Origin of the sequence: Mesorhizobium sp. M0410 (assembly GCF_040321435.1) — a bacterium.
Taxonomy (GTDB): Bacteria; Pseudomonadota; Alphaproteobacteria; order Rhizobiales; family Rhizobiaceae; genus Mesorhizobium.
On sequence record NZ_JAMYRN010000001.1, the window covers coordinates 57,672 to 282,294 of the forward strand.

General features: G+C 63.1%; 227 protein-coding genes, 1 tRNA gene and 3 pseudogenes (2 of these 231 only partly in view). 113 read left to right on the forward strand and 118 right to left on the reverse strand.

The features are described from left to right. On the reverse strand, positions 1-942 hold the 5' portion of the coding sequence (xdhA, locus tag NKI63_RS00255; protein ID WP_352505905.1) for a xanthine dehydrogenase small subunit. 540 nt of this gene lie to the left of the window's left edge; only the first 942 of its 1,482 coding nucleotides appear in the window; it begins with the start codon at positions 940-942; its stop codon lies off the left edge, out of view. 1 nt (position 943) lies between these two features. Beyond that, complete coding sequence (gene uraH / locus NKI63_RS00260; RefSeq protein ID WP_352505907.1) at positions 944-1,318, reverse strand: hydroxyisourate hydrolase; 375 nt, start codon at positions 1,316-1,318, stop codon at positions 944-946. Between the two features lie 173 nt (positions 1,319-1,491). Here uraH and puuE point away from each other — a divergent pair, with 173 nt between their 5' ends. From puuE to NKI63_RS00320, 12 genes and pseudogenes are all read left to right on the forward strand, one after another. Then, entirely contained in the window at positions 1,492-2,925 is a 1,434-nt protein-coding gene (gene puuE / locus NKI63_RS00265; protein ID WP_352505908.1) for an allantoinase PuuE, read from the forward strand. A gap of 63 nt (positions 2,926-2,988) precedes the next feature. Continuing rightward, positions 2,989-3,837, forward strand: a complete 849-nt coding sequence (locus NKI63_RS00270; RefSeq protein ID WP_502896203.1) for a bifunctional allantoicase/(S)-ureidoglycine aminohydrolase — start codon at positions 2,989-2,991, stop codon at positions 3,835-3,837. Beyond that, positions 3,834-4,337 carry an ureidoglycolate lyase gene (locus tag NKI63_RS00275; RefSeq protein ID WP_352505910.1) on the forward strand — a complete coding sequence of 168 codons (504 nt, stop codon included), beginning with the start codon at positions 3,834-3,836 and terminating at the stop codon, positions 4,335-4,337. The genes NKI63_RS00270 and NKI63_RS00275 overlap by 4 nt, the downstream gene beginning before the upstream one ends. Next, the gene (locus tag NKI63_RS00280) at positions 4,337-4,930 is read left to right on the forward strand and encodes a nucleoside deaminase (protein ID WP_352505911.1); all 594 of its coding nucleotides are present in this window, start codon (positions 4,337-4,339) and stop codon (positions 4,928-4,930) included. Before NKI63_RS00275 ends, NKI63_RS00280 begins: the two co-directional genes overlap by 1 nt. Positions 4,931-4,999: 69 nt before the next feature. Beyond that, positions 5,000-6,982 carry a CocE/NonD family hydrolase gene (locus NKI63_RS00285; protein WP_352686590.1) on the forward strand — a complete coding sequence of 661 codons (1,983 nt, stop codon included), beginning with the start codon at positions 5,000-5,002 and terminating at the stop codon, positions 6,980-6,982. A 155-nt stretch (positions 6,983-7,137) separates the two neighbouring features. Next, the gene (locus tag NKI63_RS00290) at positions 7,138-8,724 is read left to right on the forward strand and encodes an ABC transporter substrate-binding protein (RefSeq protein ID WP_254816007.1); all 1,587 of its coding nucleotides are present in this window, start codon (positions 7,138-7,140) and stop codon (positions 8,722-8,724) included. A gap of 16 nt (positions 8,725-8,740) precedes the next feature. Beyond that, positions 8,741-9,700, forward strand: coding sequence for an ABC transporter permease (locus NKI63_RS00295; RefSeq protein WP_352505913.1), 960 nt, complete (start codon positions 8,741-8,743; stop codon positions 9,698-9,700). 11 nt (positions 9,701-9,711) lie between these two features. Then, positions 9,712-10,539 carry an ABC transporter permease gene (locus NKI63_RS00300; RefSeq protein ID WP_254816006.1) on the forward strand — a complete coding sequence of 276 codons (828 nt, stop codon included), beginning with the start codon at positions 9,712-9,714 and terminating at the stop codon, positions 10,537-10,539. Beyond that, positions 10,539-12,224, forward strand: a complete 1,686-nt coding sequence (locus tag NKI63_RS00305) for an ABC transporter ATP-binding protein (RefSeq protein ID WP_352736838.1) — start codon at positions 10,539-10,541, stop codon at positions 12,222-12,224. The genes NKI63_RS00300 and NKI63_RS00305 overlap by 1 nt, the downstream gene beginning before the upstream one ends. Positions 12,225-12,317: 93 nt before the next feature. After that, positions 12,318-13,157 carry an alkaline phosphatase family protein gene (locus NKI63_RS00310; protein ID WP_352686584.1) on the forward strand — a complete coding sequence of 280 codons (840 nt, stop codon included), beginning with the start codon at positions 12,318-12,320 and terminating at the stop codon, positions 13,155-13,157. A 133-nt stretch (positions 13,158-13,290) separates the two neighbouring features. After that, positions 13,291-13,694 (forward strand): annotated as a pseudogene (locus NKI63_RS00315) (sigma-70 family RNA polymerase sigma factor). After that, positions 13,691-14,359: an anti-sigma factor gene (locus tag NKI63_RS00320; protein ID WP_352686581.1), complete on the forward strand. Its 669-nt coding sequence runs from the start codon at positions 13,691-13,693 to the stop codon at positions 14,357-14,359. Before NKI63_RS00315 ends, NKI63_RS00320 begins: the two are co-directional and overlap by 4 nt. A gap of 327 nt (positions 14,360-14,686) precedes the next feature. Here NKI63_RS00320 and NKI63_RS00325 read toward each other — a convergent pair whose 3' ends face one another. Then, on the reverse strand, positions 14,687-15,709 hold the full coding sequence (locus NKI63_RS00325; RefSeq protein WP_031213013.1) for a substrate-binding domain-containing protein: 1,023 nt from the start codon (positions 15,707-15,709) through the stop codon (positions 14,687-14,689). Positions 15,710-16,062: 353 nt separating this feature from the next. Here NKI63_RS00325 and NKI63_RS00330 point away from each other — a divergent pair, with 353 nt between their 5' ends. The 5 genes from NKI63_RS00330 to NKI63_RS00350 all read left to right on the forward strand — a co-directional run bounded on the left by NKI63_RS00330 (position 16,063) and on the right by NKI63_RS00350 (position 22,620). Then, positions 16,063-17,418 (forward strand): ABC transporter substrate-binding protein, encoded by a 1,356-nt coding sequence (locus NKI63_RS00330; RefSeq protein WP_352686578.1) that lies wholly within the window; start codon positions 16,063-16,065, stop codon positions 17,416-17,418. A 225-nt stretch (positions 17,419-17,643) separates the two neighbouring features. Continuing rightward, a complete protein-coding gene (locus NKI63_RS00335) occupies positions 17,644-18,657 on the forward strand; it encodes a carbohydrate ABC transporter permease (RefSeq protein ID WP_352505917.1) in 1,014 nt (337 codons plus the stop codon). A gap of 1 nt (position 18,658) precedes the next feature. Continuing rightward, positions 18,659-19,813, forward strand: coding sequence for a carbohydrate ABC transporter permease (locus NKI63_RS00340; protein ID WP_352505918.1), 1,155 nt, complete (start codon positions 18,659-18,661; stop codon positions 19,811-19,813). A 4-nt stretch (positions 19,814-19,817) separates the two neighbouring features. Beyond that, a complete protein-coding gene (gene bglA, locus NKI63_RS00345) occupies positions 19,818-21,482 on the forward strand; it encodes a beta-galactosidase BglA (protein ID WP_352505919.1) in 1,665 nt (554 codons plus the stop codon). A 25-nt stretch (positions 21,483-21,507) separates the two neighbouring features. Continuing rightward, positions 21,508-22,620: an ABC transporter ATP-binding protein gene (locus NKI63_RS00350; protein ID WP_352480043.1), complete on the forward strand. Its 1,113-nt coding sequence runs from the start codon at positions 21,508-21,510 to the stop codon at positions 22,618-22,620. A gap of 80 nt (positions 22,621-22,700) precedes the next feature. On the opposite strand, the gene NKI63_RS00355 is transcribed toward NKI63_RS00350, so the two are convergent. The 9 genes from NKI63_RS00355 to NKI63_RS00395 form a co-directional block, all read right to left on the reverse strand. Then, positions 22,701-22,940 carry a DUF680 domain-containing protein gene (locus NKI63_RS00355; RefSeq protein WP_254815996.1) on the reverse strand — a complete coding sequence of 80 codons (240 nt, stop codon included), beginning with the start codon at positions 22,938-22,940 and terminating at the stop codon, positions 22,701-22,703. 68 nt (positions 22,941-23,008) lie between these two features. Beyond that, positions 23,009-23,215, reverse strand: a complete 207-nt coding sequence (locus NKI63_RS00360) for a DUF680 domain-containing protein (protein WP_352820162.1) — start codon at positions 23,213-23,215, stop codon at positions 23,009-23,011. 71 nt (positions 23,216-23,286) lie between these two features. Then, positions 23,287-23,490: a DUF680 domain-containing protein gene (locus NKI63_RS00365; protein ID WP_352480241.1), complete on the reverse strand. Its 204-nt coding sequence runs from the start codon at positions 23,488-23,490 to the stop codon at positions 23,287-23,289. A 440-nt stretch (positions 23,491-23,930) separates the two neighbouring features. After that, a complete protein-coding gene (locus tag NKI63_RS00370; protein WP_352480240.1) occupies positions 23,931-24,677 on the reverse strand; it encodes an FAD-binding oxidoreductase in 747 nt (248 codons plus the stop codon). Beyond that, positions 24,674-25,285: a molybdopterin-dependent oxidoreductase gene (locus NKI63_RS00375; RefSeq protein WP_352820164.1), complete on the reverse strand. Its 612-nt coding sequence runs from the start codon at positions 25,283-25,285 to the stop codon at positions 24,674-24,676. Before NKI63_RS00375 ends, NKI63_RS00370 begins: the two co-directional genes overlap by 4 nt. A gap of 131 nt (positions 25,286-25,416) precedes the next feature. After that, entirely contained in the window at positions 25,417-26,955 is a 1,539-nt protein-coding gene (locus NKI63_RS00380; RefSeq protein ID WP_254815991.1) for a DegQ family serine endoprotease, read from the reverse strand. A gap of 342 nt (positions 26,956-27,297) precedes the next feature. Then, entirely contained in the window at positions 27,298-28,023 is a 726-nt protein-coding gene (locus tag NKI63_RS00385; protein ID WP_352480238.1) for an MBL fold metallo-hydrolase, read from the reverse strand. A gap of 16 nt (positions 28,024-28,039) precedes the next feature. Next, on the reverse strand, positions 28,040-29,206 hold the full coding sequence (locus NKI63_RS00390; protein ID WP_352820166.1) for a diphosphate--fructose-6-phosphate 1-phosphotransferase: 1,167 nt from the start codon (positions 29,204-29,206) through the stop codon (positions 28,040-28,042). Positions 29,207-29,301: 95 nt separating this feature from the next. After that, positions 29,302-30,066: a L,D-transpeptidase gene (locus tag NKI63_RS00395; protein WP_352700932.1), complete on the reverse strand. Its 765-nt coding sequence runs from the start codon at positions 30,064-30,066 to the stop codon at positions 29,302-29,304. A 188-nt stretch (positions 30,067-30,254) separates the two neighbouring features. Here NKI63_RS00395 and NKI63_RS00400 point away from each other — a divergent pair, with 188 nt between their 5' ends. From NKI63_RS00400 to xylB, 3 genes are all read left to right on the forward strand, one after another. After that, on the forward strand, positions 30,255-30,878 hold the full coding sequence (locus NKI63_RS00400) for a LysE family translocator (protein ID WP_352505925.1): 624 nt from the start codon (positions 30,255-30,257) through the stop codon (positions 30,876-30,878). Positions 30,879-30,887: 9 nt separating this feature from the next. Continuing rightward, entirely contained in the window at positions 30,888-32,213 is a 1,326-nt protein-coding gene (locus NKI63_RS00405; protein ID WP_352820167.1) for a tetratricopeptide repeat protein, read from the forward strand. A gap of 191 nt (positions 32,214-32,404) precedes the next feature. Beyond that, positions 32,405-33,859 carry a xylulokinase gene (gene xylB, locus NKI63_RS00410; RefSeq protein ID WP_352820169.1) on the forward strand — a complete coding sequence of 485 codons (1,455 nt, stop codon included), beginning with the start codon at positions 32,405-32,407 and terminating at the stop codon, positions 33,857-33,859. A gap of 38 nt (positions 33,860-33,897) precedes the next feature. Here the strand turns inward: xylB and NKI63_RS00415 are convergent, their stop codons facing one another. Beyond that, the gene (locus NKI63_RS00415) at positions 33,898-34,260 is read right to left on the reverse strand and encodes a nuclear transport factor 2 family protein (RefSeq protein ID WP_352505928.1); all 363 of its coding nucleotides are present in this window, start codon (positions 34,258-34,260) and stop codon (positions 33,898-33,900) included. A gap of 110 nt (positions 34,261-34,370) precedes the next feature. Between NKI63_RS00415 and xylA the strand changes: the two genes are divergently transcribed. After that, positions 34,371-35,696, forward strand: coding sequence for a xylose isomerase (xylA, locus tag NKI63_RS00420; RefSeq protein WP_352820171.1), 1,326 nt, complete (start codon positions 34,371-34,373; stop codon positions 35,694-35,696). Positions 35,697-35,827: 131 nt separating this feature from the next. Here xylA and NKI63_RS00425 read toward each other — a convergent pair whose 3' ends face one another. Then, positions 35,828-36,460 (reverse strand): TetR/AcrR family transcriptional regulator, encoded by a 633-nt coding sequence (locus NKI63_RS00425; RefSeq protein ID WP_352820173.1) that lies wholly within the window; start codon positions 36,458-36,460, stop codon positions 35,828-35,830. 93 nt (positions 36,461-36,553) lie between these two features. Between NKI63_RS00425 and NKI63_RS00430 the strand changes: the two genes are divergently transcribed. Both NKI63_RS00430 and NKI63_RS00435 read left to right on the forward strand, forming a co-directional pair. Beyond that, positions 36,554-37,210, forward strand: a complete 657-nt coding sequence (locus tag NKI63_RS00430) for an O-methyltransferase (RefSeq protein ID WP_352820175.1) — start codon at positions 36,554-36,556, stop codon at positions 37,208-37,210. Between the two features lie 165 nt (positions 37,211-37,375). Then, complete coding sequence (locus NKI63_RS00435) at positions 37,376-37,585, forward strand: hypothetical protein (RefSeq protein ID WP_254815980.1); 210 nt, start codon at positions 37,376-37,378, stop codon at positions 37,583-37,585. 62 nt (positions 37,586-37,647) lie between these two features. Here the strand turns inward: NKI63_RS00435 and NKI63_RS00440 are convergent, their stop codons facing one another. Further along, the gene (locus NKI63_RS00440) at positions 37,648-38,628 is read right to left on the reverse strand and encodes a GlxA family transcriptional regulator (RefSeq protein WP_352820177.1); all 981 of its coding nucleotides are present in this window, start codon (positions 38,626-38,628) and stop codon (positions 37,648-37,650) included. 76 nt (positions 38,629-38,704) lie between these two features. Here NKI63_RS00440 and bcoG point away from each other — a divergent pair, with 76 nt between their 5' ends. The 7 genes from bcoG to NKI63_RS00475 all read left to right on the forward strand — a co-directional run bounded on the left by bcoG (position 38,705) and on the right by NKI63_RS00475 (position 46,457). Next, positions 38,705-39,616, forward strand: coding sequence for a 3-dehydrocarnitine:acetyl-CoA trimethylamine transferase BcoG (gene bcoG / locus NKI63_RS00445; RefSeq protein ID WP_352480227.1), 912 nt, complete (start codon positions 38,705-38,707; stop codon positions 39,614-39,616). 28 nt (positions 39,617-39,644) lie between these two features. Beyond that, positions 39,645-40,274 (forward strand): HD domain-containing protein, encoded by a 630-nt coding sequence (locus tag NKI63_RS00450; protein WP_352820178.1) that lies wholly within the window; start codon positions 39,645-39,647, stop codon positions 40,272-40,274. After that, a complete protein-coding gene (locus NKI63_RS00455; RefSeq protein WP_352820180.1) occupies positions 40,271-41,344 on the forward strand; it encodes a 3-hydroxyacyl-CoA dehydrogenase NAD-binding domain-containing protein in 1,074 nt (357 codons plus the stop codon). The genes NKI63_RS00450 and NKI63_RS00455 overlap by 4 nt, the downstream gene beginning before the upstream one ends. 4 nt (positions 41,345-41,348) lie before the next feature. Then, on the forward strand, positions 41,349-42,512 hold the full coding sequence (locus tag NKI63_RS00460) for an acyl-CoA dehydrogenase family protein (protein ID WP_352820182.1): 1,164 nt from the start codon (positions 41,349-41,351) through the stop codon (positions 42,510-42,512). A gap of 64 nt (positions 42,513-42,576) precedes the next feature. Further along, positions 42,577-44,655, forward strand: coding sequence for an acetate--CoA ligase family protein (locus NKI63_RS00465; RefSeq protein ID WP_352820184.1), 2,079 nt, complete (start codon positions 42,577-42,579; stop codon positions 44,653-44,655). Continuing rightward, positions 44,648-45,430, forward strand: a complete 783-nt coding sequence (locus NKI63_RS00470; protein ID WP_352820185.1) for a carnitinyl-CoA dehydratase — start codon at positions 44,648-44,650, stop codon at positions 45,428-45,430. Before NKI63_RS00465 ends, NKI63_RS00470 begins: the two co-directional genes overlap by 8 nt. 85 nt (positions 45,431-45,515) lie before the next feature. Then, positions 45,516-46,457, forward strand: a complete 942-nt coding sequence (locus NKI63_RS00475) for an alpha/beta hydrolase (protein WP_352820186.1) — start codon at positions 45,516-45,518, stop codon at positions 46,455-46,457. Between the two features lie 46 nt (positions 46,458-46,503). Here the strand turns inward: NKI63_RS00475 and NKI63_RS00480 are convergent, their stop codons facing one another. The 3 genes from NKI63_RS00480 to NKI63_RS00490 all read right to left on the reverse strand — a co-directional run bounded on the left by NKI63_RS00480 (position 46,504) and on the right by NKI63_RS00490 (position 48,374). Continuing rightward, complete coding sequence (locus tag NKI63_RS00480; RefSeq protein WP_502895602.1) at positions 46,504-46,776, reverse strand: hypothetical protein; 273 nt, start codon at positions 46,774-46,776, stop codon at positions 46,504-46,506. An 88-nt stretch (positions 46,777-46,864) separates the two neighbouring features. Further along, positions 46,865-47,650: a DUF899 domain-containing protein gene (locus tag NKI63_RS00485; RefSeq protein ID WP_254815971.1), complete on the reverse strand. Its 786-nt coding sequence runs from the start codon at positions 47,648-47,650 to the stop codon at positions 46,865-46,867. Positions 47,651-47,825: 175 nt separating this feature from the next. Next, on the reverse strand, positions 47,826-48,374 hold the full coding sequence (locus tag NKI63_RS00490; RefSeq protein WP_352820187.1) for an autotransporter: 549 nt from the start codon (positions 48,372-48,374) through the stop codon (positions 47,826-47,828). 99 nt (positions 48,375-48,473) lie between these two features. Here NKI63_RS00490 and NKI63_RS00495 point away from each other — a divergent pair, with 99 nt between their 5' ends. Further along, positions 48,474-49,220, forward strand: a complete 747-nt coding sequence (locus tag NKI63_RS00495) for a GntR family transcriptional regulator (protein WP_352650165.1) — start codon at positions 48,474-48,476, stop codon at positions 49,218-49,220. A gap of 155 nt (positions 49,221-49,375) precedes the next feature. Here the strand turns inward: NKI63_RS00495 and NKI63_RS00500 are convergent, their stop codons facing one another. The 5 genes from NKI63_RS00500 to NKI63_RS00520 all read right to left on the reverse strand — a co-directional run bounded on the left by NKI63_RS00500 (position 49,376) and on the right by NKI63_RS00520 (position 52,982). Further along, positions 49,376-49,537: an FAD-dependent oxidoreductase gene (locus NKI63_RS00500; protein ID WP_502900427.1), complete on the reverse strand. Its 162-nt coding sequence runs from the start codon at positions 49,535-49,537 to the stop codon at positions 49,376-49,378. A gap of 54 nt (positions 49,538-49,591) precedes the next feature. After that, positions 49,592-50,578 carry a Gfo/Idh/MocA family protein gene (locus tag NKI63_RS00505; RefSeq protein WP_352490432.1) on the reverse strand — a complete coding sequence of 329 codons (987 nt, stop codon included), beginning with the start codon at positions 50,576-50,578 and terminating at the stop codon, positions 49,592-49,594. 142 nt (positions 50,579-50,720) lie between these two features. Then, positions 50,721-51,296, reverse strand: coding sequence for a YceI family protein (locus tag NKI63_RS00510; RefSeq protein WP_352820189.1), 576 nt, complete (start codon positions 51,294-51,296; stop codon positions 50,721-50,723). Between the two features lie 68 nt (positions 51,297-51,364). Beyond that, positions 51,365-51,943, reverse strand: a complete 579-nt coding sequence (locus NKI63_RS00515; RefSeq protein WP_352820191.1) for a cytochrome b — start codon at positions 51,941-51,943, stop codon at positions 51,365-51,367. Between the two features lie 148 nt (positions 51,944-52,091). Next, positions 52,092-52,982, reverse strand: coding sequence for a LysR family transcriptional regulator (locus NKI63_RS00520; RefSeq protein ID WP_352650171.1), 891 nt, complete (start codon positions 52,980-52,982; stop codon positions 52,092-52,094). Positions 52,983-53,087: 105 nt separating this feature from the next. Between NKI63_RS00520 and NKI63_RS00525 the strand changes: the two genes are divergently transcribed. Further along, positions 53,088-54,083 (forward strand): aldo/keto reductase, encoded by a 996-nt coding sequence (locus NKI63_RS00525; RefSeq protein ID WP_352820192.1) that lies wholly within the window; start codon positions 53,088-53,090, stop codon positions 54,081-54,083. A 64-nt stretch (positions 54,084-54,147) separates the two neighbouring features. Here NKI63_RS00525 and NKI63_RS00530 read toward each other — a convergent pair whose 3' ends face one another. The 8 genes from NKI63_RS00530 to infC form a co-directional block, all read right to left on the reverse strand. Then, entirely contained in the window at positions 54,148-54,336 is a 189-nt protein-coding gene (locus NKI63_RS00530) for a hypothetical protein (RefSeq protein ID WP_352751825.1), read from the reverse strand. A 317-nt stretch (positions 54,337-54,653) separates the two neighbouring features. Continuing rightward, positions 54,654-55,256, reverse strand: a complete 603-nt coding sequence (locus NKI63_RS00535) for a nucleotidyltransferase family protein (protein ID WP_352751823.1) — start codon at positions 55,254-55,256, stop codon at positions 54,654-54,656. A 37-nt stretch (positions 55,257-55,293) separates the two neighbouring features. Then, complete coding sequence (gene pheT / locus NKI63_RS00540) at positions 55,294-57,702, reverse strand: phenylalanine--tRNA ligase subunit beta (RefSeq protein WP_352751821.1); 2,409 nt, start codon at positions 57,700-57,702, stop codon at positions 55,294-55,296. A gap of 142 nt (positions 57,703-57,844) precedes the next feature. After that, entirely contained in the window at positions 57,845-58,930 is a 1,086-nt protein-coding gene (pheS, locus tag NKI63_RS00545; protein WP_352505953.1) for a phenylalanine--tRNA ligase subunit alpha, read from the reverse strand. Between the two features lie 95 nt (positions 58,931-59,025). Beyond that, complete coding sequence (gene rplT, locus NKI63_RS00550) at positions 59,026-59,427, reverse strand: 50S ribosomal protein L20 (RefSeq protein WP_006201247.1); 402 nt, start codon at positions 59,425-59,427, stop codon at positions 59,026-59,028. Between the two features lie 37 nt (positions 59,428-59,464). Then, positions 59,465-59,668: a 50S ribosomal protein L35 gene (gene rpmI, locus NKI63_RS00555; protein WP_006201248.1), complete on the reverse strand. Its 204-nt coding sequence runs from the start codon at positions 59,666-59,668 to the stop codon at positions 59,465-59,467. Positions 59,669-59,859: 191 nt separating this feature from the next. Continuing rightward, on the reverse strand, positions 59,860-60,501 hold the full coding sequence (locus NKI63_RS00560; RefSeq protein WP_352505954.1) for a methyltransferase family protein: 642 nt from the start codon (positions 60,499-60,501) through the stop codon (positions 59,860-59,862). Between the two features lie 202 nt (positions 60,502-60,703). After that, positions 60,704-61,240, reverse strand: a complete 537-nt coding sequence (gene infC, locus NKI63_RS00565) for a translation initiation factor IF-3 (RefSeq protein WP_352820345.1) — start codon at positions 61,238-61,240, stop codon at positions 60,704-60,706. Between the two features lie 214 nt (positions 61,241-61,454). Between infC and NKI63_RS00570 the strand changes: the two genes are divergently transcribed. The 4 genes from NKI63_RS00570 to NKI63_RS00585 all read left to right on the forward strand — a co-directional run bounded on the left by NKI63_RS00570 (position 61,455) and on the right by NKI63_RS00585 (position 64,818). Then, positions 61,455-62,222 carry an alpha/beta hydrolase gene (locus NKI63_RS00570; RefSeq protein WP_352505955.1) on the forward strand — a complete coding sequence of 256 codons (768 nt, stop codon included), beginning with the start codon at positions 61,455-61,457 and terminating at the stop codon, positions 62,220-62,222. Positions 62,223-62,226: 4 nt separating this feature from the next. Next, positions 62,227-63,369: a benzoate/H(+) symporter BenE family transporter gene (locus NKI63_RS00575; RefSeq protein ID WP_352480205.1), complete on the forward strand. Its 1,143-nt coding sequence runs from the start codon at positions 62,227-62,229 to the stop codon at positions 63,367-63,369. A 116-nt stretch (positions 63,370-63,485) separates the two neighbouring features. Continuing rightward, positions 63,486-63,962, forward strand: a complete 477-nt coding sequence (locus tag NKI63_RS00580; protein ID WP_352505957.1) for a DUF2852 domain-containing protein — start codon at positions 63,486-63,488, stop codon at positions 63,960-63,962. A gap of 97 nt (positions 63,963-64,059) precedes the next feature. After that, complete coding sequence (locus tag NKI63_RS00585; RefSeq protein ID WP_352480203.1) at positions 64,060-64,818, forward strand: M48 family metallopeptidase; 759 nt, start codon at positions 64,060-64,062, stop codon at positions 64,816-64,818. Between the two features lie 8 nt (positions 64,819-64,826). Here NKI63_RS00585 and NKI63_RS00590 read toward each other — a convergent pair whose 3' ends face one another. Further along, positions 64,827-65,045 carry a hypothetical protein gene (locus tag NKI63_RS00590; protein WP_254815955.1) on the reverse strand — a complete coding sequence of 73 codons (219 nt, stop codon included), beginning with the start codon at positions 65,043-65,045 and terminating at the stop codon, positions 64,827-64,829. A 164-nt stretch (positions 65,046-65,209) separates the two neighbouring features. Here NKI63_RS00590 and NKI63_RS00595 point away from each other — a divergent pair, with 164 nt between their 5' ends. The 6 genes from NKI63_RS00595 (at position 65,210) to NKI63_RS00620 (ending at position 70,829) form a co-directional block, all read left to right on the forward strand. Beyond that, entirely contained in the window at positions 65,210-65,869 is a 660-nt protein-coding gene (locus tag NKI63_RS00595; RefSeq protein WP_352506056.1) for a phosphoribosylanthranilate isomerase, read from the forward strand. 33 nt (positions 65,870-65,902) lie between these two features. Further along, on the forward strand, positions 65,903-67,153 hold the full coding sequence (gene trpB, locus NKI63_RS00600) for a tryptophan synthase subunit beta (protein ID WP_352505958.1): 1,251 nt from the start codon (positions 65,903-65,905) through the stop codon (positions 67,151-67,153). Positions 67,154-67,155: 2 nt separating this feature from the next. Next, a complete protein-coding gene (trpA, locus tag NKI63_RS00605) occupies positions 67,156-67,995 on the forward strand; it encodes a tryptophan synthase subunit alpha (protein ID WP_352480201.1) in 840 nt (279 codons plus the stop codon). Positions 67,996-68,032: 37 nt separating this feature from the next. Further along, positions 68,033-68,959, forward strand: a complete 927-nt coding sequence (accD, locus tag NKI63_RS00610; protein ID WP_254815952.1) for an acetyl-CoA carboxylase, carboxyltransferase subunit beta — start codon at positions 68,033-68,035, stop codon at positions 68,957-68,959. A 62-nt stretch (positions 68,960-69,021) separates the two neighbouring features. Continuing rightward, the gene (locus tag NKI63_RS00615) at positions 69,022-70,347 is read left to right on the forward strand and encodes a bifunctional folylpolyglutamate synthase/dihydrofolate synthase (protein ID WP_352686530.1); all 1,326 of its coding nucleotides are present in this window, start codon (positions 69,022-69,024) and stop codon (positions 70,345-70,347) included. Positions 70,348-70,409: 62 nt separating this feature from the next. Next, positions 70,410-70,829, forward strand: coding sequence for a VOC family protein (locus NKI63_RS00620; protein WP_352505960.1), 420 nt, complete (start codon positions 70,410-70,412; stop codon positions 70,827-70,829). 48 nt (positions 70,830-70,877) lie between these two features. On the opposite strand, the gene NKI63_RS00625 is transcribed toward NKI63_RS00620, so the two are convergent. The 13 genes from NKI63_RS00625 to NKI63_RS00685 form a co-directional block, all read right to left on the reverse strand. Next, on the reverse strand, positions 70,878-71,159 hold the full coding sequence (locus NKI63_RS00625) for a cupin domain-containing protein (protein WP_352505961.1): 282 nt from the start codon (positions 71,157-71,159) through the stop codon (positions 70,878-70,880). A gap of 131 nt (positions 71,160-71,290) precedes the next feature. After that, entirely contained in the window at positions 71,291-71,614 is a 324-nt protein-coding gene (gene trxA, locus NKI63_RS00630; protein ID WP_023677558.1) for a thioredoxin, read from the reverse strand. 73 nt (positions 71,615-71,687) lie between these two features. Next, on the reverse strand, positions 71,688-75,200 hold the full coding sequence (addA, locus tag NKI63_RS00635) for a double-strand break repair helicase AddA (RefSeq protein WP_352820196.1): 3,513 nt from the start codon (positions 75,198-75,200) through the stop codon (positions 71,688-71,690). Further along, positions 75,197-78,334, reverse strand: a complete 3,138-nt coding sequence (addB, locus tag NKI63_RS00640; RefSeq protein ID WP_352686526.1) for a double-strand break repair protein AddB — start codon at positions 78,332-78,334, stop codon at positions 75,197-75,199. Before addB ends, addA begins: the two co-directional genes overlap by 4 nt. Beyond that, on the reverse strand, positions 78,331-79,074 hold the full coding sequence (locus NKI63_RS00645; protein WP_352751866.1) for a nucleotidyltransferase family protein: 744 nt from the start codon (positions 79,072-79,074) through the stop codon (positions 78,331-78,333). The genes addB and NKI63_RS00645 overlap by 4 nt, the downstream gene beginning before the upstream one ends. Before the next feature lie 56 nt (positions 79,075-79,130). Continuing rightward, positions 79,131-80,642 carry a tRNA (adenosine(37)-N6)-threonylcarbamoyltransferase complex ATPase subunit type 1 TsaE gene (gene tsaE, locus NKI63_RS00650; RefSeq protein WP_352505965.1) on the reverse strand — a complete coding sequence of 504 codons (1,512 nt, stop codon included), beginning with the start codon at positions 80,640-80,642 and terminating at the stop codon, positions 79,131-79,133. An 8-nt stretch (positions 80,643-80,650) separates the two neighbouring features. Next, on the reverse strand, positions 80,651-83,212 hold the full coding sequence (locus tag NKI63_RS00655; protein WP_352505966.1) for a sensor histidine kinase: 2,562 nt from the start codon (positions 83,210-83,212) through the stop codon (positions 80,651-80,653). Positions 83,213-83,399: 187 nt separating this feature from the next. Next, positions 83,400-84,800, reverse strand: coding sequence for an adenosylhomocysteinase (gene ahcY, locus NKI63_RS00660; protein ID WP_352480192.1), 1,401 nt, complete (start codon positions 84,798-84,800; stop codon positions 83,400-83,402). Between the two features lie 157 nt (positions 84,801-84,957). Then, the gene (locus NKI63_RS00665) at positions 84,958-85,254 is read right to left on the reverse strand and encodes an HPr family phosphocarrier protein (protein WP_023677551.1); all 297 of its coding nucleotides are present in this window, start codon (positions 85,252-85,254) and stop codon (positions 84,958-84,960) included. After that, positions 85,251-85,652, reverse strand: a complete 402-nt coding sequence (locus NKI63_RS00670) for a PTS sugar transporter subunit IIA (protein ID WP_254815942.1) — start codon at positions 85,650-85,652, stop codon at positions 85,251-85,253. The genes NKI63_RS00665 and NKI63_RS00670 overlap by 4 nt, the downstream gene beginning before the upstream one ends. Positions 85,653-85,816: 164 nt before the next feature. Beyond that, entirely contained in the window at positions 85,817-86,263 is a 447-nt protein-coding gene (locus tag NKI63_RS00675; RefSeq protein ID WP_352505967.1) for an HPr kinase/phosphorylase, read from the reverse strand. Positions 86,264-86,294: 31 nt separating this feature from the next. Beyond that, positions 86,295-88,079, reverse strand: coding sequence for a sensor histidine kinase (locus NKI63_RS00680; RefSeq protein ID WP_302893519.1), 1,785 nt, complete (start codon positions 88,077-88,079; stop codon positions 86,295-86,297). 147 nt (positions 88,080-88,226) lie between these two features. Further along, entirely contained in the window at positions 88,227-88,928 is a 702-nt protein-coding gene (locus NKI63_RS00685) for a response regulator transcription factor (RefSeq protein ID WP_023677547.1), read from the reverse strand. 341 nt (positions 88,929-89,269) lie between these two features. On the opposite strand from NKI63_RS00685, the gene NKI63_RS00690 reads away from it, so the two are divergent. From NKI63_RS00690 to NKI63_RS00700, 3 genes are all read left to right on the forward strand, one after another. Continuing rightward, positions 89,270-90,880: a phosphoenolpyruvate carboxykinase gene (locus NKI63_RS00690; RefSeq protein ID WP_352505969.1), complete on the forward strand. Its 1,611-nt coding sequence runs from the start codon at positions 89,270-89,272 to the stop codon at positions 90,878-90,880. 79 nt (positions 90,881-90,959) lie between these two features. After that, positions 90,960-91,397, forward strand: a complete 438-nt coding sequence (gene arfB, locus NKI63_RS00695) for an alternative ribosome rescue aminoacyl-tRNA hydrolase ArfB (RefSeq protein WP_352505970.1) — start codon at positions 90,960-90,962, stop codon at positions 91,395-91,397. 129 nt (positions 91,398-91,526) lie between these two features. Then, entirely contained in the window at positions 91,527-92,144 is a 618-nt protein-coding gene (locus NKI63_RS00700) for an alpha-ketoglutarate-dependent dioxygenase AlkB family protein (RefSeq protein ID WP_352505971.1), read from the forward strand. Between the two features lie 175 nt (positions 92,145-92,319). Here the strand turns inward: NKI63_RS00700 and NKI63_RS00705 are convergent, their stop codons facing one another. From NKI63_RS00705 to hisB, 12 genes are all read right to left on the reverse strand, one after another. Beyond that, on the reverse strand, positions 92,320-92,769 hold the full coding sequence (locus NKI63_RS00705) for a GtrA family protein (protein ID WP_352686519.1): 450 nt from the start codon (positions 92,767-92,769) through the stop codon (positions 92,320-92,322). Then, on the reverse strand, positions 92,747-93,439 hold the full coding sequence (locus NKI63_RS00710; RefSeq protein ID WP_352686516.1) for a class I SAM-dependent methyltransferase: 693 nt from the start codon (positions 93,437-93,439) through the stop codon (positions 92,747-92,749). Before NKI63_RS00710 ends, NKI63_RS00705 begins: the two co-directional genes overlap by 23 nt. After that, positions 93,439-94,479: a glycosyltransferase family 2 protein gene (locus tag NKI63_RS00715; protein ID WP_502896114.1), complete on the reverse strand. Its 1,041-nt coding sequence runs from the start codon at positions 94,477-94,479 to the stop codon at positions 93,439-93,441. Before NKI63_RS00715 ends, NKI63_RS00710 begins: the two co-directional genes overlap by 1 nt. Before the next feature lie 78 nt (positions 94,480-94,557). Beyond that, on the reverse strand, positions 94,558-95,517 hold the full coding sequence (coaA, locus tag NKI63_RS00720; protein ID WP_352480184.1) for a type I pantothenate kinase: 960 nt from the start codon (positions 95,515-95,517) through the stop codon (positions 94,558-94,560). Positions 95,518-95,535: 18 nt separating this feature from the next. Beyond that, positions 95,536-95,862: a phosphoribosyl-ATP diphosphatase gene (locus NKI63_RS00725; RefSeq protein WP_254815934.1), complete on the reverse strand. Its 327-nt coding sequence runs from the start codon at positions 95,860-95,862 to the stop codon at positions 95,536-95,538. Between the two features lie 37 nt (positions 95,863-95,899). Further along, a complete protein-coding gene (hisF, locus tag NKI63_RS00730) occupies positions 95,900-96,694 on the reverse strand; it encodes an imidazole glycerol phosphate synthase subunit HisF (protein ID WP_352506058.1) in 795 nt (264 codons plus the stop codon). Next, on the reverse strand, positions 96,691-97,527 hold the full coding sequence (locus NKI63_RS00735; protein WP_352505974.1) for an arginase family protein: 837 nt from the start codon (positions 97,525-97,527) through the stop codon (positions 96,691-96,693). Before NKI63_RS00735 ends, hisF begins: the two co-directional genes overlap by 4 nt. 3 nt (positions 97,528-97,530) lie before the next feature. Then, the gene (hisA, locus tag NKI63_RS00740; RefSeq protein WP_254815932.1) at positions 97,531-98,274 is read right to left on the reverse strand and encodes a 1-(5-phosphoribosyl)-5-[(5-phosphoribosylamino)methylideneamino]imidazole-4-carboxamide isomerase; all 744 of its coding nucleotides are present in this window, start codon (positions 98,272-98,274) and stop codon (positions 97,531-97,533) included. 2 nt (positions 98,275-98,276) lie between these two features. Further along, the gene (locus tag NKI63_RS00745) at positions 98,277-98,567 is read right to left on the reverse strand and encodes a DUF1330 domain-containing protein (RefSeq protein ID WP_254815931.1); all 291 of its coding nucleotides are present in this window, start codon (positions 98,565-98,567) and stop codon (positions 98,277-98,279) included. Between the two features lie 3 nt (positions 98,568-98,570). After that, on the reverse strand, positions 98,571-99,221 hold the full coding sequence (hisH, locus tag NKI63_RS00750; RefSeq protein WP_352505976.1) for an imidazole glycerol phosphate synthase subunit HisH: 651 nt from the start codon (positions 99,219-99,221) through the stop codon (positions 98,571-98,573). A gap of 1 nt (position 99,222) precedes the next feature. Continuing rightward, positions 99,223-99,696, reverse strand: coding sequence for a DUF2628 domain-containing protein (locus tag NKI63_RS00755; RefSeq protein WP_352505977.1), 474 nt, complete (start codon positions 99,694-99,696; stop codon positions 99,223-99,225). Positions 99,697-99,700: 4 nt separating this feature from the next. Next, on the reverse strand, positions 99,701-100,300 hold the full coding sequence (hisB, locus tag NKI63_RS00760) for an imidazoleglycerol-phosphate dehydratase HisB (protein ID WP_352505978.1): 600 nt from the start codon (positions 100,298-100,300) through the stop codon (positions 99,701-99,703). A 223-nt stretch (positions 100,301-100,523) separates the two neighbouring features. On the opposite strand from hisB, the gene hslV reads away from it, so the two are divergent. The 5 genes from hslV (at position 100,524) to NKI63_RS00785 (ending at position 104,669) form a co-directional block, all read left to right on the forward strand. Next, complete coding sequence (hslV, locus tag NKI63_RS00765) at positions 100,524-101,075, forward strand: ATP-dependent protease subunit HslV (RefSeq protein WP_254815927.1); 552 nt, start codon at positions 100,524-100,526, stop codon at positions 101,073-101,075. Beyond that, positions 101,065-101,607 (forward strand): GNAT family N-acetyltransferase, encoded by a 543-nt coding sequence (locus NKI63_RS00770; RefSeq protein WP_352477085.1) that lies wholly within the window; start codon positions 101,065-101,067, stop codon positions 101,605-101,607. Before hslV ends, NKI63_RS00770 begins: the two co-directional genes overlap by 11 nt. A 4-nt stretch (positions 101,608-101,611) precedes the next feature. Beyond that, a complete protein-coding gene (locus NKI63_RS00775; protein WP_352505979.1) occupies positions 101,612-102,208 on the forward strand; it encodes a DUF2585 domain-containing protein in 597 nt (198 codons plus the stop codon). 4 nt (positions 102,209-102,212) lie between these two features. Further along, on the forward strand, positions 102,213-103,526 hold the full coding sequence (hslU, locus tag NKI63_RS00780) for an ATP-dependent protease ATPase subunit HslU (protein WP_254815924.1): 1,314 nt from the start codon (positions 102,213-102,215) through the stop codon (positions 103,524-103,526). A gap of 183 nt (positions 103,527-103,709) precedes the next feature. Next, positions 103,710-104,669, forward strand: coding sequence for a DUF1402 family protein (locus tag NKI63_RS00785; protein ID WP_352505980.1), 960 nt, complete (start codon positions 103,710-103,712; stop codon positions 104,667-104,669). A gap of 35 nt (positions 104,670-104,704) precedes the next feature. On the opposite strand, the gene NKI63_RS00790 is transcribed toward NKI63_RS00785, so the two are convergent. From NKI63_RS00790 to NKI63_RS00800, 3 genes are read right to left on the reverse strand one after another with little or no spacing between them, the layout of a single operon-like run. Further along, positions 104,705-105,934 carry an NAD(P)/FAD-dependent oxidoreductase gene (locus NKI63_RS00790; protein WP_352820348.1) on the reverse strand — a complete coding sequence of 410 codons (1,230 nt, stop codon included), beginning with the start codon at positions 105,932-105,934 and terminating at the stop codon, positions 104,705-104,707. A gap of 2 nt (positions 105,935-105,936) precedes the next feature. Next, complete coding sequence (locus NKI63_RS00795) at positions 105,937-106,251, reverse strand: MocE family 2Fe-2S type ferredoxin (RefSeq protein WP_352505981.1); 315 nt, start codon at positions 106,249-106,251, stop codon at positions 105,937-105,939. Positions 106,252-106,290: 39 nt separating this feature from the next. Then, on the reverse strand, positions 106,291-107,421 hold the full coding sequence (locus tag NKI63_RS00800; protein WP_502900438.1) for a fatty acid desaturase family protein: 1,131 nt from the start codon (positions 107,419-107,421) through the stop codon (positions 106,291-106,293). Between the two features lie 130 nt (positions 107,422-107,551). Here NKI63_RS00800 and NKI63_RS00805 point away from each other — a divergent pair, with 130 nt between their 5' ends. The 9 genes from NKI63_RS00805 to NKI63_RS00845 all read left to right on the forward strand — a co-directional run bounded on the left by NKI63_RS00805 (position 107,552) and on the right by NKI63_RS00845 (position 115,621). Continuing rightward, positions 107,552-108,583, forward strand: coding sequence for a LacI family DNA-binding transcriptional regulator (locus NKI63_RS00805; protein WP_352686505.1), 1,032 nt, complete (start codon positions 107,552-107,554; stop codon positions 108,581-108,583). Between the two features lie 308 nt (positions 108,584-108,891). Further along, positions 108,892-109,833, forward strand: coding sequence for a sugar ABC transporter substrate-binding protein (locus NKI63_RS00810; RefSeq protein WP_254815920.1), 942 nt, complete (start codon positions 108,892-108,894; stop codon positions 109,831-109,833). Positions 109,834-109,928: 95 nt separating this feature from the next. After that, the gene (locus NKI63_RS00815; protein ID WP_292655972.1) at positions 109,929-111,005 is read left to right on the forward strand and encodes an ABC transporter permease; all 1,077 of its coding nucleotides are present in this window, start codon (positions 109,929-109,931) and stop codon (positions 111,003-111,005) included. Positions 111,006-111,007: 2 nt separating this feature from the next. Next, positions 111,008-111,775 carry an ATP-binding cassette domain-containing protein gene (locus NKI63_RS00820; RefSeq protein WP_254815918.1) on the forward strand — a complete coding sequence of 256 codons (768 nt, stop codon included), beginning with the start codon at positions 111,008-111,010 and terminating at the stop codon, positions 111,773-111,775. A gap of 65 nt (positions 111,776-111,840) precedes the next feature. Next, the gene (gene iolG / locus NKI63_RS00825) at positions 111,841-112,842 is read left to right on the forward strand and encodes an inositol 2-dehydrogenase (protein ID WP_352647757.1); all 1,002 of its coding nucleotides are present in this window, start codon (positions 111,841-111,843) and stop codon (positions 112,840-112,842) included. A 23-nt stretch (positions 112,843-112,865) separates the two neighbouring features. Then, positions 112,866-113,660: an SDR family oxidoreductase gene (locus NKI63_RS00830; RefSeq protein ID WP_352686502.1), complete on the forward strand. Its 795-nt coding sequence runs from the start codon at positions 112,866-112,868 to the stop codon at positions 113,658-113,660. An 84-nt stretch (positions 113,661-113,744) separates the two neighbouring features. Then, positions 113,745-114,014: a type II toxin-antitoxin system Phd/YefM family antitoxin gene (locus tag NKI63_RS00835; protein WP_352686499.1), complete on the forward strand. Its 270-nt coding sequence runs from the start codon at positions 113,745-113,747 to the stop codon at positions 114,012-114,014. Then, the gene (locus tag NKI63_RS00840) at positions 114,014-114,256 is read left to right on the forward strand and encodes a hypothetical protein (protein WP_352686496.1); all 243 of its coding nucleotides are present in this window, start codon (positions 114,014-114,016) and stop codon (positions 114,254-114,256) included. Before NKI63_RS00835 ends, NKI63_RS00840 begins: the two co-directional genes overlap by 1 nt. Before the next feature lie 273 nt (positions 114,257-114,529). Beyond that, the gene (locus NKI63_RS00845; RefSeq protein ID WP_352686493.1) at positions 114,530-115,621 is read left to right on the forward strand and encodes a 3-deoxy-7-phosphoheptulonate synthase; all 1,092 of its coding nucleotides are present in this window, start codon (positions 114,530-114,532) and stop codon (positions 115,619-115,621) included. Positions 115,622-115,669: 48 nt separating this feature from the next. Here the strand turns inward: NKI63_RS00845 and NKI63_RS00850 are convergent, their stop codons facing one another. Next, entirely contained in the window at positions 115,670-116,305 is a 636-nt protein-coding gene (locus NKI63_RS00850) for a LysE family translocator (RefSeq protein ID WP_352736745.1), read from the reverse strand. A 127-nt stretch (positions 116,306-116,432) separates the two neighbouring features. Between NKI63_RS00850 and NKI63_RS00855 the strand changes: the two genes are divergently transcribed. Further along, positions 116,433-117,134, forward strand: coding sequence for a helix-turn-helix transcriptional regulator (locus tag NKI63_RS00855; RefSeq protein WP_352686487.1), 702 nt, complete (start codon positions 116,433-116,435; stop codon positions 117,132-117,134). Positions 117,135-117,168: 34 nt separating this feature from the next. Here the strand turns inward: NKI63_RS00855 and NKI63_RS00860 are convergent, their stop codons facing one another. Continuing rightward, positions 117,169-118,278 carry a Gfo/Idh/MocA family protein gene (locus NKI63_RS00860; RefSeq protein WP_352505990.1) on the reverse strand — a complete coding sequence of 370 codons (1,110 nt, stop codon included), beginning with the start codon at positions 118,276-118,278 and terminating at the stop codon, positions 117,169-117,171. 157 nt (positions 118,279-118,435) lie between these two features. Between NKI63_RS00860 and NKI63_RS00865 the strand changes: the two genes are divergently transcribed. Continuing rightward, positions 118,436-119,281 carry a MurR/RpiR family transcriptional regulator gene (locus tag NKI63_RS00865; protein WP_352506061.1) on the forward strand — a complete coding sequence of 282 codons (846 nt, stop codon included), beginning with the start codon at positions 118,436-118,438 and terminating at the stop codon, positions 119,279-119,281. Here the strand turns inward: NKI63_RS00865 and NKI63_RS00870 are convergent. Next, entirely contained in the window at positions 119,278-119,874 is a 597-nt protein-coding gene (locus tag NKI63_RS00870) for a helix-turn-helix domain-containing protein (RefSeq protein WP_352820201.1), read from the reverse strand. The genes NKI63_RS00865 and NKI63_RS00870 overlap by 4 nt on opposite strands. Next, positions 119,864-120,169, reverse strand: coding sequence for an AraC family transcriptional regulator (locus tag NKI63_RS00875; protein WP_352820203.1), 306 nt, complete (start codon positions 120,167-120,169; stop codon positions 119,864-119,866). The genes NKI63_RS00870 and NKI63_RS00875 overlap by 11 nt, the downstream gene beginning before the upstream one ends. A 136-nt stretch (positions 120,170-120,305) precedes the next feature. On the opposite strand from NKI63_RS00875, the gene NKI63_RS00880 reads away from it, so the two are divergent. The 9 genes from NKI63_RS00880 to phnN all read left to right on the forward strand — a co-directional run bounded on the left by NKI63_RS00880 (position 120,306) and on the right by phnN (position 129,785). Next, positions 120,306-121,034 carry an SDR family oxidoreductase gene (locus NKI63_RS00880; protein WP_352505992.1) on the forward strand — a complete coding sequence of 243 codons (729 nt, stop codon included), beginning with the start codon at positions 120,306-120,308 and terminating at the stop codon, positions 121,032-121,034. Between the two features lie 199 nt (positions 121,035-121,233). Further along, positions 121,234-123,168, forward strand: coding sequence for a bifunctional 5-dehydro-2-deoxygluconokinase/5-dehydro-2-deoxyphosphogluconate aldolase (locus tag NKI63_RS00885; RefSeq protein ID WP_352505993.1), 1,935 nt, complete (start codon positions 121,234-121,236; stop codon positions 123,166-123,168). A gap of 34 nt (positions 123,169-123,202) precedes the next feature. Further along, positions 123,203-125,047, forward strand: a complete 1,845-nt coding sequence (gene iolD / locus NKI63_RS00890; RefSeq protein ID WP_352505994.1) for a 3D-(3,5/4)-trihydroxycyclohexane-1,2-dione acylhydrolase (decyclizing) — start codon at positions 123,203-123,205, stop codon at positions 125,045-125,047. 46 nt (positions 125,048-125,093) lie between these two features. Then, the gene (gene iolE, locus NKI63_RS00895; RefSeq protein ID WP_352505995.1) at positions 125,094-126,011 is read left to right on the forward strand and encodes a myo-inosose-2 dehydratase; all 918 of its coding nucleotides are present in this window, start codon (positions 125,094-125,096) and stop codon (positions 126,009-126,011) included. Positions 126,012-126,052: 41 nt separating this feature from the next. After that, positions 126,053-126,271: a DUF3329 domain-containing protein gene (locus NKI63_RS00900; RefSeq protein ID WP_254815905.1), complete on the forward strand. Its 219-nt coding sequence runs from the start codon at positions 126,053-126,055 to the stop codon at positions 126,269-126,271. Between the two features lie 2 nt (positions 126,272-126,273). After that, complete coding sequence (gene iolB, locus NKI63_RS00905) at positions 126,274-127,086, forward strand: 5-deoxy-glucuronate isomerase (RefSeq protein ID WP_352820206.1); 813 nt, start codon at positions 126,274-126,276, stop codon at positions 127,084-127,086. A gap of 147 nt (positions 127,087-127,233) precedes the next feature. Next, positions 127,234-127,941, forward strand: coding sequence for a DUF1045 domain-containing protein (locus NKI63_RS00910; RefSeq protein ID WP_352505997.1), 708 nt, complete (start codon positions 127,234-127,236; stop codon positions 127,939-127,941). A gap of 78 nt (positions 127,942-128,019) precedes the next feature. Next, entirely contained in the window at positions 128,020-129,159 is a 1,140-nt protein-coding gene (locus NKI63_RS00915; RefSeq protein WP_352820208.1) for an alpha-D-ribose 1-methylphosphonate 5-triphosphate diphosphatase, read from the forward strand. After that, complete coding sequence (phnN, locus tag NKI63_RS00920; protein ID WP_352820210.1) at positions 129,156-129,785, forward strand: phosphonate metabolism protein/1,5-bisphosphokinase (PRPP-forming) PhnN; 630 nt, start codon at positions 129,156-129,158, stop codon at positions 129,783-129,785. The genes NKI63_RS00915 and phnN overlap by 4 nt, the downstream gene beginning before the upstream one ends. 90 nt (positions 129,786-129,875) lie before the next feature. On the opposite strand, the gene NKI63_RS00925 is transcribed toward phnN, so the two are convergent. From NKI63_RS00925 to NKI63_RS00940, 4 genes are all read right to left on the reverse strand, one after another. Continuing rightward, the gene (locus NKI63_RS00925) at positions 129,876-130,406 is read right to left on the reverse strand and encodes a DUF2231 domain-containing protein (RefSeq protein WP_352453004.1); all 531 of its coding nucleotides are present in this window, start codon (positions 130,404-130,406) and stop codon (positions 129,876-129,878) included. Positions 130,407-130,557: 151 nt separating this feature from the next. Further along, positions 130,558-131,553: an ABC transporter permease gene (locus tag NKI63_RS00930; RefSeq protein ID WP_254815901.1), complete on the reverse strand. Its 996-nt coding sequence runs from the start codon at positions 131,551-131,553 to the stop codon at positions 130,558-130,560. 23 nt (positions 131,554-131,576) lie between these two features. Then, entirely contained in the window at positions 131,577-133,121 is a 1,545-nt protein-coding gene (locus tag NKI63_RS00935; protein WP_352820211.1) for a sugar ABC transporter ATP-binding protein, read from the reverse strand. Between the two features lie 112 nt (positions 133,122-133,233). Further along, complete coding sequence (locus NKI63_RS00940) at positions 133,234-134,196, reverse strand: sugar-binding protein (protein WP_352820213.1); 963 nt, start codon at positions 134,194-134,196, stop codon at positions 133,234-133,236. A 540-nt stretch (positions 134,197-134,736) separates the two neighbouring features. Between NKI63_RS00940 and NKI63_RS00945 the strand changes: the two genes are divergently transcribed. Together NKI63_RS00945 and NKI63_RS00950 are read left to right on the forward strand one after the other, a co-directional pair. Continuing rightward, positions 134,737-135,765: a LacI family DNA-binding transcriptional regulator gene (locus NKI63_RS00945; RefSeq protein WP_502900439.1), complete on the forward strand. Its 1,029-nt coding sequence runs from the start codon at positions 134,737-134,739 to the stop codon at positions 135,763-135,765. Between the two features lie 69 nt (positions 135,766-135,834). Then, on the forward strand, positions 135,835-136,977 hold the full coding sequence (locus NKI63_RS00950; RefSeq protein WP_352820216.1) for an alpha-hydroxy acid oxidase: 1,143 nt from the start codon (positions 135,835-135,837) through the stop codon (positions 136,975-136,977). A 46-nt stretch (positions 136,978-137,023) separates the two neighbouring features. Here NKI63_RS00950 and NKI63_RS00955 read toward each other — a convergent pair whose 3' ends face one another. Next, positions 137,024-137,338 (reverse strand): antibiotic biosynthesis monooxygenase family protein, encoded by a 315-nt coding sequence (locus NKI63_RS00955; protein WP_352506004.1) that lies wholly within the window; start codon positions 137,336-137,338, stop codon positions 137,024-137,026. Positions 137,339-138,083: 745 nt separating this feature from the next. Then, positions 138,084-138,977, reverse strand: a complete 894-nt coding sequence (locus NKI63_RS00960) for a LysR family transcriptional regulator (protein WP_352506005.1) — start codon at positions 138,975-138,977, stop codon at positions 138,084-138,086. Between the two features lie 150 nt (positions 138,978-139,127). On the opposite strand from NKI63_RS00960, the gene NKI63_RS00965 reads away from it, so the two are divergent. The 6 genes and pseudogenes from NKI63_RS00965 (at position 139,128) to NKI63_RS00990 (ending at position 143,655) form a co-directional block, all read left to right on the forward strand. Then, positions 139,128-139,334: a hypothetical protein gene (locus NKI63_RS00965; RefSeq protein ID WP_352506006.1), complete on the forward strand. Its 207-nt coding sequence runs from the start codon at positions 139,128-139,130 to the stop codon at positions 139,332-139,334. Positions 139,335-139,397: 63 nt separating this feature from the next. After that, positions 139,398-140,504, forward strand: coding sequence for an alpha/beta hydrolase (locus tag NKI63_RS00970; protein ID WP_352686462.1), 1,107 nt, complete (start codon positions 139,398-139,400; stop codon positions 140,502-140,504). Positions 140,505-140,579: 75 nt separating this feature from the next. Then, complete coding sequence (locus tag NKI63_RS00975) at positions 140,580-141,050, forward strand: cyclophilin-like fold protein (protein WP_352506008.1); 471 nt, start codon at positions 140,580-140,582, stop codon at positions 141,048-141,050. A gap of 37 nt (positions 141,051-141,087) precedes the next feature. Further along, a complete protein-coding gene (locus NKI63_RS00980) occupies positions 141,088-141,612 on the forward strand; it encodes a (R)-mandelonitrile lyase (RefSeq protein ID WP_502900431.1) in 525 nt (174 codons plus the stop codon). A 27-nt stretch (positions 141,613-141,639) separates the two neighbouring features. Beyond that, positions 141,640-142,416, forward strand: a pseudogene (locus NKI63_RS00985) (carboxymuconolactone decarboxylase family protein). 15 nt (positions 142,417-142,431) lie between these two features. Then, complete coding sequence (locus NKI63_RS00990) at positions 142,432-143,655, forward strand: arabinose transporter (protein WP_352506010.1); 1,224 nt, start codon at positions 142,432-142,434, stop codon at positions 143,653-143,655. Between the two features lie 258 nt (positions 143,656-143,913). Here the strand turns inward: NKI63_RS00990 and NKI63_RS00995 are convergent. After that, a tRNA-Arg gene (locus NKI63_RS00995) sits at positions 143,914-143,990 on the reverse strand. Between the two features lie 324 nt (positions 143,991-144,314). After that, positions 144,315-145,802, reverse strand: a complete 1,488-nt coding sequence (locus NKI63_RS01000; RefSeq protein WP_352506011.1) for an ATP-binding protein — start codon at positions 145,800-145,802, stop codon at positions 144,315-144,317. Between the two features lie 334 nt (positions 145,803-146,136). Between NKI63_RS01000 and rpmH the strand changes: the two genes are divergently transcribed. From rpmH to yihA, 5 genes are all read left to right on the forward strand, one after another. Next, a complete protein-coding gene (rpmH, locus tag NKI63_RS01005) occupies positions 146,137-146,271 on the forward strand; it encodes a 50S ribosomal protein L34 (RefSeq protein WP_008833937.1) in 135 nt (44 codons plus the stop codon). A gap of 23 nt (positions 146,272-146,294) precedes the next feature. Continuing rightward, a complete protein-coding gene (gene rnpA / locus NKI63_RS01010; RefSeq protein WP_352452998.1) occupies positions 146,295-146,648 on the forward strand; it encodes a ribonuclease P protein component in 354 nt (117 codons plus the stop codon). A gap of 13 nt (positions 146,649-146,661) precedes the next feature. After that, the gene (gene yidC / locus NKI63_RS01015; RefSeq protein WP_352477052.1) at positions 146,662-148,485 is read left to right on the forward strand and encodes a membrane protein insertase YidC; all 1,824 of its coding nucleotides are present in this window, start codon (positions 146,662-146,664) and stop codon (positions 148,483-148,485) included. Positions 148,486-148,629: 144 nt separating this feature from the next. Then, positions 148,630-149,268: a CatB-related O-acetyltransferase gene (locus tag NKI63_RS01020; protein ID WP_352452996.1), complete on the forward strand. Its 639-nt coding sequence runs from the start codon at positions 148,630-148,632 to the stop codon at positions 149,266-149,268. Continuing rightward, positions 149,265-149,924 carry a ribosome biogenesis GTP-binding protein YihA/YsxC gene (gene yihA, locus NKI63_RS01025; RefSeq protein ID WP_352472343.1) on the forward strand — a complete coding sequence of 220 codons (660 nt, stop codon included), beginning with the start codon at positions 149,265-149,267 and terminating at the stop codon, positions 149,922-149,924. The genes NKI63_RS01020 and yihA overlap by 4 nt, the downstream gene beginning before the upstream one ends. Positions 149,925-149,945: 21 nt before the next feature. Here the strand turns inward: yihA and NKI63_RS01030 are convergent, their stop codons facing one another. Continuing rightward, complete coding sequence (locus tag NKI63_RS01030) at positions 149,946-150,695, reverse strand: TetR/AcrR family transcriptional regulator (protein ID WP_352506014.1); 750 nt, start codon at positions 150,693-150,695, stop codon at positions 149,946-149,948. A 143-nt stretch (positions 150,696-150,838) separates the two neighbouring features. On the opposite strand from NKI63_RS01030, the gene NKI63_RS01035 reads away from it, so the two are divergent. Then, entirely contained in the window at positions 150,839-152,017 is a 1,179-nt protein-coding gene (locus NKI63_RS01035) for an HlyD family secretion protein (RefSeq protein ID WP_352820219.1), read from the forward strand. Between the two features lie 22 nt (positions 152,018-152,039). Then, entirely contained in the window at positions 152,040-153,632 is a 1,593-nt protein-coding gene (locus NKI63_RS01040; RefSeq protein ID WP_502900432.1) for a DHA2 family efflux MFS transporter permease subunit, read from the forward strand. A 212-nt stretch (positions 153,633-153,844) separates the two neighbouring features. On the opposite strand, the gene msrB is transcribed toward NKI63_RS01040, so the two are convergent. The 4 genes from msrB to NKI63_RS01060 all read right to left on the reverse strand — a co-directional run bounded on the left by msrB (position 153,845) and on the right by NKI63_RS01060 (position 156,520). Then, positions 153,845-154,345 carry a peptide-methionine (R)-S-oxide reductase MsrB gene (gene msrB / locus NKI63_RS01045; protein WP_352820221.1) on the reverse strand — a complete coding sequence of 167 codons (501 nt, stop codon included), beginning with the start codon at positions 154,343-154,345 and terminating at the stop codon, positions 153,845-153,847. Positions 154,346-154,517: 172 nt separating this feature from the next. Beyond that, a complete protein-coding gene (locus NKI63_RS01050; protein ID WP_352820223.1) occupies positions 154,518-155,075 on the reverse strand; it encodes a fasciclin domain-containing protein in 558 nt (185 codons plus the stop codon). Positions 155,076-155,279: 204 nt separating this feature from the next. Next, positions 155,280-155,984: an anti-sigma factor gene (locus NKI63_RS01055; RefSeq protein ID WP_352820354.1), complete on the reverse strand. Its 705-nt coding sequence runs from the start codon at positions 155,982-155,984 to the stop codon at positions 155,280-155,282. Beyond that, positions 155,981-156,520, reverse strand: coding sequence for a sigma-70 family RNA polymerase sigma factor (locus tag NKI63_RS01060; RefSeq protein WP_352820225.1), 540 nt, complete (start codon positions 156,518-156,520; stop codon positions 155,981-155,983). Before NKI63_RS01060 ends, NKI63_RS01055 begins: the two co-directional genes overlap by 4 nt. Positions 156,521-156,646: 126 nt before the next feature. Here NKI63_RS01060 and NKI63_RS01065 point away from each other — a divergent pair, with 126 nt between their 5' ends. Both NKI63_RS01065 and argB read left to right on the forward strand, forming a co-directional pair. After that, positions 156,647-158,143 (forward strand): amidase, encoded by a 1,497-nt coding sequence (locus tag NKI63_RS01065; protein WP_352820227.1) that lies wholly within the window; start codon positions 156,647-156,649, stop codon positions 158,141-158,143. Positions 158,144-158,299: 156 nt separating this feature from the next. Next, on the forward strand, positions 158,300-159,193 hold the full coding sequence (gene argB / locus NKI63_RS01070) for an acetylglutamate kinase (protein WP_023677482.1): 894 nt from the start codon (positions 158,300-158,302) through the stop codon (positions 159,191-159,193). A 19-nt stretch (positions 159,194-159,212) separates the two neighbouring features. On the opposite strand, the pseudogene bchE reads toward argB, so the two are convergent. Beyond that, positions 159,213-160,750, reverse strand: a pseudogene (gene bchE, locus NKI63_RS01075) (magnesium-protoporphyrin IX monomethyl ester anaerobic oxidative cyclase). Between the two features lie 102 nt (positions 160,751-160,852). After that, a complete protein-coding gene (locus NKI63_RS01080; RefSeq protein WP_254815887.1) occupies positions 160,853-161,329 on the reverse strand; it encodes an Lrp/AsnC family transcriptional regulator in 477 nt (158 codons plus the stop codon). A 140-nt stretch (positions 161,330-161,469) separates the two neighbouring features. On the opposite strand from NKI63_RS01080, the gene phhA reads away from it, so the two are divergent. Continuing rightward, positions 161,470-162,303 carry a phenylalanine 4-monooxygenase gene (phhA, locus tag NKI63_RS01085; protein WP_254815886.1) on the forward strand — a complete coding sequence of 278 codons (834 nt, stop codon included), beginning with the start codon at positions 161,470-161,472 and terminating at the stop codon, positions 162,301-162,303. On the opposite strand, the gene NKI63_RS01090 is transcribed toward phhA, so the two are convergent. After that, on the reverse strand, positions 162,298-162,798 hold the full coding sequence (locus NKI63_RS01090; protein ID WP_352820229.1) for a MarR family winged helix-turn-helix transcriptional regulator: 501 nt from the start codon (positions 162,796-162,798) through the stop codon (positions 162,298-162,300). The genes phhA and NKI63_RS01090 overlap by 6 nt on opposite strands. Before the next feature lie 93 nt (positions 162,799-162,891). Between NKI63_RS01090 and NKI63_RS01095 the strand changes: the two genes are divergently transcribed. Further along, on the forward strand, positions 162,892-163,059 hold the full coding sequence (locus NKI63_RS01095) for a hypothetical protein (RefSeq protein ID WP_352700996.1): 168 nt from the start codon (positions 162,892-162,894) through the stop codon (positions 163,057-163,059). Between the two features lie 69 nt (positions 163,060-163,128). Here the strand turns inward: NKI63_RS01095 and NKI63_RS01100 are convergent, their stop codons facing one another. Continuing rightward, positions 163,129-163,890, reverse strand: a complete 762-nt coding sequence (locus tag NKI63_RS01100) for a GGDEF domain-containing protein (RefSeq protein ID WP_352820230.1) — start codon at positions 163,888-163,890, stop codon at positions 163,129-163,131. Positions 163,891-164,051: 161 nt separating this feature from the next. Here NKI63_RS01100 and NKI63_RS01105 point away from each other — a divergent pair, with 161 nt between their 5' ends. Further along, on the forward strand, positions 164,052-164,759 hold the full coding sequence (locus NKI63_RS01105; RefSeq protein WP_352477037.1) for a pyrimidine 5'-nucleotidase: 708 nt from the start codon (positions 164,052-164,054) through the stop codon (positions 164,757-164,759). A gap of 33 nt (positions 164,760-164,792) precedes the next feature. Here NKI63_RS01105 and NKI63_RS01110 read toward each other — a convergent pair whose 3' ends face one another. Further along, positions 164,793-165,632, reverse strand: a complete 840-nt coding sequence (locus tag NKI63_RS01110) for an LOG family protein (protein ID WP_254815881.1) — start codon at positions 165,630-165,632, stop codon at positions 164,793-164,795. A 146-nt stretch (positions 165,633-165,778) separates the two neighbouring features. Between NKI63_RS01110 and dapD the strand changes: the two genes are divergently transcribed. From dapD to NKI63_RS01130, 4 genes are all read left to right on the forward strand, one after another. Continuing rightward, the gene (gene dapD / locus NKI63_RS01115; protein WP_352686433.1) at positions 165,779-166,633 is read left to right on the forward strand and encodes a 2,3,4,5-tetrahydropyridine-2,6-dicarboxylate N-succinyltransferase; all 855 of its coding nucleotides are present in this window, start codon (positions 165,779-165,781) and stop codon (positions 166,631-166,633) included. A gap of 25 nt (positions 166,634-166,658) precedes the next feature. Continuing rightward, complete coding sequence (locus NKI63_RS01120) at positions 166,659-167,030, forward strand: DUF805 domain-containing protein (protein WP_352686430.1); 372 nt, start codon at positions 166,659-166,661, stop codon at positions 167,028-167,030. 21 nt (positions 167,031-167,051) lie between these two features. Continuing rightward, a complete protein-coding gene (locus NKI63_RS01125) occupies positions 167,052-167,840 on the forward strand; it encodes a hypothetical protein (RefSeq protein ID WP_352686428.1) in 789 nt (262 codons plus the stop codon). Positions 167,841-168,074: 234 nt separating this feature from the next. Beyond that, positions 168,075-169,175, forward strand: a complete 1,101-nt coding sequence (locus tag NKI63_RS01130; protein WP_352751754.1) for a GGDEF domain-containing protein — start codon at positions 168,075-168,077, stop codon at positions 169,173-169,175. 85 nt (positions 169,176-169,260) lie between these two features. Here NKI63_RS01130 and NKI63_RS01135 read toward each other — a convergent pair whose 3' ends face one another. Then, positions 169,261-169,395 carry a hypothetical protein gene (locus NKI63_RS01135; protein ID WP_352506029.1) on the reverse strand — a complete coding sequence of 45 codons (135 nt, stop codon included), beginning with the start codon at positions 169,393-169,395 and terminating at the stop codon, positions 169,261-169,263. A gap of 128 nt (positions 169,396-169,523) precedes the next feature. Between NKI63_RS01135 and dapE the strand changes: the two genes are divergently transcribed. Together dapE and NKI63_RS01145 are read left to right on the forward strand one after the other, a co-directional pair. After that, positions 169,524-170,723, forward strand: a complete 1,200-nt coding sequence (gene dapE, locus NKI63_RS01140; RefSeq protein WP_352686422.1) for a succinyl-diaminopimelate desuccinylase — start codon at positions 169,524-169,526, stop codon at positions 170,721-170,723. 2 nt (positions 170,724-170,725) lie between these two features. Then, a complete protein-coding gene (locus NKI63_RS01145) occupies positions 170,726-171,334 on the forward strand; it encodes a transporter (RefSeq protein ID WP_254815875.1) in 609 nt (202 codons plus the stop codon). On the opposite strand, the gene truA is transcribed toward NKI63_RS01145, so the two are convergent. Genes truA through def form a run of 4 tightly spaced genes read right to left on the reverse strand, consistent with a single transcriptional unit; the run spans position 171,316 to position 174,072 of the window. Beyond that, positions 171,316-172,071 (reverse strand): tRNA pseudouridine(38-40) synthase TruA, encoded by a 756-nt coding sequence (gene truA / locus NKI63_RS01150; RefSeq protein ID WP_352477029.1) that lies wholly within the window; start codon positions 172,069-172,071, stop codon positions 171,316-171,318. The two genes, NKI63_RS01145 and truA, sit on opposite strands and share 19 nt — an antisense overlap. Positions 172,072-172,089: 18 nt before the next feature. Beyond that, positions 172,090-172,599: a GNAT family N-acetyltransferase gene (locus tag NKI63_RS01155; RefSeq protein WP_254815873.1), complete on the reverse strand. Its 510-nt coding sequence runs from the start codon at positions 172,597-172,599 to the stop codon at positions 172,090-172,092. Then, positions 172,596-173,525 (reverse strand): methionyl-tRNA formyltransferase, encoded by a 930-nt coding sequence (gene fmt / locus NKI63_RS01160; RefSeq protein ID WP_352820356.1) that lies wholly within the window; start codon positions 173,523-173,525, stop codon positions 172,596-172,598. Before fmt ends, NKI63_RS01155 begins: the two co-directional genes overlap by 4 nt. Before the next feature lie 16 nt (positions 173,526-173,541). Next, the gene (gene def, locus NKI63_RS01165) at positions 173,542-174,072 is read right to left on the reverse strand and encodes a peptide deformylase (RefSeq protein ID WP_352820235.1); all 531 of its coding nucleotides are present in this window, start codon (positions 174,070-174,072) and stop codon (positions 173,542-173,544) included. A 103-nt stretch (positions 174,073-174,175) separates the two neighbouring features. On the opposite strand from def, the gene NKI63_RS01170 reads away from it, so the two are divergent. Beyond that, positions 174,176-175,438, forward strand: a complete 1,263-nt coding sequence (locus tag NKI63_RS01170; RefSeq protein WP_352506030.1) for a DNA recombination protein RmuC — start codon at positions 174,176-174,178, stop codon at positions 175,436-175,438. A 39-nt stretch (positions 175,439-175,477) separates the two neighbouring features. Here NKI63_RS01170 and NKI63_RS01175 read toward each other — a convergent pair whose 3' ends face one another. The 3 genes from NKI63_RS01175 to NKI63_RS01185 all read right to left on the reverse strand — a co-directional run bounded on the left by NKI63_RS01175 (position 175,478) and on the right by NKI63_RS01185 (position 177,859). After that, positions 175,478-175,882: a GFA family protein gene (locus tag NKI63_RS01175; protein ID WP_352506031.1), complete on the reverse strand. Its 405-nt coding sequence runs from the start codon at positions 175,880-175,882 to the stop codon at positions 175,478-175,480. A 79-nt stretch (positions 175,883-175,961) separates the two neighbouring features. Then, positions 175,962-176,927: a cation diffusion facilitator family transporter gene (locus tag NKI63_RS01180; RefSeq protein ID WP_352477025.1), complete on the reverse strand. Its 966-nt coding sequence runs from the start codon at positions 176,925-176,927 to the stop codon at positions 175,962-175,964. 122 nt (positions 176,928-177,049) lie between these two features. After that, on the reverse strand, positions 177,050-177,859 hold the full coding sequence (locus tag NKI63_RS01185; protein WP_254815869.1) for a transglutaminase-like domain-containing protein: 810 nt from the start codon (positions 177,857-177,859) through the stop codon (positions 177,050-177,052). Positions 177,860-178,074: 215 nt separating this feature from the next. On the opposite strand from NKI63_RS01185, the gene NKI63_RS01190 reads away from it, so the two are divergent. Next, on the forward strand, positions 178,075-178,200 hold the full coding sequence (locus NKI63_RS01190; protein ID WP_013528464.1) for a hypothetical protein: 126 nt from the start codon (positions 178,075-178,077) through the stop codon (positions 178,198-178,200). A 179-nt stretch (positions 178,201-178,379) separates the two neighbouring features. Here NKI63_RS01190 and NKI63_RS01195 read toward each other — a convergent pair whose 3' ends face one another. Then, positions 178,380-178,808 carry a DUF6481 family protein gene (locus NKI63_RS01195; RefSeq protein ID WP_352820238.1) on the reverse strand — a complete coding sequence of 143 codons (429 nt, stop codon included), beginning with the start codon at positions 178,806-178,808 and terminating at the stop codon, positions 178,380-178,382. 229 nt (positions 178,809-179,037) lie between these two features. Here NKI63_RS01195 and NKI63_RS01200 point away from each other — a divergent pair, with 229 nt between their 5' ends. The 3 genes from NKI63_RS01200 (at position 179,038) to NKI63_RS01210 (ending at position 182,545) form a co-directional block, all read left to right on the forward strand. Then, on the forward strand, positions 179,038-180,099 hold the full coding sequence (locus NKI63_RS01200) for an LLM class flavin-dependent oxidoreductase (RefSeq protein ID WP_352506033.1): 1,062 nt from the start codon (positions 179,038-179,040) through the stop codon (positions 180,097-180,099). Positions 180,100-180,232: 133 nt separating this feature from the next. Then, positions 180,233-181,393, forward strand: coding sequence for an AI-2E family transporter (locus NKI63_RS01205; RefSeq protein WP_352477022.1), 1,161 nt, complete (start codon positions 180,233-180,235; stop codon positions 181,391-181,393). Positions 181,394-181,543: 150 nt separating this feature from the next. Continuing rightward, positions 181,544-182,545: an LLM class flavin-dependent oxidoreductase gene (locus NKI63_RS01210; RefSeq protein WP_352506034.1), complete on the forward strand. Its 1,002-nt coding sequence runs from the start codon at positions 181,544-181,546 to the stop codon at positions 182,543-182,545. A 155-nt stretch (positions 182,546-182,700) separates the two neighbouring features. On the opposite strand, the gene NKI63_RS01215 is transcribed toward NKI63_RS01210, so the two are convergent. Beyond that, positions 182,701-183,324: a L,D-transpeptidase gene (locus tag NKI63_RS01215; protein WP_352506035.1), complete on the reverse strand. Its 624-nt coding sequence runs from the start codon at positions 183,322-183,324 to the stop codon at positions 182,701-182,703. Between the two features lie 249 nt (positions 183,325-183,573). Then, positions 183,574-184,593: a LacI family DNA-binding transcriptional regulator gene (locus NKI63_RS01220; protein ID WP_352751758.1), complete on the reverse strand. Its 1,020-nt coding sequence runs from the start codon at positions 184,591-184,593 to the stop codon at positions 183,574-183,576. Between the two features lie 217 nt (positions 184,594-184,810). On the opposite strand from NKI63_RS01220, the gene NKI63_RS01225 reads away from it, so the two are divergent. The 3 genes from NKI63_RS01225 to NKI63_RS01235 are packed head-to-tail and all read left to right on the forward strand — an operon-like array spanning position 184,811 to position 188,666. Then, on the forward strand, positions 184,811-186,394 hold the full coding sequence (locus tag NKI63_RS01225; RefSeq protein WP_352751760.1) for a sugar ABC transporter ATP-binding protein: 1,584 nt from the start codon (positions 184,811-184,813) through the stop codon (positions 186,392-186,394). Further along, positions 186,391-187,704: an ABC transporter permease gene (locus NKI63_RS01230; protein WP_352820240.1), complete on the forward strand. Its 1,314-nt coding sequence runs from the start codon at positions 186,391-186,393 to the stop codon at positions 187,702-187,704. The genes NKI63_RS01225 and NKI63_RS01230 overlap by 4 nt, the downstream gene beginning before the upstream one ends. After that, on the forward strand, positions 187,701-188,666 hold the full coding sequence (locus NKI63_RS01235) for a substrate-binding domain-containing protein (protein WP_254815861.1): 966 nt from the start codon (positions 187,701-187,703) through the stop codon (positions 188,664-188,666). Before NKI63_RS01230 ends, NKI63_RS01235 begins: the two co-directional genes overlap by 4 nt. Positions 188,667-188,735: 69 nt before the next feature. Here NKI63_RS01235 and NKI63_RS01240 read toward each other — a convergent pair whose 3' ends face one another. Genes NKI63_RS01240 through NKI63_RS01265 form a run of 6 tightly spaced genes read right to left on the reverse strand, consistent with a single transcriptional unit; the run spans position 188,736 to position 195,797 of the window. Next, positions 188,736-189,197, reverse strand: coding sequence for a MarR family winged helix-turn-helix transcriptional regulator (locus NKI63_RS01240; RefSeq protein WP_352686651.1), 462 nt, complete (start codon positions 189,195-189,197; stop codon positions 188,736-188,738). Continuing rightward, complete coding sequence (locus tag NKI63_RS01245; RefSeq protein WP_352467809.1) at positions 189,194-189,778, reverse strand: amino acid synthesis family protein; 585 nt, start codon at positions 189,776-189,778, stop codon at positions 189,194-189,196. Before NKI63_RS01245 ends, NKI63_RS01240 begins: the two co-directional genes overlap by 4 nt. After that, positions 189,771-190,646, reverse strand: coding sequence for a UPF0280 family protein (locus NKI63_RS01250; RefSeq protein WP_352686410.1), 876 nt, complete (start codon positions 190,644-190,646; stop codon positions 189,771-189,773). Before NKI63_RS01250 ends, NKI63_RS01245 begins: the two co-directional genes overlap by 8 nt. Then, complete coding sequence (locus NKI63_RS01255; RefSeq protein ID WP_352686407.1) at positions 190,643-192,187, reverse strand: 6-hydroxynicotinate reductase; 1,545 nt, start codon at positions 192,185-192,187, stop codon at positions 190,643-190,645. The genes NKI63_RS01250 and NKI63_RS01255 overlap by 4 nt, the downstream gene beginning before the upstream one ends. Next, positions 192,184-194,937 carry a molybdopterin-dependent oxidoreductase gene (locus NKI63_RS01260; protein WP_352820243.1) on the reverse strand — a complete coding sequence of 918 codons (2,754 nt, stop codon included), beginning with the start codon at positions 194,935-194,937 and terminating at the stop codon, positions 192,184-192,186. The genes NKI63_RS01255 and NKI63_RS01260 overlap by 4 nt, the downstream gene beginning before the upstream one ends. Next, positions 194,937-195,797: an FAD binding domain-containing protein gene (locus NKI63_RS01265; RefSeq protein WP_352686400.1), complete on the reverse strand. Its 861-nt coding sequence runs from the start codon at positions 195,795-195,797 to the stop codon at positions 194,937-194,939. The genes NKI63_RS01260 and NKI63_RS01265 overlap by 1 nt, the downstream gene beginning before the upstream one ends. A gap of 270 nt (positions 195,798-196,067) precedes the next feature. Between NKI63_RS01265 and pncA the strand changes: the two genes are divergently transcribed. Further along, a complete protein-coding gene (gene pncA, locus NKI63_RS01270; RefSeq protein WP_352506043.1) occupies positions 196,068-196,667 on the forward strand; it encodes a bifunctional nicotinamidase/pyrazinamidase in 600 nt (199 codons plus the stop codon). A 40-nt stretch (positions 196,668-196,707) separates the two neighbouring features. Further along, complete coding sequence (locus NKI63_RS01275; protein ID WP_352751764.1) at positions 196,708-198,135, forward strand: sodium:proton antiporter; 1,428 nt, start codon at positions 196,708-196,710, stop codon at positions 198,133-198,135. On the opposite strand, the gene NKI63_RS01280 is transcribed toward NKI63_RS01275, so the two are convergent. The 8 genes from NKI63_RS01280 to gcvA (NKI63_RS01315) all read right to left on the reverse strand — a co-directional run bounded on the left by NKI63_RS01280 (position 198,136) and on the right by gcvA (NKI63_RS01315) (position 206,938). Next, positions 198,136-198,855 (reverse strand): ABC transporter ATP-binding protein, encoded by a 720-nt coding sequence (locus NKI63_RS01280; protein ID WP_352686394.1) that lies wholly within the window; start codon positions 198,853-198,855, stop codon positions 198,136-198,138. After that, on the reverse strand, positions 198,848-199,576 hold the full coding sequence (locus tag NKI63_RS01285) for an ABC transporter ATP-binding protein (protein WP_352506045.1): 729 nt from the start codon (positions 199,574-199,576) through the stop codon (positions 198,848-198,850). The genes NKI63_RS01280 and NKI63_RS01285 overlap by 8 nt, the downstream gene beginning before the upstream one ends. Beyond that, complete coding sequence (locus NKI63_RS01290; protein ID WP_352751766.1) at positions 199,573-200,535, reverse strand: branched-chain amino acid ABC transporter permease; 963 nt, start codon at positions 200,533-200,535, stop codon at positions 199,573-199,575. The genes NKI63_RS01285 and NKI63_RS01290 overlap by 4 nt, the downstream gene beginning before the upstream one ends. Further along, positions 200,532-201,413, reverse strand: coding sequence for a branched-chain amino acid ABC transporter permease (locus NKI63_RS01295; RefSeq protein ID WP_352751768.1), 882 nt, complete (start codon positions 201,411-201,413; stop codon positions 200,532-200,534). Before NKI63_RS01295 ends, NKI63_RS01290 begins: the two co-directional genes overlap by 4 nt. Positions 201,414-201,520: 107 nt before the next feature. Then, entirely contained in the window at positions 201,521-202,825 is a 1,305-nt protein-coding gene (locus tag NKI63_RS01300) for an ABC transporter substrate-binding protein (protein WP_352777693.1), read from the reverse strand. A 162-nt stretch (positions 202,826-202,987) separates the two neighbouring features. Further along, a complete protein-coding gene (locus tag NKI63_RS01305) occupies positions 202,988-204,445 on the reverse strand; it encodes a hypothetical protein (RefSeq protein WP_352751772.1) in 1,458 nt (485 codons plus the stop codon). A 22-nt stretch (positions 204,446-204,467) separates the two neighbouring features. Next, positions 204,468-205,772 carry a nicotinate phosphoribosyltransferase gene (pncB, locus tag NKI63_RS01310; RefSeq protein ID WP_254815847.1) on the reverse strand — a complete coding sequence of 435 codons (1,305 nt, stop codon included), beginning with the start codon at positions 205,770-205,772 and terminating at the stop codon, positions 204,468-204,470. Between the two features lie 191 nt (positions 205,773-205,963). Beyond that, positions 205,964-206,938, reverse strand: a complete 975-nt coding sequence (gene gcvA, locus NKI63_RS01315; RefSeq protein ID WP_352477004.1) for a transcriptional regulator GcvA — start codon at positions 206,936-206,938, stop codon at positions 205,964-205,966. A gap of 182 nt (positions 206,939-207,120) precedes the next feature. Here gcvA (NKI63_RS01315) and speB point away from each other — a divergent pair, with 182 nt between their 5' ends. The 4 genes from speB (at position 207,121) to NKI63_RS01335 (ending at position 210,447) form a co-directional block, all read left to right on the forward strand. Then, positions 207,121-208,182: an agmatinase gene (gene speB / locus NKI63_RS01320; RefSeq protein WP_352506050.1), complete on the forward strand. Its 1,062-nt coding sequence runs from the start codon at positions 207,121-207,123 to the stop codon at positions 208,180-208,182. A 136-nt stretch (positions 208,183-208,318) separates the two neighbouring features. Continuing rightward, positions 208,319-209,128 (forward strand): transporter substrate-binding domain-containing protein, encoded by an 810-nt coding sequence (locus NKI63_RS01325; protein ID WP_352477002.1) that lies wholly within the window; start codon positions 208,319-208,321, stop codon positions 209,126-209,128. A 6-nt stretch (positions 209,129-209,134) separates the two neighbouring features. After that, positions 209,135-209,803: an amino acid ABC transporter permease gene (locus NKI63_RS01330; RefSeq protein WP_254815843.1), complete on the forward strand. Its 669-nt coding sequence runs from the start codon at positions 209,135-209,137 to the stop codon at positions 209,801-209,803. Further along, the gene (locus NKI63_RS01335) at positions 209,800-210,447 is read left to right on the forward strand and encodes an amino acid ABC transporter permease (RefSeq protein WP_352736684.1); all 648 of its coding nucleotides are present in this window, start codon (positions 209,800-209,802) and stop codon (positions 210,445-210,447) included. The genes NKI63_RS01330 and NKI63_RS01335 overlap by 4 nt, the downstream gene beginning before the upstream one ends. A gap of 17 nt (positions 210,448-210,464) precedes the next feature. Here the strand turns inward: NKI63_RS01335 and NKI63_RS01340 are convergent, their stop codons facing one another. Further along, complete coding sequence (locus tag NKI63_RS01340) at positions 210,465-211,868, reverse strand: MATE family efflux transporter (RefSeq protein ID WP_352777692.1); 1,404 nt, start codon at positions 211,866-211,868, stop codon at positions 210,465-210,467. A gap of 232 nt (positions 211,869-212,100) precedes the next feature. Between NKI63_RS01340 and NKI63_RS01345 the strand changes: the two genes are divergently transcribed. Further along, positions 212,101-212,682: a histidine phosphatase family protein gene (locus NKI63_RS01345; RefSeq protein ID WP_352686648.1), complete on the forward strand. Its 582-nt coding sequence runs from the start codon at positions 212,101-212,103 to the stop codon at positions 212,680-212,682. 19 nt (positions 212,683-212,701) lie between these two features. Here NKI63_RS01345 and NKI63_RS01350 read toward each other — a convergent pair whose 3' ends face one another. The 9 genes from NKI63_RS01350 to gcvA (NKI63_RS01390) all read right to left on the reverse strand — a co-directional run bounded on the left by NKI63_RS01350 (position 212,702) and on the right by gcvA (NKI63_RS01390) (position 222,616). Next, positions 212,702-214,288, reverse strand: a complete 1,587-nt coding sequence (locus tag NKI63_RS01350) for an FGGY-family carbohydrate kinase (RefSeq protein WP_352686365.1) — start codon at positions 214,286-214,288, stop codon at positions 212,702-212,704. Next, a complete protein-coding gene (locus NKI63_RS01355) occupies positions 214,285-214,968 on the reverse strand; it encodes an HAD family hydrolase (protein WP_254815839.1) in 684 nt (227 codons plus the stop codon). Before NKI63_RS01355 ends, NKI63_RS01350 begins: the two co-directional genes overlap by 4 nt. A gap of 15 nt (positions 214,969-214,983) precedes the next feature. Next, complete coding sequence (locus NKI63_RS01360) at positions 214,984-216,462, reverse strand: mannitol dehydrogenase family protein (protein ID WP_352686362.1); 1,479 nt, start codon at positions 216,460-216,462, stop codon at positions 214,984-214,986. Positions 216,463-216,533: 71 nt separating this feature from the next. Next, positions 216,534-217,304 (reverse strand): L-iditol 2-dehydrogenase, encoded by a 771-nt coding sequence (locus tag NKI63_RS01365; RefSeq protein ID WP_352686359.1) that lies wholly within the window; start codon positions 217,302-217,304, stop codon positions 216,534-216,536. Further along, positions 217,301-218,305 (reverse strand): ABC transporter ATP-binding protein, encoded by a 1,005-nt coding sequence (locus NKI63_RS01370; protein ID WP_352686356.1) that lies wholly within the window; start codon positions 218,303-218,305, stop codon positions 217,301-217,303. The genes NKI63_RS01365 and NKI63_RS01370 overlap by 4 nt, the downstream gene beginning before the upstream one ends. A 52-nt stretch (positions 218,306-218,357) precedes the next feature. After that, complete coding sequence (locus NKI63_RS01375; protein ID WP_352476993.1) at positions 218,358-219,182, reverse strand: carbohydrate ABC transporter permease; 825 nt, start codon at positions 219,180-219,182, stop codon at positions 218,358-218,360. 11 nt (positions 219,183-219,193) lie between these two features. Then, positions 219,194-220,066 carry a carbohydrate ABC transporter permease gene (locus NKI63_RS01380; RefSeq protein WP_031195183.1) on the reverse strand — a complete coding sequence of 291 codons (873 nt, stop codon included), beginning with the start codon at positions 220,064-220,066 and terminating at the stop codon, positions 219,194-219,196. A gap of 114 nt (positions 220,067-220,180) precedes the next feature. After that, positions 220,181-221,491 (reverse strand): ABC transporter substrate-binding protein, encoded by a 1,311-nt coding sequence (locus tag NKI63_RS01385; protein ID WP_254815834.1) that lies wholly within the window; start codon positions 221,489-221,491, stop codon positions 220,181-220,183. A 213-nt stretch (positions 221,492-221,704) separates the two neighbouring features. Further along, a complete protein-coding gene (gcvA, locus tag NKI63_RS01390) occupies positions 221,705-222,616 on the reverse strand; it encodes a transcriptional regulator GcvA (protein ID WP_352686354.1) in 912 nt (303 codons plus the stop codon). Positions 222,617-222,726: 110 nt separating this feature from the next. Between gcvA (NKI63_RS01390) and NKI63_RS01395 the strand changes: the two genes are divergently transcribed. Further along, the gene (locus tag NKI63_RS01395) at positions 222,727-222,912 is read left to right on the forward strand and encodes a hypothetical protein (protein WP_254815832.1); all 186 of its coding nucleotides are present in this window, start codon (positions 222,727-222,729) and stop codon (positions 222,910-222,912) included. A gap of 74 nt (positions 222,913-222,986) precedes the next feature. Here NKI63_RS01395 and NKI63_RS01400 read toward each other — a convergent pair whose 3' ends face one another. Next, positions 222,987-223,946, reverse strand: a complete 960-nt coding sequence (locus NKI63_RS01400) for a sugar-binding transcriptional regulator (RefSeq protein WP_352686350.1) — start codon at positions 223,944-223,946, stop codon at positions 222,987-222,989. A gap of 362 nt (positions 223,947-224,308) precedes the next feature. On the opposite strand from NKI63_RS01400, the gene NKI63_RS01405 reads away from it, so the two are divergent. Then, positions 224,309-224,623 carry the start of an HAD family hydrolase gene (locus NKI63_RS01405; protein ID WP_352820250.1) on the forward strand. It continues 318 nt past the right edge of the window, so only the first 315 of its 633 coding nucleotides appear in the window; the start codon lies at positions 224,309-224,311; its stop codon lies beyond the right edge, outside the window.

Below are 224,623 nucleotides of genomic sequence, written 5' to 3' on the forward strand. Positions count from 1 at the left end.
CGAACCGTTGGCGATATTGCCGCCGATGGTGCCCATGTTGCGCACCTGATCGCCGCCGATGCGATCGAACAGCGGGCCCAGCGCCGGGATGCGTTTCGCCAGCGTCGAGAAGGCCTCGCTATAGGTGACACCGGCGCCGATCGAGATGACGCCCTTGTCCTCGGAAATCCCGCACAGACCATCGAGATTGCCGATGAAAATCGCCGGCGCAATATCGCGCATGTGCTTGGTCACCCAAAGGCCGACATCGGTCGAACCCGCGACGATGGTGGCGCCCGGCTCCTTGATCAGCACGCTGGCCAGATCGTCGGCATCGGCCGGCACGATCAGCCGCTTGTTGCCGGAGCCGATCTCGATGCGCGAACCGTCCTTCATCGCTTCGAGCTTGGCCGTGACTGCCTTGCGCTCCACCGCCAACGGATCCTTTGCCGCCGTGCCGTAGCTGGAGATGGCACGTGCGGCGCGCATGATCGCCTCGTAGCCGGTGCAGCGGCAGAGATTGCCTTGCAGCGCCTTTTCTATTGGCGCGTCCGACGGCTCCGGCGACCGCATCCACAGCGCATAAAGCGACATGATGAAACCCGGCGTGCAGAAGCCGCATTGCGAGCCGTGAAAATCGACCATCGCCTGCTGCACGGGGTGCAGCTTTCCTGCGCCGCCGCGCAGATGCTCGACGGTCACGACATGCGTGCCGTCCAGCGAGCCAAGGAAGCGGATGCAGGCATTGACGCTTTCATAGACCAGTCTGCCGGCCGAGAGCCTGCCGACCAGCACCGTGCAGGCGCCGCAGTCGCCCTCGGCGCAGCCTTCCTTGGTGCCGCGCAGCGAGCGGTCGAGCCGCAGCCAGTCGAGCAGGGTCTGGTCGGGTGCAACCGTGCCGAGCGCGACGTCCTCGCCATTGAGGATGAAGCGGATTTCGTTGCGTGTCTTGATCCCGGCCATCTCAGCTTCCCCGGTAGGTCGAATAGCCGTACGGCGACAGAAGCAGCGGCACATGATAGTGCATCGGCTCGGCCATACCGAAGCGGATCGGCACATGGTCGAGGAAGGCCGGTTCCGCCAGTTTTGTCCCTTGCCCGCGCAGATAATCGCCGGCCGCAAAGACCAGCTCGTATTGGCCGGTGCGGAATTCCGCGCCGGCAAGCAGTGGAGCATCGCAGCGGCCGTCATCATTGGTGACAACCGTTTTCAGATGCGTCCGGGCCTGCCCGTCAAGATGATAGAGCTCGATCGACAGACCGGCCGCCGGTTTGCCGGCCGCTGTGTCGAGGACATGGGTCGTCAAGCGCCCGCCTTCGGCTTTCGACGTTTCCGCCACTGGCTGCTCCATTCCCTGAACGGTCGAACACTATTCATGAATTGTGCGCCAATTAAAGGCGATGCATAAGTCCCGGTCGAGCGGAGCGCGACAAAAACACTTTCAAAAATTTCGGGGGAATGCGCAGGCACTCCTTTCGACTATCCTGATCACAATTTCCGGCAGGAGCGAGAATGCGTTACGAACGAGACATGCGCGGCTACGGAGCCAATCCGCCGGATCCGAAATGGCCCGGCGGGGCGCATGTCGCGGTGCAGTTCGTCGTCAATTACGAAGAGGGCGGCGAGAATTGCGTCCTGCACGGCGACAAGGCTTCGGAGGCTTTCCTGTCGGAGATCGTCGGCGCCGCGCCCTGGCCCGGCCAGCGCCACTGGAATATGGAATCGATCTACGAATACGGCGCCCGAGCCGGCTTCTGGCGATTGCTGCGCCTGTTCAGCGAGGCACAGGTGCCGATCACCTGCTATGGCGTGGCCACGGCCCTGGCGCGTTCGCCCGACCAGGTTGCGGCGATGCAGGAGGCCGGGTGGGAGATCGCTTCGCACGGGCTGAAATGGATCGACTACCGCGACCATACCCCGGAAGACGAGCGTCGCGACATGGAGGCGGCGATCCGGCTGCATTATGAGGTCACAGGGGCGCGGCCGACCGGCTGGTACACCGGCCGCACCTCGATCAACACGGTGCGGCTGGCGGCGGAAGAGGGCGGCTTCGACTATGTGTCGGACACATATGACGACGAACTGCCCTACTGGTTCGAGCATGTGACACCGGACGGGTCGGCGAAGCCGCAGCTGATCATCCCCTACACGCTCGACGCCAACGACATGCGCTTTGCCACGCCGCAGGGCTTCAATTCGGGCGACCAGTTCTTTGCCTATCTCAGGGATAGTTTCGATACGCTCTATGCCGAGGGCAAGGCAGGGCGGCGGCGCATGATGAATATCGGCCTGCACTGCCGCCTGGTTGGGCGGCCGGGCCGGGTCGCGGCACTGAAGCGCTTCATCGACTACGTCAAATCGCACGACAAGGTCTGGCTGGCACGGCGCATCGACATTGCAAAACATTGGCAGGAGACGCATCCGTTCCGGTTGCCGGCGCTGCGCCCGTCGAAAATGGAATTCGAGGCCTTCGTCCACACATTCGGCGGCGTGTTCGAGCATTCGCCGTGGGTTGCCGAGCGCGCTTATGGGCTGGAGCTCGGCCCGGCCCATGACAGTGCCGGCGGCCTGCACAATGCGCTCTGCCGCGTGTTTCGCGCAGCAAGCGAGGCCGAGCGGCTTTCCGTGCTCAATGCCCACCCCGATCTTGCCGGAAAACTGGCGCAGGCCAGAAGGTTGACGGACGAATCGGCCAAGGAGCAAGCTTCGGCAGGGCTCGACGCGCTGACCGAGAAGGAGCGCGAGCTGTTCGCAAAACTCAATGCCGCCTACGTCACCAGTTTCGGTTTCCCCTTCATCATCGCGGTGAAAGGCAGGACCAAGGCGGAGATCCTGGCCGAGTTCGAAGCGCGTATCGGCAACAGCCACGACGTCGAATTCGAAACCGCCTGCAGACAGGTCGAGCGCATCGCGCTGCTTCGTCTCAAGGACATGCTTCCGCAATAGGCCTTGGCTGCCGCGATAGGCCCTGGCTTCCGCAACAGGCTTGAATTTATGGATATGATGAAAATGGCCGAGCGAACCTATTATGCGCCGCAAGGCGGACATCCCGGCCAGAGTGAATTGCTGACCGGCCGCGCTGTGTTCACACAGGCCTATGCCGTGATCCCCAAAGGCGTGATGCAGGACATCGTCACCAGCGCTTTGCCGTTCTGGGATGGGACACGGATCTGGGTGCTGTCTCGGCCGCTGTCGGGTTTTGCCGAGACGTTTTCGCAATACATCGTCGAGCTCGCGCCCGGCGGCGGCAGCGACCGCCCTGAGCTTGACGCCGCCGCCGAAGGTGCGCTGTTCGTGGTCGAAGGCGAGCTATGCGTTTCGCTTGCCGGCAAGAAACATAGCTTAAGGCCGGGCGGCTTTGCCTTCCTGCCGCCGGCGAGCGGATGGACGGTGCGCAATGAAAGCGGTGCCGCCGTCCGCTTCCACTGGATCCGCAAGACTTATGACGCAGTCGACGGCATCGACCAGCCGCAAGCGTTCTTCGCCAACGAACAGGACATCGCGCCGACGCCGATGCCGGGTACCGAAGGCCGATGGGCGACGACGCGCTTCGTCGATCCGGCCGACATGCGCCACGACATGCATGTCACCATCGTCACGCTCGAGCCTGGTGCGGTCATTCCCTTCGCCGAGACTCATGTGATGGAGCACGGGCTCTACGTGCTGGAAGGCAAGGCGGTCTACCGCCTCAACCAGGACTGGGTCGAGGTCGAGGCCGGCGACTATATGTGGCTGCGCGCCTTCTGCCCGCAGGCCTGCTATGCCGGCGGCCCCGGAAAATTCCGCTACCTGCTTTACAAGGACGTCAACCGGCATGCCAAGCTTGGCGGCGCCGGCGTCGCGAGGCGCGCGCCATGACCCGAATCGTCGCCCGGCCGCTGACCCGCGAGACCTTCGCCGAATTCGGCGACGTCATCGATATGGGCAGCGACAACCATTATCCGATCAATGGCGGCAAGGCCGAGCGCTACCACGACCTCGCCACCGCGGAAGCACGAGGGCCGAATGCGCGCGTGCTGATCTCCATGGTGCGTGGCACGCCCTATGAACTGCCGTTGAAGCTGACAATGGTGGAGCGCCATCCGTTCGGCAGCCAGGCCTTCATCCCGCTGTCACCACGGCCGTTCCTGGTCGTCGTCTGCCATGATGGCGAGGAAGGACCTGGCGAGCCGCACGCCTTCATCACCGCGCCCGGGCAAGGCGTCAACTACCCGCGCAATCTGTGGCACGGCGTGCTGACGCCGATCGGCGACGTCCAGGATTTTGTGGTCGTCGACCGCGGCGGCGACGGCTCCAATCTCGAAGAGTGTCATTTCTCGCATCCTTACGAAATCCATCTTCCCGACGGGAGCCGGTGATGACCGACAGTTCGCTGATCGATCGCCTGCTCGATGTCATCGAGCACGACATCGTGCCGAAGACCGTCGAAGGCGTCGCGCACGGCAACAAACTGTTCGGCGCGGCGATCCTGCGCAAGGACGACCGTTCGCTGGTGCTTGCCGAAACCAACAACGAGATCGAAAATCCGCTCTGGCACGGCGAGATGCACTGCCTGAAGCGCTTCTACGAAATGCCTAAGGCCGAACGCGTCGATACCAAGAACGCGATCTTTCTTGCCACGCACGAACCCTGCTCGCTCTGCCTGTCGGCGATCACCTGGACCGGCTTCGACAATTTCTACTATCTTTTCAGCCATGAGGATTCGCGCGACAGCTTCGACATCCCGCACGATCTGAAGATCCTGAAGGAGGTCTTCACCCTCGATCCCGGCGGCTACAATGCCGAGAATGCCTACTGGAGGAGCTTTTCGATCCGCAAATTGGTGCGATCGCTGCCTGAGACCGAACGCCTGCGACTGGAGACGCGGATCGGCAAAATCTCCGCACGCTACGACGAACTGTCCGGCGCCTACCAGGCTAGCAAGGCCGACAACGACATTCCGCTGAGTTGACGCGGATTGACCAGCCGAATTCGTTGGCTGGCCCACGACGCATCGGCAGCGGCTCCATCATGTGGCCGCATGAAAACCGTCACTGAATTCCCGCGCAAGGTCGTTGAATTTCCCGACATGGGGATCATCATGCCGGACGGCTGCCGGCTGTCGGCGCGGGTGTGGATGCCGGCCGATGCCGCCGACGATCCGGTGCCGGCAATCCTCGAACACCTGCCCTATCGCAAGCGCGACGGCACGATCTATCGTGATCAGCTGACGCATCCCTATTTTGCCGGCCATGGCTACGCCTCGATCCGCGTCGACATGCGCGGCAATGGCGATTCCGAAGGGCTGATGGACGACGAATATTCCGAGCAGGAATTGCAGGACGCTTGCGACGTCATCGCCTGGGCGGCGGACCAGCCCTGGTGCAACGGCAATGTCGGCATGATGGGCATTTCGTGGGGCGGCTTCAACTGCCTGCAGGTGGCGTCTAAGCAGCCGCCAGCGCTGAAGGCGGTCATCAGTCTCTGTTCGACGGTCGACCGCTATGCCGACGACATCCACTACAAGGGCGGCTGCCTGCTGATCGAGAATTTCGGCTGGGCCTCGACCATGCTGTCCTATTCGTCAAGGCCGCCGGATCCGTTGCTGGCCGGCGACAACAGATGGCGCGACCTGTGGCTGACCAGGCTGGAGAACCAGCCCTTTCTGGCACCGCTGTGGCTGAAGCACCAATATCGCGATGCCTATTGGAAGCGCGGCTCGATCTGCGAGGACTATTCCGCCATCCATGCCGCGGTGCTGTCGATCGGCGGCTGGCATGACGGCTATCGCAATACGATTTCCCATCTCGCCGCCAATATCGAGGCACCGGTCAAGGGCATCGTCGGCCCGTGGATCCACAAATACCCGCATTACGCCGCGCCCGAACCGCGCATCGGCTTCCTGCAGGAGGCCTTGCGCTGGTGGGACCGCTGGCTCAAGGACATCGACACCGGCGTCGAGGCCGACCCCGCCTACCGCGCCTATCTCATGGACAGCGTGCGTCCGGCGCGCTGGCATCCCGCGCGGCCGGGCCGCTGGGTCGCTGAATCGGAATGGCCGTCACCCAACATCCGGACGCAAGAGGTTGAGCTTATCGCTGAAGGCAATCACGCTATCGTCGCGTCGCCGCAAAACTGCGGCCTTGCCGGCGGCGAATATTTCCCCTTCACCTTCGGCCCGGAACTGCCGGGTGACCAGCGCCCCGACGACGCGCTGTCGGTGTGTTTCGACCAGCCGGTGCTGACCGAAGCGATCGACATTGTCGGTGCTCCCGAAGTTTTGGTCAGAGTCTCGTCGGACCGGCGCCAGGCGAACATCGCGGTTCGGCTGTGCGACGTCCACCCGGACGGAGCGTCGGAGCTGATCTCGTACGGCGTGCTTAACCTTACGCATCGCAACTCGCACGAATTTCCCGAAGCGCTGGTGCCCGGCGAAACCGTCAGCGCCCGGGTGGTGCTCGACCAATGCGCCTATCGGGCGCCGGCCGGCCACCGCTTGCGCGTTGCCATCTCCAACAGCTATTGGCCGATGATCTGGCCGTCGCCGGAGCCGGTCCGGCTCGAATTGTCGGCCGCGACATTGATGCTGCCGCTGCGCCCGCCGGCGACGGGCGATGAGGTCACCTTCCCCGCCCCCGAAGGCGCGACGCCCTGGGCAACGGAGACACTTCGGCCCGCCAATTCCGAACGTCATGTCGATCGCGACGAAAAGACCGGACTGATCACGCTTTCCATCGTCGACGATTTCGGCGAAGTGCGCGACCTGGAGCATGGCCTCACCCACGGGAGCATCGCCAGAGAGACATGGGCGATCCATCCCGACAATCCGCTGTCAGCGTCGGGCAAGACGCATTGGACCCAGACGCTGTCGCGAAATGAATGGTCGATGCGCACCGAAACGTTCGCCGAAATGCGCTCCGACGCGCAAAGCTTCATGGTTAGCGCCAGAATTGAAGCCTATGAAGGCGAGAAACTGGTCTTCGAGCGCAACTTCAAGGAGAAAATCCCGCGCGTACTGCTTTGAGCGCTTATAGCGATTGGTCCAATTGCGACGCACGATTTACGCCACGGCATGTCGCATTCGGTCTTGCTTACCGCTTTCCCTTACGGTCATTATTCTCCCGATCGAAATGAGAAAAAACGACCATAAGGTCGGACCAACAGAGTGAGGAACTTAACATGTCGAACGAACTGGAATATCTGAGCCGGCGCGTTGCGTCCGGCAAGCTGAGCCGTCGCGATTTTCTCGGCCGGGCAGCTGCGCTTGGCGTCACCGCAACCTTCGCCAATTCGCTGCTATCCAGCGCTTCCCGCGCGGCGGGTCCGGTCAAGGGCGGCACGCTGAAGGCCGGCCTGGTCGGTGGCGAGTCCACCAACAGTCTCGATCCGGCGCTGTTCATGACGCAGGTGCCGTTCGCCTTCGGCAAGATGTGGGGCGAACTGATCGTCGAACTGTCTCCTGAAGGCAAGCTCGAGAACCGCATTGCCGAGGAGATCGGCTCGTCGGACGACGCCAAGACCTGGACGCTGAAGATCCGCGATGGCGTCGAGTTCCACAACGGCAAGAAGGTGACCGCAGAGGACGTGGCCGCCACCCTCGAACGCCATTCGGACGAGAAGTCGAAGTCCGGCGCGCTCGGTTATATGAAAGGCATCGAGAGCATAAAGGCCAGCGGCAAGGAAGTGGTGCTGACGCTGAAGGAGCCGAATGCCGATCTTCCCTATCTGCTTAGCGACTATCACCTGATCATCCAGCCGAACGGCGGCAAGGATAAGGCCGATGCCGGTATCTCGGCGGGTCCTTACAAGGTCACCACCAACGAGCCCGGCGTGCGCCATGGCGGCGAGCGCTTCGCCAATTACTGGCAGGGCGACAAGATGGGCCATGCCGACCAGATCGAGATCATCGTCATCAACGACGCCACGGCGCGTACGGCGGCGCTGCAGGGCGGCCAGGTCCACATGATCAACCGCGTCGAGCCGAAGATCGTCGATCTGATCAAGCGTGTGCCCGGCGTCACCATCCGCAACCATTCGGGACCGGGCCACTACGTTTTCATCATGCACTGCGACACCGCGCCGTTCGACAACAACGACTTGCGCATGGCGTTGAAGCTGGCGATCGACCGCGAGGAAATGCTGAACAAGGTGCTGCGTGGCTATGGCTCGCTCGGCAACGACTTCCCGATCAATGCATCGTACCCGCTATTCACCGAGATCGAGCAGCGCAAATACGATCCCGACAAGGCCAAGTTCCACTACAAGAAGTCGGGCCATGACGGTGCCGTCCTGCTCCGGACGTCGGATGTCGCCTTCCCCGGTGCCGTCGATGCCGCACAGCTGTTCCAGCAAAGCGCGGCCAAGGCCGGCATCAAGCTGGAGATCAAGCGCGAACCGGGCGACGGCTACTGGTCGGAAGTCTGGAACAAGCAGCCGTTCTGCGCCTCCTACTGGGGTGGCCGGTCGACGCAGGACCAGATGTACTCTACCGCCTATCTGTCGACGGCCGACTGGAACGACACACGGTTCAAGCGTCCGGATTTCGACAAGATGGTGCTGGCGGCTCGCGCCGAGCTTGACGAGGCCAAGCGCAAGGCAATGTACCACGACATGGCTGTGATGGTGCGCGACGAGGGCGGCCTGATTCTGCCGATGTTCAATCAGTTCATCGACGCGACGGGCGCCAAGGTTGCCGGCTGGGTGGATGATCCGCATCAGGAGTTGATGAACGGATATGCTCTGGCGAAGTGCTGGCTCGAAGCCTGAGCCCGGCCTTGCGGATATGTCCTCACCCATCGTGAAACTGGTGGCCCAGCGCATTGCGCTGGGCATCATCCTTCTATTGGCCGTTTCGGTCCTGATCTTCGCCGGCACCCAGATCCTGCCCGGCGACGTCGCGCAAGCCATTCTCGGGCAGTCGGCAACACCGGAGTCGCTCGCCAATCTGCGCGAGCAGCTCGGCCTCAATGATCCCGCCTACATCCGTTATTTTCGCTGGCTCGGCGGCATCCTGACCGGTGATCTCGGCACGGCTATGTCGAGCGGTCAGGATATCGCAACCTCGATCAAGGGAAGGCTGTGGAACACGCTGTTCCTCGCCTTCTGGGCGGCGATCGTCGCGGTGCCGCTGGCGATCATCCTCGGGCTGATCGCGGTGCGTTACCGCAATGGCTGGGTCGACAAGCTGATCTCGGGACTGGCGCTGGCCTCGACGTCCTTCCCGGAATTCTTCGTCGGCTATGTGCTCGTCTTTTTCTTCGCAGTGCAACATCAATGGTTTCCCGCCATTTCCACCGTCTATGAGGGGATGCCGTTCGGCGAACGCATCCAGGCCATAGCACTGCCGGCGGCGGCGCTGACCCTGGTGGTGCTCGCCCATATGATGCGCATGACGCGCGCTGCGATCCTCAACGTCATGCAGTCGGCCTATGTCGAGACGGCGGAGCTCAAGGGGCTTTCGGCCTTCGCGGTTATCCGCAGGCATGCCTTCCCCAATGCGATTGCGCCGATCATCAACGTCGTCATGCTCAACCTTGCCTATCTGATCGTCGGCGTCGTCGTCGTCGAAGTGATCTTCGTCTATCCGGGTATGGGGCAATACTTGGTCGACCACGTCACCAAGCGTGACGTGCCTGTGGTGCAGGCGGTCGGGCTGATCTTCGCCGCCGTCTACATCAGCCTGAACATCATCGCGGACATTGCGGCAATCGTCGCCAATCCGCGCCTCAGACATCCGAAATGAGGGGGTCGGGTATGCTCGTCATCAAACGCATTCCCATCCCGGCGCTGGTCGGACTGGTGTTGACGGCGCTGTTTGTGTTGGCGGCGATCTTTGCGCCGTGGATCGCGCCGCACGGCAATGCCGAGATCGTCAGCGACGTCCCTTGGGAGCCAATGTCGGCGGCGCATTGGCTGGGCACCGACAATCTCGGCCGCGATCTGTTGTCGCGCATGATCTATGGCGCCCGCATCACTCTGTTCATCGCGGTGCTGGCGACGGCGCTGTCGTTCTCGCTCGGCGCCATCCTCGGCTTCTCGGCAGCGGTTTTCGGTGGCTGGTTCGACACGCTGCTGTCGCGTCTCGTCGATCTCCTAATGTCGATCCCGACGCTGATCATGGCCCTTGTCGTGCTGTCGGTGCTGCCATCCAATCTGGTGACGCTGATCCTGGTCATGGGCGTTCTCGACTCGACCCGCGTCTACCGCCTGTCGAGGGCGGTCGCCGTTGACATCAACGTCATGGATTACGTCGAGGCGGCCAAATTGCGCGGCGAAGGCAGCGGCTGGATCATCTTTCGCGAAATCCTGCCCAACGCGCTGTCGCCGCTGGTTTCGGAACTCGGCCTGCGCTTCATCTATGCCGTGCTGTTCCTGTCGACGCTGTCCTTCCTCGGTCTTGGCGTGCAGCCGCCGGACGCCGATTGGGGCGGCATGGTCAAGGAAAACAAGGATGGCATCGTCTTCGGCATAGGCGCCGCCCTCATTCCGGCGGCGGCGATCGCAGCGCTGGCAATTTCCGTCAATCTCGTCGCCGACTGGGTGCTCAACCGCACGACAAGCCTGAAGGGAGGACGCGGGTAATGGCCGACAAGCAACCGAAGCCCGGGCAACCGAAGCCCGGGCAACCGAAGTCCGGCGTGCTGCTCGACATCCGCAATCTGCGCATCGAGGCCACGGTATATCCGCCGGGCGAGGCGCCGAAGAACATCGTGCTGGTGCACGATGTCTCGCTGACGCTCGAAAAGGGCAAGGTGCTCGGATTGATCGGCGAGTCCGGCGCCGGCAAATCGACCATCGGCCTGTCGTCGATGGGTTACGGCCGCGGCGGCGTGCGCATCACCGGCGGCGAGGTCATCCTCAATGGCCGCGACATCCTGAAGGGCGGCAACGAAGGGTTCCGCAAATTGCGCGGCCGCGAGGTCTGCTATGTCGCGCAATCGGCGGCAGCGGCCTTCAATCCGGCGCACAGGCTGATGGACCAGGTGGTCGAGGCAGCACTCCTGCACGGTACGGCGACGCGGGCCGAAGCCGAAAAGCGCGCCGTGGCGCTGTTCAAGAAGCTCAGCCTGCCGAACCCCGAAAGCATCGGCGAGCGCTTCCCCCACCAGGTGTCGGGCGGTCAGCTGCAGCGCGTGATGACGGCAATGGCGCTGTGCTCGGAACCCGACCTGATCGTCTTCGACGAGCCGACCACGGCGCTCGACGTGACGACGCAGATCGACGTGTTAGCGGCGATCAAGGATGCCATCCGCGACACGCATGTGGCGGCACTCTACATCACCCATGACCTTGCCGTCGTCGCCCAGGTCTCGGACGAGATCATGGTGCTGCGCCACGGCCGGCTGGTCGAATGGGGCGGCACGCGCCAGATCATCAAGGAGCCGCGCCAGGAATACACCAACGCGCTGGTTTCGGTGCATGAGATCGAACATCAGGAGCAGAAGCCCGGCCCGAGCCCGTTCCTGTCGGTCAAGAACATCACCGCCGCCTATGGCCGCAGCCACATCAAGGTGCTGAAGAACGTCTCGGTCGATATTTTCCCGGGCCAGACGCTGGCGGTGGTCGGCGAGTCCGGCTCCGGCAAATCGACGCTGGCGCGCGCCATCACCGGCCTCCTGCCGCCCGAACAAGGCACCGTCACCTTCGACGGACGGCCGCTCGCCAACCGGCTTGCCGACCGGCCGAAGGAGGATCTGCGCCAGTTGCAGATGATCTATCAGATGGCCGATGTCGCGATGAATCCGCGCCAGACGGTCGGCACCATCATCGGCCGGCCGCTGGAATTCTATTTTGGGATGCGCGGGCGCGAGCGCGACAAACGGGTCGCCGAACTGCTCGACAAGATCGAAATGGGTAAAGGCTATGTCGACCGCTATCCGGCCGAGCTTTCGGGCGGCCAGAAGCAGCGCGTCTGCATCGCTCGTTCGCTCGCCGCCAAGCCGAAGCTCATCATCTGCGACGAGGTGACATCGGCGCTCGACCCGTTGGTGGCCCACGGCATACTGGAGCTGTTGCTCGAGCTGCAGAAAGAGGAAAACGTCGCTTATCTGTTCATCACTCATGATCTCGCAACAGTGAAGTCGATCGCCGATTCGATCGCGGTGATGTATCGCGGCGAGGTGGTGCGCTACGGCCCCAAGAGCAAGGTTCTGACGCCGCCGTTCGACGCCTACACAGACCTTTTGCTGTCGTCGGTGCCCGAAATGGAGATTGGCTGGTTAGAGAAAGCGATCAAGGGACGGCGCATGGCCAGCGCGGGGAACTAGCCGGCTGCCCCTTGTGCCCGACGATCCTGTCCGGGCGTGGATTGAACGGCAGGCCCGCCCTGACTTTTCCGATCAAGCCGCATGGAGGCGCCCTTGGCGCTCAACACAAAACTTCTGCTCATCATCCTAGACGGCGTGCCTTACCGGAACTGGCGACGGCTGATGGGCAATCTCGAAGGCTGGGTGCAATCCGGCGACGCGCGCGTGTGGAAGATGCGCTCCGTGCTGCCGTCGACCTCGGCATCCTGCTATGCCTCGATCCACACCGGCGTGCCGCCTCAAGTGCACGGCATCCTGTCCAACGAGAACCGGTTTCGCGTCGAACAGCCGGACATTTTTTCCGAAGTCAGTAGGGCCGGCGGCAAGACGGGTGCGGTCACCCATTCCTACTGGTCCGAATTCTTCCGAGCCTATCCGTTCGACCTGGTTGAGGACATAGAGTTCGACCAGCCGGGCAGGCCGATCAGCCATGGCCGGTTCCACACCATGACCGGCTACAACGCCAGCAACCAGATGACGCCGAGCGACGTCGACCTGTTCGCGACGTTGACCCTGCTGACCAGGCGCTACGGCATCGACTACGGCATCCTGCACAGCTGCACGCTGGACTCGATGGGCCACCGGTTCGGCCATGACTGCCGCGAGATGGATCATGCCGTCTATGCAATAGACGCCATGCTCGCCGGCTTCCTGCCGCGCTGGCGGGAGGCCGGCTACGAGGTGATCGTCACAGCCGATCATGGCCAGACCGATCGCGGCCATCACGGTGGCCACGACGAAGAGATGCAGGATTTCGCACTTTATTACTTCGGATCGGGCGAGGGCCCGGAGGCCAATACGCTGCTCGATCAGCTGCAGCTCGCGCCGACAGTGCTTGCGCGCCTCGGCGTGCCGGTGCCGGTCACCATGAAGGCAAAGCCGTTCCTGAGTTGAGCGCGCGCCCTCTTCTCCCTCTGGCGACGCTCCCGCTCTTCAGTTAGCCTCCGCAAATATACCGGCGGATGCGGTGAACCTTTTTGGGCCGATCAGCGACAGAGCAGGCAGGAGCCAGGCGGCTCGACCGGCGATGACTGCCGCGGAGACCGATCGCGCGCTCGTCGAGCGCGTCGCGAAGGGCGACCGTGCCGCCGTGCGGCTCCTGTTCATGCGCCACCACGCGCGCGTCTACCGCTTCGCCGCACGCCAGACGGGATCGGAACTGATGGCCGACGATATCGCCGACGGTGCCGACACGCCGGAAATCGTGACGATGAAAGAAGACAAGGCCGCTGCCTTGCGACGCTTCATCGATGCCATACCGGAAGAGCACCGTACGGTGATCGACCTTGCCTATTATCACGGGCAATCGGTGAGCGAGATCGGCGAGGTACTCGGCATCCCGGTCGCCAGGTCAAGACCAGGATGTTCTTCGCCCGCAAGAAACTCGGCGAAGCCCTCAAGGCCGCCGGTTACGACAGGGGGTGGCCATGAGCGCCGCTGAAAAGATGTCGCGCCGCGACGAAATGGAAATGCTGCTGCCGTTTTATCTGAACGGCTCGCTGGAGGGCACCGAGCTCGAAGCCATCGAGGAATGGCTGGCAAGCGATCCGGCGGCGATGGCCGCACTAGGCGAGGCCGAGGCCGAATTCTCCGGCACCGCTGCCGCAAACGAGGCAATCCGCCCGCCTGCCGATGCGCTCAGCCGCTTTGCCAAGGCGCTCGATGCCGAGGCCGGCCCCGCCCGCGGGCCGGCGGCATCGTCCTGGCTGGCGCAGGCCTGGAGCCGCTTCATGGCGGCGCCCGCCGGCATTGCCTGGGCCGCGGCCGCGGTGCTGCTGGCCCTGGTCGTCACGCAATCCTTTGTGCAGACCGGCAACAGAGATGGCGATTTCGAGATTGCCGGATCGGACGACGATCTGGCCAAAATGCCGTTTGCCCTTGTGAAGTTCAAACCGGATGCGAAGCTGTCCGACATCGTCGCTTTTCTCGACAAGAACCAGTTGACGATCGCCGGCGGGCCCACCGCCGACGGCGTTTTCCGGCTCGGCGTTCCGGCCAAAACCGCCGCCGACTATCAGAAACTGCTTGGCCTTATTGCCGCCCAGCCTTTCACCGAAGCTGCCCTGGAGGGAAGGAAACCGGCTGATGGCGGCTAAGGCGGTCGTTCGATTGACGGCGACGATTACAATCTTCGCCACGTCTGCCGTCGCACAAACCAACGATCCTAACCTCACCCAGGCGGAGATCGACTGCCTGAACCGGGGACGTGCTGCCGACGCCGACTGCGCCAAGGCGGCTGCTCGGCAACACGCTGGTGCGCTTCGGCATTCCGGATGGCCGCCCGGTCGGCGTCATGCCGTTCTCCCGAAGCCGCTGCATAATGTTGGGCATCAGATATTGGGGGCAAAACTCAATCGGCCGGTTACCTCAAATGACCGATATGGGCTCGAACTCGGTCGCTCAGGGTAATTGAGTTTTGATCCCTAGGCCGGTGCGCCGGCGACCGATCCCCTGACCACCAGGTCGACCGGCCAGACCTCGCCGCGAGCGCCCTCCTCCAAGCCGGAAATCCGCGCCGCCAGCCGTTCGGCGATGCGTGCGCCGGCCAGGCGGATCGATGAACGCGTCGTCGACAGCGGCACCGAAAAATTTTCCGGCTTCAGCCAGGGAAAGACGTCGTCATGGGCGATCAGCGACAGGTCGCCCGGAATGGTCAGGCCGAGATCGCGCACCGCGCGCACCACGCCGAGCGCCATGATCAGGCTGGAGCAGGCGATCGCCGTCGGCGCGTCGCTTTGTTCCAGCAGACGCCTGGCGGCGCGATAACCGTTCTCCTCGGTCATTGTCAGGGAACAGACATGCTGATCACGAAGCACCAGGCCGCTTGCCGCAAGCGCGCGCCGCACGCCGCGCTCGCGATGTATGGCGAAGGTCTCGCGATCGTCGCCATTGATAAGCGCCAGACGCCTGTGACCGAGCTGGACGAGAAGCCGCGCCGCCTCGTGGAAGGCGCCTTCATTGTCGATGTCGGTGAAGGGATAGTCGAAATCGAAGCCTTCGCTGCGGCCGTGGACGATGAAGGGAATGCCGAGCGTATTGACCAGCGCCACCCGGCGGTCGGCCGGCCTCGGCGAGGAGATATAGACCGCGTCGACCTGCCGGTTGGCAACAATGCGGCGGTAGGTCGTCTCCTGGTCGTCGGCATCGGCCGGTGACAGCACCAGGTCGAGCTCGTGCGAACGCGCATAGTCGCCGAGGCCGGACAGGAACTCGACGAAATGCGGGTCGATATCAACGGTCGTTCCCGTCGGCAGCACATAGCCGATCATGCCGGTCTTGCCGGTCGCCAGCCGGCGGGCGCTCGGATTGGGGCGATAGCCATGACGCTTGGCGGCATCGACCACCCGCCGGCGCGTTTCCTCGTTGACTTCCGGGTAGCCGTTCAATGCGCGGCTCACCGTGGTCTGCGAAAGCGCTAGCATGTGGGAGAGCTGCTTGAGGTTCACCGGAGGCCTCCAAACCTCAAAGCGCTTTTAATCTGAAACGATCTGGCCGCGTTGCCGAGCGCAGTGACCATACGCACGGTTCGGACCGGTTTGAAGCCGAATTTGCTGCTGCACCGCCAGAAAACTGTGCTGCAGCGCACTTTTGCCGGCACCCGGCCGGAGAAATTAAATCGATTAGCCTGGCTTCCTCTTGACTCGCGATCAATTCAGTGGCGAGATCAAAAATGACCAAAGCGCTTTGGAAGACTCCACGAAAGGTTGCAGTTCCTTTCCGACTGAGTCACAGTCCTGCGGCGCCGGCGGACGGAATGGAGGTTTCGTTCGGTGTTTGTCACCACTGGGAGGGAATACCGATGAAAAAAATGCTTCTGCTGGGCGCTGCGTTTGCCACGCTCGCCCTGGCCATGCCCGCGCAAGCCGAACTGAAGTTCAAGCCGGGCGAAGATCCCCGTTTCAACTGGGCCAACTACGAAGAGCTCAAGAAGGTCGACCTCAAGGGCGAGACACTGACGATCTTCGGGCCGTGGCGCGGCGAGGACGAAGGGCTTATCCGCACCGTTCTCGATTACTTCTCCGAAGCCACCGGCGCCGAGATCAAGTATTCCTCGTCGGAGAATTACGAGCAGCAGATCGTCATCGACACGCAGGCTGGCAGCCCGCCCAACATCGCCGTGCTGCCGCAGCCGGGCCTGATCCAGGATCTGGCATCGAAAGGCCTATTGACGCCGCTCGGCGACGACACGGCCAACTGGGTCAAGGACAATTACGGCGCGGGCCAATCCTGGGTCGACCTCGGCACCTTCAAGGACAAGGACGGCAAGCCCGGCTTCTTCGCCTTTCCTTATAAGGCCGACGTGAAATCGCTGGTCTGGTACTCGCCGGACAATTTCGAGGAAGCCGGCTACAAGGTGCCGAAGACGCAGGAAGAGCTTGCCGAGCTCGAAAAGAAGATCATCGCCGACGGCGGCACGCCATGGTGCATCGGGCTTGGTTCGGGCGGCGCCACCGGCTGGCCGGCGACCGACTGGGTCGAAGACATCATGCTGCGCACCCAGACGCCCGAGATCTACGACAAATGGGTAAAGAACGAAATTCCGTTCAACGATCCGGCCGTGGTCAACGCCATCGACATTTTCGGCAAGATCGCGACCGACGACAAGATGGTCGAGGGCGGCGCCAAGGCGGTTGCGGCGACCGATTTCCGCGACAGCCCGAAGGGCCTCTTCTCGGTGCCGCCGAAATGCTATCTGCACCACCAGGCATCGTTCATCCCGACCTTCTTCCCGCAAGGCACCAAGATCGGCGAGGATGCCGACTTCTTCTATTACCCGCCCTACGCCTCCAAGCCCGAGCTCGGCACTCCGGTGCTCGGCGCCGGCACGCTGGCCATGATCACCAAAGATAGCAAGAGTGCCCGCGCGTTCATCGAATTCCTGAAGCTGCCGCTCGCTCATGAGATCTGGATGGCACAGGGCGGCTTCGTGACGCCGTTCAAGTCGGTCAACAAGGACGCCTATGCCAGCGACGCGCTGAAGAAGCAGGGCGAGATCCTGGCCAACGCCTCGACCTTCCGCTTCGATGGGTCCGACCTGATGCCGGGCAAGATCGGCGCCGGCGCGTTCTGGACCGGCATGATCGACCTGGTCGGTGGCAAGTCCGCCCAGGACGTCGCCACCGACATCCAGAAAAGCTGGGACGCGATCAAGTAAGCGGCCGGCTCGAGTCCCATGTGATGCGGTCCGGGCCTCAAACGGCCCGGACCTTCTTCGGTGCCTGGCGTCGCGTCGATTGTCGTGAGCACGACGCATTCCGGCATGACGCGCGCCCAGTGACCTGCTTTTCGGCTGGTCGCGCTCCAGACAACTGAATCGGCGCATGATCCCGTCGCCAAAGCCATTCTCGACTGGCGGATCCGTGCGCAGGGGGAGGGACCCATGGCGGCTCAGATTTTTTCGGCGATATTCGTCATCATCATCGGCGTGGGCGGCTGCGTCGCCTATTTCTGGGGTGCCAACAAGGCACTCGACACGATCTTTCCGGCACGCGGCGTTTCCGGCAAGGCGGCGATCGACAATCTGCGCTGGCAGGGGGTGATCCGGCCCTGGCTGTTCGTCGGCCCGGCGATGATCATCCTCACTATCTACCTGATCTACCCGGTGGTGGAGACGCTGAGGCTGTCGTTCCTCGATCGCGGCGGCGCCCATTTCGTCGGCCTGGCCAACTATCAATGGGCGTTCGGCGACCGTGAGTTCCGCAATTCGATCCTCAACAACATCATGTGGCTGGCGGTGGTGCCAGCCGCCTGCACCTTCCTCGGCCTGATCATCGCCGTGCTCACCGACAAGATCTGGTGGGGCACCATCGCCAAGAGCCTGATCTTCCTGCCGCTCGCCATCTCCTTCGTCGGCGCCAGCGTCATCTGGAAATTCATCTACGAGTATCGCGGCGAGGGCCAGACACAGATCGGCCTGCTCAACGCCATCATCCAGTATTTCGGCGGCCAGCCGCAGGTCTGGATATCGCTGCCGTTCTGGAACAACTTCTTCCTGATGGTCATCCTGATCTGGATCCAGACCGGCTTTGCCATGGTCATCCTGTCGTCGGCCTTGCGCGGCATTCCGGAAGAGACGCTGGAAGCCGCCGTGATCGACGGCGCCAACCCCTTCCAGATCTTCTGGAAGATCATGGTGCCGCAGATCTGGGGCACCATCGCCGTCGTCTGGACCACCATCACCATCCTGGTGCTGAAGGTTTTCGACATCGTGCTGACCATGACCAACGGCCAGTGGAACAGCCAGGTGCTGGCCAATCTGATGTTCGACTGGATGTTCCGCGGCGGCGGCGATTTCGGCCGCGGCGCCACCATCGCCATCATCATCATGATAGCGGTCATTCCGATCATGGTCTGGAACATCCGCCAGGCGAACAAAGAGACGGAGGGACATTGAGATGGCCGTGGCGACCGGAAAGTCCTTTGTCAGCCGTTTCGGCGTCCATATCGCCGTCTTCATCTTCGTTGCGATCTGGACGATCCCGACGCTCGGCATTCTGGTCTCGTCGCTGCGCGACAAGGACCAGATCATCGCTTCGGGCTGGTGGAACTCGTTCACCAGTTCCAGCCAGACGGAAGCCGGACGGCTGCCGCCCGCCTCGGCGCAGGTCGAGAAGGACGGCAAGTTCGTTCTGCAAGGCAATATCTTCGGCGACGGCCCTGCCCGCAACATCAGCGCCTTCGGCATCAAGTCGGCAGCGCCGACGCAATATCCCGCCGGCACGACAGCCGATCTCGGCGACGGCGTGACCCTGCAGCTCAATGCCGACGGCAGTTTCGTCATGACCTCGCCGAAGGCTTTCGAAGGCGAACGCGGCCAGCGCGTCTATTACGCCTCCTCGGCGCCGCCGAAATTCACCACCGATAATTACGACACGGTGCTGTTTTCGGAAGGCATCGGCCGCTCCTTCATGAACTCGCTGACCGTCACCATTCCGGCCACCGTCATCCCGATCCTGATCGCCGCGTTCGCAGCCTACGCGCTGGCCTGGATGCGCTTTCCTGGCCGGGCTCTGCTCATCGCCGTCATCATCGGCCTCCTGGTCGTGCCGCTGCAGATGTCGCTGATCCCGCTGCTGAAGCTCTACAACGGCGTCGGCAGCTTCTTCGGAGTGCCGTCGAAGACCTATCTCGGCATCTGGCTGGCGCATACCGGCTTCGGCCTGCCCTTCGCCATCTATCTGTTGAGGAGTTATATTGCCGGCCTGCCACGCGAGATCATGGAATCGGCGCGCATCGACGGCGCCAGCGATTTCGAGATCTTCGTCAAGATCGTGCTGCCATTGTCGTTCCCGGTGCTGGCCTCGTTCGCCATCTTCCAGTTTCTCTGGGTGTGGAACGATCTGCTGGTGGCAATGGTTTTCCTTGGTACCGAGGGCGACCAGATCGTGCTGACCGCCAAGCTCAATGCGTTGCTCGGCTCGCGCGGCGGCGACTGGGAGATCCTGACGACATCGGCCTTCGTTACCATCATCGTGCCGCTGATCGTGTTCTTCTCGCTGCAGCGCTATTTCGTCCGCGGGCTGCTTGCCGGCTCGGTGAAAGGAGGTTGAGATCATGCAATCCGCTTTGAAGGCCACTCCGAAGCCCGATCTTGCTATCGATCGCGACTGGTGGCGAGGTGCCGTGATCTACCAGATCTATCCGCGCAGCTATCAGGATTCGAACAGCGACGGCATCGGCGACCTCAGGGGCATCATCGGCCGGCTGCCCTACATCGCCTCGCTCGGCGTCGACGCCATCTGGATCTCGCCGTTCTTCAAATCGCCGATGAAGGACTTTGGCTACGACGTGTCGGATTATTGCGACGTCGATCCGATGTTCGGCACGCTCGCCGACTTCGACGCGCTCACCGCCGAGGCGCACCGGCTTGGCCTCAAGGTGATGATCGACGAGGTGCTCTCGCACACCGCCGACGTCCATCCCTGGTTCAAGGAGAGCCGCTCCAGCCGAAGCAATCCAAAAGCCGACTGGTATGTTTGGGCGGACGCCAAGCCGGACGGCACGCCGCCCAACAACTGGCTCTCGATCTTCGGCGGCTCGGCCTGGCAGTGGGACACCAGCCGCCAGCAATATTACCTGCATAATTTCCTGGCCGAGCAGCCCGACCTCAATTTCCACAGCCGCGCGGTCCAGGACGCGCTGCTCGATGTCACCCGCTTCTGGCTGGAGCGCGGCGTCGATGGTTTCCGCCTCGATACCATCAATTTCTACTTCCACAGCCAAGGCCTGGAAGACAATCCGCCGCTGCCGCCCGAGCAGCGCAACGACCAGACGGCGCCGGCCGTCAACCCCTACAACTACCAAGACCATCTCTACGACAAGAGCCGGCCTGAAAACCTCGGCTTCCTCGAACGCTTCCGCGCCTTGCTCGACGAATATCCGGCCACGGCCGCGGTTGGCGAAGTCGGCGATTCGCAGCGTGGGCTGGAAGTCGTGGCGGCCTATACGGCCGGCGGCAAGCGCGTCCATATGTGTTACTCCTTCGACTTCCTGGCGCCGGAGAAGATCAGCGCGGCAAAGGTGCGCTCGGTGCTGGAAACCTTCGGCAAGGTGGCCAGCGATGGCTGGTCGTGCTGGGCCTTCTCCAACCATGACGTGATGCGCCCTGCCTCGCGCTGGGCAGCCGGCGAGCCGGACCCGACCGCGTACCTCAGGGTCATCTCGGCGCTGCTGATGTCGTTGCGCGGCTCGGTCTGCATCTATCAGGGCGAGGAGCTCGGGCTCAGCGAGGCCGAACTCAGCTTCGAGGATCTGCAGGACCCGTACGGCATCCGCTTCTGGCCGGAATTCAAGGGCCGCGACGGCTGCCGCACGCCAATGGTTTGGGACGGCGCTGCCCGCAATGGCGGCTTCTCGACGGCAAAGCCCTGGCTGCCGGTGCCGGCCAAGCACCTTGCGCAAGCGGTCAATGTGCAGCAAGGCAACGACGGCTCGCTGCTCGAGCACTACCGGCGCTTCCTGGCTTTCCGCCGTGCTCATCCGGCACTGGCCAAGGGCGATATCGAGTTCATCGAAAGCGAGGGCGACACCGTCGCCTTCACACGCCGCGAAGGCAACGAGCAGATCGTCTGCGCCTTCAATCTCGGCGCAAAGCCGGCCGAGGTCGATCTTGACGGCCGCTCACTGCAGCCCTTGCCGGGACACGGGTTTTCGGGACAGACTGGCGCCGGCACTATCCGCCTCGGCGGCTACGGCGCCTGGTTCGGGCGTATCGACTGAATTCAAGGAAGAACTGGAGAGTACCATGGCCGATGTCACGCTAAGGCAAGTGAGGAAATCATATGGCAATCTCAACATTCTGCACGGCGTCGACCTCGACATAAAGTCGGGCGAATTCATCGTCTTCGTCGGTCCGTCTGGTTGCGGCAAGTCCACCTTGCTGCGCTGCATCGCCGGGCTGGAGGAGATCACCTCGGGCGAGCTCAAGATCGACGGCGAGATTGTCAACGACGTGCCGCCGTCAAAGCGCGGCATCGCGATGGTGTTCCAGTCCTATGCGCTCTATCCGCACATGACCGTCTACGACAACATGGCGTTCTCGATGAAGATCGGCAAGGAAAGCAAGGCCGAGATCGACAAGCGGGTGCGCCAGGCGGCCGAGATCCTGCAGCTGACCAAATATCTCGACCGCCTGCCCAAGGCGATGTCGGGCGGCCAGCGCCAGCGTGTCGCCATCGGCCGCGCCATCGTGCGCAATCCCAAGGTCTTCTTGTTCGACGAGCCGCTATCCAACCTCGATGCGGCGCTGCGCGTCGCCACTCGCATCGAGATCGCCAAGCTCAAGGAATCGATGCCGGCCACAACGATGATCTATGTCACCCACGACCAGGTCGAGGCCATGACGCTGGCCGACCGCATCGTGGTGCTGAAGGAAGGCCATATCGAACAGGTCGGCACGCCGATGGAGCTCTACAAGCGGCCCGGCAACCTGTTCGTCGCCCAGTTCATCGGCTCGCCGGCGATGAACATCCTGCCGGCGACGATCGACAGGACCGGCAACCCGACGGTCGTCAGCCATGTCGGCGGCCGCAAGGCAACGGTGCCGATCGCAACGCCTGCCTCGGCGAAAGGCGCTGCGGTGAGCTTCGGGGTGCGGCCGGAGGATCTGATGATCGCAGCCGGCGCCGACTATTTGTTCGAAGGGACGGTCGACTATGTCGAGCAACTCGGCGAGGTCCAACTCGTCTATGTCGACATCGGCCGCGCCGACCTGCCGCTGGTGACCAAGCTGCCGGGCAATGTCGAGGTCAAGCGCGGGGCGTCGATGCGGCTGACGGCGGATGCCGGCGACCTGCATATTTTCGACGCGGACGGACACTCCTTCGCGCTCCATGAAGCAGAAGCAAAGGCGGCTTGAGGCAGGCGTTTTTCCGCCACGCAAAAGACAAGAGCGGCGGGCATGGCCCGCCGCTCTTATCTGGAATTCCGGTTCGGCTGTTAGTTGTTGCCGAAGAGGTTGCGGTCGGCGCCCTGAGGCGCGGACTTGGGCACATCGCCAGACGAATTCAGCAACTTGTAGATCGGCGAGTTGCTGTCACGCACCGAATACGTCTGCGTCTTGTCGACATTGACGGTCGACTGCTTATTGATGTCGCTCCCGCCAACATTGTCGTTTTGGGCATAGGCGCCGCCGGCGGCAATCAAGAGAGCGGCGGCAGTAAGAACAATCTTTTTCATTTGGATACTCCTGGATTTCGGATCAAAGCGGCGGGCATGCCCGCCCGCCTTGATGGTGGGATCGGCTGTTAGTTGTTGCCGAAGAGGTTGCGATCGGCGCCCTGGCCGACCGGCTGCTTTTCAGCCTGATCCGACTTCTTGAGGGAGGCCGTGTACGAGCTGTCGACCGCGACAGGCGGCTGGTTGGCTCCGTTGGAACCATAATTGTCGCTGCCGGCGAAAGCGCTGCCGGTGATGGCCAAAACGGCGACGGCGGCAAGAAAGATCTTTTTCATTTCAATACTCCTGAATTTTTTCAGATCCCGGGCGGCGGATATGCCCGCCGCCCTGATGCTGGGATCGGCTGTTAGTTGTTGCCGAAGAGGTTCCGGTCGGCGCCCTGGACAGGCTGCTTGTCAGCATCAGCCGGCTTCTGAATGGAAGCCGTGTACGAGCTGTCGCCCGAGGCGGCAGGCTGGTTCGCACCATTGGAACCATAATTGTCGCTGCCGGCGAAGGCGCTGCCGGTGATGGCCAAAACGGCGACGGCGGCAAGAGCGATCTTTTTCATTTTTAGTACTCCAGTATCTTAGTCTCAGTCCGTCTAGCGGCGTGTCTTGGGAGGAGTTCGCGTCGTTCGGACCGCCCCGATGTGGGAAAGCCAATGGCCAGTTTCCAATCACGAAGTTGTTTGGTGTGGACCAAGAATCTACACCTTGAAATTGTGCCACGGACTCCCTCCGCCACATTTTTACCGTTTAATGTCAACAAGATAGCCCGTCGCCTCGGTCTGACTGCAAGGTGACTTGGAAGGCAGCGTTCACAGCGTCCTGCACGCATTGTCAACAGAAACGAACCGTTCGGTTCGATTTTTTAAACCGATAAAAGTCGCAGCCGGGGTTGTTTGTCGAATCGTTAACCATTTCAGCCAAGCACGGCCTCGCCGTTCTGCCGGATTCCGGCCCGTTTAGGCCGGCCGGCAAAGGCAGCAACCGGGCAAGCAGAACCGGGTCAGACCCCGTAGCGTTCGGTGCGGATGAGAGCCGCAGGCACCCCGGCATCGATCAGTGCCTCGGCGGCGGCCGTCACGAATGCGTTCGAGCCGCAGACAAAGGCCAGCTTCGGCGGCGCGGGCAGCCTGGTCATGGCTTGCACCATCATCGCGGCGTCGACCCGCCGCGCATAATCCGCCGGACGGCGGGCTGGCTCGCGCGTCAGCGTCAGCACCAGGTCGAAGCCATCCCGGCGCTCGGCGAGGTCGATCAGCTCGTCGCGAAAGATCACCTCGTCCCAGACCCGCGCCGAAACCACCAGGGCGGCGGCAACCAGAGACCCCCGCATCGCCCGGTGACGGACCATCGACATCAGCGGCACCACGCCCGACCCACCGCCGACGAGCAGGAGCGGTCCGCCATCGCCGTCGGACCAGACGAAATGGCCGCCGAGCGGCCCGCGCAATTCGAACTCGTCGCCCACCGCCGCGATCTCGTGAAAGAACGGCGAGACCTCGCCGTCCTCGAGTTTTTCAATCGCCAGCTCGATGGTCTCGCCGGTCTCCGGTGCCGAGGCGATGGAGTAGGAGCGCCGCGCCTGATAACCGTCAGGCGCCGTCAACCTGACATCTACATGCTGTCCGGCACGGTAGGCGAAGGGCCGAGACGGCTGCAGGAAAAAGCTGGTGACGCGCGGCGTGCGCTTTTGGATGCGGGTGATGGTGACTATCTGCCAGGGCGACTGCGCCGCCGGTGCGTCGCTCATGGATCGTTCGTGCAGCGCTGCTCGCGCCACGGGTCGCCATAGATATGATAGCCTCGCAACTCCCAGAAACCCGGCTCGTCACGCTCGGTGAACTGCAGCCCGTTCAGCCATTTGGCCGATTTCCAGAAATAGAGATGCGGAACGAGCAGCCGCGCCGGGCCGCCATGGTCGGGGGTGATCGGCTTGCCCTCGTAAAGCAGCGCCACCATCGCCTTGCCGCCGGTGAGATCCTTCGTTGGCACGTTGGTGGAATAGCCGTCGAAACCCAACGCCAGCGTGAAGGCGGTGGGCGGCTCGATGCCGGCGTCGGCAAGGATGTCGTCGACCAGCACGCCCTGCCACGCCGTGTCGAACTTGGTCCATGCGGTGACGCAATGGATGTCGCGCGTCATCTTGGTCAGGGGCAGCGCGTTGAACTCGGCCCAGTTCCACTTCTTGATCGGCCGCGGCCCGTGCTTAAGCGTGAACGACCAATCCTCGGTGCGCATATGCGGCGTCGGGCCGGCCGACAGGACCGGGAAACCTTGCTCGAGATATTGCCCCGGCGGGATACGTGCACCCGTATCCGTCGGCGGCTTTCGTCCGGAAGAGAAGCCTCGGGTAGCCATCGAGAATATCCGTTTGCGCAAGGTCCAATCGACCTTTGTCAGTTTTCTCGAAGACGCGCGCGCGGGCAACCGAAATCTTGGCTCGGCCTGGCGGCAATGCCTCCATCGATCTTGGCAGCGCGGCGCCTGCCTCAGCCACTGGCGAAGGGGACGGCGACAAACATCTGGGCGTCGCCGCGCTGGACAAGCAGCAGCACCGATTTCTTGCCGGATTTGGCAGCCTGCACGATCGCCTGGTTAGCCTGCCTGGCGCTTCTCACCGGATGCTGGTCGACGGCGACGATGATATCGCCGGGCTGGATGCCGGAAGCCGATGCCGCCTTGTTCGGGTCGACGCGCTCGACCAGTGCGCCGTGCTGGTTGCCTGCCAGGTTCATTGCCTGGCGTACATCCGGGGTGACATCCATCAGGCGCAGACCGAGCGCCGGTGCACGGAGGCCCTGCTCCGTCGACGGCTGACCCTGATCGCCGGTCACCGATCCCGTTGCCATGTCGTCTTCGTTGCGCCCGATCTCGACCGAGATCTGCAGGCTTTGGCCCTTGCGCCAGACATTGAGGGTTTCCCTTGTGCCGGGCGCAACGTCGGCGACAGCGCGCGACAGGTCCCTTGGGTCCTTTATGTCGCGATCGGCGAAGCTGGTGATGACGTCGCCGGTCTCGATGCCGGCCTTGGCGGCCGGCGATCCGTCGCTGACCTGCGCGACGAGCACGCCGGCGGGGTGATCGAGGCCGATGGCGCTCGCCATATCAGGCGTCACCGGCTGGATCTGGACGCCCAGGTAGCCGTACTGGATGGAGCCGCCCTTCATCAGCTTGGCGACGACCTTTTGCGCCTGGTCGGAGGGGATGGCGAAGCCGACGCCGACACTGCCGCCATTCGGCGAAAAGATCGCCGTGTTGATGCCGACGACATTGCCGTTCACATCCGTCAGCGGGCCGCCGGAATTGCCCCGGTTGATCGGTGCGTCGATCTGGATGAAGTCGTCAAACGGCCCGCTGTGCAGGTCGCGGCCGCGCGCCGAGACGATGCCGGCCGTGACCGTGGTGCCAAGGCCGAAAGGATTGCCGAAGGCGAGCACCTGGTCACCCGGCATGAGCTTGTCGGAATCGCCCCATCTGACGGTCGGCAAGGGCTTGCCGGCTTTGACCTTGAGCACGGCAAGATCGTTCTTGGCGTCATGGCCGATCAATTTGGCGGGAAGCTCGGTGCCGTCGTCGAGCGTCACCTTGATCGATTGGGCGCCATCGACAACGTGATTGTTGGTGACGATGGTGCCGTCGCTGGCGACGATGAAGCCTGAACCGAGCGCCTCGGTGCGCGGCGCCTGTTCCGGCGGTGTTTTGGGAGCGGGCAATCCCTGGTCACCGAAGAAATGGCGGAAATAGTCGTCGAAAGGGGAGGTTCCGCCAAAGGGAGAGGCGTCGCTCATGGTGTCGGGCTGTTGTACTTTCATGACCGTCGTGATGGTCACCACCGCCGGCTTATCGGCCGCCACGACCGGCGCGAACGAGCCGCTCGGCGCCGTCATGCCGGTGACGGGAGGGGTGACCGTTGCCGCCAGGACATCATTCAGCCTGGGAGCGAGAGGCAGGGCGAAAGGGCTGACGATCAACGCTGCGCCCAGCAGAGCGGCGACGCGATGTCTGCGAAGGGTCTGAATTGGTGACATGGCCGTTGTCCGGGCGAGAGATTGGTGAAGCGCCCTAACGTTCCGTCACCGGAACAATTCATCGGCGCGTCGGTCGTCGGCCTTGCCTGTCTCGCCTGTCAGGCAGCCGACCGGATCGACAGCCCCGCATCTAGGGCGCCGATCATGGTTTCCAGATAATGTTACGAAGATTTAATTTTCGGCTGGCAACCGCCGTGCCGGGCTTGCGCCGAAACCCGAAAACAAAAACCCGCCTGACGGCGGGTCGTTGGGGCAAATCAGCACCATACCCAGATTACTAGCATAGCTGCCGGCACAAAGCAAGAACAAAATAGGCCGCCCCTCACTGCCCCGCCAAGGCTTCTATGCCGCTGTCCCGTCCGTTCGCCTGAGATACGCCGAGGCGATCTCACGCATCCGCCTGCCGTCGAAGCTCGGTCCATGACCGCCATGGCCGATCCGGATCGGCAGATCGCGCAGCCGCTGCATGGTGCGGCGGTAGGCGGCACGATCGGAATCCGGCAGGTCGTCGATCAGCGTCGCGTCATAGATGGCGTCGCCGGCGAAGAACAGGCCGTCTGCCTCATCGAACAGCGCGATCGAATCCGGAGAGTGGCCGGGCAGGTGCAGGACGCGGAATTGCCGGTCGCCGAGGTCGATCCTATCGCCCTCGTCCAGGGTCCGGTCCAGCGGCGCCGGTGGAATCCTGTAATCGGCCGCTTTCCAGCCGTTTGCCGGCAGTCTGGAGACGGCGCCTTCCAGATCATGGAACATGTAGGCGTAGGTCACCGCTTCGTCCATGCTGTCAAACTGCGTGGCGCTGTGGCGCGGACCTGCCCGCAACGGAAACTCGTGCAGCGAGCCGACATGATCGAGATGGATATGCGTGGCGACGACGAGCAGCGGCTTGCCGGCCGGCGTGTCGATCTGCGGCGCCAGCGGGCAGATCCCCATGCCGGTGTCGACCAGCAGGTCGACATCGCGGCCGCGCACATGCCAGATGTTGGCGCGCACGAAATCATGCACGAAGGGCTCGGTCAGCATCATCGTCTTGGCGTCGACGATGGTTTTGCTGAACCAGCTGTCCATCAGATCAAGGCCGGCATCAGACGAACGGCTTACCAACCCTGTACTTTCGCGGAACCAGCCGCTTCAGATAGGCCATGCCCGCATCGGACAGCCGGTTGACGTCGGGCAGCATAAAATCATCCGGCATATGGCGCGTCTTGCCGGCGACGTTCTTCAGCGGCACCTTCTTCAGCACGGTTTTTTTGCCGTCATATTGCAGCGCCACGGAACCGCCGCCCTCGTCGGCCACGGTGACGGCGAAGGCGCCGGCATCGAAGGCCTCCTGCGCGTCCACCGCGCTGATGGCGCCGACATAGCCGCGCGGCATATAGCCGAGCGCATCGACGCGCGCCCGCTTGCCCGGCAATCCTTCGGCGAGCGCGCGCTCCAAGGCTGCCGGCAGGTCGCTGCCCGACAGCTTGACGTTGCCGTGCTGGTCGCGCTCCAGCCTTTCCGGCGGCACCAGGCTTTCGACCAGCGCCTTGCCGTCGGCGGTGCTGACGCCTTCGGAGACGGCAACGATGCAGCGCTTGTGGCGGTCGAGCGTGGCGCGCACGTCGTCGATGAAACCGGCCGCCGAGAACGGCCGCTCCGGCACGTAGACGAGATGCGGGCCGCTGTCCTGGTCGAGCTGCCAGGCCGCGGATGCGGCCGTCAGGAAACCGGCATGCCGCCCCATGACGATGCCGACATAGATGCCCGGCAGAGCGCGGAAATCGAGATCAACCGAAAGAAATGCTCCAGCGACGAACTCGGCCGCCGACATGAAGCCGGGCGTGTGATCGTTCTCCTCGAGATCGTTGTCGATGGTTTTCGGCGCATGCACGAAGGCGATCTTGCCGCCGGCGGCGTCGGTGAGGATCTGCTGCGTGCCCGAGGTGTCGTTGCCGCCGATATAAATGAAGGCGTCGGCACCGGCTTTCTTCAAGCCATTGAGAATGAGGTCGCAATAGGCGGCATCCGGCTTGTCGCGCGTCGAACCAAGCGCGGCGCTCGGCGTCGCCGCGATCAGCCGCAGGCGGTCCTCGGGGATGGCGGAAAGATCGACGTAATTGCCGTCACGAATGCCGCGCACGCCGTGGATGGATCCCAGCACCTTGGCGCCGGGATGCCGCTTGCGGATTTCGAGCGCAGCACCCACCACGGTCTGGTTGATGACGGCGGTCGGGCCGCCGCCCTGCGCGATGACAAAAGTTCCGGCCATTGTTCACGTCTCCCGGGCGATGAAATCGCAGGCACATTCGCCTGTCTTGCGGCATCGCGCAACGGCAGAGTGATCGCTGAAGGCGAAGCCGCCGTTCAGACGACGACGACCGGGTTTTTCTTGGAGACGCGGCTGTAGAGGTCGATGATGTCCTGGTTGATCAGGCGCACGCAACCCGACGACATCGCCTGTCCAATGCTCCACCATTCGGGCGAGCCGTGGATGCGATAACCGGTGTCGCTGCCGTTCTGATAGATGTAGAGGGCACGCGCGCCGAGCGGATTGTCGAGGCCGCCCGGCTGTCCGCCTTGCCACTTCACTAGTTCCGGCCTGCGGGCGATCATCTCGGGCGGCGGGGTCCAGACCGGCCATTCCTTGCCGTACTGGATGTTGGCGCGGCCGGACCAGCGGAATCCGTCCTTGCCGATACCGACGCCGTAGCGGATCGCCTCGCCGCCGGGCTGCACCAGATAGAGCAGCCGTTCCTGCGAGTGAACGACAATGGTACCGGGCTGCTCGCCGGTCGGATCGATGACGATCTGGCGGCGAAACTCCGGCTTGATCTTGAGATAGGGCACCTCCGGCACGTTGAAGCCACCGTCGGTAAGCGAAGCGTACATCACGTCGGGGCTGGTGATGTTCTTGTCGACGCTGATGCTCGGACGGACGGGCCGGATCGAGCCGGTGGTGACGTCGTCGAGCTGGAGCGACGGCAGATCCAGCGTCTGGCTGCAGCCTGTGACGCCGAGCAGCGCTAGCGCGCCGGCGCCGGACAGCACCGTGCGGCGGGAAAGCTGTAGTTCGGTTTCGATTGCGTCGCCATTATGCGGCAGCGACAGACCGTGCGGCAACTCACGCATTTACCCAAACCCTACGCTGTCGGCGGGAAACACGGTCCGGCCGGATAGCAGGCATTTTCACCAATCATGGTTGAAAAAGCGTGAAGGCCAGCCGCCTGGCGTTAACGAGGGGCTTTTTCGATTCTTGCCTCTTTACATCTGCGCGAGGTCAAGGATTTATCCTCTTCTTTGAGCTCAAGGAGAAGAAAATGTCCTTCGAAAACTGGGCCGCGTTTGCCGCTGCCTCGGCGGTCCTTCTGGTCATTCCAGGCCCGACCATCCTGCTGGTGGTTTCCTATGCACTTGGCCAAGGCTGGCGCACCGCGCTGCCGATGGCAGTCGGCGTGGCGCTCGGCGACTTCACCGCGATGACACTGTCGATGCTGGGCATCGGCGCGCTGCTGGCGGCGTCGGCCACCGTATTTGCGGTGCTGAAGGTGATCGGCGCCGGCTATCTGATCTATCTCGGTATCAAGCTGTTTCGCGCCGGCGGCGCGCTCCGGGCCGAACCGCGCACCGATGCGGTGTCATCGGCGAAAATGGCGGCGCATGCCTGGCTGGTTACTGCGCTCAATCCGAAAAGCATCACCTTCTTCGTCGCCTTCCTGCCGCAGTTCCTCGACCGGCACGCGGATTTCTGGACACAGATGCTGATCTTCGAGACGACCTTCCTGACGCTCGCCTTCGCCAACGCCGTCGGTTATGCGCTGATCGCCGCAAGGGCGCGCAACGTCGTGCGCAATCCAAAGGCGATCCGCATCTTCAACCGCACCGGCGGCACGCTGCTGGTCGGCGCAGGCATCGCCACGGTGGCGATGCGATCGGGCAACTGAGCACACGCCATGGCGGTCAGGGATGCATTCGGCCTGACACTGTCTGGCGCGACGGAGGCCGGGTTTTCGTCCTACAGCCAGGCCGTGCGCGAATTGCAGTGCTTCATCGGCGATCCGGTCGGCTCCATTGACCGGGCAATCGCCGACGATCCCGGCTTCGTCATGGCGCAGGTGTTCAAGGGTTATCTCTTTGGCCTCGCCACCGAGCGTGAGGCGACGGCGGTGGCCAAGGCATGTCACGAGGCGGCGCTGCCGCTTGCCGCGACGACACGTGAGCAGGCGCATGTCGCCGCCCTTGGCCACCTTGCGGAGGGACGCTGGCACGAGGCCGCCCGCGTGCTGGAGGATATCGCCATCGAGTTTCCGCTCGATGCGCTGGCGCTGCAGACCGGGCACCAGATCGACTTCTTCACCGGCAACGCGCGCATGCTGCGCGACCGCATCGGCCGCGCGCTGCCGTCCTGGCAGAGCGGCATGCCGGGCTATCACGCCATACTCGGTATGCAGGCCTTTGGCCTGGAGGAAATGGGCGATTACGCGCGCGCCGAAAAACTTGGCCGTACGGCGGTCGATCTCCAGCCGCGCGACGGCTGGGCCCAGCATGCGGTGGCCCATGTCATGGAGATGCAGAGCCGGCAAAAGGACGGCATTCTGTGGATGCGCGCCAATCCCGAAGCGTGGACGCGGGAAAGTTTCCTGCAGGTGCACAATTGGTGGCACCTGTCGCTGTTCCACTACGATCTCGGCGAAATCGACGAGGTGCTGGCGCTTTATGACGGGCCGATCTATGGCGAGCGCTCGACGCTGGCGCTCAACATGGTCGATGCCTCGGCGATCCTGTGGCGGCTGCATCTCGGCGGCGTCGATGTCGGCAGCCGCTGGGCGGCGCTCGCCGCCAACTGGTTGCCCAAGGCCAGCGCCGGCCATTATGCCTTCAACGACGCCCACGCAATGATGGCGTTTGTCGGTGCCGGCCTCGACGCGCCGGCCAGCGGCTTGCTCGAGGCGCAGCGCGAGGCGATGCGCGGCAAAGACGACAACGCCGCTTTCACCCGGGATGTCGGCCATCCCCTGACGCTCGCCATCAAGGCATTCGGCGAGGGCAATTACGCCGGGACGATACGCTTGATCCGGCCGATCCGGGCGATCGCCCATCGCTTCGGCGGCAGCCACGCCCAACGCGACGTCATCGACCTGACGCTGATCGAGGCGGCATTGCGTTCCGGTGATGGCGCGCTGGCGAGGGCGCTTGCGGCGGAACGCGCGCTGGCACGGCCGGACAGCCCGTTGTCGGCACTGTTTTCACGGCGCGCAATCGCTCTCACGGCGAATTGACCAAGATTAAATCTTGCCTTAAAAACTGCCCCGGCCAGATTTTTTCGAGCGTCGAAAAAATCTTCGCGTGTTGACTGGAGCGTTTTTCCGGCAGCACGATTGCCGGGATATCTTCGCCGCCCGTGTCGCAGGACTGGGCTGGGAAGCAAGAAAGACCGTCGCCGCCAGGCCTGACGGATATGGGAGGAAGCATGTATCTCGGCCTCGATCTCGGCACGTCGGGCGTCAAGGCGCTGCTGATCGATGCAAGGCAGGGCATCGTCGGTTCCGGCCATGCGCCGCTCGATGTGTCGCGCCCGCATCCCGGCTGGTCCGAGCAGAACCCGGCCGACTGGATCCGCGCCTGCGAAGCGGCGATCGCCGAGCTGAGGTCCATGCATGCGAAGGAGCTCGCGGCGGTGAAGGGCATCGGCCTTTCCGGCCATATGCATGGCGCCACCCTGCTCGATGCCGCCGACCAGGTGCTGCGCCCCTGCATCCTGTGGAACGACACACGCAGCAACGCCGAGGCGGCTGCACTCGATGCCGACCCGCGCTTTCGCAAGCTGACCGGCAACATCGTCTTTCCCGGCTTCACCGCGCCAAAGCTCGCTTGGGTGAAAAACAACGAACCGGCTGTTTTTGCCAAGGTGGCAAAGGTCCTGCTGCCGAAAGACTTTTTGCGGCTCTGGCTTGCCGGCGACCATATTTCGGAAATGTCGGATTCGGCTGGCACGTCGTGGCTCGATGTCGGCAAACGCGCCTGGTCCTCCGAACTGCTCGCAGCGACGTCGCTCGACGAAAAGCAGATGCCGTCATTGGTCGAAGGCACGGCCAAGGCCGGTGCCTTGCGCGGCGAACTGGCTGCGAAATGGGGCATGCAGACGGGCATCCCGATCGCCGGCGGCGCCGGCGACAACGCGGCCTCGGCCTGCGGCATGGGCACGGTCGGCGCCGGTCAGGCTTTCGTCTCGCTCGGAACGTCGGGCGTGCTTTTTGCCGCCAACGCGTCCTATCTGCCCAATCCGGAAAGTGCGGTGCACACATTCTGCCACGCACTGCCCGGCACCTGGCACCAGATGGGCGTCATCCTGTCGGCAACCGATTCACTCAACTGGCTGTCGGCAATTGCGGGAAAAAGCGCCGTCGAGTTGACCGCCGAACTCGGCGATGCGCTGCAGGCGCCGACCGGTGTCTCCTTCCTGCCGTACCTGTCAGGCGAGCGGACGCCTCACAATGATTCCGTCATTCGGGGCGCCTTTACCGGGCTTGCCCACGAGTCCGGCCGCGCGGCGCTGACCCAGGCCGTGCTCGAAGGCGTCGCCTTCGCCTTCCGCGACAGCCTCGAAGCCCTGGCCAAAGCCGGCACGACGCTGACCCGGGTGACGGCGATCGGCGGCGGCTCGCGTTCGCGCTACTGGCTGAAGGCCATCGCCACAGCGCTTGGCCTGCCAGTCGATATTCCAGCCGACGGCGATTTCGGCGCCGCCTTTGGCGCCGCCCGGCTTGGCCTGATCGCGGCGACCGGCGCCGATCCGCGCGCCGTGTGCACGGCGCCGGCGACGGACGCCACGGTCGAGCCGGTCGCCGCCCTCGGCGGTGCCTATGCAGATGCCTATCAGCGCTACCGCCAGCTTTACCCGGCGATCAGGAGCGCCACGGCGTGAGCGGTTTCCCACCCTCGCCGTGGCCTGCCGAGAAGGCCTCACTGTGCCGGCACCTTGTCGAGAAAGCCGGTGACGCTTTTCAGCCGGCCATTTTCGATGACGCCGATATCGGTGCCTTCGATGACGGACTCGACGCCTTCCGGCCCGAGATTCCAGGAGAAACGGATGGTATCGGCGAAGCCGTCCGGCTTGCCTTTCAGCGAGAACCTGAAGCCGGCAAAGCGCTGCTGCACGCCTTCGATCAGCGCAGCGATGCCGTCATGGCCGTCGCCCTGCATGATCGGATCGCGGTAGCCGACGTCCTCGGTGAAGGTCGCCTCGAGCAAGGCTTTCCTGCGTGCGGCGTCGCTCTCGTTCCAGGCGGCGATGTAGTTTTCGGCAATGGTGTTGAGGTCGGTCATGGTCTGTCTCCTTCGTTGGGTGGCTTTGACATGAGCCTTTTCGACCAGCGCCAGCGCGAAACCAATTACGCCTGAGGTAATCAGGCCGAACCATGCGAGAGGAAAAGAACATGAGCAGCGGTTTTTTCGGCGACATCCAACAGATCAAATACGAGGGACCGGATTCGACCAATCCGCTGGCCTACCGGTTCTACAATCCCGACGAGATCGTCGCCGGCAAGCGGCTCGAAGACCATCTGCGCTTTGCCGTCGCCTATTGGCATTCCTTTGCCTGGCCGGGCGGCGATCCGTTCGGCGGCCAGACATTTGACCGGCCGTGGTTTCCGAAGGCCGGCAGCACCGACACGATGGAGTTGGCCAAGCTCAAGGCCGACGTCGCCTTCGAGATGTTTTCGTTGCTGGGCGCGCCTTATTTCTGCTTCCACGATGCCGACGTGCGGCCGGAGGGCCGGGACTTTTCCGAAAGTGCGGCGCGGCTCGACGAGATCGCCGATTATTTCTCGGAAAAGATGAAGCAGACCGGCGTCAAGCTGTTGTGGGGCACGGCCAACCTGTTCTCCAACCGCCGCTTCATGTCGGGCGCCGCCACCAATCCCGATCCGGACGTCTTTGCCTATTCGGCGGCGACGGTGAAACACTGTATCGACGTCACCAAGCGTCTGAACGGCGAGAACTACGTGCTGTGGGGCGGCCGCGAGGGCTATGAAACGCTGCTCAACACCGACCTTGCCCGCGAGCAGGAACAGGCCGGCCGTTTTCTCCATCTGGTCGTCGATTACAAGCACAGGATCGGCTTCGAAGGCACCATCCTGATCGAGCCGAAGCCCCAGGAGCCAACCAAGCACCAGTATGATTACGACGTCGCCACCGTCTATGGCTTCCTCAAGCGTTTCGGACTGGAGAATGAGGTCAAGCTCAACATCGAGCAGGGCCACGCCATCCTGGCCGGCCATTCGTTCGAGCATGAACTGGCGCTGGCCAATGCGCTGGGAATCTTCGGCTCGATCGACATGAACCGCAACGACTACCAGTCGGGCTGGGACACCGACCAGTTCCCCAACAATGTGCCGGAGATGGCTCTCGCCTACTATCAGGTGCTGCAGGCCGGCGGCTTCAAGACCGGCGGCACCAATTTCGACGCCAAGCTCAGGCGCCAGTCGCTCGATCCGCAGGATCTGCTGATCGGCCATATCGGCGGCATGGATTGCTGCGCTCGCGGCCTCAAGGCGGCAGCGCGCATGGTCGAGGACAAGGCGCTGTCCGCCCCGCTCGCCGAGCGCTATGCCGGCTGGGATTCGGCCGAAGCCAAGGCGATGCTTGCCGGCAAGCGCACGCTGGAGGAAATCGCCGAGCGCGTCGTCAAGGAGAAGATCGAGCCGCAGCCCAGATCCGGCCGCCAGGAACTACTCGAAAACATCGTCAACCGGTACGTCTGAGGCGTACCATTCCGCGGCCGCATTGTTCAGCGGCCGCGGGATAAAGACGACTTTCCGCGGGGCTGAAACCGACAAGGTTCGCCCCGTGCGAAACTTTTGGTCTGCTTGCTGACCGGGCCTGGCATTTGCCTTTAGCCGTGATCGAGGCCTCTCAGGTAGGCGCAGAACATGTCGGCCATGGCGTCGGCGTAGGCTTCGATCTCCGCGGGGGTTCGGGGCAACTCCGAGAACTGCTTCCCCACCGTGCTGAGCGTCGTCATGACCAGGTCGCCGGCCAATTCGCGAGTCGCTTGCGCGGCGTTGGGCAACGCCTTCTGCATGAAGAGCTGGATGGTGCGGTCTCCGGACGCCCTTGCCGCCTGCGCCTCAGGCGCGTCGCGGTAAAGCGGTGCGGCGTCGTCGAGCGCCACACGCACCGCGGCCTCGTCACACTCCGAGCGGAGGAAGGCGTGGACCAAGGCGCGCAGCCGTTCAAGTGGCGGTTTCCCGACATCCTCGAGGATGTCGCGCAGCAAATCGGTCGTCTGCCGCCATTCGTCGCTCTGGAGCCGGAACAGGATCGCCGCCTTGTTCGGAAAATACTGATACAGCGATCCGACACTGACACCGGCCTTCTCGGCCACCCGCGCCGTGGTGAAGCGCTGCGCGCCTTCCCTCGCCAAAACCTGAACAGCAGCCTGCAAAATCGCAGCAACGAGCTCTGCCGAGCGGGCCTGCTTGGGCTGTTTTCGCGAGGAAATCCGGGGACTGCGGTGATCGCTCATTGAGAGGCGCGCCAATGCGATTAGTAAATGCGAATGATTAGTCGTATTTTGAGTGCCGCGCAAGAACGCATTCAATTCTGACTGGAGACCAACATGACTACACTGTCGACAACGCCGCTCGCGCCCCTGCTGGATCGCCTGTTCGAGGAAGCCGCTGCCGCAACGAGCCCTGCGGTGGCGGAGCTCTCCGCCGAAGATCGGATGCGCCTGGTTCGAAGCAAGACCGAATACCTCGATTTCTATGGGCGGCTAAAGGACCTCTGGCTTCCCGTTGCGCGAGAGACCGGCACGCTGCTCTACATGCTGGCACGAGGCAGCAGCGCAAGGACGATCGTTGAATTTGGAACCTCGTTCGGCATCTCGACCCTGCACCTTGCCGCAGCCTTGCGGGACAATGGCGGTGGCCGCCTCATCACCAGCGAGTTCGAGCCATCCAAGGTGGCGGGCGCCAGGAACAATCTGATGGCAGGCGGTCTCATCGACCTGGTGGAAATCCGAGAAGGAGATGCGGTGCAAACATTAAGCGTCGATCTTCCCGAAACCGTCGACCTGCTTCTGCTCGACGGCGCCAAAGCGCTCTATCCAGAGATCTTGAGTCTGGTCGAAAGCCGCCTCAGGCCGGGCGCCTTCGTCGTTGCCGACAACGCCGATCTTTGCCCCGAATACCTCGAGCGGGTGCGCTCGACCGGAAGCGGCTACATGTCCACGTCGTTCAGCGAGGATGTCGAGCTGTCGATGCGGCTTGGCTGAAGCACTGCCTGACTTGCGGGAACGATCGTGCCCCAGATGGGCGGCGGCGGATAAAACTTTGCCCGGCGCCGCCCATCAATCGCCTCGCTCTTGCCTTCAAACAGCCGTCACGAACCTCCTATAGTGTGGTTCGTGGCGGGAACGGAAAGAAGGAGGCGAAACGATATGCAGCACGAACGCGAAATCGACGCCCTGCTCTCATCTGGCGAGGCCGGATCGATCATCGACCGGCTGATGGCGCTGCCGCACCCGAAGCAAGGTGCGCTGAGTGCGAACGAATGGGATCGCGCGGTCGCCAGCCGCTTCGAGACCCATCTTGCGAGACAAATGCGCTCGCAGATCGACGGCAACAGCGACCGCCAGGACGCTGCCTGATCTACCTTTGTCTATGCATTGCCGTTGTCCCAAAACCGTTACGGACTTTTGGGCGACATGCATTATCCCCGACGCAGCCTGACCGGCGCTTCGCCGAACGCTCTTGAAAACGCTCTGGAAAATGCCGCGGCGGACGAAAACCCCGTTCGCCCGGCAATATCGGCCATGGCCACGCGCGTGTCGACCACCAGCCGGCGCGCGGCGCCGAGGCGCAGCCTGAGATAATAGGCGCCGGGCGTTTCGCCGATCGACTTGCGAAAGATACTTTCCAGCGTTCGTGCCGTCACCCCGGCGCGCTTGGCCACCGCGGCTATGGTCAGCGGCTGGTCGATATGCGCTTCCATCAGCCGGATGGCTTGCGCCAACCTGGGATCGTAGCCGTCGAGACGGCCGAGCGAGACCAGCGGCTGCGCGTCGGTCGCAGCGCGCGCCTGGTCGTAGATGAAGACGCTCGCGACATCGAGCGCCACGGCCATACCGAGCCGCGTGCGAATCAGATGCAGCATCAGGTCGAAGGTCGGCGAGGCGCCGCCGGAGGTGAACACCGGGCCGTCGATGACGTAGCGGTCGGGGCGCACGTCGACGCCGGGAAAGGCCGACGAGAAATCCTCCATGTCCTCCCAGTGGGTGGTGGCGCTGCGCCCTTCCAGCAAGCCCGCGCGCGCCACCAGCCACGTACCCGCCTCGACGCCGCCGCAGGCGCGTGCCGCGCGCGCCGCCCGGCGCAGTCCGGACAGCAGGGCCGATGTGGCATAGTTCTGCGTGCCGAATCCGGCGACGACGACCAGCATGTCGGTTGTGTCAGCCGCATCGAAGCGGCCGCTGACCGCCACCGGCAGGCCGCATGTGGTAACCGGCGCCTCGCCCGTCACCGAGACCAGCCTGAAATCGAACAGCGTCTCACCGGCAATGCGGTTGGCGGCGCGCAATGGATCGACGGCCGAGGCTACGCACATGATCGACGAGCCGGAGAATACCAGCAGCGTTACCTTGAGCGGCAAACGTTCGGCACGAAAGATCGTCGGCTTTTCGTTTTTGATCACACGATCTTCGTAAAACGCAAAACAGTTTCCGGCAAGTCAGGCATTCTTGCCCTACGTCCTATTGGGAGAGAGTCCTATGCCGTTAGCGATGAACCGTGAGGTCTTCATTACCTGTGCCGTGACCGGGTCCGGCAGTTCGCAGGATCGCAGCCCGCATGTGCCGCGTTCGCCCAAGCAGATCGCCGATTCGGCCATCGAGGCGGCAAAGGCAGGTGCGGCGATCGTCCACTGCCATGTGCGCGATCCCGAAACCGGCAAGCCTAGGCGCGACGTACACCTTTATCGTGAAGTAACGGAGCGCATCCGCGCGGCGGATGTCGACGTGGTTTTGAACCTGACCGCCGGCATGGGCGGCGACATGGTGTTCGGCCCGCCGGAAAACCCGCTGCCGCTGAACGAAAAAGCCACCGACATGGGCGGTGCCAGCAACCGCATGGAGCACGTCCGCCAGTGCCTGCCGGAAATCTGCACGCTCGACTGCGGCACGATGAATTTCGCCGAGGCCGACTATGTCATGACCAATACGCCCGGCATGCTGCGTGCCATGGGCGGCATGATGACGGCGCTCGGCGTCAAGCCGGAAATCGAGGCTTTCGACACCGGGCATCTGTGGTTCGCCAAGCAATTGGTCGAGGAAGAAGTGCTGAAGCCGGACGCCTTGGTGCAATTATGCATGGGAGTGCCGTGGGGGGCGCCGGACGACCTCAACACCTTCATGGCGATGGTCAACAATGTGCCGGCGACCTGGAACTGGTCGGCTTTTGCCATCGGCCGCAACCAGATGGCCTACGTCGCTGCCGCGGTGCTCGCCGGCGGCAATGTCCGCGTCGGGCTGGAGGACAATCTCTGGCTCGACAAGGGCGTGCTGGCGACCAATGCGCAGCTGGTCGAGCGGGCGGTCAGCATCGTGTCGAATATGGGCGCCAGGGTCATCGGCCCGGACGAAGTCCGCAAGAAGCTCAACCTGACGAAGCGCGCACCGCTTTGAACGCGGAATCGGTTGGGAGGAGCCGCCGATGAAGACCGTGAAATTCACCGCCATGAAGGACGGCGACCGCGAGGATTACGCCTTCCTCACCGAGCACGAGATCGACTACGCGGCAAAGACCGGCGAACGGCTACTCGACGCGCTCGTCCAGCTGGATGCGGGCCTCTCGGGCTACAAGATCACCCGGCTCGGCCATTCGCTGCAAGCGGCAACGCGGGCCTGGCGCGGCGGCGCCGACACCGACTGGATTGCCTGCGCCTTGCTGCACGACATCGGCGACATCTACGCGCCCTATAATCACGACGAATATGCGGCGTCGATCCTGAAACCCTTCGTTCGCGAGCAATGCACCTGGGTGGTGGAAAAGCACGGCGATTTCCAGCGCCTCTATTACGCCCATCACCTCGGCGGCAATCGGCACGCCCGCGACCGTTTCGCCGGGCACATCTACTTCGACGATTGCGATGAGTTTTGCGAACGCTGGGATCAGTCGAGCTTCGATCCCGACTACGAGACATTGCCGATCGATTTCTTCCGGCCCTTCGTGCTCGAAGTGTTCGCGCGCAAGGCCTATGACGCGTCCGTGATCCGTGCCGGCGAACGCGTCGCCCTCACCGACCCCGCAACAGCCAGCACAAGAACCGGAGCTTCCGCATGAGCATCATCAACAAGGCGGCCGCCATCGGTGGTGGCGTGATCGGCGCCGGCTGGGTCGCGCGGCTGCTGCTCAACGGCATCGACGTATCGATCTTCGATCCCGACCCCGAGGCATCACGCAAGGTCGGCGAGGTGATGAGGGGAGCGCGACGCGCCTACAAGCAGATGCTGCCCGGCGGCCTGCCGAAAGAGGGCAAGCTCACCTTCGCCAAGACGCTCGCCGAGGCGGTGGCCGATGCCGATTTAATCCAGGAAAGCGTGCCGGAGCGGCTCGACCTGAAGCACCGCGTGCTGGCCGAAATCGACCTTTATGCGCCGGCCAACGCAATTGTCGGCTCCTCCACTTCCGGCATCAAGCCGACCGACATGCAGGTGGCGATGAAGAAGCATCCGGAGCGGCTGGTCGTCGGCCATCCGTTCAACCCCGTCTATCTGCTGCCGCTGGTCGAGATCGTCGGCGGCGAACAGACCTTTCCCGAGGCGATCGAGGTCGCCAAGGAGATGTATGCCTCGATCGGCATGAAGCCGGTGGTAATCCGCAAGGAGATCGAAGCCTTCGTCGGCGACCGCCTGCTCGAAGCGGCATGGCGCGAGGCGCTGTGGCTGGTCAAGGACGGCATCTGCACGGTCGAGGAGCTCGACGACATCATGCGCTATGGCTTCGGCCTGCGCTGGGCGCAGATGGGCATGTTCCAGGTCTATCGCGTCGCCGGCGGCGAGGCCGGCATGCGCCACTTCATGGCGCAGTTCGGCCCGTGCCTGAAATGGCCCTGGACCAAGCTGATGGACGTGCCGGAGTTCAACGACGAACTGGTCGAGCTGATCGCGACCCAGTCGGACGACCAGGCGCACGGTCTGTCGATCCGCGATCTCGAAAAGATCCGCGACGACAATCTGGTCGCCATCATGGAGGCACTGTCGAAGCAGAACAAAGGCAAAGGCTGGGGTGCCGGCGCCTTGCATAGGGACTACACCAGGCAGTTGGCCAAGCTTGCGGCGAAGAAGCCCAGCGCCTCCAGGGCCGCCGAGAAGGCCAAGGCTGAAAAGCCGAAGAAAAAGAAGAAAGGCTGAGACCATGGATTTTGGTCTTTCGGAGGAGCAGAAGCTCATCGTCGAGACGACGCGGGCCTTCGTCGAGAACGAGCTTTACCCGCATGAGCGCGAGGTTGAACGCACCGGCGTGCTGCGCCGCGAGCTGATCGAGGAGATCAAGGCCAAGGCGATCGAAGCCGGCCTCTATGCCGCCAACATGCCAACGGAAGTCGGCGGCGCCGGGCTCGATACGGTGACCTGGCTACTCTATGAAAAGGAGCTCGGCCGCGCCAATTACGCGCTGCACTGGACCTGCGTGGCGCGACCCTCCAACATCCTTTTGGCCGGCACGCCGGAGCAGCGCGAAAAGTACCTGTTCCCCTGCATTCGCGGCGAGAAATGGGATTGCCTGGCAATGACCGAGCCGGGCGCCGGCTCCGATTTGCGCGGCATGAAGGCGACCGCGGTGCAAGACGGCGACGACTGGGTGCTGAACGGCACCAAGCATTTCATCAGCCACGCCGACCTCGCCGATTTCGCCATCGTCTTTATGGCCTCGGGGGAGGAAGAGTCTTCGCGTGGAAGACGCAAGAAGATCACCGCCTTTTTTGTCGACAAGGGCACTAAGGGCTTTACCGTGCGCGACGGCTACCGCAACGTCTCGCATCGCGGCTACACCAATGCCATTCTCGAATTCGACGATTGCCGGCTGCCGACGAGCCAGGTACTCGGCGAGGTCCACAAGGGCTTCGAGGTCGCCAATTCCTGGCTCGGCGCAACGCGCCTGCAAGTCGGCGCCACCTGCCTTGGCCGGGCCGAGCGGGCGCTTGGCCATGCGATCGAATACGCCGCGCAGCGCCAGCAATTCGGCCAGCCGATCGGCAAATTCCAGGGTGTGTCGTTCAAGCTCGCCGACATGGCGACCGAGTTGAAAGCCGCCGACCTGATGGTGTTCGAAGCCGGCTGGAAGTACGATCAGGGCACCGTCACCGACCAGGACATGGCCATGGCCAAACTGAAGGCCACCGAAATGCTTGCCTTCGTCGCCGACGAGGCGATCCAGATCCATGGCGGCATGGGGCTGATGGACGACCTGCCACTAGAACGCATCTGGCGCGACGCCCGCGTCGAGCGCATCTGGGAAGGCACCTCGGAAATCCAGCGCCACATCATCTCGCGCGCGCTGCTGCGTCCGTTCGGGGCCTAGAGCATGACCCCAAAAAGTGGAATCCGGTCTTTGGAAAAGATCATGGCCAGACGAAAAGATGACAATGCACAGGCTTGAACGTCTTTTGCGGCCGAAATCGATCGCCGTCTTCGGTGGTGCGCAGGCGGCGGCCGTCGTCGCGCAATCGATCAAGATGGGCTTTGCCGGCGAGATCTGGCCGGTGCATCCGAGCAAGGACGAGGTCGCCGGCCGCAAGGCCTATCGCTCGGTGGCCGAATTGCCGAGTGCGCCGGATGCCGCTTTCGTCGGCGTCAACCGGCACTTGACCATCGAAGTGGTCAAGGCGCTGGCGGAGCGCGGCGCCGGCGGTGCGGTCTGCTTCGCGGCCGGCTTTCTCGAAACCGAGGCCTATGACGAAGACGGCGAGCGGCTGCAGGCCGAACTGGTCGAGGCGGCCGGCCAAATGCCGATCATCGGGCCGAACTGCTATGGGCTGATCAATTACGCCGACGGCGCGCTTTTGTGGCCCGACCAGCATGGCGGCATCAGGCTGCCGGAAGGCGGTCGCGGCGTTGCCATCATCACCCAGTCGTCGAACATCGCCATCAACATGACGATGCAGAAACGCGGCCTGCCGATCGCCTTCCTGATGACCGCCGGCAACCAGGCGCAGACCGGGCTTTCCGAAATGGCGCTCGGCCTGGTCGAGGACGACCGCGTCACCGCGCTCGGCCTGCATATCGAGGCCTTCGATTCGGTAGCCGGCTTCGAAAGGCTGGCGGCACGGGCACGCGAGTTGAAGAAGCCTGTTATCGCCATGAAGGTCGGCCGCTCCGAGCAGGCACGGCAGGCGACCGTCTCGCACACCGCGTCGCTGGCTGGCTCGGACGCGGCGTCCGGCGCCTTCCTGAGGCGGCTCGGCATCGCCCGGATCGATTCAATTCCCGCCTTCATCGAAGCGCTCAAGCTATTGCACGTCACCGGCCCCCTGCCCGGCTACCGGCTGTCATCGATGAGCTGCTCGGGCGGCGAGGCGTCGGTCATGGCCGACAGCGCCGAAGGCCGCTGGGTGACGTTTCCGCCACTCACCCCCGAGCACCGCGCGCGGGTCAAATCGACGCTCGGGCCGCTGGTCGCGGTGGCCAATCCGCTCGACTACCACACCTTCATCTGGAACAACGAGCCGGCGATGACCGCCACCTTCACCGCCATGGTGTCTGGCGGCTTCGACCTCAATATGCTGGTGCTCGACTTTCCGCGTCCCGACCGCTGCTCGGACACGGACTGGTGGGCGACGCTGCGCGCCTTCGAATCGGCGCTGAAGACCAACAGCGCGCAGGGCGCGATCGTCTCCTCGCTGCCGGAAAACCTGCCCGAGGAATACACTGCCGGCCTGATGGCGCGGGGCATGGTGCCGCTGTTCGGCATTTCCGAGGCCATGGACGCCGCCCAGGCGGCAGCCTTCATCGGCTGGGCGTGGCGCGAGCCGCAGGCGCAGCCGATCGACACTTCGGCGTCCGGCGCGCCGGCCGGCGACCATGTCACGCCGGACGAGGCCGAGGCGAAGGCGCGGCTCATCGAGGCCGGGCTCCCCGTGCCGAAGGGCGAGCGCGCCGGCAACGCGGTCGAAGCTGTGATCTCCTCGATGGCGCTCGGCTTCCCGGTGGCGCTGAAGGCTCTTGGCGTCATCCACAAGTCCGAGCTCGACGCGGTCCGGCTCAACCTCAGGGATGCCGAATCGGTCAGCACCGCCGCCCATGATCTCGGCCCGCTCGGCACCGGCCTTTATGTCGAGCGCATGGTGCGCGACGGCGTCGCCGAGCTGCTGGTCGGCTTCACCCGCGACCCGATGTTCGGCGCGGTAATGACGCTAGGCACCGGCGGCGTGCTGGTCGAGCTGTTGCGCGACAGCGTCACACTGATGCTGCCGGCGACCCGTGACGACATCGAGGCCGCTTTGCGCGGGTTGAAGCTGTTCCCGCTGCTCGACGGTTATCGCGGTCGGCCGAAGGCCGATGTCGCAGCTGCAATCGATGCGATATCGGGCATTGCCGCTTTCGTGCAGCAAAATGCCGGCGAGATCGAGGAGCTCGACATCAATCCTCTGATCGTCTGCACCGAGGGCAAGGGCGCCTGGATCGCCGACGCGCTGCTGGTGCTGGGAGAGAACAAAAATGTCTGACGTCATCACCACCCGCCGCGAGGGCACGATCCTCGAAGTCATGCTCGACCGGCCCAAGGCCAATGCCATCGACCTGAAGACGTCGCGGCTGATGGGCGAGACGTTCAGGGGGTTTCGCGACGATCCCGACCTGCGCGTCGCCATCGTCAAGACCGCCGGCGACAAGTTTTTCAGCGCCGGCTGGGACCTTAAGGCAGCGGCTGGCGGCGATGCCGTCGACGGCGACTATGGCGTCGGTGGCTTCGGCGGGCTGCAGGAATTGCGCGGCCTCAACAAGCCGGTGATCGCCTGCGTCAACGGCATGGCGGTCGGCGGCGGCTTCGAGCTGGCGCTGTCCTGCGACCTCATCTACGCGTCGGACCACTCCTCGTTCGCGCTGCCCGAAATCCGCGCCGGCACGCTGGCCGATGCGGCAACGATCAAGCTGCCGAAGCGCATCCCCTATCACGTCGCCATGGACCTTTTGCTCACCGGCCGCTGGATGGATGTCGCCGAGGCGCATCGCTGGGGCCTGGTCAACGAGGTGCTGCCCAAGGAAAGACTGGAGGACCGCGTCTGGGAAATCGCCCGGCTGCTTGCCGGCGGCCCGCCGCTGGTCTTCGCCGCGATCAAGGAAACGGCCCGGGTCGCAGAATCGCTGACCTTCCAGGATGCCATGAACCGGGTGACGCGCCGGCAACTGCCGACGGTTGACGCGCTCTACGGCTCGGAGGACAATCTCGAGGGCTTTCGCGCCTTTGCCGAAAAGCGCGATCCGGTGTGGAAGGGCAGATAGTGGGTGTCCCTGGAACGACGGCGTTCCGTCCGAACCCCCTCCGGCCTGCCGGCCAGGCGGATTCGTTACGATCCGTTCCGTTCCCATGACCAACTACAAGAAACTCATCGACGCCGAGACCTGGGCCTTCATCGAGCGGACCAATTCGTATTATCCGCCGGATACGATCGACTACACGATCGCAGAGCAGCGCGCGATCTATGACCGGATGTGCCGCGAATTCTCTGCCGGCTATCCGGATGGCGTGACGGCTGAAACCACCGTCATTGCCGCGCCAGCGCACGACGTCCCGATCCGCATTTATCGCAGCGCGGCGCCGAACGCCTCTGCGATGGTGCTCTATGTCCATGGCGGCGGCTACATCCTCGGCGGGCTCGACAGCCACGACGATGTCTGCGCCGAGCTTTGCGCCCGCACCGGATATGAGGTGGTCTCGGTCGACTACCGGCTGGCGCCGGAACATCTGCACCCGGCCGCCTTCGACGATGCGATGGGCGCCTTCGAATGGGCCACCGCCACTTACGAATGCCCCGTCCTGCTCTGCGGCGACAGCGCCGGCGGCAATCTCGCCTGTGCCGTCAGTCATGCGACGCGTGGCCACGTGACAAAGCCGGTCGGCCAGGTGCTGATCTATCCTGGCCTTGGCGGCGACCGTTCACGCGGTTCCTATGTCACGCATGCCGAAGCGCCAATGCTGACGATGCGCGATCTGGAGTTCTATAAAAACATCCGGACGGGCGGAGTGGACGCCACAGGCGACATCACTTTGTCTCCGCTTGCGGACGCCGATTTCGCCTATCTGCCGCCTACCGTCGTGATCACCGCCGAATGCGACCCGCTGTCGTCAGACGGTGAAGCCTATCGCGACCGCATCGTTGCCGCAGACGGACGCGCCTGGTGGTTCGAGGAGCCGGGGCTGGTGCACGGCTATCTCAGAGCCAGGCACACGGCCGGCCGCGCCCGCTCGAGCTTTACCCGGATTGTCGATGCCGTGACGGTACTTGGGAAGGGTGAATGGATCTGGTGAGGGCTGCCCTCCTCGCCGCGAAGGGCCTTTATCGGCCGCTATAGCTCTACTTGCGGCGGCGTCGGCGGCCGGAGACCCGCCTCAACCAAGGTCCCAAATGAAAGGCGCTCATCAGCAAGTACATCGGGACCATGCCGCCCAGCGGCGACGCATCTTGCCCGGTCGAGCACATCATATCCGGCGCTCCGCCGAGAAACGTCAGCAGCGCCATGGTTGCGAAGGTCGGCGCGGCCGCAAAGGACAGCCAATCGGCTGCGCCAAGGCCGGCCGGGCTCGCATCGCCGGTGGATCCGCCTGCATGAATCTCGCTCATGGCCATAGTCCTGCATAACGAGCGGGATGCGGTCGAATGAACGTGCATCCCGCTCCTCCAATGTCCTAGCCGCATTTCCGCGACGCCAAACGTTCTATTCGGTGCGGTTCCGGAACGCGGCCTCTCCGGCGTCCGACACCTCGACCCACTTTTTGTCGGGAACGGTTTCGGCGTCGTAATTGTCGTGCCAGTTCCACCACTTGTAAGTCGGCGTCTGCGGATAGCCTTCGGGCGAATCCTCCCAAACCTCCTGACGGCCGAGCGGCGACAGGTCGAGATAGCTCCATACGGTCCCCATCGCCTCGTCGCCGCGGTTGTTGATGAAGTAGGTACGGAACACGCGATCACCATCGCGGATGAACACGTTGTGGCCGTGCCACTCGTCAACGCCGAAATCGGCATCGAAGCTGTCGGTGATGGTGTACCAGGGCATCTTCCAGTCCATCCGCGCCTTCAGCCGCGCAATGTCGGCCTGCGGTGCGCGCGAGGCGTAGGCAAGCGTGGTGTCGCGGGCGTTCAGATGGGCAAGATTGCCGACCTGGTCTGCCCCCAGCGAGCAGCCGCGACAAGCGTGATCGGGCCAGCCGAATACGCCGGGCTCGAAGAAAGCGCGGTAGACGATCAGTTGACGGCGGCCCTCGAATAGGTCGAGCAGGCTCATCTTTCCGCTGGGGCCCTCGAACGTATAGGTCTTCTCCACCGCCATCCACGGCATCCGCCGACGCTCGGCGGCCAAGGCGTCGCGAGCCCGGGTCACGGTTTTCTCCTTCACGAGCAACTGCTGGCGCGCGGCCTCCCACGCATCAGGCGAAACGACCGGTGGTGTCTTCATCGCGAGCCGCGTCGTCTGCTCGCCTGTACCATTCTGATGTGCCGTCATTGTGCATCTCCCTTGCTGGTCTGTTGTCGCACCATTCCCGGCGCGACGTGTTGCTGATTGGTCATGAGCCAGGATAGGGGCGATAGCGGATTGGCGAGAGTGACAAGTGTGACGCGATTCCGACGGGTCCGCTGATCACGGCCAAATTCGCCGCCCGCGACGCCTCTGCTCATTCCTACCCGGACTGCTGGATGGGCCGTGCGCCGGCCAGGTAGCGATCATTGTCAAACGGTTCGGCCTGGTTGCTTTCCGGGCTCCACAGCTGCCGATGGGTTCGTGTGAGATCGCCGAGATAGACATGCAGGGCACCGGATCGCGCGCTGCCCGTATTCGCAACCGCATGCACGGTATTTGACGCCATGTGCACGACGGCAGGCGCTGCGATGTCCTGCCTTTCGGGAACATCGAGTTCGCTGCCGGCAACGGGATAGATGAAGTTCGTCTCGCTGCCTTTGTAGATGCCGATCAAGGCATCCATCAGGTGGTTATGGGGCGGGTACTGCAGGCCGGGCGACAGCGTGATGTGATAGATCGTCAGGTTCGGGCTGGCATGCAAAAGAACCTCGTCGTCGTCTTCTTCGTGAGCGAGTGTTCCCAATGCGTGAAAACGGTTGGTGTAGTCGCCCAGGACCGTCCTTACCGCTTCGAAGGGATCTGGCCCCTTCGCGGCATTGACGATATCATCGGCAACAGCGTAGAGAGGCGAGTTGGCGGGTAAAGGCATATCAGTTATCCTCCCTGAGATGCTCAGAGTTTCAACCTGAGGCGCTCACGCTAGCGAATGCCGATGCCAGCGTCAACCGGACAGCCAAACGGACAAAATATGAAAACGACGAAGTTGACCGCCGAACCGGCAAGGCCGGCCACGGTCGAGGCGACAGCACTGTCAGCCGCCGACGTCCTTCGCAGGGAACAGGCATATGAGCAGCTGAGGAACGACATCATTGCCTGCGTGCTGCGCCCCGGCGAAGCGCTGACCGAAAAACAGATCGGCGATCGATACCAGATCAAAAAGGCGACCATCCGCGCGGCGTTGGCCCGTCTGATGCAGGAAGGTCTGGTCAGGAGCGAGCCGCGCCGCGGCTACGTCGTTGCAACGCTCAGCCTGCGGGACGTCAACGAGATCTTCGATGTCCGCAGCTTGATCGAACCGGAAGTGTTCAGGGTGGCGGCATCGAACATTACCGAGCGCGGGCTGGAGGACATCGGGCTGGCAGCGAAAAAAGTGCTGAAGCCGGAGACGTTGCGTAGTCACGTTGCATTCCTGGCGGCTGATCGTGCGTTTCGTCTGGTCCTTGCGGAGCTCTCGGGAAATTTACGACTGGCGCATCTACTGGACCAGATACTCGACCAGTCGGCGCGGGTTCTTCACCTTGGGTTCAAATCCCGCGACTTCACCCAGTTGATCATCGCCCAGCAAAAGGAACTGGTTCTTGCCTGCGAGGCAGGCGACGTTTCCGGCATCGTCAAACTTGCCCGTTCGCAGTGTCTGTTTCTCAAGAAGCAGGTGCTCGAGGCTTTGCTTGCCGGTTCCAAGCTTCAGGACGTCAATTTGCAGCCCTTCGCCTAGAGCGGTTCTCCTGGAACCGGTAACCCGCTCTAACTAGCTGTTTTGCCGCATTTATGCGGACGCCGAATGATTCCATTTGGCTGCAAAATGCTCCAAGGGAAGTTGGCCGTTCGGTGCGACCGCCACCTTGGCGCAACGGCGCCAGCGGGGCTTGTTCACCCCACCGAGGAAGAGGCCGCCGATGCCTGGCCGCCAAGCGACTGCTCCGGCTCCTGCTCGACAATGATGGCCTTCTTGCCGGCCGCAGTCAGTTCGGCCGCCGCGACAAGGCCGGCAAGGCCGGCGCCGACGATGATCACATCCGCATCGTCGGGCATCTATTTCGCCATGATCTCGTCCAAAAACCGGCCCGCTGCAGGATCACGGCCGGCCTAGACTGCCTCCCAGCCTTCCTTCTCGCCGGCGCGGAAGATGGCATCGATGACCTTCTGGTTGAGCACCGATTCTTCCAGGGTGAAGACACGATCCTTGCCGCCCTGTGCCGCCCGCGCGAAGGCCTCGACTTCCAGCCGGTACTGTTGCGTGCCGGGAAAGCGGAAGACCTGCGCCTCGCTGTGGTTCTGGTTGTGCAGTTCGACGCGGTGATGGTCGTAGAGACCGGCGTTGAACGGTGAGAACACCTCGATGAAGCCCTTCTCGCCGTGGAAGACCATCACCTGGCGTGCCGCCATCTGTGTCGACAGGTAAAACGACAACTCGAAGTCGCCGAAATCGGCGCGGATCGAGGAATAGATGTCGGTGCCGAATGTCTTGTCGCGCTCGATCGTCGCCTGGACGCGCAGCGGCTCCTTGCCGGTCGAAAAGCGCGTCGATACCGTCGGATAGACGCCGATGTCGGGCAGCGCGCCGCCGCCGAGATCGAGCTTGTTGCGCATGTTGTTGGGGTCGACATTGTAATAGGAGAACGCGCCCTGGACATGGCGCAGCCGGCCGATGGCGCCGTTGGCGATCAGCTCGCGCACCTTGATCCATTGCGGATGGTAGACGACCATGAAGGCTTCGCAGACCAGCACCTTCCTGGCATCGCGCAGCTTGATCAGTGGCGGAATGTCCTTGGCGTCGAGAGCCAGTGGCTTTTCGACCAGAACATGCTTGCCGGCCTCGATCGCCTTGGCTGTCCATTCGACATGCTGCGAGGTCGGCAGCGGAATGTAGACGCCGTCGATGTCGCTGGAGGCGAGCAGCTCCTCATAGGAGCCGAAAGCGTGGCGCGCGCCGAAGCGTTCGCCCAGCGCCCGAGCTTTCGACAGATCGCGGCTGGCGATCGCCGACAGCACGCCGTTCTCCGCCTCGACGATTGCCGGCAAAAGCTGCTCGCGGCCGATTTTGGCCGTCGACAAAACACCCCATCGGAACATCAGATTTCTCCTCTCGATTGCAAGCCTGGAGGTTTGCCTGAAACGGACGAAAAAGCCAATGCGGGAGCATGGTTCCTCGCCGCACCAAGTGGGGAGAGGAACCCAGGTCCTGCAGCGACGGTGAAATCGCAGGAAGAACCGCTCAACCCTTTCTACCCGTCAGCGTCATGTCGAATTCGACGACGTTGGAATAAATCGGCGCGCCGACATCCATGCCATAGCGCGACCGCAACACCTTGCCTGTGACGTGGAACTTTATCGTGCCCGCCTTGAGGCCGCCGAGCTCGGCCGTGAACTTTTCCTGAAAGGTCTTGCCGCGCGCCGTCAGCCGGCCGGTGACAAGGGCCGACGTGTCGCCGGTGCGTTTGACGCTGGTCGAACGGAACTGAATCTCCGGATTGTTGGCCGCGTCGAAAACCGCGTCCGAGCGGAGAAAGGCATCGATGCGGCTTTGGCCGGTACCGACGCTTTCGGGGAAGATGGTGAAATTGACCTGGGACCGGCCGACATCGCTGTTGTCGATAAGGATATTGCCCTTGAAGCGGGAGAAGGCACCGCCGAGCCCGCCGCCGCCGAGCTTGGCGATGGAGAAGTGGATGCTGGAACTCCCCGGGCTGATCGTGTAGCTGCCGGCCGCCTCGCCAAGGGCAACGGCGGCGAAAACAGGCATGGCAAAGCAAGCGGCGGCTGCCGCAAATCCGAAGATGCGCGCGTACATGGAAATGGTCCTCTTGGCAGGCAACGCTTTCTTGCGTTCTCGCCCCATGAACGAATGAGCCGCCCGCTCTATTCCGTCTCGCGATGTGACGAAGCCGTGATCATGCGCGTCAGCACGGTATCCCTCAGCCAGAAATGATGACGCAGCGCAGCGGCGAGATGCAAAGCGACAAGTCCGATGCCGGCATAAGCGAGATACCAGTGCGTCGCTGCCCAGAAGCTTTCCGCCATGTCCGATTCACCAAGCGGCAGATTGGGCATGACGAACAGATTAAACGGCACGCTCGGGATCTCCAGCACCGAGACCGAGACCAGCGCCCAGCCGGACAGCGGCAGAGCGAGCTGAAAAGCATAAAGCGCAAGATGGACAAGCGGCGCCATGCGGCGCTCGAAAGGGCCGACTGAGCGCGGCAGCGGCGGGGCCGGTCTGCCAAGGCGCCAGGCGATGCGCAGGATGACCAGCCCAAGCAAGAGGAAACCGAAAGATTTATGCAGCTGAATCAGCTCGAAGGCGGTGCGCTGGCTGGACAGCCGCACCATGACGAAGCCGAGCACGAACTGGCAGATAAAGAGGGCGGCGATCAGCCAGTGAAGGATGATCGCTGTCCAGCCGTAGCCGGTCGGCTGGTGTTTGGGCAGTGCTGACATGGTCTGTGAACGAATGCCAGGTCGGCTTTCTTCCATCCCGGAAAGGCGGTTCCCACTTATGTTTGAAGACGACCAATTGCCGGTGCCAACGGCGGTAAGACGAGCATTCACGCCTGAATAGATCGCCCTCCCCTGTTCCGACGGTACCCTATGTACTCACTTTGAAGAAATCGACAAAGGCCCTGAGCGCCGGCCGCATCTGGCGTCGGCTCGGATAATAGACGAAGAAACCATCGAAGGGCGGGCACCAGTCCTCCAGCACGCGAACGAGCTTGCCGGCGGCGAGCGGGTCGCGGACATAGTCCTCGAACACGAAGGCGAGCCCGGCGCCGTCAACCGCAGCGTTGGCAATCAGATGGTCCTCATCGAGGATCAATGGCCCTTGCACCGGGATTTCGATCTCCTCGCCGTTTTTCTCGAATTCCCAGCGATAGATGATGCCGCTGGAGAAGCGGAAGCGGATGCAGCGGTGAGCGGCGAGATCGCGCGGATGCTGCGGCTTGGGCCTGGTCTCGAAGTAGGATGGCGTGCCGACCACCGCGCCGCGAAGGTTCGGCCCGATGCGCACTGCGATCATGTCGCGCTGCAGGCTCTCGCCCAGCCGCACACCGGCATCGAAGCCGCCCTCGACCACATCGGTGAAGCGGTCGTCGATGACGATCTCCAGCACGATGTCGGGATAGGCAGCCGCAAAGGCGCCGAGCCTCGGCGTCAGCGCCAGGTGGGCGGCGGTGCGCGGCACGGTCAGCCTGAGATTGCCCGCCGGCCGGTCGCGCGCCTCGATCGCCGATTCCAGCGCCAGGTCGATTTCCGACAGCGCCGGCCTGAGGCGCTCGAGCAGTTGCGCGCCCTCCTCGGTCGGAGCGACGCTGCGCGTGCTGCGCGCCAGAAGGCGCACGCCGAGGCGCGCTTCCAGGCTGGACACCGCGTGGCTGACCGCCGACGGCGCGATTGCCAGCTCCTTGGCGGCGCCGCGAAAACTGCCGCATTGGGCGACCGTTGCCAGCACGGCAAGCTGTGAAAGATGTGTTCGCTTCATTGATCTATTTTTGGGAACAGCCCGTGCAAATAAGAGGCGATTATCGAACGCTGCGCAAGACGGTATCTCTGTGGCATCACAACCATCACAACAAGGAGACACGTGATGCAAACCCGCAAGCTTGGCAATGAACTCGACGTCTACCCAGTCGGCCTCGGCTGCATGGGGATGAGCTTTGCCTATGGTGGCCAGCCGGAGGCGGAGGCGATTGCCACGCTGCGCCACGCCGTCGAGATCGGGGTCAATTTCTTCGACACCGCCGAGGTCTATGGCCCCTACGAGAACGAGATCCTGGTCGGCAAGGCGCTGAAGCCGGTGCGTGATCGTGTGACGATCGCGACCAAATTCGGTTTCAAGATCCTCGAAGAAGGCAGCGGCACCGAACGCATGGCCGGCGTCGACAGCCGCCCGGAGCATGTCAAGGCGGTGGCCGAAGCGTCGTTGAAGCGGCTGGATACCGAGATCATCGATCTCTACTACCAGCACCGCGTCGACCCCAGCGTGCCGATCGAGGATACGGTCGGCGCCATGGCCGAGCTGGTACGCGAGGGCAAGGTGCGGGCGCTCGGCCTGTCGGAGGCGAGTGCGGCGACCATCCGCCGGGCGCATGCCGTGCATCCGATCGCCGCGGTGCAGAGCGAGTATTCGCTGTGGAGCCGCGATCCGGAGGAGGTGGTGTTTGCCGTCTGCCGCGAGCTCGGCATCGGCTTTGTCCCCTATAGCCCGCTCGGCCGCGGCCTGCTCACCGGCACGATCGCCAGGCCCGATGTTCTCGGCGCCGACGACTGGCGCCGGGGGTTGCCGCGCTTCCAGGCCGACGCCATGGCGGCCAATGCGGTGGTCGTCGCCGTGCTGGAAAAGATGGCAGCCGAGAAGGACGTGGCGCCGGCGCAGCTGGCGCTCGCCTGGGTGCTGCATCAGGGCGACTTCATTGTGCCGATCCCTGGTGCCCGCAAGATCCGACATCTCGAACAGAATACGGCGGCAGCCGATATCGTGCTGACCCAGGCCGAGGTAGCAGCCATCGGCGATGCGCTGTCGCCGGACAAGGTTGTCGGCAAGCGGTATACGGAGGAATTGCTGGCGCTGGTGAATGGCTGAACAGCGATCGGGCTAAGACAGAAAGGCCGGGCATTTAAGCCCGGCCCATTGTTTGCAGAGACGCTCACGCGTACTGGATGAGGACCCAGGTAACCGCCTTACCTTTGTAGGGCGGAAAAATGTTGCCCTTTGCGATCGGGGCGGTTGTGGAATCATAGAGGTCGTCTACCTTCCACACGCCACTTTCGGGGCTGGTTTCACCAGTGCGTTTTTTGGTCCCAAGCGGAACCTCGGCTTTTGCGTAAATATCCACAGCTTTATTCCTTCTGTTGTGGACAACAACGCTGAGGGTTGACGCGGCGAACCAGCCGTGATTCAAGAATCACGTCTTCACAAGAGACCGGCCCAGCCCCTCAGCAGGGTTTGCTGGGTCCGAAATCGGGGTCGGCCGCAGTTGTAGCTGTGGTCGGCCTCGTCCCGCTTCGGATCGCTGACAGGACTCGATTGATTCTTGCGGAAACGCAAGAACCAGGGCGGGCTTTCGCAGTGCGATTTCGCGCTTTTCCCCCAGATTTTTGCATAATATTGGCTTGTGCCCTTTAGACACCGGCAACGCTTACACACGGCGCATCACCACGGCACGACTGATATCTCCGGCCAGTTTGCCTTCGCACGCGCGCCCTTCGCCTCATGCGTACGCTGGTTGTCCATCACCCGGTTTGGGGTGATGCGGAACGTGAAGATGTCGTCGAGGCCGAACGGCGCCACCAATTGGAGCCGGCCGTCATTGTCCATGTGGACGCCGACCGCATGGGTCCGCGAGGCGAAAAAGCTGAGCGAGTGGCTGGAGCTTGTATAGCGGGGGCAAGATCGTCCGAACTTCAAGGGATACCATATATGCACCCGCGCCTGATTGCGGATCTCGACCGGCAGCGGCAGGCCGGCGAAGACTGAGGCGGCGCGGGCAATCACGCCGTCCTCGGCCTCATAGGACAGGTCGCTCTCGTCGAAATAGAACAGGTCGACATCCCTAATGCCGTATCCCGACGGCTTGCCGGTCAGATGATTCCAGACGCTGTTGTAGAGCGCGCCTGAGACAACCAGCCAATCGGGCAGATCGAGCCCGCGTGCCCGCTTCAGCGTCTCGCCGAGCAGAGGGTCGGCGGAGACGATGTCGAGAAACACCGCGCGTTGTGCTTCAAACGAGAGGCCGGCATAGCGAAGATGGTCCATCGCCCTTTGGAGGGCGATTCGCCATATGTCCGCAAGCTCAGCCGCGCAGCACGCCGCCGGTCTGCTTGTGCACATTCTCGACGATGCGCTTGGCCAGCGCCTCGAAATCCTCATCGGTCAGCGTCTTTTCGACCGGCTGGATCGACACCTCGATGGCGATCGATTTCTTCGCCGCGCCGAGGGCTGCACCCTCGAAAACATCGAACACCGAGACGCCGGAAATCAGCTTCCTGTCGGCGGCCAGGGCGGCGCGAACGAGTGTGCCGGCTTCGACCGCCTTGTCGACGACGAAGGCGAAGTCGCGCTTGACCGCCTGGAAGGCGGACAGATCGAGCCTTGGCTTTGTCCGCGTCGGCTTGGCCTTAGGCTCAGGCACCGCATCAATGAATACTTCGAAGCCGCAGAGCGGGCCGGAGACGTCAAGCCCTTCCAGCGTCTTCGGGTGGAATTCGCCGAATGTGCCGAGCACGACCTTCGGCCCGAGCTTGATCGTGCCGGAGCGGCCGGGATGATACCAGGCCGGGCCGCCGGCCTCGATCTGCAGCCGCTCGACCGGCGCGCCGCAGGCTTCGAGTGCTGCGATTGCATCGGCCTTGGCATCGAAGACGCCGACGGCGCCGGCGTTGCCGGCCCAATGGCGGCCGGAGCCCTCGAGCTTGGCGGTGCCGCGCCGCACGCCGGCGGCAACGCGCCGCTGCTGGTCGGCGCCGTCGCCCTCGTAAGTGCCCGACACTTCGAACAGCGCGACATCCCCGATGCCCTTGTCGGCATTGCGCTGCGCTGCCGCGATCAGCCCCGGGAGCAGCGACGGCCGCATATCCGACATATCGGCCGCGATCGGGTTGGCAAGCTTTAGCGCCTGCTGGCCGCCGCCGAACAATTCGGCGTATTTTGCCGGAATGAACGACCAGGTGACGGCCTCCATCATGCCGCGCACGGCAAGCGCCCGCTTGGCGGCGCGGGTGCGTATCTGCAGCACAGTCAGGATTTTGGCGTTGACCGCATCGTGGGAACCGAGCGGCTGCGGCGCGATATTGTCGACGCCGTGGATGCGCATGACCTCCTCGACCAGGTCGGCCTTGCCATCGACATCCGGCCGCCAGGACGGGACCGCTACATTGACGACATCGCCCGTGCCCTCCGGCCTGAAGCCGAGGCGGGCAAGAATGTCGAGGCTCGTCGAGCGCGGCACTTCGATGCCGGTCAGCCGCTTCACTTCCGACAAAGGGAACGAGACGATCTTCGGCCGATGGCCGGCATAGCCGACGACCTCGGTTTGCGCCGGCGTGCCGCCGCAGAAATCGAGCACGAGCTTCGTTGCCAGCTCCACGCCGGGAACCATCATTTCCGGGTCGACGCCACGCTCGAAGCGGTAGCGTGCATCGCTGATGATGCCGAGCGTGCGGCCGGTGCGAGCGGTGGCGATCGGGTCCCAAAGCGCCGACTCGATCAGCACGTCGGTGGTGTTCTCGTCACACCCGGAATGCTCGCCGCCCATGATGCCGGCGATCGATTCGATGCCGTCCTGGTCTGCGATCACGCACATCTCAGGCGTCAGCGTGTATTCGCGGCCGTCGAGCGCCAGCACCTTTTCGCCGTCACGCGCCCGGCGCACGGTGAGATTGCCGGTGACCTTCCCAGCGTCAAAAACATGCAGCGGCCGACCGCGGTCGAAGGTGACGTAATTGGTGATATCGACGAGCGCGCTGATCGGCCTCAAGCCGATGGCGAGAAGCCTTTGCTGCAGCCATTTCGGCGACGGTCCGTTCTTGACGCCGCGCACCAGGCGCAGCGCAAAACCGGGACAGAGCTCCGGCGCTTCGATCGTCACCTTGACCGGCGTCTCGCCCCTGCCGGGGATCGGCTCTATCGGCGCGCTCTTCAGCGTACCGAGCCCGCTCGCCGCCAGATCGCGGGCGATACCATGGACACTGGTGGCATCCGGCCGGTTCGGCGTCAGATTGATCTCGATCAGCGGGTCGTCGAGATGGGCATAGGCGGCGAAACTGGTGCCGACCGGCGCATCGGCCGGCAGGTCGATGATGCCGTCATGCTCTTCGGATAATTCGAGCTCACGTTCGGAGCACATCATGCCGTGGCTTTCAACGCCGCGGATCTTGCCGACGGTCAGCGTCACGTCGATGCCGGGGATATAGGTGCCCGGTGCTGCAAAGGCGCCGATCAGGCCGGCGCGGGCGTTCGGCGCTCCACACACGACCTGCACAGGTGGCTTGCCGTCGCCTGTGTCGACGGTCAGCACGCGAAGCCGGTCGGCATCTGGGTGCTGCACCGCCGTCACCACCTTGGCGATGACGAAGGGGGCCAGGCTCGCCCGGTCGTCGACATGCTCGACCTCGAGGCCGATCGAGGTGAGACGCTCGACGATTTCCGCCAGCGAGGCATCGGTCTCGAGATGATCCTTGAGCCAGGAGAGGGTGAGTTTCATGACTGTGTTCCGTCTGGTCTTGGCCGGCCGTCTGGTCTTTGCCGGCTGACTGGTCTGGGCACGTTGCACTTGAAGCTATGCGGCCGCGCGTCCGACATGTGCAGGAAGGCGAGCTGTCCGCGGATTTGCTGCGGCCGGCTCGTCACGCGCTCAGGCCCCCGAACAGCGTTGGCATGTCGAGCGGCCTAAAACCGTAATGCGAAAGCCAGCGGACATCGGCGTCGAAGAAGGCGCGCAGATCCGGCATGCCGTATTTCAGCATGGCGATGCGGTCGATGCCCATGCCCCAGGCGAAGCCCTGGTATTCGTCAGGATCGAGGCCACCGTAACGGAGCACATTGGGGTGCACCATGCCGCAGCCGAGAATCTCCATCCAGTCGGAGCCTTCGCCGAAGCGCACCTCGCCCGGCCGCGAACGATCGCACTGGATGTCGACCTCGAGGCTGGGCTCGGTAAACGGAAAGAAAGACGGCCGGAAGCGCATCTTCACGCTCGGCACCTCGAAGAAGGCTTTGCAGAACTCCTCCAGCACCCATTTCATGTTGGCGACGTTGGCCGACTTATCGATCACCAGCCCCTCGACCTGATGGAACATCGGCGAGTGGGTGGCATCGGAATCCTGCCGATAAGTCTTGCCGGGGATGACGATGCGGATCGGCGGCTTCTGCATCTCCATGGTGCGGATCTGCACCGGCGAGGTGTGGGTGCGCAAAAGCTTGCGTTCGCCCTGCGCGTCCGGCTGGAAAAAGAAGGTGTCGTGCATCTCGCGCGCCGGGTGGCCTTCCGGGAAGTTCAGCGAGGTGAAATTATAATAGTCGGTCTCGATGTCGGGGCCTTCGGCGATGGCAAAGCCGAGATCGCCGAAGATCGCCGCGATCTCGTCGATGACCTGGCTGATCGGATGGATGCGGCCGCGCTCGGCCGGCGATTGTCTGACCGGCAGCGTCACATCAACCTTCTCGGCGGCGAGACGCGCCATAATCGCCGCGTCCTTCAGCTCGGCGCGGCGAACAGAAAGCGCCTCGGTGACGCGGTTCTTGAGGCCGTTGATCGCCGGGCCCTTGACTTGGCGCTCCTCGGCGCTCATCGAGCCGAGCGTCTTCAGCATCTCGGAAACCGAGCCCTTCTTGCCGAGGGCCGAGACACGCACCGCCTCGATCGCCTGCTCGTCGGCGGCCGAGGCAATCTCAGCCATCAGGGAATGTTCGAGAGTTTCCATGTCACTCATGTTCCAGATCCGATTGGAAGCAAAGAAAAACCCGCGCCAGCCCTGCCAGCGCGGGTTTCCCAAATCAAGTGTCGATAGCTTGGGAAGCGCTGGTCTTAAGCGACAGCGCTTTCAAAAGCATTGGGCGTGGTGTTCTTGAGATATTCGAGCGCGACCTTGGCCTTGGCCACGAGTGCGGCGAAGGCCTGCGGCTCGTGGATGGCCATGTCCGACAGGATCTTGCGGTCGATCTCGATGCCAGCCTTGTTGAGACCGTCGATGAAGCGGCCGTAGGTCAGGCCATGCTCATGCGTCGCCGCATTGATGCGCTGGATCCACAGCGCGCGGAACGAACGCTTGCGATTCTTGCGGTCGCGATAGGCGTACTGCAGCGACTTTTCCACCGCCTGCTTGGCGATCCGAATGGTGTTCTTACGGCGGCCGTAAAAACCCTTGGCGGCTTTCAGGACCTTCTTGTGCTTGGCGTGCGAGGTGACGCCTCTCTTTACGCGTGCCATGTCATGATCTCCTTAAACGTTGTCCAGGCCGAATGCTCTAAAGGCCGTTCGGCAGAAAATTCTTGATGACCTTCTTGCCGTCCGGTTCAGCCAGAACCATCGTGCCGCGGGCATTTCGAATGAACTTGTTGGAACGCTTGATCATGCCGTGACGCTTGCCGGCCGCAGCCGACAGAACTTTACCCGTACCTGTGATCTTGAACCGCTTCTTGGCGGCCGACTTGGTCTTCATCTTGGGCATTTTGCTACTCCGTTTATATGCGCACCAATGCGCTTTTTGTTCGCTTCAGGCCGACCAAAGCCCGAAAAGCAAATGAAACCGCCACGGCATGCCCTGCCGGGCGGTTTTTTGGGAACGGCGGTCCTATACGTCAAAGCGGGCTGGCGCGCAACACCCCGTGCCGAGCAACACTGTACTCAGCAACACTGCACTCAAGGGAAACGGAACAGCACCGGCAATATGCCGGACTGCTGGGCGCCGTCGATCAGTTCGAAAGCCGGCAAGGCAACCAGGAAGACCAGACCGTCCAGCAGCGTGGTTCGCAGCAGGCGCGGCTTGAAGCCGCCGGTGTCGCCTTCCTGATACAGCGACAGCTTGGGAAAAAAGCGCGGCACTTTCGCCAGGTAGGCCTGGTATGGCGCGCCGAGAACCTCCTTGAGGAATTTCTCCTCGCGCAGGATAACGATGTAAAAGGCACCAGCGCAGAGCGCTGCAAAGCCGATCGTGGCGGTGATCGAGCCGATCTGTGCGCCGACACCGGCGGCAGCTAAAGTAGAGAAGACATAGAGCGGGTTGCGGGTGATCGAATAGGGGCCGCCGGTCACCACTTCGGAGGATTTGCGGCCGCCGATATAGAGCGTCGACCACAAGCGTCCGACGATGCCGAGAAAGATCAGCACGACGCCAACCATTTCGATCGTTTCATGCACAGGCGTATCGGGCGGAAAAACCGACTGCCCGAACAAAAGCATCGCGAACAGGACGACGACGACGACGGCAAGCACCATCCTGCGCGTGTGCTGGTAGCTGCCCAGCCCATATTTGGCTTCCGAATGCTTGATGTCATTGACCATGTCGGGAATCCGATCGTCGAGGGAACCAGAGCGTCTTTGCTCTCGCCGGCGATCGCAGCGTCTGGCCAAGAAAACAGGCGCCCCGCCGATCGCCGGGACGCCTTGCAACATGATTCAGGCGGATTTTATGCACGTCGCCCAAAAGTGCGCAGCGGTTTTGCGACAACGACATGCACAAAACAGAACTAAAGCGCAACGCGCTTTAGCGGGGCGCCAGCACCATCATCATCTGGCGGCCTTCGAGCTTCGGTTCGGCTTCGACCTTGGCGATGGGCGCCACTTCCTCGCGAACCTTGTTCAGAAGCTGCATGCCGAGTTCCATATGCGCCATCTCCCGACCGCGGAAGCGCAATGTCAGCTTGACCTTGTCGCCTTCCTCGAAAAAGCGCCGGACAGCCTTCATCTTGGTCTCGTAGTCGTGGCTGTCGATGTTCGGGCGCATCTTGATCTCCTTGATCTCGATGACCTTCTGGTTCTTGCGCGCCTCGGCCGCCTTCTTCTGGTTGGCGTATTTCAGCTTGCCGAGATCGAGGATCTTTACGACGGGCGGCACTGCATTGGGCGATATCTCGACCAGGTCGAGCCCAGCCTCTTCGGCGAGCAGCAATGCCTCGTTGATGGAGACATCGCCGCGGTTCTGGCCTTCGGCGTCGATTAGCTGGACCCGGGGAACCCGGATGTCACGGTTGGAGCGCGGGCCTTCCTTGGTGGGCGCCGCTGCTTTGAAAGGTCTGCGAATGGTCGTGGTCTCCTTGAGCCGTTTCGTTAAGGGGTTCTTCAGTTCAGAATTGCGAACGCGCAATGTGGTGAGCGCGCGGTCGGAGTCAATAGCACAGCATTCTCAGGAAATCACCTGCCCGATGAATGCTCCTCTGCACCAAGCGAAGAAAGTAGCAGAGCACTTTTCGTTGAACCCCCGCTTGTGCCAAAAGACCGGCGTGAGGGAATACACCATGAGCACCACCCCGATCTTCCTGGACGTCGACGGGACGAGCATCGCCGTCAGGCATGCGGCAGGTGCCGAGCCCGGCATCGTCTGGCTTGGCGGCTACAAATCCGACATGCTGGGCACCAAGGCCGAAACCTTGTCGGAATGGACGCGCAAAGAAGGCCGCGCCTTCCTGCGCCACGATTATTCCGGCCACGGCGAATCGAGTGGTGCCTTTGCCGACAGCACCATCTCGAAATGGCTGGGCGAGAGCCTGGCGGTTTTCCGCCGTTTCACCCAGGGCAGGCAAATCCTGGTCGGTTCGTCGATGGGCGCCTGGATCGCGCTGCGCATGGTGCAGGAGTTGCGCAAGGCGGGCGAGAACAGCGTCGCCGGCCTTGTGCTGCTGGCGCCGGCGCCCGATTTCACGTTCGAACTGGTGGAGCCGGTGCTGACCGGTGCGCAGAAGCGCGACCTCAGGAAAAAGGGCTTTTTCGAAGAGCCGTCGGACTATTCCGCCGAACCGTACATCTACACGCGCGCACTGATCGAGGACGGCCGCAACAACCGGGTGATGACCGGGCCGATCGACACGCACTGTCCGGTCCACATCCTGCAAGGCCTGGCCGATCCCGACGTGCCGTCGAGCCATGCGCTGAAGCTGGTCAGCCTGCTGCCGGCCGACGACGTCACGCTGTCGCTCATCCCGGACGGCGACCACCGCCTGTCGCGGCCACAGGATCTCGACATGCTGGTGCGGACGGTGGACGCTATGGTGCGGCAGGCGGGATAGAGGCATGCGCATTTCCATTCCGGTGTCCGCCTTCGTGGCGGCGATCGTCGGCTTCGGCGGTACGCTGGCCATCGTCATTGCCGCCGCCAAGGCGGTCGGCGCAACGCAGGTCGAGACGGCAAGCTGGGTGACGGCGCTTTGCCTGGCGATGGCGATCGAGAGCCTGTGGCTGTCCTGGCGCACAAAAATGCCGGTCATCACCGCATGGTCGACGCCAGGCGTGGCGCTGATCGCCGCGTCGACCGGCTTTTCGATGGGTGAGGCGGTTGGCGCCTTCGTCGTCACCGCGGTCCTGCTGATCGCCACAGGCCTGTTCGGGCCCTTGACCAAGCTGATCGCCAGAATACCGGCGTCGGTCGCATCCGGAATGCTGGCCGGCATCGTCGTCACCTTCGCCATCAATGCGGTCAAGACCGTTCCCGTCGACCCCTGGCTGATCCTGCCGCTGGTTGCGGCATTCTTCGTCATTCGCCTGTTCAACCCGGCGCTGTCGGTGCTGCTGGTGCTGATCGGCGGCGGTCTCGCCGCCTTCCTCACCGGCCGGGTCGGCGGTCTGCCGGCACCGGAACTCTCGAGCTTGACGCTGGTGATGCCGCAGTTCACCGCCACTGCAATCATCGGCCTCGCCTTGCCGCTCTACCTCGTCACCATGGCCTCGCAGAACCTGTCCGGCCTCGCCGTGCTGAGGGCAGCCGGCTATCATCCCGAACCCGGGCCGCTGATCGGCGTCACCGGCCTGTTTTCGCTGCTGACGGCGCCGTTCGGCGCCTCGACCACCAATCTGGCGGCAATCTCGGCGGCGATCTGCACCGGGCCCGACGTGCATCCCGATCCGGCCGAGCGCTGGAAGACCGGGCCGTTCTATGCGTTGGCCTATCTCGTCTTTGCCCTGTTCGGCGCCTCGCTGGTGGCGATCTTCGCCGTGTTGCCGCAGAGCCTGATCGCGCTGGTCGCCGGCCTGGCGCTGATGGCACCGCTCGCCAATGCACTGTCGATCGCCTTGAAAGACGAGGACGAGCGGATGGCCGCCACGGTCACCTTCGCCGTCACCGCATCGGGGCTGACGCTGTTCGGCGTCGGCGCGGCGTTCTGGGGGCTGATTGCCGGATTGGTCGTGCTTTTCCTCGAAAATCTCAAAAAGCGATAATCATTTCAGCCGCTTGTCCGGTTTTGGCGATCGCTGTCTTGAATCGCCGTTTTCTCCATCCCATTTCGATTCAACGCAGCCGGATTTGGCTGTCTCCAACTGAAGGATTGGGAGAAATGAACACATCTGCATTGATCCGTCCGGCCTGGACGCCGGCGACCATCGCGTTGATGGTGATCGGGTTCATGGTGTTCTGGCCGCTCGGCTTGGCCATGCTCGCTTACATCATCTGGGGCGACCGGCTCGAGGGCTTCAAGCGCGACGTCAACCGCGCCACTGACGGCATCTTCGCCGGCTGCCGCCGCGGTTCCGACAAGGCCGCGCGCTGGGGTCATGGCTCCGCCCGCACCGGCAACGTCGCTTTCGATGACTGGCGCGAAAAGGAACTCGAGCGTCTTGCCGAGGAACGCCGCAAGCTCGACGAGATGCTGAGCGAGTTCGACGAGTATGCCCGCGAATTGCGCCGCGCCAAGGACCAGGAAGAGTTCGATCGCTTCATGGCCAATCGCAACAAGTCGACGTCCCCCACGACCGGGTCGGCGACGAACAACAAACCCAGCGGCAAGTCCACGCCAGGCCTGCTCGACGAGTAAGGTCCCGTGCGCAGATAGATAATCCAACGGCGTCGCGTCAGCGGCGCCGTTTCTTTTTTGTTCTAGTCGTTTCCCTCGAATCACGTATCGTCCCGGAATGTCCTTCGGCTTCTTTCGCACCCCGACGAAACCCAAGCCCACGCCCGTCGTGGAGCGCGAGCATTGCGTTGCCGGCCGCACGCTGCCGCTCAAGATCGTTGAGAACGACCGGGCGCGGCGCCTGACGCTGCGCATCGATTCCGGCGGCCGCGGCTTGCGCATCACCGTGCCGCCGGGGCTGCGGCGCGGCGAGGTGGAAAAATTTCTCGACCGCCATCAGGACTGGCTGGAGCAAAGGCTGGCCAAGGTGCCCAACCGGCCGCAGGTGCGGCCCGGCATCAAGATACCGGTGCGCGGCGTGCCGCATCGCATCGTCCATGAACCGTCGAAACGCGGCACCGTCACGCTGTCGCGCGACGAGCGCGGGCCGCTGATGATCGTGCATGGCGAACGCGTGCATCTGCCGCGCCGCATCGCCGATTTCCTCAAGCGCGAAGCCAAGCGCGAGATCGAGGCGCTGGTGACCAAGCACAGCGCGGCGGTCGGCAAGCGCGCCAAGGCGATCCGCTTCAAGGATACGTCGAGCCGCTGGGGGTCGTGCACGTCGGACGGCAATCTGTCGTTTTCCTGGCGTATCATGATGGCGCCACGGCCGGTGATAAACTACCTCGTCGCGCACGAGGTGGCGCATCTCAAGGAGATGAACCACGGGCCGAAATTCTGGAAACTGTGCGAGCAGCTTTGCCCGGATACCGAACGCTGCAAGGATTGGCTCAAGCGCAATGGCGGCGCGCTGCAGGCGATCGCGTTCGAGTAGTTGTCCGATCAATCGTCATTCGCCGCGTTCAACTCCTCCGGCCGCAACCCCTCATCGACATGGCGGGGCCAGGGCAGAAAATCCTTCTCGAACGTCTCGTTGCTGAAATAAGCCAGGGCTCGGTGCGCCTCGGCGCCGTTGAAAGCCGCCTTGTCCATCAAATGAGCGATGACCTCATGGGCCTGCGCCAGCTTTTGCCTGAGTTCCGCGACGGTCTTTTCCGGCATGATCTTTGTTCTCCCGCCTTTGTGCCTGAGCAAGTAGCGTTGCGCTCTTATATTAGCGAGGTAGCGCGTTCCGCTCTTACATTAGCAAGGTAGCGCGTTCCGCGCTGGCGGCAAACAGGATGCTTTTTCTCGACTCTTTGGCCGTTTCGTGCCAATCCCGCGCCATGGCGCTCGACATCAAGATATGCGGGTTGAAGACCGACAAGGCACTAGCCGCGGCATTGGCCGGCGGCGCCAGCCATGTCGGCTTCATTTTCTTTGCCAAAAGCCCGCGCTATGTCGAGCCGGCCGAAGCCGACCGCCTGCGCGAAGCGGCGCGCGGCAAGGCTAAGGCGGTTGCCGTGACGGTCGACGCCAGCGATGCGTTCCTGGACGAGATCGTCGAAAAGATACAGCCCGATATGCTGCAGCTTCACGGCGCCGAGCCCCCCGAGCGGGTGGCCGAGGTGAAGGCCCGCTACGGTTTGCCGGTGATGAAGGCGCTGCCGGTCAGCGAGGCTGCCGATCTCGCGCGGGTCAAACCCTTCATCGGCATTGCGGACCGCTTCCTGTTCGATGCCAAGCCGCCTAAGGGTTCGGAATTGCCGGGCGGCAACGGTCTTGCCTTCGACTGGCGCATTCTGGCCGGCCTTGACGCCGGCGTTGATTACATGCTTTCCGGTGGGCTCAATGCCGGCAATATCGGCGACGCCTTTCGGCTGGCGAACCCGCCCGGAATAGATGTTTCCTCGGGCGTGGAGAGCGCGCCGGGCGTCAAGGAACCGGCGCTGATCGAACAATTTTTCCGCGCCGTCGGGGCAGCACGCGACAACCGCGCCGCCTGACCACGCTTCAAACCTCAGACCAGGAGATCGGCGATGGACAAGCCGGCGATACCGAATTCCTTCCGCACCGGCCCCGATGAGCAGGGCATGTTCGGCATTTTTGGCGGTCGTTTCGTTGCCGAAACGCTGATGCCGCTGATCCTCGAGCTGGAGCGGCACTGGAACGAGGTCAAGAACGACCCGGATTTCAAGGCCGAACTGACCGATCTCTCGACGCATTACGCCGGGCGGCCGTCGAAGCTCTATTTCGCCGAAGGCCTGACCAGGCATCTTCGTGAGGTCTCCTCGGCGAAGGGCCTCGGGGGCGGCGCAAAGGTCTATTTCAAGCGCGAGGACCTGAACCACACCGGCTCGCACAAGATCAACAACTGCCTCGGCCAGATCCTGCTCGCCAAGCGCATGGGCAAGACGAGGATCATCGCAGAGACCGGTGCCGGCCAGCATGGTGTCGCTTCCGCCACGGTCGCGGCGCGCTTCGGGCTTCCTTGTATCGTCTATATGGGCGCGACCGATGTCGCCCGGCAAAGCCCCAACGTCTTTCGCATGAAGCTTCTGGGCGCCGAGGTGCGGCCGGTGACGGCCGGCCACGGCACGCTGAAGGACGCCATGAACGAGGCCCTGCGCGACTGGGTGACCAACGTCGAGGATACCTATTACCTGATCGGCACCGCCGCCGGCCCGCACCCCTATCCGGAGTTGGTGCGCGACTTCCAGTCGGTGATCGGCACCGAGGCGCGCGCCCAGATCCTCGAGCAGGAAGGCCGGCTGCCGGACACCATCATCGCTTGTGTCGGCGGCGGTTCCAACGCTATCGGCCTGTTCCATCCCTTCCTCGACGACAGTGAGGTGCGCATCATCGGCGTAGAAGCCGGAGGCCGCGGCCTCGACGGCATCGAGCATTGCGCCTCGATGAGTGCCGGCGCGCCCGGCGTGCTGCATGGCAACCGTACCTACCTCCTGCAGAACGCCGACGGCCAGATCATGGACGGCCACTCGATCTCGGCCGGCCTCGACTATCCCGGCGTCGGGCCGGAGCACTCATGGCTGCGCGATTCCGGCCGCGTCGACTACGTGCCGATCCTCGACAGCGAGGCGCTGGAGGCGTTCCAGTTGACGACACGCGTCGAGGGCATCATTCCTGCGCTTGAATCGGCCCATGCCATCGCACAGGCGGTGAAGATCGTGCCTGACATGGACAAGGACCAGATCGTCATCGTCAACCTGTCCGGCCGCGGCGACAAGGACGTGCATACGGTGGCCAATATGCTGGGCATGGAGATCTGATCATGGCCACCCGTATCGACCGCCGCATGGCAAAGCTGAAGGCCGAGGGCCGACCGGCACTCGTAACCTATTTCATGGGCGGCGACCCTGACTACGACACGTCGCTCTCGATCATGAAGGCGCTGCCCGGCGCCGGCAGCGACATCATCGAGCTCGGCATGCCGTTTTCCGATCCGATGGCCGACGGCCCGGCGATCCAGGCGGCCGGCCTGCGGGCGCTGAAGGGCGGCCAGACACTGGTCAAGACACTGAAGATGGCCTCGGAATTCCGCGCCGGCGACAGTGAAACGCCGATCGTCTTGATGGGCTATTACAATCCGATCTACATCTACGGCGTCGAGCGCTTCCTGAGCGACGCGCTGGCCAGCGGCATAGACGGGCTGATCGTCGTCGACCTGCCGCCGGAGATGGATGAGGAACTTTGTATCCCGGCACTCAAGGCCGGCATCAATTTCATCCGGCTGGCGACGCCGACCACCGACGACAAGCGCCTGCCCAAGGTGCTGCAGAACACCTCCGGTTTCGTCTATTATGTGTCGATGACCGGTATCACCGGTTCGGCGCTGGCCGACACCGGCAAGGTGGCGGCAGCTGTCAAGCGCATCAAGAGCCATACCGACCTGCCGGTCTGCGTCGGCTTCGGCGTCAAGACCGCAGAGCAGGCGCGCATCATCGGCGCGTCGGCCGACGGCGTCGTTGTCGGCACCGCGATTGTCAATGCCGTCGCCAACGTGCTCGGGCCGAAGGGCGAAAAGACCGCCGATCCGGCCGAGGCCGTCGCCACGCTGGTCAGCGGGCTTTCGCAAGGGGTTCGCGCGGCTCGCCTTGCTGCCGCCGAATAATCTTCCTACGTCTTCTTAAGGGACAGGAGCCGAAGCGATGAACTGGATCACCAATTACGTCCGTCCGAAGATCAATTCGATGCTCGGCCGCCGCACCGACATGCCGGAAAACCTGTGGATCAAGGATCCCGAGACCGGCGAAATGGTGTTCCATAAGGATCTGGAGCAGAACCAGTTCGTCATCCCGTCCTCCGGCCACCATATGAAGATATCGGCTAAGGAACGGCTGAAATTCTTCCTCGACGACGGCAAATACGAGACGCTGGAAAACCCCAAGGTCGTTCAGGATCCGCTCAAGTTCCGCGACGAGAAGCGCTACGTGGACCGGCTGAAGGATGCCAAGGCCAAGACCGGCATGGAAGACGCCATCATCAATGCGCTGGGCACGGTCGAAGGCGTGCCGGTGGTGGTGACGGTGCAGGATTTTGCCTTCATGGGCGGCTCGCTCGGCATGGCGGCCGGTGACGCCATCGTGCATGGTTTCGAGGTCGCCTTGCAGCGCAAGCGGCCGCTGATCCTGTTTGCGGCCTCCGGCGGCGCGCGTATGCAGGAAGGCATCCTGTCGCTGATGCAGTTGCCGCGGACCACGGTCGGCGTCGACAGGCTGAAGGAGGCCGGCCTGCCCTACATCGTCGTCCTGACCAACCCGACGACCGGCGGCGTCACCGCCTCCTACGCCATGCTGGGCGACGTGCACATTGCCGAACCAGGCGCGCTGATCGGCTTTGCCGGACCGCGCGTCATCGAGCAGACGATCAGGGAAAAACTGCCCGAAGGCTTCCAGCGCGCCGAATATCTGATGGAACACGGCATGGTCGACATGGTGGTGTCACGGCTGGAGATGCGCCAGACGATTGCGCGGCTGTTGAGAATGCTGCTCAAGCTGCCGGAGGAGCAAAAACCGCAGGAGCCGGAGATCCTGCCGCCGTCTGTGATTCCGGCCGAAGCCCGGCCGCACGCCTGACGCGACAGCCCGCGGCGCGAGCGGCTGTTGTGTGCCGTTGCGCACGCGCCTAGGATTCTCCCATGACCACGCTTGCCGCCGACCGCGAAATCGAAAGCCTGATGGCGCTTCACCCGAAGGGCTTCGACCTTTCGCTCGACCGCATTTCGCGGCTGCTCGAACGCCTCGGCAATCCGCAGGACCAGCTGCCGCCGGTCATCCACATCGCCGGCACCAATGGCAAGGGCTCCTGTGCCGCCTTTTCACGGGCGCTGCTCGAAGCAGCCGACTACCGCGTCCACGTCCACACTTCGCCACACTTAGTGAACTGGCACGAGCGCTACCGGCTGGCCGCCGATGGCGGCGGCAGGCTGGTTGACGACAAGGTCTTCGCCGAAGCCATCGCCCGGGTCGCCGAGGCCAATCAAGGCCAGAAGATCACCGTGTTCGAAATCCTCACCGCCGTTACCTTCCTGCTGTTTTCCGAGCATCCGGCCGATGCCGTCATCCTCGAGGTCGGCCTTGGCGGCCGCTTCGACGCCACCAATGTCATCGCCGAGCCGGCCGTGTCGGTGATCATGCCGGTCTCGCTCGACCACGAAGCCTATCTCGGCGACCGCGTCGAGCTGATCGCCGCCGAAAAGGCCGGCATCATCAAGCGCGGGTGCCCGGTCGTCATCGGCGCGCAGGAAAGCGAGACGGCCCAGCAGGTGCTCATCGAAACCGCCGAACGGCTCGACTGCCCCGCCTTCGTCTATGGCCAGGATTTCCTTGCCTATGAGGAAAACGGCCGCATGGTCTATCAGGACGAAGATGGATTGATGGACCTGCCGCCGCCGCGCCTGCCGGGGCGCCATCAATTCGCCAATGCAGCGGCAGCGATCGCGGCGGTCAAGGCGGCCGGCTTCGAGATCAGCCACCGCGCCGCCGAGAAGGCGATGGCGAATGTCGCCTGGCCGGGCCGCATGCAAAAGCTGCCGCAAGGCCGGCTGAGCGAACTGGCGCCGAAGGGCGCCGACATCTGGCTCGACGGCGGCCATAATCCCGGCGCAGGCGTGGTCGTCGCTGAGGCGCTGGCGGAGCAGGAGGAAAAGAACCCGCGGCCGCTGTTCCTGATCTCGGGCATGATCAACACCAAGGACCAGAGCGGCTATTTCCGGGCCTTCAAAGGGCTGGTGCGGCACGTCTACACCGTGCCGGTGAGTCTGAGCGACGCCGGCGTGCCAAACGACGAACTGGCGACCCGCGCCATTGAGGCAGGCTTGTCGGCCGAACCGGTTAGTTCCGTTGCAAGCGCACTGATGCTGCTGCGCGACACATGGGACGGACCGCCGCCACGCATCCTGATCGGCGGATCGCTTTACCTGGCCGGCGGGGTACTGGCCGAAAACGGCACGCCGCCAACCTGAGGCGTGCGTTCGCCCGGGCCGCGATGGCGCCACACCTGTCAGATCACCGCGAGGAGCCAGTCATGATCAAGGTAAAGCAGCTCGCACACGTTTGCATTTTCGCGAATGACCTGGAGATGACGCGACGCTTCTATCGGGACGTCCTCGGCATGGACACCCAGTTCAATTTCCTGCGCGACGGGAAGACTTTCGGCTTCTACCTCAATTGCGGCAGCCGTAGCCATGTCGAGGTGTTCCAGAAAGACGGCGCAAGCTATAGCGACTTGAACCAGATCAACCACTTCTGCCTCGAAGTGGAAAACATCGACGCCGCGATCGCCCATCTGAGGTCAAAGGGGGTCGATGTCACTTCCAAGAAACGCGCGTGCGATGACACCTACCAGGCCTGGATCCGCGACCCCAACGGTGTGAAGGTCGAACTGTTCGAATACACTGAGAAAAGCGCACAATTCGTCGGCGGCGATCGTATCGCGGATTGGTGAATAGCGCCGCGCCGGACAATTGTAGCGGCGCAGCCGGTGGTTGGTGGACTACTTCAGTTCGACCTCGATGAAGGCGAATTCGCTATCGTTTGCGCTGATCACGTCATGTTCGACGCCCTCATTGCGGAAATACGGCGAGCCCTTCTTCATTTCGGCAAAGGATTCCCCATCCTTGGTCAGGAGCTTCACCTTACCGTCGGTCAACGGCACGATCACATAGTCGTGGCCATGGCGGTGCCAGCCGGTGTTGTCGCCCGGGGCGAAACGGTATTCGGTGACAATGACTCGCTCATTGTCGATGAAGACGGTGGCCTTGGCGGATCCGGTCATATCGCTTCCCCTTTGTATTCCGAACAGAAGAATACCGGGCGGCAAGCCGCGAGTGCCAGAGCGCCCCACCAATGACGCCAGCAAAAGAAAGCCCGGCACAAGGCCGGGCTTTCTGCAAAATTTTGATCGGATCAGGCGAGGCTGCCGTTGATCCAATGCGACAATGCCGTTTTCGGCGCAGCACCAACCTTCATGTCGGCGACTTCGCCGCCCTTGAAGATCATCAGCGTCGGGATCGAGCGCACGCCGAACTGCGCGGCCAGCTCAGGATTCTCGTCTATGTTGAGCTTGGCGATCTTTATCTTGCTGCCGAGTTCGATGGCGATGTCCTCGAGCGCCGGGGCGATCATCTTGCACGGGCCGCACCATTCCGCCCAGAAATCGACCACGACCGGCTCCTTGGCGTTGAGCACGTCGGCCTGGAAATTGCTCTTGTCGACCTTGACGGTGGCCATGCTGAGATCCTTTCGATTTGTTCGTCGCACCAAATGTGGTGGTGATCGCGTCCGTCTTCAAGCAAGTGTTGTGTCACGCTCCCGTGAGTCTAGCAAGCGCGTCGTCCATGGCCGCTGCCGGCAGATCGATCAGCCGCGGCGCCTCGGTGAACAGCAGCGCCGCCGAGACCTCGCGTCCCGGATAGAGCGGCTGAAGCAGGGCGCGATAGAGTGCGAGCTGCAGAACATAGGCTTGCGGGACTTCGGCGAGCGTAGCTGGCGCTGGCCGATTGGTCTTGTAGTCGACGATCGAAACCTTGTCCGGCGTTACTGCAAGCCGGTCGATCTTGCCGGAAATCGAGCGCAGTTTGCCCCTCACTCCCAGGCTGCCCATGATGGCGACTTCGGCGCGCGAGTTTGGCGCAAACAGCGGTGCGAAACGGCTGTCGGCAAGAATTCTGAAAACGCCAGCCAGGGCCTTGTCGCGCTCGCCGTCGGGCCATGCCGCGCCGGCTCTTGCCAGATAGCGTTCGGCGGCATCCCGGCGTTTTCCCTCGGCGATGCCGGGCAGCATCTGCAGCAATTTGTGCAGCGCCAGCCCGCGCACGACGGCAAAGCCGGGCTCGGCGTTGGCATCCAGCACCGGCGAACGCGTGTCGGCTACCGCTTGCCGCGCCTCGTCGATCAGCACCGAGGCGCCGGACGGCGAGAGCGGCCGCGGCAATTCCTCGAAGGGCGGCAGAGGCTGGAACAGGGTTTCCGGCAATGGCGCAAAGCGTTCAGCCTGTCGTGCCTCATCCACGGACGCCAGTGGCATGGGCGGCAGTTTCGTCACCTGGAAACGATGCACGGTCTCGCCGGTGGCGGGATGCCGGCGTTCTTCGCTCTCCGTGGCACCGACCAGTGCGCGGCTGACGATCGAATGCCAGGTGCCGGTATTCGGCGCCCGCTTGCCATGGTAGCCGCAGACGATCAGCCGATCCTCGGCGCGGGTCATGCCGACATAGAGCAGCCGGCGATATTCATCGTCGGCGAGCTCTCGGGCGCGGGCCGATGCGGCGCGTGAAAATCCATTGGCGACATCGCTGGCCGAACGCCAGAGATAACCCTTGCCCTCCCAGCAGTCGCCCGAGCCTTCGAACGGCATCAATCTCGGCAGATGCTGGTCGCTGAACGGCGCGGAGCCGCCATCGACAAGGAATACCACCGGCGCCTCCAGGCCTTTGGCGGCATGCACGGTCATGACGCGAACCTCGTCGCGGGTCTGGTCCATTTCGCGCTTGATCTCGGGGCCGGCGTTTTCCAGCGTCGACAGGAAGGATTCCAGTCCCGGCAGGCCGGTCCGCTCCTCGGCCAGGCAGAAATTCAGGAATTCGTCGAGGATGTCGCCGGCCTCCGGCCCGAGCCGCGCGATCATCTTCTTGCGCAGGCCGTCGCGGGCGAGAGCTGCAGCATAGAATTCGAACACCGGCTTGAATGCGGCCTCGTTCGACCATGTGTCGAGCCGGCTGACGACGGCGGCCAACGCCTCGCTTTCGCCGGCATGCCGGCGCAGCGAGGCGATCAGCGAGACGCCCGACGGCCTCCCCGCAGCAAGCGCGAAAAGCTGCTCTTCCGAGACATCGAAGACCGGGCTGCGCAGCACGGCGGCCAGCGACAGATCGTCCTCGGGCTGGATGAGGAAATGACCGAGTGCGATCAGGTCCTTCACCGCGATATGGCCAGGCAGGCTGAGCCGGTCGGCGCCGGCCACGGGGATGTCGCGGCGCTTCAACGCCCGTGTCAGGGCATGGACGAAGCGGTCGCGCTTGCGCACCAGCACCAGCACGTCGCCGGGCCGGAGTTTCTTGCCGCGCCCTTCGATGACCTCGCCGCCGCCGATCCAGCTGGCAATGGTCGCTGCAACGTTTTCGGCAACGCGCACCGCCGGTGCGTGGGCGTGATCCACCGCTTGCGTCCAGTCGTCCGGTTCGTCGACGATGTCGGCGCCGAGCGAGGGCCAGACCTCGACATAGCCCGGCGCATCGTTGCGGATCGCCTTGTGGTCGAGCGGATCGGGATCGTGGCTGATGCCGCGCCGCACGTCCGGGTCGGCAAAGACACGATCCACCGCCGCAAGCACGTCGTCGGTCGAGCGAAACGACCAGGTCAGCTTGAGATCGGCGAAGGCGGCGGCGGCGGATCTGACTTTGCCGGCAAACAAAATCCGGCTGTCGGCAAAGGAGTCCGGGGCGGCTCCCTGGAAGGAATAGATCGACTGCTTTTCGTCGCCGACCGCAAAGATGGTGCGGTGGACGGCGTCGCGTGCGCCGAGTCCGGCAAAGAACTCCTCCGCCAGCCGCTTGACCACCTCCCACTGGTCGGGACTGGTGTCTTGCGCCTCGTCGAGGAGGATGTGGTCGATGCCCTGGTCGAGCTTGTATTGCACCCATGGGCCGGCGTCGGGCCGCGCCAGTAGATGGACCGTGCGGGTGATCAGGTCGTTGAAGTCGAGGAAGCCGCGGGCGCGCTTCAATTGCTCGTAGCGGGCGATCAGCCAGTCGGCGATGGTCAGCGCCGCACGGGTGCCTTCCAGCATCCTGAACAAGGCCAGCCGGTCGGAGATTTCGAGAATGGCGTCGACCGCCGCCAGATATCGTTCGGCAAGATCGGGCAACCGGTCAAGCAATGCCCTTTTGAACGTCTTTGCCGGATCGTAAGGCTCGCCGTCGGCCCTCAGGAAAGCCTTGGAGAGCAAATTCAGGCGACGCACCGGATGCTCCTCGGCGAAGGCGAGACGGGCGTATGGCAGCATATTGTTCAGCACCACGCGCGCATCGGCGGCCTCGGCCGCCCGTGAAAAGGTGACGAGATAATCCGGCAGGAAGCCGGGCAGCGGCCAGACGGAGGCGGCTATGCCTTCGGCCGTCTGGCCGGCGCGGAACTGAAACTCGTCGAACAGCGCCTGAAAACCATCGCCGCCGGCCGCGGCGATGAACGCACGCAAACCATCGCGCTTGCGCACGATCTCGGCCAGCAGTGCGTCGAGCCCATGTTCGCCGCCGCGCTCAAGCACGGTGGCGAAGGCCTCGGCCAACGCCGCATCGCCTGCAACGCCGCCCGAAATCATGTCGCGGCGGGCGGCGGCGAACAGCGAAGCCTCCATTTGCGGATCGAGCATTTCGAAATGCGCCGGGATATTGGCTTCCAGCGGGAACTGATGCAGCACCGATTCGCAGAAGGCGTGGATGGTCTGGATCTTCAGCCCGCCCGGTGTCTCCAGCGCCTCCGCAAACAACCGCCGCGCCCGGCGCATGGTTTCGCGGTCGGGCTGGCGGCCGTCCAGCGCCTCTATCCGTTTCGAGAGCTCGGCATCGCCCAAGGTCGTCCATTGCGACAGGGTCGAAAACACCCGGTTCGACATGTTGGCGGCGGCGGCACGCGTATAGGTCAGGCACAGGATCTTGGACGGATCGGTGCCACGCAGCAGAAGCCGGATAACACGCTGGGCGAGTACATGGGTCTTGCCGGATCCGGCGTTGGCCGACACCCAGGCGGAATTGCGCGGGTCGGACGCGCTTGCCTGGCTCGCGGCAGTGTCGCTTGGAATGGGGTAGGCCTTTTTCATGCCTCCCCTCCCTCGTCGTCGGCGTCGCCGCCGGCCGACCATTCGAGCACGCGGGCGAGATGGTCATAGTCGCCGTCGGTCTCGCCCTCGCGGAACGGCAGCGCCCGCGACAGATAGCCGGTCGCCGGGTCGGCGTAGTGGATCAGCAGTTTTTCCAGCCGCGCCCACGCTTCTTCGGCGAGATCGGCAGCGGTTCGCGGCCTGCGGTTGTATTCGAGGATGGATTCCTCGAACACTTCGCCATTCGGCCTCAGCCGCACGAAGGCCAGTTGCGACGGCTCGCATGCGCCAAGCTCCTTGAAAGCGCCGCGCCTGAGCAGCGCGCCCTCCAGCGCCAGTTGCGGCGCGAGCAGCGTGTGCGCCTGTGCCTTGGATGGCGACGAGCCGGTCTTGTAGTCGAGGATGTCGGCCATTCCGCCAGCCAGCAGATCGATGCGATCGGCATAGCCGGACAGGGTTACGCCGGATCGGCCGACCCCGGTCTTTTCGGCGCGTTCCTCGGCGTGCCGCCGTGCCACGGCTGCGGCCCGGCCGCGCTCCCATTCGATGATGCCGGCGGCAAGCTTTTCGAAGCGTGGCCACCACACCGCCTCGACATCGGCGGGCAGCGCAGCCTCGGCAGAGCAGGAGCGGCCTGCGGCGATGAGCCCGTCCAGCGCCTCCGGCGCGCGCGGGTCGGCCACCCTCGCCGAGAAGAGGTGCAGAATTGCGTGAAACAGCGTGCCACGCTCGGCGGCGCCCGGATCGCGAATGACCGGATCGAGCGGCATCAGGCCGAGTATCCTTCTGGCATAGACCGCATAGGGATCGCGACGCAGCGTTTCGATCTCGGTGACCGAGAAGTGGTGCGGCCGTACGATGAGCGGCGGTTTCGGCTGCGGCCGCGGCGCAAAGTCCTGCTTTTCGCCGGCATCGAGCGCACGCGCCCAGGCAAGCAGTTCATCGCCGCGCCGGCGAAGTGCCGTAGCATGGTCCTCGCCGACGAAGGTAAGGATACGCTGCAGCCAGCGCGAGGGCACCGACGGTGCGTCGCCGGAACGGGCGGAGCGGGCCAGCACCAATTTCTTGGCGCCCATGGCCATCTGGAAATCATGGGCGGCAAGGCCGATGCGCCGCTCCGGCGGTTCAAGATCGATGCCGGTCTTCATCAGCCGCGACATGAAGCGGTCGCTCTCCGGCTTGCGCGGCCACACGCCTTCGTTGAGCCCGCCGACGACCAGCGTGTCGACATCCTGAAGCCGCGCTTCCAGCACACCCCAGATGGCGATGTTCCTGTCAGTGCCCTGCGCCGGCTTGACCATCTCGGGCGCGATCAGCGCCTCCATCACGTCAGGCCATTCGTCAGCCGCGAAGGAGAACGACACCGAGGCCGCGACCAGCCCGCGCAAGAGCTCGGCAAGCTTTTCGCCGGCATCGCCGGCATAGAGTTCGCTCAGGCTGCCGTCGGCGGCGCGTCCGAGGCTTTCGAGCGCAACGACGCTGGCACGCACAAGCGTGACAAGATCGGCATTCTCCTCGCCGCGAAAAGCAACCAGCGGCGCCAGCGCAGCCGCTAGCCGGATCAGCAGCTCGCGCGCCTGTTCGATGCGCCTGACCGAGAGGCGCGATCGCCAGAAAGGCGGGCGGCGATTGCCGCCGCCGTCGAATTCGAGGAGCCGCGTGTCGAAGAGCTGCGGCAGCGACGCGACGTCCGGACGCCCGGTGCCACCGCGCAGCGCCACGAGTTCGACGATTTCGGCCGCATGGCGCACGCTTGCCCGCTCTCGGCCGAGGCCTAGCAGGGGATGCTTGAGCAGCGACAGCAAGGCGACCGGGTCGCCCGGGCGGAAGGCTGCCTGAAGCGCCAGCCTGAGCAGGCTGGCGGCTGGCGTGTTGATGAGCGGCGTGCCCCCGGAATCGTCGGCGGCGACGCCGAAGCGCAACAGCTCGACCGAGACGCGCCGCGCCAGCGCGCGATCGCCGGTGACCAGCGCGGCGCGCTGGCCGGGCCGTTCGACGGCCTGTTTGAGCGCGACGGCGATCGCCACGGCTTCATCGCGTTCGCTGGCGGCTTCGAGAAGCGTCACGTCAGCGAAAGCCTCGGCAATATCACCGGCCGTAAAGCGGGCGCGCGTCTCGGCCCAGAGCTCGGTAGTCTCCGCCGGGCGAAGCGCTTCGCCGACGAGTGCGGCGCGCAATGCAAGCGGCCGCGGCGCAACAGCAAGGTCCTCGACATCGGCGCGCGGCACGCCGATCTTGCCGATCAACTTTGCCAGGCCGTATTGCGGGTGGCCAAGCAGGGCCGGGCGCGCACCGAGTGCACTGATGGCGGCAAAGGACGGCTCGTCCAGTGTCCGGTCGAGCCCGGGCAGCACAACGGCGCCATTGGGCAGACCGGCGATCACGGCAAGCAGCTCGGCCGTGGCTGGGATCGATCCCGTGGAGCCGGCGGCGATCACCGGCCCGGCCGGCGGATTGCGCCTCAGCCGCGCTGCCTCCAGCCTTATCAGGGCATTGCGATGCGCGGCGGGATTGGAGCGATGGCGTTCCTCGAGCAGCTTCGGCCAGTTCTCGGTCACGATGCTCAGGAAATCGAGCGTCACCTGCCACCAGCCGGCGAGATTGCCGGTCACAAGGTCGGCGAGCCTCGCCCAATCCGTGCCCTCGGTCTCGATCTCGTCCATCAGCCGCGCCAGGTCGCGCGCCAGCCAGAGGGCGTCGGCGGCGGAGGCCGGGATGACGATCTCCTCGTCGAACAGTGCCGCGACATGTGCCGGCAGGCGGCGTTTCCACGCTCGCACCAGCGGCGCAAGCAGCAGCAGGCGCTCTACCGCGGCGATCGGCGGCGCAAGGTCGATGGCGGCCGAAGCTCCTGCCTCGAAGGCCGCTTCATCTTCGTCGAACTCGCCAAGCGGGCGGATGACCGGCAGGATCGCCGAGCGGCCTCCGGAGCGCGAGAGAGCATCGACGAAGACGCCGCGCAGCGCCCGCGCCGCACGGCGCGTCGGCACATAGATGGTGAGATCGGCCAGCATCAGCGGATCGCCATCGTAGGCAAAGCCGGGAACCAGGCGCCCTGCAAGCAGCTCCTCGGCCAGCGTCGGCAGGAACGGCGCTCCGGGCGGAATCGAGAAAACGCGGCGGGAGCCGCTCATTTCGACTCGGTAAGAGCGCCGGGTGCCTCAGCAACAGCATTGGGCGTGCCGGCAAGCGCGGCGGCGACCGCTGCTTCCGCCCGCGGGATCGCGTCAGGTGTGCCGACTGTGATCCAGTGACCCTGCATCTTCATGCCGAACAGGCGGCCGGCGGCGATTGCCGCATCGAAATAGGCGTTGAGCGACAGCGGGCCGGCCGGCGCATCCTTGAAGATGCGCGGATGGATGATTGCGGCGCCGGCATAGATCAGGCCGGCCGGATCGTTGTTCGCACGCCGTAAGGCGCCGTCCGGCGCCATCAGGAAATCGGTGCCGCCGCTATGTCCGGTTGCCGACTGAAGATCCGCAAGCATCAGCAGAATGTCCCTTGTCGCGTCCTCCCATGCAAGAGCAAGTCGCCTGAGATTGGAAACGCCGCTGTCGATCCAGAAGGTGTCCGCGTTAAGCACATAGAAGGGCGCCCCTAACCAGGGCAATCCCTTGACGATACCGCCGGCAGAGTCGAGCAGGCCGCTGCTCTCATCCGAAATGACGATTCTCGGCGCATTGCGGCGGGCTACATGGTCCACGATCTGTTTCGGCAGGTAATGGACGTTGACGACGGCCTTGGCGACGCCGGCTTCGGCTAGGCAATCCAGCCCCCAGTCGAGCAATGTCTTGCCGGCGATCTTGACCAGCGGCTTCGGCATGGTATCGGTGATCGGCCGCATGCGCTTGCCGAGCCCGGCGGCGAGCACCATGGCGGTCGTTGGCATCGGTCCCTCGTCCGACACCGCCAGGCCTGAATCCTTAGCCGTCAAATCGAGCGTTCCTCCAGCAAGCCGTGGGCGATGTAGAAATCCTGCAGCCCGGCCAGCGCCGGATGCGTCAGCGCCCGGCGAAGATAGTCGCGGATGCGCGGCAGATGCTTCAGATAATAAGGCTTGCCGTCGCGTTTTTCGAGCCGCACGAAGATGCCGAGTACCTTGGAATTGCGCTGTGCGGCCATGATTGCATAGGTTTCGAGGAATTCGTCCTCGTCGAAGACGCCGGCCGCGCGCCGCGCGGCGATATAGGCGGCGAGCGTGTGCTTTTCGATTTCAGGTGAAATGGTGACGCGTGCGTCCATGGCGAGCGATGCGACGTCGTAGGCGGACGGTCCGATCAGTGCATCCTGGACATCGACGACGCCGAGGCGTTCATGACCGGAACGGTCAGCGCGCCAGATCAGGTTGGGCGAATGGAAGTCGCGCAACATAAGCGTGTATTCGCGCCCCTCGAGCCGATCGAGCACCGCATTCCATTCGCTGCGATAACCGGCGCGCAGCGCCTCGCTTGGCGGAGCGCGTGAAATCGCCGGGACATACCAGTCGACCAGCAATTCGGCCTCGATCATCATGGCGTCGCGGTCGAAAGGCGGCACCTCGTGGAAGACGCCGGGGCCGGCCTGCATGCGGGCCGGCCATGTTTTGCCGTGCATCATGGCAAGCAGTTCGGCCGCCGCCGCATAACGCGCGGCCACCGGCTGGCCGCGCTTGTCGAGAAAGCCTTGGGAACCGAGATGCTCCAGCAGAAGAAAACCCTGCTCGAGATCCTGGGCATGGATTTCCGGGACGCTGACACCGCCGGCCCGCAAGGCCCGGTCGATGGCGACGAATGCCGAAACGGATTGCGCCGTGTGGGCGATCTCGGCATAGGGTTTGCCGTCGCGGACTGGCGGTCCGAGCACCAGCCTTGGCGAGTTCATCAGCACGCGCGGCGGAAATCCGGCGAGCGTGACGATCTCGTAGGAGCGAGCCGAGGCATCACCGATAAAATGTCGTCGCTGCGCTTCGCCCCAACCGGCCTGTTCGAGAAAATCACGCATTGCCAGCGATCGCGCCGCGCGCTCGAAGGCGGCGCCCTCTCCCGACAGTCTCGCCAGTCGGCCGTCGCCCTGCTGGAGAAGTTCGACCAGCACCGACGTATTCGGCAAATATGCCTCTGCCCGCTCCGGCCATTCGACCAGCGCAGCCCCTTGCGTCAGCGCCTCGTCGAAGCCCAGCTCGTCCAGCTCGGATGCCGTGCCCAAGCGGTAGAGATCGAAATGATGGACCGGCACACGCGTGTCGTAGCTCTGGACCAGCGTGAAGGTCGGGCTCGGCACGTCGAGGCCGGCATCGTCGGCCAGCGCCCTGATCAGCGCCCGTGCCAAGGTCGATTTGCCGGCGCCGAGATCGCCCTTGAGAGCGAGCACGTCGCCAATGCGCAGCGACATGGCAAGATCTTCGCCGAGCCTTGCCGTCGCAGCCTCGTCGGCGAGAAAACGCTCCAGCACCAATACCGCCATCGACCGCGCTACTCGGCCGCCGCACGGATGCCCGACGGCGTGTCGGGAAAAGCGCAAACAACCGTGGTGCCCTTATCCCTGCCGGTCTCGATGCGGACGCTGCCGCCATGGAGTTCGACAAAGCTCTTGACGATCGACAGGCCGAGCCCGGCGCCACGGCGGCGGCCGCCATTGGTGCGCGGCTCGAAGCGCCGGAACACTGACTCAAGCAGGTCCGGCGGCATGCCGGGGCCGTCATCGTGAACGGAAAATTCCACGCCGTCGGCAAGCTGGCGGCAGGCGAGCGTTATGGTGCTCGCCTCCGGCGCGTAATTGGCGGCATTGCTGAGCAGATTGTAGAGTATCTGGCGGACGCGGATCTCGTCGCCGTGGAAGGTCTTCGGCGCGGCAGCCGCGTCGATCCTAAGCTTGATCGCATGTTCCTCCAGCCGATCGGCGACCAGTTCGGCGGCGGCCGTAATGGTTCGATTGATGTGAACTTCGGAAATGTCGAGTTCCATGATGCCGGCATCCACCGTCGCCAGATCGAGGATGTCGTTGACGATGGTGAGCAGGACCGAGGAGGACGAGCCGACATGCCCGATATATTCGCGTTGCTTCTGGTTCAACGGACCAGTCGACGGCAGTGAAAGAAGCTCGGTAAAGCCGATGATGTTGGTGAGTGGCGAGCGCAGCTCATAGGAGACGTGCTGCACGAATTCGTTCTTGATCTGGTCGGACTTTTGCAGCGCCTCATTCTTGTCCTTCAGCGCCCGCTCGACATTGACGCTGTCGGTAACGTCGACGAAGGTCATCATCACCTGGCCGTTGGGCAAAGGGATGACGGCGTAGCGCAAAACGGTGCCGTTGTTCAATTCGGTCTGGCCGTGGCGGTCGCGGCGCTCGTCGTCGAAGCCGGTGATGGCGGCAACGAACCCGCCCCACGGACTGTCGACGGCACGGCGGTCGCAAAGTTCGCGGATCGTCGAGACATGGACGTTGGGTTTTGAGGCATCGGCATCCAGCCCCCACAGGGCCGCGAAGGCCGGGTTGGACAATCTCAGCCTGCCGTCGGGGCCGAACACAGCGACGCCTTCGGCAAGGTTGTCGAGCGTCTCACCCTGAACCCGCACAGCGGTCTGATAGCGGCTTTCAAGGTCCATCTTCTCGGTCAGGTTCTCAAACACCCAGGTGACGCCGCCCTTGGGCTGCGGATTGGCGACGACGCGAATGGTTTTGCCGTCCGGCAGATGCCACCAATGCTCCTGCGATTCAACCGCGCGGTAGGCGCCGAGCAGGCTCTCTTTCCAGCGCCGCCATTCGGGCTGCTCGGCGATCTTGCCTTCGCTGCGCAGGCGGTCGAGCAGCAAGGCGTTATCCGGCGCGCTGTGCAGGAAACCGCTGTCGAGGCCCCATAGTTTCTGGAACGCCTGATTGAAAAACCGCAATTTCTCGTCGGTATCGAAAATCGCTACGGCGGTGTTGAGCTGATCGAGCGTGTCGGCGTGGCTCTGCACGGTCCGCTCATATTCGGCGCGAATGGCCTCGATGGCGCTGATGTCGCAGGCAAGACCAGCCGAACCATCCGCCCCGGCAAAATCGGTCACGGCAAACATACGGCGGTCGCCTTCGATCACCGTGGAGAGCGTCTGTTCGAAGACGGGGTGCGACTTGTGCTGCGCAGCGATGGTGTCGCGCGCCTGGCCTCCGAGGAATTCCTTGCCGTCACGAACCGCCGCTTCGGCATTCTCGGCCTCGACCGCTTCGGCATAGGCCCGGTTGACCCATTTCAGCCGCCCGTCGACAGTACGCAGCCATGACGGCATCTTGAGCGCATCCAGAAGACCGATCAGCGTCTCATGGTCGGCGGCCAAGCGCTGGTTCTCGATCTTCAGCCTGGCCTGGCTTCGCTGTGTCTCCGAAAGCGAGACGAAGCGAACCAGCACATGCGCCGCACTCTTGCGGCCGTGAACCTCGAGCGGCTGGCCGGCCTGCGATTCGATGACCAGATCGAACGGCTTTGCCTTGTCCCGCAGTGATGCGACGGCATGTTCGAGTGCGGCCGCCGAACGCGGCATCAGCCAGCGGCCGAAAGCCAGGAAGGCCGCCCGGTCCTCCGGCGCGCCGCTCTCGATCGGCAATGTCCCGACAAGCTCGGGCTTCTTGTTCTCGGCCGCCCATACGACCACGCGCTGATCGCGGGAATGGAGCAGCGCCTCGGAGCGCTGCAGCGCGGCATTGACATCGGCGATGCGGGTCCTGAGCTCGGCATTTTCCGCCGCGGTGCGCGCCCGTTCGCGGATCAGAAAGATGGCCGACAGCAATGCCGCCCCCATGACGCCGACGAACATGGCGAGTTGCATGACCTCGACCGTGCTGACCGACAGCCCGGCCTTTTGCGCCGCGCGGGTTTGGGCATGTGCAGTAAAGCCAAGCAGCGGACCAACCAGCGCGGAAGAAGCAAGCAGCACCCCGACACGGCTGCCGGCGCGCCATAGAAGGCTGCCGCCTCTGGCAGCGGAGCCCGTGACCGAATCGTTATGGCCGCCGGAAACGGCCTGTCCCGCGCAAGGCGGGTTATCCCCCGGCATGTCTTGGTCCTCTTCGCCGCCTGAATGCAAGACCGCCCTGATGCGTGCGCCGGGCCTCGTCCCCGGACCGCGAATCAGCACCATAGCGCTTGCGCGAATCGGCGTGAAGAATCAATCAGCGCAAAAATAAAGCCGGGCGAAAAGTCAATCGCCCGGCTTCAATATCTAGTGGCAAGTTTCGCCGTGGTTAATAGCGGTAGTGTTCCGGCTTGAACGGTCCCTGCGGAGTGACGCCGATATAAGCGGCCTGTTCGCCGGACAGTTCGGTCAGGCGGGCACCGAGCTTGTCGAGATGCAGGCGCGCGACCTTTTCGTCGAGATGCTTCGGCAGGACATAGACCCGGTTCTCGTACTGGCCGGGCTTGGTGTACAACTCGATCTGGGCCAACACCTGGTTGGTGAAGGACGCCGACATGACGAAGCTCGGGTGGCCGGTGGCGTTGCCGAGGTTGAGCAGGCGGCCTTCCGACAAAAGGATCATCCGCTTGCCGTCCGGGAAGGTGATCATATCCACCTGAGGCTTGATGTTGGTCCATTTCAGGTTGCGCAGCGAGGCCACCTGGATCTCGTTGTCGAAGTGACCGATGTTGCCGACGATCACCATGTCCTTCATCAGGCGCATGTGATCGAGGGTAACGACGTCCTTGTTGCCGGTGGTGGTGATGACGATGTCGGCCGTCGGCGCCGCGTCTTCGAGCGTGACCACCTCAAAACCGTCCATCGCCGCCTGCAGCGCGCAGATCGGATCGACCTCGGTGACCTTGACGCGGGCGCCGGCGCCCTTGAGCGAAGCCGACGAGCCCTTGCCGACGTCGCCATAGCCGCAGACGACTGCGACCTTGCCGGCCATCATCGTGTCGGTGCCGCGCCGAATGCCGTCCACAAGCGATTCCTTGCAGCCATATTTGTTGTCGAATTTCGACTTGGTGACGGAATCATTGACGTTGATCGCCGGGAACGGCAGCAGGCCCTTCTTCTGCAGTTGATAGAGCCGGTTGACGCCGGTCGTCGTCTCTTCGGTGACGCCGCGGATCGCTTCCTTCTGCCTGGTGAAGAAGCCGGGTGATGCCTGCATGCGCTTCTTGATCTGGGCAAACAGGATCTCTTCCTCTTCGCTGCCCGGATTGGACAGCACATCCTCGCCGGCCTCGGCGCGGGCGCCGATCAGGATGTACATGGTGGCATCGCCACCGTCATCGAGGATCATGTTGGAGGTGCCGCCATCGGCCCACTGGAAGATCTTGTCGGTGTAGACCCAATAATCCTCCAGCGTCTCACCCTTGACGGCAAACACCGGAATTCCGGCCTCGGCAATGGCCGCGGCGGCGTGGTCCTGGGTCGAGAAGATGTTGCAGGAAGCCCAGCGGATATCGGCGCCGAGCGCTTTCAGCGTTTCGATCAGCACCGCCGTCTGGATGGTCATGTGCAGCGAGCCGGTGATGCGCGCGCCCTTGAGCGGCTTCTTGTCGCCGAATTCCTCGCGGCAGGCCATCAGGCCCGGCATTTCGGTTTCGGCGATCTCGATCTCCTTGCGGCCCCAGCCGGCAAGCGCGATGTCTGCGACCACATAGTCCTTGCTACCCGTCATGGCAGTGCTCCGATGCGAATTGATTGCGGGACGCGCCCCGCCCCGAAGGCGTGTCGGAGGGCGCGAGTTGCCGGCCTGACTAGCAGATCGAGAGTTGGACGACAATGGGATATAAAGAAATCTTTATCCGTGCATGTCTTCGGAAGCGATCAGCACGTCAGCATTCCTCGCCAAAACGGGAAGCAACCAGTTGCTCCAGCGCATCGATGACCTCTTCGGCCTCCGGGCCGGTGGCGGTGACGCGGATCGAATAACCGGGGCTTGCCGCCAGCATCATCAGGCCCATGATCGAGGTGCCGCCGACCTTGACGCCGTCCTTCTCGACCTGGACCGTGGCATTGAAGCCGCTGGCAATTTGAACGAACTTGGCCGAGGCGCGCGCATGCAGGCCGCGCTGGTTGACGATCGGAAAGTCGCGAACGATCTTGTCCTTTTCCGGCAACAGCGCGCTCATTTGCTGCTCAGGAGTTGACTGGCGACATTGATGTATTTGCGGCCGGCAGCCTGCGCTTCATCCAGCGCTGCCGTCATGTTGTCGCCCTTGCGAACGCTGGACAGCTTGATCAGCATCGGCAGGTTCATGCCGGCAATGACCTCGATGCGGCCGGATTCCATCACGGAAATGGCGAGGTTGGAGGGCGTGCCGCCGAACATGTCGGTCAAAACGATGACGCCTGATCCCGTATCGACGCGGCCGACTGCGTCGATAATGTCGCGGCGGCGCTGTTCCATATCATCGTCGGCACCGATCGCCACGGTCTCGAAATTGTCTTGTGGCCCAACGACGTGTTCCACGGCATTGCGGAACTCGGCGGCCAGTTGACCGTGCGTTACAAGCACGAGTCCGATCATTCTTTGGTGGCTCCCGTCATCGCCGCTTCACAGGCGCATTTTATGCTCGCCGACCGTTCCAGGCGGCGGGAGCGCTATCTTGTCGACGCAAGGCCCGTTGACAAGCCCAAAATTGCGCCGGCCCAAGCCAATTTGACGCATTGCAGCAAAAAATCGAAATCGGATCACAGGAAAGGCGCAATCGACAGACGCGACATCACTGCCGGCAAGGCGGCCGGGACATTGCGCCCGGCAAGATCGATGCGCGGCACTGTCACGCCGACAACGAGTTCGCTGCAGTCTTCCTGGAAGCGGACCATTTTGCCGGCTGGCACCAGCCGGATAATGAGGTCGATCACGCAGCTTGGCTCGAACTGTATCGGTTTGGGGCCGAATCCCGGCACCTCGACGAGGCCGGCTATGCTGGCTGGTGCGCGGCAGACCAGCCGCCCCTCGCAATCGGCGGCAAAGAGCTGGTCATCGCCGATCAGCCGGGAAAACAGCCCGCGCTGGCTGCAATGATCGATCAAGGCGAGCGCCAGCGTCGTCTTGCCCAAGCCGGACGGTCCGGTGATGAGAATGCCGCGATCACCTATCAGGATCGCGGTGCCGTGAATGTGTTCAGGCTGCACAATAGGACCAGGCGTGATTGGAATTCATCCCTCAGCCTTCCGCCGGCAGTGTCACCACGAAGCGCGCGCCCTTGATCTCGCCAGGCTTGGTGCCCGGGATGTTCTCGGCGCTCAGCGTGCCGCCATGGGCTTCAACGATCTGCCTGGATATCGACAGGCCAAGGCCCGAGTTCTGGCCGAACGCCTCGCCGGCCGGCCGATCGGTATAGAACCGTTCGAAAATGCGATCGATGTTATCGGCCCGGATGCCGGGGCCATTGTCGTCGACGGTGACGATGTTGAACTTGCCGGCGCGTGCCAGCGATATGGTGATGTGGCCACGATCTTCGGGAACGAACGAGCGGGCATTCTCGATCAGGTTGGTGATCACCTGGCCGATCCTCAGATCATGGCCGACGACGAAGTAGCCTTTCACGCCCTGCGGCAGTTTGGCGACCTTGAACTCGATCTCGACCGCCTTCTTGTTGCGCGTGGCCTCGCGCGAGACGGCGACCAGATCGGTGATGAACTTCTTCAGGTCGACGGTTCCCGCGTCTTCCCGCGCCAGCTCGGCATCAAGACGGGAGGCATCGGAAATATCGGTGATCAGGCGGTCCAGCCGCCTCACATCGTGCTGGATGATATCCATCAGCCGGCTCCGCGAATTGTCGTTCTTGGCCAGCGGCAATGTCTCCACAGCGCTGCGCAGCGAGGTAAGCGGGTTCTTCAGCTCGTGCGAGACATCCGCGGCAAAACTTTCGATCGCCTCGATACGGGCGTAGAGCGCATTGGTCATGTCGCGCACGGCGATCGAGAGATTGCCGATCTCGTCCTGGCGGTCGGAGAAGTCGGGGATTTCCTCGCGGTTCTTGACGCCGCGGCGAACCCTGACCGCCGCCGCGGAAAGCCGGCGAAGCGGGTTGGCGATGGTGGAGGCCAGCAGCATCGACAGGATGGCGGTAACCAGGGCGGCGATGCCGAACACGCGCAGGATCGCCTTGCGCTCGGCCGCGACGATCTTGTCGATGTCGCCGCCTTCGGTCGACAGCATCAGCACGCCGAGAACGGCACGGAAGCGCTGGATCGGCACCGCCACTGAAACGATCTGCTCGCCCTGCTCCGAGATCCGCACGATCGTCGACGGACTGCCGGTAAGCGCCTTGACCACTTCCGGAAACGCAGCGCCGTTGCCGCCCGGCTGCTCGCGATAGACGGGCAGCTGCTTGTTGCGGAAGAAATCGAAGACGAATTTCTGGATGCGCTCCAGAAGGTCCGGCTGCTCCTCTTCGACCGGCGGCAGGTCGTAGCGAAGGATCTGGCCGCGCGAATAGAGATGGCGGGAATCGAGCAGCAGGTTGGCGTCGCGGTCATAAATGCGGGCGCGCGTGCGCGTCGGCGAGATCAGCCGCCTGAGCACCGGCGCCACGCGCTCCGGATTGATCGGGAAATCGAGATTGTCGAGCTGGTCGGAGCCGGGGCCGAGGCTTTCGCCGGCCTGCAACTCAAGCAGCTTTTCCGGATCGATGCTGATCGAATCGGTTTCGACCGTCGCCGACGCGGCGATCGCGCCGGCGATGATCTCGCCTTGAGTCATCAGGCTCTCGACACGGGCGTCGATCAGCCCGTCGCGAAAGGTATTGAGATAGAGAATGCCGGTGACCAGGACGGCAAGGCCGGCAAGATTGAGAAAGAGGATACGCCGCGTCAGGCTGGAAAAGATGTGATGGCCGAGAAACCGGCGCATCGGCACCGTAATTTTCGACACGAAGGCGGGCAGAATCCGCGGCGGGCGCCTGGCGGCGCCCGACCGTCTCACTCGCTCTACTTCCACTGCCATCGAATAGCAGCTCCCGCTCGGTAATTAGTGAGTAGTGAGTAGGCAGCAGGAATAGAGAAATGGTTGCTGAGATCGCGGCGATGCATGAGTGGCCGCTCGCATCATTCAAAACTGACTACCGACTATTCCCTACTGCCTACTGCCTATTCATGCTTCGCGGAACCGATACCCGACTCCGTAAAGGGTTTCGATCATTTCGAAGTCATCATCGACGGCCTTGAACTTCTTGCGCAGCCGCTTGATGTGACTGTCAATGGTGCGGTCATCGACATAGACCTGCTCATCATAAGCGGAATCCATCAGCGCATCACGGCTTTTTACGACGCCCGGGCGCTGTGCCAGGGAATGCAGGATGAGGAACTCGGTGACGGTCAGCGTCACCGGCTCGCCCTTCCAGGTGCAGGTGTGGCGCTCCTGGTCCATGACAAGCTGGCCGCGCTCAAGCGACCGGGCCTGCTGGTTGGGCGCCTTGGCCGCCGCCTCGCGGGTGCTGGCGCGGCGCAGCACGGCGCGGACGCGTTCGACCAGAAGACGCTGCGAGAAGGGTTTGCGGATGAAGTCGTCGGCACCCATCTTGAGGCCGAACAGTTCATCGATCTCATCGTCCTTGGAGGTCAGGAAGATCACCGGCAGGTCGGATTTCTGACGCATCCGGCGCAGCAACTCCATGCCATCCATGCGCGGCATCTTGATGTCGAGGATGGCGAGGTTCGGCGGGCGCGCCGCCAGTCCCTCCAGCGCCGATGCCCCATCCGTGTAGGTTTCGACCCGATAACCCTCGGATTCGAGGGCGATCGAAACCGAAGTCAGAATGTTGCGATCGTCGTCGACAAGCGCGATTGTTGCCATTTCAAGCGGCTCCCTCATGAGCTGTCCCTTCTTTCGTCGAGAAGGGGCTTTTGCAGGACAAATTAGGTACAAAATGTGGCATAGGCTTTATCCGCTGTCACGCGCGGCACGCCGGCGGCCACAATTGTACCTCGATAGGGATTGGACGAATGAACATCGCCAATCCTTGGGCAACCATCAGTGTTTTTGCACATATAAACGATTTAAACAACTTTCAAAATATTTAAATCGATTAATGATTTGATATCATTCGCCTTTTCTGGTTTTGACGTTATTAGCTCCTGCAATGGGGTTTCCGGAATTCGCCGGTAAAGACGCGGTAAATCGAAGAAGGGACACCCATGTCGGAAGCCGGCAAACGCAATCCTGCATGTGCAATCGATCGGATCGGCCTGAGAACCACTGGCGTGGTGCGCTATAATTTCGGCGCGGCCGCGCTCTACGAGGAGGCCATCCGCCGTGGCGAGGCCCGACTCACCGCGCATGGCGCGCTTGCCGCCGAGACCGGGCAGCACACCGGCCGCTCGCCCAGGGACAAATTCGTGGTGCGCGACGAAAGCACCGCGCCGCATGTATGGTGGGACAACAACAAGGCGATTTCGCCGATCCAGTTCGATACGCTGCTTGCCGATTTTCGCGCCCATGCGGCTGGAAAGGACCTTTATGTGCAGGACCTGGTCGGCGGTGCCGACGAGGAACTGAAGCTGCCGACCAGGGTGATCACGGAGCTTGCCTGGCACTCCTTGTTCATCCGCAATCTGCTCATCCGGCCTGCCGCCGCCGAACTCGAGCATTTCGTGCCCGATTTGACGATAATCGACCTGCCGTCGTTCCGCGCCGATCCCGCCCGCCACGGCACGCGCGGCGAAACGGTGATCGCGGTCGATCTTTCGCGCATGATCGTGTTGATTGGCGGTACCTCCTATGCCGGCGAGATGAAGAAGTCGGTGTTCACCGTGCTCAACTATCTGCTGCCGGCAAAAGGCGTGATGCCGATGCATTGCTCGGCCAATGAAGGGCCCGCCGGCGACGCGGCCGTTTTCTTCGGCCTTTCCGGGACCGGCAAGACGACGCTGTCGGCCGACCCGTCGCGAACGCTGGTCGGCGACGACGAGCATGGCTGGGGACCGCACGGCATCTTCAATTTCGAAGGCGGCTGCTATGCCAAGACGATCAAGCTTTCGGCCGAAGCCGAGCCGGAGATCTTCGCCACCACCCAGCGCTTCGGCACGGTGCTGGAGAATGTGGCGCTCGACGCCGGTCGCGTGCCGGATTTCGACGACGGCGGGCTGACCGAAAACACGCGCTGCGCCTACCCGCTCCATTTCATCCCCAACGCCAGCAAGACGGGGCGCGCCAGCCACCCGAAGAACATCATTATGCTGACCGCCGACGCATTCGGCGTTATGCCGCCGATCGCGCGGCTGACCCCGGCGCAGGCGATGTATCATTTCCTCTCCGGCTATACCGCCAAGGTGGCGGGGACCGAGAAGGGCATTACCGAACCCGAAGCGACATTTTCGACATGCTTCGGCGCACCGTTCATGCCGCGGCATCCGTCGGAATACGGCAATCTGCTGCGCGAGCTCATCGCCCGCCACGGTGTCGATTGCTGGCTGGTCAACACCGGCTGGACCGGCGGCGCCTACGGCACCGGCAAGCGGATGCCGATTAAGGCAACGCGGGCGCTGCTTGCCGCGGCGCTCGACGGCTCGCTGAAAGCGGCCGACTTCCGCACCGACGCCAATTTCGGTTTTGACGTACCGGTGACGGTTGCCGGCGTCGACCGCGCCATTCTCGACCCGAGATCGACCTGGGTCGACAAGCCCGCCTACGACCGGCAGGCGGCAAGGCTGGTCGGCATGTTCGTCGACAATTTCGAAAAGTTCGAAGCCCATGTCGACGCCACCGTGCTCGGCGCCGCACCACGCATGCAGGTAGCGGCTGAATAGCCGTCGCCCCTGGTGATGCTTCAAGGCCCGGCTTCGATCGGGCCTTTTCTTTTTCCGCCTGCCGCGCCATCACTGCGGCATGAACGCCGACGACAAGATCATCATCACCGACGATGCGGTGATTAATCCGGGCGACCTGCACGAGGACTTCATCCGTTCGTCCGGCCCGGGCGGCCAGAACGTCAACAAGGTGGCGACGGCGGTGCAATTGCGCTTCAATGCCGCCAACGCGTCTGGCCTGTCGGAGCGGGTGCGCGAACGAACCATCAAGCTTGCCGGCCAGCGCGCCACCAAGGACGGCGTCATCGTCATCGAAGCCGGACGCTTCCGCACCCAGGAGCAGAACCGGGCGGACGCCCGGGCGCGGCTGACGGCACTGGTCGCCAAGGCCGCCGAACCACCGTCGCCGCCGCGCAAGAAGACTAGGCCATCCAAAGGCGCGGTGGAAAGACGGCTCAAGAGCAAGGCCGGGCGCGGTTCGATCAAGAAACTGCGCGGCCGGGTCGGGGATGACTGACAGCCGAAGCGGCTTCGGATCTCAGATCGCCGGTTAAAGCGCGCAGCCACCGTCGGAGGCGGCTTTCGGGTCGCCGTTTTCGTTTGACGGTGGCATTCTGATTTCCAGACCAACGGATCAAGCGACGCGATGCTCATACTGCCCAAAGGCGTCCGCCATATGCCCGGCTACCTGTCGCGCGCCATGCAGGAAGTACTGGTGGAAGATATCAGGAAAGTCGTGGAGGAAGCCCCGCTGTTCGTGCCGGCAATGCCGCGCACTGGCAAGGAGATGAGCGTGCGCATGACCAATTGCGGCCCGCTGGGCTGGGTCACCGACAAGGAGCACGGCTATCGCTACCAGCCGACCCACCCGGTGACCGGAATGCCCTGGCCGCCGATCCCGGAGATGCTGCTCGATCTGTGGCGGGACGTATCTGCCTATGCGCACCCGCCGGAGGCCTGCCTGGTCAATTTCTATTCGCAGGATGCCAAGATGGGTCTTCACCAGGACCGCGACGAGAGCGATTTCTCCGCGCCTGTCGTCTCGGTCTCGCTCGGCGATGATTGCCTGTTCCGGGTCGGCCAGACCACGCGCGACGGCGCCACCAAATCGTTCAGGCTGAAGAGCGGCGATGTCGTGGTGCTCGGCGGCGAAGGCCGGCTCTGCTTTCACGGCGTCGACCGCATCTACCCTTCGACCTCGGCACTGCTCAAGAATGGCGGCCGCATCAATCTGACGCTGCGGCGGGTGACTATGCCGAAATAGGCTGTTCGGGTGCCCCGGGGGTGCCAGTACCACGACCGCCGTTGTAGCCTTTGGCCAGCAGCAGGGCACTGCCCGGCCAGGGTTGCAAGCCCGGAGCCTGGCGGTGCGTTGCATCGTTGCGCGCACGCCAGGCCTGGAGCGCCAACAGCCGATCTCGGGCGGTCCGGGAATCGCATCATCTCGAGCCGTTCCGCAAACCGAGCCCAGCACTGGCGAATACCCAGTGGCGAAGCATCACATAGTTGACGAGCGGGATTACGAGGCATGTCAGCACAATCGGAATCTGCGCCTGCAGGCCCAGAATCCCGGACAACACGGCGGGCAGAAGAAATGACACCGCCAGACCAAGCAATGTCAGCACGAAAAAGCGAGGCGCCTCGAAACGATGCGCCCCGCTGGACACGAAGGTAAAATACTTGTGTCCGGCATAGGAGAAGACGGCGGCGATGGCATAAGCGAGCACCGAGGCCGAAGCCGGCCGCATCGACACCGCGTCCCCCATCGAAAATACCGCGGCAAGCAGTGCGTAGAGCAGAGTGGCGCCAAGGCCGATAATCAGGAAACGCGCCGGCCGCTTTGCAAGTCTGAAGCCCGAACCGGCGCTAAACACGGCCGCTGCACACATATTGCGCACCGAGCGGCAGATTTGAGAGCCAGCCCTCGACCCTGCGCGCGACCGAATTTGCGAAAGGAAACATCAGAAAATGTCTGCCTTCGACCTGTGTGAGGCCGGCTGTCTCCATGAGATGCCCGGCTTGGCGGCGACTGATCAGGACAGCATCTTCATCGAAGGGGCAGCGGAAGACGGCCAGGCGTGTCAATGGATTGAACGGGTTGTGCTCGATCACCGAGACAACGCCGCCGGGTCGGACGACGCGTCGCATCTCGGAAACGAAGCTCGGCCAATGTTCGGGCGGCACATGATGGACGACGCAAACGGCGAATGCGAGGTCGAATGTGCCATCCGCGTAAGGCAGCACGGGAGCCGTGTAGTCGGCATAGGTGACCCAGGGGTTTTCCTCACGCGCCCGGGCGATGGATTCCTTCGAAATGTCGCAGCCGTGAAGGTCTGGAAAAAGCGGCTTCACGTAAGGATGCAGCGCGCCGATCCCGCAGCCGACATCAAGCGCCCGAACGCTGCCGTCGCGCCTCGCGATACCGCGTGTCGCGATCAGGTCGGCGAGAGGGGCCAACTTGGCGTGCAGGAAGAAGTCATGCTTCAGCCCGGAGAAGCTGATCGAGTCGTCGACAGTCCTGTTATAGGTGGTGCGATATTGATCGAAGAGTTCGGCCATCAACCAAACCTTCTGTCGCGTGACGCCGACAACGTCGCCTCGGTGTTTCGATTGTCGACTTCCGCCCGGAGCGCGTCCTCGAAGCCAGTAAGGCGATCAACGACATAGAGCGGCCGGCGCTTGATCTCGGAGTGGATCCCGCCGACATAGAGGCCGACGATACCGGTCATGAACAGGTTGATCCCGGACAAGAAGGAAACAATCACAACTGTCGACGTCCAGCCTTGGACAACACCGAAACTGAATGCCCAGGAAGCCACGGCAAAGAGCCCGAGCAACGCGGCTACCCCCGAGATAGCGAGCCCGGCCCAGAGCGCCATACGCAATGGTTTTTCCGAAAAGCCGATGACCCCGTGGACAGCCAGGCGGAGCATCTTCCAGAAAGGATACTTTGTTTCACCTGCGGCGCGCGCCGGTCGCTCGAATGAAACCGCCGTCTGCTTGAATCCCATCCAACCGAACATGCCGCGCACGAAACGGTTGCGCTCCGGCATCTGCTTGAACGTATCGAGAGCCTTGCGGCCGATTAGTCGGAAATCGCCAACGTCGCGGGGAATGTCGACCGAAGTCATCTTCTCCATCAGCCGGTAGAAGATGCTGGCTGTCAGCCGTTTGAACCAGGTTTCGCCTTCGCGCCGCATACGCCTCGCGTAGACGATTTCATAGCCCTCCTTCCACTTTTCCACCAGTTGGAGAACGACTTCAGGGGGATCCTGGAGGTCGGCATCCATGACCACCACGGCTTCCCCGGCAGCCGCATCCATGCCGGCCGTAATTGCAATCTGGTGCCCGAAATTGCGCGACAGTTCGATCAGCCGGAAGCGTGGCTCCTCGGCAACCATCCCACGCAGGTAGATCACACTCGTGTCGGTACTGCCGTCGTCGACGAAAATAGCCTCTGCCGGTGCGTCCAGCGCGTCGAGCAGGGCGACTATTCGCCGGATAAGGAGTGGAAGAACCGCCTCCTCGTTGAAGATCGGAATGACCAGGGAATAGCGGGGCTGCCTCGCACGAACTCCGGTACTGCTCGCGTTGATCACAGACTGCTCCCGACAGATCCGCTGGAATTGCCCATCGAACACTAGCCGGGATAGCCTAAGGCGCCGTTAACCGCGCCGTTACAGTTTCCTGAGCGCCACTTCCTCGACCAGATGGTTGGCGCCCTTGCGCAGGATGAGATCGGCTCGGGCGCGGGTGGGCAATATATTCTCGCGCAGATTCTTCAGGTTGATGTTGGTCCACAGGCCCTCGGCGATGGCGCGGGCCGCATCCTCGGAAAGTTGCGAATAGCGGTGAAAGAAGGAGGCCGGGTCGCGGAAGGCGGTTTCGCGCAACCGCATGAAGCGGGCGATATACCAGTGATGGATCAGCGCCTCCTCGGCATCGATGTAGATGGCAAAGTCGAAGAAATCCGACAGGAAAGGCACGATCTTGCCGTCCTTCGGCAGCTTGCCCGGCTGCAGGACGTTAATGCCTTCGAAGATCAGGATGTCGGGCCGGTCGATGGTCTGGAACGCGCCCGGAATGACGTCATAGGTCAGGTGCGAATAGACCGGCGCGCGGACGTTGCGCTGCGCCGATTTGATGCCGGACAGGAAACGCAGCAGCGCGCCGACGTCGTAGCTGTCGGGAAAGCCCTTGCGCTCCATCAGATTGTTGCGGCGCAGGACTTCGTTCGGCAGCAGGAAGCCGTCGGTGGTGACCAGGTCAACCTTGGGACTCGACGGCCAGCGCGCCAGCAGCTCCTTTAGCACGCGCGCCGTGGTCGATTTGCCGACCGCGACGGAACCGGCAATGCCGATGATGAACGGTGTCTTGGCCGCGTCCAGCGCGTTGAAGAAGGCCTGGCGCTGCCTGAACAGGAGTTGACTGGCTTCGACGTGAGCCGACAACAGCCGCGACATCGAAAGATAGATGCGCTCGACTTCGTGGAGATCGACCGGATCGTTCAGCGACCGCAGACGACGGATTTCGTCCTCGGTGAGCGTCATCGGCGTATCGGCGCGGAACCGCGACCATTGCTCGGCCGAGAAGAAACGATAGGGTGAATACTTCTCGGTAGGAGCGAGCTGGTCCATCGAGTTCCTCCGCAGCGATCAGCCCCGGTCCAGCCGAGACGCCTTTTCGGCGATGCCCGAACGACCGGTGCGGCGTTCAAGCTCGTTGAGCACATCGCTCAGCGGAATGTCCGCTATGCCGAGAACGACAAGCCAATGATAGATGAGATCGGCGCTTTCCGAAACAAGCGCGTCCCGGTCGGCGCTGACGGCTGCGATCACCGTTTCGACCGCCTCTTCGCCGAGTTTCTGCGCTGCCTTGCTCATGCCGCGCTGAAAGAGCTTGGCCGTCCACGAATCCGGATCGCCGGAACGCGCGCGTTCGCCAATAATCTTCTCCAGATCGGAGAGCGAGAACTCGGTCATGACGGCGTTTACAGCCTCTTCTTAGCCGGAAAAGGCTCTAGGACCGATTACCCGGCGAGTCCAGCCGCATCGGCAGTCCGGCCTGAGCCATGTGCAGCTTGGCCTCGGCGATGCTGTAGGTGCCGAAATGGAAGATCGACGCCGCCAGCACCGCGCCGGCATGGCCGTCGCGAATGCCTTCGACAAGGTGGTCGAGCGTGCCGACGCCGCCGGAAGCGATGACCGGCACGCGTACGGCGTCGGCGACCGCGCGGGTAAGGGCTATGTCGTAGCCGGCCTTGGTGCCGTCGCGGTCCATCGATGTCAGCAGGATCTCGCCGGCGCCGAGATCGACCACTCGCCGAACGAACTCGACAGCGTCGATGCCGGTCTTCTCGCGGCCGCCATGGGTAAATATTTCCCAGCGGTCGGCCTCGCTCGCAGCGGACACTTTCTTGGCATCGATGGCGACGACGATGCACTGGTTGCCGAATTTGTCCGCTGCTTCGGCGACAAAATTTGGGGTCTTCACCGCCGCCGTGTTGATCGACACCTTGTCGGCGCCGGCCAATAGCAGCTTCCTGATGTCGGCGACCTGACGGACGCCACCGCCAACGGTCAGCGGCATGAAACATTGTTCGGCGGTGCGGGCTACTACATCGAAAATGGTCTGGCGGTTTTCCGACGAGGCGGTGATGTCGAGAAAGCAGAGCTCGTCGGCGCCGGCCGCGTCATAGGCTTTTGCCGCTTCGACGGGATCGCCGGCATCGACCAGGTCGACGAAATTGACGCCCTTGACGACACGGCCGTTCTTGACATCCAGACAGGGGATGACGCGGGCTTTCAGCATCAGATCCTCTCGATCGCCGCAAGAAAGTCGACGAGCAGCTGGCCGACGACGGGCGGAACCTCGGACTGGGAATCAAAGGCCGGGTCGTATGCCGAGAGCGTAACGCCCGCGATCGGGATAGACCTGGCCAGTCCGCAGGCAAGCTGCCGTAACTGTTCCGGGCTCGGACCGCCCGGATGCGTGTAGCGGTTCACCTGCAGCACATTCGGATCGACGACGTCCAGGTCGAGATGCAGATGCGCCCGCACAGTCACTGTCGCCGTGAGCTTTCCGATCATATCGAGTGCACCGGCACATTCGGTGCGCACGATCGGCAAGGTTTCCAGCAGGCGCTTTTCGTCGGGATCGACGTCGCGGGCATCGACCAGCATGCAGCGCGCCGGGTTTATCGGCCGGAACCCCGGAATCGCTGCCGCCATCGGACGCCAGCAGAGCCCGAGAGTCGCCGCCAGCGCCATGCCGTCGAGAAAGCCGTAGGCCGACGTCTCCGGCGTGTTGAGATCGCCATGCTGGTCGATCCAGATGATCGAATCCGCAGCTTCACCGGCAACCGCACCGGCGGCGGTCAGGCAATTTCCAGCAAGGATAATGGGGAAGCGTCCTCCATCGCGGGCGAGGCCAACCTTGGTCGCGACAGCGTTGCAGACGGCGAAGCCGGTTGCGATTTCGCGCCCCTGCTCGTCTCCCACCTTGCCGATATCTTCGACGGCGACTTCATGGCCAGCCACGGTCAGGGCTTCGACGAGCCCACCGCCGACAATGGCGTCCGGACCCTGGCCGCACCCTTCGTGATAGTGCCCGCTGTCATAGGGAGCGAGGATAATCGAGACCTTCACGTTTCACACCCCTGCCATCGGTTTGCCACGCAGGATCGCCAGTGCCTCGGCCGGATCGATGCGGCCGTCGTAGAGCGCGCGACCGGAGATCGCGCCTTCGAGCTTCTGCGCATCGGGCATGGTCATGCGCACGATGTCGGCGATCGAGGCGAGCCCGCCCGAGGCGATGACCGGGATCGAAACCGCCTCCGCAAGATCGATGGTGGCGTCCCAGTTGATGCCGCTCAGCACCCCGTCGCGATCGATGTCGGTGTAGATGATGGCGGCGACGCCGGCGCCTTCGAATTTCCTCGCCAGTTCGATGACGCCGAGACTCGAGGCCTCGGCCCAGCCTTCGACCGCGACCTTACCGCCCTTGGCATCGATGCCGACGGCGATCTTGCCCGGGAATGCCTTGCAGGCCTGCCTGACCAGATCCGGATCGCGCACCGCCACGGTGCCAAGAATGACGCGGGCCAGCCCACGGTCGAGCCAGTCCTCGATCTGCGCCAGGGTGCGGATGCCGCCGCCGAGCTGCACCGGACTGCTCGTCGCCTTGAGGATGGCGCCGACCGCGGCGCTGTTGACGCTCTGGCCCTTGAAGGCGCCGTTGAGGTCGACGACGTGCAGCCATTCGAAGCCCTGCTCTTCGAAGGCGCGCGCCTGAGCGGCGGGATCGTCGTTATAGATCGTCGCAGTTGCCATGTCGCCATGCCTGAGGCGCACACATTTGCCATCCTTAAGGTCTATGGCCGGAAACAGGATCACCTTCAGGCGCCTTCGACGATGACAAAGTGGCCGGTCGAGCCGGCGAGCCTGTACTTCAAGGCCTCCTGGTATTCAGGCGAGCCGTAGCATTCCAGCGCCATTTCATAGGATTCGAATTCCACCAGCACGTGGCGATTGCCTGTCGGTCCTTCCGGGCTGATATACCGCCCGGCGCGCACCGGGAACTTCGCCCCGTATTTCGCGAAAGCCGCGGCATTGGCCTCGATGTACTGCTTGTAGATCTCGGGATCGTGGACATCGACCATTGCCATCCAATAGCCCTTCTTGCTCATGGTTCAGGGCCTCCAGCCTAGGAAATTGGTGATCAGCGCCAGGCCCAGCGCCTGGCTCTTCTCGGGGTGGAATTGCGTTCCGGCCAGGTTGTCGCGGGCGACAGCGGCCGTTACCGGGCCGCCGTAGTCGGCAACCGCCAGCACCTCATCCTCTTTCCGTGCATCGAGATGGTAGGAGTGGACGAAATAGGCGTGCAGTCCCTTGCCGCCCGTCGCAATGCCGGAAAACAGCGGATGCTTGCGCTTCAGGTCAATCGTGTTCCAGCCGATCTGCGGGATCTTCAGTGTCGGATCGGCCGGCGTGATCTCCTTGACGTCGCCGGCGATCCAGCCAAAGCCCTTTGTGACGGTCTTTTCCAGGCCCCGCTCCGACATCAGCTGCATGCCGACGCAGATGCCGAGGAACGGCCGAGCCTTGGCGATCGCCACCTCCTCCACCGCTTCCCACATGCCGGCGACCGCACGCAGTCCAGCGGCGCAATCGGCATAGGCACCGACGCCGGGCAGGACGATGCGGTCGGCGGTCCTGACCCGCTCGGCATCGGCGGTGAGTTCGATCGCGGCGGCAATGCCGGCTTCATGCGCAGCACGCTCGAAGGCCTTGGTGGCCGAGCGCAGATTGCCCGACCCGTAGTCGATGATCGCGACCCTCATCTCAGGGCTTTCCCGGAATATGGTTCAGCCCCAGTGCCAGGCCCATCTGCGCCGGCCGGGCATGTGCTGCGTCTGGGACGATACGCTGCGCATGAGTTTGTGAATCCGAATCCGCAGCGGCTTCCAACACATAGCGGATGTCGGCGTCGTCGAGCCTGTCGGCCTCGACGACACCCCATTCATGCCAGCCGCGGCGACGAAGGGCTGCAATTCGCAAGCCTTGTCCCTCCAGCCCGACAAAGAGCATGACAAGGAAGGATAAAAGCGAGCCGGCTGTTTCCAGGTCCAGCCTTTCGCCCAGCATCGAGAGCAGGCCCATGGCGACAAACGCCAATGCCGCCTCAACCCACAGCCGGTGCCAGGCCAGCCACAGCGGCGGCACCAGGAAGCCGAGCCAGGCAAAGCCGTCACGGATAAAGATGGTGTCCACGCTTTCACCGCGGCCTGGCGGCTCCATCACGACATAGATGGCCATGGCGTTACCCTTTCAGGGATCCCTTGGTGGAGGGAACCGCGTCCAGCTGGCGCAGGTCGCGCTCAAGTGCCGAACGCAACACACGCGCCACGGCCTTGAAGCAGGTCTCGGCGATGTGGTGGTTGTTGGCGCCGTAATGATTGGTGATGTGCAGCGTGATGCCGGCATTCTGCGCCAGAGCGTGGAAGAATTCGCGCACCAGCTCGGTGTCGAACGTACCGATCTTCGGCGACGAGAACGAAACGTTCCAGACCAGAAAAGGCCGGCCGGAGACATCGATTGCCGCCCGCGTCAGTGTCTCGTCCATGGCGAGGTCGATCGAGGCGTAGCGCATGATGCCGCGCCGCTCGCCCAATGCCTTGGCCAGCGCCTGGCCGAGGGCGATGCCCGTATCCTCGACGGTATGGTGGTCGTCTATATGCAGGTCGCCCTTGGCCTTCACGGTCATGTCGATCAGCGAATGGCGCGACAACTGGTCCAGCATATGGTCGAAGAAGCCGACGCCCGTCGAAATGTCGGATTTGCCCGAGCCGTCGACCTGAACCGACACGGAGATGTCGGTTTCCCTGGTCTTGCGGCTTATCTCGGCGGAACGGGGCGCCATGACCTCATCCTTGTCTCAGATTTGCACGTCAGGCGTTCACAGGCCTGAAAACGAAAGCCTTCTAGCAGCATGATCCGGCGATTGCCAGTTACCGCTGCGGAGCACTATCCGGCCCGGCGGATGGCCGGTTTGCAATCGTCCGGCCTATGCATACATATGGCCGATCAAGTCACTCGTAACGCACCGATCGCCTCGATGGGATCGGTGCTTGTCGGAGCAGGAAATGTCGAATGAACTGACCATGCATGCCACGACCATCCTGACCGTGCGCAAGGGCGGCAAGGTGGTGATCGCCGGTGACGGCCAGGTCAGCCTCGGCCAGACGATCATGAAAGGCAACGCCAAGAAGGTGCGCCGCATCGGCAAGGGCGGCAACGTCATCGCCGGTTTCGCCGGCGCCACCGCCGATGCCTTCACTCTGCTGGAGCGGCTGGAAGCCAAACTCGAACAATATCCCGACCAGCTGACACGCGCCTGCGTCGAGCTTGCCAAGGACTGGCGCACCGACCGCTATTTGCGGCGGCTGGAAGCGATGATGCTGGTGGCCGACAAGTCGGTGTCGCTGGCGCTGACCGGCACCGGCGACGTGCTGGAGCCCGAATTTGGCGTCATGGCCATCGGTTCCGGCGGCAATTACGCGCTGGCAGCGGCACGCGCGCTGATGGACAGCGACAAGGGCGCAGAGGAGATCGCCCGCAAGGCGATGCAGATCGCGTCAGACATTTGCGTCTACACAAACAACAACTTCGTCGTCGAAACCCTCGATGCCGCCTGAGCGGAGCCTCCGCTATGGTTTTCGGCCGGTGACCCAGAGGGACCTGCCGATGATCGCCGGCTGGCTTGCCGAGCCGCATGTCGCCGAGTGGTGGGACGACCCAGAGACCGAGATTGCGGAGATCCGCGAGCATATCGACAGCATTTCGGTCGAGCCGCTAATTATCGAGCTGGACGGAAAGCCCATCGGCTATTTGCAGAGCTACGATCCGCATCTGGAGGACGGCCATCCCTATAGCGACCAGCCGTTCGGCACGCTCGGCATCGATCTGTCGATCGGCGTGCCGGAGCTTGTCGGGGTCGGCCACGGCTCCGCGATCGTCCGGCAGTTCGTCGAGCAGCTTTTCGAGGAAGGTACGCCGCGCGTCATCATCGACCCGGACCCCGCCAATGCACGGGCTATCCGTGCCTATGAAAAGGCCGGTTTCACGGCTATCGATCGCAGGAAGTCGGAATATGGCGATGCCGTGCTGATGGCGATTGATGCCCCAGAGGGTGATGCCGGACAGGGTGACGCAGAAGAGGGGCAATAGCAGCATGAGCGTATCCAGCGACAAAACCGTCTCGGCCTACGAAGACAGTTGGCGAATGGGGCTCCTGCTGGTTCTCGGCCTGGTTATCTTCCAGGCCGGGGTCCTCTATGGCATGGGGCGGACGCCGATCTGTACCTGCGGCTATGTCAAGCTGTGGCACGGCATCGTGCAAAGCTCGGAGAATTCCCAGCATATTTCCGACTGGTACAGCTTCTCGCACGTCATTCACGGCTTCCTGTTCTATGCGCTGGCGTGGTTCCTTTTCCCGCGCTCGCCGATCGGGCTCAGGCTGGCGTTTGCGGTCGTCATAGAGGGCGGCTGGGAGCTGCTCGAGAACAGCCCTTTCATCATCGACCGCTACCGCGCCGGCACGATCTCGCTCGACTATTATGGCGACAGCATCATCAATTCGGTGTCCGACACGCTGGCCATGGTGCTGGGGTTTGTCATGGCGCGAAGGCTTCCTATATGGGTGATCGTCACCCTCGCCCTCATCTTCGAATTCGGTGTCGGCTATCTCATCCGGGACAATCTGACACTCAACGTGATCATGCTGCTGCATCCGTTCGAGTCCATTCGGCAGTGGCAAAGTGGAATTTAGTGATATGAGCACCTTCTCTCCCCGCGAAATCGTTTCGGAACTCGACCGCTTCATCATCGGCCAGAAAGACGCCAAGCGTGCGGTGGCGATTGCCTTGCGCAACCGTTGGCGCCGCCAGCAGCTCGAGGGCCAGATGCGCGAAGAGGTGATGCCGAAAAACATCCTGATGATCGGCCCGACCGGTGTCGGCAAGACCGAGATTTCACGCCGCCTGGCACGCCTTGCCGGTGCGCCTTTCGTCAAGGTCGAAGCCACCAAGTTCACCGAGGTCGGTTATGTCGGCCGCGACGTCGAGCAGATCATCCGCGATCTGGTCGAGATCGCCATCGGGCTGGTGCGCGAGAAGATGCGCGAGGACGTCAAGGCGCGTGCCCACATCAACGCCGAGGAACGGGTGCTCGAAGCGCTCGTCGGCAAGACGGCGAGCCCGGCCACCCGCGACAGTTTCCGCAAGAAGCTGCGCGACGGCGAGCTCGACGACAAGGAGATCGAGATCGAAGTGGCCGATACCGGCAATGGCGGCATGCCTGGCTTCGAGATCCCCGGCATGCCGGGCGCCAATATCGGCGTGCTCAACATCAACGACATGCTGTCGAAGGCGATGGGCGGCAAGAAGACCAAGTTGCGCAAGACGACCGTCAAGGAGTCCTACGGGCTGTTGATCAGCGACGAGTCCGACAAGCTGCTCGATCAGGACGAAGTGGTGCGCCGGGCCCTCGAATCGACCGAGAATGACGGCATCGTCTTCCTTGACGAGATCGACAAGATCGCCTCGCGCGAAGGCGGCATCGGTGCCGGTGTTTCGCGTGAAGGTGTACAGCGCGACCTGCTGCCGCTGGTCGAAGGCACCACGGTTGCGACCAAATATGGACCGGTGAAGACCGACCATATCCTGTTCATCGCCTCGGGCGCGTTCCACGTCGCCAAGCCCTCCGACCTGCTGCCGGAATTGCAGGGCCGCCTGCCGATCCGCGTCGAGCTGCGGGCGCTGGAGAAGGACGATTTCGTCCGCATCCTTACCGAGACCGAAGCCAGCCTGATCAAGCAATATATCGCGCTGATGAAGACCGAAGGCGTCGACCTGGTCTTCACCGATGACGCGATCGATTCGTTGGCCGGCATCGCCGTCGACCTTAACGCCAGCGTCGAGAATATCGGCGCCAGGCGGCTGCAGACGGTGATGGAACGGGTACTGGACGACATCTCCTATGACGCGCCGGACCGTAACGGCACCTCGGTGACAATCGATGCCGCCTATGTCGAGAAGCATGTCGGCGACCTCTCCAGAAACACGGACTTGTCGCGTTTCATCTTGTAGGAGACTCTTGATTCTCTAAGAGGCCGGGGAATTACCCCCGGCCTCCGTCAAATTCGGCCCGGCATTCCGGAGGTGTGGCCAAATGGAAGCATCCGGCAAGCTTTCGTCCCGTCCGGTGCAGGCGTCTCTCGACTCCCGGTGGAGCATTACCTAGTTTGCCGCCGATTATTTGGGCGGCGGCGCATGAAAAAACTGATCCTCGTCATTTTGGGGCTGACGCTGGCGACAGCCATGTTCGCCGCGCAAGCGGAAACGATGGTGCCGCCGGGCAACCGCAACACCGAGCAGCCTGACATACCGGGCGCATCGAGCCGGCGCACCCAGGCGACCAACACCACCTTCCAGGCGAAATACCGCAAAGTCTTTGCGCTGCTCCAGAACGATGCCGAGTTGCGCGGCAAGATCAAGCAGGCAGCCGCGGCCTATGGCATCGACCCAATGCATATCGTCGGCGCCATCGTCGGCGAGCACACCTACAATGTCGATGCCTACGACCGGCTGCAGACCTACTACGTCAAGGCGATCTCGTATTTGTCGAGCAAGCTCTCCTTCGCCTATGACGGCGAGGACATCACCGATTTCGTGCAGCGGCCGCAATTCGCCAAATGCGCCGGGAAGTCCGATAGCTACGACCTATGGGAGTGCCGCGAGCAGGTGTGGAACCGGTCGTTCCGCGGCAAGACCGTCAACGGCGAGAGCTTCCCCAACGACCGCTTCGGTGCCACTTTCTTCCAACCTTATTATGCCGGCCAGACTTTTGGCCTTGGCCAGCTCAATCCGTTGACGGCGCTGGAAATGAGCGACCTCGTGCACAAGGTTTCCGGCCTGCCGGAACTCGACGTCGGCGACCCCAACGCGGTCTACAAGACCATCATGGATCCTGACCTGACACTGCCTTATGTCGCAGCAACGATCCGGAAATCGATCGACGCCTATAGAAGCATCGCCGGCTACGACATCTCAGGCAATCCCGGCCTCACGTCGACGCTCTACAATGTCGGCAACCCCGAACAGCGCGCCTATGCGCTGAAGGCCGAAAACGACAAGCGCCGCGCTGCGGGCGAGCCGGAAAAATTGCCTGAGGAAAATTACTATGGCTGGCTGATCAACGACAAGCTGCCGGAGCTGAAAGCGCTGTTTTAGCCGAACGCGTTCGGCCAACTATCCACGCCCTCAGCTCACGCCGCCAGCAGTGACTTCAGCTTGACCGTTTGCGAGCCTAGCGCTTCCGGCGCCGGCTTTGCCTGCTTTGCAATCAGCATCTCGGCCAGCCTTATGTCGCGGGCGACCGCGTTGCCGGGGCCGATGCCGCTTGCCGCAACCAGCCTGCCGTCCTCGGCCAGATGAAACAGGATGAAGGCGCCGTCGCCAACGTCGCGGCGAACGATGCTGCGGCCTTCGTCCGACAGGCCGGCGATCTGCAGGGTCAATCCGTACTGATCCGACCAGAACCAAGGCACCGCCGAATGCGCCTCGCCGGCGCCAAGCATGTTCCTTGCGGCGAGTGCGCCCTGCTCCTGCGCATTGCGCCAGGCTTCCAGCCGCACGCGCCGGCCGCCATAGATAGCGAGCGGAAACGAACAGCAATCGCCGGCTGCAAAGATATCCCGGTCGCTGGTGCGAAGCTCGGCGTCGACGGCGACACCATTGTCGATGGTCAGCCCCGCCTGCCCGGCAAGTCCGGTCACCGGCACGGCGCCGATGCCGATCACGGCAAGATCGGCGACAATGTCGTGTCCACCGGCAAGCGCGATGCGCACTTCGGCGCCGTCATCGGCAATGGCCGCGATGCCCTGGCCGCACAGGATTTTTACGCCTTCGGCTTCATGCGCCTGATGGACGACCTGCGCGATCTCGGCCGGCACGCCGCGCATCAGAATGCGCGGCTGCGCCTCGATGACGGTGACCGCGGCACCCAGCCTGCGCGCCGCCGCGGCGAGCTCGAGCCCGATGAAGCCGCCGCCGACTATGGCGATGCGATTGCCGGCGTTGAGATGGGCACGAATGGCCAGCGCGTCGTTGAAGGTTCGCAGGTAGACGCAGCGCCCGCCAAGGCCCGGCATAGGCAATTTGCGCGGCACAGACCCGGTCGCCAGCAGGAGCTTGTCGTAGGCCAGGGCGGAACCGTCTGACAGGCGCACGACATGCGCCGTGCGGTCGATCGCCACAGCCAGAACCGAATGGATATGCCGGATAGAGCGCTCGGCCAGGATCGCGTCGCTGGCGATCGCCTTGATCAGGGGCGCGTCGGCGACCATCGCGTCTTTCGACAGTGGTGGGCGCTCATAGGGAAGATGCGGCTCGTCGCCGACCAAGGTTATGGGGCCATCATAGCCGAGCTCGCGCAGCGCAAGGGCGGCGCGCCCGCCGCATTCGCCGGCGCCGATGACGACCATTCCCTTCGTCATCATCAACCGATCCGGACAAGGACTTTGCCGGCGCCGACTTTGACCGGATAGGTCCTTAGGTCGACGCAGACCGGCGCGCCCCTGGCAGCCCCTGTCTTGTAGTTGAAGCGGCCATTGTGCTTCGGGCACTCGATGATGTCGTCCATGACCAGCCCGTCGGCCAGATGCACCTTCTCATGCGTGCAAAGCCCGTCGGTGGCGAAATACTCGTCGTCGGGGCTGCGATAGATAGCAAAGGTGCGGCCGCCATGGTCGAAGCGCATCACGTCCTCTCCGTCGATGTCCTCGGCGTCACAGGCCTCGACCCAGTCGCTCATTTACGGTCCCTCGATTTTGGGTGCCTCGGCATAGGCTTGTCATTCGGCAGCCACCGCAGCGGTAGCGTTGTCGTTGTGGAAGTGCTCGCGATAGGGCCTCGCCGTCGGCGGCAGTTCGCGCTTGATGAAATAATCCTCATTGCGCAGCTGGCGCAGGAAGGCCGGTATCATCTCGCGGTAGCCGGCCAGGATGGACGCTGTCGGCGCCGGCAGATCGTGCTTGATCAGCTCATGCAGCCTGGGCAGCGCATGATAGGGCACCATTGGAAACATGTGATGCTCGACGTGGTAGTTCATGTTCCAGTAAATGAAGCGGCTTATCGGGTTCATGTAGACGGTGCGGCTGTTGAGCCGGTGATCGGTGACGTTTTCAGCCAGGCCGCCATGCTGCAGCAGGCCGACCATGACATGGTGCCACGCGCCGTAAAGCCTGGGCAGCCCGACCAGCATCAGCGGCAGGAACGAGCCCGTGTAGAGCGCCAGCACAATGGTCGCGGCATAGACTGTCGTCCAGATGCGGGCAATGCCAATTGCCTTCGGCTGCTCCTGCTCGGGAATGAAGGTTCTTTCGGCCGGGCTGACGATACCGGCTGCATTGCGCAGCATGTCGCTCATCGCATGCCAGGCGTCGAGAATGCCGACGAAGTTGAGCACGACGCGCAGCAGATCGGGCGGACGCATCACCGATATCTCAGGATCGCGGCCGACGATGATGGTATCGGTATGGTGGCGCGTATGGCTCCAGCGCCAGGTCACCGGATTGCGCATGATCATGAAGCAGGCGATCTGATAGACCACGTCGTTCATCCACTGCGTCCTGAAGGCGGTGCCGTGGCCGCATTCGTGCCAGCGTGAATCGGTGGAGGAACCGTAGAGGACGCCATAGGCGAAGAAGAACGGCACGCACCACCAGCTGCCCCAGAACCAGGCGGCGCCGGCTCCGCTCAGGATTAAGGCGCCGAGCCAGATGACCGTATCGCGGATCGCCGGGCCGTCGGAGCGCTGCATCAGCTCCTTCATCTGCTTGCGTGGCACGTCCGTGTGATACCACTCGGCCGCCGCTAGCCCGCTCTCGATGGCGAGCTTCGCGTCGCGGCCGATCAGGCTGTAGTCACGCCGGGACGCTGCTGTGGCGATCGTGTTCCCGGTTCGGAGTCCAATATCCACCATGGCGGAGGCCTCGATCATAGTCGGTCCCATTCAAATAACGCCGAAGCCTGATAGGCTCAATATCACAAAGATAGTTTCTATCATTTTACATCATAATGGTGTAAAAGCCGAACAATAGAGCGAGGCAGCGATGGCGAAACGGCCGACGATTACCGACCTGGCACGCATTTCGGGGGTCAGCGTTGCCACCGTCGACCGGGTGCTGAACAACCGGTTGCCGGTGCGCGAGGAAACCGCGCGCCGCGTCTATGAAGCGGCGACCAGCATTGGCTATCACGCAGCCGGGCTGATCAAGCAGCGAATGCGCCATGAATTGCCGGAGTATCGGCTCGGGTTCCTGCTGTTGCGGCGGGAGGACGTCTTCTACAGCGAATTTGCCCGCGAGCTTGAACTGGCGGTATCGCAGTCGCCGCGCTTTCGCGGCGTGGCGACCATCGACTTCGCCGGCTCGCTGGCGCCGGACGAGATCGTCGAGCGAATGCGCAAGCTGGCCGCCAAATCCAGGGCCGTCGCCCTGGTCGGGCCTGATCACCCGACGCTGACGGTCGCCGTCGAGGCTCTCAAAGCCAATGGCGTACCGGTGTTCTCCCTGCTTTCCGACTTTGCGTCCGGTATTCGCGAGGGCTATGTCGGCCTGGACAATCGCAAGGTCGGCCGCACCGCTGCCTGGATGATCTCGAAAGCTGCGAAGAGGCCTGGCAAGGTTGCCCTCTTCGTCGGCAGCCATCGCTTCCATGGCCATGAGCTTCGCGAGATCGGTTTTCGCTCCTTCTTTCGCGAGCAGGCGCCGGAATTCACTCTGCTCGAGACGTTGGTCAATCTGGAAGCGAACCAGATCACGCATGATGCAATGATCGAGCTTCTAGCCCGCCACCCTGATCTCGTCGGCTGCTATGTCGCCGGTGGCGGCATGGAAGGCGCGATCTCGGCGCTCAGGGAGGCAAAGCCGGCAGAGGCGCCGGCGGTCGTCTGCAACGAGATCACGCCCGACTCCCGCTCGGCGCTGGCGGATAATTTCCTGACGATGGTGATCTCGACGCCACTGGCGGCGCTTTGCCGCGAGCTTGTCCGGCTGATGGCGCATGCCATCGAGACCGGCGCTGCGAATGCGCCGGGCCAGACCTTTCTGCCCTTCGACATCTATCTGCCGGAAAACATCTGACGTCGCGGGTCATTGGCGACAGACATGATGTAATCTATCAGAATGCTTTCAGGCTTGGCTTGCCTGAGCGTCCGTCCAAAAGCGCTTGAAATGCCGAAAATCCATCCTTCATGGCGAAATCTCGCTTGACGCCCACGCGAAATGGAATAAATATTTCACCAACTGAGCATTTTGGTTCTTTCGTTCCGGAAGATCTGTTTCAGGCAAATGCCTCCGGAACTACATGGCAATCGGGAGAGAATTCCCTGCGAGATCGGGGATTCCGGGTAGATCGGTGCAGCCGGACACCAATGTGGAGGAGAAATAAAATGAAAAAACTGCTTTTGGGCGTCGCGTTCGCGGCGCTGATGAGTTCGTCCGCCTTCGCTGCCAAGATCGGCGTGTCGATGGCGTTGTTCGACGACAATTTTCTCACCGTGCTGCGCAACGGCATGATCGAGCAGGCCAAGGGCATGGACGGCGTCGAACTGCAGGTGGAGGATGCGCAGAACGACGTCGCCAAGCAACTCGACCAGATCAAGAACTTCGCCGCCTCGGGCGTCGACGCCATCATCGTCAACCCGGTCGACACCTCGGCTACCCAGGCGATGTCGGACGCAGCCGCCGCTGCCAAGATTCCACTGGTCTATGTCAATCGCGAGCCGGTCAACGTCGACACGCTGCCCGAAAACCAGGCCTTCGTCGCCTCGAACGAAGCCGATTCCGGCACGCTCGAGACCAAGGAGGTCTGCCGCCTGTTCAAGGAGGCCGGCAAGACCGAAGCCAACGTCTATGTGATCATGGGCGAACTGTCGAACCAGGCAGCAGTGCAGCGCACCAAGGACATTGACGATGTGATCGCCACGCCGGAGTGCAGCTTCATCAAGATCATCGATAAGCAGACGTCGAACTGGAAGCGCGAAGAAGCGCAGAACCTGATGACCAACTGGCTGTCGACCGGCAAGCCGTTCGACGGCGTCATCGCCAACAATGACGAAAGCGCCATCGGCGCCATCCAGGCGATGAAGGCCGCCAACATCGACATGAAGTCGGTTGTCGTCGGCGGCGTCGACGCTACCCAGGACGCGCTTGCGGCGATGCAGGCGGGCGATCTCGATGTGACGGTGTTCCAGGATGCGGCCGGCCAGGGCGCCGGCGCGCTTGACGCGGCGCTCAAGCTGGCGAAGGGCGAAAAGGTCGAGCACAAGGTCTACATCCCGTTCCAATTGGTCACGCCGGCGAATATCGACAAGTTCCTGAAGAAGAACTGAGGCAGCGGACCGGAGCGGCGCACCAGCGCCGCTCCTCCTTCTCTCTCGGCCTGAAGAGCGGCCGAAAGAGACCGTGGCTGACGGAGGAAGCACGATTGGCACAGACATCTCACGGCGTCGGCGGGCTCAGCTATGATGCGAAGCGGCGCGCATGGCCGGCCGAATTCAACGTCTTCCTGGCACTCGTCATCCTGGTCGGCGCTTTCGAGCTGATCGGCCGGGTCTTCCTGGGCGACAGCTTCCTGTTCAATACCCGCGACAATATCGATGCGATCTTCAACGAAGCGCGCCTGCAGATCATCATCCTGCAGGTGTCGATCGTCGGCATCATTGCCATCGGCGTGACGCAGGTGATCATTACCGGCGGCATCGACCTGTCCTCAGGTTCGATCGTCGGCGCCACCGCAATGATCGCCATGAGCTTCGCCCAGGTGGCGACCGTCAACGGCAACCCGAACCCCAAGGCAATGTTCATCGCCCAGGGCTGGACCGACCTGCCGGTGATCGTGCCGGTGCTGGTCGCGATCGGCTGCGGACTGCTGGCCGGCCTGGTCAACGGTGCATTGATCGCCTACACCCGCATTCCGCCGTTCATCGCCACGCTCGGCATGATGGTGACCGCGCGCGGCATCGCCAAATGGTGGTCGAAGGGACAGCCGATCTCGTTTCCGACCGAGAGTTTCGCCGCCATCGGCAAGGGGCTGATGCCGGTCATCATCTTCATATCGCTCGCGGTGCTGTTTCAGCTGATCCTAAGCTACACCAAATATGGCAAGCACTGCTATGCAATCGGCTCCAATGAGGACGCCGCGCGCATGTCCGGCATCAACATCGCCAACCACAAGATCCTCGTCTATGTCATTGCCGGCGTCCTCGCCGCGCTCGCCGCCGTGGTGCTGAGCTCGAAGAATCTCACCGCCCAGGCCGGCATGGGTGTGATGTACGAGCTCGACGCGATCGCCATGGCGGTTATCGGCGGCGTCTCGCTGTCGGGCGGCCGCGGCTCGATTATTGGGACGGTGATCGGCTCGCTGATCTTCGGCGTCATCATCTCCGGCTTCACCTTTCTGCGCCTCGACGCCTATTATCAGGAGATGGTCAAAGGCGTGATCATCGTCGGCGCAGTCGTTCTCGACCAGTGGCGCCAGCGCCTGCGGGCAATGAGGGCTTGACCATGTCGGACATCGTCCTGAAGACGGAAAACCTGACCAAGTATTATGGCGGCGTCCATGCGCTGGAGGGTGCCAACTTCGAGCTGCGCAAGGGCGAGCATGTCGCTATCATGGGCGACAACGGCGCTGGCAAATCGACCTTCGTGCGCCAGATCACCGGCGTCGAGCAGCGCACCAGCGGCAGGATGTGGTTCGACGGCAAGGAAGTGAATTTTGCCGGCCCGATCGAAGCCCGCGAGGCGGGCATCGAGACGGTGTTCCAGAACCTGGCGCTCGCCGACGATCTCGACGTGCCCTCGAACCTGTTCCTCGGCCGCGAGCGGGTGCTGTTCAATCTAGGACCCTTCTCGATCCTCGATCGCAAGTTCATGCGCAAGGCGACCGAGGCAGCCTTGGTCCGCACGGCGGTCAAGATCCCCAATCTTTCCAACACCATCCGCCATATGTCGGGCGGCCAGCGCCAGTGCGTGGCAATTGCCAGAACCGCGACCTTTGCTTCCAAACTCATCATCATGGATGAGCCGACGGCGGCACTCGGCGTGCAAGAGACGATGCAGGTCGAAAACATCATCCGCACGCTGAAGGAAAATGGCGAACCGCTGATCCTGATCTCTCACAACATGCGCCAGGTGTTCGACCTGGTCGACCGCATCGTCGTTTTCCGGCGCGGCCGCATCGTCGCCAATTTGCGCAAGCAAGACACCGACGGCAACGATATCGTCTCCTACATCACCGGTGCCAAGACCGGGCAGGCGGAGCTTGCGGCGTAACGGCAACGAGGCCACCGGCGCTGACACGCCTTCCCTTCCCAACCATCCTCAAAGGAAAATTCTTCATGCCTCTTCGCTTTGCTCTTCTCGGTGCGGGCCGTATCGGCAAGGTCCATGCTCGCGCCGTTGGTTCCAATCCGCAGGCCAGGCTGGTTGCAGTTGCCGACGCCTTCGAGAAGGCGGCGACCGATCTGGCCTCTGCCTATGGCGCCGAAGTGCGCAGCATCGATGCCATCGAGAAGGCCGGCGATATCGATGCGGTCGTCATCTGCACGCCGACCGACACCCATGCCGATCTGATCGAACGCTTCGCCAAAGCGGGTAAAGCGATTTTCTGCGAAAAGCCGATCGACCTCGACGCCGCCAGGGTGGAACGTTGCCTGGCCGTCGTCGACAAGGCCGGCGCCACCCTGATGGTCGGCTTCAACCGCCGCTTCGATCCGCATTTTGCCGCCGTGCGCAAGGCGATCGACGACGGCGCCATCGGCACCGTCGAAATGGTGACGATCACCTCGCGCGATCCCGGCCCGCCGCCGCTCGACTATATCGGCCGCTCGGGCGGCATCTTCCGCGACATGACCATTCATGATTTCGACATGGCGCGCTTCCTGCTCGGCGAGGAGCCGGTGGCGGTCAGCGCGCACGCTTCGGTGCTGGTCGACAAAAAGATCGGCGAAGCCGGCGACTTCGACAGCGTCAGCGTCATTCTCGAAACCGCCTCCGGCAAGCAATGCGTCATCTCCAACTCGCGCCGCGCCACCTATGGCTACGACCAGCGCATCGAGGTGCATGGCTCGAAAGGCATGATCGCGGCCGAAAACCAGCGGCCGGTGTCGATCGAACTGGCCAACGAGAAAGGTTATACGCGGCCGCCGCTGCACGATTTCTTCATGACCCGTTATCTCGACGCCTATGCCAACGAGATCGCCGCCTTCATCGCGGCAGCGACGTCGGGCAAGAAGGCGGTGCCGAGCGGCAGGGATGGCCTGGTGGCGCTCAGGCTGGCAGATGCGGCGCTGAAATCGGCCAAGGAAGGCAAGACCGTCCGCCTCGACAAAACAATCTGACTATCAAGCACAGGAGCAAGGCGATGAACGGTTCAGCCGGTCGCAATTCCGAAACACGCGCCATCGTCACCGGCGGCGCGCAAGGCATCGGCTTCGCCGTGGCCGAAGCGCTGGCCGACGAGGGTTGCCGGGCGTTGGCGCTGATCGGCCGCTCGCAGGAGAAGGGCGACAAGGCTGTCGCCGTTCTCAAGCGGGCAGGCGTCGATGCCATCTTCATCAGCGCCGACGTCTCAAAAGTGGCCGACTGCAAGCGTGCCGTCGAGATGGCGATTGGCCATTTCGGTACCGTCAACGCACTGGTCAACGCCGCTGCCACCTCGGCTCGCGGCTCGCTGGTCGAGACCTCCGAGGATCTCTTCGACCAGATATTCCAGACCAATGTCCGCGGCCCGTTTTTCCTGATGCAGGGCGTGGTGGCGCATTTGCTGGCGCGCAAGGCACCGGGCTCGATCGTCAACGTGCTGTCGATGTCGGCGCATTGCGGCCAGTCGTTCCTGGCACCCTATTCGTCGAGCAAGGGTGCGCTGGCGACACTGACCAAGAATGTCGCCAATGCCTATCGCGGCAATCGCATCCGCTGCAATGCGGTGCTGCCCGGCTGGATGGACACCGAGGGCGAAGCGATCGTGCAGAAAAAATGGCACGACGCGCCGGACGACTGGCTGGAACGGGCCGAGGCCGCGCAGCCGATGGGTCAATTGGTGAAACCGGCACAGCTTGCCAGGTTGATCAGCTATATGATCAGCCCGCAGTCCGGCGTCATGACCGGATCGCTGGTCGACTACGACCAGAGCATCGCGGGGGCGTCGCCGGAGTAAGGCCAGCTGAGTGGCCCTGCGTCTGTTGCGTCGGCATCGCCATTCCCGCATAGTCAACGTAGTCGGACTAGTCACGGGATTAAGATGCCGCCTGCACCTAAGAATACCAATTGGACGGTCGCCGGGGCAAAAGCCCGGCTCTCAGAGGTCATCGAGCGCGCGCAGTCGGCGCCGCAGACGATCACCAGAAACGGCAAACCGATCGTGGTTGTCGTCTCGGCCGAGGAATGGCAGCGCAAGACCGCACGCAAGGGTACGCTTGCGGAGTTCCTGTTGGACTCCCCGCTGCGCGGCGCCGATCTCAACCTTGGGCGTCAGCGTGACGAACCGCTGGGGCGGCAAGAGCACGTCTGATGCATCCCTATTGGATCAAGGTAAGCGGCCACCTCGGGGTTGGCGTCACCGCGCAATCGAAAGCCGACGCGCTACAACTCTTTTCGCTTGCCTTTGGGTCTGCCGAGAATGTTGTCGGCATCGAGATCATCAAGGACATGAATGATCTTGACCAGAATCACGTCATACCCAATCTGGGCGTGGCCAACTGGTTTCGGCGTGGCATCTGGTTTCCCCAAGGCCAGGAGCACATTTCAAACTGAGACACTGCTTCGCCTCATCACCCACGTGACAAGCGCCCCGGCATCGATTATATGAACCGCATGATCAACCTGACCGCCACCTATTGGTACTTTAGCAGCTCGCTGGCGGCGGGAGGATTGCGCTCGATCTGAAGATTGCAGCATCAAAAATCCGAACAGCCGCCAGACCTGGCGGCTTTTTTGTTTGCCGGCAGGTCTCCTAAAGCATGATCCCGAAAAGTGGCATCCGGTTTTCGGAAAAGATCATGCTCCAACAGACAGGAGCAGAAAGCCGTGTTGACGACCACAGACGATCTTCGGGTCAAAGAGATAAGGGAATTGAGCGCGCCGGACGAGGTGATGCGGGAGATACCGCGCACGCTGACGGCGACGCGCACCGTTGCCGCATCACGCAACGCGATCCACGCCGTGCTGACCGGCGCCGACGACCGGCTGGTGGTTGTCGTCGGCCCCTGTTCGATCCACGACCCGGCCGCTGCCGTAGACTATGCCAGTCGTCTGGCGACGCTGCGCGAAAGCCTGTCGGACCGGCTGGAGATCGTCATGCGGGTGTATTTCGAGAAGCCGCGCACGACGGTCGGTTGGAAAGGCCTGATCAACGATCCCGATCTCGACGGCAGCTTCAACATCGACAAGGGGTTGCGGATGGCCCGCAACGTGCTCTCCGCGGTCAACAATCTCGGCCTTCCGGCGGCCACCGAATTCCTCGACATGGCCACCCCGCAATATATTGCCGACCTCGTCGCCTGGGGAGCGATCGGCGCGCGCACGACCGAGAGCCAGATCCATCGCGAACTGGCGTCAGGCCTGTCCTGCCCGGTCGGCTTCAAGAACGGCACCGACGGCAATTTGCGGATCGCCGCCGAAGCCGTGAAATCCGCCGCCCAGCCGCATCATTTCATGGCGGTGACGAAAGGTGGGCGCAGCGCCATCGCTACGACCACCGGCAACGAGGACTGCCACGTCATCCTGCGCGGCGGTATTGTGCCTAATTATGACGCGGCCAGCATTGCTGCTGCCTGCGCGGAACTCGGCCGGATCGGCGTGGCGCCGCGGCTGATGATCGATGTCAGCCACGCCAACAGCAGCAAGAAGCCGGAAAACCAGCCAGGGGTGGCAGCCGAGGTGGCGGGCCAGGTCGCGGCGGGCGACGAGCGCATCATCGGCGTTATGATCGAGAGCAACCTTGTCGCCGGCCGGCAGGATGTCGTGCCCGGCAGGCCGCTCGTCTATGGCCAGAGCATCACCGATGGCTGCATCGACTGGGCAACCACCGAGACGGTGCTTTACGGCCTTGCCGACGCGGTCGAGCGGCGCCGGTCGGTGCGCCGCGCCATGATATCAAGCCGTCCGGGAGCCGCCTGACCCGGCCGGCGCCGCTGCCATGGACGTTGCGCCCTTCGGGCGCGGAATTCACGCCGCCTTCAAGCCTTCCCAGACGGTGAGCGCCGAAACCGCAACGAGAAGCAGTCCGGCCGCCCGGCCGGCAAGAGCGGTTGCCCTTGGATTGGCGACCAGCAGATCGCGGCTGCGACCGGCGGTAATTGCGAGTCCGCCATAGACAGCGAACTGCGTGGCGATCGTCATGAGCCCCATGATGATCGCCTGCATCCAGATCGGGCCGTAATCCGGCCTCAGAAACTGCGGATAGACGGCAAGAACAAAGAGATAGGCCTTTGGATTGATCAGGCAGGTCATGATCCCCTGGCGAAAGGCCTTCCATGCGGAGCGGCTGGCGGCAGGGCCGTCATGGCTGACGGTGATGGAGCTGCGCATCAGCGTGATGCCGATAAAGGCCATGTAGGCGGCGCCGGCAATCAGCAGCGGATTGAAGAGGATCGGCAAGAAATGCATGAGCAGGCCGACGCCGAGCGCGCCGTTCAGCGTATGCACCACGCCGCCCAGCATGATGCCGCCGGTCGCCGCAAGCCCTCTGCTGCTGCCGCCGGTCAGCGCATTGGCAAGCACGAAAAGCATGTCCATGCCGGGCACGATGATGATGCCGACAAGGAGGAGAAAAAAGAGCCAGAGGTTTGCCGCGTAGTCCATGTCAGTTGCCTGTCGCCTCATGCAGGCGAGCTGCAGAGGAACTTGTTGATTTTCAATCCGATAGGCGATCCTATAGGTCAGTCCAACTGACGAGGTGTTGTCAGTTGCCTTCGGGCCGAGTGAGGGAATGCGCAAGGCGTCGCGTCTGTTCGAGATCATCCAGATCCTGCGGCTGGCGAGGAGACCGGTGACGGCGGCAATGATCGCCGAGCGGCTGGAGGTGACGGTGCGCTCGGTCTATCGTGACATTGCCGCGCTGCAGGCGATGCGCGTGCCGATCGAGGGCGGGCGCGGCATCGGCTACATACTGCGTCCTGGCTTCGACTTGCCGCCGTTGATGTTTTCGATCGAGGAGATGGAGGCGATCGTACTGTCTCTCGCGCTGCTCGAACGCACGGGCGACAGCGAGCTCAAGCAGGCGGCCAAGCGCGTCAGCGCCAAGATCGCCGGCGCGGTGCCGCCGCCTTTGCGCCAAACGCTCGACGCCAATCAGTTGCATGCATGGGGTTTTGCCGCGCCATCGGCCTCCGCGGTCGATCTGGCGTTGGTGCGCCGTGCCATCCGCGACGAGGCCAAGCTGGACCTTTCCTACCGCGACGAACTGGGCCGAGCCACCGACCGCATCATCTGTCCGATCGCCCTCATCTACTACTCCGAAACCGCCAACATCGTTGCCTGGTGCGAGCTGCGCCAGGCAATCCGCAATTTCCGCAGCGACCGGATCGAGGATTGCCAGGCGACGGGACTATGGTTCAAGGGTGAAGGCGACGGTTTGCGGCAGGTCTGGGTGAACGGGTGGGAAACGGACACCTCAGCCGCAGGCGGCTGAAGCGGCCACTGTGAAGCGGATGCCGGGGGAGGGGCTATCTCACGTCCTCCCAGCGGCTCTCACTGAACGACCTGGCCATCGCGTGCACAGTGCGCTCGATCTCCAGGCCTTCGTCGAAGTCGATGATGCGCGCCGGCTTGCCGGCCAGCCGCGTCAAAAGTTCCCTGCATTCGATGATCTTGAGGTCGTTGAAGCCAAGCCCGTGGCCGGGTGCCGGCAGGAAGGCGTCGTAGGGCTTGTGGTGCGGCGCTACCAGGATGGTGCGATAGCCTTGCTCGGTCGGCCGGTCGGCTGTCAGATAGAGCTGGAACTCATTCATCCGCTCCTGATCGTACAGGATCGAGCCCTTCGAGCCAAAAATCTGGATGGCGATCCGGCCTTTGCGGCCCCAGGCCGAACGGTTGACGAGCAGCGTGCCGGCGATGCCGTTTTCGAGATGCATCAGGATACTGGCGATGTCGTAGGTTTCGACCGCGCGGCGCCCGCCAGAGGCGACGCGGCGTTCGGCATAGGGTTTGGCCATGTCGCACATGACGCGGGCAACGCGGCCGAACAGCACGGCGATGAGCGAAAGCGGATGCACGGCGAAATCGTCGAGCGCGCCGTAACCGGACGCCGCCTCGTGCTTCCAGAAGAACAGCGCCTCCGGATCGGCCATGAAGTCCTCGTCCATCTCGATGCGCAGATGGTTGACCTCGCCGATGATCTTCTCGTCGAGCAGCGCGCCGATATGGCGGATTGCGGGGTTCTGGATGTAGTTATAGCCGAGCGCGGCGACTTTGCCGGACTTTTGGGCTGCCGCAGCCATTGCTTGCGCCTCCGCAAAACTCGGCGCCATCGGTTTTTCACACCACAGATGCTTCCCGGCTTCGAGGATGGCGATGGCCATTTCCGGGTGGAACTGGTTCGGCGTGGTCAGCGAGATCACATCGACGTCGGGATCGTCGACCACCGCGCGCCAGTCACCGGAGGCCTTGGCGAAGCCGAATTCGCTGGCACGGCGTTTTGCAAGGTCCTCGTTGACCTCGCCCAGATGAACCAGCCTTGGCTTATCCACATCGGGAAAAACGGTGCCGACCGCGTTCCAGGCAATGGCGTGGCACTTGCCCATGAAGCCCGTGCCGATAAGACCTACCCCGACCATCCGCTTGCCTCCCTGTGTGTGTGCAAAGTTTGTGTGGATGAATTAGTCCATTTTGTCTGCAGATGGAACGCTTGTCTCATTTTTTATGGTGTTCTTGCACAGGCCCGCTATGATGGGGCACAGAGGGAACCAGACGATGAGCCTGGGCGGAGCGACGATGGACGAACGGGTGCCGCGCGATTTCGAGACGCTGCGGGCGACGATCCTGGAGCGGCGCCAGAGCCTGCCGAAACGTATCGCCCAGATCGCCGCCTATGCGCTCGACAACCCAGACGATATCGCCTTCGGCACCGCCGCCAGCATCGCCGCTTCCGCCGGTGTCCAGCCTTCGACGCTGATCCGCTTTGCCCAGCAGCTTGGTTTTGATGGTTTCACCAGCCTGCAGTTGGTGTTTCGCGAGCGTCTGCGCGAGCGCAACTCGTCCTATGATGAAAGGCTGGCGGCATTGCGCGCCAAGGCCGAGGAAGGCGCCGGCCACCGCGCGATTTTCGACGGTTTTGTTGCCGCAGCCAGCACCTCGCTCAACGACATTTCGCGCACGCTGAATGAAGACCATTTCGAAGATGCGATCGCCTTGCTGGCCAAGGCCGAAACCATTTACGTGCTGGCCAAGCGGCGCTCCTACCCGGTCGCCTCCTACATCGCCTACGCATTGGGCAAGCTCAAGATCCGCAACCAGCTGATCGAATCGGCCGCCGGCCTCAATGCGGAGATGATCGGCTTTGCCTCTCCAAGGGACGCCGTCATCGCCATAAGCTTTTCACCCTATGCCCCGGCCACCATCGAGGAGGCGCGCGTCATTTCGGAACAAGGCGTGCCGATCGTGGCGATTACCGACTCCTCCTTTTCGCCGCTCGCCCAGTTCGCCAGGGTCTGGTTCGAGGTCGCCGAGGCCGATTTCGCCGGCTTCCGCTCGCTGTCGGCGACGATGGCCTTGGCCATGGCGCTGACTGTCGCGGTCGGCGAGAAGCGGCGCGATAGCGGAAAGAAGCGCAAGCCTTAGAGCACCTCTATTGCCGTTTCGCCTCCTGCCAAAAGCCGCGCTGCGTCGCGGGCAGGCGGCGATCCGAACTGGCGGGCATACTCCCGGCTGAACTGGGAAGCACTCTCATAGCCGACAGCGAAGGCGACACGCGCCACGTTGCCCGGCTGGGCAATCAGCAGATGGCGGGCTTCCAGCAAGCGGATTTGCTTTTGATACTGGATTGGGCTCAAGGCCGTCGCCGCCTTGAAGTGACGATAGAACGCAGCACTACTCATATGGGCGATTTCGGCCAGATCCCCGACCCGGACCGGCTGATGGGGATGCGAGCGGATCCAGGCGATCGCCTGGCCAATCCGGGACAGATGGCCGTCGGCGCGCGCAAGTTCACGAAGCTTTTCGCCTTGCGGGCCTTGCAGGAGCCGAAACAGCATCTCCCGCTCGAGCATGGCCGCAAGCACGGGAATCTCCGCTGGCCGGTCAAGCAGCCGCAGCATTCGACGCAACGCGTCGAGCAGGTCGTCATCAACGGGAGAGGTGGAGAACCTGTCGCCGCCGAGGACCGGCCCGTGCTCAACGAGGAGCGCGGCGACAGCCTGCAGGTCAAGGGTCAAGCCAATGGCCAGATAAGGACGTGCCGCGCTCGCTTCGACTATCTGACCTGATGCTGGGCGTCTCGACAGTGTAGATGAAATAGCTGGCTGGGTCGTAACGAAGAGCCCGGTCGCCGATCAGAACCGTCTTCGCGCCCTGCACTACGAATAAGACCCCCGACCCCCACACACCCGGCAATGGCGCCGTCGCGACTTCGCTGCGGCCGATCGAAACGCCGGGAATCGCCGTTCTTATTCTTCGCCCGCGCGCATGGCGGCCGGCGATTTCGATCAACTCCTGCAGCGCCTCGCTCATTGCGCCAGCATCGCGCATTCGCACCGGCCGCGCAACAGCGTGAGAGGATTAGGCAAGAGCTGGAGAGTTTCCGGCGCGCGGCGCCCGCTGCCTCGCGCCATTTGTGGGTCTTCGACAGCAAACATGGAGACACGATATGACGACATCGAAAACTGCGCTGGTGACCGGCGCCAACAAGGGTATAGGCCGTGAAATCGCCCGGCGAATGGCGACCATGGGCTTCAAGGTCTGGCTCGGAGCCAGGAGCGCCGAACGCGGCATGGCGGCGGCGCAGGCATTGCGTGCCGAAGGCCACGACGTAGAGTGGCTTGAGCTGGACGTCACGCGGGATGACAGTGTGAAGGCGGCAGCCGAGGCGTTCGGGCAGGCCAGCCCCCGCCTTGACGTGCTGGTGAACAACGCCGGCGTCGCCATCAACTACGACCTGCCGCCGAGCCAGCAGCGGATCGCCGATATCCAGGCCACCTACGACGTCAATGTCTTCGGCCCGATCCGCGTGACCCAGGCATTCCTGCCGCTGTTGCTGGCAGCACCTGCTGCCCGGATCGTGATGGTGAGCAGCTCCACCGGCTCCATCGGCCGGGCGCTGGATCCCGCCACCGCGAACCACGCCGTCAATATGATGGGCTACGGCAGCTCCAAGACGGCGTTAAACGCCATCACGGTGGCCTTCGCCAGGGAGCTCGCACCGCAAGGCATCAAGGTCAACGCCGCCGCGCCCGGCTACACTGCCACCGATCTCAACGGCTATAAAGGTCACCGCACGGTGCAGCAGGCGGCCGAGATCGTCATTCACCTGGCGACCTTGGACGCCGATGGCCCGACCGCCGGGTACTTCAACGATGATGGCCCACTTCCTTGGTAAATCAGCTGGTCTCAGTGGTAGACACTTGACGTTCGTCTGACTTCAAAGTTTCTGAACGCGCGAGCCTTGCACAGCACTTTTCAGCTTGGGAATGCTCGTTCCATATTGACTATGGATTGGAATTATTATTTCATATTGCTGGCGCCACGCTGCCGCTCGCGCGTGTTACCCAAGACAACAAAGCCGATGGGAGGTTCGAATGGGCGAGGCCGTGGAAGCGAAATATTCGCCGCTCGACATCATCACGATCGGCCGCGCTTCCGTCGATCTCTACGGCCAGCAGATCGGCTCGCGCCTTGAGGACATTACTTCCTTCGCCAAGTCGGTCGGCGGCTGTCCGGCCAATATCGCAGTCGGCACTGCCAGACTAGGCCTGCGTTCGGCGCTGCTCACCCGCGTCGGCAATGAGCAGATGGGCCGCTTCATCCGCGAGCAGCTGACCCGCGAGGGCGTTTCGGTCCAAGGCCTCAAGGCCGATCCGGAGCGGCTGACCGCCCTGGTGCTGCTGTCGGTCGAGGATGAAGGCGTCTCGCCGATGATCTTCTATCGCAGCGATTGCGCCGACATGGCACTTTCGGAAGACGACATCGATGAGGCGTTTATCGCTTCGGCACGCGCGGTCGTCGTCACCGGCACGCATTTTTCACGACCCAACAGCGACGCCGCCCAGCGCAAGGCGATCCGTGTCATGAAAGCCAAAGGCGGCAAGGTGGTGTTCGACATCGACTACCGCCCCAACCTCTGGGGTCTCGCCGGCCACGCCGAAGGTTTCGAGCGCTATGTGAAATCCGACCGCGTCTCGGCGCGGCTGAAGACGGTGCTGCCCGACTGCGATCTCATCGTCGGCACCGAAGAGGAAATCATGATCGCGTCGGGCGCAGACGATTGCCTGAGCGCGCTGAAAACCATCCGATCGCTGTCGGCGGCAACCATCGTGCTGAAGCGCGGCGCCATGGGCTGCATTGTCTATGACGGGCCGATCAGCGACGATCTCGAGGACGGTATCGTCGGCAAGGGGTTTCCTATCGAGGTCTACAATGTGCTTGGCGCCGGCGACGCCTTCATGTCGGGCTTCCTGCGCGGCTGGCTCGGCGAGGAAAGCCTGGCGACGGCGGCGACCTGGGCCAATGCCTGCGGGGCAGTTGCCGTGTCGCGGCTCCTCTGCGCACCTGAATACCCGACTTTCGAGGAATTGCAGTTCTTCCTGAAAAACGGCAGCAAGCACCTGGCGCTGCGCAAGGACGAGGCGATCAACCACATCCATTGGGCGACCACGCGCCGGCGCGACATCCCCTCGCTGATGGCGTTCGCCTGCGACCACCGCGTCCAGCTGGAGGACGTCGCGGCAAAAGCCGGCGCCGATCCGTCGCGGATCCCGGCTTTCAAGGTGCTGACCGTCAAGGCTGCGGCCAAAGTCGCGGCCGGCCGCGCCGGCTATGGCATGCTGCTCGACGAAAAATACGGACGCGAGGCGATGTTCGAATTCGCCCACCATTCCTTCACCTGGCTCGGCCGGCCGGTCGAGTTGCCGGGTTCGCGGCCGCTTCGCTTCGAGTTCTCGCAAGACATTGGTTCGCAACTGACCGAATGGCCGGTCGACCACTGCATCAAGTGCCTGTGCTTCTATCATCCCGATGATCCGGCGGAGCTGAAGACCGAACAGCAGCAGAAACTGCGCGCTTTGTTCGAGGCCGCGCGGAAAGTGGGCCGAGAGCTCCTGGTCGAGATCATCGCCGGCAAGCACGGCAAGCTCGACGACATGACCATCCCGCGCGCGCTCGAGGAACTCTACGCACTCGGCATCAAGCCCGATTGGTGGAAGCTCGAACCGCAGGCATCGCACGGCGCATGGGCAAAGATCGAGGCGGTGATCCTGAAAAACGATCCGTGGTGCCGCGGGATTGTGCTGCTCGGTTTGGAAGCGCCGCAGGACGAGCTGGAAGCGGCCTTTGCCGCCACCGCCAAGGCGCCCGTCGTCAAGGGCTTTGCCGTCGGCCGCACCATCTTCATCAACGCGGCCGAACAATGGCTTGCCGGCAAGATGTCGGACGATGAAGCGGTTGCCGACATGGCATCTCGCTTCGAGAGACTGACCGAGGCGTGGCTTGCCGCGCGCGGCCGCAAAGCAGCATAAGAAGGCGCGGCATAAGGACTGCGGAGGAACCGACATGACCAAGACAATCCGCCTGACGATGGCGCAGGCTCTGACCCGCTTTCTTGCTCGACAGATGACCGAGATGGACGGGGGGAAGGTGCCGATCTTTGGCGGCGTCTGGGCGATCTTCGGCCACGGCAATGTCGCCGGCGTCGGTGAGGCGCTGTACCAGGTTCGCGACGAGCTGCCGACCTTCCGTGCCCATAACGAGCAGGCAATGGCGCATGCGGCTATCGCCTATGCCAAAGCCAATTTCCGCCGCCGCTTCATGGCTGCGACCAGTTCGATCGGCCCCGGCGCGCTCAACATGGTGACCGCTGCGGCGCTTGCGCATGTAAACAGGTTGCCTGTCCTGTTTCTGCCCGGCGACGTCTTTGCCAATCGCATTCCCGACCCTGTCCTGCAGCAGGCCGAGGATTTCTCCGACGGCACGGCGACCGTCAATGACTGCCTCCGGCCGGTGTCGCGCTATTTCGACCGCATCACCCGGCCGGAGCAGATCATGCCGGCGCTCAACCGCGCCATGCAGGTGCTGACCGATCCCGCCGAGTGCGGCCCGGTGACGCTGGCGCTGTGCCAGGACGTGCAGGCAGAAGCGTATAACTACCCCGAGAGCTTCTTTGCCGAACGAATCTGGCATCAGCGGCGACCGCGTCCGGATCGCCAGGAGTTGGCCGCCGCGGTGGCAGCACTTAAAGCGGCGAAGAAGCCATTGGTGATTGCCGGCGGCGGCGTACTCTATTCGCAGGCCTCGGGTGAACTGGCCAGACTGGTGCAGGACGCCGGCGTTCCGGTCTGCGAGACGCAAGGCGGCAAATCCTCGCTGCCCGACGATCATCCGCTGAACATGGCGGCGGTCGGCGTCACCGGCACTTCGGCGGCCAACAGGCTGGCCGAAGAGGCCGACGTCGTGCTTGCCGTCGGCACCAGGCTGCAGGACTTCACCACCGGCTCCTGGGCACTGTTCAAGAATGCCGGCAGGACCATGATCGGGCTCAACGTCCAGCCCTTCGACGCCGGAAAGCACCAGGCGCTGCCGCTGGTCGCCGATGCGGCGGAAGGGCTCGCCGAACTCGGCGAGGCGCTGAAGGGCTGGAAGGCGCCTGCCGCCTGGACCGACAATGCGATCAAGGGCAAAAAGGAATGGCAGGCGGAGGCGGGCAAGGTGACTGCGTCAACCAATGCCGCCTATCCGTCCGACGCGCAGGTGATCGGCGCCGTACAGCGCGCCATGGGCTCCGGCGTGGTACTGCTCCATGCCGCCGGCGGCTTGCCCGGCGAGTTGCACAAGCTCTGGCAGGCGGGTGCGTCCGGCTCCTACCACGCAGAATACGGGTTCTCGACAATGGGCTATGAAATCGCCGGCGGACTCGGCGTCAAGATGGCCAAGCCGGACGAGGAGGTAGTCGTGATGATCGGCGACGGCTCCTACCTGATGCTCAACTCCGAGATCGCGACCTCTGTGATGCTCGGCCTCAAGCTGACCATCGTGCTGCTCGACAACCGCGGCTATGGCTGCATCAACCGGCTGCAGATGGCGACCGGCGGCGCCAACTTCAACAATCTGCTGAAGGACGCCCGTCACGAAACCTTGCCCGAGATCGACTTCGCCGCGCATGCTGCGAGCATGGGTGCGATTGCCGAAAAAGTGCCATCGATCGCCGGGCTGGAAACGGCGCTGGCGCAAGCGAAGAAGAACACGCGAACGACCGTGCTGGTCATCGACACCGACCCGCTGGTTTCGACCGAGGCTGGTGGAAGCTGGTGGGATGTCGCAGTGCCGGAAGTCTCGGCACGGCCGCAAGTGAATGCGGCGCGCAAGAAATACGAGGAAGCGCTGAGCGGGCGGGTTCTTTGAACCATCCGCGAACGCGCCTCGAAATGTCCGAAACTGGAGTGACGACTTGAAAGCCAAACTGGGCATGTCCCCCATTGCATGGTGGAACGACGATCTTGCCGAACTCAGCGATGATGTGTCGCTGGAGGAGTGCCTGCGCCAGTCGCGCTCGGCTGGCTTTACCGGCATGGAAATGGGCCGCCGCTTTCCCAACGATCCGCAAGTCATGCTGCCGATCCTGAAAGAGGCCGACGTGACGCTTTGCGGCGGCTGGTTCTCGGGGACGCTGGTCGATGAAGACATGGCGAAAAACAAGGATCGTATCCAGCCGATGATCGACCTGTTCAAGGCGGTGAATGCGCCCTGCATCGTCTATGGCGAAGTCGGCCGCTCCATCCAGGGCGACCGCTCGAAACCCCTCGCCAGCAAGCCCAGGCTTTCGGACGATGAGATGAAAGCCTACGCGAAGCAGGTCACGCAGTTCGGCGAATGGTGTGCCGAGCAAGGCATGCCGCTCTCCTATCACCATCACATGGCGGCGGTGGTCGAGACCGAGCCAGACCTCGATGCCTTCATGCGCTATTCGGGAGAAGGCATTCCATTGCTGCTCGACGCGGGTCACCTGGCGTTTGCTGGGGGCGATGTGCTGCGCGCTATTGATAACCACCACCGGCGCATCAACCACGTGCATGTGAAAGACGTGCGCATGGAGGTGATCAACAAGCTGGATCGTAGCAGGCAATCCTTTCTCGATGCGGTGGCGCTTGGTGCCTTCACCGTGCCGGGAGATGGCTCGCTGGACTTTGGCGCCATCGTCCAGAGGCTCGCCGACCATGGCTATGAAGGCTGGTTCGTGGTCGAGGCCGAGCAGGATCCGAAGAAGAACCCGCCGCTCAAGATGGCGCAGGTCGGCTACAAGGAATTGATGCGGGTGATGACAGCGGCCGGCTATACGGTGGAGACACAAGGCTTTCCCAATGCTTGAGGCTCGCGAGGAAGGGCTGATCCGATGCCGGGGGTGATCCGATGAAAGACTCCGAGCACCCGTTTTTCCGGCCGCTGTGGCGGCGCGTTGCCGTTGTCGCGGTCTGCCTGGTCTGGTCGGTGATCGAATTCGCCACCGGCACGCCGTTCTGGGGCGTGATCGCGCTCGGCTTCGCCGGCTATGCCGTCTGGCAATTCTTCTATCTCTACAAGCCGGCTGACGAGGACAAGCCATCGGCGGACGCCAAACCGAAGGAATGACCATGTCTAAGCTGCTCATCAAAGCCAATAAGGGCCACGGCCGCGTCGCTCATGTGACGCCGCAAAACGCCGGCTGGACCTATGTCGGCTTCGATCTGCATCGGCTCAGACCCGGCGAGAGCGCTTCCGGGCAAACCGCGGATCGTGAGGTCTGCCTGGTGTTCGTCACCGGCAAGGGCAAGGCCAAAGCCGGCGGCAAGGATCTCGGCCTGCTGGGCGAACGCATGTCGCCGTTCGAAGGCAAGCCTTGGTCGGTCTATGTGCCGCAGGGGTCGGAGTGGTCGGTGAGCGCCGATACCGATCTCGAACTTGCCGTCTGCTCGGCGCCAGGACTGGGCGGCGGTCTGCCGGTCCGTGTCATCGGACCTGACAATCTCGGCCAGGAGGTTCGCGGCAAAGGCACCAACACGCGCTATGTCACCAACATCCTGCCGGAAGGCAAGCCGGCCGATTCCTTGCTGGTGGTCGAGGTGATCACACCCGGCGGTCACACATCGAGCTATCCGCCGCACAAGCACGACCAGGACAATCTGCCGGCTGAATCCTATCTCGAGGAAACCTATTACCACCGCCTCAACCCGCCGCAGGGCTTTGCTTTCCAGCGCGTCTACACTGACGCCGACCAGAGCGGTGCTCGTTCGCTCGACGAGGCGATGGCTATTGAGGACGGCGACGTCGTGCTGGTGCCCAGGGGTTATCACCCCTGCGCAGCCTGCCACGGCTATGATCTCTATTATCTCAACGTCATGGCCGGACCGAAGCGGACGTGGAAATTCCACAACGCGCCCGAACACGAATGGCTGATGAAGGCCTGACCACTTCCCCTTCGCCCCAACCGCTGGTCCAAGCGAAAAATCGTCGGCTAATGACCCGGCTGTGTGGTTTTGTTACCGAAAACGCCGCAAAGCTTCGTCAATTCGTCATGGAAATCACCTATGGCAGCGGGCTGACGAGGACTTTCGATGCGCTACGCGATCTATTTCACCCCCCGACAGGACGAACCGCTGGCACGGACCGCCGCCAACTGGCTCGGCCGCGACCCATTCGGTGCCGCCACAAAGCCGGTCGAGGCAGTAGGCGAGTTGTCGGCGGCAGAAGTTGCCTTCCATACCGCTTCGGCGCGCCGCTATGGCTTTCATGCGACGCTGAAGGCGCCCTTTCGACTGGCCTCCAATGAGACGGAAACCTCGCTTCGCGCGGCACTCGACGATTTTGCCGAGGCGACGCCGGTGGTTACGATCCCGCGCCTAGTCGTCAGCCAGATCGACGGCTTCTTCGCGCTGGTGCCGGAAGCACCGCTGCCGTCGCTCAACCGCTTCGCCGATGATGTGGTGCGCGACTTCGACCGCTTTCGCGCGCCGTTGACGGAAGCCGAGATCGAACGGCGCAGCCCCGATTCGCTGAAGCCCGACGAGTTCCGCAATCTCTGCCAATGGGGTTATCCCTACGTGTTCGAGACATTTCGCTTCCATATGACGCTGTCCGGCCGGGTCTCGTCACAGGAAAGCCCTCGTCTTCGCTTAGCAATCGACAGCCTGTTTGCGGGCGTGCTGCAAAGGCCGGTGCCGGTGGACGCGCTGACGCTGTTTGTGGAAACTGAACCTGGCGCGCCGTTCATGGTGCTGTCCCATCACGCGCTCGGGCGCCGCCCGGCCAGAAGAACTGCCTAATGACTATTTGCTCTAACCGCGTTTGTGCGACGCCATTTGGTTCCAGTTGGCTGCAAAATCCTGCAAGGACTGCTTGAAATGACCGCCGAGACTGTTCTTGACAACGCCCGGATCGTGCTCGCCGACCAGATCGTCCAAGGGTCGATCGTGCTGCGCGACGGCATGATCGCCGCCATCGATGCCGGACGCGGCCGCAGCGGCGAGGACATGGGCGGCGACTTCATCATCCCTGGCCTGGTCGAACTCCACACCGATCATCTCGAAGGCCATTACGCGCCACGGCCGAAAGTGCGCTGGAACCCGATCGCCGCGGTGCTCGCCCATGACGCGCAGGTGGCGACCGCCGGCATCACCACCGTGCTCGACGCCTTGCGCGTCGGCATGGACGAGGATGCGGACCTGACGGCTGCCGACATACGCAAACTGGCCGACGCGATCGAGGACAGTGTCCAGCAGGACCGGCTCAGGGCCGACCATTTCATCCATCTGCGCTGCGAGGTTTCGGCGCCGGACTGCCTTCCAGCCTTCGCCAATTTCGACGGTGACGAGCGGGTCAGGCTGGCGTCGCTGATGGACCATGCGCCGGGACAGCGGCAATTCGTCGATCTCGAGACCTACGCCTACTACTATCAGCGCAAGCTGAAGCTTACGGATCGCGATTTCCAGAAATTCTGCGAAAAGCGGATGGCTGAATCGGCGAGGAACTCGAGCCCGAACCGCAGCTTCATCGCCGCGGCTTGTCATGAGCGCGGCATCGTGCTCGCCAGCCATGACGACGCGACCGTCGGCCATGTCGACGAAGCGATCGAGCAAGGTGTGCGCGTCGCCGAGTTCCCGACCACCGAGGAGGCAGCAAGGGCTTCGAAAAAGGCAGGGCTCGGCGTATTGATGGGCGCGCCGAACGTCATGCGCGGCGCTTCGCATTCGGGCAATGTCTCGGCCCGCACGCTGGCCGGCGACGGCCTGCTCGATATACTGTCATCGGACTACATTCCGTTCAGCCTGATCCAGTCGGCCTTCTTCCTCGGCGACGTGGTCGAAGGTATCTCGCTGCCGCAGGCTGTGGCCATGGTTTCGAAGAACCCGGCCGAGGCGGTCGGCCTCACCGATCGCGGTGTCATCGAGCCCGGCCGGCGCGCCGATCTGGTTCGCGTGCGCGTCGACGACCATGTCCCGGTCGTCCGCACGGTCTGGCGGCAGGGACGCCGGGTCGCATGATGGTGTCGGCATCGGTCGAGCGTGAATTGTCCGCCGCGGGATTTCCGATCCGCGACGGTGTCTTCGTCGCCGTCGTCGGGCCGAGCGGTGCCGGCAAGGACACGGTGATCGGCTATGCGCGCGCGGTGTTTGCCGACGAGAGCCGGCTGGAGTTCGTGCGCCGGGTGATCACCCGGCCGAGCGATGCGGCCACCGAGGATCACGATACGCTTGCCGATGCTGCCTTCGTCGAGGCCGAAGCGGATGGCGCCTTCGCCATTTCCTGGGAGGCGCATGGCCTGCGCTACGGCATCCCGGCCGAAGTCGACTGGTCGGTCTCCAACGGCCGTGTCGCGATCGCCAACGTCTCGCGCGCGATCATCCCGGCGCTGCGGGAGCGTTACGCCAATCTGGCTGTCGTCGAGATCACGGCTGCACCGGATATCCTGGCCGAGCGGCTGGCATTGCGCGGTCGCGAGTCGCGCGGCGAAGTGCTGGCACGGCTGGCGCGCGGTGCCAATGTGGCGCTGTCCGGACCGGGTGTCACCTCGATCGACAATAGCGGTCTTCGTGAAGCGGCCGGCGAGCGCTTCGCCGAGGTGCTGCGCAAGGCCATGGCCTTCTCCGACATGTCAGGCCTTATCTAAAGGAGCGCCCATCCGATGCATTCGGTATGGGCGCTACTTGTCTAACCGATATCTTTTTGGAAGCCGGGATCCCTTTTCGGAATTATGGCGTCATGCGGCGTGCCGGTCCCGACCAGCGTGACGAGTATCGGTGGCAGTGGTTGTCGAAGGCTTCGCTGGCGCATCCGCTGGTGTATCCAGAACTGCAACGTGATGGCGATACACCATTTCCCACCCCTTCCAGCCGGTGAACAGCAGTATGCAGACCACTATGAACGACAAGAGCACACCCCATGGGCGGACCGCGGCTTCGGCGCCTTGGGCATAGCGAAGATAAAAATTGATCAGTGCCACAACGACCGCGGTCAGGTTGCCCAGCATGTGATACCAGGCGTCCGACAAGGCGCGAATGCGTGGCTCGTTGAGGAAGTCGATAAAACCGGCTGTCGCGGCGAGAAGGGCCATTACGATGGCTGCCCCGATCAGCCACATCGATGCCCGTGCCCAGAAAGCATCGGCAGTTCCCCAGAAAACCAGGTCGGTGACAAAGGCACCGACAAGAAACGCGACAGGAAAAGGTATCAGCATCGGGTGGAGGGGATGAGTTCCGACCTTTGCGGTACTTACTGGATTCGTGGGCATGGGACGCCTCCGCATAGCAAAGCTTAAATAAACGCTTCGATACGGGTTTCGTTCCAAATGGAGATTAATCTGAACTGCTGTCGCGAAGCTCAGGCCGACCTTGTGATGCCTGCCAATGGCAGTCGGCGCATTTCATCCAGCTATTTTTGCGTCATTCCGCGGCAGCACCCGCCACGCCCTTACGGGTAGCTTCCAGCATCCGCCGCCGCGCCCTGAACACGCCCCATTGCTGGTCGACCAGCACGCCGATGAGGATCACCCCGCCCATGACGGCGAAGTTGAGCGAGGACGGGATGCCGAGCAGGTTGACGAGGTTCTGCAGCTCCTGCAGCAGCACCGTGCCGAGCAGGACGCCGATCAGCGAGCCTTCGCCGCCGCGCAGCGAGAAGCCGCCGAGCACCGCTGCCGCGATGGCGTAGAGTTCGTAGAACTGGCCGTGGCTCGCCGGCGAGATCGAGCGTGTGTACATGGCGAAATAGATAGCCGACAGCGCCGTCAGCACGCCGCAGATGACATAGGCGGCTATGACGATGCGGCCGGTGCGGATGCCGGAATATTTTGCCGCTTCCTCGTTCTTGCCGATGGCGTAGAGATAGCGCCCGAATACCGAACGGTGCAGCACCACCCACATGACGACGGCGATGACGATCAGCGCGATGAAACTGTTCGGCACGCCCCAGGACCGCCCCGCCGTCAGGAATTCGAGTTCCGGGAAGTTCTGCCCAAAGGCAAAGCCGGCGGTGCCGTCGGCAGTGTAGAAGCGCGCCACGCCGCGATAGATCAGCAGACCGCAGAGGGTGACGACAAACGGCTGCAACTTCAGCCGGGTGATCAGCCAGCCATGCATCAGGCCGATGATGGCGCCGAGCGCGATGATCAGCACGAAGGCCAGCGGCCACTCCATCTCCCGCACGGCGATGAAATCGATGAAAAGCGTACCGAGCAGCGCAACCACCGAGCCGACCGACAATTCGATGCCGCCGGTGATGATGACGAAGGCTTGGCCAATCGACAGGATGCCGAACAGCCCGATCAGGTTCGAGGTGTTGGCGAGATTGATCGGCAGCAGGAAGCGCGGGTTGATGATCGCCACCACCGCGCCGACCACCAGGATCAGGATCAGCAGGCCGAGATCTTTCTTGCTCATCGTCTTCTCCCAACGCCTGCGAATTACTTCGGCTGCTTGCCGACCGCCAGCAGCAGCACGTTTTCCTGGCTGAACCGATTCTTGTCGAGAATGCCCGAGATCTGGCCCTCATGCATGACGGCAATGCGGTCGGAAACGCCGATCACCTCCTCCATGTCGCTGGAGATCATCAGCACGGCGACTCCGGCATCGGCCAGCGCCCGCATCAGCCCGTAGATCTCGGCCTTGGCGCCTATATCGATACCGCGCGTCGGCTCATCGAGGATCATCACCTTCGGCTTCATCGCCAGCCATTTGGCCAGCACGACCTTTTGCTGGTTGCCGCCCGACAGCGTGCCGGTGCGCGTCTGCACGGAGGGCGCCCTGATGCCGAGATCGGTCTTCTGTTTTTCGGCGGTGGCGGCCTCGGCGCTGGCCGAGACCAGCGAGCGCCGCGAATGCGCCGGCAGATTGGGCAGCGAGATGTTCTGGGCAATCGACAGGTCGAGCAGGATGCCAGTCAGCTTGCGGTCTTCCGGGACGAGGAAAACACCGTTGGCCACTGCGTCGGCGGCCGAACCAAGAACCAGATCTTTTGCGTCAAGCTGGAACGAGCCGCCAAAGCTCCTATCGATTCCGAACAGCACGCGCGCCAGTTCCGTCCGGCCGGAGCCGACGAGACCGGCCAGGCCGAGGATCTCGCCATGCCTGACGTCGAGGTCGACGGGCCGGTCAGGATAGGCGACGGTGCGAATGGCCTTGACCGACAGCGCGACAGAGCCAGGCGGGCGCGCCGATTCTGCGGCCTTCTCGCGCTCCTTGAGCATGCGGCCGATCATCAGCTTGACCATCTGGTCGTGATTGATGGCGCTCTTTGGCAAAGTGCCGGCGAGCATGCCGTCCCTGAGCACGACGACGCGGTCGGCGACGCGCTCGACCTCGTGAAGGCGGTGCGAGATGAAAATGACACCGATGCCGTCTGCCTTCAGCGCCTTGATGACACCGAGGAGCTTGTCGGTTTCGGCGATCGGCAGGCTGGACGTCGGTTCGTCGAGGATAACCAACCGTGCCTTGATCGACAGCGCCTTGGCGATCTCGACCATTTGCTGCTGCGCCAGCGACAGCGCCGACACCGGCGTATCGGCCGAGAAATTGGCGCCCACGCGTTTGAGCAGCGGCGCCGCCTGCGCTCGCAGCCTGGCGCGGTCGACGAGCTTGAGCGGCCCGGCGCGCAGCGGTTCGCGGCCGAAGAAGATATTGGCGGCCACGTCGAGGTTTTCGAACAGGTTGAGTTCCTGGTGGACGAAAGCGATGCCCGAGCCGATGCTGGCCTCGACAGTCAGCCCGTCATGGGCGACGCCATCGACGGTGATGGTGCCGGTGTCCGGCCTGGTCACGCCACCGAGGATCTTCATCAGCGTCGATTTGCCGGCGCCGTTTTCGCCGACCAGGCCGATGACCTCGCCCGGCCTGACCTCCATCGAGAATCCGTCCAGCGCGACGACGCCGGGATAGGTCTTGCGCACACCGTCGAGGCTCAGGAACGGAGCGTCCGCAGATGCAACGATGGATGGGTCGGAATAATTCATCACGCCTGACAGCAGCCGGTGAGCCGTTTGGTCTCAGACTGACGAGCCTCGCGAGGCCCGTCAATAGAACGCCGGCTCAAGGCGAACCTTGAGCCGGCGCAACCTAATTCGCTCAGTTTCCAGACATCGCCTTGAGGCTGGCGGCGTAGGCGTCGACATCGTCCTTGCCGATGATCTTGGTCGGGATGATGATCAGGCCATCGGCGGGAATGCCCGACTTGTCGCCCTCGAGATAGGCAGCCATCAGCTTCATGCCCTGATAGGCCCATTCGAAGGGCTGCTGCACGACGGTGGCGGCGACGGTGCCTTCCTTGACGCCGCCCAGCGTGATCGGATCGTCGTCGAAGCCGACGACGGTGATCTGGCCGAGCTTGCCGGCATCGCGCAGCGCTTCATAGATGCGCGGCGTGTTGTAGGAATAGAAGCCGACCATGCAGGTGACGTCGGGGCTGGCGACCAGCGCGTCCTCGACGTTCTTCTTGGCGCGAGCCTGGTCGATGTCGTCGCCACGCACGTCGACCAATTCGATCTTGGTGCCGGCGAGACCTTCCTTCATGCCCTGGATGCGCTCCTTGGCGTTGTCGGCGCCGAGCAGGCCGACGAAGCCGAGGCACTTGCCGCCGTCAGGCATTGCCTTCTTGGCGATCTCTGCCGCCTGCTTGCCGGCATCGACATTGGACGAGCCGATATAGGCGACACGCTTGGTCTGCGGCGCGTCGCTGTCGGTGGTGAACAACGCCGTTTCCGAGGCGATCTTGTTCAGCCCGTCGGTCGACGTCTTGGGATCGACGGCCGAGACCATGATCGCCTTCACGCCGGCCGTCACCAGATCGTCCATCAGGCGCTGCTGGATGGCGACCGAGGACTGCTCCGGATATTTGAGTTCCAGTTTGTAGTTGGGCAGTTCGCCTTGAGCCTTCTTGACGCCGGCTTCCGCCGCCTTCCAGAAATCGGAAGCGCCGTTGACGACGAAGGCCAGTGTCGGCTTGTCGTCGGCCCGCGCAATTGCGCTGGCGGACAGGCCGAGCAGCAGGGCCGCAGCGGCGACGGACGCATTTCGTATCACAGATTTCATATTCAACCTCCCATTTTGACTCAGTAATTTTCGCTGATGATGAACGTGCCGGCGCGGCTTGGACGCCCTCCTCCTCAAGGGTTTCCGGCAGCGAAGAACGACGCCATTCCAGCCGCGATCGTCGACTTTAGAGACTCATTCGCCGTTCGTAAATAGTCCGATTTGTCTGACATTTCCCGGAGCGGCAGGCAAGCTTCGGCTGACGGGAACCGTCCGATACCAGGCTGGCTTGCGTTCCGAACATGCGCGGTCCGAGGTCGTCCGGGCATGATGGATTGACGTTATAGTGATGCCGGATATTAGTAAAGAGTATTAGTTTGGTCGAGATTCTCGCACAAAGGAGAGAGGCCTCCCCAGTCGCAACCGTTTGAACCGGGGACTACATCGCCTAAGAGGTCGATTATATCTATTAGTAGCGCTTCGCCCTATAAATGCGAGATTCGAGGGACCAATGACATGAACGAACCACTGCGTGATCCCGTCCTTGAGGGTACCAGGCGGCGCAAGCCGTCCGGGAAAAACCCCAAGGGCCGCGTTACCATGACCGACATCGCCAGGGTCGCCGGCTGTTCGCAGGCGACGGTTTCGTTCGTGCTCAACAACACGCCGGGCATCAGGCTGTCGCAGCAAACCCGAGAGCGGGTGATCGAGACGGCGCGAGCACTGGGCTATTCGCCGCCGGTGTTTTCTGCCTTGCGAGCCCCGGTTGCCGCATTCGACGGGCTGGATGGCGTGATCGGCTTCGCCGTCGACCAGTTGGCGACCAGCCCGGAGGCGGTCGTCGCCATTGAAGGGGCGCGGCAAGCCTCGTGGAACGCCGGCAATGTAGTGTTGGTGGCGCAGACCATGGGCGACGAGGTGATGGAGGCCCGGGCCACCGCGGCACTGACCAAGCGGGGCATTTCGGCGCTGATCTACATGACCATCTTCACCCGCGAGATCGTCGCGCCGGACTATCTCTACGGCCTCGACATTCCGGTCATCCTGCTCAACTGCTACACCGCCGACTATGCCTTTCCCGCCGTGGTGCCGAGCGAGATCGCCGGCGGCCAGAGCTCGACCCGGCACCTGATCAGCTATGGCCATCGCCGTATCGCCACCATCACCGGCGAGCCCTGGATGCAGGCGGCTCAGGACCGGCTGAAAGGTTACCGCCGGGCGCTGGCGACGGCCGACATCCCGTTCGACCCGGAGCTGGTCGTCGAAGGCGATTGGTCAGCGAGCGCCGGCTATGCCGCGACCGTCAGGCTCTTGGCGCTGAAGGACCGGCCGACCGCCATCTTCTGCCAGAACGACCGTACCGCGATCGGCTGCTACGAGGCGCTGAAGGAGGCCGGCCTGCACATCCCCGGAGATATTTCGGTGGTCGGCTATGACGACGAGGAGATCGCGCGGCATCTGTTCCCGCCGCTGACGACGTCGATCCTGCCGCATATGGCGATGGGACAATGGGCGATCGAGCAGTTGGAAGTCCCCGCTGCTCCCGGTCGCGGCCGGAGCCGCTATCCCGTAACCAAGCTCGAATGCCCGCTGGTCGAGCGGGAGTCGGTTGGCGCCGTGGCGGGCTGAGGCGAGCGCGCCGGCGATCGACAGTTGCACAGGCTTGACATCAGGCCCGCCATATACCCGATTGATTTCATGAGATTGCAAAGCTGCTATAATTTTCAGGACTTCCGCCGGCTCGCAAAACAGCGCCTGCCAGGCCCAATCTTCAACTATATCGATGGCGGCGCGGACGACGAGACGACGCTGCGGCGCAACACGGCGGCTTTCGAGGACTGCGATCTCGTCCCTAACGTCCTTGCCGGCGTTGGACAGGTCGACATGTCGGTCACCGTCATGGGCCAGAAGCTGGCGATGCCGGTCTATTGTTCGCCGACGGCTCTCCAGCGGCTGTTTCACTACAGCGGCGAGCGCGCCGTCGCCGCGGCGGCGGAGAAGTTCGGCACGATGTTCGGCGTCTCGTCGCTCGGCACGGTCAGCCTGGAGGAAGTGCGCAAGCACAGGACGCCGCAGGTCTATCAGTTCTATTTCCACAGGGATCGCGGCCTGAACCGCGCCATGATGGAGCGCGCCAAGGCGTCCGGCGTCGAGGTGATGATGCTGACGGTCGACAGCGTCACCGGCGGAAACCGCGAGCGTGACCTGCGAACCGGCTTTTCCATCCCCTTTCGGCTTACGCTCGGCGGCGTGATGCAGTTCGCGATCAAGCCGAGTTGGGCTATAGACTATTTGACCCACGAAAAGTTCAGCCTGCCGCAGTTGGACGGCCATATCTATCTCGGTGGCGGAGCGCTTTCCATCAGCCGCTATTTCACGGAGATCCTCGACCCGTCGCTGGATTGGAAGGATGTCGAAGACATGGTCCGCTTCTGGAACGGCCAGTTCTGCCTGAAGGGGATCATTAGCGTCGCCGATGCCAGAAAGGCCGTCGACATCGGCTGCACCGGCATCGTTCTGTCAAATCATGGCGGCAGGCAGCTGGACGGCTCGCGCAGCCCCTTCGACCAGCTGTCCGAGATCGTCGACGCGGTGGGCGACAAGATAGACGTGATCATCGACAGCGGCGTCCAGCGCGGCACACATGTGCTGAAAGCCCTGTCGTTGGGCGCCAAGGCCGTCGGCGTCGGGCGCTACTACCTCTTCCCGCTGGCCGCCGCAGGACAGGCAGGCGTCGAACGGGCGCTCGGCCTGATGCGAACCGAGATCGAACGCGACATGCGGCTGATGGGATGCAGGTCGGTGACAGAGCTTTCCAAGGGGAATGTGCGGTTTAGGTGAGGGAGCCGGGAAGTGGCGCACGGCATAAGCTTTTCGAAGTGCGATACTATACCGACCTGCCGCCGCTCCTGCCGTCCGTTTCGAAGACAGTCTCGCCGGAAACAGCATCCGTATATCCGCCTTCAAGCTGCTGCAACGTATGCCGGAACCGATCAAGATTGCCGAGCATTGTGGGCCTGGCATCGACCATGTGCTGGAAAGTGTCCCACTCTCCAATCGAGAAGAAGGCGCCATCTCCCGATTTGATGAGAGCCATTTTTCGCAATCCCTCGAAGTTGCGCGGAGCGCTGCTGAACAGTTCGACGAATTCGTCTTCACTACCCGGCTTGACCCGGAAGCGGACGCTGTTGAACGCCGTCATGTACGTTCCCCCGTGAAAGACCTGAAGAAGCTCGAATATGCGAAAGCCCTAAGGCACTCAAACCCTTCGCACACGTGTACAGGAAAATCGGAAGGTTGGCTTCAGTCACCTCCGGCCGAATGCCCCGTTTCTGGCGCTATTTTGCCAGGTAGAGGACGACGCTCGATCTCAATCGGTACGCCCTTCCGACCGGCAATGAAACGCGCTGTTAACGCCGTTCGCGGGTGACAGGATGTTGGCCGCAGTTCGAAGGTATAATCTGCGTCTCGCTGTCAGTTGCGGAGGCGAAAATGAACGTGCTTCGGATTGCGCTCTTGTGCACGGCCATGATCGACCTTGGAATGCCGGCCGTTCGTGCTGAGGATCGGCCTGTGCCGCCGAACAACGAAGCCGCCACAGTGCAGCCGCCCGTTCATTGTGAAGGCCAAAACTGTCTCCCGCCGGCGAACGATCCTGTGCAGGAATGCACCGGCCAAGATTGCACGCCAGTTCCGCCAACTGAACCAGGTCCGGAGGTCAAGCAGGCCGACTGAGCAGCTTCAGCCGACACCGCTCTTTTGGCAGGGATGGCGCTCACTCCTCGCAATCTTCCGGCCGCAGGCGATAGATTCTGTTACCTATGTTCCCGGGGTGGGCATGAGTTTAATGGCGCCGCATCGGGGCGATGATGAGAACTCTGCCTATTGCCTCTAGAACACTCCCAAATGGGGCGTGAGCCAATCGCGCGGGTTTAGATCCTGTCGCTTCATTCCCGATGCCGCAATGCGTCCACAATAATCTTGAACGCAGGAAGGTTTTGGCGGCGGCTAGGATAATAGAGGAAATAGCCATCGAAGAAGGGCGACCAGTCGTCGAGGACCTGCACCAGCAACCCTGAGGCGACGTGCCGCTCCACGATGTTCTCGGGAACATAGGCGATACCATAGCCACTCACCGCGGCGTCGATCATGGCGTAGGTGTTGTTGAAGGTAAGTTGACCGTCCACACGGACACGCAGCGCCTGTCCATCCTTCTCGAATTCCCAGGCATAAAGACCGCCGGCGGTCTCGTGGCGCATGTTGATGCAGACATGGCGGATCAGGTCCTGCGGATGGACAGGCACACCGTGCGCCGCGAAGTATCGCGGCGAAGCCACGGCGACCAGGCGCCAGTCCGGGCCGATGCGGACCGCGATCATGTCTTTCTCGACGCTCTCTCCAAGCCGGACACCGGCGTCAAAGCCTTCCTCGACGATGTTGCGGAAGGTGCTGTCCAGGATCAGTTCGACGCCGATGTCGGGATAGGCGCTGAGGACCGGCTTAAGCTTCGGCCAGACCACGCTTTCGAGCGCGTGGTCGGACAGGGTCAACCTGATCGAGCCTGACGGCTTTTCGCGGAACGCCATCAGCGCTGCGATCTCGTCTTCGATTTCACCAATGCGCGGGGCGATCGTCTGTAGCAGCCTTTCGCCCGCAACGGTCGTCGCGACATTACGCGTCGTGCGGGTCAGAAGGCGTATGCCCATGCGTGTTTCGAGCTGCTTGATCGTGTGACTGAGCGTCGATTGCGCGACGCCGAGCTTTGCCGCTGCCTTGGTGAAGCTGCGCTCTTCTGCGACGGCCTGAAACCACGTCAATTGGTTGAGATCGGTTCTGGCCATGAGCTTCCTTCGTTTGCCATCTCGCAACAGATTATTCGATGTAGTCGATTAGTTCATGCCAATTTCGACGGGTAATCGTTTTATGGCAAAACCACTAGGTTTGCACTGCAACAACGCATTACCGCGATGTCGGTGATTTGGATGACATGGATGTCGCAAAATGCGGACGATGCGCCCGAGGCCGCCGGCAGCCTGATGGTCGCGGCGATCCAGGCTTCGATCCTTCTGGGCGCGATAGTCGGAGGGGTGCTGCTGGATGGCCTGACGATCTCCGCGACCTTTATCGGCAGCGTGGTTCTGGCCGGCTTTGCAATCGCGCTGATCGGCACCGGCCGGCGTCTGCTCGAGCCCGAATGACCGAGAGGGACTGGCCAAGGCGGCGAGTGGCTCAATTCAACCCAAACCTACAGGAGATCGGAAATGCCTATGAATACCCCTGATACGAAAACATCAGAGCGTGCAATCCACCGGCGCGAGCTTTTGAAGCTGACCGGTGCCGGCGCAGCCGCCTTCAGTGCGGCGTCACTCTTCAACATTCACTTCGCAAAGGCTCAAGACATGTCGAACGGTGCAAACAATTTCTACACGAGCGATCAGGTGACGCTCGAAAAGGTCGCCTTCAAAAGCCAATACCAGATGAATGTCGCGGGGAATCTGCTCGTTCCCAAGGACCTTGACCGCAATGCACGTCATCCGGCCATCGTCGTCGGCCATCCAATGGGCGCGGTGAAAGAGCAAAGCGCGACCCTCTATGCCACCAAGATGGCCGAGCAGGGTTTCATCGCCATGGCAATCGACCTGCCCTTCTGGGGCGAGAGCGAAGGCGAAGCCCGTCAGATCGTTTCGCCGGATGTCTATGCAGAAGCGTTCAGCGCAGCGGTGGATTTCCTTGGAACACGCGCGTTCGTCGACCGCAATCGCATCGGCGCGATTGGTGTCTGCGGCAGCGGCAGCTTCGTCATCAGCGCCGCCAAGATCGACCCGCGCATGCGCGCCATCGCCACGGTCAGCATGTATGACATGGGCGCGGCGAACCGAAACGCACTCAATCACTCGCTAAGCGTCGAGCAACGCAAGCAGATCATCGCGGCGGCCGCCGAGCAGCGCTACTCCGAATTCGAAGGCGGCCAGATCCAGCATACGGGCGGAACTGATCTCGAACTGACCGCGTCGACGCACCCCATCCAGCGTGAGTTCTACGATTTCTATCGGACATCCCGCGGAGAGTTTACCCCGGCGGGTGTCTCCGACCAGATAACGACCAAGCCGACGCTGACCAGCAATGTCAAATTCATGAACTTCTACCCGTTCAACGACATCGAGACGATCTCGCCGCGCCCAATGCTGTTCATCAGCGGCGATCAGGCGCATTCGAAGGAGTTCAGCGAGGAAGCCTACAGACTGGCAGCCGAGCCGAAGGAACTGGTCTGGGTCCAGGGCGCCGGTCACGTCGATCTCTACGACCGTGTGGACCTGATTCCGTTCGACAGGCTTACCAGCTTCTTCGGTCAGCATCTGGCCGCTTAACAAGGCCGTATTCGTCGAAGGGTGCGGCCGTGTGCCGGAATAATGGATATGGCCGCACCGATTGGGAGACCTTAAATGACACGCGACGCCACATGGCTTTCACGCCGCACCTTGCTGGCAGGCGCTGTCAGCTTCGCGCTTCCCTCTTCGGTGCACTCTCAGACCTCCACAACCCCGGGTACGAAAGGAGCCCCGATGCGCCTGAGATTTGTTTTTGCAGATCAGGATTTCACGGCGACGCTGGAGAACAATCCTTCCGCGCACGACCTGGTCTCAATGCTGCCGCTGGACCTGACGATCGACGACTATTCGTCCAACGAGAAGATCGCCTATCTGCCGCGCAAGCTCACCGAGGAAGGCAGCGGTCGCTTCGGGAACGAGGCGGCTGGCGATCTTTGCTACTACGCCCCCTGGGGCAATCTCGCGATGTTTCATGGTCCCTATCGTTGGTCGCGCGGCCTGATCCGGCTCGGGCGACTAGACCAGGGACCGGCGCCGCTTCTGATACGCGGAGAACATCCGCTGCGCGTCGAAATGCTTTCCTGAACCTGGAAGGCCGCTGCGCATCAGGACAATGCCGCGGGTGTCGGAAAAACCCGCATCATTCACCGGGAACAGCAAGAAGCTGCAAACGCAGAAGGAGACGAACATGAAGAAGATTCTCGCTGCCGCTGCAATCAGCACCGCCGGCCTAATGCCGGCCGAGGCCGAGACCATCGAAATCCGCACGAACGGCAGCACGCCGGCCGTGATCGGAACGGCGGACAACTTCACCGGGCAGGCGGTCATCAGTCCGCTCTATCCGCCTACCGACATGACGCGGGCGAGCACCGGACTTGTGAACTTCGCGCCCGGCGCGCGGACGGTCTGGCACAGCCATCCGGCAGGCCAGATGCTTATCATCACGGGCGGTCAAGGCTGGGTGCAGGAAGAGAGCAAGGAGCGGCGCGGCATCAATCCTGGCGATGTGGTCTGGATTCCGGCCGGCGTGAAGCACTGGCATGGAGCGACCGCGATCAGCCCCATGACGCATATCGCCTTGAGCTACATGCAGGACGGCAAGAACGTCGACTGGCTCGAACCTGTTTCCGACGAGCAATACCGCTGACGGGATAACGGAACGAAAGGCTTCATCATGAAAACCTCGACCGTTCTGGCTCTCGCTCTTTCCATGGGAGCCGTCGATACCGCCGCGCAAACCGGATCGCAGACCGGCAGCCTGTCCCGCGAAGACGTGCGAACCGTTTCGCCCGCGCTTGAGCGCTACGCCGATGAGAAGCTTGCAAATGGCCTCTGGAAGAGGCCGGGCCTGTCGCTGCGGGATCGCAGCATCGTCACTGTCGCTGCCGTGATCACGCGCAACCAGGACATTCTCCTGCCGGAGCAGGTGCATCTCGCACTCGACAATGGGGTGAAGCCGGCCGAAATCTCAGAGATTATCACGCATCTCGCCTTCTATGCCGGCTGGGGCAATGCGGTTGCCGCGACGGGCATCACGAAGGAGGTGTTCGCGGCGCGCGGTGTCGGACCCGACCAGCTCCCCAAGGCCATGGTTGATTTCCTGCCGCTGGACGAAAAAGCCGAGGCCGATCGCGCCGCCCGCGTCGCGCAAGGCACAGGACCGGCATCGCCGGGATAGGTGAGGGATACGACCGACGTATTGTTTCGCGACCTGTGGCTGCGGCCCGATCTCGCCCCGCGCGATCGCAGTCTGGTGACGGTCAGCGCCCTGATCTCGGCCGGCCAGGTCGAGCAGATTCCCTACCACCTCAACCGGGCGATGGATAATGGACTGATGCGCATGGAAGCCTCCGAAGCCATCAGCCATCTCGCGTACTACGCCGGATGGCCGAACGCTTTCTCGGCAGCCGCTGTTGCGCGCTCCGTGTTCGAGAAGCGCTCCGCCAACTGAACGCTGCTGGTCGCGATGACTCCTTTGCCCTCATCGTCCAGACCGCCGCCCTCGGCCGCCGTGACGTTGCTGCCGATCATGGCGGCCGTGTTGGCCGGCTTCCTCGTCATCGGCGCGGCCCTGCCGGTGCTGCCGCTGCATGTGAATCAGGATCTCGGCTTCGGAACTTTCGTCGTCGGCCTGGTTGCGGGCTCGCAATTTGCCGCGTCTCTGGTCACGCGCATATGGTCCGGCACCTATTCGGATGCGAATGGTGGCAAACGCAGCGTCGTCCTCGGCCTGATCGCCGCCGCCGGTGCTGGATTGCTGTATCTCCTGTCCTTGACCTTCGTGAGTTCGCCAACCCTCTCTGTTGCGATTCTTCTGGTGGGACGTGCGGTGCTCGGTGGAGCCGAAAGCTTCATCATCACCGGGGGCGTGAGCTGGGGATTGGCAATGGTCGATTCCGGCCATGCGGGGAAGGTCATCGCCTGGGTCGGCACGGCCATGTTCGCGGCGCTCGCCTTCGGCGGTCCGCTCGGCACGATGCTCTTTGTACCGTACGGCCTTGCGGCGATCGGCCTTATCACGACCTTGGCGCCACTGCTCGTTCTGCTGTTCCTATTGCGAGCGCCGAGTCCGCCTGTCCTATCGGCACGGACGAGATCCACTTTTGGCGGCGTGATTGGAGCGGTCTGGCTACCCGGACTTGGCGCGGCGCTTAGCAGCATCGGCTATTGCGCCATTCTCGCATTCAGCTCGCTCCTTTATGCCAATCACGGCTGGCAGCCCGTCTGGCTTGCCTTCACTGCCTTTGGCGCGGCGTTGATCGTGGCGCGAATGATGTTTGGCCATCTACCGGATAAGTTCGGCGGCGCGAGAATCGCCTTGGTGTTCGTTCTGGTGCAAGCGGCCGGATTGATCCTCATGGGATTGGCCCGAAGCACGATGATGGCATCCGCCGGAGCCGCTCTCGCGGGACTCGGCTACTCGCTCGTCTATCCCGGTCTGGGTGTCGAGGCTGTCCGTGACACCTCGCCTGAAAGCCGCGGGCTGGCAATGGGCATCTACACGGTCTTTCTCGATGTCGCGATGGCGCTAGGAAGCCCGGCGTTGGGATGGGCTGCCGATCGAGCAGGTTTGAGCGTTGTGTTCTTTATCAGCGCCGGTGTCACCTTTTGTACGACGGCCATTGCCTTGTATTTAGCCTACAGCACGCACCGAGGCCGACGGGCGCCTGCAAAGAGGTCTTATTGGTAAACTTCGCGGCAATCAGCGGCCTTCTACGTTCGCAACCGAAGTAGATTTAGAGTGAAATGGCTGATGCCACCCAAGTGATATATGGCACGTGCCTGCTGATCAGAAATCAGCCATTCAACCCGAGAGATTCGACCTTTTCCACCGCCTAACGCCGCCGTTTCTACGCCTTTCGCTCGCGGACTATCTCCCGCTCTTTGCGCGGGCGTAGTCTGATGGGAATCGGGCTATATCGTACGATTGCGCGCTATCGGCGGTATTTGGCGCGCCCGAAGAGATTCGAACTCCTGACCCCCAGATTCGTAGTCTGGTGCTCTATCCAGCTGAGCTACGGGCGCGCAACAGGCCATGCTTGGCATAGCCCCGCGATCCGATCCTGGCGACCGGCCGCGATGTGACGTGTTCCCTAGCGACTGAATTTGCGAAAAGCAAGCCGATCCTGGCCAAAAGTTTTGCAGTCATGCTTTGCCGTCATGCGCCGGCCGGCGAAGGCAAGACCGCGTCACGCGGCGGCCGAGCCGACAAGTCGTAGTCTTGGATCGGTCATTTGCCAGTCGGAACGGTCCGTAACGAAACGAGCCGTTGCACGGCGGCCGAGCCGATGGCTCGTAGTCTCGGACCAACCCTTTGCGAATTGAAACGATCCGTAACGAAACGGTTCGTTACGCGGGGCGGCGCAGCCCGTTGCGGGCCTGGTCGAGCCGGACCGGCTGGTCGGGAATGGTGACCGCGAATGTGGTGCGGCCGCCGATCGATTCGACCAGCTCCACCGTGCCGCCATGGGCGCGGATCAATTCATGGGCGATCGCCAGGCCAAGGCCGGTGCCGCCGCTACGGGCCGAGCCGCGAAATGCCGCGAACAGGTTTTCTCGCGCCTTTGGCGGCAGGCCGGGGCCGGTGTCGGTGACGACGATGCGGCTGACGCTGCCGATGCGCTCGGCCGATATGGTCAGGCGGCGCACCACGGCGCTCTCGGTATCCGCCGCCATCGCCTGCACGGCGTTGCGGCTAAGATTGGTGAGCACGCGGAACAGCTGGTCGGAATCGGCATCGACCTCGAGCACCGGGTCGACGGCGTTGACGAATTCGATGCCGCATTCGATATCGAGCAGGCCCTGGACGTCTTCGACCAGCTGACGCAGCCGCAGCCTGCGGCGCGACGGCGGCGGCTCCTGGGTGCGGCCATAGGCCAGCACGCCCTCCGAATAGGACACCGCACGGTCGAGCGCGCGCAGCAGTTTTGGCGCGAAGGCCTGCACGGTCGGGTCCTTGACCTGGCGCAGGCGGTCCGACATCAGCTGCGCCGAGGCGAGGATGTTGCGCATGTCGTGGTTGATCTTCGACACGGCCAGGCCGAGATCGGCCAGGTGCTTCTGCTCGGTCAGCATCTTCTGCAGCCGCTCCTGCATCTGCGACAGTTCGCGTTCGGCGACGCCGATCTCGTCGGCCCGGGCGGCGGGGTGAATGATGCGGCCGGGATCGTCGGGCGCCTCGGAAAAGGACAGCATCGAGCGTGTCATCGTCCTGATCGGGCCGATCATGATCAGGTCTATCGCGGCATAGACCAGCATGGCGGTGAACAGCGAGATCAGCAGCGAGACGAAGGCGACGTTGCGCGAATAGATCAGCATGGCATTGCGCAGGCGGTGGTCGGGCATGATCAGCTCGAATTCCTTGTCGCTGTCGCCAACCGGCCCGAAAACGCGCAGCATCCGCTTGCCGCCGAAAAACAGCGTGTCCAGCGCGCCGGTCATGCCCTTGATCATGCCGACATTGGCGATATCGATATGCTCGTCGACCTGCGGCGGCATTTCGGCCACGACCAGAAGCCGCGAGACGCCGCCGTCGCGCACGGCGATCGCCTTGGCGCCGATCGCCATCAGTACGTCGTTCTGGGCGGCACGCGACAGCGAGGCAGGTTCGCCCTGCACCAGGACGATGGAAACCGCGGCGGCGGTGCTCAGCCTTTCCTTCAGCCAGCTCAGCCTGTAGCTGGCGATCCAGGGCACGAAGATGAGGATTTCGGCCAAGAGCACGAAGACGATGGTGAGCAGCAGCAGCTTCGTCGACAGGCCGCGCGCCAGCGGCACCCTGCGGGTGGCGTCCTTCGCCTGGGCGATGCTTTCGTCGGTTGCTGGGACTTCACTCATGCTCGTCGTCACGGCTGCCTGTCATCACGGCTGCTTGTCTTAAGGACTGCTCGTCTTCACGATCGCTTGATCGGGCAAGATTAGGCGATTGCGGCTTTTTTGCCAAATTCATCCTTGGTCGAAGCCGGAAAGAGGCCGCAAGGACTACCCTGCCAGTCCGACAACGCCGGCCCGACAGGCTGGATTGACTTCCAAAACCCTTCTTTCTATAAGCCCGCTCACGCTCGGGCCATTCGTCCCGGCGCGGTTTCGATCGCGCCAAAACCGGCCCGGCAAAGCTCCTGTTACAAAGTGACAGAATCAAGAAGGGCCGCACCCCGCGGTATTTAAACAAATGAAGCGTACTTACCAGCCGTCCAAACTCGTTCGCAAACGCAGGCACGGTTTCCGTGCCCGCATGGCCACCAAGGGTGGCCGCGGCGTCGTCGCAGCCCGCCGCAACCGCGGCCGCAAGCGTCTCAGCGCCTGAGCACCGAGCGAGAGACAAAATCGTTGCCCGCAACCGGCAAGCCAACGGGTGCCCATCCCAAGCGGCTTCTGAAGCGCGCGGAATTCCTGGCCGTCCGCCGTGGTGAAAAGCGCCGCGGGCGGCTTTTCCTCGTCGAGGTCCTGGGCCGCGGCGACGGCGAGGCGCCGCGTGTCGGCTATACCGTCACCAGGAAGGTCGGCAACGCCGTCGTTCGCAACCGCATCCGGCGGCGGCTGAGAGAGGCCGTGCGCACGCATGCCGCGGATGACATGGCGCCGGGCAATGATTATGTCATCGTCGGGCGCGAAGACGTGCTTACGACTCCGTTCGGCCAGTTGAAGGCCGAACTCTCCCGCAGATTGCGTGGAACACGATAGGCCAAGGGCTTCGATGGAAAACAACCGCAACTTCTTCATCACCATCGCACTGTCGGTGCTGATCCTGGCGCTTTGGCAATATTTCTACGTGATGCCGCGCAGCGAGATGCAGCGCGAAGCCGCCCGCATCGAAGAACAGCGCGTGGCGGAGCAGAAGAAGGCTGCCCAAGGCACCGCTCCCGGCGCGAGCGAAACACCGGTGCAGCCGGGCGCCATTCCGAGCGCGCCCGGCGGCGACGCGGTGACGCCGGCCGGCCGCGAGCAGGCGATTGCTTCGACCAAGCGCGTCAAGATCGACACGCCGAGCCTCGAAGGCTCGATCAACCTCACCGGCGCGCGCCTCGACGATCTCCGGCTCAAGCATTACAGGGAGACGGTCGACAAGACCTCGCCCGAGATCGCGTTGCTCAACCCGGCGTCCCTGCCAAACGGCTATTTCGCCGAGATCGGCTTTTCCGGCACGCCGGATGTGGGCAGGCTGCCCGGCCCCGACACGGTCTGGCAGACCGACGGCAATGCGACGCTGACACCAGCGACGCCGGTCACGCTGACCTTCACCAACGACAAAGGCCTGGTTTTCAAGCGCACCTTCTCGGTCGACAGCCAATATATGTTCACCGTATCCGACACGGTCCAGAACGGCGGCTCGGCACCCGCGACGTTGTCGAACTATGGCCGCGTCACCCGCTTCGACAAGCCGGCTATCGCCAGCACCTATGTGCTGCACGAGGGCCTGATCGGCGTTACCGGAAGCGAGGGCCTGCAGGAATACAAATACTCCAGCGTCGAATCGGACAAGGAGTACAAACCAGGCAAGTCGAGCGACGGCTGGCTCGGCATCACCGATAAATACTGGGCGGTGACCCTGGTGCCGCCGAGCGGCCGCGAATTTCAGCCCAAATTCTCTTATTTCGAGTTCAAAAGCGGACCCCACCCGCATAGCTACCAATCCGATTTCCTGTCCGATCCGGTCACAATCGCTCCCGGGCAATCGACGACCGTGGAGTCGGAGATATTCGCCGGCGCCAAGGAAGTTTCGACGATCAACGCCTATGAAAAGGACCGTCATATTCGCCAGTTCGACCTGCTGATCGACTGGGGCTGGTTCTATTTCATCACCAAGCCGATGTTCTGGCTGATCGACACGCTCTACAAATTCTTCGGCAATTTCGGCCTGGCGATCCTCGCCACCACCGTCATCGTCAAGGCGCTGTTCTTCCCGCTCGCCAACAAGTCCTATGCGTCGATGGCGAACATGAAGAAGGTGCAGCCCAAGATGCTCGAGATCCGCGAGAAATACGCGGACGACAAGATGAAGCAGCAGCAGGCGATGATGGAGCTGTACAAGACCGAGAAGATCAATCCGCTCGCCGGCTGCTGGCCGGTGGCGTTGCAGATTCCGGTGTTCTTCTCGCTCTACAAGGTGCTCTACATCACCATCGAGATGCGGCACGCGCCGTTCTTCGGCTGGATCCAGGATCTGGCGGCGCCGGACCCGACATCGATTTTCAACCTGTTCGGGCTGATCCCGATCACCTTGCCGCACATGCTGATGATCGGCGTCTGGCCGCTGATCATGGGCGTGACGATGTTCCTGCAGATGCGCATGAACCCGACGCCGCCGGACCCGACGCAGGCGGCGATCTTCACCTGGATGCCCGTGATCTTCACCTTCATGATGGCGGGTTTTCCGGCCGGTCTCGTTATCTACTGGGCCTGGAACAACACGCTGTCGATCCTGCAGCAGGGCGTGATCATGAAGCGGCAGGGCGCCAAGATCGAACTGTGGGACAATCTGGTCGCGCTGTTCCGCAAGAAACCGTCGCCGGCGGAATAGCCGGCGCTCCGATGATGCGAAACCAGAAAGCCCCGGTTCGTCCGGGGCTTTTTGTACAGGCTGGCGGTCTGGATTAAGCGATTGGTACGGCCGGGCGGATCGCGCTATTTTGACCTGGCTGGCAGTTGCCCGACGGAGCTCGATATGACCGGACCCAATCCATCGATCAAGCATCCGATCCCGTTGCACACGCGCGTCGGCTTTCTGAAACCGCTGGTAACGGCGCCGAACATCGAGATCGGCGATTTCACCTACTATGACGACCCTGACGGGCCCGACAAATTCGCCGAAAAATGCGTGCTGCATCATTACCCGTTCATCGGCGACAGGCTGGTCATCGGCAAGTTCTGCGCCATTGCCGAAGGCGCGCGCTTCATCATGAACGGCGCCAATCACGCCATGTCCGGTTTTTCGACCTATCCGTTCAACATCTTCGGTCACGGCTGGGAGGAAGGCTTCGACCCGGCGACATGGTCGAAGGAGGTCCGCGGCGACACGATCGTCGGCAATGATGTCTGGATCGGCATGGAAGCGGTGATGCTGCCGGGCGTGAAGATCGGCGACGGCGCCATTGTCGCGGCAAAGTCGGTGGTGACGCACGATGTGCCGGCCTATGCGATCGTCGCCGGCAATCCGGCCAAGGTGGTAAAGATGCGCTTCGACGACAGGACCATCCGGCGGCTGCTGGCGCTGGCGTGGTGGCACTGGCCGGTGGAAAAGATCAGCCGCAATCTCGATGCCATTCGTGGCAGCAACATTTTTCTTCTGGAGGCAGCGGTTTGAACGCGTTGAACAAGACCACGATCGGCATCGAATTGTTCACGCGAGCCTGGATATTCATCCGCGGCGTGCCGGCGATGAAATTCCTGCCGCCGGAGGGTCCGCCCGAGATCGCCTTTGCCGGCCGCTCCAATGTCGGCAAATCGTCGCTGATCAACGCGCTGGTCAACCAGAAGGGGCTGGCGCGCACCTCCAACACACCGGGCCGCACGCAAGAACTCAACTATTTCGTGCCGGGCGGATTTTCGGGAGAGGGCGCCGACCTGCCGCCGATGGCCCTGGTCGACATGCCGGGCTATGGCTACGCCACGGCGCCGAAGGAAAAGGTCGACGAGTGGACGAAGCTCGTGTTCGACTATCTGAAGGGCCGGGTGACGCTGAAGCGCGTCTACGTGCTGATCGATGCCCGCCATGGCATCAAGGCCAAGGACGACGAGGTGCTGTCGCTGCTCGACAAGGCGGCGGTGTCGTATCAGATCGTGCTGACCAAGACCGACAAGATCAAGGCGGCGGGGGTACCGCGACTGGTCGAGGAAACGCTTCAGAAGATCAAGAAACGCCCGGCGGCCTTCCCCTTCGTGCTCGCCACGTCGTCGGAAAAGAGCGAGGGCCTCGAGGAACTGCGTGCGGCGATCGTGCTCGCCGCCAATGGCGGATAGGCAACGGCCTCCGACGGCTGGTCAGGCGGGACTGGAGGCCCGTTCCTGCTCTGCAAGCTGTTCTGTGCCGTAGGCCTTCAGGAACACGTCGACGCCCGACCTGACGATATGTTCAATCTCGGCCACACTTGGCGCCTTGGTGCGGTAGGCGAATATGCACTGGCGGAAAAGACCGGCCAGGCACAGTTCGGTGAACTGATAGGCGGCAAGCTCGACGTCGTCGATCTTCAGCAGACCGCGTTCGATAGCCATGTTGAGGAAAACGACAACCCTGTCATGGCCGCGCTTCGGCCCGCGTTCGTAAAATCGCGCGCCAAGCTCCGGAATCCGTTCCGACGCACCGATCACCGTCCGCTGCGCCAGGATGACCCTCGCCGAAGTGATCTTCATGGATAGCACGATGCCGAACTTCACCAGCGTCTGGCGAAGGTCGCCGATCTGGTCGAGCACCTCATACATGTTCTTGAAGATCGTGCCGCGTTCTTCCTCGATCAGCGCTTCGAACAGCTCTTCCTTGTTGGCGAAGTAGACATAGATCGTGCCCTTGGACACGCCGGCCTCGCGCGTAATGTCGTTCATCGACGCGGCTTCGAAGCCCTTGTCGATGAAGACACGGCGCGCACCCTCGATGATCTGGCTGCGCTTGACCGGGTCTTGCCCCGCGGCCGGGCGGCCGCGCGGCAGACTGTCCAGCAGATCGCACTGCTCCTTGCCAGCGCTGGACAATGGGCCTGAATCAGACAAAGGAGCGGCCTTGGGGGCTTCGGCCATAATGTCACACCTCGTAAAATAATTCGAACCATCCGGTTCGATTGCTCTTGATATGGGCCTGTTTAAGCGCTAAGTCAACGTCGAGATCGAACCGAACGGTTCAGTCTGACAACATTCAGCGCCAATTAATTTAGAGAGATATCATGTCCTCGAACGCGCCCACCAGTGCCGAAGTCCGCCCTTTCCCCAGCGCCAAGGTCCAACCTGCGATCGAAGCGCCGGAAGCCCCTCTCAAGCCCGCCGACATCACCCCGCTGGCTCCCGCCAAAAAGAAGCGCCCGATGCGCTCGATGTTGTTGCCCATCATCGGCCTGGCCCTGCTGGGCGCCGGCGCATGGTATGGCTACGATTACTGGACCGACGGGCGCTTCATGATCTCGACCGACGACGCCTATGTCCAGGCCGACACGGCGTTCATCTCGCCAAAAATCTCAGGCTATGTCGATCAGGTCAAAGTGACTGAGAACCAGCAGGTGAAGGCAGGCGACCCGCTGCTGATCGTCGATGACGGTGACTACAAGATAGCCGTTGCCCAGGCCGAGGCGCAGATCGCCACGTTGAGCAAGACGCTCGACCGCATCGATGCCCAAACCGAAGCGGCCCGCGCCTCGCTCAAGCAGGCGCAGGCGCAGAAGACCGCCGACCAGGCCGCGGCAGACAATGCGAAGCGGGTTCAGGTCCGTGCCGCCCAGTTGCTCAAGACCCGCGTCGGTACCCAGGCCCAGTTGGACGATGCCCAGACGGCGGTCGAGCAAGCCAATGCCGCTCTAGCCGGCGCCGACGCGCAGATCGCGGCGGCTCAGGCCAATATCGGCGTGCTCCAGGCGCAGCGGGCGGAATCGGCCAGCACGCTGGCCTCGCTGCAGCTTGCCCACGACAAGGCGGTGCGGGATCTGTCTTTCACCGTGCTGCGCGCACCCTATGACGGCGTGGTCGGCAACCGCTCGGTCGAGCAGGGCGACCTGATCAGCCCCGGACAGAAGCTCGCCGTCATCGTGCCAATGGACAAGCTCTACATCGTCGCCAATTTCAAGGAGACGCAACTTGCCCGGCTGGTGCCTGGTGAAAAGGTCAGGGTGTCGGTCGACGCGATCGATGGCCAGGATTTCGAGGGTACCGTGTCGTCGCTGGCGCCGGCTTCGGGAGCAGTGTTCTCGCTGCTGCCGCCGGAGAACGCCACAGGCAATTTCACCAAGGTGGTGCAGCGCGTTCCGGTTCGCATCGACGTGCCCGCGGATGTGCTGAAGACGGGTAAACTGCGCGCCGGCCTGAGCGTCGTCGTCGCGGTCGACAGCCGCACGGCGCCTTCGGCATCGAAGTAAAGCGGAACCGGGAGCAAGGGTCATGGCGACCGCAACCATTACCGCCGGATCGGTGTCGGCCATTCCGGCCCAGACAGATCACATGCCGATCCGCCGCGTCATCGCCTTCCTGGCGATGGTGTTCGGCATGTTCATGGCGATCCTGGACATCCAGATCGTCTCAGCCTCGCTGGCCGAGATCCAGGCGGGCTTGAGCGCCAGCTCGGACGAGATCCCGTGGGTGCAGACGGCCTATCTGATTGCCGAGGTCGTGATGATCCCGCTGTCCGGCTTTCTCAGCCGGATGCTGTCGACGCGCGTGCTGTTCACAATCTCGGCGGCGGGCTTCACCGCGGCCAGCGCGCTGGCGGCAACCGCAACCAATATCGACCAGATGATTGTTTACCGCGCCGTGCAGGGCTTCATCGGCGGCGGCATGATCCCGAGCGTCTTTGCAGCCGCCTTCACCATCTTCCCGCCGTCCCGCCGCGCCGTCGTCTCGCCGATGATCGGCCTGGTGGCGACGCTGGCGCCGACCATCGGCCCGACCGTCGGCGGCTATATCAGCCATGCCATGTCCTGGCATTGGCTGTTCCTGGTCAACGTCGTGCCCGGCATTCTGGTGACGACGGCCGCCTGGTCGCTGATCGACTTCGACAAACCCAATCTCAAGCTGTTCAGCAAGTTCGACTGGTGGGGGCTTGCCGGCATGGCCGCCTTCCTGGGCTGCATGGAATATGTGCTGGAGGAAGGTCCCAACAACGACTGGCTGCAGGATCAGGCGGTGTTCGTCTGCGCCGTCATCATGACCTTCGGCGCGGTGCTGTTCTTCTGGCGCGTGTTCACCGCCGAGGAGCCGATTGTCGATCTGAGGGCTTTCAGCAATATCAATTTTGCGTTCGGCTCGCTGTTCTCCTTCGTGGTCGGCATCGGCCTCTACGGTCTGACCTATCTTTATCCCGTGTTCCTGGGGCGCATCCGCGGCTACGATTCGATGATGATCGGCGAGGCGCTGTTCGTCAGCGGCCTGGCCATGTTCTTCACCGCGCCGATCTCCGGCATCCTGTCGAACAAGATGGACCCGCGCATCATGATGATGATCGGCTTCTTCGGCTTCGCCACGGGAACCTGGTGGATGACGCATCTCACCGCCGACTGGGATTTCTATGAACTGCTGATCCCGCAGATCCTGCGCGGCTGCTCGATGATGCTGTGCATGGTGCCGATCAACAACATTGCGCTCGGAACCTTGCCGCCGGAGCGGCTGAAGAATGCGTCTGGCCTGTTCAACCTGACCCGCAATCTCGGCGGCGCCGTCGGCCTGGCCGTCATCAACACCGTGCTGATCGACCGCAATGCCTTCCACTACGCCAGGCTCTCCGAGCACGTGCAATGGGGAAGTGCCGCTGCGCAACAGAAGCTGCAGAACATGACGCTCAACTTCGAGCAGACCGCCGGGCTCGACGCCTCCAAGGCGGCCATCTCCAAACTGTTAGGCATGGTCCAGCAGCAGGCGTCGCTGCTGTCGTTCATGGACGTATTCTTTATGCTGACGGTTTTGTTCGCGACGCTTGGGCTCTTCACCCTGGTGATCCGCAAGCCAGCCGCTCAGGGCGGCGGTGGCGGAGGCCATTGAGGCGCGCTGGATCCCCCGCCTGGCGCCCTCGCGCATGACCCCGAAAAGCGATTTTCGGGGTCATGCGCAAAATCAACCATTACGAAGTCTTGGAGCGGCGGACACTCCAGCGCTCCAACTTTTTGTTTGAGCATCGGATTTTCCCAAAACCGCTTCGCACTTTGGGTCCGATGCTCTAGCGCGCTCCGACAAAGTAAGGGTCGCAGCCGTCCTCACGCCGTCGCCGGCTTGAAGGTCAAGGCGACGCCATTGATGCAGTGTCGCAACCCGGTCGGCGGCGGACCGTCGTCGAAGACGTGGCCGAGATGGCCGCCGCAGCGGCGACAATGGACCTCGGTGCGGGTCATGCCCAACGACCTGTCCACGGTCTTGCCGATGGAATTCGGGATTTCCTGCCAGAAGCTCGGCCAGCCTGTGCCGGAATCGAACTTGGTCTCAGACGAATAGACCGGCAGGCCGCAGCCGGCGCAAGCGAAGATGCCTTTGCGGTGCTCGTTGAGCAGCGGACTGGTGCCCGGATATTCGGTGCCCTCCTTGCGCAGCACATTAAAGGCCGCGTCGGACAGGATGGCGCGCCACTCGGCCTCGGTCTTGGTAACCTCGAAAGTCTCGGCCGCGCGTGCATCCTGGGCTCCGCCCATGCGCAGCGTGGTGGCGCCTGCGACAACGCCAATGGCTGCCGCACCACTCAAAAGAAGCTCGCGACGGTTCATGGCCATTCCTCCTGTTACTGCTTGTGCCAAATTCGACCGCCACACGGAAATCAAAAGCCGGTGACGATCGCTGTCCTCAAAGCGGGACTCCGCGCCTATCCATCTTGCGTGAACGGCGCGGAGTGTGCGCAGGGAGGCCCCTAGCGATATCTTCGCCGGCAGCGTGCGTTTGTTACATCTTCGGCAGGAGAACCTTGTCGACGACGTGGATGACGCCGTTGGACTGTTCGACATCGGCGATGGTCACATTGGCGACGTTGCCGTTCTCGTCGGTCACGGTGACCTTGCCGCCGTCGGTCTTGAGCGACAGTTCGCAACCACCGACCGTCTTGACCTTGTGCGTGCCGCCGTCGTGCTTGACCATCTTGGCGACGTCGGCGGCCATCGCTTTGGCGCCGATGACATGGCAGGTCAGGATCTTGATCAGCTTGTCCTTGTTTTCAGGCTTGAGCAGCGTCTCCACCGTGCCGGCTGGAAGTGCCGCAAAGGCCTCGTTGGTCGGCGCGAACACGGTGAAGGGGCCGGCGCTTTGCAGCGTATGGACCAGGCCGCCTGCCTTGACGGCAGCGACCAGCGTCGTGTGGTCCTTCGAGTTGACAGCATTTTCGACGATGTTTTTCTGGGCATACATGGCGGCGCCGCCTACCATCGGGTTTTGGGCATAGGCAATGGTGGCGAGCGCAGAAATGGCGACCGTGCCGGCAAGCAAAAGGGTGGCGAATTTACGCATGATTTCAATCTCCTCGGGTTATCGTTCCCCTAATTCGGGAACGCAAGGAGATACGCGATAGAAAATTCCGGAGTTTCGTCCTCTCCGCAAAAAAATTGTGTCGCTGAAATTTCCCGGCGCGGATCGACAACCACCAACAAGCTTTGCAGGCGTTTAAATCGCGGAAGATAGATTTTCAGGTCTGCTTCCGGAGATGAGGAGCGGTCAGATGCTCTTCAGATCGCCCGCTGCGACCACCGGTCCAGTCGGCTGGCCGGTCGGTGAACCGCCGGCAGGCTCAACGCTGACCGCAAGCACGGCGCCTTGCGCCAACTTCTCCTGGACGGCGGGCGGGATGGCCAAATGCGCGGTCGCACCGGCCGGGATGACGCCCATCGACACCGGCGCCTTCTTGCCTTCAATCATCCACAATTCGAAGTCCTTGCCGGCGGCCCGCTCGCCGGAAACGTGGGAAAGACCGACCTCGTGACGGGCGGCATCGTAGACAACGAGATATTTGACGTCGCTGCTTTCGGCCGCCAGCGAGGCGACAAGCCGCGTCTGCGGCGGTTCGGTGGGCGGGCGGAAGTAAGGCACGGCGATGTAGATCGCCAGCGCCGCAATGGCGGCGGCGGCGAGACCGCGCCAGAAGCCAAGGCTCGACCAGAGGCCGGCGCGCGGCTCTGCAGCGAACAACCGGCGGTCCAATGCTTCCTTGACCCTGATCGGAGGCTCTGTCTCCGGATACGCGGCGGCCATCGGCGAAAGATGCGCCTCCCAGCTATCGACAAGGCGCGCGAAGGCGGCGTCCGCATCGATGCGGCGCGACGCGATCTCGCGTTCATCGGCGGCTAGAACGCCAAGAACGTATTCGGCGGCGAACAGGTCGTCGCCCCCACGTTCCGGTCGATTGTCGTCAGCCAGCGTCATCTTTCCAGGCATTCTCTCAGTTTCAACAGGCTGCGACGCAGCCAGGTCCGCATCGTATTCAGCGGTACGCCATAGCGCTCCGCCAGCTCGGCATAGCTTTTGCCATCCAGATAGGCGCCCCGGACGGCCGCCGCCCGGTTCTTTTCCAATTCCTCGAGACAATGGTAGATGCGTCCGGACTCACCGCCCGCCACGGCCATGGCCTCCGGCCCCGGCGCCGGATCGGCCACGTCGAGCGCGGCATCGATATAGGCGGCAGGCTCTCGCCGCGCTCTGATCCGATCGATCGCATGATTGCGCGCAATGGCCACCAGCCAGGAGATCGGGCTCAGATCCGAAACGGCGAAACGGTCCGCCTTCGTCCATATCTTGACGAAGATCTCTTGAAGCGCCTCTTCTGCATCTCCCCGATCCTTCAATACACGAAGGCAGACGCCGAAAAGTTTCGCGCTGGTCTGCCGGTAGAGCAGATCGAACGCAGCCCGGTCCTTCATCGAAGTCCGGACAATCAGGTTGCTGATGTCCTGCGGCGTCATCGGCCGCCAAATTAGGCGATTGCAATGTATTTGCAACGACTGAAATGGTCTTGCGCACCGGCAGCGCCAGCCTCGATTGCCAATGGAATCGCCTCCCGCTAGCTTGCCATCAGCGGGAGGGTGACCATGTCGATCGAGCGGGTTCTGTGGGAGCATGACGCAACCGGCCAGGCCGCGCTCGTGCACAAGGGAGAGCTCACACCGCAAGATCTCGTCGATGCGGCGATCGCCCGGGCCGAGGCCACCCGGCCGGAGATCAATGCCATTGCCGAACCGCTTTTTGAGGCGGCGCGGGCGCGAGCGAAAACCGTCGACCACAAGCTGCCGCTTGCCGGAGTGCCCTTTGCGCTGAAGGACCTCGGAATCGCCATGAAGGGCGTGCCGACGCATGGCGGTAGCCGCATCCCGGCTTTCACCCCCGATTTCAACTCGGTCATGACGGAACGCTATCTGGCCGCCGGCCTGATCCCGATCGCCACCAGCACCGCACCCGAACACGGACTGAGGCTGGTGACCGAGTCGGTGGCTTACGGCGTCACCCGCAATCCATGGGACACCGCGCACACGACCGGCGGTTCCTCGGGCGGTGCGGCTGCCCTGGTCGCGGCCGGCGTCGTGCCGGTGGCGCACGCCTCGGACGGCGGCGGCTCGATCAGGGTGCCTGCCGCTTGTACCGGGCTGGTCGGGCTGAAAACCTCGCGCGGCCGCGTGCCCTTGACACCGCTCGTCACCGAAAGCTGGTACGGCTTCGTCGTCGACCATGCGTTGGCCCGCTCAGTGCGCGATACGGCGCTGCTGCTCGACCTGACCCACGGGGCTGACCCGCTGTCGCCCTACGCGGCACCGTCGCCGACCGGCAGTTTTGCTGCGGCGGCCGGGCGCGATCCGGGCAAGCTCAACCTCGGCTTCTATCGAAAATCGCCGCTCGGCCTGCCGATATCGGAAGAGACGTTGAAAGCTCTGGATGCGGCGATCGCGCTGGCGCGCGAAGGCGGGCACAGCGTCGAGGAGATCGACCTGCCCTATATCGATCGCGATTTCATCGCCGATTTCGCCAGAACCGTCGCCGCGGCGGTGGCCGGCACGATGCGTGGCGAGGCCTTGCGCGTCGGCCGCTCCATCTCAGGCGACATCGAACGCGCCACGCGCGTAATGAGCCGGTTCGGTGAAATCCTCTCGGCCGGCGAAATCTATGCTGGCCTGCAGCGGCTGCACGCCGCCTCGCGCCGGCTAATCACCGAAACCGCGCGCTATGATGCGGTGCTGATGCCTGTCATCGCGCACCCGCCGCTCGCCTGCGGCACCATGGACCCGAAAGGCGCCGACGAATTCATCGAGAATGTCCTGGACAGACTGCGCCTCGCCGGCCTGCTGAAGTTCAAGCCGCTATTCGGCCGGCTGATGGACAAGAGCCTGTGGTTCACCCACTGGCCGGCGATCCAGAACGTCAGCGGGCAACCGTCGATCACGCTTCCGGTCTACGTCACCGATGCCGGCCTGCCGCTCGGCGTCCAGGCCGCCGGCCGCCCCGGCGACGAGGAAACGCTTCTGTCGTTCGCCGCGCAGATGGAAAAGATCTCGGGCTGGCTGGGACGGCGGGCGCCGCTGCAGGTGCCGGCATAGACCATGATCCCGAAAGGTGGGAACCGGTTTTCGGACAAGATCATGGACAAACAAATAGTAGTACCGATTTGATCGATCGCGACAGCAAAGCCGTTTGCCCCCTCGTCCAATTCCCGCTAAGACGCCGCCGTTCATGCCAAGCTGGGAACCACGCCGATGACGGATGTCGCCGCCACCGCCGAAATGCAGGCCGCGCTGCTTTCAAGGGCGCTGCCCTATATGCAACGCTACGAGAACAAGACGGTCGTGGTGAAATATGGCGGCCACGCGATGGGCGACATCGCGCTCGGCAAGGCTTTCGCCCGCGACATCGCACTTTTGAAACAATCCGGCGTCAACCCAATCGTCGTGCATGGCGGTGGGCCGCAGATCGGCGCCATGCTCAGCAAGATGGGCATCGAATCCAAATTCGAGGGCGGCTTGCGCGTCACCGACCAGAAGACCGTCGAGATTGTCGAGATGGTGCTGGCCGGGTCGATCAACAAGGAGATCGTCGCGCTGATCAATGCCGAGGGCGAGTGGGCGATCGGCCTGTGCGGCAAGGACGGCAACATGGTGTTTGCCGAAAAAGCGCGCAAGACCATGATCGATCCGGATTCCAACATCGAGCGGGTGCTCGACCTGGGCTTCGTTGGTGAGCCTGTCGAGGTCGACCGCACATTGCTCGACCTCCTGGCGCGGTCCGAAATGATCCCGGTGCTGGCGCCGGTAGCGCCCGGCCGCGACGGCCATACCTACAACATCAACGCCGACACTTTTGCCGGCGCCATCGCCGGCGCCTGCCAGGCGACGCGCCTGCTGTTCCTTACCGACGTGCCCGGCGTGCTCGACAAGGACAAGAAGCTGATCGACGAGCTGACGGTGGCCGAGGCCAAGGCCCTGATCAAGGACGGCACGGTCTCGGGCGGCATGATCCCCAAAGTCGAGACCTGCATCGAGGCAATCGAGCGGGGCGTCGCAGGCGTCGTCATCCTTAACGGCAAGACGCCGCATGCGGTGCTGCTCGAGCTGTTCACCGAACACGGCGCCGGCACGCTAATCGTGCCGTGAGGCCGGGTGTCTGAGGGGGTCAAGCGTTTGGCGAAATAGCGGTCACGGACTGACGCGGCAGGCGTTCGACAACCATCGATTCCTCTTCCTCGTCTTGCGGCGAGCCCCAGAATTCGGCGAGCGTCGGGCCATGTTTCAGGCGGCGGTCGCGGACCAGAAAGCCCCAGACTTCGCGGAACCAGACGCGGCGGCCCATTTTGGTGTACCAGCGCATCGAATGCCGTTGCTCCGGATCCTTGTGGAACAGGATACGCGCCAACGCCTTGGGCCGCGACTGCACCGCCAGTTCGATCAGCTTGACGGCGAAGAACAACATCCACGGCTTGAGGCGGGTCATCTGCAGCACCTGATGCTTGTAGTCCCACAGGCGGGCGTCCAGCTGGATCACCTTGCGTCCCTGGCAATCCTGAAGAACGGCGTCCAGCGATGCGGCGTCACATAGAGCGCCTGGATCTGGTCAGGGTCATAAGCGATCAGTTGGCGGGAGCCGCGCCAGAGGTCGCGCAAGCTTTCGTCCTCGAAACCGGCCACCCAGGTCGCCATCGACAAGATGCCGTTGAGGCGCAGCAGCCGTGTCGCCTCGCGGTCGGATGAGGTGCTGCCGCCCTTGCGGATCAATGCAAGCGTCTGCTCGTCGGTATTTTCCATGCCAAGCAGCCAGCGAATGACGCCGGCCTGGCGATAAAGATGCAGGCTGTCGGCGTCGCGGACGATGTCGTCGGCGCGGGTGGAGCCGACGATCAGCACCGGCACATTCTCGGCGATCATCGCGTCGAGAAAGGCGCGCCAGGCTTTTTTGGACGACGTCGGGTTCTCGTCGGCAAGGTTGATCAGCTCGACGCCATGCTCGCGGTAAAGCCAGGCAATCTCCCGCGCGAACTTTATGGGGTCGCGGTGCCGCCAGCGCGTCCAGAAGCCGCGCTGGCCGCAATAGTTGCACAGATGCGGACAGCCTCGCGAGAACTGCATGACCACCGCGCGCTTGCCTCCCCAATAGCTGTAGCGACTGAAGTCGATCAGTTCCCAGCCGATGCGGTAGTCGTCTAGGTTGGTGATCGTTCTTGCCGGCCGGGTTGCAAAGGGCTGGCGCAAATCGTCAGGAAAGGCGATGCCCGCCACATCCGGCAGCGGCTTGCGTTTCTCAAGCGCTTCGACCAGCGCGACGATGGTCGCCTCGCCCTCGCCGCGCACGATAAAGTCGAAAACATTCGTTTCAGCCAGTATGTCGCGCCAATGATAGGTCGGAAACACGCCGCCATAGATCAGGATTGTCGCCGGCTGGATGTCCTTGACCATGCCGGCGATCAGCAGGGCTGTCGGATGCGCAGAGGTCGAGCCGGAATGGCCGATCAGAATGCAGTCGGGATGGTCGCTCAAGGCGTCCCGGACCAGCGTGGCAAGCGCCATCGGCCCGAATTCGGCGTCCACAAGCCGCACTTGATGTCCCGCGTCGATCAGCGGACCGCCAAGTGCCAGCAAACCGAGCGGCGGCAGATGGTCGTCCGGCACACGGCTGCCGATGGCGGTATGCGGCGGGTTGATCAGGACGATTTTCATGGCGGGCCTTATGCGATGGCGGTCCGCATGTCGTAGTCGGCGATCTAGTTCCGGGGATTGGCTCGCTTCAGCAGTTTGTGTGCAGCTTTTCCGCAGAAATGCCTATCGTCTGAGATGTGCCAGCGGCACATGGCCGGGTCCCTTAATGTTCTGCAGCACAAGCTGCGTGTGGACGTCGCGCACGCCTTCGAGCCGCATCAGCCGGTGCATGACGAAGGCATTGAGTTCGTCGACCGACGGCACCATGACATGCAGCAGGAAATCGTAGTCTCCAGTCATCGTCCAGCACGACGACACCTCGTCCATGCGCTGCACGGCGGCGATAAAGGTTTCGGGCGAGCCGTCGCTGTGGGTCACGAGGCGCACCTGGATGAACACTTCGACCATCAGACCGACGGCGCGGCGGCTGAGTACCGCGGCGAAGCCTTTTATGATGCCCGCCTGCTGAAGAGTCTCGAAGCGCCGCGCGCAAGGTGTCGTCGACAGGCCAATCTGCTGCGCCAATTCCGATACCGGCTTGCGCCCGTCGCGCTGCAGGATGTCGAGCATCTTGATCTCGAATTCGTCAAATTGAGGCATTTTCACTCTCCCAAAGCTCGATCGTGGAGTCTTTTACCTCCAACCCTGCATTTGAGCCACCATCAAAGCTGATTTGCCTCGCGCGATCCGGCTAGAATTTCCGGCAATTCGCTGGTCATGATTTCCAGGGAGAGCAAGCCATGACAATGAACGTTGCCGACTATGCCCGCGAATGCGCGGCGCGAGGCCTTCGCGGCGATTATTCCGTCTGCCGTGCCGATTTCACCGTGGCGCAGGGCTACAATTATAGCGACGAAGAACAGGCGGTGTGGCGCACGCTGTGCGACCGCCAGACGAAGCTGACCAGGAAGCTGGCCCACCACTCCTACCTCGACGGCGTCGCGGCACTCGGCCTTCTCGACAAGATCCCGGATTTCGGTGCGGTCAGCGAGAAGCTGCGCAAGTTCACCGGCTGGGAGATCGTCGCCGTGCCGGGGCTCATCCCCGCCCAGCCGTTCTTCGACCATCTCGCCAACCGCCGCTTCCCGGTCACCAACTGGCTGCGAACCCAAAAGGAACTCGACTACATTGTCGAGCCCGACATGTTCCACGATTTCTTCGGTCACGTGCCGATCCTGACGCAGCCGGTCTTTGCCGACTTCATGCAGATGTATGGCAAGAAGGCCGATAGCGTGATTGCGCTCGGCGGCGACGAGATGATCACCAGGCTTTACTGGTACACCGTCGAATACGGCCTGATACGCGAGCCGGGCCAGCCGCTGAAGGCTTTCGGCGCTGGGCTGATGTCATCCTTCACAGAGCTTCAGTTCGCGGTCGAAGGCGGCGAGGCGCACCATGTTCCCTTCGACTTGGAAACCGTAATGCGCACCGGCTACGAGATCGACAAGTTCCAGCGTGCCTATTTCGTGCTGCCGTCGTTCGACGCCCTGCGTGATGCTTTCGAGACAGCCGATCTTGCGGCGATCGTGGCGCGCCGCAAAGGCGAGCCAGCGCTCGACCCGGCGAGCCTATAGGCTGTCGGTTGTTTCCAACGCCTCGGCCTTCAGCCGGGCCAGCTGGTCGCGCTGAAGGTCGAGGGACGCCGTGACGAAGCGCAGGATCGTGGCGAGTTCAGTGTCGCTGAATGTGGCGATCACCTTTTCCCCCTCCTGCGCGATCGCGCCGTAATAGCGCGTCGATAGTTCTCGCGTGAGTTCCGTCGCCTCTATGACCACCTTGCGCCTGTCCTCGAGGCTGCGCGTTCGTGTCAGCAGGCCGCGCGCTTCCAGCCGGTCGATCAGCGCGGTGACCGCGGCCGGCGTCAACCCTGTTGCGGCCGCGACCTCGCCAGCCGATCGCGGTCCGCCATAGAGCAGCGCCAGGCAATGGCGTTCCGCCATACTCAGCCCAAGCCTATCGCCCACTGCCTCGTCATAAGCCTGCGTCGCGTCCTGCCAGCCCATAATGGCAAGGCTGATAGCGGTCTTCATGTCTGCCCGATTCACGCTTGACGAATTTATTTCGATCATCTAACTATCAATCTGCCTAACATTATGGCTATTATAGTAATGTGCTGCATCGGGCACAAGGCAAGGCCTATCGCAGCTTGCAAGGAGTGAAAAATGAATCAGACCCCGACGCGCGGCCCACTCACACCGGCTGAGGAGTTCAAATACGCCAAGCTGGCGATGGAGTGGTATGGCTGGGGCTCTCCCATTGGCCTTGGCATCGCTCTGGTCGCGCTGGCGGCCGCCGCCCTGCTGTTCCGCATCGCCATACGCGGATTTTGACAGTCTGACCACGGTCGGGTTGAATGCAGACAGGGTGGAACTCTCCCAGCGGAAGGCTCAGGGCCGAGCTCAGGCGGCTTCGGAAATATCGCGGTCGATGATCGACAGATTGCGGCCGCGATGCTTGGCCTCGTAAAGCCGCTGGTCGGCGGCGCGCATCAGCTCCGACACTGCGGCGTCCCTGCCGCAGGTGATGCCGCCAATACTGACTGTCAGCGGAACCGTTCGTTCGTCGACAGGCCGGAAACGGATACGCTCGACCTCACGGCGGATGCGCTCAGCGACGCGCCTGGCCTCGTGTTCGGTGGCACCAATCAGAAGGGCGCAGAATTCCTCGCCGCCGATACGCCCAAGCACGTCGCCGCTGCGCACGCCACGCTCTATCGCCTTTGCGATCAGGAGCAGCGCATCATCGCCGATCAGGTGGCCGTAGCTGTCGTTGATGGTCTTGAAATGGTCGGCATCGACGATCAGCAATGCCCCGCGATCGGATTTACGCCGAGAGCCGTCGAGGGCGGCAAAGAAACTTTCGCGGTTGAGCATGCCGGTCATGTCGTCGCGGCTCGCCTTGTCCGCCAGGCGCCGGTGCGCGGCTGCAAGCTGGGCATGGGCGCGGGCGAGCTCGCGATGCGCGGTCTGCAACCTTTCGCCCTGCCAGAACGTATAGGCGCCGACGCCCCAGGCAAGCGCGAGCGGGCAGACGGTGGATGTCAGCCAGATGGTGCGATTGGTCGGAAATCCCATTGCCGGCACGACGATCAGCGTCAGCAAAAGCGAGACCGCTACAGAGGCGAAAGCGATGGCGGCAGACTTTAGAATTATGCGATTCATCGCTGGCTCCCACTGGTCCGTCTTGGTCCCAGCAAGCGCTGAATGTCACCTTTCGGCGATGCTTAAAATTTTAATCGTTTCGCCATTTTCACCACTCTTAGCGCGCATAGGTTGTGGATAAACCTCCTGTTAGAAAGATCGTTTCGTGCCATAAGGACGGTATGACCACACTTCCCGACCCCGCCCGCTTTGCCCATGTCACCGACTGGGTGTTCGATCTCGACAACACGCTTTACCCGCACCATTCGAATCTGTTCTCGCAGATCGATGTGAAGATGACCGCCTACGTCGGAGAATTGCTGACGCTGCCGCGCGAGGAAGCACGCAAGCTGCAAAAGGAGCTCTACCGCGAATACGGCACGACACTGAACGGATTGATGACGCGCCACGGCATCGATCCGGACGATTTTCTCGAGAAAGTGCACGACATCGATTATTCCTGGCTGGTGCCCGATCCCGTCCTCGGCACCGCCATTCGCCAGCTTCCCGGCCGTAAATTCATCTTCACCAATGGCGATCGCCGGCATGCCGAACGCACCGCGCGGCAACTGGGCATTCTCGAGCATTTCGACGACATTTTCGATATCGTCGCAGCCGGACTGAACCCCAAGCCGGCGCGGCAATCCTATGAGAGATTTGCCGAACTCCACGCTGTTACCGGGCAAAATGCGGTGATGTTCGAAGATCTCGCCCGCAACCTGTCGGTACCGAAATCGCTGGGCATGACCACGGTGCTGGTGGTGCCGCGCAATTTCGAGCCGACCTTCTCGGAAATTTGGGAACGCGACCCGGCCAACGAGGATGATGTGGACTTCGTCACCGACGATCTCGCCGGCTTTCTCACGGCGATCGTCGAAGTCCCTGCTTGAGGCAGCCGGCGCGCTTCAAGTCCTGCTTGCTTGTCAAAGTTTATAGAAACGGCTGACGATCCCCCAGGCCTCGTCGGCGGTCTCGACGAAATCGATGATATCCTGGTCGCCGGGAGTGATCGTGCCTTGCTCGGCGAGGAAATCGAGGTCGATTGCCCTTGCCCAGAAAGCCTTGCCGAACAGAATGACCGGCACGCGTTCCATGCGGCCGGTCTGGATCAGGGTCAGCGTTTCGAAGAACTCGTCCATCGTGCCGAAGCCGCCGGGAAATACCGCAACGGCCTTTGCGCGCATGACGAAATGCATCTTGCGGACCGCGAAATAGTGGAAGTTGAAGCAGAGCTCCGGCGTCACGTAGGCGTTTGGCGCCTGCTCGTGCGGCAGCACGATGTTGAGACCGATCGACGGCGCGCCAACATCGTCGGCGCCACGATTGCCGGCCTCCATGACGCCCGGCCCGCCGCCGGTCACCACGACGAATTCGCGGTAGTACGAGCTGGCCGACTGCTGTGAGCAGAGGCGGGCGAATTTGCGCGCCTCCTCGTAATATTTGCTGTTTTGCTCGAGGTTCTTCTTCTGCGTCTCGTTCTTGGCCGCCCAGGCTTCGCCGCCGGGCTCGGGGATGCGGGCGCCGCCGAACAGGATGACGGTCGATTGGATGCCGCGCTCGGCCAGGATCATCTCCGGTTTCAGCAGTTCGAGCTGCAGCCTGACCGCGCGCAACTCGCGCCGCGTCATGAAATCGGGGTCGTTCCAGGCCAGCCGATATGTCTCCGCGCGCGTTTGCGGCGTGTCCGGCACGCTTCTCGACCGCTCCAGATCCTCGTCCGAATGCGGCAGCGGCGTCCATCCCGCCTTTTCCATGGGAGTCATATTTGCTTTACCCGTCCAATTCATTCACTTGCGCCGTCCCGTGACGCTGCCGCGATTGACCCTCCCCAAGCCTTCACATAGGGTCCGCGCGACTTTCAAACAGGTTAAGGCGCCGGCCCTTAACAGCTTGGTAATGGAGCGAATTCATGTCGAAGCACGATCTCGCGAGCCTCGAGGAGATCATCGAGAACGCCTTCGAGGAACGCGACACGATTTCGACCGCAACCCGCGGCGAGACGCGCGAGGCCATCCAATCGGCGCTCGACCTGCTCGACCGGGGCGTCGCCCGCGTCGCCGAGCGGCAGGCCGACGGCAAATGGCACGTCAACCAGTGGCTGAAGAAAGCGGTGCTGCTGTCCTTCCGGCTCACCCCGATGGAGATCATAAAGGGCGGTCCCGGTCAGGCGGTATGGTGGGACAAGGTGCCCTCAAAATTCGACGGCTGGGGCGCCGTCGATTTTGAGAAGGCCGGCTTCCGCGCCGTGCCGTCGTCGATCGTGCGCCGCTCCGCCTATGTCGCGCCCGGCGCCGTGCTGATGCCGTCCTTCGTCAATGTCGGCGCCTATGTCGACAGCGGCACCATGGTCGACACCTGGGCTTCGGTCGGCTCCTGCGCCCAGATCGGCAAGAATGTGCATCTGTCGGGCGGTGTCGGCATCGGCGGTGTGCTGGAGCCGATGCAGGCGGGTCCCACCATCATCGAGGACAACTGTTTCATCGGCGCCCGTTCCGAAGTGGTCGAAGGCTGCATCGTGCGCGAAGGCTCGGTGCTCGGCATGGGCGTCTTCATCGGCCAGTCGACCAAGATCGTCGACCGCGCCACCGGCGAGATCTTCTACGGCGAGGTGCCGCCTAATTCCGTCGTCGTCGCCGGCTCGCTGCCCGGCAAGCCTTTTCCAAACAACGAGCCCGGCCCCAGCCTCTACTGCGCCGTCATCGTCAAGCGGGTCGACGCCAGGACCCGTTCCAAGACCTCGATCAACGAATTGCTGCGCGATTGATCTTCCCAAGAACGGATGCAACGGGTTGACTGACAAACCTCAATTCCTGTGGCTTTTCTTCAGCCTTTCCGGGCGAGTGAATCCAAGCGCCTATGTTTTGGCTGGCCTCTTGCCGGTCATCGTTCAACTCTTCTTGCTCTATCAGTTCGCGCGAACGCCGTTAGGCACTGCCGCGAGCCAGTACTGGGCGCTCGCCTTATGGATCGCAGTGTTCGTCTCGACATGGTCGACCTTTGCGCTAACGGCTAAGCGGTTCCATGATTTCGGCAAGCCTACCTATTACGCATTGGTCTCTCTCATTATCGGCTTCGTCCTGCTTTTTATCCTGGCTTTTTTCAAAAGTGACCCCGGCCCCAACCGCTACGGCAAGCGCACCAATGCCCCGGCTGAACCCTGAGCGCCGATCGGACATTTCGTCATGCGCTACCGCTCGCTTGATCCGAAACTGATCCTCGAAACCGCCGAACGGCTGGAAGGGCGCGTCGCCGAGCGCTTTCCCGATGCAGGCTTGCGCGGCGTCGCCGCCGAACTCGTGTCGCTGTCGCGCGATCTGGCAAAAGCCGCCAAGGCGCTGGAGGCGCCGATTTGGTGGCTGCGCGGCCTCATCATCGCCGCCTTCGTCGTCGGAGCGCTGATGTTCCTGTTCGTTGGCACAATCCTGCCGCTCGGCCGCATCTCGGGAAACCACGATGCCTTCCAGTCGGTGCAAGGCATCGAAGCCTCCCTCAACATGATCATCCTCGCGGTGCTGGGCTTCCTGGCCCTGATTCGCTCCGAGGAGCGGATCAAGCGCAAGCGGGTGTTTCGCCAGCTCCACGGGTTGCGTTCGCTGATCCATGTCATCGACATGCACCAGCTGACCAAGGATCCGGCCGCACTTTCACCCAGTTTCAGGCCGACTGCCCATTCGCCAGCCCGCATCACCAACGCTGCCGACCTTGCCCGCTATCTCGACTACTGCTCCGAAATGCTGTCGATCACCGGCAAGATCGCCGCGCTGTTCGCGCAATCGGTGAATGACGCCGTGGTGATCGACGGCGTCAACGACATCGAGAACCTGGCTTCGAACCTCTCGCGAAAGATCTGGCAGAAGATCACGCTGATCGAAACCCCTCATGGGCAGCCGGCACGTGCGGCGAAGACCGATCCCGAGCCGGGTCCACCGCGTCGGCCTGCAGTCCGCAGACGACCGGGGCCGGCAAGCTAAAACCGGCGACCCGGCGGTCAGATCCGCTAGAGCGGCAGAGCGGGGAGTTCCGAAAGCCCGGTTTTGTGCCGGATGCTCTAAGCGAATGTTAATCACCCTGGCCCAGCATGCCGGCGAAGACTGTGTCGACCGGCACGGAGCGCTCGACTGGCAAGCGACCTATCCCTGATCACCAAGGAGCCGCGCAAAACGTGGAGCGCCGCCGCTCGCCTGTTTGCCTGGTTCTCTTCGCCAATGAAATTGGAACCGGAAGCTGTCCGCGCCCGGCTTCTCGACACCACCTTCGATCGCAAATTCGCAGTCCTGTTCGGCACCATCAGCGTTCTGTTGGTTGCGGTCAGCGCCGCTCTCGCCACCGGGGATTGGTGGCCCTACGCCTGGATTGCCGCCGACCTGATGCTTTTCACCGTCCGCGTTCTGCTGATGCGGGAATGCGAACAGGCCCGCAGGCGCGGCTCGAAAGGGCCGCTGGCGGGCCTGATGACAGCCAGCGGCGTCTGGTCGGTCGTCTTCGGCCTCGGCTGCTATGGCTGTGTTGCCAGCGGGAATATGGCGCTTTCCGTACTTGCCGCCTTGAATGTCGCAGGCGTCGTCGGCGTGGTGTCGTCACGCAATGCGGCGACCCCGCGCTTCGCCATATTCGTCATGTTGGCCGTAAGCCTGCCTTACGTGGCCGGTGCATTGTTTTCTGCGGCGCCCGGAATGCCGATCGTCGGAATTCAAACGCCGTTCTATGTGGCCGGCGTCATCATCGTGCTGCTTCAGAACCACGCAATCAATGCCCGCATGATCCGCGCCGAACTGGACAATCGCGACCTGGCCATCAAGGACGCGCTGACCGGCCTGCCAAACCGCATCTTCCTGCAGGAGAAATTGCGCGACATGTGCCGCGAGCTTGCGGCGCCGGCCGCCAATGGCGGCAAGCCGTTTGCAGTGCTCAGCATGGATCTCGACGGTTTCAAACAGGTCAACGACCGTTTTGGCCACGCCGTCGGCGACGTGCTGCTGCGCAAGGTGGCCGAACGATTGAAGCGCGGCTTCCGTCCGGGGGACGTTGTCTTCCGCATTGGCGGCGATGAATTTGTCATCCTTTTGCCCGCAACCTCGGAGATCGAGGCCACCTACCTGGCAAAGCGGGCCATCGAAAAGGTCTCGGTGCCTTTCGACCTCGGGGTCGGTTCCGCTATCCATGTCGGCCTGAGCGTCGGCAGCGCCTTCGCACCCGCCGACGGCGGCGATCCGGAAATCCTGCTCACCTGTTCCGACCATGCGCTCTACGAAGCCAAGCGCACCGGCAAGGGCCGTTACTGGGCACCTGTGCGGGCTACCATCTGACGGCGACGGCTTCCGGCGACAGGCAGGGCGATCCGCTTCTCTCCTGCCCGGCCGGCCATGCCTTGCGTCGCGCCGCTCTTGACCGTTACTTGCCCGCCTTCTCGATGCGCGGCCGCGCCGGCAGAACCATTTGTCGCCCGGCAAGTATCGGGCAGCCGCCGGCGTAGCAGCCGATACTGCCGGCACCGGCGATTACGATTGTCTTGCCATGCGTGATCATGCGATGGCCCTGCCCTGGTCGAGAGGCCTTGCCGCAATTATACGACATGAAAACCATAATGTCGGCGGCATGTCTGGCCCTTATGTCTGGCCGTGACAGTCCCTGCGCTTTCGACTATCGCTTTGCCCATGACGCTGCCTACCGATCCGACCAGAAATCTGGCTGCTCTCATCCGCTGCGCTTCCGTGACGCCCGCCGAAGGCGGTGCGCTGAGCGCGCTGGAAGAAATGTTGAAGCCGCTCGGCTTTGCCGTCGAGCGCCCGGTGTTTTCCGAATCCGGCACACCTGACATAGAGAATCTTTACGCGCGGCGTTCCGGCAACGGCCCGCATCTGATGTTTGCCGGCCATACCGATGTCGTGCCGGTGGGCGATGAAACAGCCTGGACGCACCCGCCCTTTGCAGCCGACATCGCCAATGGCGAGATGTTCGGCCGCGGCGCCGTCGACATGAAGGGCGGCATTGCTTGTTTCGTCGCGGCGGTAGCGCGACACATCGCGCAGAAGGGCGGCCCGAAGGGGTCGGTCTCGCTGCTGATAACCGGCGATGAGGAAGGTCCGGCGATCAACGGCACGACGAAACTGCTCGAATGGGCGGCCGCCAAAGGCGAGAAATGGCATGCTGCGATCGTCGGCGAGCCGACCAATCCCGACGCGCTCGGCGATATGATCAAGATCGGCCGGCGCGGCTCGCTATCGGGCACGGTCGTCGTCAACGGCCGCCAGGGACACGCCGCCTATCCGCAGCTGGCCGACAACCCGGTGCGCGGCCTGGTCACGCTGGTCGACGCCTTGCTTCACCCCGCCTTCGATAACGGAACAAGGGATTTCCAGCCGACCAATCTTGAGGTGACCTCCATCGATGTCGGCAATCCTGCCACCAACGTCATCCCGGCGAAGGCGGCGGCTACCTTCAATATTCGCTTCAACGACACATGGACCGCCGAGACGATCCAGGCCGAGATCCACAACCGCCTCGACCGGGCGGCGAAACGCAAGAAATACCGCGCCGGCAAGGCGACGCCCGTCGACTACGAGATCGCTTGGCGCGACGGACCGAGCCACGTTTTTCTGACACGCGACGACAGGTTGATCGAGACGCTTGGCGGCTCGATCAAGGCGGTGACCGGCAGGAAGCCTGCGCTCTCCACCTCCGGCGGCACCTCCGATGCCCGCTTCATCAAGGATTATTGTCCGGTGGTCGAATTCGGCCTTGTCGGCAAGACCATGCACATGGTCGACGAACGCGTGGCGATTGCCGACCTCGAGACGCTGACGCAGATTTATCTGCGCTTCGTTGAAGACTGGTTTGCGCAGGACATATCCTAGTGATGCTTTCAGCGGATGAAACCTACGCTTCGCTTGCCGGTGCCTGGCGGCTGATGCTCGGCAAGGCCGACGGATTTCGCCTGCTCGACCTTTCGGCGGACGGATTCTGGAACTCCTTTTTTGCCATCGTCGTCGCGGCGCCGGCACTGATCGTCGGCTGGGTCGGTATTGCCAACGAGATCGGCGACCCCAACGCATTCGTCGGCCGTTTCAGCATGTTGATCCGCCTGGCCACCGTCGATATCGGCGCCTGGGTGCTGCCGCTCATAGGCCTCGCGCTGGTGGCGCCGCGGGTCGGCGTCGGCGGCCGTTTCGTCCATTATGTCGTGGCCAGCAACTGGGCCTCGGCGATCATCGCCTGGATGATGCTGCCATCGGCGTTGATCCGGCTTTTCCTGACGTCGGCCAACGAAGTCTCCGGACTCGTGTCGCTGCTGTTGTTCGCGCTGTCGATGGTCTTGACCTGGCGGATGACCAACGTTGCGATCGGCAGGGGTGCGGCCGTCGGCAGCGCCGTTTTTGCCGGCATGTTCGTGGCCTCGCTGATCGTCCTGTTCGGACTGCAGGCGCTGCTCGGGATCAGCGTTCCGGATCAGCCAGGCGTCGGATAGTCGACGCCGACGAGAAACAGCCCGTCGGGCGGCGCCACCTGACCGCAGGCCGCACGGTCGCGCGCCTCAAGCGCCGCCTTGAGGTCGGCAACAGTCCAGCCGCCTTCGCCGACGCGTTTGAGCGAGCCGACCATAGAGCGCACCTGGTTGTGCAGGAATGAGCGCGCCGAAGCGCGGACCTCAATGAAATCGCCCGCCCGGCTGACATCCAGCCGGTCGAGTGTGCGGACCGGGCTGGAGGCTTGGCACTGGGTCGAGCGGAAGGTGGTGAAATCATGCCGGCCAAGCAGCACCTTTGCCGCTTCGTGCATGGCCCCGGCATCGAGCTGCTTCGGTACCCACCAGATCTTGCCCTTGTCGAGCGCCGCCGGCGCGCGGCGATTGACGATGCGGTAGAGGTAATGGCGGCCGATCGCCGAGAAACGCGCATCGAAACCATCCGGCACGGAGGCGGCCTTCAGGATGGCGATGCGCACCTTGGCCGCCTGCAGATGCGCGTTGACGGCGTCGCGCACCTTGTCGCCGGGCCATGCCTTGATCAGATCGACATGCGCCACCTGAGCGGTCGCATGGACGCCGGCATCGGTGCGGCCGGCGGCGCGCAGCGAAACCTGCTCGCCACAGAACTTCTCGATCGCCTGCTCGATCGCCTGCTGCACCGAAGGCTGGTTGGCCTGGCGCTGCCAGCCGGCGAAGAGACTGCCGTCATATTCGATGTCGAGGCGAAAACGCGGCATTCCCGGATCGAAGCGAAATCAGGCGGCGAGGGCTGAGCCGAAGGCCGAGGCGTAGACCAGCCTGCCGGTCTCCGGCGCCTCGCCCCAGGCAAGCGCCTGCAAAGCCTCGCTTTGGTACTCGCTCTCGAACTTCGCTGCACGGGCGCGGCTGTAACCGAAACGTCCATAGTAAGCGGGATCGCCGAGCACCACGGCGAGCGTCTCGCCAGCAGCCTTCAGGCGGATATGCGCCTCGCGGACCAGCGCACCGCCGATGCCGGTGCCGTGGAACGACGGCTCGACCGCCAAAGGAGCCAAAGCCACCGCCGGGAAGCTCTTGCCGCCATTCTGCACGAAAAGCCGTGAAAACAGGATATGCCCGACCACTTGCCCGTCTTCGTCCGCCACCAGTTCGACGACGGCATCACCGCCGGTGACCAGCGCGTCGACCAGTCCGGCCTCCGTCTGCTGGCCGAATGCGTGTTCTTCGACTAGGCGGATCGCCTCGCGGTCCCGCGGCGTCGCCGCGCGTATGGACATCATGCTCATGACAATTTCATTCCTTTTTCGAGCTTGGCCCCGCGCAGAAACTCCTGCGCGGCTATGGGCCTTGCGCCCGCACGTTGAACTTCGACCAGCCTGATCGCGCCTGACCCGCAGGCGACCGTCAGCCGGTCATCGAGAATTCCTCCCGGTTCGCCGGCGCCTTGCGAGAGCGTCGAGCGAAGCAGTTTCAGCCGTTCTACACGGCCGCCGATTTTGGCCTCGCACCATGCACCGGGAAAGGGCGACAGGCCGCGAATCTGGTTGTGCACGTCGCCAGCAGGTCGCAGCCAGGCTATGCGAGTCTCCGATTTATCGATTTTCTTGGCGTAGGTCACCCCCACCTCCGCCTGTGTGGTAAATGTCAGCGTATTCCGCTCCAGCCGCTCGAGCGCTTGCACCATCAGCGCAGCACTGAGGACCATCAGCCGGTCGTGCAGATCGCCGGCCGTCATGTCGGGTCCAATGGGACATTTTTCAACCATTGCCACCGGCCCGGTGTCGAGGCCTTCGTCCATCCGCATCACCATCATGCCCGTTTCGGTATCGCCGGCCATGATGGCGCGCTGGATAGGGGCAGCGCCGCGCCAGCGCGGCAACAACGATGCGTGGCCATTGAGACAACCGAGCCGCGGCGCCTCGAGAATGGGTTTGGGCAGAAGCAGCCCGTAGGCGACGACCACGGCGACGTCGGCGCGCAAGGCGCGGAACGCCTCCTGCTCCGCCTCGCTCTTCAGCGACACCGGCGTCCGCACCTCGACGCCCAGCCGCTCCGCCTCGCGCTGCGCCGGCGACCGCGTCAGTTCGAGCCCGCGCCGGCCGCCGGCGCGCGGCGGCTGCGTATAGACGGCGGTCAACCCGTGCCCGGCCCCGGCAATCGCCCGCAGCGTCGGCACGGAGAATTCGGGCGTACCCATGAAGATGACACGCAGGGGCATTCGTCGACCCCTATCCCACCATCTTGCCCGGCGCCTTGTCCCTGGCGAGCTTTTTGAACTTCTTGACCACCATGTCGCGCTTCAGTTTTGAGATGTGGTCGATGAACAGCACGCCGTTGAGATGGTCGATCTCGTGCTGCAGGCAGGTCGCCATCAGCCCCTTGGCCTCGATCTCCTGCAGCTTGCCGTCGCGATCGAGATACTTCACCCGCACCGCGGCGGGGCGCTCGACTTCGGCATAGTAATCGGGGATCGACAGGCAGCCTTCCTCATAGACCGAACGCTGGTCGGAGCTTTCAAGGATTTCGGGATTGATGAAGACGTGCGGCGCCGGCGTCTCGTCCTCCTTGGCGAGGTCGATCACCAGCATGCGCAAGGGTTCGCCGACCTGGATCGCTGCGAGGCCGATGCCGGGCGCGTCATACATAGTGTCCAGCATGTCGCCGGCCAGTTTGCGCAAATCGCCATCGACACGCTCGACCGGTTTTGAAACCTGGCGCAGGACGGGATCGGGGAGGATGATAAGCGGCTTGATCGACATGGCGTCTCACCTAAGACCTCGCAGGAAAAGCGTCAACCGGGACGGCTTCGGGTCGTTCACGTTTTGATCTGTGCCGGCAGACCGAATCATCTATGCTGTCGGCATGAACGATCTGGCCACCATCCTGTCCGAACCTGTCGCCCGCCTCGGCGCCACCACGCTCACGCTCGGCCAAGCCCTGGGTTTCGGCGCAATGCTGTTCCTTGGACTGTTCGTGGCGCTCGTCGTTGCGCTCTGGCGATCGGCCAAGGCGCGTGCAGTGGCGGCCGCCGAAGCCGCCGACCACGCCCGTGACGCCGAGGTGCGGATGGCCGGCATCTTGGCAAGCCAGGCGGAAATGCAAGGCCGCATGGGCGCCATCGCCGAAGTGTTCGGGGCGCGCCAGGCGGAACTGACCCAGTCGATCGGCCAGCGCCTCGATGCCATGACCGGCCGCCTGGGCCAGACCATGACCGAGCAGACGAGATCGACGCATGAGAGCCTCGCCAAGCTGCAGGAACGGCTGGCGGTTATCGATATCGCGCAAGGCAATATCCAGTCGCTGGCCGGCCAGGTCGTGCAATTGCAGGCGATCCTTTCCAACAAGCAGACGCGCGGCGCCTTCGGCCAGTCGCGCATGGAGGCCATCGTCGCCGACGGATTGCCGCACGGCGCCTATGAATTCCAGGCGACCTTGTCGAATGGCAGCCGGCCCGACTGCCTGGTGAAGATGCCGAACGGCGCGCCGTCACTTGCCATCGACGCAAAGTTTCCGCTCGAGGCGTGGAATGCCATCCGTGCCGCCGAAGGCGCCGACCTGCAGAAGTCGGCAGCACAGGCTTTCCGCCGCGACATCGAGGTGCATGTCCGCGATATTTCCGAAAAATACCTGATCCAGGGCGAGACGCAGGACACCGCCTTCATGTTCGTGCCCTCGGAATCGGTGTTCGCCGAAATCCATGAGAATTTCGAGGCCGTTGTCCAAAAGGCGCATCGATCGCGGATCGTCATCGTCTCGCCATCGCTTTTGATGCTGTCGATTCAGGTCATCCAGGCAATCCTCAAGGATGCCCGCATGCGCGAGCAGGCGCACCTGATCCAGGGCGAGGTCATCCGGCTAATGGAAGACGTCTCCCGGCTCGACGAGCGGGTGCGCAAATTGCAGACGCATTTCGGTCAATCGGCCAAGGATATCGACGACATCCTGGTCTCGACATCGAAGGTGACCCGGCGCGGACAAAAGATCGAGGCGCTGGAGTTTGGCGTGCAGCCGGCGGAGGATACCGCTGGTTCGAATGGCAGCGGAGCAAAAGCGGAAAGCAGCCCGCGCGTCGCTGATTCGAAAACCGGGCAGTTGAGGCTAAGGGTCGTCGAAGGCGACGATTGAGAGCTACGCCGGAACCGGAGGCTTCACCCGGATCTGGCGCTACTGCTCCTCGATGATGGTCGTGCCTTCGAATTCCGGCAGCCAATGCAGCGCCGAGCGGTGCCAGATCTGCTTTTTCGGCACCAGTTGCTCGCGTTGCCGTGCCGTGCCGACCCTGATGCCGTAAACCTTCGGTCCCTCGCCCGCCGACGTGGCGTAGAGATGCGAGCCACACTCACCGCAAAACGCCTGGGCGCGCTTGGCGCCGCTCGAACCGGTCTTGATGTAGATTTTCGGCTTGCCCTTGGTGATCCTGTAATTGTCCTGGGACGCCGGCACGGTGACGCGAAAGGCCGTTCCGGTTAGCTTCTGACAATCGATGCAGTGACAAATGGTGGTCTTTTCCGGATCGACCTCGGCCTCGTAAGTGATGGCGCCGCAATGACACCCGCCGTCGATTTTCATCTTCGTTCCTCCCGAGCTTTTGCCTGCGATCATAACCGGGACTGTCCGATGGCGCATCGATTTCCTCAAGCCATTTTCCTTAGGCCGGTTCTTGTCCGGATGCCCCCGCCAAGGCCTTGCTCCGGCGTTCCCAGGTGCCGGTGGTCTGAGGCTTGACGAACAGCCGCGTCACCTCCGGCATCTCCGCTTTCAGCCGCGTCTCGAGGCGTTCGACGCAGGTCTCTATCTCGGGCGCCGACAAGTGGTCCTCGAACTCGATGCTCAGAGCGGCGACGATCTCCTGCGGACCCATATGCAGCGTCAGCGCGCCATTCGCCCGCTGCACCGCCGGGTCCTGCTGGACGATGTCCAATACTTTCATTTGCACCTCGGGCGAAGCCGGCTCGCCGAGCAGCAGGCTTTTGCTTTCGCGCGCCAGGAAGATCGCGGTTGCGCCCAGGATCAGCGCGATGCCGATCGACGCGGCGCCGTCGAGCTTCGGCATGTCCAGCAGTTCCGCCGCCGATATCCCGGCGAAGGCGACAACGAGGCCGAGAAGTGCCGCGCTGTCCTCGAAGAGTACGGTGTAGACACTAGGATCCTTGCTGAGCTGCACCGCCTCGAGCCAGCCGTGGCTGCCTTTTTGGTGGCGGAACTCCTTCAGCGCCACCAGCCAAGAGGTGCCTTCGAAGAGGAAGGAAAGGCCAAGGACAGCGTAGTTCACCTTGGCGTTGGCAATCGGCTCCGGCGTCATGATGTGCGTCACGCCTTCGTAGAACGATATGCCGGCGCCCAGTGCAAAGACGAGGAGCGCAACGATGAAGCTCCAGAAGTACAGCTCGCGGCCATGGCCGAGCGGATGCGTGCGGTCGGCCGGGCGCGCGGCACGGTGCATGCCGTAAAGCAGCAGGCTGCCATTGCCGGTATCGACGAGCGAGTGGACGCCTTCCGAGAGCATTGCCGAGCTGCCCGTGAACAAGGCAGCGGCGAATTTGGTCAGTGCGATCGCAAGATTTCCGGCGAGCGCCGCATAGATCACTTTTTTCGACCCGCCATGCGCCGCCATGGTGTGCTGCCTTGGTTGATGCACCGAGATTGGCGGAGCGTCCGCCCACGCTCCACAGCTCTCACAACGCCTGAAGCGCCGAGTTGTTCACAAAGTCAGTTATCCAAAAGGGCGGGGCGGGGCTATTCGACGACCTCGTCCGTCCAGACCTTGAAGCCAGCCAGCGCGCCCGGCCCGAAAATGTGGGTCAGCGGCACATCAGCGGCATCGCGTCCGGAGGCGATCAGGATACGGCCGATGCGCGGCGCGTTGTTGCGCGGGTCGAACGCGTGCCAGCGGCCGCCGAGATAGACCTCCATCCAGGCGGCGAAATCCATGTCCGACCACGGCTTTGGCAGGCCGATGTCACTGATATAGCCGGTGCAGTAGCGGGTTGGAATGTTCAGGGCGCGGCAGAAGGCAACAGCGAGGTGAGCAAAGTCGCGGCACACACCACTCTGCTCGCGATAGGCTTCGGCGGCGGTGCGTGTCGGCCGTGCATTGAAGTAGTTGAAGACGATGTGGTTATGGACGAAGTCGCAGACCGCCTGGACGCGCGGAATGCCGAGCGGGGTGCTGCCGAACAGCCGCCACGCTTCATTCGACAGCACGTCGCTCTCGCAATAACGGCTGGGCAGCAGGAACAGCAGCGTCTCCGACGGCAGATCGCGCACCTCGTGCTGCCACGCCGTCAGCTCGCGCGTCTCGAAGGAGCCGGGGTCGCGGATGACCGCGTCGGTGCCGAAGGCAAAGCGCCCGGCCGGCGCAACGAGACGGTTGCACCAATTGCCGAAACTGTCGCGGTAGCTCTCGATCGGCACCGGCGGGTTCGACGTCAGGAAGTCCGGCCGCTCAAGATCGGATGCGCGCGAATAATGGACATTTAGCATCGCGATCAGCGGTGTTTCCTGCGGGAAGTCGAAGCTCATCTGGCAACCGATGTGGATCCGCATTGTCGTCCTGACCGGCCTGCCTGATCATCAGCCGGCGAAACGCGAGGGCTGATGCTGCAGTGCGAAGAAGACCATGGCACGGACCGCTGCGGTTTACGAGGGAATTAGAAACCGGTTAACAGCCATCGGTCAGGGCGACTGCCCGGCAGCGGCCTCTTGCAGTCGAGCGTTTTCTCTTGTTTCACTTCGCCAGACGTCAACTGGAGGAACGAATCATGGCTAAGGGTGCGATGAAGGCAGGCAAGGAAGCCCGCAAGCCGAAGAAGGACGCGAAGAAACCAGCTCCGGCGCCGGCCCTGAAGGCACCGCCGGTGAAGGCGATGAAGCTGAAGGACAAGTAGGGCCGCAGCTACCGTTTCGGCTTATTTCGACCGGCCGCAAACGCGGCCGGTATGATTGTTCACTAAGCTCACGCGCATCCCCTATGGATGCGGCGAAGATAGATTTCGCGCATTTAAGAAATCGGCCGAAAGCCATCGAAACGGAGCGTTCCGATGGCTTGAATCAGTGCCGGAAGGCGTTATCGCGCGGAGAAGCCGGGCGGCGTCCTGCCGGTGCGCTGCTTGCGCGCGGCATAGCGGGCGTCACGCTTGGCCTTGCGTTCGGCCTCGTCGGCAAGAAAACGGGCGATGCGCTCGTTCTCTTCAGCTTCCCGGATCTTCGCTTCGGCCTGTGCGGCCTCTTCGGCGGCGATGCGTGCCGCTTCGGCGGCTGCCTCGCGCTCGGCCTTTTCGGCCGCTTCGCGCGCCAGCTTTTCCTGCTTCAGCCTGGCCTTTTCGGCCTCACGTATCGCGCGGGCCTCGAGGATCGCCTTGCGCTCGGCCTGTCGTGCCAGCACCGCTGGATCATCTGCCGCCGGCTTTGCCTTGAAGCGCTCCAGAAGCGCCTTCTTTGCCTCGTTCGCGGCATTGCGCCGCTCGAAAACGTCTCTTTCCCTATAGATAGCCAATTCCACTTCCCTGAAGTCAATTTGCGAGGCTTACATACGCGTGAAAACCGAGAGTTCAAGCGCCAAAACGGTATGCCAGCCATGAAATTCTGATCTGTTGCAGCCGGGAGACGCCATTTCGATTGAATTCGGCTGAGAGGCACCCGCACTGTTCACCATCCAGGCATCTGGCGGGGCGGCGGACTGATCGCTACCTGTAGCGCCAGGACAAACCCTGGGATGACACACTATGGAACTCGGTCTCTACACTTTCGCCGACGTCAGCCCGGAACCGGGTCCCGGTGCGATCGGTGCGCACGAGCGGCTGCGCAACTTGATCGAGGAGATCGAGCTCGCCGACCAGGTCGGGCTGGACGTCTTTGGTCTCGGCGAGCACCACCGTCCCGACTACGCTGCCTCCGCTCCGGTTGTGGCACTGGCGGCGGCCGCCGAACGAACCAGGCGCATAAGGCTGACCAGCGCTGTCACCGTGCTGTCGTCCGACGATCCGGTGCGCGTCTTCCAGCAGTTTGCCACCCTCGACCTTCTGTCCGGCGGCCGGGCGGAGATCATGGCCGGGCGCGGCTCGTTCATCGAGTCCTTTCCGCTGTTCGGCTACAATCTCGAAGATTATGACGAGCTCTTCGCCGAGAAGCTCGACCTGCTGCTCGCCATCCGCGATAATGTCAAGGTGACCTGGTCGGGCAGTCTGCGCGCTCCGATCAATGATCGCGGCGTCTATCCCCGGCCCTTGCAGGACAAATTGCCGATCTGGATCGCCGTCGGTGGAACGCCGCAATCCGTCGCCCGCGCGGGCGTGCTCGGGTTGCCGCTGGCACTGGCGATCATCGGTGGCGAGCCGGCGCGGTTCGCACCGCTGTTCGACATCTACAGGGATGCAGCCAGACGCGCCGGCAACGATCCGGCAAGCCTTGCCACCAGTCTCAACGTGCACGGCTTCATCGCCGACAGCACGGACCAGGCAGCCGACGATTTTTACGGGCCGCAGGCCGAGGTGATGAACCGTATCGGCCGCGAGCGCGGCTGGGGGCCGACATCGCGGGCGCATTTCGACCAATCGCGCGGCCCAAACGGCGCGCTGTTCGTCGGCAATCCAGAACAGGTGGCCGAGAAGATCATTGCCCAGCACAGGATATTCGGCAACGACCGCTTCCTGCTGCAAATGGCGATCGGCACCATGCCGCACGCCAAGGTGATGAAGGCCATCGAACTCTACGGCACCAAGGTGGCGCCGATCGTGCGCCGGGAAACTGCGAGGGCCGTTCCCGCCGTGGCGGCACCGGTTGCCTGATTCCCAGTCACCTGATTCATTGGCAAGGCCGCGCGGCGGCCTTGCCGGTGACGCCGGCTAACGGAACCTTGAAGCGACAGAGGCGTTTTCGCCAACGGTCTGCACCAATCGCGGTGTGCCGCCGAGGGTCAGAATGAAAGCCGAACCCGCCGCTTCGGGCGCAAGCGCTGCCGAAAGCCCGGATCCGCGCGTCGAGGCACGGGCGGATGCGCATCTGATGCGTTCGCTGCTCGTCGGCATCTTCATCCTTATGGCGATCTACGCGCTTTACTTCGCCCGCGCCTTCTTCATGCCGGTCATTCTGGCTTTCCTGCTGGCGCTGACGCTGACGCCGATCGTTCGCTTCCTGCGCAAGCATGGCATGCCCGATGTCATTTCGGCGACACTGCTGGTGCTGCTTTCGTTCTGCCTCGTCGCCGTCGCGGGATATCTGCTCAGCGGCCCGGTCATCGACCTCATCAACAACACCTCCACGATCGGCCAGCAGCTTACCGAACGTCTGGCACAATTGCGCCGTCCGTTCGAACGGATCGTGGAGATTTCGCGCCAGATCGAGGGCCTGACACAGACTTCCCAGGAGCCGGGCGTTCAGAGGGTGGCGATGGCGCCATCCGGTATTCTCTCGCAGGCGGCCGGCAATGTGCTGTCGGCTGGCGTCAGCGTTACCATCGTCTTCGTCCTGTCGCTGTTCCTGCTCGCCTCGGGCACGATGTTCTATGAAAAGATCGTCCAGTCCTTCCCCAGTCTCAGCGAAAAGAAGCGGGCGCTGCGCGTCGTCTACGACGTCGAACGTGAAATCTCGCATTATCTGCTTACCGTCACGGTGATCAATACATGTCTCGGCATTGTCATCGGGCTCGGCCTTTGGGCGCTCGGCGTGCCCAACGCGCAGGTCTGGGGCGCGGCAGCGGCTCTGCTCAATTTCCTGCCTTATATCGGGGCGCTGACCACCATCACGCTGGTCACGATCATCGCGCTGATCAGCTTCGACACGATTTCCTATGCGCTGCTGGCGCCGGCCTTCGTCCTTATGTGCGATGTCGTCGAAGGCCAGTTCGTGACGCCGACGGTCGTCGGCCGCCGTCTTGAGATCAACGCAGTGGCGATCCTCATCGCCATCGCCTTCTGGTCCTGGCTGTGGGGTTTCGTCGGCGCCTTGCTGGCGGTGCCGCTGCTGGTCGTGATCAAGGTGTTCTGCGATCATTTCGACGGCCTCAGTCATGTCGGCAATTTCCTCGCGGCGCAGCATACGGCGGTGATCGAGGACGAAGAAATTCACGAGGCGAAAAAGTAGCGGCTTAAGGGTCAAAAACGTCCCCCGATTGGATCACGACCTTGCATCGGTGGCACGTCCGTTGTGCCTGCAGTGCTCAATCAACATTTTGAATTTGCCGCCTCGGCAACGGCTTCCTACATCCGTTCGGCCCACAGGAAACCCGCGCCGATGACCGCTCTTTCCGTTCTCGACCTGTCGCCGATCGTCGAAGGCAGCAACGCTTCGCAGTCACTCGCCAATTCGCTCGATCTCGCCCGGCATGCCGAGCGGCTGGGTTACCGGCGCTATTGGCTGGCAGAGCACCACAACATGCCGGGCATCGCCAGCGCCGCCACCTCGGTGGTCATTGCCCATGTGGCCGGCGGCACCAAGACCATACGCGTCGGCGCCGGCGGCGTCATGCTGCCCAATCATTCGCCGCTGGTCATCGCCGAGCAATTCGGCACGCTCAACGCTCTGCATCCTGGTCGCATCGATCTCGGCCTCGGGCGGGCGCCCGGCACCGACGTGGCCACGGCACGGGCGCTGCGCCGCAACCTCGATGCTGGCGCCGACAATTTCCCGCAGGACGTCGTCGAGCTGATGGGTTACTTCCAACCGGCCGAAGACGGCCAACGCATCCGCGCGGTGCCCGGCGAAGGCGAAAAGGTGCCGATCTGGATTCTCGGCTCCAGCCTCTACGGCGCGCAGCTTGCCGCCATGCTCGGCCTGCCCTACGCCTTCGCTTCGCATTTTGCGCCGGCCGAGCTCGACCATGCGCTGGAGATCTACCGCTCGCGTTTCCAGCCTTCGGAGCAGCTCGACAAGCCTTACGTGATGCTCGGCCTCAACGTCTTCGCCGCTCCTTCCGATGCCGAGGCGCGGCTGCTGTTCACCTCGCTGCAGCAGGCCTTCGTCAATCTGCGCACCGGCCGGCCCGGCCGATTGCCGCCGCCGGTCGAAGGATATGAGCGCGACCTCGATCCAATGGCCAAGACCATGCTCGGCCAAGCGCTTTCCTGCGCCGTCGTCGGCTCTCCCGAAACGGTCAGGCAAGGCATCGAGGCCTTCGTGCGCCGCACCGGCGCCGACGAGCTGATGGTCACAGCGCAGATTTTCGACCATGCGGCGCGGGTGCGCTCGTTCGAGATCCTGGCCGACGCTCACAAATCGCTGTCGGAAGCTGCCTGAGAGTTGGTTCGCCACTTGCCACTGTTGCGGGCAAGGCCGGCCTTGGGCAGGGAACCTCGCGAACAGGTGTGCGAAGACACAGCGAACATTTCGCGCGCTTTACGCGGAGGTTTTCGATCCTCATGCTCGTCCGTTTGCGGGAAACGCGGCGTCCACTAAATGACGATCACCTTGGTGCCGATTGTGGCGCGGTCATAGAGATCGATGATGTCCTGGTTCATGAGGCGAATGCAGCCAGCCGACACAGCTTTGCCGATGGACCACCATTCAGGGCTACCGTGCAGGCGATATCCAGTGTCACCTTTCTCGTTGAAAAGATAGAGCGCCCGCGCCCCGAGCGGGTTCATGAGTCCGCCCTCCATATGGGCCGGTATGATGCGGCCTCGCTTCTGCTCGCGCACGATCATCGCAGACGGCGCGCTCCAATCCGGCCATTCGCGCTTCCTCGCAACGTGAGCAGTGCCATGCCACTCGAAGCCCGCCTTGCCAACGCCGATTCCGTAGCGCAGCGCCTGACCGTCTCCCAACACGTAGTAGAGGAACTTCGCTCCTGTATCGACAATGATGGTGCCCGGCGCCTCTTCAGTCGCATAAGGTACTGTCTGCCGATGGAACTTTGGGTCAACCTTGTAGATCGGAACCGGCGGAACGCGAAAACCGGCGTCGGTGAGGCCGCCATAGGCCGAGGGGAAAGTCTTTAATGCGCCGCTGGTAGTGCAGCCGAAGAATACGGCCATCCCAGCAAGAACCAGCCCGATTAGGATCGATTTCACGCGCATGACTCAAGCCGGCGCCCGTGTGAACGATCAGCCGCATCTCGTCATATTCCAGACATGCTTCGATTGCCAAGATTTTCCTGACTGTCGGCTGGCTGACCGTTGGCCACTTGGCTCGATCGGCGCCGCGTCCTTCCATTGCTCGGTTTTCGAACGACGAACGCCCGTAGTGGCTGCGAAGGCCCGGGTCGGCAGGACAGGGGGACCGCTGGTCCGTCCGGCATTGCAAAGTTTCTGAACGGAGCCCAAGCGCTACGCGCTGACGCTCTGCGCAGTCGCACCTAGCGGACGGCATGAATTGCGGATCATCAGGCGACCCTTGAGCGTCAGCTTGCGCGGCGGCGCATCCCTGTTTCCGGCGAGCCGGTCGAGCAGCAGATTGGCCGCCTGCTCGCCAATCGCCTGCACCGGCTGTGCGACCGTGGTCAATTGCGGCCGGAACACATCCGACCACGGAAAGTCGTCGAAGCAGGCGACCGAAATATCCTCCGGACAGGACAGGCCGATATCGCGAATGGCCTTCATCGTGCCGATCACCATCGGGTTGTTGGCCGAAAAGATGGCGCTCGGCCGGTCGTGCAGCGAAAGCAGCTGCATGGTGGCGTTGTAGCCGTCGACTTCATGGAAGTTGCCGAAGCGGACGAGCTCGGGCTCGGCCGGCAGGCCGGCGGCCTGGAGGGCCTCGCGGTATCCCGCCATGCGGTCATGCATCGGCGAGATATCGAACGAGCCGGAGATGTAGCCGATGCGCCGATGGCCGAGATCGATCAGGTAGGTGATGGCGTCGAACACCGCGCGCTGGTTGTCGAGAACGACGGCATCGGTGTCGACACCCTGGCAAACACGGTCGAGCAGCACGACCGGCACATTGGCGTCGTCGACAATCGGTTTGAGGATCGCGCCGTCGCCGACACGCGCGACGATCAGTCCGTCGACCATGCGGTCGAGCAGCAATCTGATCTGGTCGTCCTGCGTGTTCAGGTGCTCGTCGGTGCAGCACAGCATGACGGCGTAACCGGCCCTGTCGAAAGCCTGCTGGATGACCGAAACCACGTCGGTGAAGAACGGGTTTGTGATGTGGGGGACGGTGAGCCCGATGGTGCGTGTGGTGCCTATCTTCAGGCTGCGGGCAATGGCGTTGCGCTTGTAGCCGATGTCGCGGATCGCCTGTTCGATGCGCTGGCTGAGCTCGGGGCTGACGGTCGCGGTGCCGTTGATCAGCGCCGACACCGTGGCCACGGAAACACGCGCGGCCTCGGCCACGTGAAGCATGGTCGGAGCAGTGAATTTGCGCTGCTTTTTTCGTCCTGACGCTGTCATTTTCGAAACGTTTCACCACTCCACGGCAGCAATACGTACGGAATCTTACGATTTTGCGCAAGAATTGAAATGGAACAATCTCAGACTCCAGATATTGCCTTGACATGATCGAAACGTTTAGATTAGCGTTTGAGGTGTTCGGTGGCGACGGAGGGAGGCCGTCCTTGTCATGCAGCACGGCAATTCCATCCCTGCGCAAGGCGTTGTGGCGGACGGCTCGGCTATCGTGTTGAGCGCCGAGCACATCTCCAAGTCCTTCGGTGGCATCGCCGCGCTTGTCGATGTCGATTTCGAACTGCGGCGCGGCGAGGTCCATGCGCTGATGGGCGAGAACGGCGCCGGCAAGTCGACGCTGATGAAGATCCTGTCCGGCGTCTATACGGACTATAACGGAACGGTCAGTATCGATGGCGATGCGGTGCGCTTTGCCGGCGTCCGCGAAGCCGAGCGCGCCGGCATCGCCATCATCCACCAGGAGCTGAATCTCGTTCCCGAACTCAGCGTCGCCGACAATATCTTTCTCGGCCGCGAGAAGCTGATCGCCGGGCTGATCGTCGACCGCAAGGCGAGCAGCCGCGCTGCCGGCGCGCTGCTGCAAAGGCTCGGCATCGAGCTCGATCCGGATGCGCGCGTCGGTGCCTTGCGCGTCGGCGAACAACAACTGGTCGAGATCGCCAAGGCGCTGTCGATGTCGGCGCGCATTCTGATCATGGACGAGCCGACCTCGGCGCTTTCGCCAGCCGAATGCCAGCGGCTGTTCCGCATCATCCGCCAGCTCGCCGACAGCGGCGTGGCGATCGTCTACATTTCGCACCGCATCGACGAAGTCATGCATCTGGCCAGCCGGGTCACCGTGTTCCGCGATGGACGCCACGTCCTGACGCGGGCGATGGACAAGCTCGACGAAGACGCCATAATTTCGGCGATGGTCGGGCGAAACCTGCTGGCTTCCTCCCAGGAGCACCGCATCCCCGGTGTCAACACCGTCCTTTCCGTAAGCGAGCTGTCGCTGTCGAAGCCGAATCGCCATGGCTGGCGCACCGTGCTCGACGGCGTCAGTTTCGATCTTGCCGCAGGTGAAATCCTGGGTATCGGCGGGCTGCTGGGCTCGGGCCGGACCGAAATCCTGGAAACCATCTTCGGGTCCAGCGGCGGACGTGCCGGCGGTGAGATCAGGCTCGATGGCGAGGTGGTAGAAATCCGTTCGCCGCGCGATGCGCGCCGGCTCGGCATCGCCCTTGTCACGGAAGACCGCAAGACGCAAGGCCTGCATCTCGAGGCCTCGATCACCGACAATGTCGCGCTGCCGTTGGTCGGTGCGCTGGCGCGGTTCGGCCTGCGCTCGCTGGCCGGTGAGCAAGGGCTGGCACGGGACGCCGTCAAGGCGCTCGGCATTCGCTGCGAGACCGTCGAGCAGCCGGCCGGCACGCTGTCCGGCGGCAACCAGCAGAAGGTCGTCATCGGCAAATGGCTGGCGACGAGGCCGCGGGTGTTGCTGCTCGACGAGCCGACGCGCGGCATCGATGTCGGCGCCAAGCGGGAAATCTACGATCTCATCGTCAAGCTGGCGCGAGACGGGCTGGCGATCGCGGTCATCAGCTCGGAATTGCCGGAGCTGCTGCATCTTTCCGACCGTATCCTGGTCATGGCCGACGGCCGCCAGACGGGAATCCTGTCCCGCGCGCAAGCCAGCGAGGAGGCCATCATGCGGCTTGCGGCGCCGCGACGGACGATTACGAGGCCTGCCGCATGAGCATTTTGCATATCCTGTCCCGGACGAAGCTCTATTGGGGCCTGATCGCCATCTTCCTGATCGGCGTGCTCGGCTCGCCGATCAGCTCCAAGGGCAACAACATTTTCCTGTCCTACGGCAACCTGCTCGACGTGCTGCGCCAGGTGTCGACCACCGGCCTGATTGCCACCGGCATGACGGCCGTGATCATTACCGGCGGTATCGACCTTTCCGTCGGCTCGCTGATGGCGATCTGTACGGTGGTCTGTGCCATGCTGCTGACGGTCCCCGGCGTGACGCCGGCGGTGGTGCTTGGGGTGCCGACAGTTGCCGTGGCAGCCCTTTGCCTCGGCATTCTCGTCACTCGTTTCATCCTGCTGAACATCGAAAAATCCCGTGCCGGCGCGCAGGCGACGCACGACATCAGGCTGGACAGCGTTCGCGGGCTGGTGACGCCCGGCATTGTCGGGGTGATCCTGTGCAGTCTGGTGCTGTGGTTCCTGCTGCCGCAGGTAGGCTCAAAATTCGGCGTGCTCGGCGTGCTGCTGGTGGCGCCTTGCGTCGGCCTGCTGTTCGGCGCGCTCAACGGCTTCATCATCGTCGCGGGGCGGCTGCAGCCCTTCATCGTGACGCTGGCGATGATGGTTACTGCGCTCGGCATCGCCCGGCTGACAGCCGGCCAGAACAATGCGGTGCTGCCGGTCTATACCGGCTCGAACGCCACGGCCGATTTCGAAATGCTGCGCTCGCTGGTATTCGGCGTGATCCCGATGCCGGGCCTCTTCTTCCTCGGCGCCATCCTGATCTACGGCGCCGTGCTGCGCTTCACCCCGTTCGGCCGCTATGTCTATGCAATCGGCGGCAATGAGGAGGCGGCGCGGCTGTCGGGCATCGCCGCAGGCCGCGTGAAGATCGCCACCTATGCCGTGTCAGGGCTGCTGGCCGGCATCGCGGCGGTGCTCTATGTCGCGCAGTACCGGCAAGGCAAGCCGGACGCCGGCGCCGGCCTGGAGCTCGACGCGATTGCCGCCGTGGTCATCGGCGGCACCAGCCTGATGGGCGGACGCGGCAGCCTCACCGGGACGTTCTGCGGCGTGCTGATCTTCGGGCTGCTCTCCAACATCCTGCAGCTGCATAACATCAATTCGAACCTTCAGCTGGTGCTGAAGGGGATGATCATCATCGGTACCGTGCTCGTACAGGAGCGCAATGCCGGTGATCTTCTCTTCTATCTGCGGCTGCCCGGTGGGCAAGCGCACAAGGAAACGGTCGCGGCAAAGCGGCCGTCGCAAGAGACCGCGTCTCTGAATATTGGAGGAAACAAGAAATGAAACGACGTGAATTGTTGAAGCTCGCCGGGCTGACAGCGGCACTCCTGACCACGACCGCCATGCTTGCCGGCGGCGCCCATGCGCAGGACAAGAAGTGGAAGATCGGCTTTTCGCAGGTGACGACCATCGAACCCTGGCGGGCTCAGTTCAACAAGGACATCCTGGCCGAAGCGGCCAAGCATCCGGAAGTCGAACTGATCATCACCGACGGCGAGGACAAGACCGAGAAGCAGGTGGCCGACGTCGAGAACCTGATCCGTCAGGAGGTCGATGCGCTCTTGGTATCGCCGAAAGAATCCGCCGGTCTGACCGGTGTCGTGCAGCAGGCGATCGATGCGAAGATCCCGGTCTTCGTGCTCGACCGCAACGTCGAAACCAATGACTACACGCAGTTCGTCGGCGGCGACAACAAGCTGATCGGCCGGGCTGCCGGTGAATATGCCGTCGAGCTGCTTGGCGGCAAGGGCAAGGCCGCCGGCAACGTCGTCGAGATCTGGGGCGGCATGGGCACCCAGCCGGCACACGATCGCCATGACGGCTTCCATGAATTCACCGACAAGGAGCCGGGCATAAAATACCTGCTCGACCAGCAGTCGGGCGACTGGAAGCAGGACCAGGCCTACAACATCATGGCGACCGCGTTGCGCAACAACGAGAAGATCGATCTTGTCTACGGCCATAATGATCCGATGGCCTATGGTGCCTATCTTGCCGCCAAGGACGTCGGACGTGAGAAGGACATCAAGTTCATCGGCATCGACGGCCTGCCCAATGAAGGCGTGCAGCTGGTCGCCAATGGCGAGCTGACGGCGACGTTCACTTATGTGACGCCGGGCGCCGAAGGGCTGCGGCAGGCGATCAAGTTCCTGAACGGGGAGAAGGTTGAAAAGACCATCACCCTGCCGACGCAGAAGATCACCAAGGAAAATGCCGCCCAGATCCTGAAGGACAACGGCCTCTGAGACGAGGCTTTCCTGCCGGGCGTTTCAGCGCCCGGCAGGAACAACAATCAAACGCCGGCAGGCAGCAGATTAAGCCAGCTTGCCCAGCAGCTTCATGAAAATGGCAGCCTCCTTGGCGGAAAGCGGCGCCAGCGTTTCCTGCGTGATCTCGCGGGCAAGCGGAATCAGCCGCTCGATCGCGTCGCGCCCCTCGGCCGTCAGATTGACCAGCAGGCGCCGTTTGTCGACTTCGTGTTTGCTAAGTTCGACAAAGCCACGCGCTTTCAGCCGGTCGATGACACCCTTCACGGTCGCCGCATCCATGGCGATCAGGCTGCCAAGCTGGTTCTGCGAGGTCTCGCCGACGTCGCGCAATTTGGCCAAAGCGGCAAATTGCGGCGGCGTCAGATCGGCGATGTGTGCGGCGAAGATCGAGACATGGCGCTGATGCGCCTTGCGCAGGATGAAGCCGACCTGCTCCTGCAAGCGATAGTCGTTTTCGTCAGGCTCCTCGGTCTCGACCAGCTTGAGCAGATTGTCTTCGGCGCTCACCGCAGCCCGTCCCATGCCTTGATGTCCTTGGCCGCCAGCCCTCCCATGCGGTCGTGCACGCGCGGGCCGCAGGTCATTGCGAGGCAGAACAGGATCTCGTCGGGACGCGGGCCATCGCTGATGCCGATTTCCATGGCATCGAAATGGCTGCGCACATAGGCGGCGTTGATGTGGCCGAGCGGCACATCGAGCCGCGCGCCGAAAGCGCCGACCTTCTTTGCCGACGGCACGATCGCCTTGGCGTCGCCGAGCCGCTCGCGCATCGCATAGCCGCCCGGCACATGCCACAGCGCGCCATGCTCCAGCTCGCCCGCCATGCCGACGATGGCGCCCTTGCCGTAACCGTCGATCTGTTTCACGTCGCCGCCCAATGCGGCAATAAGCCTGTCGGAGAGCAGCAGCCCGAGCGGCTTCAAATCCTCCATGGCGCTCTGTAGTTCCTCGACGTAACGGCCGGCGAACGGGTTCTTGACCACAGCCATGGCCGCGGCGCGGCGCCGCGGCACCTTCGCCACCGGCCCGCCCTCGTGAAAAATCTCTTCGGTCAGCACGGCGATCTTGCGGATCGGAAACTCAGGCATGAGCAATTTCCCTCTCTAAAGCTTTATCGGCGAGCCCCATCGGACCTGCGATGCGCGCCTGACCGCCGAGGAAAAGCGCCGCGGCGGCAATCAGACCGCGCCGCCGAAACTCCTCGGCAACGGCAAATCCGCCTTCCAGCGCAATAGCGATTTCAGCGGCGGAAAGCGGCCCCACGCCCTGCGTCACCAAACGGTCGCCGAGATCGCTGTCAGGTGCGAGATCGCGCGCCCGTACGCGCCTAACGGCCGGATGACCGGGCAGGTCGACGGCGTTGGCGATCAAGGTCGCGGCGGCATCGGCGTCAGCACCCGTTCGCGCCAGCACCGTGACCGCGTCGGCGATGCCGAGCGAAAAGGAGCGGCCGCGCCAGCCGCTGGTCGCGACGCCGCGGATCCCATCTTCGGCGCGGATCGTGAGACGATCTGCCAACCCATGACCTGTCCCGGCAATGGCAAGCGTCATCGACTGCCCGTTGCCGAGATGGATCGCGCTGTCGCCGCCATTGTTGACATAGGCGCGCTCGAGCCGGCGGTCGGCAAGCAGGGCCCCAAGCACTTCGTCGGCTACCGAGCCGGCGACGGCCGCCATCGGTGTGATAAATTGTTTCGCTAGCGGAACGACCGCCGCTTCCATGCGGCGCGCCGTCGGGCCAGCGAAAGGACGTGGCCGCGAGGCGGCCGGGCGCCGTAGTTCGGGCAACTCTTCGACCAGTTCAACCAGGATTGGCTGGAAGCGCGCCACTGCCTGGCTATAGGCAGTCCGGCATTCGCTTGCCTCGCCGAAGGCCTCGACGATCAGGTCGATCGGCCCATGATTGAGGTGAAGCCTCCGGCCGTCCTCGAGCCAATGCGCCTGCGGGCCGTTCATCGCCCGGCCCCGTTTGCGGCCGCGCGACGCAACTGAGCCAGCGGCGGCCAGGGATTGTCCCGGGGTGCGGCCGTGCCGCGGCGCGGATTGAGATATTCGCCGCCCTTGGCCAGGATATCGTCGACGCTGCGGATTTCGGCTTCGTAGCCGCCAAGCCTGACATAATCGTCGCGGCGCATGGTGAACTCGATCGGGGCCACCAGCGCCGGCGTCGGCACATAGCCGAAGGCGCCTTCCGGCACGCGGGTGACGTCGACCATCAGCGTGATGCCGCCGCCCGGCCAGACATAGACCGGCGCGCCGCCGACCGTCACATAGGTCTTGAGGCCCTGCACCGAGCGGGTCAGATTGACCGGGTTCTCGGTGACGCCGGCGCGCAGCGAGCCGCCGGCGCCGCCGACGAAAAGCACGGTGCAGAGCGCCGGCTCACAATTGTCCTCGATCAGTTCAACCGACTTCCGCAGCCGCTCCGGGAACGGTTTCTGCACAGGCTTCAATTCGTCGTCGAGCTCGTAATAGGCGAATTGCTCGCCGGTGGTCGAGACCATCAGCAGCGACATGCCGGGGCGCGCACCCTTTTTGGCGTTCCATTCACCAAGGATCGACAGCGGGTCGGAGATACTGGTGCCGCCCCAGCCGAGGCCGGGTTCCGACACCTTGAAATAACGGCCCGGCGTCGAACGGCGGCCGATGATCTTGATGCCGGTATCCTGCCAGCCAAGCACCTTGCCGGCCTGATGCTCGGAGACGACGCCGGTGATGTGGTCATCGACCACCACCGCCTCGTCGACAAGGCCGCGCCATTGGGTCGCGAACATGCCTATGGTGGCCGAACCGCAGCCGACGCGCATGCGCTGTTCGAGCTTGCCGTCGATGACCGGCGGCTTGCCGGCTTCGACGATGACGGTGGCGCCGCCGTCGATGACGAGTTCGACCGGTTTGCGGTTGCACAGGGCGAGCATGGCGTCACAGGTGGCGCGCCCTTCAGCCTTCGAGCCGCCGGTCAAATGATGTACGCCGCCCAGCGACAGCATCTGCGAGCCGTATTCGCCGGTGGTGACATGGCCGATCGCCTCGCCTTGGGCACGGACCGTCGCCGTTTCGGGGCCGATATGACGATCGGTGTCGATCTTCACCTTGACGCCGCAATAGGAGAAGATGCCCTCGGTGACGACGGTGACCAGATCGACGCCCTCGACCTCCTGGCTGACGATGAAAGGCGCCGGCTTGTAATCGGGATAGGTGGTGCCGGCGCCGATGGCGGTGACGAAGCGGCGGCCGGTGTTGACCAGTTCGCCGTCCCATGCCTCGCCTTCCTCGGCAAAGGGTACGATTGCGGCGCCGGTCTCGGCCGCGTGGTCGAGGATGGTCAGCGGATCCATCCGCACGATCCTGCCGCCAACATTGCCGTAGCGATCGCAGGCGCCGGTGCGGCCATCGGCGATGTAGCACATGACCGGACAGGCATCGCAGCGGATCTTCTCGGCCACCAGCTTCTCGCCGGGATCATGCGTCTCGAAGCGTTCGGCAAGCTCGCTCATCGGCGCGCCTCCTTGTCGCGGATGGCGGCGCGGATGCGGGTTGGCGTCGCCGGAATTTTGGTGACCAGCACACCTGTTGCATGGCGGATGGCGTTGAGGATCGCCGGCGCCGTCGGAATCAGCACATGCTCGCCCAAACCCTTGGCCCCGAAGGGTCCTTCCGGATCCGGAACTTCTATCAGGATGGTCTCGATCGGCGGCACGTCGCCGATCGTCGGGATCAGATAGTCGTGCAGGTTTTCGGTGCGGCCGGGGATATACTCTTCCATCAGCGCCATGCCGATGCCCTGGGCGATGCCACCCTCAATCTGGCCCTCGGCAAGCAAGGGATTGATGGCCTTGCCGACATCGTGGGCGGCAGTGATTTTTATCAGCTTCACAGTGCCGAGCTTGAGGTCGACCTCCAGTTCGGCCATCTGGGCGCCATAACCATAGACGGCGCAAGGCTTGCCCTGACCTTTTGCATCGAGCGGCTGGGTCGGCGGGTCGTAGCTTTCCTCGGCCCGGAAGACAAATCCTTCGGCGTCTGCCTTTAGCGAGGAAAGATCGATGCGGCGCGTTGCTTCGCCTTCCCTAATGCTCAGGCTTGTGCCGTCCAGCGCAATCGCCGCCTTTTGCGAGACATTGGCGAAACGCAAGATCTCCTCGCGCAAGGCGCGGCCGGCCTTTTCGGCGGCCTTGCCGGTGACGAAAGTCTGGCGCGAGGCCGAGGTCTTGCCGGCGTCGGGGGTGATCGCCGTATCGGCGCCTTTCAGCCGCAACTTCTCCAATGGCAGACCCAACGCGTCGGCGCAGATCTGCGCGATGACGGTGTTGGAGCCTTGCCCGATATCGACCGCCCCCTGATGCAGGACGACTTCGCCCGATATCGAGATGCCGACCTTGATGGTCGACGGATTGGGCAGCGAGGTGTTGCCGCAGCCGTACCAGCAAGAAGCGATGCCGACGCCGCGTTTTTTGATGCTGCTACCGGCATTGAACGCTTCGGCATCGCGAACGGCACGCTGCCAATGTGAACGGAGGGCCTCCAGGCAGTCGGCGATGCCGACGCCCGACTCGAGCCGCTGCCCGGTAACTGTTTCGGATCCGTTCCGAAGGCAGTTCTTCAGGCGAAAGTCGAGCCGATCCATGCCGAGCTTGTCGGCCAGCTCGTCATAGAGGGTCTCCTGCATGATCGTGGCCTGCGGCACGCCGAAACCGCGAAAGGCGCCGGCAATCGGGCCATTGGTGTGGATGGCGCGGCCTTCGGCGCGATAGTTCGGCGTAGCATAGGGGCCGGAGGCGTGCACCGGCACGCGGTTGGCGACCGTCGGCCCCCAGCTGGCATATGCGCCGGTGTTGAAATCGCCGGCGAAGACCATGCCGGTGACACGGCCGTCGGCATCGGCGCCGATGCTCGCTCTCATCAGGGCCGGATGGCGCTTGGTGGTCGAGATCATCGATTCGGTGCGGCTGTAGGCGAGCGCCGCCGGCCGGCCGGTTTTCATGGCGATGAGGCCGATGAGCGGTTGCAGCGAGACGTCGAGCTTCGAGCCGAAGCCGCCGCCGGTCGCGGTCGGCACGATGCGCACCTTTTCCGGGGTAAGGCCGAGCACTTTTGCCGTGTCGTCACGGTCCATATAGGGCGCCTGCGTGCAGGCGACGACGACCAGCGTGTCGCCGTCCATGAAGGCATAGCCGGCTTCCGGTTCGATATAGGCGTGCTCGACATAGGAGGTGTCGATGGCGCCAGAAACGACGAAAGCCGCACCGGCAAGCGCGGCTTCGGGGTCGCCACGCTCGACAAAGCCGGAGGTGAGCAGGTTCGAGGGCCGGTTTTCATGGACCAGTGGCGTGCCGCCGGCCTGCGCTTCGCCAGTTTCCAGAAAATGCCGCAACTCGGTCCAACTGACAGGGAAATCGGCTAGGTCGAGATCGAGGATAGCCTCGCGTTCGCCGGCAACCAGCGCCACCGCCTCGCCGCGAAAGCGCGAAACCCCTTCGGCCAGCGCCGGCTGGTCGGCGAAGGGCGCGATGACGCCGAAACAATTCTTTCCCGGAATGTCGGCGGCGGTGAAGACGCCGGCAATGCCGGGACGGGATTTCACCCAGCTGCCGAGATCGCCGAAGCTGAAGGCGGCATGATAGTGCGGTGAGCGGACCACCAGCACCCACAGCGCGTCGGCGGGGAAGGAATCGCCGCCGAATTTTTCGCCGCCAGTGACTTTCGGCACGCCATCGAGGCGGATCGGGCAGGAGCCGACGGCGTGGCCAGAGGATGGCATGCGCTGATCGAGACCGCCGGCGTGGCGCCAAGCATCCATCACCGCCGCGACGATCTTGCGATAGCCGGTGCAGCGGCAGAGTACACCGCCGAGCGCATCCTGCGTTTCAGCCTCGCTCGGGTAAGGCGTCCTGTCCAGGAGTGCCGTTGCGGCGACCAGCAGGCCGGGCGTGCAGGCGCCGCACTGTGCTGCGCCATGGCTGAGAAACGAGGCCTGCAGTGCCGACAGCCTGCCGTTGCCGAGACCTTCGACGGTCGTCACGACGGTGCCGGAGGCGGAAGCCGCGGGCATCAGGCAGGCGCAGACCGGCTCGCCGTCGACCAGCACCGTGCAGGCGCCGCAATCGCCGGCATCACAGCCGACCTTGGTGCCGGTCAGCCGCAGCTCGTCGCGCAACACCGCGGACAGCCGCCGCACCGGCGGCACGCAAACGCTGACGGCGGCGCCGTTGACCTCGAAGGCGATGTCGGCGCGCTCCATGCCCATCAGGCCGCCGCCCTTTCGCCGGGGATTGCGCCCACAGCACCAAGCACAGCACGGACGACTATCTCGCGCGCCGCATCCAGCCGATATTCGGCGCTGCCGCGCACGTCGCCGATCGGCGACAGCTCGTCCATTGGCGCGGATTGGATCGCAGCGGCCAGCGCGGGGCCGACGGGCAGGCCGTGCAGCGCCGCCTCGACACTCGCCAGGCGCCTGGCGACGACCGAGCAGGACCCGACGGCGACGGCCGCTTTCCTGACAATACCATCTTCGACGGCCAGGCGTGCGGCAGCCATGGCGATGGAGATGACGAGATAACGCCGCGCGCCGAGTTTCACGAAGGCGGAGCCGCCGGCGGTCGCAGGTTTGGCAATACGGATTGCCGTCACCATTTCGCCGGACTGCAGAGCGGTGCGACGGTTGCCAAGAATGAACTTTGCAAGGGGCAAATGCCGGGTCGCAACCGAGGAACGCAGTTCGACTTCGGCATCGAGCACCAGCAGCGCCGGCACACCGTCGGCGGCCGGCGAGGCATTGCAGAGATTGCCGGCTATCGAGGCAACGTTTTGGATCTGCACCGAGCCAACTTCCCGCGCCGCCTGCTTCAGCACGTCGAAGGCCGCCGGCAGCGGATGGCGGACGAGATCGGTCCAGGCGGTGCGGGCGCCAATGAGCCAATGGTTTTCGGCTTCAGCAATGCCGCGCAATGCCGCCAGGCCATTGATGTCGAGGATATTGTCGCGGAAAGGCTTGCTGCCCTGTGCCGGATAAAAATCCGTGCCACCGGCAAGGATGCGCCATTGCCCTTCGCCCAGCAACGCGAGGGCGTCGTCGACCGTGGTGGGTTTTGCGTAACGGATCACGCTTTGCCTTCCCAGAATGGGCTTCCCGAGAGGGATCCTGCCGAAAGACCTTCCCGAGCATTCAAGGCAGGAAATTCATTCGTATGCAAATGATATCAAGCCGGCAGGAATTGTCAAAGCCAGAGTTTGCACGGCTGTTGGCACCGTGCGCCCGGAACGCATTTGTTATGCCACGAGAGGTTGACGCAGCCGGCCATCTGGTCAAGTTTCTGCGTCCGGTCGCGTTTTTATTGGAGCCTAAGCTCAGGACAAAGAAAATAAGGAGGCTCCATGGCCGACGAAGCGCTTGTCATTATCGACCTGCAGAACGATTTCTGCCCGGGTGGCGCCCTGGAAGTGGCCGGTGGCGACGAAATCGTGCCGTTGGTCAATGATCTTATCCGGCGGACCGAGCACGTCCTGCTGACGCAGGACTGGCACCCTGCCGGCCATTCGAGCTTTGCCTCCAGCCACCCCGGCAAGAGACCGTTCGAAACGATCGACATGCCTTATGGCGAGCAGACGCTGTGGCCTGATCACTGCATCCAGGGCAGCTTGGGTTCGGACTTCCATTCCGGCTTGGCCTGGAGCAAGGCCGAGCTGGTCATCCGCAAGGGGTTCCGTCCTGCGATCGACAGCTATTCGGCATTCTTCGAGAACGACCGGACGACGCCGACCGGCCTTGCCGGCTATCTCCGGGAGCGGAATATCGATACGCTGACCCTGGTCGGCCTGGCGACGGATTTCTGCGTCGCCTTTTCGGCGCTCGACGCGGTCAAGCTCGGCTTTGCGACGTCGGTTCGGCTCGACGCCTGCCGCGGCATCGATCTCAACGGCTCCATGGAGACGATGCTGGGCCGGATGCGCGATGCCGGCGTGGCACTGATTTGAACGTCATCCAGCCGAACCTGACAGACTTTTGAGGGGCTTCATGCGGTTTGCGGCGTTGACGGCAAGTGCTGCATTTATTGCCGCGATCCTTTCTCCGGGAGCGGTTCTCGCGGCCGAAGCGCACGAATTGCCGGGCGCCGCCATGTCGCTGTGGTGGGTGTTGCCGTTTGCCGGGCTGTTGCTTTGCATTGCGACCGGCCCGCTGCTGTTCCATCATGCCTGGGAGCACCATTACGGCAAGATCGCTGCCTTCTGGGCAGCATTGGTGATCGGGCCGCTGGCAATCGCCTTCGGCATCCCGTCGGCCACGCAGGCGGTGCTGCATGCGCTGCTCACCGAATACATGTCGTTCATCATCCTGCTGTTTGCGCTGTTCACCATTTCGGGCGGCATCTTCGTTGCCGGCAACATACACGGCACGCCGCTGGTCAATGCCGGGCTGTTGCTGGGCGGGGCGGTGCTTGCCTCGATCATCGGCACAACCGGCGCCTCGATGATTCTGATCCGGCCGCTCATCCGCGCCAACGATAACCGGCGCTTCAACGCCCATGTCGTCATCTTCTTCATCTTCCTGGTGTCCAACATCGGCGGCTCGCTGACGCCGCTCGGCGATCCGCCGCTGTTCGTCGGCTTTCTGCGCGGCGTCGATTTCTTCTGGACGACAGTTCACCTGTTGCCCGAGACGCTGTTCGTCGCCGGCGTGGTGCTGGTGGTTTTCCTGGCGATCGACATCATCATGCATCATCGGGAGGAAGGCGCGCCGAAGATCAAGGATCCGACGCCCGACAGCAAGGTGCGCATTCGCGGCCTGGCCAACATCCCGCTGCTGGCCGGCGTAATCGCCGCGATCCTGATTTCCGCTGCCTGGAAGCCGGGAGTGAGTTTCTCGTTTCAGGGCGTCAGCCTCGAGCTGCAGAACCTGGTGCGCGACGCCGTCATCCTGATACTGGCCTTCACGTCGCTTGTCGTCTCGCCGAAGGAGTTTCGCGGCGCAAACGCCTTCAGCTGGGGGCCGATCGCCGAGGTGGCGAAGCTGTTCGCCAGCATCTTCATCTGCATCGTTCCGGTCGTCGCCATATTGCGGGCCGGCCTCGACGGCGCGCTGGCGCCGTTGGTGCTGCTGGTCAGTTCGCCGACCGGCGCGCCCGACAATCTCGCGTATTTCTGGCTGACCGGAGCGCTGTCGTCCTTCCTCGACAATGCGCCGACCTATCTGGTGTTCTTCGAACTGGCCGGCGGCGATGCGCAGCATCTGATGACCGAGCTCGCCTCGACGCTGGCGGCGATCTCGGCAGGCGCGGTGTTCATGGGCGCAAACACCTATGTCGGCAACGCGCCGAATTTCATGGTCTACGCCATTGCCAGGCATCGCGGCATCAAGATGCCGAGCTTCTTTGGCTATATGGCGTGGTCGGGCGCCGTGCTGATCCCGACTTTCCTGCTCGCCGGCTTGCTGTTTTTTGCCTGATCAGCCGACGCCGACATAGCGACGGACCGCCGAGGGATCGGCACGCAGTTCCTCGACATCGACCGTCTCGCGGTTGCGGCCGTTCTCGATGAAGCAAACGCGGTCTGCGACCGAGAGCACGGCGTCGACGCGCTGTTCGACAAGAATTGTCGACACGCCGAGCGCTCGCAGTTTCGACACGGTTTCACGGATCCTGGCGATCATCGACGGCATCAGCCCTTCGGTCGGTTCATCGAGCAGGAGCACCTGCGGTTCCAGACACAGGGCGCGGGCCATGGCCAGCATCTGCTGCTCGCCGCCGGACAGCGTGCCGGAACGCTGCCTGAGGCGCTGGCGCAGCAACGGGAAAAGATCGAGCACGTTCTCGCGCGTCGCCTTGCCCTTGTTGCGGGCCATCAGGCCGATCTCGATGTTTTCCGCCACGGTCATCTCGGCGAACAGCCGCCGGCCCTGCGGCACGTAGGCGACGCCAGCCTTGGGCACCTCATGTGCCGGCAGACCGGTCAATTCCCGGCCTTCGAGCCGGATCGAGCCGGCGCTTGCCGGCACCAGGCCCATGATCGCCTTCAGCGTCGTCGTCTTGCCGGCGCCGTTGCGGCCGAACAGGCAGAGCACCTCGCCCTCGTTCAACACAAGATCCAAGCCATAGAGCACCTGGACTTCGCTATAGAAGCAATCGAGCCCGGATATGGTCAACGCCTTGGACTGGGCCTCAGCCATGGGTGGTCCCCAGATAGGCGTCCTGCACCGCGGCATTGGCGCGGATCTGCTCGGGCGTGCCTTCAGCCAAGATCCTGCCGGCATTGAAGACGGTGATGCGGTCGGCGAGTTGCATGACCACCGGCATGTTGTGCTCGATCAAAAGCACGGTGGCACTGTCGGCGATCTCGCGCACCAGCTCGATGAAATTGTCGATCTCGCTATCGGCCAGCCCTTGCGTCGGTTCGTCGAGGATCAGCAGCCGCGGCTTCAGTGCCAGTCCCATTGCCACTTCCAGCAGCCGCTGGTGACCGTAGGACAATTGCCCGGCCGGCATTTGCGCCCGGTCGGCAAGGCCGGTGCGCTCGAGAGCCGCCATGACGCCGGTGTGAACCGCGCCCTTCGAGCGGCCGTCGGTCAGCGTGCGCTGCACCGGCAGGGCAACATTGTCGTAGGCGCTGAGATTGGCAAAGACGCTGGTGATCTGGAACGTGTAGGCGATGCCAAGGCGAACTCGGGCGTAGGCAGGCAGGCTGGTGATGTCGGCGCCGTCGAAGACGATCATGCCCGACGAGGGCTGGATGCGGCCGCTGACCAGGCTGACGAAGGTGGTCTTGCCGGCACCGTTGGGGCCGATGATGGCGCGGATCTCGCCCGGCATCAGCGCGAAGTCGACGCCGTCGACGGCGCGCAAGCCGCCGAAACTGCGCGACAGGCCTTTGGTGGTAAGCAGCGGCATCATGGCAACCACCCGAGCCAGCGCTGGCGGATGCTGCCGAGAATGCCTCTCGGGAAGAACAGCACCAGCAGGATGAGCGCTATGCCGACGATCAGCAGATAGGCCGAGGTGTAGCCGCTGGCGACGTCGATGACATAATACATGAACAGTGTGCCGATCAGCGGACCGAGCGTGGTGGCGGCACCGCCCAGCAGCACCCAGAGCAGCGGCAGGATGGAATACTGCACCGAGGCGAAGCTCGAGCCGACATAGCCGAACAGCAGCGCATAGGCAGCGCCGGAAGCCGCACAGATGCTGCCGGAGATGACGACGGCGGCAAGCTTGCTGGAGAACGTGTCGTAGCCAAGCATCTTGGTCCGCTCCTCGTTCTCGCGGATGGCGACCAGCACACGGCCATAGCCGGAGCGGACTATCGCCAGGCTTATGAGCAGCACGATCGAGAACAGTGCCAGCGCACTTATATAGCGCACGGTCGCGTTGGTGAGGTCGAATGACGTGCTGCCCAGGACAAGGACCCGCATCGGCTGCGGCACCACCAAGCCCTGGTCGCCGCCGGTCCAGGCGGCGAAATAAAGAATGAGGAGATAAAATACCTGAGCGAACATCATGGTGACGATCATGAAGGCGACGCCGGAGGTGCGCAGCGCCAGCAGCCCGATCACCAGCGCAAGCAGCGCGCCGCAGGCAAGCCCGGCTGCGAAGGCGGCCGGCACGCTCCAGCCGAGATGGATGACGGCAAGGCCGGCGCCATAGAGCCCGGCTGAAAAGAACATGGCATGGCCGAGGCTTAGCAGCCCGACATAGCCGAACAGCAGATTGTAGCCCATGGCGAAGACCGCCAGCACCATAATGCGGGCGAGCAGGCCGTGATGATATTCCGGCAGGACAAAACTAAGCCCGAAAAGCAGGGCGATGACGCCGAGATGCAGCGCATATGGCTTTGCCGGCGAAGCATCCTTCATCGCGATGCTGTCCCGAACAGGCCTTGCGGCCGGAACACCAGCACCATGGCGACAAGCACGGTGGCTATGATCTTGGCCAGCGTCGGCGAGAAGAACACCGAGATAATGCCGTCGGACAGTCCGATCAGCACCGCGGCGAGCACCGTGCCGCGCAACGAGCCGAGGCCGCCGATGATGACGACGATGAACGAGAGCAGCAGCGGGTCCTGCCCCATCAGATAATGCGCCTGGCTGATGGGCACGATCAGCACCGCGGCCACAGCCGCTAGCATGGCGCCGAGCGCGAAAACGCCGGCATAGACTCTGGTCACCGGGATGCCGAAGGCCTGCGCCGTCTCGCTGTCATATTGCGTGGCGCGCATGACGAGGCCCATTTTCGTGCGCGTCAGCACCAGCCAGGTCGCGACCAGCAGCAGCGCCGACGCGGCGATGATCGACAGCTTGTAGCCGGAATAGCCGAACCACGGCAGGAGGATGCGATAGCTGAACGGCGGCTCCACCGGCCGCGCCTCCGGGCCGTAGAAGGTCAGCGCCAATTGCTGGATGATGTAGAGCATGCCGATGGTGGCGACGATGGTGGCTTCCGGATTATAGTTGAGCCGGCGCAGCACCAGCCGTTCGGCGACCAGCGCGATCAGACCGACGATCAATGGCGCCAGCACCAGGGCGGCCAGGAAGCCGAGCGCAGGATGGCCGGATATCGCCGTAGAGATTGCCCAGGCAAGCACCGCGCCCAGCATGAAGAACTCGCCATGCGCGACATTGACAACGCGCATGACGCCGAACACCAGCGACAGGCCGAGCGCCGTCAGCGCCAGCACGGCGGAGGTGACGAGGCCTTCGAGGGCGGCGAGGAGCAGGTGAGGTCCGAAGTGCATCGGCTAAGCACCGGCGGATGCGCGAAGCACCCCCCTCTGGCCTGCCGGCCTGGCCGGCAGGCCAGAGGAGGGTGTCTTGGCGCTCACGCTTGCTGCGGCAGCCAAGCTCACAGCGCCTGCGTCGTGTAATCCCCTTCCGGCTCGTAGAGGCCGTCCTCGATCTTGGTCTTGTGGACGACATTCAGCCGGCCGCCTTCGACCTTGGAGATGTTCTGGATGCCAAAACACTGGTGGATCTTGCCGTTGAAGGTTTTCGGCCCCTGCGGATGCTCGGGCCCTTCGGCGAACTCGGTCAATGCCTCGGTCGCCTCGACCAGCTTGGCGCGGTCTTCCGGGCCCTTGTAGCCGGCGTCTTCCATCGCCTTCTTGACGACATAGAGCGTTTCCCAGCAGCCGAACATATGCGCGGCGGTGGAGACGTCCTTGGGGTCGCCGACGGCGGCACCATTGTCGTCGATGCCGACGGCGGCGCGATAGGCCTTCTGCGCGGGGGAATCATCAGGCTGCGCGTAGCGCGGCGAACCTTCCCAGAAATGGCTGCCGTCAAGGAATTCGAGGCCGGGGCTGTTGATGTCGGTAGCTTCGAGCGAATCGATGAAGCCGAACAATTGTGGCCGATTGGAGCCGTAGAACTCGCCGAGCTCCTTGACGAAGGTGAGCACCGCCGGGCCGACCATGACGTGGTAGATCACCTCGGTCTCCGCGGGGATCTGCGGGAAATATTTGGTGAAGGAGGATTCTGTCGGGGGGATGGCGATCTGGGCGATGACCTCGGCGCCTTGCGCCTTCAGGGCCGGCGGCAGGTAGTCGCGATGGTCGTAGCCGAACGCGAAATCGGGAAATATCTGCGTCACCTTCTTGCCGGCATTGGCGGCAATCCACGGCGCCATCGACTGGATCTGGCTCTTCACATCGGTGATGCCGGGCTGGAAGACGTAGCGGTTCAACTTGGTCGACGCGACGTGGTGGCCTTCGCTAACGACGAAATAGGGCATCTTGGCCTCGCCGGCGGCCGGCGCCGAGCCGATGACGACATGCGAAAACAGCGTGCCGTAGACGATGTCGGTCTTGTGCTGGGAGGCGAACTTGCCGACGACTTCGGCGCCCCGGCCGGGATCGGTGCCGTCATCCTCGATGATCACCTCGACCGGCCGGCCGTTGATGCCGCCAGCATCGTTGATAGCCTTGACGGCAGCGGCCGTGGTCTTCTCGTACCAGCGGCCGTAGGCGGCGCCGATGCCGGTGCGGTGCGACTGAAAGCCGATCTTGATCGGCGCCGAGCTCTGCGCCTGGCTGTAACGCACGAAACCCGGCGCGACGGCAAGACCGGCGCCGGCGGCAAGGCCCTTCAGCGCCGCGCGGCGGGTGAGAGCGGATCTGGAGAGATCGAAAAACCCATTCTTGTCAGTCACGGCAGTTCCCCTTGTTTTTGAGCTTTGACCAATGGCTGTAGCAGGCAGGCCACTCTTGTTAAGAGGGCCGAAAATTGCATGTGTACAAACTAAATCACCAAAGCTCTGACGTGGCAAGCGAGCTTTCCCCAAGGTCCGATTGACGGCCATCGCGCACCTCGTTCATCCGGCGCTCGGCGTCGCAAGCAGCCATAGGCCGAGCACGGTATAGGCGATCATCAGCACGGTGAGCGGGAACTGGCTGAGCGCGGCGCGAGCCGGACCGGGATGCAGCCGCCAGGCCAAGCCATGAGCGACAAGCACTGCAAGCATGTGGCCGGCAATGATGACGCCGGCCTGGAGGTTCCACAGCCACCACGCCGAGCCGGCGCCGGCGACAACGCCGGCTTCAATTGACATGTCGGCGGTACCGAACAGGTTCCAGCCCAGCGCAAGCGGGTCGGAAAGAGCGGCAATCGCATATTGGCCGTCGACCAGCAGCGCCGTCAGATAATGCGCGAAGTGGTAGGCGAGCGCGATCGGTACGATCGACCAGACCAAAAGCCCGGCGGCGTGACCGAGCGAATGCTTGCTGCCGGCAAGGTGCTGGCCAAGAAAGAGGGCGAGCGCGAACACCGCCGCAAGCACGGCAAAGCTCAGCGCAAGGCCGAAACTGCCGATGCCGATCAAAGCGGTGCGTCCAGGAAACTCCAGCGGATTGATCCCGAACCAGCCTAGCCAGAAGAAGGTTTTCGACAGGCCGTCGAAGGAGACAGACGACAGCGCAAGCAGCAGGAAAGCGACGCCGCTGAGCGGTAGCGGCGCGGCACCGAGCAGCTTGGCACCCGGCCAGCAGAGTTTGAGCCGGCCGTCCTCGTTGTGCTCGACGATGGCGAAGTGCGCTACCATGGCAAAGAACACCGTCAGGAACTCGCCGCGCTGGCTCCAGTCGCGGTATCCGAAGACCTGCATGGCGGCAAAGCTCAGCAGCCAATAGGCGCCGGCGGCCCAGGCCAGCCGCGCCGGATCGTCGGGCGCAGGGTCGATCAGCTCGAACCAGGCGAAGGCGAAGAACAGCACGAAAGCCGGCCAATAGCCGAGCCACTGGGGGAGCAACTGCGGCTGCGATCTGCCGAACAAGTGCGAGACGACGCGGCACGGCCCGTACCACGGATTGGCCCACGACCAGAGATCGCCGGCGAGCCCCTGCAACAGAGCCAGGCCAACCCAGAGCAATGTCCATACGGTCAGCGGCAGTGGATTGGAGAGCGGATCGCGGCTGCCGAACAGGCCGGCGGCGATCAGAATTGCAAAGCCGGCAAAGGATACCAGGCTGACGGCAGTTCGCGCGCCGTCGCCGAAGGCGAAAAGCGGCAGGCGTTTGCGCCAGAAGCGGTCGAGGGAGTCCGGCGGGAGTAGAGCGAGGATCAGGAAGCTGGCGGCAACGGCGAGCGCGCCACCCACGACGTAGTAACCGGTGGGAAGCAGCAGGACGTGGCCGCGGTCGGAGGCGTGGGCGAAGGCGGGAGTGGGCGAGAATGCAAAGCCAACAACGACGAGAGCTAGACTGTAACGACGGGGCTCTACGGCGTCCCCCTCTGTCCTACCGGACAGGACAGAGGGGGGCGCGAAGGAACTCATACTACGCAAGAGTCCCCCCACCTCACACTTTCACCAGTTGCTCCACGCGATCCTTCTGGCCGAATATCCGCAAATAGCGCTCGATCTCTTTCTCGTCGCCGGTCGACTTGGCCGGATTGTCGGAAAGCTTGACCGCCGGCCTGCCGTTGGCTTCGGTGACCTTGCAGACCAGCGAGATGGCGTCTAGCCGGTTGGTCTCGGTCGGCGCGCAGCCCTCGAAATCATTGGTCAGGTTGGTACCCCAACCGAAGGACATGCGCACCTTGCCGCGGAAGTGGCGGTAGGTCTCCTCGATGGTCTCGACCTCTAGCCCATCCGAGAAGATGAGCAGCTTCTGCTTGGGGTCCTTGCCCTTTTCGCGCCACCAGGAAATGATCTTCTCGCCGCCTTCGATCGGCGGCGCGCTGTCGGGGCGGAAGCCGGTCCAGTCGGCGACCCAGTCCGGTGCATCGCGCAGGAACGCCGCGGTGCCGAAGGTGTCCGGCAATACGATAAGCAAGTTACCGCCGTAGTAGCGCTGCCAGTCCTGCAGCACGTTGTAGGGCGACTGTTTCAATTCCTTTTCCGAATTGGTGAGCGCGGCGAACACCATCGGCAGTTCATGCGCGTTGGTGCCGAGCGCCTCGAGATCGTTGTCCATGGCGAGCAGCACATTGGAGGTACCGGTGAAGGCCTCGCCGATGCCCTCCTTCAACGCTTCGACGCACCAGCGCTGCCACAGGAAAGAATGGCGGCGGCGGGTGCCGAAATCCGAGATGCGGATGCCGGGCAGCGCCTTCAGCCGCTCAGTCTTGGCCCACATCTTGGCCTTGGCGCGGGCATAGAGCACGTCGAGCGCGAACGGCCCGAACGCTCGCATGGCCGCGCGAGATCGAAGTTCATTGATAATTGCCAGCGCCGGGATCTCCCACAGCGTCGTGTACATCCACGGGCCGCTGAAGGCGAGTTCGTATTGGCCGTCGCGCTTGGAAAGCTCGTATTCGGGCAGCCGGAAATTTTCCAGCCAGGCGAGGAATTCCGGTTCGAAGATCTGCTTGCGGCCATAGAAGGTGTTGCCGCCGAGCCAGATCATCTCTTTCTTCGAGAAGCGCAAGGTGCGGGCATGGTCGAGCTGCTCGCGCAGCTCCGTCTCATCGATCTCCTCGGCAAGGCGGACCGAGGTGGTTCGGTTGATCAGCGAGAAGGTGGCGTCGACCTTGGGATACATGCCCCAGATCATCTGCAGCATCAGAAGCTTGTAGAAATCGGTGTCGAGCAAGCTACGGACGATCGGGTCGAGCTTCCAAGTGTGGTTGTAGACGCGCCGCGCTATATCGGTCTTTGCCATCGCTCAATGCGCCTTCGCTGCTCGCTCTAGCTTTTGTCTATCGCAATCCGGACGGAAAACCGCTGCGCACTTTTCCTGGAATTGCTCCAAATGCCTCTTAGCATCGAATTTTTGAACGCGCCTCCCGCTTTGCGGGCTGGCCCGACAAAAAGAAGCCCCTGCGGCAAGCGGCGCCTGCGGCAGTTTCGGCCTCAGGATGCAGTCTTGGAGCCGACCACCTTGAGCGCTGGACGCTTGCGGCGAATGCCGATGCGACCTGCCACCGGCGCGTCGGCGCGGCGGTCGGCCTGCTCTTTCTCGGCAAACAGCCAGTCGATGAACAATTGCACGATCGGCGCCGACCGCATCTCGTTGCGGCAGACGACGTAGAAATCGTCGACCGCCGGCACGGAAAGGCTGAACGGGGCGACAAGCAGACCCCTGGCGAGCAGTCCGCTTGCCGTCACCGTATCGCCGAGCGCCACGCCATGGCCGTGCACGGCGGCTTCGGTCGCCATGCGCGCATCGCCGAGATGATGGCGGCGGCCGCGCTCCAGATCCAGTGCGTCGGCGGCGGCCAGCCAGGTGTGCCATTCGCGGCCGTCATCGCCATGCAGGAAGACGTGATCGGCGAGGTCGCGGACGGTGCGGATCGGGCGGTTGTTGATCAGCGTCGGACTGACCACCGGGAACAGTTCGAGACCCGACCATTTGCGCATCCAGCAGTCGGTCCAGCTGCCGTCGCCATAGTGCACGCAGACATCGATGTGCGGAGCGCGGACGTCCTTGGCGTCATTGGATGGGATCAGCGTCAGCCTGATATCCGGATATTGCGAGGTGAAGCTGCCCAGCCGCGGGATCATCCATAGCAACAGCAGAGCCGGCACGCACGATACCGACAGCGCGCCGGTGCTGGCCGGCCGTGTCATGCGCTGTGTGGCCGCCGCAATGCCGTCGAAGGCGGTCGACACCGCCGGCAGCAACTCGGCGCCGTGCGGCGTCAGCTTCACCCGCTGGCCGGCACGCTCGAACAGCTTGACGCCCAATGATTGCTCGAGCGCCTTGATCTGATGACTGATGGCGCCGTGGGTGACGTTCAGCTCGGCCGCCGCCTTGCTCAGTGAGGCATGGCGCGCCGTCGCCTCGAAGGCGCGCAGCGGGTTGAGCGGTGGCAAACGCTTGGCCATTTGGAACCTGAACTCTGTGAGATTTTCTCACAGCGAACACCCTAACAATATCAATTGATTTTTCAATGCAGCTACAGGACACTTTGCCCAGGCATTGCATCAAGACGTGAAATCTGCAGGCAGCCAACGCTGCGGCTATCGAGGCCGCCGTCCGCGCACCGCACCAGCCATGGAGGACCGACATGGGTTACGACCGCGGCAAGCTCGAAGCGTTGCGCCGCAAATATGGCGAGAGCCATGGCGGCGAAATGTTCGACCCGAAATTCCAGCGTGTCGCCGACAAGATCTTCTCCAAGACCGGCACGCGGCTGGCGCCCTATTCCGGCATCCCGACCTTCCTCGCGGCGCCCTATCGTGAAATCGCCGCCGACAATCCGGATTTCGGCGATCTGCAGGTGGCGATGATCGGCGTGCCGATGGATCTTGGCGTCACCAACCGGCCGGGCGCCCGTTTCGGGCCACGGGCGTTGCGCGCCATCGAGCGCATCGGCCCCTACAATCATGTGCTGGAATGCGCGCCGACGCATGAGCTGAAGGTCGCCGACATCGGCGACGTGCCGTTCCAGAGCCGCTACCGGCTGGAGACCAGCCATGACGACATCGAACGCCGCACCAACCAGATCGTCGACGCCGGCGTCCTTCCGCTTTCAGTCGGCGGCGACCATTCGATCAGCCACCCGATCCTGAAGGCTGTCGGCAAGAAGGCGCCGGTGGGCATGATCCATATCGACGCCCATTGCGACACCAGCGGCCTGTTCGACATGACCAAGTTCCACCATGGCGGGCCGTTCCGCAACGCGGTGCTGGACGGCGTGCTCGACCCGAGCCGCGCCATCCAGATCGGCATTCGCGGCTCGGCCGAATATCTGTGGGAGTTCACCTATGAGTCCGGCATGACCGTGGTGCATGCCGAAGAGGTAACCGGCCTCGGCATTCCCGCCATTATCGAGAAGGCGCGCAGGATAGTCGGCGACGGCCCGACCTACGTCTCCTTCGACATCGACAGCATCGATCCGGCCTTCGCACCGGGCACCGGCACGCCGGAGGTCGGCGGGCTGACGACGCGCGAAGTGCTCGAGCTGCTGCGCGGCCTGAAGGGCCTCAACATCGTCGGCGGCGACGTCGTCGAGGTGGCACCGCAATATGACGCGACCACCAACACGGCGCATGCCGGCGCGCAGGTGCTGTTCGAGATCCTCAGCCTGATGGTGTTCAGCCCGGCGATTGCCGGCAGGGCAGGCTGACGCAGCTCGACCATGATCCCGAAAGTGGGAACCGGTTTTCGGAAAAGATCATGGTCCACTAGAGAATCCAAAGGCGACCGCCGCGCTGGAGCCGGCGGTTGCATTCAACAAACAAGCTTCCAGCAGGGGAATGACAATGACACTTCACATGAAGCTCAAATCATCCATCGTCGCCGTGCTGATGTTCGGCGCGACCGGTCTTGCTTTCACCACCCAGGCCGCCAATGCCGACGCCATCGACGACATCGCCAAGGCCGGTGCCATCAATGTCGGCATCTTTTCCGACTTCCCGCCCTTCTCCTCGGCCAGCGCCGACATGAGCATCAAGGGCTACGACATCGACGTGGCGCAATCCATCGCCGACCAGCTCAAGGTCAAGCTCAACCTGGTCAGCGTGACCGGCCAGAACCGCATTCCGTACCTGACCGACAAGCGCGTCGACCTGCTGATGAGCGTCGGCTACTCCAAGGAGCGTGAGCAGGTGATCGATTTCGCTGCCGCCTACGCACCCTACTACATCGCCGTCATCGGCCCGGCAGCACTCTCGGTCAAAGGCAAGGAAGACCTTGCCGACAAGTCGATCGCCGTCAATCGCGGCACGCTGGAGGACACCTCGCTGACCGAGGCGGCACCCGCCTCGGCCGACATCCGCCGTTTCGACAACTATAATTCCGTCATCCAGGCGTTCATCTCGGGCCAGACCCAACTGATGGTGGTCGGCAACGATGTCGGCGCCCAGGTGCTGGCTCGCCAGGAGGAACTGAAGCCGGAGCAGAAATTCCAGCTTCTCACGTCGCCCTCGCATATCGGCCTCAACAAGAAGGAAGACCGCCTCAAGCAAGCGGTCAACGATGCGGTCGCCAAGATGCTGGCCGACGGCAAACTGGACGAAAGCTCGAAGGCCTGGCTGAAGACACCGCTCGATCCCGCCAATCTCAAGGATTGACGGCCAGTGACCTATAGCCTCGACTTCGGCTGGCTTGCCGGGGCGACAGGGGCGATCGCGCGCGGCGCGGCCACGACGATCCTGCTGATCGCTGTGACCACGCTGGCGGGAACGTTGCTCAGCATCCTCGGCGCGGCAGGGCGGCGGAACGGTCCGCTGCTGCTCAAGCGGGCGATCGGCTGGTATGTCGAGGTGATCCGCAACACGCCGTTCCTGGTGCAGCTGTTCTTCATCTTCTTCGGGCTGCCCAGCATCGGCGTCAGGCTCGATCCGGTGCTGGCAGCCATGTTGGCGATGACGCTCAACATGGCCGCCTACACGATCGAGATCGTTGGCGCCGGGCTCGACGCGGTGCCGCCCGGGCAGACGGAAGCGGCACTGGCGCTTGGGCTCAGGCCGCGCCAGGTCTTCATCAAGATCGTGCTGCCGCAGGCGCTCAAGGTGATCTATCCGGCGCTGACCAGCCAGATCGTCATCATGATGCTGGAATCCGCCGTGGTGTCACAGATCGCGGTGCGCGAGCTGACCTATGAAGCCGACATGCTGCAGGCGCGCACGTTCCGGGCTTTCGAGACCTATTTCGTGGTGACGATGGTCTATCTCGCCCTGTCGATCGGGCTGCGCCGGCTGCTGGTCGGCGGCGGGCGCCGGCTTCTCGGAGCCGGTGTGTCATGATCGAATTCACCTTCTGGGATATTCTGCGCAACCTGCTGCTGGCGGCGCGTTGGACGGTGCTCTTGTCGTTGGCTGCGTTTATGGGCGGCGCCGTGGTTGGTATGGTCGTGCTGTTCTTCCGGATCGCCAAGAATAAATGGGCACGGCGGCTTGCCTCCGGCTACATCGCGCTTTTCCAGGGCACGCCGCTGCTGATGCAGCTCTTCCTGATGTTCTTCGGCTTGCCGATGCTGGGCCTGCGCATCGAGCCGTGGACCGCGGCGGTGCTTGGTCTGACCTTCTTCGCCAGCGCCTATCTCGCCGAGATCTGGCGCGGCGGCGTCGATGCGCTGCCGCGCGGCCAGTGGGACGCCGGCGCCAGCCTCGGCCTGCACTACCTGCAGGAGCTCAGGCTGATCATCCTGCCGCAGGCGTTTTCGATCACCCGCGCACCGACGGTCGGCTTCCTGGTGCAGCTGATCAAGTCGACCGCGCTGACCTCGATCATCGGTTTCGAGGAGCTGGTGAGGACATCCAACGCGATCAACAATGCGACCTTCGAACCGTTCAAAGTCTATGGGCTGGTAGCGCTGATCTTCTTCGCCATGTGCTTCCCGCTGACGCAATACGCACGTTCGCTCGAGCAGCGGGCGGCCGCCCGCTGAGCCGGGCGACCAGCAATTCAACGCCCGAATACCAGCGGCGGCGCGATTCTGTCCCGCCGCAGCCAGCGCCCCAGCAGGAGTGCAGCAACCACCGCCAGTCCCGACGACAGGCCGATCCAGATGCCGACGCCATGGAAGCCGAAACGGAAGGCGAGCAGCACGCCGAGCGGCAGGCCGATGCCCCAATAGCCGATCGCGGCGTAGATCATCGGCACCTTGGTGTCGTGCAGCCCGCGCAGCATGCCGCTGGCTACCGCCTGCGCGCCGTCAAAAACCTGGAACAGCGCGGCAAAAGCGAGGAACGACACGGCAAGCGCCACCACCTCGGCATTAGCCGGATTGCCCACATCGATGAAGGCGCCGATCAAGAGATGCGGCCACAAGATCATCACCAGCCCCATCAGCGCCATGAAGGAGACACCGACGACATAGGCGGTCCAGCCAGCCCGGCTGACACCTTCCGGATTGCCGGCGCCGTGGGCGAGCCCGACGCGCACCGTCACCGCCTGGTTGAGGCCGAGCGGCACCATGAAGGTGACCGAGGCGATCTGGATGGCGATCGCATGGGCGGCAAGCGAAGCCGCATCGATCAGGCCCATGAGAAAGGCCGCCGCGTTGAAGATCGTCACCTCGAACGCCAGCAGGCCGGCGATCGGCAGGCCGAGCCGCAGCAGGCCCTTGAAGCGCGGCCAATCGGCGCGCCAGAAGCGTCCGAACAGACGATAGCGCCGGAATTTCTTCTCAAGCATCACCACCGTCGCCATGCCGGCGAACATCAGCGTACTGGACAAAGTGGTGGCAAGGCCGGAGCCGGCGATGCCCATCGATTGGATGCCGAGATTGCCGAACATGAACAGCCAGTTGAAGAAGGCATTGCAGGCGACGGCAACGAAAACGATGATCAGTGCCCAGCCCGGCCGCTCCAGCGCCGAAATGAACGAGCGCAGGACGATATAGCCGAAAAAGGGCAGCACCGCCCATTCGAGCCAGCGCAGATAGATACCCGCCTGATGCGCCAGCGCCGGCTCCTGCCCCATGGCCAGCAACACGCTCTCGCCGTGCCAGAGAAGGGCCCATATCGGAAGGCAGATGAGGATCGCCAGCCACAGACCCTGGCGCACGGTGCGGCGCAGGTCGCGCACCGAGTGGCGGTGACGGCCGAGCTCGGTCGCCATCATCGGCGAGGTCGCCAGCATCAGGCCAAGTCCAAAGATCAGCGGCATGAAATAGAGGTTGGCGCCAAGCGCGCCGCTGGCCAGCGTGTCCGGCCCCAGCCGCCCCATCATCATGACGTCGGTAGCGGTCATCGCGGTCTGGCCGAGATTGGTCAGCACCATCGGCCAGGCGAGCGCCAGCATCGCCCTGATTTCCCGACGCCAAAGGTTTTCCGGCGCGCGAGCGTCGGCTTCGATCGCAGACATTCCAGTTTTCCGCCTATCCGATTGCGGCACGTCGGCAAGAGCCGGAAGCCGCATCTCAGCGCAGAAACGGCCACGATCGGCCGGATTCCGCATTACGACGGGTTTGTCTATGAAATAGGCACCGGTGGCAAGGGGCTGACTTGCGGAAGGGTTAAGCCAGTCAGCTCAATGCAGGCTGTTGGAGAGGCTATGGAAGCCGCTATGGTCACGGTGGATTCATTTGAAAGGCACCCTGATGAGCGCGTTTCCCGAAATCTATCTGGTTCGGCATGGCGAGACGGAATGGAGTGCATCCGGAAAGCATACCGGCCGGACCGACATACCGCTGACGCCGGCCGGCGAGGACGCTGCGAGGCGGGTCACTGAGCGGCTAAAGGGCCTGTCCTTCTCGGCGGTGTGGTCGAGCCCGTCGCAGCGCGCCTTCAACACCTGTGCGCTGGCCGGCTTCGGCTCTTCGGGCGTAAAAAAGGACGATCTGGCAGAGTGGGATTATGGTGCCTATGAGGGATTGACCACCAAGCAAATCCTTGCCGAACGTCCAGGCTGGCGTCTCTTTCGCGACGGTTGCCCGAGGGGCGAATCAGCCGCGGACGTCGGCTCGAGGGCGGACCGCATCGTCAGCCAGCTGCGCCAGGCCAACGGCAACATCCTGGTGTTTTCAAGCTCGCATTTCCTGCGAGTGCTGGCTGCGCGCTGGCTCGGCCTGCCGCCGCAAGAGGGCGCGCTGTTCGTGCTGGATACCGCCAGCATAAGCGTGCTCGGTTATGAGCATGATCTCGACGAGCCGGTTGTTCGGCGCTGGAACCAGCGATAGCGCGTGAAAGCCGTTCGACCTATATGATCGCGTCCAGCGACCGCCTTTGCCTGTGCATTTCGAGGAACACGCGGTAGTCGCGGTCGAACCGGCCGGCGGCAGCCGGATTGGGCTCTCGCGTCCTGCCGCCTTGCTGCATGGCAACGCAGGCGGCATTCAAATCGGGAAAAAGCCTGGCCGCGGTGGCGGCAATCATGCCGGTGCCGAGCAGCACCGCCTCGTCCGCCAGCGGCTCGACCACCGTGCAGCCGGTGGCGTCGGCATAGAGTTCCATCAACAGCGGGTTCTTAGTGTGGCCGCCGGTGACGTGCAGCGTGTCGATCAGATAGCCGTTCTCGTTCAGTGCTTCCAGCACATGGCGGACGCCAAGCGCGATGCTGACGGCGGTGCGCCAGTAAAGCTTGCACAGGCTGTCGAAGGAGGAATCCAGTGTCAGTCCGCTAATGACGCCGACGGCATGCGGGTCGGCAAGCGGCGAGCGGTTGCCATGGAAATCCGGCAATACATGCAGCCTTGCGGCGAGGTTGCCACCCTCGGCGGCGCGCAGCTCGGCGACGCGGCGGGCGATCCTGGCATGCATTACGGCATCCGGCTCGCCGCCGGCGCCATGCCAGCGGATGATGTGATCGAGCAGCGCTCCTGTGGCCGACTGGCCGCCTTCCGACAGCCAAAGACCGGGAAGGGCTGCGCCATAATATGGCCCCCAGACACCGGCGAAAGGCTGCGGATCTGGCGACATCGCCATGACGCAACTCGACGTACCGGCAATCAGGGCCAGATGGCGGCCGATGTTCGTCGCGTCACCTGCGAAACCGCCGAGCACGCCGAGCGCGCCGGCATAGGCATCGATGACGCCGGCGCCGACCCGGCATTTTTCGGTGAGGCCAAGCTCCGCCGCGGCTTGCGCGCTGAGCGGACCGATATCTGCGCCGACCGGGCTCGCCTTCTCTGGCAAATTGCCGTGCTCGAAAAGGTCGCCGAGCCCGACCGCTTCGAAGAAGTCGCGCCGCCAGCCGGTCGCTTCATGGGCCAGATAGGTCCATTTGGCGGTCAGCGTGCATTGCGAACGGGCGAGCGAGCCGGTCGCCTTCCAGGTGAGGAAGTCGGTAAGGTCGAACAGGTAGCCGGCTTCGTTCCATGTTCCGGGCAGGTTGCGCTTCAGCCACATCAGCTTCGGCGTTTCCATTTCCGGCGACATGACGCCGCCGATATAGTCGAGCACGGCGTGGCCGCTTTCGGTGCATTCATCGGCCTCGGCAATTGCGCGATGGTCGAGCCAGACGATGGTGTCCCAGCGCCTTTCGCCAGTAACGGATACGCTGAGCTGGCCGCCATGCCGGTCCCGCACCACCAGCGAGCAGGTGGCGTCAAAAGAGATGCCGACGATATCCTCAGCCTTCACGTGCGCCTTTTCGCGGGCAGCACGCACGGCACTGCACACCGCCGACCAGATATCCTGCGAATCGTGCTCGGCGTGATCGGCCTTCGGCTGTTGCATGGCGATCGGGTGCTCGGCGCGGCCGAGCAAGGCGCCACCGGTGTCGAGAATGCCGGCACGGGCGCTTCCGGTGCCGACATCGACCGCGCAAACGAAACTATTGGTCAAGGTGTTCTTGCTCTCGCTCCCAGGCCTGCAATCAGATCGGGCAATTGCAGCATGTCAGCGAATATAAAGTCCGGCTCACTCGACGCAAGCCGCGCTTTCAAGGCCGGGTTGCCGGTGTGCGAGCCGCCGGTGAAGGCAAGGACGCGCATGCCGGCCGCCCGCGCCGCTTCGATGCCGGCCGGGCTGTCCTCGACGACGAGGCAGTTTCGCGGGGCCGCTCTCATTTTATCTGCTGCATGGAGAAAGAGATCGGGCGCCGGTTTGCCCCGCGCCACCATGGCAGCGCTGAACAGATGCGGCTCGAGCAGCCCAAGCAGCCCCGTAACCTCGAGCGCATAGCGGATGCGCTCCAGCGTGCCGGAGGAGGCGACGCAGCACGGCACGCCGAGCTTCGGCAGGACCTGTGCGATGCCTGGCATCGGTTTCAGCTCCTGGCGGAACTTGCGCATCAGTTCGGAGCGCATCTCGGTCAGATGCTGGTCGGTGAGATCGAGCCCGAAGTCGCTTGCGAGGATTTCGCGGACGCTCTTCATGCTCTTGCCGAGGAAGTGCTCGTAGGCAATGTCCTCGCTGACGTTGCCGCCGGCAAGCGCGATCATCTCCAGCAATGCCGAGACGGACAGCATCTCACTGTCCACCAGCACGCCGTCACAGTCGAAAATGACCAGTTCAGGCGTCATCGCGCTGGATCGGCTTCAGAGGTCGCCGGCGAGATAGCGCGTCAGTGTCGCGCGCGCGCCGTCCGCCCACAGCGATTTGAGCGCATGGGCGAACGCTTCGGCGAAGGGCGGCGAGCGGCCGACATCGCCATAGATGTCCTCCATGGCAAGCCAGGCGCCAGGCATGTCCCTGGCCGCCTTGGCCGTCGCCTGCAACCGGCCCCAGTTAGGGTCGTTGGGCTCGGTGACGGCACCGGAATCCGTCGTGCCGAAGCAGTAGCGACACCAGAGCGCAGATTCCAGCGCCAGGCCGGTGACGCTTTTGCCAGCCTTCAGCCGGTCGGCGATCGTCGGAATGATGAATTTCGGCTGGCGGTTGGAGCCGTCGAGGCAAAGCCGGCGTATGGTGTCGCCGATCTTCGGATTGGAGAAGCGGTGCTCGATGAGCTGGTAGTAATCTTCGAGGTCGGTGTCCGGAACCGGCGGCACGGTCGGGATGATCTCATTATGCTCGAGCTTGTCGAGGAAGCCGCGTACCAGCGGCTCATGCATCGCCTCATGGACGAAATGGATGTCCATCAGCCCGGCCGGATAGGCGATGGTCGCATGGCCGCCATTGAGGATGCGGATCTTCATCAGCTCATAGGGCGCGACGTCGCTGACGAACTGCACGCCGACCTTTTCCAGCGGCGGCCGGCCGTCGGTGAAACGGTCCTCCAGCACCCATTGCTTAAACGGTTCGCAAAACACCGGCCAATTGTCGTCGAGGCCGAACTCGCTGGCGAGAATGCCGCGCTCGCGGTCGGTGGTGGCCGGCGTGATGCGATCGACCATGCCATTGGGAAAGGCAACCTTCTCGCTCACCCAGTTTGCCAAACCTTCGTCGATCAGCCGCGCAAGGCCGATGACGCCATCTGAGGTGACATGGCCGTTATGGGGGATGTTGTCGCAGGACATGACGGTGAAGGGCACGATACCGTCGGCGCGGCGGCGTAGCAGCCCGGCGAGGATGAGGCCGAAGACGGTCTTCGGCGTCGCCCCCGGCTCAGCGTCGGCAACGATGTCGGGATGTGTCGGATTGAAGACGCCAGAAGCCGGATCGATGAAATAGCCGCCCTCGGTGATAGTCAGGGAAACGATCTTGATCGCCGGATCGGCAAGCCGCTCGACAATTGCGATCGCGTCGCCAGGCACCAGGAAGTCGATCATGACGCCGGTGACGCGCGCGCTCATATGGCCGCTGTCCTGCTCGACCACGGTGGTCAGCCAGTCCTGCTCCTGCAGCTTGCCGCGGCCGACCTTCTCGCCCTCGAAGACGCCGGCGCCGACGATAGCCCAGTCGTGGCCAACGCCCGAGTTGAACAGGTCGTCGAGGTAGACGGCCTGGTGCGAGCGATGGAAATTGCCGACGCCGAAATGCACGATGCCGGCCTTGAGCGCGGCGCGATCGTATTTCGGGCCGGCGACCTTGGGCGGCAGCTTGGCTAGGATGGAAGAAGAGAGTTTCACGGTCATCTGCTTTACCCTTTAGCGGGACGGCTCTTCCCCCCGTGGAGGAGACGGGGAGAAGAGCGCCTTCGCCCCCCTCAACTCATCCACTGGCCGCCATCGACATTGTAGGTCTGGGCGACGATGTATCCGGCCTCATCGCTGGCCAGGAACACCGCCATGCCGGTGAGGTCTTGCGCCGTGCCCATGCGGCCATAAGGCACGGCTTCGCCGACCAGTCTCTTCTTCTCGCCCCTCGGCCGGTTCTCGAACTTGGCGAACAAGGCATCGACATGATCCCAGTGCTCGCCGTCAACGACCCCCGGTGCTATCGCGTTGACATTGATGCCGTGTTTGATCAGGTCGAGCCCTGCCGACTGGGTGAGCGAGATGACCGCCGCCTTGGTGGCGCAGTAGACGGCGACCAGCGCCTCGCCGCGGCGCCCGGCTTGGCTTGCCATGTTGATGATCTTGCCGCCCTTGCCGCGGGCAATCATAGAACGGGCGGCGGCCTGCAACGTAAACAGCGTGCCGGCGACGTTGACCGAAAACAATTTGTCGTAGCTTGTCTTGGTGATCTCGACGATCGGCGCCAGGTCGAACAGGGCGGCGTTGTTGATCAAGATATCGAGGCTGCCGGCCCTGGTTTCGACCGCCTTGACGGCCGCATCGATCGACGCGAGATCGGTGACGTCCAGCATCACCGCGTAGGCGTTGCCGCCGATTTCGGAAGCCGTCTTCTCGGCAGCCTCGAGATTGATGTCGCCGATGGCGACCGTCGCTCCCTCCCGCATGTAGGCTTCGGCGAACGCCCTGCCGATGCCGCGCGCCGATCCGGTGATCAGCGCCGATTTACCCCGGAGCCTCATTGCAGCATCGCCTTCCCATCGGTGCCGAAACGATGCAGCTTGGCCTTGTCCGGCGTCAGATAGATCGTGTCGCCGTGATGGGCGGCCAATTCGCCGTCGGCACGCACCGTCAGCTGCCCGACGCCATCCGCCTGGACGTGCAAAAACGTGTCGGAGCCGAGATGCTCGGCAACGCCGACCGTCGCCTTCCAGTCGCCTGACGCCTTCGAAATGTTCATATGCTCCGGGCGGATGCCGACTGTCTTGGCGCCATATTTGGCGGCCGGCGCGCCTTCGATCAGGTTCATCTTCGGCGAACCTATGAAGCCGGCAACGAACAGGTTCTTCGGCGTCTTGTAGAGCTCCATCGGCGAGCCGACCTGCTCGATATTGCCGGCATTGAGCACGACGATCTTGTCGGCCATGGTCATCGCCTCGATCTGGTCGTGGGTGACGTAGACCATGGTGGTCTGGAGCTGGTGGTGCAGTTCACTGATTTCCAGCCGCATGGTGCCGCGCAGCGCCGCGTCGAGATTGGACAACGGTTCGTCGAACAGGAAGGCCGATGGCTGGCGGACGATGGCGCGGCCGATGGCGACACGCTGCCGCTGGCCGCCGGAGAGCTGGCCGGGGCGGCGGTCGAGGTAGTTGGTGAGGTTCAGGATCCGCGCGGCGTCCTTCACCTTCTTGTCGATGGTTGCCTGGTCCTCGCCCGCCATCTTCAGCGGGAAGGCGATGTTCTTGGCCACCGTCATGTGCGGGTAGAGCGCATAGGACTGGAACACCATGGCCAGCTTACGCTTGGCCGGCGCCTCCCCGGTGACGTCGCGGCCATCGATGATGATGGTGCCGCCGCTGGTATCCTCCAGACCGGCGATCAGACGCAACAGGGTGGATTTGCCGCAGCCCGACGGACCGACGAAGACGACGAACTCTCCGTCCTCGATGACCAGATCAAGGCCGGGGATGATGGACGTCGCCCCGAAGGATTTGGAGACGTTCTTGAGCGTGATGTTTCCCATGGTTTCCTCCCCCGAAGGGCTATCCTTTTCGTTTTGCGTCAGGCGATGCCCGCTACTTTACCGCACCGAATGTCAGGCCTCGGACCAGCTGCTTCTGGCTGAACCAGCCCATGATCAGGATCGGCGCGATCGCCAGCGTCGAGGCGGCCGAAAGCTTGGCCCAGAACAGCCCCTGCGGACTGGAGAAGGAGCTGATGAAAGCGGTAAGCGGCGCTGCCTCGGTGGTGGTCAGCCGGATCGTCCAGAACGCCTCGTTCCAGGCGAGAATGATGTTAAGCAGCATGGTCGAGGCGATGCCGGGCACCGCCATCGGTGTCAGCACGTAGATTATCTCGTTCCACAGCGATGCGCCGTCCATGCGCGCCGCTTCCAGGATCTCGCCAGGGATCTCGCGAAAATAGGTGTAGAGCATCCAGACCACGATCGGCAGGTTGATCAGCATCAGCATGACCATCAGGCCGATGCGGCTGTCGAGCAATCCGGTGTCGCGGAAGATCAGATAGATCGGAAACAGCACCGCGACGGCCGGCATCATCTTGGTGGAAAGCATCCACATCAGAATGTCCTTGGTGCGTTTGCCCGGCGAAAACGCCATCGACCATGCCGCCGGTATGGCGACGAGCAGAGCCAGGACGGTCGAGCCGACCGAGAGGAACACCGAGTTGAGGAAGAATTTGAAATAGCCGTTCTGCGCCTGGACCTCGGAATAGCTCTCCATGGTTCCCGACGGGAACAGGTTGAAGCCCTGGATGGCCTCCTGCTCCGACTTGAACGAGGTGATGATCGTATAGAGGATCGGGAAGAAGATCAGCAGGGCGACGATCCAGGCGGCCGCAGTCGCAATCGTCTTGTGCCGGGTGGTGACTGCACGTGCCATCTTATCCTCCCTTATTTGTCCAGGTTCTTGCCGACGGCGCGCATGGCGAAGAAGGCGACGATGTTGGCGAGAATGACTGCGATGATGCCGCCGGCGGACGCCTGGCCGATTTTGAACTCCAGCAAGGCCTTCTGGTAGACGAGGAAGGGCAGGTTGGTGGAGGCATAACCCGGGCCGCCATTGGTGGTGACCAGGATCTCGGCATAGACCGACAGCAGGAAGATCGTCTGGATCAGGATGACGACGGTTATGGCGCGCGACATATGCGGCAGCGTCAAATAGATGAAGCGGCTGATGAAGCCGGCGCCGTCCATTTCGGCGGCTTCCTTCTGCTCGCCGTCGAGCGATTGGAGCGCGGTCAACAGGATCAGCGTCGCAAACGGCAGCCACTGCCAGGCGACGATGATGATGATCGCCAGGAGCGGGTGCTGCCCGAACCAGTCGATCGGCTGCCCGCCGAAGAAGCGCGCAATATCGGCGAAGACGCCGTATTGCGGATGCATGATCATGTTCTTCCAGACAAGTGCCGCCACCGGCGGCATGACGAAGAACGGCGAGATGACGAGGATGCGGACGATGCCTTGTCCCCACATCGGCTGGTCGAGCAGAAGGGCCAGCAGGATGCCGCCGATCACCGTGATCAAAAGCACGCTGACGACGATGGTGAGCGTGTTGAGGATCGACTGCAGGAATGCCGGGTTGGAATAGAACAGCGCGTAGTTCGAAAACCCGACGAAGCCGTCGCGCATCGGATTGAGTGGGTTGTACTGCTGGAAGGAGAACCACAGCGTGAATGCCAGCGGCACAATCATCCAAACCAGCAGCAGCACCACGGATGGCGCCATCATGAAGCGGGCAAGCGAACGGGTCTGCTGAGTAGCCATGACGGTCACCCTTCGAGGTCGGCCAAGTTTTTCAGCGGCGTAAAGTTGGCCGCCCGAACTGGGATTCGGGCGGCCCGTGCCGGCTGCCATGGGCAACCGGCACCGGGAGGCGCCTTATTTGATGTACCCGCCCTCGGTCATCGTCGCGGTGGCGGCGTCCTGTGCCTGCTTCAAGGCGTCGTCGACGCTCGTCTGGCCGGCAAGGGCCGCCGAGAAGAGCTGGCCGACAGTGGTGCCAAGGCCCTGGAACTCAGGAATGGCGACGAACTGGACGCCGACATAAGGCACCGGCTTGACGGTCGGGTGCGTCGGATCGGCGGCGTTGATGGAATCCAGCGTCATTTTCGCGAAAGGCGCCGCCTTCTGGTACTCCGGGTTGTTGTAGAGCGAGGTGCGCGTTCCGGGCGGAACGTTGGCCCAGCCTTCCTTTGAAGCGACCAGTTCGAGATAGTGCTTCGAAGTCGCCCAGGAAACGAACTTTTGAGCGGCGTCGGCCTTCTGGGTGCCGGCGGGGATGGCCAGCGACCAGGCCCACAGCCAATTGCCGCGCTTGCCGAGGCCATTGTCCGGCGCCAGCGCATAGCCGACCTTGTCGGCGACGGTCGAGTTCTTCGGGTCGGAGACGAAGGACGCAGCGACGGTAGCGTCGATCCACATGCCGCATTTGCCCTGCTGGAACAGCGCCAGGTTTTCGTTGAAGCCGTTGGACGACGCGCCCTCGGGGCCGTCGGCCTTCATCAGGTCGACATAGAACTGCAGCGTGTTCTTCCATTCGGGCTGGTCGAATTGCGGCTTCCAGTTCTCGTCGAACCAGCGCGCGCCGAAGGAGTTCGACATGGCGGTCAGGAAGGCCATGTTCTCGCCCCAGCCGGCCTTGCCGCGCAGGCAGACGCCGTTCACGCCGTTGGCGCGGTCGGTCATCTTGTCGGCGGCCTGCTTGATGAAGTCCCAGGTCGGTGCATCGGGCATCTTGAGCCCGGCCTTGTCCATCAGGTCCTTGCGGTACATGACGAAGGAGCTTTCGCCATAAAACGGCGCTGCGTAGAGCTTGCCGTCGACCGACAGGCCGCCGGCTATGGCCGGGATGATGTCCTTGACGTCATAATCGTCGCCGAGCTTGTCGAGCGGCAAAAGCCAGTTCTGCTTGGCCCAGATCGGCACCTCATAGGTGCCGATGGTCATCACGTCGTACTGGCCACCCTTGGTGGCGATGTCGGTGGTGACGCGCTCGCGCAGGACGTTTTCCTCGAGCGTGACCCACTGTAGCTGAATGTCGGGATTTTTGGCGGTGAAGTCGTCGGTCAGCTTCTGCATGCGGACCATGTCGCCATTGTTGACCGTGGCGATGGTGATGGATTCGGCATGCGCGGCGAAAGCGAGGGCGCTGGCCGAGAACAGGCCTAGGGTGAACGTGCGAAGTTTCATCAAAATTCCTCCCATAAACCAAGATGAGCATTTGCCTTGGCTGTGGGCAATTACTCACCTGCGATGAATTCTGTCAAGACGGATTCGTTGCTGCAGCGCAGCACGCCGGGTCTCGTGCGGCGACAAGCTGGGACGTTTGCGGCATGTTTGACGAAAGATTTCAGCCGGGCTGATTGGCCCGGAGCTTTGCTGTCGGGCTTGCTGGGATTCAGCCTATTGGCAAGCGATCTCGCTCAGGATCCAATCGCGGAAGGCGCGGATCTTCGGCACGTTGCGCCGCGCCGTCGGATAGACCAGCCAATAGGCGTGGCCGTCGTCACCGACCAGATCAAAGGGCTGGATCAGGCGGCCGTCGGCAAGTTCGGCCTTGAACAGCGCCTTGGTGACGATCGCCACGCCGTGGCCGGCAATCGCGGCATTGGCCTCATAGGCCTGCGCGCCCATGCTGGTGCCGGGGCGCTTGGCCAGTTCCTCGACCGGCAGGCCGGCGGCGGCAAACCAGTCCCGCCACCAGATGTCGCCCGGGTCGAGGATCGGCAGCCGCAGCAGGTCGGCCGGCTCCTTGACGCCGCCGATGCTTGCCGCGAGCTTTGGACTAAGGACCGGCGTGAAATCGGCCCTGAAAAGCATATGGGTCTCGACGCCCGGCCAGTTGCCGGCGCCGGAGCGGATGGCGATGTCGATATCCTCTCTGGCAAAGTCGACAACCCTGTTCGAAGTATCGACGCGCACCGCCAGCGACGGATGCGCGACCTGGAACGAACCGAGATGCTGGGCCAGCCAATTGGAGGCAAAGGTCAGCAGCGTCGAAACGCAAAGCACGCCGTCGGCGCCGGTGCGCGCGGCGGCATAGGCGCCGCTCAACAGCGCGAATGCTTCGCTGACCGCGGGCGCCAGGCGTTGGCCGGGTTCGGTCAGCACGATGTGTTTTGGCTGGCGCAAGAACAGGGGCGCACCGATGCGCTCCTCCAGAAGCTTGATCTGATAGCTTGCCGCCGCCTGCGTCATGCCAAGCTCCTGGGCGGCCTTGGTGAACGAGAGATGCCGCGCCACCGCTTCGAATACCCGGATCGCCTGAAGCGGAGGAAGCTGCGAAACCAGCTGTCGTGAATTGAGCTCCGGCATAAGCCCTCCTTATGGGCAGTGATCGACGTTTGATTGGCGGCACCGGCCGGGCCTACCGATATTCCGTATTGAAGATCAATTACGCCTAGAGATAGCGAAGGCAGACGATCATGACCACAATACAGGAAAAGCTGCTTCTTGCTCCAGCCCATGGCTGGTTTTCACGGTTGGCGCGGGGATTGGCAAGGCACGCAGCGCGGAAACGGGCTTATCTCGACGTCCGGGAGCTGCCGCCGCATCTGCAGCGCGACATGGGCTTTCTCGACGGCAACGATCCATGCGGCCGGCACCAGTAGTGACGCTCGTTTATCGGGGATTCAGATACGTTTCGATTTCACATGATCGTTTCCGACCGCCAGCGGCTCGGAGATCATGCGCCCGCTAGCAAGGCGGCGGCGGTCCGCTCATCGGTGATCAGGCCGTTGACCAGCCGCCGGTTGACGGCGGCGAAGATGCCCGGCAGCTTGCGGTCGCCCATGGCAAGCGCGATCACCAGCGACTTTTCGCGCGACGGCAGCGGTGCCGACGACACCCGATCATTGGTAATACCCTCGATCATGCGGCCGTCACGATCGAACACCCAGCCGACGATCTCGGCGACGCCGCCGGCCTTCTGCAACGCCTTTAATTCACCCTCCGAAATGAAGCCGTCCTCGTAAAGCGGCGCCTTCGGACCGAGATCGCCTATGCCGACAAAGGTGACGTCGGCCTCAGCCGCAAGCGCCAGCGTCGGCTGGATCATCGGCTGGCTCAGCAGCATCTCGCGCTCCTCCGGCGAGGAGGCGATGACCGGCAAAGGCATCGGAAACGAGCGCGCCTTGACCCTGTCGGCCATGGTGAAGATGACGTTGTAGAAGGCGGCCGAGCCGTCCGGCGAGATGTTGCCGGTCAGCGACACCACTTTGTGCTGCGGGCATTCCATCGGCGGCAGTTGCTCGATCGCGGCCTTCAGCGTACGGCCGGTGCCGATCGCCATGACGATCGGCGTCGACGACCGCAGCCGCCGTTCGATCTCGGCCGCCGCCGCCTCGGCGACGCCGATGACGGTGGAGGAAGAAGAAGGGTCGCTGGGCACCACCTCGACCAGATCAAGCGCAAAGCGCGATTTCAGCCGTGCCGCAAGGTCGAGGCAATTGGCGATCGGATGGTCGACGCGCACCTTGATCAATCCTTCGGAGACTGCGAGCGACACCAGCCGCTGCGCCGTCTGGCGGGAGATGCCAAGCGTGGCGGCGATCTGGTCCTGGGTGTTGCCGGCAACGTAATAGAGCCAGCCGGCGCGCGCCGCATCGTCCAGCCTGTTGCCGCCGCTATCCTGCCGCGAATTCAAGTTCCTGCCTCCCAACCCCGCCGGGCAAAAGAGGCGGAGCGCCGTAGTTTCGCAGGGAATGAACTTGCGCGCAATTGCCTATTGCAAGAGCAATTGCTTAGGGCTGAGACTTGGGTGTTTGGAGCGAAGTGGCGGGTCGACCCAGTCTCGTTGCAACAGCAAGGCTGTCGAGGTCGCACAATCTCGGTCCAAAGCGCGTCGCGTTCAATCGGCCTTATGCGATGCGCCTTAGATTCTTGCTTTCTATGCATGTCCGTATCGCAAAACCGCTGCACACTTTTGCGCGACATGCATAGACGGGGACGCCGCGGTTTATCTCCCGCGCCAAACGCTTTAAGGGATTTTTGAGAATGGAGCCTTGCATGACGCCGAAAGCGGTTTTCTGGGATATGGACGGCACGCTGGTCGACAGCGAGCCGCTGCACGAAGCGGCGCTGATCGCGGCGCTGCACAGTGTCGGCATCGTACCGCCGGCCGACCTGCATGACCGCGTGCTCGGCATCGCCGCATGGCCGGTCTACGAAATGCTGCGCGACGAGTTCGGCCTCGACCTGCCTTTCGACGACTGGATCGTGCGCAAATACGATCACTATCTGCCGATGGCCGAAACGCTGACGCCGCGCAGAGGCGCGATCGAGATCTTCAACGAGCTGCGCGCGCTTGGCATACCGCAAGCG

Bases quoted from the DNA above. Each gene is read 5' to 3' on its own strand.
- NKI63_RS01360 (WP_352686362.1), bottom strand. From the start codon at position 216,462: ATGACCGTGAAACTCTCTTCTTCCATCCTAGCCAAGCTGCCGCCCAAG.
- bglA (WP_352505919.1), top strand. From the start codon at position 19,818: ATGCAATCCGCTTTGAAGGCCACTCCGAAGCCCGATCTTGCTATCGAT.
- NKI63_RS01095 (WP_352700996.1), top strand. From the start codon at position 162,892: ATGAATCAGACCCCGACGCGCGGCCCACTCACACCGGCTGAGGAGTTC.
- NKI63_RS00595 (WP_352506056.1), top strand. From the start codon at position 65,210: ATGGCGCTCGACATCAAGATATGCGGGTTGAAGACCGACAAGGCACTA.
- NKI63_RS00405 (WP_352820167.1), top strand. From the start codon at position 30,888: ATGGCGGTCAGGGATGCATTCGGCCTGACACTGTCTGGCGCGACGGAG.
- NKI63_RS01260 (WP_352820243.1), bottom strand. From the start codon at position 194,937: ATGGGCATGGAGCGCGCCGACATCGCCTTCGAGGTCAACGGCGCCGCC.
- NKI63_RS01335 (WP_352736684.1), top strand. From the start codon at position 209,800: ATGATCGAATTCACCTTCTGGGATATTCTGCGCAACCTGCTGCTGGCG.
- NKI63_RS00500 (WP_502900427.1), bottom strand. From the start codon at position 49,537: ATGCCCGACGATGCGGATGTGATCATCGTCGGCGCCGGCCTTGCCGGC.
- dapE (WP_352686422.1), top strand. From the start codon at position 169,524: ATGACGCTGCCTACCGATCCGACCAGAAATCTGGCTGCTCTCATCCGC.
- NKI63_RS00805 (WP_352686505.1), top strand. From the start codon at position 107,552: ATGGCGAAACGGCCGACGATTACCGACCTGGCACGCATTTCGGGGGTC.
- NKI63_RS00900 (WP_254815905.1), top strand. From the start codon at position 126,053: ATGAAAGACTCCGAGCACCCGTTTTTCCGGCCGCTGTGGCGGCGCGTT.
- NKI63_RS00295 (WP_352505913.1), top strand. From the start codon at position 8,741: ATGTCCTCACCCATCGTGAAACTGGTGGCCCAGCGCATTGCGCTGGGC.
- NKI63_RS00570 (WP_352505955.1), top strand. From the start codon at position 61,455: ATGAGCACCACCCCGATCTTCCTGGACGTCGACGGGACGAGCATCGCC.
- NKI63_RS00785 (WP_352505980.1), top strand. From the start codon at position 103,710: ATGAAAAAACTGATCCTCGTCATTTTGGGGCTGACGCTGGCGACAGCC.
- NKI63_RS00670 (WP_254815942.1), bottom strand. From the start codon at position 85,652: ATGATCGGACTCGTGCTTGTAACGCACGGTCAACTGGCCGCCGAGTTC.
- NKI63_RS01055 (WP_352820354.1), bottom strand. From the start codon at position 155,984: ATGACGCTGGCTGACGACAATCGACCGGAACGTGGGGGCGACGACCTG.
- trxA (WP_023677558.1), bottom strand. From the start codon at position 71,614: ATGGCCACCGTCAAGGTCGACAAGAGCAATTTCCAGGCCGACGTGCTC.
- rpmH (WP_008833937.1), top strand. From the start codon at position 146,137: ATGAAGCGTACTTACCAGCCGTCCAAACTCGTTCGCAAACGCAGGCAC.
- NKI63_RS01145 (WP_254815875.1), top strand. From the start codon at position 170,726: ATGCTTTCAGCGGATGAAACCTACGCTTCGCTTGCCGGTGCCTGGCGG.
- NKI63_RS01220 (WP_352751758.1), bottom strand. From the start codon at position 184,593: ATGCTTCACGTGGCCGAGGCCGCGCGTGTTTCCGTGGCCACGGTGTCG.
- NKI63_RS00680 (WP_302893519.1), bottom strand. From the start codon at position 88,079: ATGGCAGTGGAAGTAGAGCGAGTGAGACGGTCGGGCGCCGCCAGGCGC.
- NKI63_RS01365 (WP_352686359.1), bottom strand. From the start codon at position 217,304: ATGAGGCTCCGGGGTAAATCGGCGCTGATCACCGGATCGGCGCGCGGC.
- NKI63_RS00990 (WP_352506010.1), top strand. From the start codon at position 142,432: ATGACTCCTTTGCCCTCATCGTCCAGACCGCCGCCCTCGGCCGCCGTG.
- NKI63_RS00910 (WP_352505997.1), top strand. From the start codon at position 127,234: ATGCGCTACGCGATCTATTTCACCCCCCGACAGGACGAACCGCTGGCA.
- hslV (WP_254815927.1), top strand. From the start codon at position 100,524: ATGTCGAATGAACTGACCATGCATGCCACGACCATCCTGACCGTGCGC.
- truA (WP_352477029.1), bottom strand. From the start codon at position 172,071: ATGCCGCGTTTTCGCCTCGACATCGAATATGACGGCAGTCTCTTCGCC.
- NKI63_RS00865 (WP_352506061.1), top strand. From the start codon at position 118,436: ATGGACGAACGGGTGCCGCGCGATTTCGAGACGCTGCGGGCGACGATC.
- NKI63_RS00430 (WP_352820175.1), top strand. From the start codon at position 36,554: ATGACTACACTGTCGACAACGCCGCTCGCGCCCCTGCTGGATCGCCTG.
- NKI63_RS00755 (WP_352505977.1), bottom strand. From the start codon at position 99,696: ATGGCCATCTATGTCGTGATGGAGCCGCCAGGCCGCGGTGAAAGCGTG.
- NKI63_RS00375 (WP_352820164.1), bottom strand. From the start codon at position 25,285: ATGGCTACCCGAGGCTTCTCTTCCGGACGAAAGCCGCCGACGGATACG.
- NKI63_RS01215 (WP_352506035.1), bottom strand. From the start codon at position 183,324: ATGCGCGTGAAATCGATCCTAATCGGGCTGGTTCTTGCTGGGATGGCC.
- NKI63_RS00685 (WP_023677547.1), bottom strand. From the start codon at position 88,928: ATGGCAACAATCGCGCTTGTCGACGACGATCGCAACATTCTGACTTCG.
- msrB (WP_352820221.1), bottom strand. From the start codon at position 154,345: ATGAACCGTCGCGAGCTTCTTTTGAGTGGTGCGGCAGCCATTGGCGTT.
- NKI63_RS00690 (WP_352505969.1), top strand. From the start codon at position 89,270: ATGTCGGAAGCCGGCAAACGCAATCCTGCATGTGCAATCGATCGGATC.
- NKI63_RS01100 (WP_352820230.1), bottom strand. From the start codon at position 163,890: ATGAATCGCATAATTCTAAAGTCTGCCGCCATCGCTTTCGCCTCTGTA.
- NKI63_RS01245 (WP_352467809.1), bottom strand. From the start codon at position 189,778: ATGCCTGAGTTTCCGATCCGCAAGATCGCCGTGCTGACCGAAGAGATT.
- NKI63_RS00725 (WP_254815934.1), bottom strand. From the start codon at position 95,862: ATGACCGAGTTCTCGCTCTCCGATCTGGAGAAGATTATTGGCGAACGC.
- trpA (WP_352480201.1), top strand. From the start codon at position 67,156: ATGGCCACCCGTATCGACCGCCGCATGGCAAAGCTGAAGGCCGAGGGC.
- NKI63_RS01040 (WP_502900432.1), top strand. From the start codon at position 152,040: ATGGCGACCGCAACCATTACCGCCGGATCGGTGTCGGCCATTCCGGCC.
- NKI63_RS00575 (WP_352480205.1), top strand. From the start codon at position 62,227: ATGCGCATTTCCATTCCGGTGTCCGCCTTCGTGGCGGCGATCGTCGGC.
- NKI63_RS00380 (WP_254815991.1), bottom strand. From the start codon at position 26,955: ATGTCACCAATTCAGACCCTTCGCAGACATCGCGTCGCCGCTCTGCTG.
- NKI63_RS01065 (WP_352820227.1), top strand. From the start codon at position 156,647: ATGTCGATCGAGCGGGTTCTGTGGGAGCATGACGCAACCGGCCAGGCC.
- NKI63_RS00470 (WP_352820185.1), top strand. From the start codon at position 44,648: ATGTCTGACGTCATCACCACCCGCCGCGAGGGCACGATCCTCGAAGTC.
- NKI63_RS01035 (WP_352820219.1), top strand. From the start codon at position 150,839: ATGTCCTCGAACGCGCCCACCAGTGCCGAAGTCCGCCCTTTCCCCAGC.
- pheS (WP_352505953.1), bottom strand. From the start codon at position 58,930: ATGAGTGACATGGAAACTCTCGAACATTCCCTGATGGCTGAGATTGCC.
- NKI63_RS00450 (WP_352820178.1), top strand. From the start codon at position 39,645: ATGAAGACCGTGAAATTCACCGCCATGAAGGACGGCGACCGCGAGGAT.
- NKI63_RS00585 (WP_352480203.1), top strand. From the start codon at position 64,060: ATGTCCTTCGGCTTCTTTCGCACCCCGACGAAACCCAAGCCCACGCCC.
- NKI63_RS00355 (WP_254815996.1), bottom strand. From the start codon at position 22,940: ATGAAAAAGATTGTTCTTACTGCCGCCGCTCTCTTGATTGCCGCCGGC.
- iolG (WP_352647757.1), top strand. From the start codon at position 111,841: ATGCCTCTTCGCTTTGCTCTTCTCGGTGCGGGCCGTATCGGCAAGGTC.
- NKI63_RS00340 (WP_352505918.1), top strand. From the start codon at position 18,659: ATGGCCGTGGCGACCGGAAAGTCCTTTGTCAGCCGTTTCGGCGTCCAT.
- NKI63_RS00710 (WP_352686516.1), bottom strand. From the start codon at position 93,439: ATGGCCGAACTCTTCGATCAATATCGCACCACCTATAACAGGACTGTC.
- iolB (WP_352820206.1), top strand. From the start codon at position 126,274: ATGTCTAAGCTGCTCATCAAAGCCAATAAGGGCCACGGCCGCGTCGCT.
- argB (WP_023677482.1), top strand. From the start codon at position 158,300: ATGACGGATGTCGCCGCCACCGCCGAAATGCAGGCCGCGCTGCTTTCA.
- NKI63_RS00515 (WP_352820191.1), bottom strand. From the start codon at position 51,943: ATGTCAGCACTGCCCAAACACCAGCCGACCGGCTACGGCTGGACAGCG.
- NKI63_RS01210 (WP_352506034.1), top strand. From the start codon at position 181,544: ATGACCGCTCTTTCCGTTCTCGACCTGTCGCCGATCGTCGAAGGCAGC.
- NKI63_RS00960 (WP_352506005.1), bottom strand. From the start codon at position 138,977: ATGGCCAGAACCGATCTCAACCAATTGACGTGGTTTCAGGCCGTCGCA.
- NKI63_RS00775 (WP_352505979.1), top strand. From the start codon at position 101,612: ATGAGCGTATCCAGCGACAAAACCGTCTCGGCCTACGAAGACAGTTGG.
- NKI63_RS00810 (WP_254815920.1), top strand. From the start codon at position 108,892: ATGAAAAAACTGCTTTTGGGCGTCGCGTTCGCGGCGCTGATGAGTTCG.
- NKI63_RS00970 (WP_352686462.1), top strand. From the start codon at position 139,398: ATGCCTATGAATACCCCTGATACGAAAACATCAGAGCGTGCAATCCAC.
- NKI63_RS00875 (WP_352820203.1), bottom strand. From the start codon at position 120,169: ATGAGCGAGGCGCTGCAGGAGTTGATCGAAATCGCCGGCCGCCATGCG.
- NKI63_RS01000 (WP_352506011.1), bottom strand. From the start codon at position 145,802: ATGAGTGAAGTCCCAGCAACCGACGAAAGCATCGCCCAGGCGAAGGAC.
- NKI63_RS00495 (WP_352650165.1), top strand. From the start codon at position 48,474: ATGAAAACGACGAAGTTGACCGCCGAACCGGCAAGGCCGGCCACGGTC.
- NKI63_RS00820 (WP_254815918.1), top strand. From the start codon at position 111,008: ATGTCGGACATCGTCCTGAAGACGGAAAACCTGACCAAGTATTATGGC.
- NKI63_RS01385 (WP_254815834.1), bottom strand. From the start codon at position 221,491: ATGAAACTTCGCACGTTCACCCTAGGCCTGTTCTCGGCCAGCGCCCTC.
- NKI63_RS00975 (WP_352506008.1), top strand. From the start codon at position 140,580: ATGACACGCGACGCCACATGGCTTTCACGCCGCACCTTGCTGGCAGGC.
- NKI63_RS00475 (WP_352820186.1), top strand. From the start codon at position 45,516: ATGACCAACTACAAGAAACTCATCGACGCCGAGACCTGGGCCTTCATC.
- NKI63_RS00860 (WP_352505990.1), bottom strand. From the start codon at position 118,278: ATGGTCGGGGTAGGTCTTATCGGCACGGGCTTCATGGGCAAGTGCCAC.
- NKI63_RS00655 (WP_352505966.1), bottom strand. From the start codon at position 83,212: ATGCCGGGGGATAACCCGCCTTGCGCGGGACAGGCCGTTTCCGGCGGC.
- NKI63_RS00835 (WP_352686499.1), top strand. From the start codon at position 113,745: ATGCCGCCTGCACCTAAGAATACCAATTGGACGGTCGCCGGGGCAAAA.
- NKI63_RS01125 (WP_352686428.1), top strand. From the start codon at position 167,052: ATGCGCTACCGCTCGCTTGATCCGAAACTGATCCTCGAAACCGCCGAA.
- phhA (WP_254815886.1), top strand. From the start codon at position 161,470: ATGACAATGAACGTTGCCGACTATGCCCGCGAATGCGCGGCGCGAGGC.
- NKI63_RS01290 (WP_352751766.1), bottom strand. From the start codon at position 200,535: ATGAAGGATGCTTCGCCGGCAAAGCCATATGCGCTGCATCTCGGCGTC.
- coaA (WP_352480184.1), bottom strand. From the start codon at position 95,517: ATGGACCAGCTCGCTCCTACCGAGAAGTATTCACCCTATCGTTTCTTC.
- NKI63_RS00925 (WP_352453004.1), bottom strand. From the start codon at position 130,406: ATGCCCACGAATCCAGTAAGTACCGCAAAGGTCGGAACTCATCCCCTC.
- NKI63_RS00455 (WP_352820180.1), top strand. From the start codon at position 40,271: ATGAGCATCATCAACAAGGCGGCCGCCATCGGTGGTGGCGTGATCGGC.
- NKI63_RS00795 (WP_352505981.1), bottom strand. From the start codon at position 106,251: ATGAGCGACTGGGTCGAGGCCTGTGACGCCGAGGACATCGACGGAGAG.
- NKI63_RS00480 (WP_502895602.1), bottom strand. From the start codon at position 46,776: ATGGCCATGAGCGAGATTCATGCAGGCGGATCCACCGGCGATGCGAGC.
- NKI63_RS01285 (WP_352506045.1), bottom strand. From the start codon at position 199,576: ATGATGCCGCTGCTTACCACCAAAGGCCTGTCGCGCAGTTTCGGCGGC.
- NKI63_RS00400 (WP_352505925.1), top strand. From the start codon at position 30,255: ATGTCCTTCGAAAACTGGGCCGCGTTTGCCGCTGCCTCGGCGGTCCTT.
- pncA (WP_352506043.1), top strand. From the start codon at position 196,068: ATGGCCGACGAAGCGCTTGTCATTATCGACCTGCAGAACGATTTCTGC.
- hisH (WP_352505976.1), bottom strand. From the start codon at position 99,221: ATGAGGGTCGCGATCATCGACTACGGGTCGGGCAATCTGCGCTCGGCC.
- NKI63_RS00370 (WP_352480240.1), bottom strand. From the start codon at position 24,677: ATGAGCGACGCACCGGCGGCGCAGTCGCCCTGGCAGATAGTCACCATC.
- NKI63_RS00855 (WP_352686487.1), top strand. From the start codon at position 116,433: ATGCGCAAGGCGTCGCGTCTGTTCGAGATCATCCAGATCCTGCGGCTG.
- NKI63_RS00535 (WP_352751823.1), bottom strand. From the start codon at position 55,256: ATGGACCATCTTCGCTATGCCGGCCTCTCGTTTGAAGCACAACGCGCG.
- NKI63_RS01225 (WP_352751760.1), top strand. From the start codon at position 184,811: ATGCAGCACGGCAATTCCATCCCTGCGCAAGGCGTTGTGGCGGACGGC.
- NKI63_RS00505 (WP_352490432.1), bottom strand. From the start codon at position 50,578: ATGTTCCGATGGGGTGTTTTGTCGACGGCCAAAATCGGCCGCGAGCAG.
- phnN (WP_352820210.1), top strand. From the start codon at position 129,156: ATGATGGTGTCGGCATCGGTCGAGCGTGAATTGTCCGCCGCGGGATTT.
- gcvA (WP_352686354.1), bottom strand. From the start codon at position 222,616: ATGCCGGAGCTCAATTCACGACAGCTGGTTTCGCAGCTTCCTCCGCTT.
- NKI63_RS00390 (WP_352820166.1), bottom strand. From the start codon at position 29,206: ATGGCCGGAACTTTTGTCATCGCGCAGGGCGGCGGCCCGACCGCCGTC.
- NKI63_RS01280 (WP_352686394.1), bottom strand. From the start codon at position 198,855: ATGGCTGAGGCCCAGTCCAAGGCGTTGACCATATCCGGGCTCGATTGC.
- NKI63_RS00885 (WP_352505993.1), top strand. From the start codon at position 121,234: ATGGGCGAGGCCGTGGAAGCGAAATATTCGCCGCTCGACATCATCACG.
- speB (WP_352506050.1), top strand. From the start codon at position 207,121: ATGGGTTACGACCGCGGCAAGCTCGAAGCGTTGCGCCGCAAATATGGC.
- NKI63_RS00930 (WP_254815901.1), bottom strand. From the start codon at position 131,553: ATGAGCAAGAAAGATCTCGGCCTGCTGATCCTGATCCTGGTGGTCGGC.
- NKI63_RS00965 (WP_352506006.1), top strand. From the start codon at position 139,128: ATGTCGCAAAATGCGGACGATGCGCCCGAGGCCGCCGGCAGCCTGATG.
- iolD (WP_352505994.1), top strand. From the start codon at position 123,203: ATGACCAAGACAATCCGCCTGACGATGGCGCAGGCTCTGACCCGCTTT.
- NKI63_RS01200 (WP_352506033.1), top strand. From the start codon at position 179,038: ATGGAACTCGGTCTCTACACTTTCGCCGACGTCAGCCCGGAACCGGGT.
- NKI63_RS00590 (WP_254815955.1), bottom strand. From the start codon at position 65,045: ATGCCGGAAAAGACCGTCGCGGAACTCAGGCAAAAGCTGGCGCAGGCC.
- hslU (WP_254815924.1), top strand. From the start codon at position 102,213: ATGAGCACCTTCTCTCCCCGCGAAATCGTTTCGGAACTCGACCGCTTC.
- NKI63_RS01135 (WP_352506029.1), bottom strand. From the start codon at position 169,395: ATGATCACGCATGGCAAGACAATCGTAATCGCCGGTGCCGGCAGTATC.
- dapD (WP_352686433.1), top strand. From the start codon at position 165,779: ATGTCGAAGCACGATCTCGCGAGCCTCGAGGAGATCATCGAGAACGCC.
- NKI63_RS00425 (WP_352820173.1), bottom strand. From the start codon at position 36,460: ATGAGCGATCACCGCAGTCCCCGGATTTCCTCGCGAAAACAGCCCAAG.
- NKI63_RS00945 (WP_502900439.1), top strand. From the start codon at position 134,737: ATGACCGACATCGCCAGGGTCGCCGGCTGTTCGCAGGCGACGGTTTCG.
- hisB (WP_352505978.1), bottom strand. From the start codon at position 100,300: ATGGCGCCCCGTTCCGCCGAGATAAGCCGCAAGACCAGGGAAACCGAC.
- xylB (WP_352820169.1), top strand. From the start codon at position 32,405: ATGTATCTCGGCCTCGATCTCGGCACGTCGGGCGTCAAGGCGCTGCTG.
- NKI63_RS00490 (WP_352820187.1), bottom strand. From the start codon at position 48,374: ATGCCTTTACCCGCCAACTCGCCTCTCTACGCTGTTGCCGATGATATC.
- NKI63_RS00320 (WP_352686581.1), top strand. From the start codon at position 13,691: ATGAGCGCCGCTGAAAAGATGTCGCGCCGCGACGAAATGGAAATGCTG.
- NKI63_RS01030 (WP_352506014.1), bottom strand. From the start codon at position 150,695: ATGGCCGAAGCCCCCAAGGCCGCTCCTTTGTCTGATTCAGGCCCATTG.
- NKI63_RS00935 (WP_352820211.1), bottom strand. From the start codon at position 133,121: ATGAATTATTCCGACCCATCCATCGTTGCATCTGCGGACGCTCCGTTC.
- NKI63_RS01175 (WP_352506031.1), bottom strand. From the start codon at position 175,882: ATGAAAATCGACGGCGGGTGTCATTGCGGCGCCATCACTTACGAGGCC.
- NKI63_RS00305 (WP_352736838.1), top strand. From the start codon at position 10,539: ATGGCCGACAAGCAACCGAAGCCCGGGCAACCGAAGCCCGGGCAACCG.
- NKI63_RS00465 (WP_352820184.1), top strand. From the start codon at position 42,577: ATGCACAGGCTTGAACGTCTTTTGCGGCCGAAATCGATCGCCGTCTTC.
- NKI63_RS00915 (WP_352820208.1), top strand. From the start codon at position 128,020: ATGACCGCCGAGACTGTTCTTGACAACGCCCGGATCGTGCTCGCCGAC.
- NKI63_RS00880 (WP_352505992.1), top strand. From the start codon at position 120,306: ATGACGACATCGAAAACTGCGCTGGTGACCGGCGCCAACAAGGGTATA.
- NKI63_RS00385 (WP_352480238.1), bottom strand. From the start codon at position 28,023: ATGGACAGCTGGTTCAGCAAAACCATCGTCGACGCCAAGACGATGATG.
- NKI63_RS01020 (WP_352452996.1), top strand. From the start codon at position 148,630: ATGACCGGACCCAATCCATCGATCAAGCATCCGATCCCGTTGCACACG.
- NKI63_RS00620 (WP_352505960.1), top strand. From the start codon at position 70,410: ATGATCAAGGTAAAGCAGCTCGCACACGTTTGCATTTTCGCGAATGAC.
- NKI63_RS01235 (WP_254815861.1), top strand. From the start codon at position 187,701: ATGAAACGACGTGAATTGTTGAAGCTCGCCGGGCTGACAGCGGCACTC.
- NKI63_RS00270 (WP_502896203.1), top strand. From the start codon at position 2,989: ATGGCCGAGCGAACCTATTATGCGCCGCAAGGCGGACATCCCGGCCAG.
- NKI63_RS00350 (WP_352480043.1), top strand. From the start codon at position 21,508: ATGGCCGATGTCACGCTAAGGCAAGTGAGGAAATCATATGGCAATCTC.
- NKI63_RS01325 (WP_352477002.1), top strand. From the start codon at position 208,319: ATGACACTTCACATGAAGCTCAAATCATCCATCGTCGCCGTGCTGATG.
- NKI63_RS00275 (WP_352505910.1), top strand. From the start codon at position 3,834: ATGACCCGAATCGTCGCCCGGCCGCTGACCCGCGAGACCTTCGCCGAA.
- NKI63_RS01370 (WP_352686356.1), bottom strand. From the start codon at position 218,305: ATGGGAAACATCACGCTCAAGAACGTCTCCAAATCCTTCGGGGCGACG.
- NKI63_RS01275 (WP_352751764.1), top strand. From the start codon at position 196,708: ATGCGGTTTGCGGCGTTGACGGCAAGTGCTGCATTTATTGCCGCGATC.
- NKI63_RS00460 (WP_352820182.1), top strand. From the start codon at position 41,349: ATGGATTTTGGTCTTTCGGAGGAGCAGAAGCTCATCGTCGAGACGACG.
- NKI63_RS01395 (WP_254815832.1), top strand. From the start codon at position 222,727: ATGACCACAATACAGGAAAAGCTGCTTCTTGCTCCAGCCCATGGCTGG.
- NKI63_RS00830 (WP_352686502.1), top strand. From the start codon at position 112,866: ATGAACGGTTCAGCCGGTCGCAATTCCGAAACACGCGCCATCGTCACC.
- gcvA (WP_352477004.1), bottom strand. From the start codon at position 206,938: ATGGCCAAGCGTTTGCCACCGCTCAACCCGCTGCGCGCCTTCGAGGCG.
- NKI63_RS01105 (WP_352477037.1), top strand. From the start codon at position 164,052: ATGACCACACTTCCCGACCCCGCCCGCTTTGCCCATGTCACCGACTGG.
- NKI63_RS01170 (WP_352506030.1), top strand. From the start codon at position 174,176: ATGAACGATCTGGCCACCATCCTGTCCGAACCTGTCGCCCGCCTCGGC.
- NKI63_RS00615 (WP_352686530.1), top strand. From the start codon at position 69,022: ATGACCACGCTTGCCGCCGACCGCGAAATCGAAAGCCTGATGGCGCTT.
- NKI63_RS00700 (WP_352505971.1), top strand. From the start codon at position 91,527: ATGCTCATACTGCCCAAAGGCGTCCGCCATATGCCCGGCTACCTGTCG.
- NKI63_RS01295 (WP_352751768.1), bottom strand. From the start codon at position 201,413: ATGCACTTCGGACCTCACCTGCTCCTCGCCGCCCTCGAAGGCCTCGTC.
- NKI63_RS00300 (WP_254816006.1), top strand. From the start codon at position 9,712: ATGCTCGTCATCAAACGCATTCCCATCCCGGCGCTGGTCGGACTGGTG.
- NKI63_RS00395 (WP_352700932.1), bottom strand. From the start codon at position 30,066: ATGCGTGAGTTGCCGCACGGTCTGTCGCTGCCGCATAATGGCGACGCA.
- NKI63_RS00790 (WP_352820348.1), bottom strand. From the start codon at position 105,934: ATGACGAAGGGAATGGTCGTCATCGGCGCCGGCGAATGCGGCGGGCGC.
- NKI63_RS00485 (WP_254815971.1), bottom strand. From the start codon at position 47,650: ATGACGGCACATCAGAATGGTACAGGCGAGCAGACGACGCGGCTCGCG.
- NKI63_RS01380 (WP_031195183.1), bottom strand. From the start codon at position 220,066: ATGGCTACTCAGCAGACCCGTTCGCTTGCCCGCTTCATGATGGCGCCA.
- NKI63_RS00665 (WP_023677551.1), bottom strand. From the start codon at position 85,254: ATGAGCGCGCTGTTGCCGGAAAAGGACAAGATCGTTCGCGACTTTCCG.
- NKI63_RS00330 (WP_352686578.1), top strand. From the start codon at position 16,063: ATGAAAAAAATGCTTCTGCTGGGCGCTGCGTTTGCCACGCTCGCCCTG.
- addA (WP_352820196.1), bottom strand. From the start codon at position 75,200: ATGAAAAAGGCCTACCCCATTCCAAGCGACACTGCCGCGAGCCAGGCA.
- accD (WP_254815952.1), top strand. From the start codon at position 68,033: ATGAACTGGATCACCAATTACGTCCGTCCGAAGATCAATTCGATGCTC.
- addB (WP_352686526.1), bottom strand. From the start codon at position 78,334: ATGAGCGGCTCCCGCCGCGTTTTCTCGATTCCGCCCGGAGCGCCGTTC.
- NKI63_RS01340 (WP_352777692.1), bottom strand. From the start codon at position 211,868: ATGTCTGCGATCGAAGCCGACGCTCGCGCGCCGGAAAACCTTTGGCGT.
- NKI63_RS01050 (WP_352820223.1), bottom strand. From the start codon at position 155,075: ATGCGTAAATTCGCCACCCTTTTGCTTGCCGGCACGGTCGCCATTTCT.
- NKI63_RS00525 (WP_352820192.1), top strand. From the start codon at position 53,088: ATGCAAACCCGCAAGCTTGGCAATGAACTCGACGTCTACCCAGTCGGC.
- yidC (WP_352477052.1), top strand. From the start codon at position 146,662: ATGGAAAACAACCGCAACTTCTTCATCACCATCGCACTGTCGGTGCTG.
- NKI63_RS00645 (WP_352751866.1), bottom strand. From the start codon at position 79,074: ATGGTGCTCGCCGCCGGGCTCGGCAAGCGCATGCGGCCGATCACCGAT.
- NKI63_RS00625 (WP_352505961.1), bottom strand. From the start codon at position 71,159: ATGACCGGATCCGCCAAGGCCACCGTCTTCATCGACAATGAGCGAGTC.
- NKI63_RS00520 (WP_352650171.1), bottom strand. From the start codon at position 52,982: ATGAAGCGAACACATCTTTCACAGCTTGCCGTGCTGGCAACGGTCGCC.
- NKI63_RS01250 (WP_352686410.1), bottom strand. From the start codon at position 190,646: ATGAACGGCCCGCAGGCGCATTGGCTCGAGGACGGCCGGAGGCTTCAC.
- NKI63_RS00840 (WP_352686496.1), top strand. From the start codon at position 114,014: ATGCATCCCTATTGGATCAAGGTAAGCGGCCACCTCGGGGTTGGCGTC.
- NKI63_RS00745 (WP_254815931.1), bottom strand. From the start codon at position 98,567: ATGAGCAAGAAGGGCTATTGGATGGCAATGGTCGATGTCCACGATCCC.
- NKI63_RS01080 (WP_254815887.1), bottom strand. From the start codon at position 161,329: ATGCCTCAATTTGACGAATTCGAGATCAAGATGCTCGACATCCTGCAG.
- NKI63_RS01155 (WP_254815873.1), bottom strand. From the start codon at position 172,599: ATGAGCATGATGTCCATACGCGCGGCGACGCCGCGGGACCGCGAGGCG.
- NKI63_RS01190 (WP_013528464.1), top strand. From the start codon at position 178,075: ATGGCTAAGGGTGCGATGAAGGCAGGCAAGGAAGCCCGCAAGCCGAAG.
- NKI63_RS00800 (WP_502900438.1), bottom strand. From the start codon at position 107,421: ATGGTGGATATTGGACTCCGAACCGGGAACACGATCGCCACAGCAGCG.
- rpmI (WP_006201248.1), bottom strand. From the start codon at position 59,668: ATGCCCAAGATGAAGACCAAGTCGGCCGCCAAGAAGCGGTTCAAGATC.
- bcoG (WP_352480227.1), top strand. From the start codon at position 38,705: ATGCCGTTAGCGATGAACCGTGAGGTCTTCATTACCTGTGCCGTGACC.
- NKI63_RS00365 (WP_352480241.1), bottom strand. From the start codon at position 23,490: ATGAAAAAGATCGCTCTTGCCGCCGTCGCCGTTTTGGCCATCACCGGC.
- NKI63_RS00285 (WP_352686590.1), top strand. From the start codon at position 5,000: ATGAAAACCGTCACTGAATTCCCGCGCAAGGTCGTTGAATTTCCCGAC.
- NKI63_RS01090 (WP_352820229.1), bottom strand. From the start codon at position 162,798: ATGATCGAAATAAATTCGTCAAGCGTGAATCGGGCAGACATGAAGACC.
- NKI63_RS01110 (WP_254815881.1), bottom strand. From the start codon at position 165,632: ATGACTCCCATGGAAAAGGCGGGATGGACGCCGCTGCCGCATTCGGAC.
- NKI63_RS00360 (WP_352820162.1), bottom strand. From the start codon at position 23,215: ATGAAAAAGATCTTTCTTGCCGCCGTCGCCGTTTTGGCCATCACCGGC.
- NKI63_RS01375 (WP_352476993.1), bottom strand. From the start codon at position 219,182: ATGGCACGTGCAGTCACCACCCGGCACAAGACGATTGCGACTGCGGCC.
- NKI63_RS00705 (WP_352686519.1), bottom strand. From the start codon at position 92,769: ATGTGTGCAGCGGCCGTGTTTAGCGCCGGTTCGGGCTTCAGACTTGCA.
- def (WP_352820235.1), bottom strand. From the start codon at position 174,072: ATGTCGATCAAGCCGCTTATCATCCTCCCCGATCCCGTCCTGCGCCAG.
- pheT (WP_352751821.1), bottom strand. From the start codon at position 57,702: ATGAAACTCACCCTCTCCTGGCTCAAGGATCATCTCGAGACCGATGCC.
- arfB (WP_352505970.1), top strand. From the start codon at position 90,960: ATGAACGCCGACGACAAGATCATCATCACCGACGATGCGGTGATTAAT.
- NKI63_RS01060 (WP_352820225.1), bottom strand. From the start codon at position 156,520: ATGACGCCGCAGGACATCAGCAACCTGATTGTCCGGACTTCGATGAAG.
- pncB (WP_254815847.1), bottom strand. From the start codon at position 205,772: ATGGCAAAGACCGATATAGCGCGGCGCGTCTACAACCACACTTGGAAG.
- NKI63_RS00415 (WP_352505928.1), bottom strand. From the start codon at position 34,260: ATGACCGACCTCAACACCATTGCCGAAAACTACATCGCCGCCTGGAAC.
- NKI63_RS01230 (WP_352820240.1), top strand. From the start codon at position 186,391: ATGAGCATTTTGCATATCCTGTCCCGGACGAAGCTCTATTGGGGCCTG.
- NKI63_RS00335 (WP_352505917.1), top strand. From the start codon at position 17,644: ATGGCGGCTCAGATTTTTTCGGCGATATTCGTCATCATCATCGGCGTG.
- rplT (WP_006201247.1), bottom strand. From the start codon at position 59,427: ATGGCACGCGTAAAGAGAGGCGTCACCTCGCACGCCAAGCACAAGAAG.
- NKI63_RS00940 (WP_352820213.1), bottom strand. From the start codon at position 134,196: ATGAAATCTGTGATACGAAATGCGTCCGTCGCCGCTGCGGCCCTGCTG.
- NKI63_RS01255 (WP_352686407.1), bottom strand. From the start codon at position 192,187: ATGAGCGAGCTTGCCGAACGCTTCGAGACGCATGATCCCGGCGAGAAG.
- NKI63_RS01305 (WP_352751772.1), bottom strand. From the start codon at position 204,445: ATGAGTTCCTTCGCGCCCCCCTCTGTCCTGTCCGGTAGGACAGAGGGG.
- puuE (WP_352505908.1), top strand. From the start codon at position 1,492: ATGCGTTACGAACGAGACATGCGCGGCTACGGAGCCAATCCGCCGGAT.
- NKI63_RS00950 (WP_352820216.1), top strand. From the start codon at position 135,835: ATGAGATTGCAAAGCTGCTATAATTTTCAGGACTTCCGCCGGCTCGCA.
- NKI63_RS00290 (WP_254816007.1), top strand. From the start codon at position 7,138: ATGTCGAACGAACTGGAATATCTGAGCCGGCGCGTTGCGTCCGGCAAG.
- NKI63_RS00280 (WP_352505911.1), top strand. From the start codon at position 4,337: ATGACCGACAGTTCGCTGATCGATCGCCTGCTCGATGTCATCGAGCAC.
- NKI63_RS00850 (WP_352736745.1), bottom strand. From the start codon at position 116,305: ATGGACTACGCGGCAAACCTCTGGCTCTTTTTTCTCCTCCTTGTCGGC.
- xylA (WP_352820171.1), top strand. From the start codon at position 34,371: ATGAGCAGCGGTTTTTTCGGCGACATCCAACAGATCAAATACGAGGGA.
- NKI63_RS00510 (WP_352820189.1), bottom strand. From the start codon at position 51,296: ATGTACGCGCGCATCTTCGGATTTGCGGCAGCCGCCGCTTGCTTTGCC.
- NKI63_RS00560 (WP_352505954.1), bottom strand. From the start codon at position 60,501: ATGGTCAATGACATCAAGCATTCGGAAGCCAAATATGGGCTGGGCAGC.
- NKI63_RS01185 (WP_254815869.1), bottom strand. From the start codon at position 177,859: ATGCGGATCCACATCGGTTGCCAGATGAGCTTCGACTTCCCGCAGGAA.
- NKI63_RS00580 (WP_352505957.1), top strand. From the start codon at position 63,486: ATGAACACATCTGCATTGATCCGTCCGGCCTGGACGCCGGCGACCATC.
- tsaE (WP_352505965.1), bottom strand. From the start codon at position 80,642: ATGGCGGTATTGGTGCTGGAGCGTTTTCTCGCCGACGAGGCTGCGACG.
- trpB (WP_352505958.1), top strand. From the start codon at position 65,903: ATGGACAAGCCGGCGATACCGAATTCCTTCCGCACCGGCCCCGATGAG.
- NKI63_RS00955 (WP_352506004.1), bottom strand. From the start codon at position 137,338: ATGACGGCGTTCAACAGCGTCCGCTTCCGGGTCAAGCCGGGTAGTGAA.
- NKI63_RS01180 (WP_352477025.1), bottom strand. From the start codon at position 176,927: ATGGCGGCGCATGGCGGGTCGAAAAAAGTGATCTATGCGGCGCTCGCC.
- NKI63_RS01355 (WP_254815839.1), bottom strand. From the start codon at position 214,968: ATGACGCCTGAACTGGTCATTTTCGACTGTGACGGCGTGCTGGTGGAC.
- NKI63_RS00435 (WP_254815980.1), top strand. From the start codon at position 37,376: ATGCAGCACGAACGCGAAATCGACGCCCTGCTCTCATCTGGCGAGGCC.
- NKI63_RS00770 (WP_352477085.1), top strand. From the start codon at position 101,065: ATGCCGCCTGAGCGGAGCCTCCGCTATGGTTTTCGGCCGGTGACCCAG.
- NKI63_RS01205 (WP_352477022.1), top strand. From the start codon at position 180,233: ATGAAAGCCGAACCCGCCGCTTCGGGCGCAAGCGCTGCCGAAAGCCCG.
- ahcY (WP_352480192.1), bottom strand. From the start codon at position 84,800: ATGACGGGTAGCAAGGACTATGTGGTCGCAGACATCGCGCTTGCCGGC.
- NKI63_RS01130 (WP_352751754.1), top strand. From the start codon at position 168,075: ATGAAATTGGAACCGGAAGCTGTCCGCGCCCGGCTTCTCGACACCACC.